This window comes from Streptomyces spinoverrucosus, from assembly GCF_015712165.1.
Lineage (GTDB): Bacteria > Actinomycetota > Actinomycetes > Streptomycetales > Streptomycetaceae > Streptomyces > Streptomyces spinoverrucosus_A.
In genome coordinates this window covers 5,504,516-5,732,395 of record NZ_JADPZX010000001.1, presented here as the reverse complement: position 1 = coordinate 5,732,395, position 227,880 = coordinate 5,504,516, and the positions used below count along the sequence as shown (strand labels likewise).

Sequence of the window (227,880 nt, the reverse complement as noted above, 5' to 3'; positions counted from 1 at the left end):
GCCGTCGCGATCGCGTCGGTGGAGGGGCAGTACGCCATCGGCTTCGGCAACGGCCTGCTGAACCAGCCCGGGGAACGGGCCGGGGTCGTCGTCGCGCTGGCGATGCTGCTGGTCCCCGTGCTCGGGTTCCTCGGGCAGTGCTCCCGGATCGGCGCCGTGCACCGGGACCGGAGGCTGGCCGGGCTGCGGCTCGCCGGTGCCGCACCGGCGCAGGTACGGCGGATCGCGGCGCTGGAGGCGGGGCTCGCCTGCCTGGCCGGGTCGGTGGCGGCGACGGTGGCCTCCGTCGTGGTCGTGCTGGGGGCGTGGCAGCGGCCGCCGGCCGTCGTCTGGGCGGGGTTCGCCGTGGCCGCGGTGGCCGTGCCGGCGCTGGGCGCGCTGGTGAGCGCGCTGGCGTTGCGCCGGGTGATCGCCTCGCCGCTGGGCTGGGTGCGCCGGGTGCGGACCGCGCGGCGGCCGGGGCGGGCCCTTCTGGTGGCGGCCGCTGCGCTGGCCGTGCTGCTGCTCACCGCCGTGACCTCGGACGAGGGCGGTCTTCTCGGGCTGGCGCACGGGCCGCTGACGGTGTTCTTCGCGGTGCTGCTCGTCGGCGCGGGCGCGATCTGGCTGTCCGGTGCCTCGGCCCGGCTGACCGGCGCCTTCCTGGCCGCCCGGACCGGCCGGCCGGCGGTGCTGATCGCTGCGGAGCGGCTGCGCGACGACCCCTGGGCGGCGGCCCGTACGCATGCCGCCGTGCTGCTGGTGACGATCGTCGGCACGGGATTCATGGGCGTCCGGCACGCCATGCTGGCGGCGCTCGGCCCCGAGCACCAGCTGGCCGCGAGCCGCTCGTTCTACACCACCGGCCTCGACCTGACCGCCGCCGCGATCGCCGTCGCCCTGCTGATCACGCTGTCGGCGCTCGCCGTCGGCACCGCCGAGTCCCTCGCCACCCGGCGCCGCGGCCTGGCCGCGCAGGCCGCCGCCGGGGTGCCGCAGGCGGTGCTGGGCCGGGCACTGCTGCTGGAGACCGCCCTGCCGCTGGCGCCGGCGATGCTGCTGGCGGGCGTCGGCGGCATGGTCATCGGCACCGGGTACGCCGGGCTCGCCGGCAGCGGCTCCCTGCCGTGGGCGGCGCTGCTGGTACCGGCCGGGGTGTACGGCGCGTGCCTGCTGGCGGCGGCCACCTCACTGCCGCTGCTGCGCCGGTCGGTGCGGCCGGGGGAGCTGAGGTACGCGTAACGGCACGCGTGCTGACGGGACCGGGGTGGACGGGGGTCTTCCCGGTCCCGCGGCAGCACCCTGAGCGGGACATGCAAAAGCCCGGATCGTCAGGCGGAAATGCCGTCGATCCGGGCCAAGGCGTCGTCCGCGCCGTACGGCTGCAAGTACGGCAGCCAGCGCGGGTCCCTATGGCCGGTCCCGATGATGCGCCAGGCCAGGCCGGTGGGTGGGGCGGGTTTGTGTCGCAGCCGCCAGCCGATCTCGGTGAGGTGGCGGTCGGCCTTGACGTGGTTGCAGCGGCGGCACGAGGCCACCACGTTGTCCCAGACGTGCTTGCCCCCGCGCGAGCGCGGGATGACGTGGTCGACGCTGGTTGCGACGCCACCGCAGTACATGCACCGGCCCCCGTCGCGGGCGAAGAGCGCGCGGCGGGTCAGTGGAACGGGTCCCCGATAGGGAACCCGGACGAATCGCTTGAGCCGGACCACGCTGGGTGCGGGGACTGTGACGGTCGCGCTGTGCAGATAGGCGCCGGACTCCTCGAGGCATACGGCCTTGTTCTCGAGGACGAGGACGAGCGCGCGGCGGAGCGGTACGACGCCGAGCGGCTCGTACGACGCGTTGAGGACCAGGACATGCGGCACGGATGCCTCCTTGTACGCCGGCGGCGCGTGGCTCGCGCCGGGACGATCTGCAGTCAGTCTCCCCTCATGCCTGGTGAAAGCGCCACCATGTCCCGGTAACGGGCTGGGAGTGTTTTCGACCACATCGGCTTCCTCCCCAGGCTCACGACCAATTCATCCCCCCTTCACGCCGGACTGTTCGCCTCACCTGCTGTTCGTCTGATCTGTTCATCCCCCGATCAACACCGTCTCTCCCTCGAACATCGCGGCGATCCCCACACGGTGCCCCGTTAGTGTGGTTGCTCCGCCCGTCCGGTGACCTGTTCGTGACCTTGGACCTGACCGCCGTACCCGGGGCGGGCCGTTGCACCTGGAGGTACCCGCCGTGTCGTCCTTGCCCGTCCTACTGGCCGCCGGACCGTCGCCGTCCCCGTCCCCGTCGGAGACGGCACCCTCCGTGCCCTCGCTGCAGGACGCCCAGCAGAGCGCGACGAACGCCGCGGGCTGGGTGGAGGAGAACTGGTCGACGTGGCTCGCGATCGGGCTGCGGGTGCTGCTGATCGTGGTGATCGCGGCGGTGCTGCGGGTGGCGGTGCGGCGGGCGATCACCAAGCTGATAGAGCGCATGAACCGCACCGCGCAGGCGGTGGACGGCACGGCGATCGGCGGCCTGCTGGTGAACGTGGAGCGCCGCCGTCAGCGCTCCCAGGCGATCGGGTCGGTGCTGCGCTCGGTGGCGAGCTTCGTCATCCTCGGCACGGCCGCCCTGATGATCCTGTCCACCTTCCAGATCAACCTCGCCCCGCTCCTCGCCTCCGCGGGTGTGGCGGGCGTGGCGATCGGTTTCGGCGCCCGCAACCTCGTCACGGACTTCCTGTCCGGCGTCTTCATGATCCTCGAGGACCAGTACGGCGTCGGCGACTCGATCGACGTCGGCGTCGCGTCCGGCGAGGTCATCGAGGTGGGCCTGCGCGTGACGAAGCTGCGCGGCGACAACGGCGAGATCTGGTACGTCCGCAACGGCGAGGTCAAGCGCGTCGGCAACCTCTCCCAGGGCTGGGCCACGGCCGGCGTCGACGTCACCGTGCGCCCCTCCGAGGACCTCGACCGCGTCAAGGCCGTGCTCACCGAGGTCGGCGAGGCGATGAGCAAGGAGGAGCCCTGGAACGAGATGCTCTGGGGCCCGATCGAGATCCTCGGCCTGGACAGCGTCCTGCTCGACTCGATGGTGGTCCGCGTCTCCGCCAAGACGATGCCGGGCAAGTCCCTCACGATCGAACGCGAACTGCGCTGGCGCATCAAGCGCCGCTTCGACCAGGAGGGCATCCGCATCGTCGGCGGCCTGCCCCTGCAGCAGGACGGTGAGCCGACGACCGACCCGACGGCGGGGATGTCGGCCCCGTCGGCGTTCGCGAGCACCACCTCTCCGCAGGCGGTCGCGGCGTCGCCGATCGCACCGCCGACGAGCACGACGAAGTAGGAGCGCCTGCCTGCGCGCATGACCGGCCGGGCCGCCGCGTACACCGAGGTGCCGACGCGGACGAAGGACCTAGGGTGGGCCTCGTGGAGCTTCTACACCTGCGCTATTTCGTCGCCGTCGCCCAGGAACTGAACTTCTCCACCGCGGCCCGCAAGCTGCACATGGCGGCGTCGCCGCTGAGCCGGCGCATCAAGGATCTCGAGAGCGAACTCGGACACCGGCTCTTCGACCGCGACACCCACCATGTGACGCTCACGGCGGCCGGCAGCGCGCTGCTGCCGATCGCGCGCGGTGTCCTGGAGCAGTGCGACTCCATCCAGTGGAGGCTGGACGAGGCGATCCGGCCGCAGCGGACCACGCTCCTGCTCGGCGTTCCCAGTGGCATCCATCCGGACCTGCGGGAACGTATCGATGCCTTCGCCGAGCGGGTCGGCGACCGGATCGAGATCAAACGCTGGCCGGGCGCCACCGAGCGTCTGATCGACGCGGTGTGCGACGGCAGACTGGCGATGACGCTGGCCCGGCTCCCGGTCGGCGGCGACCCGGCGCTGGAACATGTGCCGGTGATGTCGGAGCGGCTCGGTGCGGTCGTGCCCCTGGACCGGTTTTCGGGGCGGGAATCGGTCGCTTTGGCGGAACTGGCCGAGCTCTCGTACGTGGGTCCCCCACCGACGATGACCAACGCGTACTTCCGCGGTCTCGACCAGCAGCTGTCCGATCTGGGCATCAAGAAGCGCATCAAACTGAACAGCGCCGCCTTCGACGGAGTTTCCGAAATAGTGTCAAGCGGCCTGGCATTCTCCATCTCCATGCTGGATCCGAGAAGCCCTCTGCAGAATTACCAAATGAGCAACGTGACCATCCTCCCCTTCTCTGATTTCCACCCCAAAATGGAGACCGGGCTGTTCTGGCGCCAGGACCGCGCCCACGGCGGTGACCTGGAGGAAGTCGCTGCCACGGCTCGGGAGATATTTGCCGAACCACTTCATTTCTAACAACCATAAAACGCCCAGAAAGGCGGTATGACCATTGCGGTCATACCGCCTTTCGCAATATGGTCATTCCGTTCCACTCCCCCTCTTGCTAACTTAATTTCCAGATACACACATCTGAGTGAGGAGCGAAGGGGATACTGATGACGGACATGGCGGACACCAGCGCCGGCCCTCTGGAAGGCGTGCGCGTGATCGACCTCTCGACCGTGGTGATGGGTCCCTACGCGGCACAGATCCTCGGAGACCTGGGCGCCGATGTGATCAAGATCGAGTCGCCCGCCGACACCGTACGCGTCGGCCAGTACCGCACCACGCCGGGCATGACCCCGCTGAACCTCAACGTCAACCGCAACAAGCGCAGCGTGTCCCTGAACCTCAAGGAGGAGACGGACCGGGAGCGGGCCCTGAAGCTGATCGACACCGCGGACGTACTGATCACCAACATGCGCCCCGGCGCACTGCACCGCCTGGGCCTGTCCTACGAGGACGTCGCCGACCGCAACCCCGGGCTCGTCTACGCGCACGCACAAGGCTTCCGCAGCGACTCCGACCGGGCCGGCAACGCCGCCTACGACGAGACCGTGCAGGCCGCGTCCGGCCTGGTCGACATCGCCGACCGCGCACTGGGCGAGCCCGTCTACCTGCCCACCATCATCGGCGACAAGGTCTCCGCCCTGACCATCGCCTACAGCGTGCTCGCCGCACTGCTGCACCGGGACCGGACCGGCCGGGGCCAGCTCGTCGAGATTCCGATGACGGACACGCTGATCGCGTTCAACCTCGTCGAGCACCTGGCGGGCCACACCCACGAACCCGAGCTGGGCCCCACCGGCTTCCTGCTGTCGATGACGAAGGGGCACAAGGCGGTCCGCACCAAGGACGGCCTGGCCTGCGTCATGCCGTACAACCCGCAGAACTTCCGCGACTTCTTCACGGCCGCCGGACGCCCCGACCTCGCCGAGGACCCGCGCGTCAACGGGGACGCCATCGACGGCGCCGACCTGGAGTCCCTGAACGCGCTGACCGACGCCTGCGCTCCGGCGCTGACCACCGCCGAGTGGACCGAGGTGTGCGCCAAGCACAGCATCCCGATGGCCCCGGTGCTGGAACTGGACCGCGCGCACGAGGACGCGTACGTCCAGGGCGGCCACCTGCTCGACACCGTCGAGCACCCGACCGAGGGCACCGTCCGCACCATCGGCATCCCGGTGCGGTTCTCCGCGACGCCCGGCTCGATCCGCCGTCTGGCGCCGGTCGCGGGCCAGCACACCGAGGAAGTCCTCACCGAACTCGACGCCGCCCGCTGAGCGCCGCCACACATACCCAGGAAGACAGCCATGAGCACACCCGTAGTACGCACCGAACGGGTCGGCACCACCCTGCTGATCACCCTCGACCGCCCGCAGGCCCGCAACGCGGTCGACGCGGAGGTCGCCATCGGTCTGACCGGCGCACTGGACGAACTGGAGGCCGCTCCCGCGCTCCGGGCCGGTGTCCTGACCGGCGCGGGAGGCACGTTCAGCGCCGGCATGGACCTCAAGGCCGCGCTGCGCGGCGTGTCGCCCGAGATCGCGGGCCGTGGCTTCGGCGGCCTCACCGAGGCCGAGCCGGCCAAACCCCTGATCGCCGCCGTGGAGGGCTTCGCCATGGGCGGCGGCTTCGAACTGGCCCTGGCGTGCGACCTGATCGTGGCGGCCGAGGACGCCCGGTTCGGCCTGCCCGAGGTCAAGCGCGGGCTGATCGCCGCGGGCGGCGGCGTGATCCGGCTGCCCAAGCGCATCCCGTACCACCTGGCCATGGAGCTCCTGCTGACCGGCGAGCCCGTCGACGGCCGCCGCGCGGGCGAGTTGGGCCTGGCCAACCGGGTCACCGCGGGCGGCCAGGCCGTCGCCGAGGCGCTGCTGCTGGCCGAACGGCTCGCGGAGAACGCCCCGCTCGCGCTCGCGGCCGTCAAGCGCGTCGTCCGCGCCGCCGACGGGGCGCCCGACTCCGAAGCCTTCGCCTTCCAGCGCGGCGAGATGAAGACGCTGATGGCCTCCGCCGACGTCACCGAGGGCATGACCGCCTTCGCCGAGCGCCGCCCCGCGCGGTGGACGGGGCGGTGAGGCGCCATGCGGACCGAGGACGTACGACAGCACCACACCACCCCGCTCACCAGCCCGGCGTTCGCGCCGACGATCCCGCGGTTCACCGACCGTGAGTACCTGAACGTCGTCTACCGCACCGACCCCGACGCCCTGCGGGCCGTCGTACCCGAACCGTTGCGGGTCGACGAGCCGCTGGTCCGGTTCGAGGTCATGAAGATGGGCGACGTCACCGGATACGGCCCCTACACGGAGGCAGGCCAGGCGATCCCCGTCAGCTTCGAGGGCGAGCGGGGCGAGTACCTGCACGCGATGTACCTCGACAACTTCCCGGCGACCGCCGCCGGCCGCGAGGTCGCCGCCTATCCGAAGGTCATCGGCTCCCCCGCGCTCCACGTCGACTCCGGCACGCTGGTCGGCACCCTCGACTACGGCATGCTGCGGGTCGCCGTCGCGACCATGGGCTACAAGCACCACGAACTGGACCGGGACGAGGCCGAGGCACAGCTCACCGTGCCGACGTTCATGCTCAAGACCATCCCCGGCTACGACGGTTCGCCGCGCGTGCAGGAACTCGTCCGCACCCGCATCACCGACGTCACCGTCAAGGGCGCGTGGACCGGGCCCGCCCGGCTGCAGCTGTTCCAGCACGCGCTGGCCCCGCTGGCCGACCTGCCGGTGCTGGAGGTCGTCTCCGCCAGCCACATCCTCACCGACCTGACGCTGTCCGGCGTCGAGCCGGTCCACGACTACCTCCAGGGGGCCACCTCATGACCAGCGCATTCCGTACGGCCGCGGTGATCGGCGCCGGGACCATCGGACTGTCCTGGGCGGCACTGTTCGCCGCGCACGGCCTGACCGTCCGGGTGAGCGACCCGCGCGAGGACCTCGCCGAGGCCGTCGAGGAGGCCCTGGCCCGGTACGCCCCGCACCTGGCCGCCCGCGGCCTGGACGTGACCGGCCTCGCCGACCGGGTGCGCATCGCGGCCGACGTCACCGAGGCGGTCCGGGACGCGGACGTCGTCCAGGAGAACGGCCCCGAGCGCGTCGAGTTCAAGAAGGAGCTGTTCGCCACGCTCGCCCGCGAGGCACCCGGACACGCGCTGCTGCTCAGCTCCTCCTCGGCGATCCCGTCGACCGCGTTCACCGGGGAGCTGCCGGACGCCACGGCCGCCCGCGTCCTGATCGGCCACCCCTTCAACCCGCCGCACCTGCTCCCGCTCGTCGAGGTCGTCCCCGGCGGACGCACCGGCGAGGACGCCGTGCGGGCCGCGACGGACTTCTACACGTCGGTGGGCCGCACTCCCGTCGTTCTGCGCAAGGAGATCCCCGGCTTCGTCGGCAACCGCCTGCAGAACGCGCTCAGCCGCGAGGCGGTGCACCTCGTCGAGCAGGGCGTCGTCACCCCCGAGGACCTCGACAAGGTCGTGACCAACTCACTCGGCCTGCGCTGGGCCACGGTCGGCCCGTTCCTCGGCGCGCACCTGGGCGGCGGACCCGGCGGATACCGGCACCTGGTCCGGCACATAGGCGCCTCGATGCAGCGCCTGGGGGACGACCCCGGCCGCCCCGCGCGGAGCGCCGAGGAGCAGGAACGGCTCATCCAAGCCGTGGAAAAGGCCTACGGCTCCGCCACATACGCGGAACTCGCCGAGACGCGCGACCGCAGGCAACTGGCGGTCCTGGATGCCCTGGACGGCGCCACCCCGAAGCAGGAGAACTGAGATGACCACCCTTACCGCCGGCACCGCCGGCCCGGTTGCCGACGAACTGACCGCCGACTTCTACCACTACGAGTCGCTGCTGCCGGACGAGGAGCGCAAGATCCTCCTCAAGGCCCGCGCCCTCATGCGCGACCAGGTCAAGCCACTGGTGAACGACCACTGGGCCAAGGGCGAGTTCCCCAAGGAGCTCATCACCCTGTTCCGCGACAGCGGCCTCGCCGGTCTGCCCTACGAGGGCTACGGCGAGCACCGCCCCGCCGCGAGCAACCTCCTGACCGGCATGCTCGCCATGGAGATGACCCGTACCGACGCCTCGGTGGCCACCTTCTTCGGCGTCCACAACGGCCTGGCGATGTACTCCATCCACTCCGGCGGCGACCAGGAGCAGCGCGACCGCTGGCTGCCGGCCATGGCCGCGATGGACAGGATCGGCGCGTTCGCGATGACCGAGCCGCTCGGCGGCTCCGACGTAGCGGGCGGTATGCGCACCACCGCCCGGCGCGAGGGCGACACGTGGGTCCTGAACGGGGCCAAGAAGTGGATCGGCAACGCGACCTTCGCCGACTACGTCGTCGTATGGGCCCGGGACGTCGACGACAACCACGTCAAGGGCTTCGTCGTCGAGAAGGGCACGCCCGGGTTCAGCCCGGTGAAGATCGAGAACAAGCTGGCCTTCCGGATCGTGGAGAACGCCGAGATCACCCTGACCGACGTCCGGGTCCCGGAGGCCGACCGGCTGCAGAACATCAACTCCTTCCGGGACGTGGCGGAGATCCTGCGCGCCACCCGCGGCGGGGTGGCCTGGCAGGCGCTCGGAGTCATGACCGGCGCCTACGAACTGGCCCTCGACTACGCCCGGGAGCGCCGCCAGTTCGGCCGCCCCATCGGCGGCTTCCAGCTCGTGCAGGACCTGCTGGTCAAGAGCCTGGGCAACATCACCGCGTCCTGGGGCATGCTGGCGCAGCTCGCCCGGCTGCAGGACGCCGGCATCTTCCGCGACGAACACTCCGCCCTTGCCAAGGCGTTCGTCACCTCCCGGATGCGGGAGGTCGTGGCCTGGAGCCGGGAGATCTTCGGCGGCAACGGCATCCTGCTGGACCACGACATCGCCCGGTTCTTCGCCGACGCCGAGGCGATCTACTCCTTCGAGGGCACCCGCGAGATGAACACGCTGATCGTCGGCAAGTCGATCACCGGGCAGAGCGCCTTCGTGTGATCCGCCGGCTCGGAGGGCATCCTTCCTGCTCGAAAGGCACCCTTCCCGGACGCCTGACATCCCCTCGCAGCCGCCCCCGCAGGTAACGACTCCGTTGCCGCGGGGGCGTCCGCTCTTGACGCCCCCTCCCCGCCGGGCCTACGTTCCTGCCACCCGATAGGAAACCTTCCTAACAGTGGCCGGGATGGACGTCACCGCCCGCCCGCTGCCAAGCTGAGCGGCCGAGAGGCAGGTGCGAGCCATGGCAGGAACCGGCGGTACCCCGGGCACCCCCCGCGTCCTGCGCGCCATGAACGACCGCGCCGCCCTGGACCTGCTCCTGGCACACGGCCCCCTCTCCCGCACCCGCATCGGCAAGCTCACCGGCCTCTCCAAGCCGACCGCCTCACAGCTCCTGGCCCGACTGGAGGCCGCCGGTCTTGTGGTGGTGACCGGGACCAGCGAGGGCCGCCCCGGGCCGAACGCCCAGCTCTACGCCCTCAACCCGGCCGCCGCCCACGCCGCGGGCCTCGACGTCACCCCCGAGCGCATCCTCGCCGCCGTCGCCGACATCACCGGCCGCACGGTCGGCACGTACGAGATCCCCAACCCCGGCAGACGCCCCGCCCGGCCCGTCGTACGCCAGGTCACCGACGCCCTCGACGGCGCCGTGAAGGCGGCCGGGCTGACCAGGGACGACATCCGGCGGCTCGTCATCGGCACCCCCGGCGCCTTCGACCCCAACACCGGCCGGCTGCGCTACGCCTCGCACCTGCCGGGCTGGCACTCCCCCACCCTCCTCGACGAACTCGCCGCCGCCCTGCCGATGCCGGTGGAGTACGAGAACGACGTCAACCTCGTCGCCGTCGCCGAGCAGCGGCTGGGCGCCGCCCGCGGGCACGGCGACTTCGTACTGCTGTGGAACGAGGGCGGCCTCGGCGCCGCCCTCGTCCTCGGCGGCCGACTGCACCGCGGCTGGACCGGCGGCGCCGGCGAGGTCGGCTTCCTGCCCGTCCCCGGCGCGCCCCTGGTCCGCCAGGTCACCAAGGCCAACAGCGGCGGCTACCAGGAGCTGGCCGGCTCCCAGGCCATCCCCGCCCTGGCCCGCGAACTCGGCGTCCAGGGCATCCCCACGGGCCCGTACACCGAGGTCGCCGCCACCCTGCTGGCCCGCGCGGCGGAGGCGTACGACTCCACCGCCCGCAACGGCGACGACCCCCACCGCCACCTCCTCCACACCTACGCCACGCGCCTCGCCACCGGCCTCGCCTCCCTCGTCTCCGTCCTCGACCCCGAACTCGTCGTCCTCAGCGGCACCTCCCTCACCTCCGGCGGCGAGACGCTGCGCGCCCTGGTGCAGGCCGAGTTGGCGGAGCTGGCGGCGGCCCGGCCCCGGCTCGTCATCGGTGACGTACGCGAACACCCCGTTCTGCGCGGCGCGTTGGAGAGCGCCCTCGCCACCACCCGCGACGAGGTCTTCGACACCTCGCGCTGAGCAACCCCGTTCCTGCTCCTTCCCCTACTTTGGGAGGCCTCGCCATGCCCGGAACATCCCGAAAAGCGACTACTCACCTCGCCGCCTCCATAGCCCTCACCGCCACCGCCCTCCTCGCCACCGCCTGCACCGGCCAGTCCGCCTCCGGCGCGAACGACGACCCCGCCCAGGCGACGACCCTCACCTTCTGGCACGCCTGGAGCGCACCCTCCGAGGTCGAGGCCGTGAAGTCGCTGATCGCCGGTTTCGAGAAGGCGCATCCCACCATCGACGTGAAGGTCGTCGGCAACATGACCGACGACAAGATCAACCAGGCGCTGCGGGCGGGCGGCGACAACGCCCCCGACGTGATCTCGTCCTTCACCACCAACAACGTCGGAAAGTTCTGTTCGTCGGGCGCGCTGGTCGATCTCAACCCCTTCTTCGAGAAGTCCGGCATCGACCCGGAGAAGACCTTCCCGAAGGCCATGAACGAGTACACCCAGTTCGAGGGCAACCGCTGTGCGGTCCCGCTGCTGGGTGACGCGTACGGGCTCTACTACAACAAGACCGCCTTCGAGAAGGCGGGCGTCAAGGCCCCACCGAAGACCTGGTCCGAATTCGAGTCGGTGGCGAAGAAACTGACCATCTCTCAAGGGGACTCGTACAAGCAGCTCGGCTTCATGCCGAACTACCACGGCTGGGAGACCACCACCGAGCACTATCTCGGCCAGTTCTCCCCGACCTATTTCGACGACAACGGCAAGTCCAATCTCGCCAAGGACCCCGCTTTCGAAGCCGGTTTCAAGCTTCAGAAACGGCTCGTCGACGCCCTCGGCGGTTACCGGAGACTGGAGACCTACCGCGCCACCCTCGGCGACGAATGGGGCCCCAAGCACCCCTTCCACACCGGCCAGGTCGCCATGCAGCTCGACGGCGAATGGCGCCTGGGCATGGCCCTGGACGCGGGGCCCGACTTCGAGATCGGCGTCGCCCCGCTGCCCGTCCCCGACGACCAGGCCGAGCAGTACGGCAAGGGCTACATCACCGGCACCATCGCCGGAATCGCCGCCACCAGCGAGAAGCAGAACGCGGCCTGGGAGCTGGTGAAATACATGACCACCGACACGGACGCGGTCGTGAACTTCTCCAACGCCATCCACAACGTCCCCTCCACGCTCGCCGCCCTGAAGTCGCCCGAGCTGAAGTACGACCCGCGCTTCAAGACGTTCCTGGAGATCGCCGCGAATCCGAACTCCACGACCACCCCGGCTTCCGTCAACGGCGGTGTGTATCTGACGACGATCCAGCAGTTCGGCTACGACTACGAAAGCGGCAAGGTGACCGATCTGAAGGCGGGCCTGGAGAAGACCGCCCGGCAGATCGACACGGACATCGCCCAGGCGAAGTAGCGGCACCACCATGACCACCCTGGCAGCCAAGCACCGTAGATCCGCACTGCGCACCGCGGCCTTTCTGTCCCCCTGGCTGATCGGCTTCTCGGTCTTCTTCGCCTATCCGCTGCTCTCGACTGTCTATTTCTCGTTCATGCACTACGACGGCTTCCGGCCGCCGACCTGGAGCGGAACGAAGAACTGGACCTATGTCTTCGAGCACTACCCGCTCTTCTGGCCGGCCCTGCGCAACACCCTGTGGCTGGTGCTGGTCATGGTCACCCTCCGGGTCGTCTTCGGACTCGGCGTCGGCCTGCTCATCACGAAGATCAGGACCGGCACGGGCGTCTTCCGCACCCTGTTCTACCTGCCCTACCTCGCCCCACCCGTCGCCGCCACCATGGCCTTCGCCTTCCTCCTCAACCCCGGCACCGGCCCGGTCAACTCGATCCTGGAAGGGGCCGGCATCCCGGCCCCCGCCTGGTTCGCCGACCCCGCCTGGTCCAAACCGGCGCTCACTTTGCTGGCCCTGTGGGGCATCGGCGACCTGATGGTCATCTTCATGGCCGCCCTGCTCGACGTACCGAAGGAGCAGTACGAGGCGGCGGAGCTGGACGGGGCGTCGGCGTGGCAGCGGTTCCGGTACGTGACGCTGCCGAACATCTCGCCGATCGTGATGTTCGCCGTGGTCACGGGCGTGATCCAGACCATGCAGTACTACACGCAGCCGCTGGTCGCCGGGAAGGTCGCCTCGGGCGTGATCCAGGGCGCGGGCACCCTGTTCGAGCCCGGCTACCCGGAGAAGTCGACGCTCACCCTCCCCCAGCTCGTCTACAACCTCGGCTTCCAGCGCTTCGACTACGGGGCGGCGTGCGTGGTGGCACTGGTCCTGTTCGCCCTGTCGATGGCGTTCACCGCACTGCTGATGCGGCGCCGGGGCGGTCTCATCCAGGCAGGTGACTGATGGCGCAAGTACTCGACAAGCCTGTGGTGCTGACCACGCCCGCGGCACGGCGGCGGGCCGTCCTCGAATGGATCGCCGTGCACGCCCTCGGCGTCGCCGCCGCCCTCTTCTTCACGCTCCCCTTCGTTTTCGTCCTGCTGACCTCGCTGATGAGCGACAGCCAGGCACTCAGCCGGAATCTGATCCCGGACACCTGGGAATGGGGCAACTACCAGCGGGTCTTCGACACACCGGGCTTCCTGACCTGGTGGCGCAACACCCTCCTCTACGCCGGTCTGGGCACCGTCCTGACCGTGGTGTCGTCGATCCCGGTGGCGTACGCCCTGGCCAAGTTCCGCTTCCGGGGCCGCAACCTGTCGCTGATGCTGGTGATCTCGATGATGATGCTGCCGCCCCAGGTCGTCGTCATCCCGATGTACCTGTTCTGGGCGAAGCAACTGGATCTGTCCGGCAGCCTGTGGCCGTTGCTCATCCCGATGGCGTTCGGGGACGCGTTCTCCATCTTCCTGCTGCGCCAGTTCCTGACGACGATCCCGAACGAGTACCTGGACGCGGCCCGGGTCGACGGCTGCGGGGAACTGCGGACGCTGCTGAGGGTCGTACTCCCGATGGCGAAGCCGGGCGTTGCCGCCGTGGCCCTCTTCCAGTTCTTCTACGCGTGGAACGACTACTTCGGCCCGCAGATCTACGCCTCCGAGAACCCCGGCGCCTGGACCCTGTCCTACGGCCTGGAGTCGTTCAAGGGCGCGCACCACACCGACTGGAACCTCACCATGGCGGCGACCGTGCTGGTCATGGCCCCCGTGATCCTCGTGTTCTTCTTCGCCCAGAAGGCGTTCGTCGAGGGCGTCACACTCACCGGAGTAAAGGGTTGACTGGACGTATGAAACTCACCGTGGTCGGCGGCGGTTCGACCTACACGCCCGAACTCGTGGACGGCTTCGCCCGCCTGAGGGACACCCTGCCCGTCGAGGAACTGGTGCTCGTCGACCCGGCGACCGACCGCCTGGAGCTGGTGGGCGGCCTGGCCCGGCGTATCCTCGCCCGGCAGGGGCACGGCGGCCGGGTGGTGACGACGGCCGACCTGGACGCCGGTGTCGAGGGCGCCGACGCGGTGCTGCTCCAGCTGCGCGTCGGCGGGCAGGCGGCCCGTCAGCAGGACGAGACCTGGCCCCTGGAGTGCGGCTGCGTGGGCCAGGAGACCACCGGCGCGGGAGGTCTGGCGAAGGCCCTGCGCACGGTGCCGGTGGTGCTCGACATCGCCGAGCGGGTACGGCGGACCAACCCGGACGCCTGGATCATCGACTTCACCAACCCGGTCGGCATCGTGACCCGCGCCCTGCTGAAGGCCGGGCACAAGGCGGTCGGGCTGTGCAACGTGGCGATCGGCCTGCAACGGAAGTTCGCCGCGCTGCTCGGGGTCGCCCCCGCCGACGTCCACCTCGACCACGTGGGCCTCAACCACCTCACCTGGGAGACCGGCGTCCGGGTGGCGGGGGAGGACGTCCTGCCCAAGCTGCTCGGGGAGCACGGCGACACCATCGCCGCCGCCCTGCGTCTGCCGCGCGAGCTGCTGGACCGCCTGGGCGTGATCCCGTCGTACTACCTGCGCTACTACTACGCCCACGACGAGGTCGTCGGGGAGCAGCGCACCAAGCCCTCGCGGGCGGAGGAAGTCGCCGCCATGGAGCGGGAGTTGCTGCGGATGTACGGCGATCCGGCGCTCGACGAGAAGCCGGAGCTGCTGGCCAAGCGGGGCGGGGCCTTCTACTCGGAGGCGGCCGTGGATCTGGCGGCGGCACTGCTGAGCGGTGCGGGAAGCCCGTACCAGGTGGTGAACACGTACAACCGGGGCACGCTGCCCTTCCTGCCGGACGACGCGGTGATCGAGGTTCCGGCGGCCGTGGGCTCGCAGGGCAACCCGGTGCCGCTGCCGGTCGCCACGGTGGACCCGCTGTACGCGGGCCTGATGGCGAGCGTGACGGCGTACGAGGACCTGGCCCTGGACGCGGCCCTGCGCGGCGGGCGGGAGCGCGTCTTCAGGGCGCTGCTCGCCCACCCCCTCATCGGGCAGTACGCGTACGCCGACACCCTCACCGACCAGCTGATCGCACACAACCGGGAGCATCTCGCGTGGGCCTGACCGCAGATGTCCTCGCCGTCGACGCGGGCAACAGCAAGACGGACGTCGCGGTGGTCGCGGCCGACGGGCGCGTCCTCGGCACCGCGCGGGGCGGCGGATTCCGGCCCCCGGCCGTGGGGGTCGAGGCGGCGACGGACGTGCTCGCCGAGGCGGTGCGGCGGGCCTTCGCCGAGGCCGGAGTCACCTCCGTCACCCACGTCTCGGCCTGCCTCGCCAACGCCGACTTCCCCGTTGAGGAGGAGCGGTTGACCGAAGCGCTGCACGCGCGCGCGTGGGGGGCCACCGTTGACGTCCGCAACGACACCTTCGCGATCCTGCGAGCCGGGGTGACCGAGCCGCGCGGGGTCGCGGTGGTGTGCGGGGCGGGCATCAACTGCGTCGGCATGCGGCCCGACGGGCGCACCGCGCGGTTCCCGGCGATCGGGCGTATGTCCGGGGACTGGGGCGGCGGCTGGGGCCTGGCCGTGGAGGCGCTGTTCCACGCGGCGCGCGCCGAGGACGGACGGGGCGGGCCGACCGAGCTGGCGCGGACCCTGCCCGCGCACTTCGGGTACGACTCCATGCACGCGCTGATCGAGGCGCTGCACCTGGAGCAGGTGTCGGCGCGCCGGCGGCACGAACTGACGCCGGTGCTCTTCGCCACCGCCGCCGACGGCGACCCGGTGGCCCGCGCGCTCGTCGACCGGCAGGCCGAGGAGGTCGTGAGCATGGCGACGGTCGCCCTGACCCGGCTGGACCTGCTGGAGGAGGAGACGCCGGTGCTGCTGGGAGGCAGCGTGCTGGCGGCGCGGCATCCGCAACTCGACGACGGTGTACGCGAGCTGCTGGCGGCGCGGGCCCCGAAGGCGGTACCCCGGGTGGTGACGGCGCCTCCGGTGCTGGGAGCGGCGTTGCTGGGACTGGACCGGCTGGGGGTGGTGGAGGCGCGGGTGCGGGAGCGGGTGCGGGCGTTCTTCGAGGGCTGAGCTTTCCCGGTTGACGGAACCGAACCGATTCCCAGGGCGTATTCATGGGCAGGGGGTGCTGCGAGGATCGCGCACAGTCAAGATCCAGCAAGGCCGGTGCGGATGTCAGTCCGGGCAGCGATACTTGCGGCGACGGATGACCATGGGGGAGGTCAGGAGTGACACAACCGCCGAAGGGCAGCGCGGCACCACCGGCACCGCGCGTGCCCACCCTGCCCACCGTGCCGCCCCAGCAGGGCCCTCTCCCGCCCGGACCCGCGCCGGCCGCCGGCACTCCGCCCCGCCGTACGGCGTTCGCCGAAAACGTCGACCAGCTGCGCGCCGCCGCGACCACCGAGCCGGGCCGGCTGCGCATCATCGGCGCGTTCCTCGCCCTGCTGGTCGTGGCCTTCGGCGCAGTGACCGCCTGGCAGGCCACCGACCGGGCGGCCGCCGCCGACGACGTGCTGAACAACAGCCAGCCCCTCAGCTCCGCCGCCGCCGACATCTACCGCTCCCTCGCCGACGCCAACACCGCGGCCTCCAGCGGCTTCCTGGCCGGCGGCCAGGAGACGAAGGCCTCCCGGGAGCGGTACGAGAAGGACATCCGCACGGCGGCCGAGAAGCTCGTCCTGGCCGCCAACAACTCCGACCCGAACTCCCGTTCCGCCGAGACCATCACCAAGCTCAACCGGCTCCTGCCGGAGTACAAGGGCCTCATCGAGCGCGCCCGCGCCAACAACCGCCAGGGCTACCCGCTCGGCGGCGCCTACCTGCGGTACGCCAACGACACGATGCAGACCGAGATGCTCCCCGCGGCGGAGGACCTCTACAAGACGGAGAACGAGCGGCTGCGCGGCGACTACGCGGACGCGACGCCGTACCCCTGGGTGGCGATCGCCCTCGGCGTCCTCGCCCTGGCCGGCCTCGCCTGGGCCCAGCACCGCACGTACCAGCGGACGAACCGGGTCCTGAACCACGGCCTGGTCGCCGCCACGGCCACCACGACGGTGGTCCTGCTCTGGCTGGTCGTCGGCCACAGCGTGGCCCGCGCCGGTCTGAACGACTCCTACGACCACGGCGTCCGCTCCCTGAACGTCCTGCACGACGCCCGGATCGCCTCGCTGAAGGCGCGCGGCAACGAGAACCTCACGCTGGTCAGCCGGGGCGCGGAGACGGTCGAGGTGGGCGGCGAGTTCAAGGACAAGTTCGACGTGGCCTACCAGGCGTCGATGAAGGACCTCGCCGACGGTCTCGCCGCCGCGAAGGACCTCGCCGACGACCAGGCGGGCGGGCAGCCCGTGCAGGCCGCGGTGGGCAGCATGGACGTGTGGAAGGAGCGGCACCAGCAGGCCCGCGACGCCGACGACGCGGGTGACTACCAGGCGGCGCTCAGCAAGATCATCGGCTCGAAGAGCGACGAACCGACCGGCGAGTGCTTCGACAACGTCGACCGCAGCCTGGAGACCGCGCTGGCGCACGAGAAGCTGGAGTTCGAGCAGGCCGCGGGCGACGGCCGGGACGCGATGACCGGTCTGCCGGCCGGCGCGGCCCTGCTCGCGGTGCTGGGCGCGACGGGCGCGGTGCTGGGTATCGGCCGCAGGCTTTCGGAGTACCGGTGAAAGGGGGCGTGACGATGCATGCACGACGCTTGCGGGCCAGCCTGAAAGGCTGGGGCGGCGTGGGCGCCATGGCGGTCGTCTGCGCCCTCGCCGTGGCCTTCGTGCTGCTGCTGCCGCACACCCAGCCGCGCGGCGACGACAGCACCGGCCTCGGCGGCCGGGGCGTCGCGGACGGCCGGCAGGCGAAGGCGGAGGCCTGCGAGAACCCCCAGGACCAGAGCCTGCCCCCGTCGAACGCCGAGGGCGACACGATCGCCGCCATCAAGGAGCGCGGCTACGTCTCGGTCGGCGTCGACCAGAACAGCTACCGCTGGGGCTACCGCAACCCCAACGCCACCGAGAAGAACGTCGAGTTGGAGGGCTTCGACATCGACCTGGCCCGCCGCATCGCCCAGGAGCTGCTCGGCGACCCGGACCGGATCCGGTTCAAGGCCATCCCCACCAACCAGCGCGTCCCCGCGATCCAGAGCGGCCAGGTCGACATGGTGGTGCGCACGATGACCATCACCTGCACCCGGCTGGAGGACGTCGCGTTCTCCGCGCCGTACTTCCTGACCGGCCAGCAGGTCCTCGCGCCCAACTCCTCGACGATCAAGGGCTACGACGACACCCTCGCGGACAAGCGGATCTGCTCGGCGGCGGGTTCGACGGCGTACGACAACCTCGCGGCGGACCAGAAGTCCGGCAAGCTGCCCGCCTCCGCCGACATATCCACCACCGTCCCCAACCAGCTCGACTGCCTGGTCAGGCTCCAACTCGGCGAGGTGGACGCGGTGGTGACGGACGGCGCGCTCGCGGCGAGCCAGGCCGCGCAGGACCCGACGGTGGAACTGAAGGGCGACCGGTTCACCACGGAGTACTACGGCGTGGCGATGAAGAAGGACGCCGACGATCTGGTACGCCGGGTCAACCGCATACTGGCGGACTACCGCGCGGACGGCGGCTGGAAGGCCTCGTACGACAGGTGGCTGTCACCGACGCTGGGTAGGGACTCGGAGTCGGCGACCCCGCCGACCCCGCGCTACAGGTGACCGGCCGGCAGCGAACCGACAGCAGGACCAGCAGACGAGAGGTGATCGATGGGCGTCACGGGAGCCTCCGGTCCGGTAATGGACCGGGACGAGGTGGACCGTGCGCTGGCGCGGCTCGGCGCGGAGCACGAGGCGATCGAGACCTCGCTGTTCGCCCTCCAGGACCACGCGGGCCGCCGGCTCCTCGAAGGCGCCGAGCTCACCGGCACGACCAGGGAGCGCTGGGCGGCCACGGAGGCGTCGGTCTCCCTGCTGTGGTCGTACTTCGACGCGTACACCGACGCGCTGCGCACCGCCCGCGACATCCGCGCCCGGCGCCGCTGGTCCAGCCGCGAGGACCTGGTGGAGCTGACCGAGCTGCTGCGCGGCGAGTGCGTCACGGTCGCCGGCAGCGCCACCGCCACGGCGAACGCGCCGACGCTGCACGGCACGGGCAAGCTCAGCGAAAGGTTCACCCTGGTCACGCTCGTGGACCGGATGAACGAGCTGTACGCCAGGTCGCTGGACATGGTCGTCGCCGCCGACGCGGTGTGGTCGGCACTGCCCGCCCGGATCGATCTCCTCGCCGCCGAACTGCAGCGCACCCGCAGGCTCGCGCACTCCGTCGGCGTACGCCCCGGCGAGCACCCGGCCGGTGACGACCTGGAGCGCATCACGCGCACCCTGACCCGGCTGCGCGAGCAGGTGGTGTCCGACCCGCTGGCGTTCTGGCTGCCCGCCGAGGGCAGTTCGGCGCCGGGCGGCGGCAAGCCGGACACCACGGTCTACGACCGGGAGGCGCGCGCCCTGGAGGAGGTGCGCCGGGAGATCGACGCCGTCCTCGCCGTCCGCAAGGACGCCGAGCAGCGCCTGGTCAAGCTGCGGGACGTGCTCTCGCGCGCGGACCGCACGCTCGCCGAGGCGCGCACCGCGCGCGGGGAGGTGCTCGCGAAGATCGCCGCCACGGAGGTGCCGGTGGTCAGCGGCCCGCCGACCGCGCTGCAGGAGCAGCTGGCGACGGCCGCCGAGTACCGCAGACAGGCCCAGTGGCACCGCCTGTCCCCGCTCCTGGAGTCCCTGGAGCAGAAGGCGGAGGACGAACTGCTGCGCGCCCGCGAGTCGTTGACCGCCGTCACGGCCCCGCTCGCGGTCCGCGCCGAGCTGCGCGGCCGCCTCGACGCGTACAAGGCGAAGATCGCCCGGCACGGCCTCGCGGAGGACCCGTTCCTGATCGAGCGGTACGACGCGGCCCGGCGGATGCTGTGGAGCGCGCCCTGCGACCTGCGGGTCGCCGAGCAGGCCGTGCTGCGCTACCAGCACGCGGCGGCGGAACTGCTCGGCACCGCCCCACGGGTGCCGCAGCAGAGCGGTCCGCCGGAGTTTCAGGATCGTAGGGGGGAGTCGTCGTCATGAGTCAGGCACAGCGGACCTGTCAACGGCCCGGCTGCGAGGGCCGTTACGAGGACGTCGGCGGCGGCGAGCTCTACTGCGACACCTGCGGCCTGGCGCCGGTGGTGTCCCCGGACGGCATGGTCGGCTCGCCGCCCACCGGCGTCACCGGCGGCGGCAAGGGCTCGGCGGGCAGCGGCAGTTCCCGCTCCGGCTCCCGCGGCAGTTCCCGTACGTCGTCGCAGTCGTCGAAGTCGCGGCGCTCGGTGTCGGGACGGCTCTCCCGCTCGCTGTCGGGTCGTACCTCGAACCGCTCGGTGTCGGTACGCAGCTCCGGCTCCACCGCCGGCTCCTCGACCCGGGGGCGGCTGGGCGCGGGCCTGGTGCAGGTGCCGCAGGTGCCGCGGCCCGACCCGCGCGCGATGGTGCTGGAAAACCCGGAGGTGCCGGAGCGGAAGCGGTTCTGCTCACGCTCGGACTGCGGGGCGCCGGTAGGCCGCGCCCGCGGCGACCGTCCGGGGCGCACGGAGGGCTTCTGCACCAAGTGCGGGCACCCCTACTCGTTCGTGCCGAAGTTGAAGACCGGCGACGTCGTGCACGGCCAGTACGAGGTGGCGGGCTGCCTCGCGCACGGCGGGCTGGGCTGGATCTACCTCGCCGTCGACCGCGCGGTCTCCGACCGGTGGGTGGTGCTCAAGGGCCTGCTGGACACCGGCGACCAGGACGCGTTCGCCGCCGCGATCTCCGAGCGGCGCTTCCTCGCCGAGATCGAGCACGCCAACATCGTGCGGATCTACAACTTCGTCGAACACCTCGACCAGCGCACGGGCTCCCTCGACGGGTACATCGTCATGGAGTACGTCGGCGGCAAGTCCCTCAAGGAGATCGCCAACGCCCGCCGCACCCCCGAGGGGCGGCGCGACCCGCTGCCGGTGGAGCAGGCCTGCGCGTACGGCATCGAAGCCCTGGAGGCCCTCGACCACCTGCACAGCCGCAACCTGCTCTACTGCGACTTCAAGGTCGACAACGCCATCCAGACCGAGGACCAGCTCAAGCTGATCGACATGGGCGCGGTGCGCCGCATGGACGACGACGAGTCCGCGATCTACGGCACGGTGGGCTACCAGGCGCCGGAGGTCGCGGAGGTCGGCCCGTCGGTGGCGTCGGACCTGTACACGGTGGGCCGCACGCTCGCCGTCCTGACCTTCGACTTCCAGGGCTACACGAACGTCTACGCCGACTCCCTGCCCGACCCCGACAACATCGAGGTCTTCCGGCAGTACGAGTCGTTCTACCGCCTCCTGGTCCGCGCCACCGACCCCGACCCGGCCCGGCGGTTCGCCTCCGCGCAGGAGATGTCGGAGCAGCTGACGGGCGTGCTGCGGGAGGTCGTGTCGCTGCAGACGGGCCGGGCGCGGCCCGCGCTGTCGACGCTGTTCGGGCCGGAACTGCGGGTGACGGACACGGAGTTGTTCCCTCGGCTGGAGGGTGACGTCTCACGGCTGGGGGCACGCGTGGCGGCCCCGCGCCGGGCCGCTCCCGCTGCCGGGGCTCCTGCCGGAGCCGCCTTGGGGACCGCGCCGCTCCCGGCCGGTGGCGCCCTGCACGCCCTCACCGGCGGGACGGACCTCGTCAAGCCGGTCGGCACCGGTGCCGCCGCCCTCGCCCTGCCCGTTCCGCGCGTCGACCCGACCGATCCCAACGCCGGATTCCTGGCCGGCCTCATGGCCACCGCCCCGGCCGAGTTGCTCAGTGCGCTCGCCGCCGCGCCCGCGCCGTCCGTCGAGACGCGGCTGAGGCAGATCCGGGCGTGGCTGGAGAACGGCGACTCCGCGGCCGCGCTGGACGCCCTGGGCGCGCTGGAGGACGAGCGGCCCGACGACTGGCGGGTCGTGTGGTACCGGGGGCTGGCCGCGCTGGTCACCGGTGACCACGAGGGCGCCGCCCTCGCCTTCGACGCGATCTACGACGCCTTCCCCGGCGAAACCGCGCCCAAGCTGGCCCTGGGCCTGTGCGCGGAGGTGCTCGGCCAGCTCGACAACGCCGCCGAGTACTACCGCCTGGTGTGGGCGACCGACCCCAGCTATGTGAGCGCCGCCTTCGGCCTGGCCCGCGTCCAGCTCGCCACCGGCGACCGGCGCGGCGCTGTGGGCGCCCTGGAGTCGGTACCGGAGTCGTCCATCCACTACACCGCTGCCCGCGTCGCCGCCGTGCGGGCCCGGCTGAGGCAACGCACGGCCGCCGCCGGCGACGTACCCTTCCTGGAGGATCTGACCGCCGCCGCCGGGCAGGTCGAGGCGCTGGACGCGTACGGTCTGGACCCGACCCGGCGGGAGCAGTTGGCCACGGAAGTGCTCGGCAGCGCCCTGGACTGGATACTCTCCGGTGGCCAGGGTTCCGCTCCTCCCGCCGCCGGGGGACGGACGCTGCTCGGCAGCGGCCTGGACGAACGGGGCCTGCGCTTCGGCCTGGAGCGTTCGTACCGCACGCTGGCCCGCCTGGCGCGGGGCGGCGAGGAGAGGATCGACCTGGTGGAACGTGCCAATCGTTACCGCCCCCGGACATGGGTGTAGTTGATGTCGCAGATGCCCCAGCTGTCCGCCTGCCCGAGCTGCGAGGAACCCCTCGAGTCGGGTGACCGTTTCTGCGGTGCGTGCGGATACGACCTGTCCGCCGTGCCGCCACGGCCGGACGACAGCCCGACCCTCACCATGAACGGCGCGGGGGTGGGGGTCCCACAGCCCGCCCCGGCCGCCGGCCGGCCCGGCGTGGCCGACCCGAGTGGCCCGCCCCCCGCCGCCCAGCCACCGGCGGACCCGCCGGGCACGGACCCGGGCGGCTCCCCCCTGCCCCCGGCCCACCAGGGCGGCGGGGTCCGCTTCGACCGGCCCCGGGAGCCCGAGGAGTACCCCCTCCAGGCCCCGGACCCGCGCGTCGCCGCCGACCTCGCCGCGCAGGCGGACCCCGCCACGGTGTGCGTGGCCTGCCGCGCGGGCCGTGTCGATCATGACGGCTACTGCGAGAACTGCGGGCACGCCCAGCCGCGCGAACGCGATCACATGGAGCAGGAGTCCGGCCCCGTGGCCGCCGTCAGCGACCGGGGCCTGCGCCACCACCGCAACGAGGACGCGTTCGGCATCGGCCGCACCGCCCTGCCCGACGGCTCGGACGCGCTGGTCGCGATCGTCTGCGACGGCGTCTCTTCGGCGACCCGCCCGGACGACGCCTCCCTCGCCGCCTCCCGCGCGGCCAGCGAGTCGCTGTTGGCGGCCCTGCCGCTCGGCACGCATCCGCAGCAGGCGATGCACGACGCGATCGTCGCCGCCTCGAACGCGGTCAACGCCCTCGCCGAGGAACCCGCCACGGCCCGCGAGCACCAGCCGCACCAGAACGCCCCCGCCTGCACCCTGGTCGGAGCCGTGGTCACCGCCGGTCTGCTGGTGGTCGGCTGGGTCGGCGACAGCCGCGCCTACTGGGTCCCGGTGGACCGCGGCGCCCCGCCGGCCCGCCTCACCGAGGACGACTCCTGGGCCGCCCAGATGGTCGCCGCGGGCCTGATGAACGAGGCCGAGGCCTACGCCGACGAACGCGCCCACGCGATCACCGGCTGGCTCGGCGCCGACGCCTACGAACTGGAGCCGCACACGGCTGCTTTCAAGCCGGACCGGCCGGGTGTGGTGGTGGTGTGCACCGACGGCCTGTGGAACTACGCGGAGGCGGCCGAGGAGATGGCCGGCGTCCTCCCGCCGGACGCCGCCGTACGTCCGCTGCACGGGGCGCGCGTCCTGGTCGGTCACGCCCTGGACGGCGGCGGCCACGACAACGTAACAGTGGCCGTCGTGCCGTTCCCGGCCCCGCCGCAGGGGGCAGGATCGGCCTGAGGCCGCGCACGGGGAGGCCTGGGAAGGCTGGGCGGACCGGAGGGGACCGGTCCGCATTTCCGTCATCTCCCCACCTTTCGTGGGGGCGTTCAAGGGGGATTTGAGAACGTATGGCCATTTTCTCGAAGTCGAACGTGCCGCAGTTCTCGGTGGACGTGTACCAGAACGAGTACCTCCCGGAGGGCGGCCGGGAGGTCAACGCGATCGTCACGGTGACCGCCACCGGCGGGGGCACGATCGGCAGCGCGGTCACGGCCCCTCACCTCTACTCGCCGGGGCAGGGCCCCTCCGCGGCCGTGGCGATCATGGTCGACTGCTCGGGGTCGATGGACTACCCGCCGACCAAGATGCGCAACGCCCGCGACGCCACGGCCGCCGCGATCGACACCCTGCGCGACGGCGTGCACTTCGCGGTGATCGGCGGCACTCATGTCGCCAAGGAGGTCTACCCGGGCGGCGGCCGCCTCGCCGTCGCCGACGCCACCACCCGCGACCAGGCCAAGCAGGCCCTGCGCAAGCTCGGCGCGGGCGGCGGTACGGCGATCGGGGAATGGCTGCGGCTCGCCGACCGCCTGCTGTCCTCGGCGGACGTCGCGATCCGGCACGGCATCCTGCTCACCGACGGCCGCAACGAGCACGAGTCGCCCGAGGCCCTCAAGGCCTCACTGGACGCCTGCGCCGGACGTTTCACCTGTGACGCCCGTGGCGTGGGCACCGACTGGGAAGTGAAAGAAGTCACAGGCATCGCGTCCGCCCTGCTCGGCACCGCCGACATCGTCGCCGACCCGGCCGGCCTCGCCGCCGACTTCACGCAGATGATGGAGACGGCGATGGGCAAGGAGGTCGCGGACGTCGCCCTGCGACTGTGGACGCCCGTCGACACGGCGATCAAGTTCGTCAAGCAAGTGGCGCCCACCGTCGAGGACTTGACCCGCCGCCGCACCGAGGCGGGCCCGCGCGCCGGGGACTACCCCACCGGTTCCTGGGGAGACGAGTCCCGTGACTACCACATCTGCGTCGAGGTCCCGGCCGCGAACATCGGCCAGGAGATGCTCGCCGCCCGCGTCCTGCTGGTGATCCCGCAACCCGACGGCACGGCCCAGAACCTCGGCGCCCAGGGCCTGGTACGAGCCGTATGGACCGACGACATGGCCGCCTCGACGTCGATCAACCCCCAGGTCGCCCACTACACCGGCCAGGCCGAACTGGCCCAAGTCATCCAACAGGGGCTGGACCTGCGCAAATCGGGAGATATCGATGGAGCAACGGCCAAACTGGGCCGCGCCGTTCAGCTCGCCGGCGCCTCCGGAAACGCGGACACTGCGAAACTCCTTGCGAAGGTGGTGGACGTGGTCGATGCCGCGACAGGTACTGTGCGACTGAAGGCGAAGGTCGCGGAGGCCGACGAGATGACTCTCGAAACCCGGTCGACAAAGACCGTTCGTGTAAAGAAGTGACCTGAAACAAAGCGAGCCCGACCCCCCGGGGTTGGAGAAATCCGGTCGAAACGGCCGGAAAAGGAGAGGGGGAAGCGCCGACATGCCGACCTGCCCGAACGGACACCAGTCGGGTTCCGACGACTGGTGCGAGGTCTGCGGTCACCGCATGGCGGGTGCCGTACCTCCACCCCCTCCGCCTCCGCCCGCGGCGGGCGGCGGCTACGGCTTCCCACCGCCGCCCGGCGGCCCCGGTCCGTCCGGGGGTCCTGGCCCGTCCGGTGGGCCGAACACCGGTCAGCCCGGCGGACGTCCGCACCCGTCGGCCGGACCGGACGCGGCGCCCGAGCTGTGCCCGCAGTGCCGCACGCCCCGTGAGGGCGCCGCGCCGTTCTGCGAGGAGTGCCGGTGGAACTTCCTGACCAACACCGCGACTTCGTACACCCCGGCGGCACCGCGCCCGCCGGCCCCGCAGTTCCAGCGGCCGTCCGGGCCACCGCCGTCGTTCGGGGGCGGTGACTCGTACGAGTACCAGAGCTCGCGTCCGTCACAGATGAACCGGCCGGCCGAACCGATCCCGCCCGGGCCGCCGTTCGGGGGCGACCCCGGGGGTCCCTCAGGGGCGTCCGGGCCTGGGAGTGGCTTCGGCGGGGAGCGGCCGGGGGCCGGTGGGCCTCCTGGGGCTCACGGGGCTTCCGGGCCTTCTGCGCCTCCTGGGTTCGGCGGTGAGCGACCGGGTCCTCCTGTTCCCCCTGGTCCTCCGGCGTTCGGTGAGCGGCCCGGCGCTCCCGGTCCCTCCGGTCCGTCGGCCTTCGGCGAACGACCCGGCTCGCCCGGGTTCGGTGGTGAGCGGCCCGGCCCATCCGGCCCTCCCGGCTTCGGCGAACAGCCCGGAACCCCCGGCTCCCCCGGCCCCTCAGCCTTCGGCGAACGGCCCGGCCCGTCCGGCTTCGGCGGTGAGCGGCCCGGCCCGTCCGGCCCTCCCGGCTTCGGTGCCGACCCGTCGCGGCCGGTTCCACCGCCGCCCGGGCCGACGCCCAACACCGGTCCGGGTGGGCCCGGTGGTCCGGGTGGCCCCGGTACGCACCCGGGCGCGCCGCAGGCCTTCCAGGCGTCCGGTCCGGCCGCACCGCCCGCGTTCCCCCAGGAGACGGGTCGGCCTCAGCCGGGTGGCCCGTCCTTCGGTGGCGGTGACGACGACTGGGTGCTCTCCCCGCCGTCGTCCACCGGCCCCGGCGGCCCGGGAGGCCCCGGTCAGCCCGGCGGTCCCGGTCAGCCCGGTGGCTACGGCTATCCGCACCCCGGTGCCCAGTCCGCGCCGCCGCCCGGTCCCGCGGCCCCACAGCGGCCTGCGACCTGGACGGCGACCATCGGTCCGGACCGCGAGTACTTCATGGCGATGATGCAGCGCTCCGGCCCCGAGGCGGCGGGCCTCAACCTGCCCGCGTACTCCCCGGAGCAGCAGCGCACCCTCGCCGGCAACCAGGTCACGATCGGCCGCCGCCGGCACTCCACCGGCGACACCCCCGACATCGACCTGTCGGTGCCGCCGGAGGACCCGGGCGTCTCCCACCAGCACGCGGTGCTGGTTCAGCAGCCGGACGGCAGCTGGGCGATCGTCGACCAGAACTCGACGAACGGCACCACGGTGAACGGCTCGGAGGACCCGATCCAGCCCTTCGTGCCGGTGCAGCTGCAGGACGGCGACCGGGTGCACGTGGGCGCCTGGACGACGATCACGATCCGGCGCGGCTGAGCGGCGGGTCGGCGGGTCGGCGGGTCGGCGGGTCGGCGGGTCAGACTGTCCGGCGGCTCATTCGGCCCGGCGGATCAGTCAGGGAGGGGCCAGGCATACGGCCCCTCCGGTTCGTCCAGCCACGCCCACTCGCGTCCGCCGCCGACAGTGATGCCGTACCGCTCCCGTCCGGGCCGCCCCTCGCGCTCCCACAGCGCGTACGCCTCCTGCGGATCGAGGCTGCCGCGGGTCAGGGCGAGCAGGAACCGGAACAGCTCGTGCTCCCGCCCCCGGCGCGGCACCGCCCCCAGCGCCACCGGCTCCGACTGGGGCCGCCCGGCGCCACGCAGCGGGACGAAGTACGCGGGCGTGTGCAGGAAGTGCCCCTCGGCGTATTCGGCGTCCCGCACGGTCAGCGCGACCAGCCCGGTGGCGAGCGGCGTCAGGATCCGCCCGCCGGGACGGCACTGGGCGAGCCAGGCGGGCGGGATCGAGGCCAGCGTGCAGGTCGCGATGATGCGGTCGAAGGGAGCGCGCTCGGGCACCCCGCGCGCCCCGTCGGAGGTGACGACGACCGGGTGGTACCCGGCGGCGTTCAAATGCCGACGTGCCGACTCGGTGATCTCCGGGTCCAGGTCGACGGTGGTGACGAGGTCGTCGTCGCCGAGCCGGTGCGCGAGCAGGGCCGCGTTGTAACCGGTGCCCGCGCCGATCTCCAGCACCCGGTTGCCGTCCCGCACCCGCAGCTCGGTCAGCATCATCGCCATCAGCGACGGCTGGCTGCTGGACGAGAGCAGCTCGCCGTCCCGCAGCCGCGTCGCCAGTGGGGTGTCGGCGTAGGCGCCGCGCACCCAGCGCTCGCGCGCCTCCGGGTCTGGGCTCTCGCCCCAGCGCCGCTCGTAGCCACCCAGGACGCCCACGTAGTAATACGGCACGAAGAGGTGCCGGGGGACCGCCGCGAACGCCTCCCGCCACACCGGGTCCGCGGCCCACGCCCCGCTCGCGTCGATCTCCCGCACCAGCGCGGCCCGCGCCGAGGCGGCGACGGCCTCCAGGTCCTTGTCGAGTGCATGCGCGCCCATATGTCCACTGTGCTGCGCTTCACAGTGCGAGGCGAGTACCCGGGCCCGCCGACTGCGCGGGTCCTAGGACTTGAGTCCTGGTCCGCCGCGTCTGAGACCATGGATGCGTGAATGAGATTCGGCGCGGCACGCTTCAGGAGCAGACCTTCTACGAGCAGGTCGGCGGGGAGGAGACCTTCCGCCGCCTGGTCAGGCGTTTCTACGAGGGAGTCGCCCAGGACCCGGTCCTGCGGTCGATGTACCCCGAGGAGGACCTGGGCCCCGCCGAGGAGCGCCTCACGCTGTTCCTGATCCAGTACTGGGGCGGCCCGACGACGTACAGCGAGAATCGCGGCCACCCCCGCCTGCGCATGCGCCACGCCCCCTTCACCGTCGACCGGGCGGCACACGACGCCTGGCTGAAGCACATGCGGGACGCCGTCGACGAGCTGGGTCTGTCCGAGGAACACGAGCGCACGCTGTGGAACTACCTCACGTACGCGGCGGCCTCGATGGTGAACACAGCGGGCTGAGCCCCGGCCCGCCGGTGACGGGCGTCAGCGCACGCTGACGCCCAGCGTCCCAAGTCCCGCCCGCCGCACGGCGATCGACCCGTACGGTGTGCGCAGCCGTAGCCAGGCGCCCGACGAGAACAGCCCGAGCTCCTCCGTCCCGGCGGCCGACCGCAGGAATCCCAGGGACTGCGCCGCGTGCACGGCCCGCACCGGAAGGTCGGTGTCCCCGACCGTCCGGGACCAGATCTCGCGCCCGATCCGGTCGAGTTCGGCGCGTGTACGGCCCTCCGGCGGCAGTTCCTCCGTACGGGACCGGAACTCCGCCACCGCCGCGGCGACCATCGCCCGCAGGACATCCGTCGCCGGCATTCCCCTCTCCGGCCGCCAGCCGCCACGCGGCGGCAGCACCCCTGCCCAGGGTGGTCCGGTCACCGCTCCGGGAACGGCCGCCGTGGCCGCGTTCTCGTCCACGGACTCCAGGAGCTCACCGGCTGACACGGTCACGTCGAGGGTGACGTCGAGCCCGTTCTCGAACGGCTTGGCCAGTCGTACCGCCCGGATCGCCAGCACCTCGAAGGACGGCGGCCGGCCGAAGACGGCGAGCGCGGTGCCCGCCGCCTGCAGGCGCACGGCGGCTGAACGGTCGTAGTGCAGCAGCCGGGAGAGGAAGGCCGCGAGGTCCGCCGCCTCCCCCTCGTCGGCGAGGTGGAGCACCGTCATGCGGCGACGGCCTCCTCCTTGTCGTCGTCCAGATACTCCTGGAGGAACTCCCGTTCCTCTTCGGTGATCCGGCGTGGCCGCTCGGCCTCGAAGTCGAACGGCACTATCACCGTCGAGGCCCGGACGTAGATCTGGTCGCCGTCCTTCACCTCGTAGGCGAGGGTGAAGGAGGCGGCCCTGATCTCCGTGACCCACAGCTCGATGTCCACGGGCGTGTGCCGATGGACGAGCTGCCGCTTGTAGTCGATCTCATGGCGTGCCACCACGGACCCCTGCTTGAAGTTCTTGTCCGGGCGGAACAGGAAGTTGACACGGGCTTCCTCCAGGTACCGGAGGAACACCACGTTGTTGACGTGGCCGTACGCGTCCATGTCCGCCCAGCGCAGTGGGCAGCGGTAGATGTGCCGCAAGAGATCAGCCCCGGGTCAGCTTCTTGTAGGTGGCGCGGTGCGGACGGGCGGCGTCCGGCCCCAGTCGCTCGATCTTGTTCTTCTCGTACGACTCGAAGTTGCCCTCGAACCAGAACCACTTGGAGTCACCCTCGTAGGCGAGGATGTGCGTGGCGACGCGGTCGAGGAACCAGCGGTCGTGGGAGACGACCACGGCGCAGCCGGGGAACTCCAGCAGCGCGTTCTCCAGGCTGGAGAGGGTCTCGACGTCGAGGTCGTTGGTCGGCTCGTCGAGGAGCAGCAGGTTGCCGCCCTGCTTGAGGGTGAGCGCCAGGTTGAGGCGGTTGCGCTCACCGCCGGAGAGCACACCGGCCGGCTTCTGCTGGTCCGGCCCCTTGAACCCGAAGGCGGACACGTAGGCGCGGGACGGCATCTCGACCTGGCCGACGTTGATGTAGTCCAGCTCGTCGGAGACGACGGCCCACAGCGTCTTCTTCGGGTCGATGTTCTCGCGGCTCTGGTCGACGTACGAGATCTTGACGGTCTCGCCGACCTTGATCGAGCCGGAGTCGGGCTGCTCCAGGCCCTGGATCATCTTGAACAGGGTCGTCTTACCGGCACCGTTCGGGCCGATCACGCCGACGATGCCGTTGCGCGGCAGGGTGAAGCTGAGGTCGTCGATGAGGAGCTTGTCGCCGAAGCCCTTGCTGAGGTTGTTGATCTCGACGACGACATTGCCCAGACGCGGGCCCGGCGGGATCTGGATCTCCTCGAAGTCCAGCTTCCGCATCTTGTCGGCCTCGGCCGCCATCTCCTCGTAGCGGGCCAGACGCGCCTTGGACTTGGCCTGCCGTCCCTTGGCGTTGGAGCGGACCCACTCGAGCTCTTCCTTGAGCCGCTTCTGCCGCTTGGCGTCCTTCTGGCCCTCGACCTTGAGACGGGAGGCCTTGGTCTCCAGGTACTTGGAGTAGTTGCCCTCGTAGCCGTGCAGCCGGCCGCGGTCGACCTCGCAGATCCACCCGGCGACGTTGTCGAGGAAGTACCGGTCGTGGGTGACGGCGACGATGGTGCCCGGGTACTTGGCCAGGTGCTGCTCCAGCCAGTTCACGGACTCGGCGTCGAGGTGGTTGGTGGGCTCGTCGAGCAGCAGCAGATCGGGCGCCTCGAGCAGCAGCTTGCACAGCGCGACGCGGCGGCGCTCACCACCGGAGAGGGTGGTGACGGGCCAGTCGCCGGGCGGGCAGCCGAGGGCGTCCATGGCCTGCTCCAGCTGGGCGTCGAGGTCCCAGGCGTTGGCGTGGTCCAGCTCCTCCTGGAGCTTGCCCATCTCCTCCAGCAGCGCGTCCGAGTAGTCGGTCGCCATCTGCTCGGCGATCTCGTTGAAGCGGTCGAGCTTGCCCTTGATCTCGGCGACGCCCTCCTGGACGTTCTCCAGGACCGTCTTCTCATCGTTCAGCGGCGGCTCCTGCAGCAGGATGCCGACGCTGTACCCGGGCGACAGGAACGCGTCACCGTTCGACGGCTGCTCAAGACCGGCCATGATCTTGAGGACGGTGGACTTACCGGCGCCGTTCGGACCGACGACGCCGATCTTGGCACCCGGAAGGAAGTTCAGGGTGACGTCGTCGAGAATCACCTTGTCGCCGTGCGCCTTGCGCGCCTTGCGCATGGTGTAAATGAACTCAGCCAAGAGAAACCGTCCGGCAGCTTGAATCTGGCAGTGGGCAGATACACCCCATCTTGCCGTACGGCCACCCCTGTGCGGAAACGCGTATGGTCCGGTGCCCCTGACCTGCGGTTTCGCTGCTGGCTACTCTGGCTCGCCTGTCACTGTCGGTCGCCGTTGGTCGGCCTCGGGGGGCCTCGGACGGCCCAGAGACGGCCCGGCGACGATCATGTCACGACTCAGCCTTGACGGGTCATGTGCTCCGGTAGTGCGCCCCTTCGTGACTCACGCCCCCCTTGCGCATCACGATCACCGCGTGGACGCTTGCTCTTCCATCTAGTCAGCACACACGGGCGTGGGGGGACCATGGCTACCCGTCTGGGGACTGTCGCTTTCTTCGAAATAGTGCGCGCTAAAGATTCACTGAATGCGCGAATGCAAGAAACGGACTGGCAAGTATTCCTTGAAAACTTAGAGAGGACACCTGCCGCCGATCGCATTTCGACACATCGGAGTGACAGCTTTATCGGGCAGGCAGTAAGAGCAGACGGACGCCTTCATCTCTTGGTGGGCAGGATTGGCGCCAGCGAACTTCAAACGGTCGACCTTGATCACGGACACATCGAGGACATTCGCCTCGAAGGAAACAAGGGGACGATTGACACTACGACCGTGTCATTCTTGGAGTACGGAAACATCATTGGGGTCCTTCAAGGGAAGCCGGGATCCCCAAGAGCAGCCGCCATTCAGCGTTGGCTGAATTCCTGCCAGATCACGAACGACGAGATCGCACTTTGGCCGGTCATAGCGAACAACGTATGGGAAAAGCTAGAAAAGGCAGAAGCTGTACATAGCTTCGAGTTCAGCTACAGGCCGAGCCCGGCAATCGCCCCACCAGACGGCGAAGGGCTAGCCAGCTTCGTGCGGCTAGGTGACTCTAGGTACCCCGACCACCGGATCACTCTCAAACTCGAAATTCCCAAAAGGGGAGGGCCTGGTCCGGTAGCCAGACTGCGCGGCCAACGAAGACTGCAAAGCGACATCCAATCTCTGATGTCAGAGCTGGGATATCTAGAGGGCCCGACCGGCGTGGACAGGGCTCAGGCGTTGGTGACCCTTCCCGGAGACGAAGGCGAGGCGAGCGACGAGCCTCTGGACTTCATCAAGCATCACATCACGGCCAAGTGCCGCGTTGAGGTCAGTCATGCTGATGGGCGCCCCCGCTACGAGGCGAGCGTGGCCGCAATCATGGAGGTAGCTCAGGAGAAGCGGCGCGACCTCAAGGCCGCTGTCGGTGCCGGCCAGTAGAGTCGGTCACCTCCACGTTGGGGGGGTGATGCCGTGTCGCACTTTAGTTCTGCGTTGCGTCGACTTAAGGACGCATGGAGCGAAGTACCTGGCCTTGATTGGGTCCTAGCTGTGATGGTCGTGGGTGGCCACTTTGGTATCACCCACTGGGCTTCATGGCCAGGCGCCATAGATGGATTGACAGCCGATCGACGGAAGGATTTATACACCACGGCCGCCTCAGTGTCTGCACTCGTGGGCGGATTTGGGACAGCCGCAATAGCGCAATATGCAAGTTCGCACGGCCGAGATATGCGTGAATTGCGTAGGCGCTTCGGCAGCAGTCTGAGAAGGAACTGGTCAAGCATCCTCACCGGCATGCTGCTCATTTCGGCGGGATGCCTGCTGCTCTTAGTGCTCGACCGGGCAAAAGCAGCGGGATACACCGGGTGGCTCACAGAATTCCTATTGACCCTAGGCGCGGCAAGGTCTATCAGACTGGTGTGGCTTTTCAATATGCTGATTGGCGTCTCAGATCGGGATTCCCTCCAGCCGGAGAGGTCACCTGCCTTACAGTTTCGGAACAGGGAGCCCTAAGGCCTGCCACAAAGCCCAGAGGTCGGCGGAACGGCTTTGGGCTGGAGCTGATTTGGCGCGAGTGATCATGGCCCATTACGCTAGCCAGCGGATCGGGCAGGTTTGTGAGCCTGCCCGTTAGTGCCCGATTTTGGGCCATGATCTTCGAGGCTCGCGCCAAATTGGCTGCCTAAAGCCGTGGAGCCGACCGGCCCCAGCCACAGAGGGGGTTTTCCTACCTCCGCCCGCATGCACGCAGCGCGCCGCCGGGCGCGGCCAGCCGGGACGAAGGCAGGAGGCAGGCCGCGCCGCAGAGGCGGCGCGCGCCCGCGCCGTGCGCGGGCCTTGATCAATGTAGGGAAAGTTGTACCGCGCTCTGCTGGCTGCTGGCCGTCCCTTCCGTGTCTACTCACGTGAGTAGGTTGTAGCTACGCTTGTGCCGACCAGTGCAAGAGGCGGCGAGGAGCGTGCTCAGGGGATGGGACCCAAGTCGGAGCGGGTCTACCGCACGATTCGTGAGTGGATCGCGGGGGGCAAGTACTCGCCAGGTTCCAAGCTCCCGTCCGAGCGGACCTTGTCGGAAGACCTGGGCATCGGCCGTACCGCTCTGCGCCAGGTGCTGGCCAGGCTCGTAGCCGAGGGCGTCGTCGAGGTCCACAACCGCAGCTCCTATCGCGTGCCCGATCGGTCCGTGACTACGGAAGCGCCGGCGGATGTCGAGGCCTGGCAGATCCACGGTGAGCGCACCCTGTATGACAACCGGTGGGTGACGCTGAGTCTCGTCGACCTCGAACCGCCTGGGGTCGACCGCTTCGAGCATCACGTCGTACGACTGCACCACGTGGCCGTCGCTGCCGTCATCGACGACCAGGACCGCGTGCTCATGATGTGGCGGTACCGCTTCGTCCCCGACTCCTTCGGCTGGGAGCTGCCTGGCGGCATCGTCGACGAGGGTGAAGATCCCTTGCAGACGGCCATGCGTGAGGTCGAGGAAGAGACCGGCTGGCGGCCGAACTCCCTGCAACACGTGGTCACCTATCAGCCGATGGTCGGCATGGTCGATTCACCGCACGAGATCTTCGTGGGCCAGGGTGCCAAGCTCGTCGGCGAGCCGACGGACTTGGAAGAGGCCGGGCACATCGCCTGGGTGCCCCTCTCCGACATCCCCGGCCTGATGGCTCGTGGCGAACTCATGGGTTCGGGCACCCTCGTTGCCCTCCTGCACGTGCTTGCGTCGCGCGGCGCCGGGGCTTCGCCTACAACCGCTGGGTGAGCTGCTCGATGCGGCGCCGGTGACGTACTGAGCCGGTTCGGCTGGCCACCAACCGGGCCTGTCGCAGGTGCTCGTGCGCCTGGTCGTACTCACCGCGTGCCAGGTGTGCCTCCGCGAGATCGCAGCGCAGTCCTGCCGATGCCCTGATGAACGTGGGATCGGCGGTTTCGAGGGCCGTGTACAGGCTGCCCACCGCGTCGTCGTCGCCTATCAGCGCGAGTGCGTTGCCGCGCCACCTCGCCAGGTGCCCTTCGTTGAGGAAGATGCTCAGCATGTCGGGGTCGCGGGCCTCCTCCCCGGTCGGCAGGTGCCGCACCGCATGTTCCAGTGCTCGCCGGCACTCGTCGTGAAGACCGGCTCGGGCACAGATCTCGGCCTCAGCTGCGTACAGCCACGCTGTCAGCCGCGGGGACATGGCTTTGCCACCGAGCCTCTGTGCGTCTCGCACCAGTTGCACGGCCATGTCAGCGCGTCCGGCATCACAGAGGACGTACGCCTGTTCTGCCGTGGCGTGTGCGAGGTACATCGGTTCTTCGGCCTCTTGGGCTGCCCGCTTGCCCAGCTCGTAGTGACGCCAGGCTCGTTCCACTGCCCCCACGTCGAGGGCTTGCCAGGCGGCCAGCGTCGCCGCTCCGGCCAGTGCCCGTGCGACGGGACGGCGCGTGTCCGGAAGCACCGCGAAGGTGAGCGCGTCTTCCAGGGTCCCGAGGTGGGCGGTCATCTGGTCGACCAGACTGGCGGCGCCCATCTGCCGGTCCATGGTCCGGAGCAGCTCCGTTTGATCCATGAACGTCTTGACCATGGTCATGCTGACGTTGCGAGCTGCGTCGATCCGGCTCATGAGTTCGTCGTACCCGTCGGCCGCAACGAGTGCCGGCACTGACTGGGGTTGGCCGCTCAGTTCGTCGTCCGTAATCCCTAGGAGCGCGCGAAGGATCTTCGCGTAGTGGCTGGAGATCGTCCGTCTGCCGTTCTCCCACTCCGAGACGTAGACTCGCAGGCTCGCCGTTGACGCGACGGTGACCATGTGCTGGCGCGCGTAACGTTCGATCTCCCGGACCAAACGCTCCTGGGACCATTCCCGCGCCGTCCTTGCTGCTTTGAGTCCACTCATCTCGTAGTGCCGCCCTGCGTAGGGGTGTTGAGCCGTAACAGCAGCATGCCTCACATCACCGCAGGTCGGCAGGGGTTAACCGGTCGGCTGTTAACCCCTGTTGGCTACCGGTGAGTTGGCCTGCCCGCTTCTCTAGACGTGTCGATGTCAGGCGAGTTGAGACGCCGAACAGATGGCACCGCTTGACAACTGGTGCGCACCAGATGCAACCTTCTGGTGCGCACCAGTTGGAAGCGCCGAACGTCCGCAGCTTTGCTGCGACCTCCGTCAACGCACAGGAGCGGCGACCCACCGCCAAGCAAGTACGCCGCTCCCGCCCCTGAAAGGGAGTTCCATCATGCGTCAGATTCCCGTCGACACGTCCGCCGCGACCGTGATGGTCGCCAAGCCCCCACAGCCCAAGGTCAAGGACCGCCGTACCGGCGAGATCGCCACGGACGCCGAGACCGGCGCGAAGCTGATGACCGTGGACGTGATGTTCGCGGCCAACGACGAAGTCGAGATCCTGTCCGTCACCGTTCCCGAGACCGGCATCTCCGGTGACCTGGTCATGGGTACCTCGGTGGCGCTGACCGGGCTGATCGCCCGGCCGTGGGAGAACGAGTTCAACGGCCAGAAGCGGCACGGCATCGCCTTCCGCGCGGTCGCCGTCACCTCGCTGGCAGCCACGGGCTCGGCGTCGAAGGCGGCCTGATCATGACGTGGTTCATGGTCGCCGTGGTTGTGGTCGTCGCCGCTGCGGGTCTCCTGCGGTGGCGGCGCCCCGCCTGGTACTGGCTGACCTTCGGGGTCACCGTCGCCGCGGTGCGGGTCCTGGTCCGGTACGCCTCGGTCATGGACGCATGCGGCCTGACCGTGCCGCCCCCGCGCTGGCGCCTGGCGCTGGCCCGGATGACGAACCGGCCGGTGCCGGAGTCCCGTGCGCCGCGCATCCTGCGGCTGCGGCCGACCCGGACCGGGCTTGTCCTGCGGCTGAAGCTGCAGCCGGGGCAGGATGCCTTCGACGTGGCGGCCGCCACGGACCGGCTGCGGCACTCCTTCTCGATGTACGGCGTGACCTCCCGTGAGGTCCGCTCCGGCGTCGTTGAGCTGCGGATGACCGGCTACGACGTGCTCGCGCGGGTACAGATGCCCGCCAACGTGGACCGTGCGCCGATGCGGGTTCCCGTCGCGCTGCGGGAGGACGGCTCGGTGCACTACCGCGACTACCGCGCCGTCCCGCACGGCCTGACCCTCGGCGCCACGGAGTCCGGCAAGTCCGTCTACCAGCGCAACCTGGTCGCCGGGCTCGCCTCGCACCATGTCGCCCTGGTCGGCATCGACTGCAAGCAGGGCGTCGAACTCTTCCCCCTGGCCCGCCGGTTCTCCGCCCTGGCCGACACCCCCGACACGGCACTCGACCTACTCGAAGCACTCGTGACGTACATGCAGGAGGTGTACCAACTCATCCGCGCCGAGCAGCGCATCAGCGTCGCCGTCCCGGACGCGGAGATCGCGGCCGATATCTGGGACCTGCCAGAGGAGCTGCGGCCCGTCCCCGTGGTGGTCCTGGTCGACGAGGTCGCCGAACTGGCCCTGTTCGCCACGAAGGAGGAGGAGAAGCGCCGGGACCGCATCATCACGGCCCTGGTGCGGCTCGCTCAGCTCGGCCGCGCGGCCGGCATCTACCTGGAGATCTGCGGGCAGCGCTTCGGCTCCGAACTCGGCAAGGGCATCACCATGCTCCGTGCCCAGCTCACCGGCCGCACCGCGCACCGCGTCAACGACGAAACCTCGGCGAACATGGCCTTCGGTGACATCTCGCCGGATGCCGTCCTGGCCGCGATCCAGATCCCGGCCGAGACACGCGGGGTGGCCATCGCAGGCGACTCCACCGGTGGCTGGCACCGCATCCGCGCCCCGCACACCTCGCTGCGCCAGGCCGTGAACATCTGCAACAAGCACGCCGACCGCACCCCGGACCTGCCCGCCCTGGCCCCCTTCCGGCCCGCGGCTGCCTCGTTGCCCTCGGCCCGGGTGTCGCTGTCCAAGACAGCAACCGCCACCGCCTGACCCTCCCCCGCTTCCTCGGTCGGCGCGACCGCCTTCGCGCCAGGTCCCTACCCCCTCCATGCCTCGAACAGGAAGGAGTCCCCTCGTGTTCTGCGAATACTGCGGCGACATCGACGGCGACGAAACGGGTGTTGACCACGACGAACGAGACTGCCCCTGGTACGACGCCGACAACGGCACCGTGACCGTGACGATCGACCCGGCCGAGCTGGCCGACGCCCTGCAGACCATGGCGGACGGCTCCCCGAACCTGCGGGCCGCGATCGGCCTCCTGGCCGACCACGGACTGTGGATCAAGCGTCTCGCCGAGCGGCCCGGCCTGCTGCTGATCGACTACTCCGGACCCGCTCCCAAGCCCTACGGCATCAACTGGCTCAAGGTCGTCGAGGCGCTGACCGCGAAGGAACTGCCCGCCTCCGGCGGGGAACTGCGCATCCTCTCCATCGCCGCGTCCCTCGCCGACACCGTCGCCCGCATCCCGCTCGGTGACGCTGTCAGCGGTCTGGACGCGACCAACCTCGACCGGGTCCTGAAGGCCATCACCGTGGCCAACGGCCGACTCGTTGCGCGGTGACAGTGATGGCCTCTCGACTGCGCATCGACGCCGTCCTGGTCCAGGCCGTCATCGCCGGGGCGCTGTCCTTCGCCCACCTGCACGACCTGGCCGCCGCTGCCGGACAGGACGGCTGGAAGGCCTGGGCCTACCCGGTCTCGGTCGACCTGCTCCTGGTCGCCGCCTGGCGCCGACTCCGTACCGACGGGCCGTCTCGGCTGGCTTGGTGCTGGTTCGTGATCGCCCTGGTCGCCTCGCTCGGCGCCAACGTCGCAACCGCTGGACTCCTCGACCTGGGCGACGTCCCGGACTGGCTGCGCATCCTCGTCGCCGCCTGGCCCGCACTCGCCTTCATGGGCGGCACCCTCCTCGCCCACTCGCCCGGAGACCGGGCGCCGGATCCGCCGGCACCCGCAGCCCCAACCACCGAGCCGGATCACGAGCTGGTCCCCGCATCAGAGGCGGAGCCTGAACCGGTCCCGGCCATCGACGCCACCCCGTCCCTTCCGGCCGCCGATCCCGCACCGGTTCCCACCGCTCCTGCGGTCCCCGTCCCGGCCGCGCTGGTCGACCACGCCCGCAAGGTCGCCGCCGACCACCACGCCCGCACCGGCAACCGGATCGACACCGACACCCTGCGCGCCCGCCTTGGCGTCCCGCCCCACCTCGCCGACGCCATCGCCGCCCAACTCACCTGAGCAGAAAGGAGAACCACCGTCATGACCGCCCGCGACCACTTCCACTCCGTGATGCGGATCGGCCCCGTGCAGATCGGCACCCACCGCGACCGCAACGGCCGAACCAAGCACGCGGCCGTGTGCAGCGCCGACCGCTGCGGCTGGTCCGCCGACTACTCCAGCCAGTCCGCCGCCCAGCTCGCCGCCCGCACCCACCGCTGCAAGGTCCGCTGAGGAGGCCACCGCCCGTGGAAGTTCCGCTCTGGCTCGCCCTGCTCGTCGTCGGCTGGCTCGGGGTCAAGCTCATCCGCCCGCCCGCCTGGTTCATCGTCGTCCTCCTCCTCGGCGGCTTCCTCCTCGCCGACAGCGTCCTCGCCCCCGCCATCAACACCTTCATCAAGTAGCCCGGGAAGGGAGATCAGCCATGCTCCGCCCCAAGATCCCGACCAACCCCACACCCACAGGCCGCGTCACGCCGCCCGTTGTCGTCGAGCCGACCGCGATCGTCCCGGCCGCCCACACCCCGCCCACCGTCCCGGTGGCTCCGGTGCCGTCCCGGCCCGTCGTCCAGCTCACCCCCGGCACCGCTCTCGCCCTCGTCGGCGGCGGAACCGCCGTGGTCCTGGTCGTCGGCGCCGTCCTGGTCTCGATGCTCCTGGCGGTCGCCGTCACGGCCGTCTCGGTCGCCGTCTGCGCCGTCGTCCTGCGCTCGCTCCTCGCCTCCGAGGCCAAGCGCCGCTGAACGGTCCTGGGGCGTCGCACAAGCCGCCAAGCACGCCGCCGCCACCGGGACACGCGCTCCGCCAGCCAACCGCCACCGCGAAAGGGAGAACACCGTGGATCTGCACATAGCCGCCAGCATCGTGCCGTTACTCGGCTGGGCCGTGCACGGAGGCATCCTCACCCACCGCCTCGCCTCCGCCCGCCGCGACCCGCTCACCGGACTGCACACCCGCGCCGGATGGACCGCCCGCGCCGAACACTGCATCCGCCGGCACCCGCACGCCGCCGTGCTCCTGGTCGACCTCGACCACTTCAAGACACTCAACGACACCCACGGCCACGCCGCCGGGGACGCAGCCCTCACCGCCACCGCCGACCGGCTCCGGGCCTGGTGCGGCCGCCACGGCACCGCCGGACGCCTGGGCGGAGACGAATTCGTCGCCGTCCTCCAGGACCTGGCCGCCGCGGACCTCGACGCCCTCACCACCGCACTGCACCAGCCCCTGCACTTCGACGGGAAGTCGCTGCCGCTGGCCGCCTCGGTCGGCGTCTGTGCCGTCTCCGAACTCCCGGTGCGGGCCCTTACTGAGGCGCTCGCCGCCGCTGACGCGGCCATGTACGCCGCCAAGGGCCGCAGCCGCCGGGGCTCGCGCACCTCTCGCTGACCGGCCGCCGGGTGGCGCACAAGCCGCCAAGCACGCCGCCACCCGGGGCCGTTCCTTCCAACCGCAATCGAAAGGAACCACCAGCATGACCCAGCACACCACGCCCCCGCCGAGGATCTGCCCGAACTGCGACGGCTTCGCCTCCGCCGCCATCACCCTCGGCAGCCGCGACACCTGCGGCCACCTGCGCACCATCACCGCGCACTGCCCGACCTGCCACGGCCTGGGAACCGTCCCCGCCCGCCACAGCCGGGAGGGCGCCCGTGCCTGACCTGCTCCTCGACCCGGCCACCCTCGGCGACCTGCTGAGGGTGGCCTCGGCCCCCGACTACACCCGCTGGGAAGACCAGATCCGCCGCACCGGCGGCTGCGCCGACCCCATCCACCTGACCGGCTGGGTCCTCCACAAGGACAAGACGACCGGCGAGACCCTGCACCACTACTCCACCGAGAACGAGCCGGGCGGCCGTCTCCGCGTCGCCTGCGGCAACCGCCGGGCCTCGCGCTGCCCGGCCTGCGCCTGGACCTACGCGGGCGACACCTACCACCTCATCCGCGCCGGGCTCGCCGGGGACGACCGACGCGACATCCCCGCCACTGTCCGCGACCACCCACGCGTCTTCGCCACCCTCACCGCCCCCTCGTTCGGCCCGGTCCACAACCGGCCCGACCGGGGCGTCTGCCGCTGCGGCACCCGCCACGCAGCCGATGACCCCGTCCTGGGCACCGCCTTGGACCCTGTCACCTACGACTACGCGGGCGCCGTCCTGTTCAACAACCACGCCGGACAGCTCTGGCAGCGCTTCGCCAACCGGCTCCGCCGCGAGATCGCCGCCCGCGCCGGCATCACCCAACGAGAGCTGAAGGAGTGCGCCCGGCTGTCGTACGGCAAGGTCGCCGAGTTCCAGAAGCGCGGTGCCGTGCACTTCCATGCCGTGATCCGCATCGACGGACCCGAGGGACCGGACACCGCCCCGCCGTCCTGGGCGACGGTCGACCTCCTCGCCGACGCGACCCGTGCAGCTGCAGCGCACTCCTACACGTCGGTCTCCGTCCCGGCCGCCGACGACCAACCGGCCCGCACCTTCCGCTGGGGCACCCAACTCGACATCCGCCCCGTCAAGGCTTTCGGTGACGGCTCCGACATCACCGAACAGGCCGTCGCCTCCTACGTCGCCAAGTACGCCACCAAGGCCGCCGAGAACACCGGCACCCTGGACCGCCGGATCGGCGAACTCGCCGAACTCGACCGCCACCAGGTCCCCGACCACACCCGCCGCCTCATCGAGGCCTGCAAGCAGCTCGACCCCCTCTACCCAGACCGCCGCCTATGGGCCTGGGCACACATGCTCGGTTTCCGCGGCCACTTCTCCTCCAAGTCCCGCCGCTACTCCACCACCCTCGGCGCCCTCCGCCAGGAACGCGCCGACTACCGCGCCGCCCAAGAGGCCGCCGCCCTCGGCCTGGAGGACATCGAGCCAGACACCGTCCTGATCCTCGCCGACTGGCAGTACGCCGGACACGGCCACACCCCCGGCGAATCGGCCCTCGCCGCCACCATCGCCCGCGACCTCCAGCTCAACCGCGAAACCGCCCGCGAAGCCCTACGCGACCAACTCACGGACGAAGGGAAGTGCTGACCATGGCCTCAGAGCTGCCCCACCGGTTCCTGACCCCTGAGGACCTGGTCGCGATGTTCGAGCTGCCCAGCGTCGAGACGGTCTACCAATGGCGCCGTAAGCGCACAGGTCCCCGCGGCTTCCGCGTCGGCCGGCATCTCCGCTTCGACCCGAACGACGTGCGGGCCTGGGTGGATTCTCAGATCGGGGAGGCTGCCTGATGGCTGGCCACATCCAGGACCGTTGGTATCGGACCGAGGTCGGCCCGGAAGGTAAAACCCGCAAGGTCAAGACCGACCGCCACGGCATGGGAATGCGCTATCGGGCCCGCTACATCGGCCCGGACGGCACAGAGAAGTCGAAGAGCTTCCCCGACAAGCAGAAGCGCTTGGCCGACGCCTGGCTGACCAACATAGAAGCCGACATGGCGCGCGGGCAGTACATCGACCCGAAAGCAGCGCGGGTCACCTTCCGCGAGTACACCGATCGCTGGCTGGCCGCCCTCACGACCGACCTCACCAGCCGTGCAGCAGTGGAAGGCCGGTTGCGCCTCCACGCCCTGCCGTACCTCGGCACACGGCCGATCGGCTCGTTCCAACCCGAGCACATCCGCGACTGGAGCCGTCAGCTCGAGGACGTGGTGTCGTCGGCTCAGTACCGGCGCCTTATCTTCGACGCCGTCTCCTCCGTGTTGAACGCGGCTGTAGATGACCGTCTCTTGGCCTCGAACCCGTGCCGGGCCCGATCGGTCAAGGCACCTCGCCCCGCGCCGTCGCGTGTCCATCCGTGGTCAGCAGAGCAGGTCTTCGCCGTACGCACTGGCCTCCCCGAGCGCTACCGGGCCATGGTTGACCTGGGCGCCGGTTGCGGGCTGCGACAGGGTGAGATCTTCGGCCTGGCCGTCGACAACATCGGCGATCTAGGCTGGCTCTACGTCCGCCAGCAGGTCAAGAAGGTTCGCGGCACGCTCGTCTTCGCCCCGCCCAAGCGCGGCAAGTTCCGTGACGTTCCCCTCGACCCAGAGGTGTCGGCGGCGCTCCGTGAGCACATGGAGCGTTTCCCGCCCGTCGAGGTGACCTTGCCCTGGCTGACTCCGACCGGCCCCAAGGTCACGCATCGTCTGCTGTTCACGAGCGACATCGGCGCAGCCATCTGGAGCCAGGCCTTCAACGACCGGGCGTGGAAGCCTGCGCTCGCATCCGCCGGCATCATCCCGACCCCGGAGAAGGGCGAGCGTTATGCCGCCGCCCGTCAGCACGGCATGCACGCCCTACGCCACTTCTACGCCTCGGTCCTCCTGGACGCCGGGGAAAGCATCAAGGCTCTGAGCCTCTACCTCGGCCACAGCGACCCGGGGTTCACGCTCCGCGTCTACACGCACCTCATGCCGTCCAGCGAGACCCGGACCCGGAAAGCAATCTCCGCGATGTACCGGGCCGCCGGTCACGCCCACGACGGCCCAGGGACGGCCCAAGCCGCCTGACACGGCCCCTCATCGGCGAGAAAACCGCTGGTGAGGGGCCTTTTTCATACCCTCTCGCGGCAAGTAACACCCCATCTTGCCGCATGGCCGGCCACCGGAGGAAACCGCCTGGTGGCCGCCCCGGTGGGGGCGGGGGCGACCCGGGGCGGTGGGGGTGGGCGCGAGGGGTCGTCGGGGGCGGGGAGTGACCGGACGGGCACTCACTGTTGAGATGTCAAGGCTCGGGGACTCCCCGGTCCTGCGCCGACGGTCGCGGATGGCGGCTTCCGTGGCGCTACGACTTCTTCTTGCGGACCACGATCAGTGCCGCGCCACCGATCACCACCAGGCCGATGGCAACGCCCGCGATCAACGGGGTCGCGTCGGAGCTGCCGGTGGCGGCCAGGTTGACGTCGGCGGAGGTGCTGCCGATCGTGGCCGGGCTCGGCTGGGTGAGGATCTGGGTGGACTCGCCGGCCTCGGAGGCCGCGTCGGCCTGGGTACGGCAGTCGAGGACGCCGGTGAAGCGCTTCTCGTAGCCGCCGGGGCCGGTGATCGTGAAGTCGTAGGCCTGGTCCTCCTGGAGCGGGATGGGCACCGTGCGGGTGTCACCGGCCGCGATGGTGTGCTCGGTGCCCATCAGCTCGAAGGTGAACACCTCGTCGCCCTCGTTGACCGCGGTGATGTCCACGCCGCCCTCGGCGCAGTTCTCCGCCGCGGACAGGGCGGGTATCGCGCCCGTCTCCGCCCAGGTCGCGCTCGCCGTCGCCGTGACCGTGGACTCGCTGGAGCCGGCCAGGATCTGCGTCTGGCTTCTGGTCTCGGAGGCGAAAGCGCGGCCGACCGGCACGGTGGTCGACGCCTGCACCGTCAGCTCGGCGGAGCCGTCCGCGGTGTCCGCCGGCACCTCGAAGAACAGCTCGCTGCCGTTCCGCGCGGTGGTGATGCTCCTGCCGTCCTTGCCGACGATCCGCACCCCGCTCGTCGCGGCGTCGGCCGGCGGGGTCACCGTGACGCTCTCCGCGTTGGTGTGCACGGTCACCGGACCGAGCAGCCCACCGGGGTGGCCGGAGAGCGCGGGCGGGTCGAGGGTCAGCGACGCCTCGGGCTCCGCCACCTCACGGGCGCTCTTCTCCAGATAGTCCGCGAGCTTCTCGGCCTCCGGGTCGACGGCGTCGACGTCCACCCCGTCCGAGTAGCGCCAGATGGCCACCTGCGTACCGGCCGCCGCGTCCTGCTCGCTGAGCCCGCCCCGTACGCCCGCCTTCTTCGCCAGCGAGGCCAGGTCGTTCACCTGCGGGTAGGAGTTCTGCAGGATCCAGCGGATGCGGCCGGCGTCCTTGTTGGCGCCCAGGGAGGTGCCGCTCCAGGGCGTCTCGTGGTACTTGGCGTCCTTCTGCGTGGGGTTGTGGATGTCCACACAGTAGGTCTGCAGCATGCCGCCGCCCTCGACGGACATCTCGAACAGGCCCGCCGAGATCTCCAGGTCGCCCTCGGCGGAGTGCACCACCGCCGTGCCGTACGTCTTCAGGCCGCCTATGGTGGCGGTCGCTCCGCCCTGGGTGTGCGCAGGGGCGGTGTCGGCGACGGCAGGGCCGCCCGTCGCGAGCACACCGCCGACGGCGAGCCCGGACGCCAGCGTGACAGCGGCGAGGCGGGCAGCCCCTCGCCCGCACACGGACAGTGCGGAGAACGAAGAAAACACAGAATTCCCCTTCGAGCAGGACCCGTTGACATGGGGGGACGGTCCCACCAGCAGAATCTCAAGCCACGAGGGCCACGCTCGGCATCCTAGGGATGCGGGCGCACCAGGCTTCCCAGTGATCCCGTCGGACCGGGGATCCGACTCGGAATCGTTATCGCCGAGACCCCCTGCGAACAGGGCTTATCGACAAATCCACCAGGGTCGTCCGGGAACGCATTCATCGATAAGCCGCAGTTCGGGCAGCCTTGTCCTCCGACGTCACGTCACCGCCGCAACCACTGACCCCCGTTGGGACTCGGTGTCGGCCGTGCTCTCCTCCGACTCACCGGCGGGCGTCTCCCACACCGGCTCGGGCTGCTGAGGTGAACCTGCCGCCACCGTCTCGCCCTTGGCGTTCGCGCGCCGGAACGCCGAGGTGCCTCGCGCCAGATCGTGACCGATCGCCACGGCATCGATGTCGGCCGACGTCCAGCTCTGCCCCTCGCGCACGTCCGTCCGCACCTTCAACCGGCCCTGCACGATGACGGGATCGCCCACTCCCAGGGAGGCGGCCGCGTTGGTGGCGAGCTGCCGATTGGCCCACACCGTGAAGAAGTTGGTGTGCCCGTCCGTCCAGGTGTTCTTCTCCCGGTCCCAGTACCGAGAGGTCACCGCCAGCCGGAACCGTGCCGACGGCCCGGCCGCCAACTCCCGGTAGACCGGCTGCGTCGCCACGTTGCCCACCGCGCACACCATCGTCTCGTTCATCTCGTCGTATCCCTCCCCCGCCCGGCCGCTCGCACCGGGCGGACACGCGTACGGGCCCGTCCCGTACGGCTGCGTCTGCCGGCGGCGGCCGCGATCGTTCGCGTACCGCCACCGCCGTGACGACCGCGTCCGTCGCGATCGCCGCAAAGCCAGACTGCCTCCGCCGAGCCGAGCCCGCTGAGCGCTGTGGACGACCCCTGGGCCTGTGGAAAACTCCGCCACCCGTTCGGGGGAGGAAGGGAGAACACGACCGGACAGCGCACCGAGATGCCCGGGGACAAGGCGAGATGACCCGAGGTAAGCGGAGATGCTCGGGGACACGCCGAGACACCTGCGGACGGGCCGAGGTACCCGCGGACACACTGCGACACCCGCGGACAAGCCGAGGTACCCGCGGACAGGCCGAGACGCCCGGGGCAAGTCAAGTTGACCAGAGACAAGCCAAGATGCCAGTGGGCCAAAGGCCCGGCGCCCTACCTCACCCCTGCCCCCGTCCGCAGAACCCGCCCGTACTGCTCCCGAACCTCCCGGTACCGCAGCAGCTCAGCCGCCACCGGATCGAGCACCCGTGCCCGCCCGCACCCGGCCGCCGCCTCCCGCAATCGCCGCTCCGCCTCCAGCCCGTACCGCCGGGCCGGCCCCCGCGCCGCCAGTTTGCAGCTCCACTCCACGAGCGGGCCGCCGACGATCCCGGACACCATCAGCAGTACCGGCACCCCGAGATTCGGTGACATCACCCCGACGATCTGTCCCACCAGCCACAGCCCGCCGACGACCTGGAGCATCGTCATGGACACCTGCACGAGCACGGCCGCGGGCCACCAGCCCGGCCGCGGCGGGCGTCCTGGCGGCAACCCGGCCCGCGCCGTCAGCTCGTCGAGCGCCTCGGGCAACCCATGGGACCCGCGCGCGGCCGCCTCCCGCACGGCCTGCGCCCACGGCGCGGGCAGCCCGGCCGACGCCCGGTCGGCCACCGTACGCACCGCCTGTTCGACCTTCTGCCGCGCGGTGGCCTGCTCGTCGGCATGCGCACGCAACTGCAGTCGTCCCGTGGGAGGTTCGCGCCGGTCCAGGTACCACCGCCACAATCGCAACCAGGGCGTCCCGCACGCCCGGTTGGCGTTGCGCAGCCAGGCCCGTTCGGCGGCCTCACCGGCGGCGGTGGCGCCCACGGCGTCCGCCAGCCGCGCGGAGAACTCGTCGCGCGCCTGCTCACTGAGTCCCGTGCGCCTCCGGGTTGCGTAGACGGGCCACAGCCGCGCCGCGGCGGCATCGAGATCGGCGGAGATACGACGGGCAGCGGCGCCCCGCTCCGCCACGAACTGGCCAAGCACCTCGCGCAGATCCCCGATGCCCTCCCCGGTGAGCGCGGACAGCGCGAGCACGGCCGCGCCCGGTTCGCCGTGCTCCCCCAGGGCGATCCCGTCCTCGTCGAGCAGCCGCCGCAGATCGTCGAGCACCTGGTCGGCCGCCTCCCCGGGGAGCCGGTCGACCTGATTCAGGACGACGATCATGATCTCCGCGTGCCCGGCCATGGGCCGCAGATAACGCTCGTGGAGGACGGCGTCGGCGTACTTCTCCGGATCCACCACCCAGATGATCGCGTCCACGAGATCCAGCAGCCGCTCGGCCTGCTCGCGATGCTGTACGGCGGCGGAGTCGAGGTCGGGCAGGTCCACCAGGACCAGTCCTTGCAGCTGAGCCTCCGCCTCCGGGCTCTGCAACGGGCGCCGGCGCAACCGCCCCGGGATGCCGAGCCGGTCGATGAGGCTCGCCGCACCGTCGCTCCAACTGCACGCGATGGGCGCGGCCGTGGTGGGCCGACGTACGCCCGTCTCCGAGATGGCCACCCCGGCCAGCGCGTTGAACAGCTGCGACTTGCCGCTGCCGGTCGCGCCCGCGATGGCGACGACGGTGTGCAGCCCGGAGAGCTTGCGCCGCGCCGCCGCCTCGTCGAGCACCCGGCCCGCCTCGGCGAGAGTCACGCTGTCGAGCCGGGTGCGCGACAGCCCCACGAGTTCGCGCAGGGCGTCCAGGCGCGACCGCAACGGGCCGTCGTACGACAGCGGCATCACGGTCTGCGGCCCAGTCGGCCTGGTCTCCATTACGGCGGCCTGCTCACCGCCGGTCGTCTCGGTCACCCGACGCGCGATCAGCCCGTCGTCCCAGGCCTCTTCGGACTCCTTGCGGCGGGAGGGGACGTCGCGGCGGGAGGCGCCGGTGCGACCCAAGGGGCCGTCGCGTCGCGGGCCGTCCTGGCGGCGAGGGTCTTCCTCGCGGCGAGGAGCGTCTTGGCGGCGAGGAGCGTCTTGGCGGCGAAGGTCCTCTTCGCGGCGGGGGGTGTCCTGGCGGCGAAGGTCCTCTTCGCGGCGGGGCCCGTTCTCTCGGCGGGGGACGCCATTCAGGCGTGAGCCGTCTCTCACGCGCGCGTGCCCCTGGTTCTCCCCCGATGCGGCGCCCCGTTGCTCCCCCGCCCTGAATGCCCCGGCCCCGGACTCCTCCGTCCCCGGCTCTGCAGCCTTACGCAACGCCTTCCAGGGACGCCTGAAGGCGCCACTCGCCCAATCCGCCCTCCAGGGGGAGTCCTTTCTGGCGGCAGAAGCGCTTTCCCCCGAGTCGCAGTCCTCCCCGGTGGAACCCTTTGACCAGTTTCCGGAATCGACACACACCTCAGAGGGACCGCTTTCGGAATCGCCTCCCTTGGGAGACTCCTTTCCAGAATCATCCCCATGGGCACCGTTTCCGGAATCGCTCTCCACAGGATCACAATCCGCAGCGTCAGGCTCCTCAGGAGTACGCCCCTCGAAGTCACTGTCCTCGGAGTCACCGTCCTCTGGAGTAGGTCCCTCGGAGTCAACGCCCTCAGGGCCAAGCCGCTCGGAGTCACTGTCCTCAGGGCCAGGCCGCTCAAAATCGCCGCCCTCAGGAGTACGCGTCTCAGGGGCACTGCCCTCGGGAGTACGCCCCCAAGGGGCATTGCCCTCAGGAGTCCGCCTCTCGGGGGCACTGTCCCCAGGAGTACGCCCCCAAGGGTCACTGCCCCCAGGAGTACGCCCCTCAGATTCACCGCCCCCACGAGTACGCCCTTCAGGGTCAGGACAATGCCCCTCGGAGTCACCGCCCTCGGTGTCAGGCCCCTCCTCGCGCCCCTCCCCGCACCCCTCGGCGCGCTCGTCCTCCGCGGCCGCCCCCTCCGACCCTTCTACCTCTTCCTTTTCCCCCTCTTGCGCCTCCTCTGCCACCTCTGCCTCTTCAGAACCTTGGACCCCGTATGACTGTTCAGCCCCTCTGATCCCCCCAACCCCCTCGACCCCTTCTGACGCTTTCAACCTTTCAGGCCCCTCCAGCTTCTCCGGTTGCTCGGGATCGGCGTGTTCCGTGCGGTCCTGGTCAGTGACGGCAGTCACCGGTCACCTCTCCTTCTGCAGTACGGACAACGCGGCGATGAGTTCGGCCTGCGGTTCGGGATGGACGTCGAGGGCGTCGAGGGGCGCGAGGCGGCGCTCGCGTTCGTTGTGCATGACCCGGTTCACGTACTCGGTGAGCAGCCGCCCGCCGCGGTCGCGCAGCCGCAGCGCCCCGTGCGCGCCGATCCGCTCGGCGAGCCCCTCACCCGCGGAGCGGGCTCGACGGCCGCCCAGCAGCGCGGTGGCGACCAGGGCGGCGATCACCTCGGGGTCCTGCGCGGCGCCCCGGTCGAGGCCGCGTACCTCGTCCTCGGCGTACTCCTCGACCTCGCGCCGCCACCGCCGTACCGCCATCCCGATGCGGTGCTCGGCGTTCTCCAGGGACGCGTCGCGGTCCACGAGCTCCGGGGCACGCGCCGCCGGTTCGCGGCGCCAGGAATCGTCGACGCGCTCGTCGGCGGCGGTGACGGCACACAGCAGGAGCGCGCTGAGGCTCTCCACGAGGGCGTCGAGGAGTTCCCCGGCAGTGCAGTCGAGCGGAAAGGCCCGCCAGCGTTTCAGGGCGTCCCCGGCGAGCACGGCACCGGACTGCAGGCGCCCCTTTACGCGCGCGTGCTCGTTGTCGTAGGCGAGGTCGACGGCGGAGGTGAGCCGGAGGGCGGCGGCGTACTGGGCTGCGGCGGCGCTGGCCAGTTCGGGCATCCGGGACTTGAGCGAGTTGAGGACGCCGTGCGCCGTACGGGCCATGGCGTGCTGGCGGGCGCCGCGGTCCTGGGTCTGCTGGGCGAGCCAGGTGCGCAGCGGCGCGACGGCGGTGGCCGGCAGCAGCCCGCCGCCCCAGGCGGACTCGGGCAGTTCGGGCACGGTGAAGCGGGGCACGTCGCCGAGGCCGGCCTTGGTGAGCAGGGCGCCGTACTGCCGGGAGACCTCGGAGACGACCTGGTGGGGGACCCGGTCGAGGACCGTGATCAGCGTGGCGTCGTACTCCTTGGCGGCGCGCAGCAGGTGCCAGGGGACGGCGTCGGCGTACCGAGCGGCCGTGGTGACCATGATCCAGATGTCGGCGGCACAGATCAGCTCGGCGGCGAGGGTGCGGTTGTCGGCGACCAAGGAGTCGATGTCGGGCGCGTCGAGGAGGGCGAGGCCCGGCGGCAGGGTCTCGGCGGCCTCGATCCGCAGCACGCGCGCGGGGTTCTCGCCGGGGCCCAGCAGATCGTCGTCGGGCTCGCGGTGGGGCATCCACACGCGCGTGAGGTCGGGCAGGACGCGCATGCCGCTGAACCAGTGATGATCCTCCGGGTGGCAGACCAGGACAGGCGTCCGGGTCGTGGGCCGCAGGACGCCGGCCTCGCTCACTCGGCGGCCGACGAGGGAGTTGACGAGGGTCGACTTGCCGGCGCCCGTGGAGCCGCCCACGACCGCCAGCAAGGGCGCTTCAGGCTCTCTCAGGCGGGGCACCAAGTAGTCGTCGAGCTGGGCGAGTAGTTCGTCGCGGTTGGCACGCGCGCGTGGGGCCCCCGCCAGGGGCAGCGGGAAGCGTGCGGCGGCGACGCGGTCGCGCAGGGCGGAAAGTGCGTCGAGCAGCTGAGGCCGTACGTCCAAGGTCACCACATGCGAAGAATGCCCAATTTTATGGGATATCTGAAGCATATGAGCATGTCTGCGCGCCGATAGAACACAAGGGACGGAAGGGGCGACTGGGACACGGACACAGTCCAGGCATAACGAGTGCACAACACCCGGCGCGTGAGGCGTCAAAAGCGATGCACGATTCGTACCTGCCTGCGATTATCAGGACCGCTTCACCGAACCTCCACATCGAGCCACGGAGGCGAAGCAGCAGGGTCAAGGATCCGGGAGCTCTATCCTTGTCCCCGGCAACGTCACGGATCAGCCCACACCCGGGGCACCCACGACAGAGGCCACACACCCGGCCCCCGTAGCTCAGTGGATAGAGCAGGCGCCTTCTAAGCGCTTGGCCGCAGGTTCGAGTCCTGCCGGGGGCGCAAGTCTCCGCCCTCCCCGCCGGGAGGGCTTTTTTGCTGGCCCGAGCGCGGAGCATCGAGGTCCGCGCGCAGGGAGTGCCGTGATCCCAAGCAGCCCTGGGACGGCACACGCAAATCCTCGCACCCCTGAACGTTCCTGCTCGTCAGCCGCCAGACTTCTTGATCGCTCACGGCAGTGAACCGACCGAGATCCTGCAACCTGCGTCCGCTGGACGCGTTACTCCGGGTACTCATCAGGAGATCATCAGAAGGGGCCACCCGGGTCATGCGCAACGTCAGGCGTCTCGTCACAGCATTGGCCGCCGCAGGAGCCGTCATCCTCGGCACACCAGCGAGTGCGCACGCCGGGGCGATCGGCTCAACTCCTGTGCGCACCTTCGAGTACAGCGTGGGCGGCATGACCGTGAAGGTCCCGACCGGTTGCATGCTCACGCACATCATCCGAGGAAACGGCAGGAAGATCACCTACCAGAATGCTGGTGTCGGCTGCGCCTTCGTCGCCGCACTCGGCACCGGCTTCTGCAACTGGCGCATCGACTTCACATACGCCGACACCAACAACCGCACGTATCGCACCTCACGTGGCAGGACGCACGCCGAGTGCAAGATCGACCCCATGCGGACCAACCCTCCGCAGACCTTGCCTCGTTATGGAAAGGCATGCGCCCGCCTCTATGTCAACGGCGTGCGCCGCGTGAGTCAGTGCCACCACATCACGAAGTGAGCCGTTCATGATCGAACAGGGACAGCGGCAGGGGCGGAGCCCCGACAGGGCGTGGGAGACGCGGCGGCGGGCCGTCGGGGGTGCCGCCTTCTTCGTGGGTCTGGTCGGCACCCTTGCTGTCTTCGCCTTCTTCCCAGGTCTGCCGCACATCATCGACTGGGGAGCCATCCTCGTTTCCCTCGCCGTGGGCGCGGTTGCCCGGTGGGGGTGTCTGGCATGGGGGACGAGGAGAGCGGCGAAGAAGTCCGAAGGGATGTAGGGATTGTGAGGTGAGGCGGGCGATGCGCGGGCAGCCGTCAGTCGAAGATCTTGACGTTGCGTGCCGCCCAGTCGTCGAAGGTGGTCGCCGGGCGGCCCAGGAGAGACCGCACGTCGGGGCTCACCCGGCGCTCCGCCGGTAGCGGCTCGCCCAGCACGTCGAGCGTGCCCTCCACCACCGCCTCCGGCATGAACTGCGCCATCCTTACCCGGGCTTGTTCGCGTGTCAGTTCTATGAAGCGGAGCGGCGCCCCCAACGCCTCCCCCAGCACCTCGGCCTGCCGGCAAGGCGAGATCGCGGTCGGGCCGGTCAGTTCGTACGTCCGGCCCCCGTGGCCGTCCTCCCGCAGCACCACCGACGCCACCTCCGCGATGTCCACCGGATCCACCACCGGCAGCGCCACGTCGCCGAACGGGGCGATCACCGTGCGGTCGGCGCGGACGGTCTCGGCCCAGGCGTAGGCGTTCGAGGCGAAGCCCGCCGGGCGGAGGATCGTCCACTCCCCGCCCCAGGCCCGTACCGCCGCCTCGAACTCCCGCAGCCGCGCGTGCGAGGCGACCTCCGGGCGAGTGCCGGTCACCTGGGAGGAGAGGAGGACCACTCGCCGAACGCCGGCGGCCTCCGCCATGCCCAACAGGTCCTCCGCCGGTGTGCCGCCGGTCAGCAGCGCGCCGGCGACGAGGACGAACAGGGCCTCCGCTCCCTCCAGCGCCGGCCGCAGGCTCTCGGGCGCCGCCAGGTCCGCTCGTATGTGACGGGCGCCCTCAGGAAGGGCGTAGGGCAGTCGGCCCCGTGTGACGGCCGTCGTTTTCCGGCCCTGCGCCGCGAGCCCGGCCACCAGCGGGCGGCCGACGTTTCCCGAGGCTCCGATGACAACGATCATGACTGACTCCCCACGTCCGAAACGGTTCTGCCAGGACGTCGGGGACGCTAGCATCGCACGTATAGTAGGTACCTAGAAGAAAGTGACTACCCAGGAGGGCGCCGTGAGCGACACCACCGGCAAGCGCGGCCGAAGCGTCGAGCCCGAGCTCGCCTGTCCTGTGTCGCCCGTGCTCGACATCGTGTTCAGCCGGTGGACCACGCCGATCCTGTGGACGCTCAACGAGTACGGCCGGCAGCGCTTCGTCGAGCTTCAGCGCACCGTCGGCACCATCACGCCGAAGGTCCTCACCCAGCGGCTGCGCCAGATGGAGCGCGACGGCCTGGTGATCCGCACGTACCACCCGGAGGTGCCGCCCCGGGTGGAGTACGAGATCAGCGAGCTCGGCCGCAGCCTCGCGCCGATCTTCGCCGCGCTCGCCCACTGGTCCGCCGAGAACCTGCCCAAGGTCGATCGGGCCCGCCGCGAGTTCGACGCCGAAGCGCCTGTTCAAAAAGGGTGATCCCCAGATGATCACCGTTACCCCGCCAGGACACCCGCGTTGAACGGAAAGTCGGCGGCACCTCCTGCTGCCGCGCTTTCCGAGTCACTAAGGAGAACGTGATGTCACGCATCGCGAAGGCAGCCGGTGTCGCCCTCGGCACGGGCGCCATGGTCCTCAGCGGGGCCGGCCTGGCCATGGCGGACACGGGTGCCGAGGCGGCGGCCGTCGGCTCGCCCGGCGTGCTGTCCGGCAACGTCGTCCAGATTCCGATCCACGTGCCGATCAACGTGTGCGGGAACACCGTCAACATCGTCGGCCTGCTGAACCCGGCCTTCGGCAACAGCTGCGAGAACAACGGCGGTAAGGACAAGGACGACAAGAACAAGGCCGCCGAGGACAAGGTCGTCAACGCCTACGGCAACTGAGACGCCGTACGCCACGGGGTACTGACCGCCGTACACCACGGGGTACTGACCAGTGCCTCGCGAGGCACCCACCAGTACCCCGAGGTACCTGCCCGTACCTCGACGAGCCCCGGCACCCCCGAGCGCCGGGGCTCTTCCATGTCCGCGCGACTCACCCACTCACCCGTACCGGTAGAACCTCCCGTGATCCTCCAGCTGATCCGGCGTCACATTCCATGGCGGCAGCGGTTCGTGACGGGCCAGCACCCGCCCGCGCTGCGGGTCGTTCCGCCCCGGTGGCCTGGCCGGCAGGTACCGGTGTTCACGGTGCCGTCGCTGCCACTGTGACCACAGCAGATCGACGAAGGCGTGGTGCAGCCAGAAGACCGGGTCGTTGACGGAGGCACCACCGACCATGGCGCCGCCAACCCACCGGTGCACCCGGTTGTGGTTCCGCCACGAGACGCTGCCCCGGCCAGCACCCCACCCCTCCAGCTTGTTGCGGAACCCCTTGCCGACCGTCGAGTCCCAGGGCGGAACGTCGTACGCCGGATCCTTCAGCGCCCACTCCACGTCGCTCTTCGTCGGCAGTTCGATCGGATCCCGGGCCCGGCCGAGGTCCCGGGTCAGGAACCTCACGTCCGTGACGTTCTCCCTGATCGTCCAGTTGCCCTCCGCGTACGCGAACGGCCCGGTCATCACCTGCCGGTCCGACCGCCGCCCGTTGCCGCCCAGCAGGTCACGCGTCCACGGCACCGACGTCGGCCCGCGGTCGCGCGTCCAGTCCCAGTACGGCACCGTCACCGCCGGATCCACCCGCTGCAACGCCCGCTCCAGCTCCAGCAGGAACTGGCGGTGCCAGGGCAGGAACGACGGCGCCATGTGGGCCGCACGCAGACCCCTCTCGCCGTCGGCGACGTAGTACTCGATGTGCAGCCGCACGAACTCGTCGTACTCGCCCCGCCGTTTCAGCGTCAGCAGCGCATTGACGAACCGGCGCCTCTCACTGCTGGTCAGCGTGGTGACGTCCTTACGCGTGTACGCCATGAAGGCCCCCCTCCGTCAGCGGCAACCGCCCCGCCGGGCCCAGCTCGTCGACGGCCGCGCGCGCCGCCTCCAGGGGGGTGGGGTACGAGCAGTAGTGGTCGACCATGCTCAGCCAGGTGCCGTCGGCACGGCGCATCAGATGCAGCGGGCGGCCGTCCACGGTGACCCGGCTTCCGGTGCCCCGGATCCGGCGGCCACGGTACGTCTCGTCGAACGCCGCGCCGGTGCCGGTGAGGCCCGTCGGGAGACAGCCCGGGACCGCCAGGACGGCGGCGGCCGACGCGAGCAGACCTCGCACGACCTCCCGCCGCGTACCCCACCCGAGGCCCCGCCTCGCACGGCCCACGACCTCCCGCCGCGTACCCCACCCGAGGCCCCGCCTCGCGCGGCCCACGACGCCCCGCCGCGTACCCCACCCGAGATCCCGCCTCGCGCGGCCCACGACGCCCCGCCGCGTGTCCCGCACGCCCCCCGCCGCCCCCGCTCTCTCGGCACCGCCGCCGTCTTCCGCACCCACCGCCGCTCCGCCGCTGACGACCATCGTGTGCTCCTCCTCCGGTTCGGTTGTCGTACCGGAGTAACCGCGCGGCGTCCCACCCGGTCACCGTCATGGTCCGGACAGCCCAAGGGCCCGGACGCCGCCGCCCGGGCCCGGTACGCCCCTACAGACCGGGCCCCATCACCAGGTTCGCGCCCGGCGCCGTCTGCAACGTCGGTGCGAGCACGCCCAGCTGAGGCTGCTTCAGGTGGGGCAGGCCGTACCGTTCGCGGGTCGGGCCGGTGAGCGGAGCGTCCACGTTCACGCCGGGGGCCAGTGCGCGCAGGTCGGAGGCGGGCACGGAGACGCCCGCGTGGTCGAAGTCGTCGCCGAGGATGTGGGGCACCGGCGCGCGCACGCCCGCGCCGGGCACCCCACCGTTGACCGGCAGTTGCGGCAGCGCCCGCTCCGGGAGGAGGCGGCCCTCGACGTACCGCGGCCCCTCGGGCGCCCCCGGCTTCGGCGTCGGGATCTCGGCCCCGATCTGCGGCAGCTCCACACCGAGGGCGGTTTCGGCGCCCTCCAAGGGCACGGGGACGGGGAACGCGGCGGCGGGGGACGCGGTGGCGGCACCGGTCGCGGCGGCCGCCACGCACGTGAGCACTGCGGCGAGGGTTCCTCGGGTGGTCGACTTCATCTCGGATGCGGTCCCTTTCGGAATTCGGCGAGCTATGCGTGCGTACCGAGTAACGAGCCGGGAAACACCACCAGCGCACAATTCGCCCGACTGCCGGAGTAATACGAGGGTCAGCTCGTCCAGAAGTCCCACCAGCGCGTCAGAATCAGCATCCCGACGAATCCGAGATGCAGCACCGTCAGCAACCACGTGAACTCGTCGAAGACCGTACGCAACCAGCGCGGAGCGGGCAGGAATTCCTGCCGTACGTTGTACGCCGTCACGTACCAGAACATCGGAATGGTCGCCAGCCAGGCCAGCGCGCACCACAGGCACAGCGCGTTGATCCGGTACAGCGACTCGAACTGGAGCCAGGAGACGAATCCCACGCCGAACAGGCAGCCAGCGTCGAAGGTCAGCCAGTACCAGCGGGGGAAGGCCGCGCCGGTGAGCAGGCTCACGCCGACGCAGATCACGACGGCGTAGGCGACCAGGCCGAGCATCGGGTTGGGGAAGCCGAGGGCCGCGGCCTGGTCGCTCTCCATGACGTTGCCGCAGGAGAGCACCGGATTCAGGCTGCATCCCGGCGTGAAGTCGGGGTCCTCCAGGAGTTTGAACTTGTCCAGGGTGATGATCCACGAGGCCAGCAGTCCCGCCGCTCCCGTGAGGACCAGGAGGAGGGCGAACGCCCGGCCGGCTCCGGCTGTCCCGGCCGGGCGGGCGTGCTGCCCGACGGTGCGCGCCATCACTGTCGCAGGCTGCGCGCCGGCAGAAGCAGATGCGCGGAGGCCTTCACGGTCTCCTCGGCGGTGACGAACTCACGCAGCGCATCGGCGGTGACGACCTTGCCGACCTGGGGCTCGGGCCAGGGGCGGGCGGTGAACAGGAAGTAGGCGCAACCGCGTTTGGCCACGGCCGTGAGCCAGGCCGGCGGGACCGGGCACTGGGTGGTGAGGCGCGGCATGGTGACGACGGCCTGGCCTGCCACGACGAGCAGGCTGACCGGGAGGCTCGGCCGGGCGCGGCCGTCGATCACATCGTCGCCGAGGGACAGGCCGATGTCGTTCAGCAGTCTCTCGACGGCGGCGCTCGCGGCCTCGGGACCGCCGGGGGCGTCTCCGCGGGAGCAGGCGAGGAGGTAGGGCATGTCGTTGCCGTCCTGGATCGTTCCGGTCCAGTGCATGATGGCGAGCGTGCCCAGGTCGGCGGGGTGGAACGGGCGGGCTTCACTGGGGGTTGTGGTCACCGCGCGACCCTATCCACGCGCCGCAGCCGGCCCGGCGGTGTTCTCACCCGTGCGGACCAGAGCCCCCGTGGGGGTCCATCCGAACGAGGGATGCGCCCCCGAAAGCGTGCGAAGGGCCGATTCCGGCGGGGAACGGAATCGGCCCTTGTGACGCACGGCACCCGGGGAACGTTCTCAGCTCTTCCGCGGCTTTCCACTCAGCAGCCCGTTCTTGTTGAGCGTGGTGGTCGTTTCCTTGACGGTGCTGAGGACCGAGTCCTTGTTCTCGGTGTTGAGCGCGTCCGACTGGTGCTTCAGCGGCATGACGTCGATGGGGCCCTTGGTGATCGTGTTCACGGCGCCGTTGAGGCTGGTGGGCGTGACTGTGGCGGGGTCGTAGGTGGCGAACGCGGGCGTGGCGACACTCGCGGCGACGAGGGACCCGGCAAGGACAGCGGCGGCCTTCAGCGACTTCATCGTGGTCCTTTCTTCGGCAACTCGCGTCGCCGGAGGGAATTCTGACGCCGTGCCCAACGAGTTCCGCAAGGACCGGAAACGGCGTTCCGTTTCCTCATATAACAGCCGGATATCACCGCCGTTTCCGGCCCTCGTGGCGGGTTTCCGCGTGCCGGGTTTCCGCAGGATCAGGAAGCGGGCGTCCGCTCCGGCAGGCTCCGCTCGGGCAGTTCGCCGCCCAGTGCGACGGTGAGGACGTCGACCAGTCCGGTCAGCACGTCCGTGGCCGCCGGGACCACCTGGGTCACCACACCGGATGTGGCCGCGTCGATCAGCTCGGCGATCACCTCCTGGAGATCGGCGATCACGTCCTCCGGGATGTCGACGGACGCCGCCTCGGAGTCGTCCTCGGCGGGAGCCGGCAGGGTCGTCGCGGGCACGCTGGTGGCCGGCAGGGTCGTCGCCGGATCGGCGGAAGCCGTGGGAGCGGCAGGAGTGGACGGAGCGGCGGGAGTCGACGGGGCGGCCGGAGTCGAGGGAGCCGCGGGCGTCGACGAAGCGGCGGGCGTCTCGGGAGCGGCCGGAGCCGAGGGAAGCACGGCGGACGGCGACGGCGTGGTCGTCGCCGGCGCCATCACCGGGATCCCCGCCAGGATCTTCGCGATCGCCTCCCGCACCGAGTCCTCCAGCTCGGTCGCCTCCTCCTCCGTCAGCTGACTCTCCTCGGCCGTGAGGACGGTGTCGAGCAGGTCGGTCACCGGGGTGAGCACGGTGTCGAGGTCGGCCAGGTACTCGATCTCGGCGAGCAGTTCGTCCGCGTCGGGGACGGGGGTGGCGGTACGCGGCTGGGCCGAGGCGTGGTCGGCCGCCACGGCAGCGGGGGCTGCGATGCCGAGGAGGAAGGTGGCGCAGAGTGCGGAGGACGCGATACGCCGTACGGGCAGACCACGCATGGGCGTTCCTTTCGATGGTGCTTCGGGTCTCGTGGCCACCGTGCGGGTGACCCTCGCACACCGCAACCGCTCGAACACCCTGAGCAACCATCGAGCCGACCGCATCATCGCTGGTGGGACGCCCTGTCAGGCGCCGCGCACCGGCCCGCCGCACCCCTGCCCCATTCGAGGCACGGCAGGTGATCCGGCCGTCCTCCCGCCCGGGAGAACGGCCGGCCGAGGAGGTGCGTCGGCGTCAGTCGTTCTCGCACTGGTTGCCGAACGCCGGGTTCAGCAGGGCGATGAAGTCGACCGTGTTGCCGCAGACGTTGATCGGGACGTGGAGGGGAACCTGAACGACGTTGCCCGACAGCACACCCGGGGAGTGGGCGGCGGCGGCCTGGGCGCCACTGTCGGCGGCGGCCACGCCGACGGTACCCGCCACCGTGGCGGCGGCTACGGAGGTCAGGACCAGGCCCTTCGCGATACGCGACATGGAGAGGTGCTCCTTGGGGTTGACGCAAACATCCGGGCGGATGCCCGGCGTTGTGACAACGCGTGGCGCGCGCGGGAGTTGTGCCGCCAATGGGGTGATCCGAGCCCGGAGCTGCATTCACCATTCCGACACACTTGTCCGGTTTCGAATACTTCATACCGATATCGACTAGTGTTTCCGACCGTCCGACACACCCTGTAGCACGCCTTTCGAAAGGCACCGCCGGCCATGCGCAATTCCCTGGGTTCGCTGCTGCGCCGCGCGACGGTGGGCGTACTCGCCCCCGCCACGATCTGGACACCGGGCGGCGCCCGGGCGGGCGCACGGGTTCCGTCGCATGCGAGCACGCTCGGCCATGAATCGGACGTGTTCGATCTTTCTACGGGTTTCCGATCAAACGATAACCAGTCGGCCTTCCGGCTCGTTTCCCACCGGGACGCGGCCTGGGCCGGTGTGCTGTTCGTCGCCGCCGACATCCGGCCGTGAGGCGCGTGCCCGCCCGTCCAGCGACACCCGTGAGCGAGGAAACCGCGCAATGCACCAGCCAGCCACCGACCCTCGGCCACGGGTCCTCCACCTGACGCAGCCCGTCGAGGGCGGGGTCGCCCGGGTCGTCGCGGACCTGACGCGGGCTCAGCTCGCGGCCGGCCTGCGGGTCACGGTCGCCTGCCCGGACAGCGGGCTGAGCGAGATACTCCGGCGGCTGGGGGCCGACGTACGGCACTGGCACGCGACGCGTGCGCCGGGGCCGTCGCTCGCCGGTGAGGTACGGCGGCTGGTGCGGCTGGTCGACGACGTGCGGCCCGCTCTGGTGCACGCCCACAGCGCGAAGGCCGGGCTGGCCGGGCGGCTCGCCGTGCGGGGACGGATCCCCACGGTGTTCCAGCCGCACGCCTGGTCGTTCGAGGCGGTCGGTGGGCCGACCGCCGCGCTGGCGGTGCGGTGGGAGCGGTTCGGGGCGCGCTGGGCGCACCGGACGGTGTGCGTGAGCGAGGCGGAACGCCGGACCGGGCTGCGGGCCGGTGTCCACGCCCGGTGGGCGGTCGTACCGAACGGGATCGACGCCGAGCGTTTCCGTCCTGCCGCCGCCGGCCCCGTACGGGCCTCTCTCGGGACGGACGGCGATCCGGGGGCACCGCTGGTGGTCTGTGTGGGGCGGCTGTGCCGGCAGAAGGGGCAGGACGTGCTGCTGGCCGCGTGGCCCTCGGTGGCCCGGCGGGTGCCGGGGGCGCGGCTGGTGCTGGTCGGCGACGGGCCCGACCGGGAGCGGCTGCGCGGCCCGGAGCCGGTGCTGTTCGCGGGGGCGGTCGCCGATCCCGTGCCCTGGTACCAGGCGGCCGACCTGGTCGTGCTGCCGTCGCGCTGGGAGGGCATGGCGCTGGCCCCGCTGGAGGCGATGGCCTGCGGGCGGCCCGTGGTGACGACGGACGTGGACGGCGCCCGGGAGAGTCTGCCGCCGGCCCTCGTACCGCACTGCCTGGTGCCGCCGGAGGATCCGCCCGCGCTGGCCGACGCGGTCACCGCGCTGCTGCTCGACCCGCTGCTGCGCGAGTCGCTCGGCCACCAGGGCCGTCGGCACGTGCTGGCCACACACGACGTACGGCACGCCGCCGAGGCGACGGCGGACGTGTACCGCGCGCTTCTCGGCACCGGGATCGCGGCGCCTGCCGCGCCCACCGAGTACAGGGAGTCCATCCACTCGTGACTGCGGAACGCACTGCGGAAAGTACGGTCCCCTCCCCCGGCACCCAGCCACGGGACCACGGATTCCCGACCGTCCCGGTCGTGCACGCCACCGGGAGGGGCGGCGCCGGGTTCCGTTCCCCGGCCCGGCGTCCCGCGGCCCGGCCCGCCTCGCCGGTGTCGTTGCTCGGCGCCGATCTCGGCGCGGCCCTGCTGGGGGCGCTGACGCTGAGCCGGCCGGTCCTGATGGCCCTGCTGGTCGCCGGGGCGATGCTGCTGCGTCCGCACCGGCCGCCCCGGCGCGGGCAGGGCGTGCTGGACGAACTGCCCACCGTCTGCGGCCGGATCGCGGTGGCCTGGCTGGCGCTCGCCGCGCTGGTCGCCGCGCACGACCCGAGGGACGCGCTGCCGGCCGGCACGCTGGCCCTCGGCTTCACCGTGCACGCCACGGCGGGCTGTGCGGGACGTGGGCTGGTGCACTGGCGGCGGCGTGTGGCGCTGCTGCGGCAGCCGCGGGCCGCGCTGGTCGTCGGTCCCGTCGACACCGCGCAGCGGGTGGCCGCCGCCGTACTGCGGCACCCGCGGTGCGGGGTGCGGCCGGTGGGGATCGTCGCCGACCACCCGGACGGCACCGAGGGGCTGCCGGTGCTGACGACCGGTGAGGAGGTCCACCGGGCGCTCATCCAGAACGGCGTCCGGGACGTGCTGGTCGTCCACCCCTCCGTACGGACCGAGCACGGCCCGCTGCTGCGGGCGCTCGCCGAGTCCGGGTGCGCGGTGTGGGAGCTCGACGCGGACTCCCCCTCGTGCGAGGCCCGCGAACAGCTCGCCGGGTACGCGTGCCGGCAGCTGGAGCTCGGCTCCGGGCGGCGCGTCGACGTCGGCAAGCGGGTGCTGGACGCGGTCGTGTCCGGGGCGCTGCTGCTGGCGGTCAGCCCGCTGCTGCTGGCTTGCGCGCTGGCGCTGCGGATCAGCGAGGGGCCGGGCGTGGTGTTCCGGCAGGAGCGCATCGGCCAGGACGGCCGGCCCTTCACCCTGCTGAAGCTGCGCACCCACCGCCCGGCCGACGAGCACGAGTCGGCGACCCGGTGGAGCGTGGAGAACGAGCACGACATGCCGTGGTTCTGCCGCTTCCTGCGCCGCACCTCGCTGGACGAGCTGCTCCAGCTGTGGAACGTCTTCCGCGGCGACATGAGCCTGGTCGGACCGCGCCCCGAACGCCCCTACTTCGTCGACCGGTTCAGCCAGACCCACCCCGGCTACGCGGCCCGCCACCGCATGCCGACCGGCATCACCGGGCTCGCCCAGATCAACGGGCTGCGCGGCGACACCTCGATCGAGGACCGGGCCCGCTTCGACAACGCGTACATCGACAACTGGTCGCTGTGGCAGGACGTCTGCATCCTGCTGCGCACGGCGGTCGCGCTCGTCCGCCCGACGGGGAGCTGAGCACCGATGAGCTTCGCTCTGCCCGCCGTGCGGACCCGGACGCTCTCCCCCGTCCTGCCCGTGGTGGCCGTGGTCGCCCTGCTCGGGCTGCCGGTCGCGCCGGACGGCGACGGGGGTGCGACCGCGGCCGACGCGGCCTCGGCGCTGCTGGTCGGCTTCTGCGCCGTGCGGCTGCTGCGGCAGCGGCGGCGCCCCCTGTCCCGTACCGCCGCCGTGATCCTCGGACTGCCCGTCGCCGGGCTCGCCGTGGCCGCGATGGGGGCGGCCTCCGCGGAGACCGGGTTCAGCGGGATGGGCCGCTATCTCCAGGTGTTCGTGCTGGTGCCGGCCGCCGTGCTGCTGCTGATCCGCGACCGGGGGGACTTCCGGCTGCTCGCCTGGTCGCTGGTGGCGCTCGCCGGGTGGCAGGGGGCGGTCGGCGTGCACCAGTACGTGACCGGCACCGGCGCCTCGTACCAGGGACAGCCGATCCGGGCGGTGGGCACCTTCGGGCCGCAGGACGTCATGGGAATGGCGAGCGTGGTGTCGTTCGGGGTGGTGTGCGCGGTCGGGCTGGCGCTCGGTCGGACGTCCGTACGACAGCGGGTGATCGCCGTCGCCTGCGCGCTGGCGCTGCTGGTGCCGCTCGCGCTGTCCTTCAGCCGGGGCGCCTGGATCGCGACCGCCGTGACCTGCGCGGCGCAGCTGTTGCTGGCCGGGATGCGGCGCGCGGTGCGGGTGGGCGCGGCGGTGGTCGCGGCCGGGGTGGTCCTGGTCGGCGGCTTCGGGGTCGGTACGGCGCTGCTGCAGGAGCGGATCACGAGCATCACGCAGGTCACCGACGCGCCCGACCAGTCGGTCACCGACCGCTACACCATGTGGGCGGCGGCGACCGGCATGTGGCGCGAACAGCCGCTGACCGGCGTGGGCTTGAAGGGCTTTCCCGAGTACCGCGACGCGCACGCCTCGCTGGCGCTGTCCGCGGCCGGCGACACGGAGGGCGCGGGCGCGGCCTTCCGCAGGCAGCCGCTGCTGTCCCCGCACAACATGTACCTGCTGGTGCTCAGCGAGCAGGGGCTCATCGGGCTGCTGGCACTCGCCGGGAGCTGGCTGGCGCTGCTGGTGTGCGCGGTGCTGGGACTGGTGCGGACGCGGAGGAAGGGTGCCGGGCGGGGGCTCGACTGTGCGCTGGTGGCCTGCGGGCTGCTGGTCTGGCAGTTGACCGACTTCGTGTACGCCGACATCGGCGGGCCCTCGACCGTGCTGACCGCCCTGTGTCTCGGCCTCGCGGCCTGGTGGGCGCTGGTCGGCGGGCGCGCCCAGGAGCGGTCGGTGGAGGAGGCACCGGCGCGATGAACGTGACGCCGCCGCGGTCGGCCCAGCCCCCCGTACCCCCCGCACGCACCGCGCCGCCCACGGAGGACGGCACCGAGCCACCCCCGGAATCCCGCGGCTTCCTCGCCAAGGCCGCCCTGGTCACCGCCGCGCTCTCGGTCGCCGGGGCGCTGCTCGGGCTCGGGCGGGACCAGGCGCTGGCCCGGCTGTTCGGGGCGGGCAGTGAGACGGACGCGTTCCTGGTCGCCTGGACGGTGCCGGAGTTCGCGGCCACCCTGCTCATCGAGGACGGGCTGGCCCTCGTCCTGATCCCGGCGTTCAGCCTCGCGCTGTCCCGGCGGGCGCAGGGCGTGCCCGGCGACCCGGTCCGCTCCCTGGTCGCCACGACGCTGCCCCGGCTGTCGCTCGCCCTGGTCACCGCCGGCGGGCTGGTCGCCGTCGGCGCCCCTTTCCTGGTCGGCGCCCTCGCCCCAGGCCTGCCCGACCCCTCCCTCGCCGTCGACTGCACCCGGCTCACCGCAACCTGCGTGCTGAGCTTCGGGCTCGCCGGGTACTGCAGCGCGGCCCTGCGGGCGCACCGCCGCTTCCTGGCGCCGGCGGCGATCTACGTGGCCTACAACAGCGGCATCATCGCCGCGATGCTCGTGCTCGGCGGGCACTGGGGGGTGCGCTCGGCGGCGATGGGGGTCGCGGTGGGCGGCTGTTTGATGGTGGTGATTCAACTACCCGCGCTGGTGCGGCAGTTGCGGAAGAAGAGCGTCGGCGGGCCGGCGGAGGCCGGGGAGCCGCAGCGCCCGGTGGGGCTCGCGCTGGTCTGTGCGGTGCTGTTGTTCGCGCTGTGCCGTCAGTCCCAGGTCCTCATCGAACGGTTCATCGCCTCGCACCTGGACCCCGGGGCGATCTCGCATCTGAACTACGCCCAGAAGGTGGCGCAGATCCCGATGACGCTGTCGCTGATGCTCTGCACGGTCACCTTCCCGGTGGTCGCGCGGGCCCTGGCCGACGGCGACACCGAGCGGGCCCGCGACCGGGTCGAGCGGGATCTGGCGCTGGCGGCGTGCATCGTGCTGCTCGGCGCCGCCACGGTCATCGCGTGCGCCCCGCAGATCGTCGAACTCCTCTTCCAGCGGGGCGCGTTCACCGCACAGGACACGGCGGCGACGGCCGACGTGATGCGTGTGTACGCCCTCGGCCTGCTCGGCCAGACCCTGGTCGGCGGCCTGGTCCGCACGTACTTCTCGGACGGCCGCCCGAACTGGTACCCGCTGGCCGCGATGACGGCGGGCATCGCCGCGACGGCCGCTGTCGGGGCGTGCACGGTGGGGCTGTGGGGGGTGAGCGGCATCGCCGCCGCGAACGCGGCCGGCATCACCTTGACGGCGGGGCTGCTGCTCGGCGGGGCGCGGGCGGACAGCGGGCGTGGGAGCGGCGCAAACGGCACCGCCCGCAACGTCGTCCCCCTGCGCCTCCGCCGCGTCCTCACGGACCTCGGCCGGCCGCTCGGTGCCGCGCTGGGCGCGACCGCCGCCGGCTCCTTCGTCGCGAGCCGGTTCGACGCGCCCCTGTCCGGGCTGCTCCTCGGCTGTCCGACCGTGGCCGTCGTTTTCGTCCTGCTCGGCCGGGCGCTGGGCGAGCAGGGTGTCGCATCCGCACTCCGTTCCGTACGTTCCGCGACCCGAAGGCTTCCGTATGTCCGTTCCCGTTGACAGCGGCACGCGTGCCGTGCGCTCCCCGGCCCCGGTCCCCTGGGTGGCGATGTACCACTCCGTGGGTGACTGCTCGGACGACCCCTACCGCATCACCGTCACCCCGGACCGCCTGGACCGGCAGCTGGCCTGGCTGCGCCGGCGCGGGCTGCGGGGCGTGTCCGTGGCCGAGTTGCTCGCCGCCCGCGCGCGGGGCGAGGACCGGGGTCTCGTCGGGCTGACGTTCGACGACGGGTACGCCGACTTCGTCGACGCCGCCCTTCCGGTGCTGCGCCGCCACGGCTGCGGCGCCACCCTCTTCGTCCTGCCCGGCCGGCTCGGCGGGCACAACGCCTGGGACCCGCTGGGCCCGCGCAAGCCGCTGCTGACCGCCGACGGCATCCGGCACGCGGCCGAGCAGGGCATCGAGATCGGTTCGCACGGGCTGACGCACGTCGATCTGACCAAGGCCGACGACGTCACGCTCAAGGTGGAGACCGTCGAAAGCAGAGTGGCGCTCACCGAGTTGACCGGTGCTCCGGTCGCCGGTTTCTGCTACCCGTACGGCACGGTCGACCAGCGCGCCGTCGACGCGGTACGGGACGCCGGGTACGCGTACGCCTGCGCGATCGACCCCGGCCCGCTCACCGGCCCGCACGCCCTGCCCCGGCTGCACATCGGGCAGCACGACACCGCCGTACGCCTGCTGCTGAAGTACCGGCTGCACCGGCTGCGCCGCCGCCCGGTGGAGGGCGTGTGATGAAGGCCCTGCACATCATCACCGGCCTCGGCGTCGGCGGCGCAGAGCAGCAACTGCGGCTACTGCTGCGGCACCTGCCCGTCGACTGCGACGTCGTGACGCTCACCAACCCGGGCCCGGTGGCCGACGGCCTGATCGCCGACGGTGTCCGCGTCACCCACCTCGGCATGCGCGGCAACCGGGACATCGGCGCCCTGCCCCGCCTCACCCGCCTCGTGCGGGCCGGCGGCTACGACCTGGTGCACACCCACCTGTACCGCGCCTGCCTCTACGGCCGTCTCGCCGCCCGCCTCGCCGGAGTCAGGGCGATCGTCGCCACCGAGCACTCCCTGGGCGACTCCCAGATGGAGGGCCGCCCCCTGACCACCGGCGTCCGCGCGCTCTATCTCGCCAGTGAGCGCCTCGGCCGCAGCACGGTCGCCGTCTCCCCGACGGTCGCCGACCGGCTGGAGCGTTGGGGTGTCCCGGCCGCCCGGATCGAGGTCGTCCCCAACGGCATCGACCTGGCCCGGTTCCGCTTCGACCCGGTCCAGCGGCTGCGCGTCCGCCAGCGGTTCGGCCTGCCGGAGACCGCGTTCGTCGTCGGGGCCGTCGGACGCCTCGCCGCCGGCAAGCGTTTCGACGTCGCCGTCCGCGCCCTGGCCCGGCTTCCCTCGGACTACTGGCTGTTGCTGGTCGGCGGCGGCCCCGAGGACAACGTGCTGCGCCGCACGGCGTACGAGGCCGGTGTCGCCGACCGCGTCCTGTTCACCGGCGAACGCCCCTACGTCCCGGACGGTTCCCCCGGCCCCGACCTGCCGTCCCTCACCGCCGCGATGGACCTGCTGGTCTCCCCGTCCCCCGAGGAGGCGTTCGGGCTCGCGGTGGTGGAGGCCCTCGCGGCGGGGCTGCCCGTGGTGCACGCCTCGTGCCCGGCGATCGAGGACCTGCCCCCGGACACCGCGCCCACCGCCCGCCGGGTGACCGGTGGCGCCGAGGCGTTCGCCCGCGCCGTCGCCGAGGTCCGGGCGGCCGGTCCCCGGCCCCGCACGGCCGCCGAAGCCGCCCGGCACTACTGCGTCACCCGCAGCGCCGCCCAGCTCATGGATGTCTACGCGACCGCACTCGCCGCCCCGCGTGAGGCGGCGCCCTCGTCACCGTCACCCCAGGGAGTCAGTTCGTGATGACCGAGAACCCCACCGGACAGCGCCGCCCGGCCGGACTGTCGGCCCGCGCCAGGACACTCCCGCCCTGGACCCTGCTCGCGGCCGGCGTGGTCGCCGGCGGCCTGCTCGGCGGCGCGTACGGCGGACTGAAGACACCGACGTACACGGCCACCAGTTACGTCGTCGTCGTACCGACCGAGAAGTCCGACCCGGCCGCCGCGCTGGGCTTCGCACAGGCCTACGGACGGGTCGCCTCGCAGGTCGCGGTGCTCGGGGACGCGCAGGTGTGGGCGGGCGTACCGGTGCGGACGCTGCGGGACAGCGTGCGGACGGCGACCTCGCCGGACGCGCCGATGGTCGCGGTCACCGCCACCTCCTCCCGGCCCGGCCTCGCCGCCGACATGGCCAACGCCGTGGCCCGCGCGCTGACCCTGCACGCGGGCGACAACGCGGGCGCCACCAACGTCGAGCTCCAGCAGTTCGCCCGCGCCACCGAGCCGTCCGAGCCGTCCTCCGCCTCGGCCCCGGTGACCGGCCTGGTCGGCGCGAGCGCGGGCGGGCTGCTCGGCGGGCTCGCCCTGCTCGTGCGGCCCCGGCGCGGCACCGACGACTCCGGGCGAGCCGCCGCCGTGCCGGGACCGGCCGTCGCCGTCGACGCGCACGGAACGCTGTGAAGCCGTCGTACCGCACGGAGGTCGTCACCGACGAGCCCGCCTTCGCCGAACTCGCCCCCGTCTGGGGCCGGCTGTACGGGCGGTCGCCGACCGCGACACCGTTCCAGAGCCACGCCTGGCTGCACTCGTGGTGGCTGTCGTACGGCAGGCCGGGGCGGCTGCGGCTGGTGCTGGTGCGCGCGGGCGGCGAACTCGTCGCGGCGGCCCCGCTGATGCGGGTGACGCGGCCACTGCCGTCACTGGTGCCGCTGGGCGGGGCGATCTCCGACTACGGGGACGTCCTGCTGGACGACGAGCACGGGGAGGCGGCGCTGGCCGCGCTCACCGAGGGGCTCGCGGCGGCCGCGCGCACCGCTCTGATCGACCTGCGGGAGGTCCGGCCGGGCGGAGCCGCCGAGCGGGTGTACGAGCGCTGGCGCGGGCCGCGGCGCCGGGTGAGCGACTCGCTGTGCCTGGAGCTGCCCGCCGTACCGATGGCGGAGCTGATCTCCCGGCTGCCGTCCAAGTCCCAGCAGCGGGCGCGCGCCAAGCTGCGCAGGCTGCGCGCGCTGGGCGCGGAGCGGAGTGTCGTCAAGCCCGACGAGGTTCAGCGGGCGCTGCGGCGGCTGCTGGAACTGCACCGGTTGCAGTGGCAGGGGCGCAAGGTGACGTCGGAGCATCTGCTGCCGAGGTTCCGGGACCATCTGGAGCGGGCGGTGGCGGAGATGGTGCGCACCGGGGACGCGGTGGTCACCGAGTTCCGGCTGGGCGACGCCGTGGTGGCCGTCGATCTGACGCTGAGGTCGCGGTGGCTGAGCGGCGGCTATCTGTACGGCGCCCACCCGCGGCTGCGGGAACACAAGGTGGACGTGGCGGCGATGCTGCTTCAGGCCTGCACCGAGCAGGTCGGCGCCGAAGAGCTCAGCACGCTGAGCCTGCTGCGCGGCAACGAGCCGTACAAGCACCACTGGCGTCCCGAGACCGTCGTCAACCAACGGCTGCTGCTGGCCCGCCGGCGCACCGCCCCGTTGCTGGCGGCCGCGGTGTGCGGTGATGGAGTGCGCCGCCGGGGCAAGGAGCTGGCGCGCCGGCGGAAGGAGCGTGACGGTGGCGGCAGGTCCTGAGAGGGCCTGCCGCCACCTGCGGCGCGCCGGGTCACCGGGCGCGCGACCACCAGTCGACCCGCATGCACAGCTTCCCGCCGAGCCAGTACTCCACCCAGTCGCCCAGGTCCAGCGGCGAGCAGTTGGCCGAAGGTGTGGCGGGCGGCGTCGTCGGAGCGGGCTGCGTCGGCTGGGAGGGCTGCGTCGGCTGGGAGGGCTGCGGGGTCGGGACGTCGGTGCGGCCGGAGAGGAGCGCCCGGTACACCGCGGCGGACCGCGGATTGTCGTCGCACTGCCAGACGCCGTGCGGGCAGTAGTCGGTCAGTGTGTTGTAGAGCGGTTTGTGCTCGTCCATCCAGGCGAGCATCCGGCGCATGTATTCCGCGTTGTCACCGTTGCGGAACAGCCCCCATTCGGGATAGGAAATCTGTTTGCCGTGGGCCTTGGCGAAATCCGCGTGGTCCTGGAGTCCGTAGGGCTCTTTCACCTGTTCGTCGAAGGACAGTCCGGCCGGCTGGTCGTACGCGTCCATTCCGATGATGTCGACCGTGGCGTCCCCCGGATAGCACTTCGTCCAGGGAATGGCGTCGCGGCCGCGCGTCGGGGTGAAGTCGAAACGGAATTTCTGGCCGGGCACCGAACGCATGGTGGTGACGATCCTGTTCCAGTACCGCTTCCACGCCCGCGGGTCGGGCCCGCACCGATGGGTGTACGTGATGCCGTTCATCTCCCAGCCGAGCACGATCACCGTGTCCGGCACCTTCAGCTCGACCAGCCGCTCGGCGAGCGCCCGGAAGTGGTGATCGAACTGCCCGGCCGCACCCCGCCGCAGCAGCGCCCGGACCTCGGCGTCGGAAAGACCCTCCTCGTTGCGCTCCAGCATGGGCACGTTGAGGACGAACAGCCGGTCGTCCTCGGCGTTGCGCCAGTCGGCCCACGCCTGAAGGAAATTGGGCGCGCCCTCGATGTTGCTCCACCGGTCGCCCGGCAGATAGGTGTGACCGACGCGCAGTTCGGCATTTCCCAGCCAGCGGCTGAGCTCGGCGATCCGCCGCACGCCGCGCTCCCCGTAGTGGAGGTAGGCGCCGAAGGCGGGGAACTGCTGCGCGGGCGGCTTGGCCGGGGTGCTCGGCACGGCCGCCGTGGGCGTCGCGGGTGTCGTGGGCGTGGGAGCCGGCGGCTCGGCGACCGCCGTCACCCCCAGGCCCAGGGCGAATCCGGGACCGGTGGCCAGGGCGGCCGACGCGACGACCGTCGCCGCGAGGCACGCCAGTCGGCGAGGCCTGGCCCGGCGGTGCTGTGCGGCCATTCCTGCTCCTTTCCGCACTGCGTGCGCGTTGGATTTCCCAGTCCGGCAACTGACAGACCGGCAACTGACAGACCGGCAACTGACGGTCCGGCTAATGACAGTCCAGCTACTGACACCCAGTCATAACAGTATGAATTCCGCCAGTGCGCGTGTGGCGTACGAGTGCCCCGCTCGCCCGCACGGGTGAAACGACCGAAGGAATAACCACCGTGTCGCTGTTCGACACCCGCGTCCCCGCGGTTCTGCTGCGGATCGACCGGAATCCCTTTCACCACGGAACCCTGGGCGCCGTGCGCTCGCTCGGCCGGGCGGGGGTGGACGTGCACGTGGTCGCCGACTGCGCCGAAAGCCCGGTCCGTACGTCCCGTTTCGTACGGCAACTGCATCCGCCGCCCGGGCCGGACGCGTCCCCCGACGACATCGCCGTGGTGCTGCGCCGGGTGGCCGCCGGGATCGCGCGGCCCGCCGTGCTGATCCCGATGGACGACGCGAGCGCCGTCGCGGTGGGACGCCTGCGTCACGCCCTCGCGCCCGCGTACCTGCTCCCCGCGATCCCCCCCGAGCTGCCCGGACGCGTCGCCGACAAGGCCGAACTGGCCGCCGTCTGCGCGGCCCTGGGCCTGCCGCACCCACGCACACTGGTCCCCGACAGCACCGACGAGGCCGCCGGGGCCGCCTGGCGTCTCGGGCTGCCGGTGGTGGCGAAGTGGAGCCGCCCCTGGCTGCTGCCCACCGGAACCGGCCTGCGCAGCACGGTGCTGGTGCGCTCCACGCGGCAGGCGCGGGACCTGTACGCGCGTTCCGCCGAGGCGGGCAGCCGCCTGCTCCTACAGGAGTTCCTGCCGCCGGGCCCGGGCCGCGACTGGTTCTTCCACGGGTACGCCGATCGCGCCGGCGCCGTCCGCGCGGGCGGCCCCGGCCGCAAACTGCACGCCTGGCCGCGCGCCGCGGGCCTGACGGCGGTCGGCGAGTGGGCGCCCAACCCCGAGGTGCGGGCCCTCGCCGAACGACTCGTCGGCGAGCTCGGCTACCACGGCATCCTGGACCTCGACTTCCGCCGCTGCGGTGCGACGGGGCGCTACCACCTGCTCGACTTCAACCCGCGGCCGGGAGCGCAGTTCCGGCTCTTCACCGACAGCGCCGGGCTGGACGTCGTACGGGCTCTGCACCTGGACCTGACTCACCGTCCGCTGCCGGACGGGGCGCCACGGCCCGGGCGGGCGTTCGTGGTGGAGAACTACGCTCCGCTGACCACGCTCCGCCCGGCCCCCGGCGGCCGCGAACTGGCCTGGCACGCCCGCGACGACCTCGCCCCCGGCCTCGCGATGAGCGCCCTGTGGACCCGGCACGTGCTGCGCCGGCTACGGGGGCGGCTGCGACGGAAGGCGACGGTGGAGGTCCGGCCGCGGGTGTCGCTGGTCCGGCAGGCGACGGCCCCTGCCGAGGCCGAACTCTCCGGTACGTGCGGCCTCTCCAACCCCTCGGGATCCTCCGGCTCTTCCGGCACCTCCGGCACCTCCGGCTCGTCCGGCTCTTCCGGCGCGGAGAAGGCGGGCAGCCGCTGACGTGCGCCGGTGCAGGGGGCGGGCGCGGTCGTGCGGGCGCCCCGGGTGACGGTGGTTCGTCGCCCGGGGCGCGGCGCTTTTCGTGGACCTGGTGCGCGGGGTCGCCGGCACCGGGTGCGTTATCTGCGGGACGCGGCCCGGCCCCGCCAGTAGAGCAGGGCACCGCCCAGGATCATGGCGGCGCCGGCGCCCGAGGCCGCGAGTACGGCCTCGGGGCCGGTGGCGGGCAGAGAGGGCGGGTTCTCGTTGTTGCCGCCGGTGGGGGGTGTGTCGTTGTCGGCGGGGGGCTGCTCGACCGGCGGCGGCGGATTGTCGTCGGCCGGGGGTGTCGGGGGCTGCTGCGTGCTGGGGGGCGGCGTAGTCGCCGGCGGGGTCGGCGTGGGGGTGGCGCCGTAGCCGCTGTCGTCGCCGTAGCCGCCGGCGGAGTCGTCCCCGTAGCCGTAACTGCCCAGGAGGCCGTCGCCGTCGGCGGTGTTCCCGTAGCCGTCGGACGTGTCGTCGCTGTCGCGCGTCGTCGACGCGCCCGCGTCGCTGTCCGAGGTGGTCTCGCTACCGCCGCCTACCACGGTCTCGGCACGGTCCTCGACTACGGCGCCGTCCGCGGAGACATCGTCATGGACGTCGTCGAGGCCCGCGGACGGGTCCGCCCCCTCCTCGCAGGAGTCGCTGAAGGCCGGGTTCAGGCCGGCGACCCCGTCGGCGGTGTTGCCGCAGGCGTTGACCGGTACGTCGACCGGGATCTCGACGGTGCTGCCCGACGCCGCGCCGGGCGATCCCTTGGCCGCCCCGCCCGCCGTCGAGTCGGCGAGGGCGGCGCCGCCGCACAGGGACAGCATGCTCGTCGCGGCGGCCGCCGCGACGATTCCCTTGCTCAGGGTCTGTCGCAATCTCGTTGTCTTCCTGCTCAAAGAGGTCGGAAAGGCCGGCCTTGGAGAAGAGCGGAGTCGTCCAAGGCCGGCCGTGGCGCAGCCGAGCGGCTGGTGCGTTACGCCGTCAGTCGTTGATGCACACGTTGCCGAACGTCGGGTTCAGCGCCGCGATGAAGTTGACGGTGTTGCCGCACACGTTGACCGGAATGTGCAGGGCACCCTGAAGCACGTTGCCGGACAGGACACCCGGGGAGCCGATGGCGACACCCTCGGCTTCGGCGTCGGCCAGGGCCGGTGTGGCCATCCCGAGAGCCATGATCGCGCCCGCGACAACAGCAGCGCTCTTCTTCATGAACTTTCCCTTCTCTGCGGTCATGCCTTTTGGACGGCCGAAACCGAGCGAGCACAGCCTGGACGGCTCGCACCATGACCTGCAGCCTGTAAACGAGAAATTGACAGCCGAAGAAACCACGGAACGTGTCACACCGGTGAATTCACTCGATTGCTCGGTAAATAACTTCTTTCCGATGCGCCGCCGGGCGGCCCGCAAGGGAATCAGCGGACCGCCCGGGCTGCGTGATGGAAAACTCAGTCGCTGTTGGCCGACAGGACCGACAGGTCCTCCAGGATGTGGGTGAGCGCACCGTCCCGCTTGGTGTTCGTGGAGTTGTCCGCGCACTGCTGCTGCGTGTGGTCGGACAGGATCGGGACGTCCTGGAGCGTGCCGGCGATGGCCGCGTCGACGGCGATCGGGATGTCCTGCGCCGCGAGGCACGGCTTGTTGAGCGACCCGTCGACCAGCGAGAGCTGAGGGCTCATGTCGCCCTTGGTCGCCGAGTTGCCGAACGACGACGACGCACCGTTGCCGTTGGCCACGGACGGCCCTGAGTCGTCCCCGACGGCAAACGCCGGAGCGGCCGCCACCGACATACCGATGACGGAAGCGGCGGCCGCCGCGGCGACCATTGCCTTCTTGAGCACTTCGCGTTCCTTTCCTCGTAGCGACGCATGTCCTACGGCCTCATTCAACCCGGTCCGGGATGATTGGTTGCGGATGTTCACCCGGTTGGCTCGGCACCCCATCCAAACGCCCGATAATCACCGGGAACGACGAACACACAAAGCGTCGGAACATCGGCCGACAGGGTGATCGGGAGAAACTGTGCTGTGCCTGTGGAGTTGACCAGAACGCTCCGGTGGACGGGGTTTCCTCAGAAAGGACTGGCCAGTGATCAAGAAGGTTATTGCCACCGCTGCGATCGCCGCTTCCGTCATGGGTGCCTCCGCTGCCGCGGCGCCGCAGGCCCTGGCAGTCGGTGACGACAGCGGCCCGAGCTCCGCGAACGGCAATGGCGCGCTGCAGAGCTTCGGCAACTCGTCCACGTACGGGCACATGAGCCCGCAGATGGCGCTGATCCAGGGCTCATTCAACAAGCCGTGCATCGCCGTGAACGACCTGCCCGTCGGTGTCGGCGCCCTGGGCGGCCTCCCGATCCAGGAAATCCCGATCCTGTCGGACCACACGCAGCAGCAGTGCACGGAGAACTCCACCAACGCCAAGCGCGACGGTGCGCTGGCGCACCTGCTGGAGGACGTGTCGGTCCTGTCGGCCAACGGCGACTGACACCCGTCGCGAGGGCGGGCCGCCGAGCACCTCGGCGGCCCGCCCCTTTTTCGTGTGACGTCACCGAACGGACGCGTACAGCGCCTCGATCTCCTTCGCGTACGCCGTCGTCACCGCGTGCCGTTTGACCTTCAGGGACGGGGTCAGCAGGCCGTTCTCCTCGGTGAACTCGCCCTCGACGAGGGTGAAGGCGCGGATCGACTCGGCGCGGGAGACGGCCTCGTTGGCGTAGTCGACGGCCTTCTGGACGGCGGCGCGAACGCGCGGGTCCCGGCTGACGGCGGACAGGGGCGTGTCCGGGGGCATCTTGTGGACCGCCAGCCAGTGGGCGACCGCCTCCGGGTCGAGGGTGATCAGGGCGCCGACGAAGGGACGGTTGTCCCCGACGACCAGGCACTGGCCGATCGGTGAGCGGCTGCGCAGGCGGTCCTCCAGGATCGCCGGGGAGACGTTCTTGCCGCCGGAGGTGACGAGGATGTCCTTCTTGCGGCCGGTGATGGTGAGGTAGCCGTCCTGGTCGAGGGCGCCGAGGTCGCCGGTGGCGAACCAGCCGTCGGTGCGGACCGCTTCGGTGGCTTCCGGGTTGTTCCAGTACGTGTCGAAGACGATGCCGCCCCTGATCAGCACCTCGCCGTCGTCGGCGATCCGGACGCCGGTGCCGGGGACGGGCAGGCCGACCGTGCCGGGGCGGGGTTTCAGGGGCGGGACGATGGTGGCCGCGGCGGTGGTCTCGGTCAGGCCGTAGCCTTCGTAGACCACGATTCCGGCGGCGTAGAAGAAGAGATTGAGGTTGCGGTCCAGCGGGGAGCCGCCGCTGATGGCGTAGCGCAGCCGGCCGCCCAGTTCCTTGCGGATCCGGCGGTAGACCAGCAGGTCGTACAGCGCCCAGGCGGCGTACAGGCCCGGGCCGGGGCCCTTGCCGGTGCCGAGGAAACGGTTCAGGTGCGCCGCGCCGAAGCGGACGGCGATACGGTCCGCGCGTTCGAAGGACGCACCGCGGCCGATCTTCTCGGCGGTGGCGCGGCCGGTGTCGTGGATCTTCTCGAACAGGTACGGGACGCCGACCAGGAAGGTGGGCCGGAACTCCTTGAGCATCGGGCGGAGTTCGTCGGGTTTGACGCTCGGGCAGTGGCCGATCTCTATCCGGGCCATCAGGCACGCGATCTGGAGGGTGCGGCCGAGGATGTGGGCGAGCGGCAGGAACAGGAGGGTGGAGGCGGTCTGGCGGGTGACCGCCTTGAAGACGGGGTGGAGCAGCTCGACGGTGTTCGCGGCCTCCGCGTGCAGGTTGGCGTGGGTGAGGACGCAGCCCTTGGGCCGGCCGGTGGTGCCGGAGGTGTAGCAGATCGTCGCGACCGTGTCGGGGGTGAGGGCCGTACGGCGCTTGGTGACCTCCTCGTCGGGGAGGCTCTCACCGAGGGCGACGAGGTCGGCGAGGGCGTGGGCGTCGAGTTGCCAGATGCGGGGCGGGTGGGGGTGTTCGGCCGTACCGGTGGTGGCGGTGGCGGCGTTCTCGGCGGTCTCGGCGATGACGTGACGGGCGCCCGAGTCGCGGACGATCCACTCCACCTGGGCGGCGGAGGAGGTGGGGTAGATCGGGACGGTCCGGCCGCCGGCGGCCCAGACGGCGAAGTCCAGGACCGTCCACTCGTAGCGGGTGCGGGACATGACGGCGACCCGGCCGCCGGGTTCCAGACCGGCGGCGATCAGGCCCTTGGCGACGGCGGTGACCTCCTGGGCGAAGGCGGCGGCGGTGACCGGTTCCCAGGTGCCGTCCGCCGTTCTGCGGCGCAGTACGGCGGCGTCGGGGGCCTCGGCCGCGTTGGTGTACGGGATGTCGGCGATGCTGCCGCCGGTGGGGCGTTCGGCCAGCGGCAGGGCGTGCGCCTCGCGCACGGTGCCGGTCTCGTCCCTGATCAGCTCGATCCTGCCGCGGGCCGACAGGTCGGTGCGCTGCCTGGCCCGCTTCAGATCCCCGCGTACGCCCATGACGGCTCCCGTGTGCCGGTTCACTCATTGTTGACGCAAGGTCAACTTACTCGGAAGTAAGGAAAGGTCAATGGGTCGTGCGCGGACACTTGGCTGTGGGGCTTTCGTCAGTACGCGATGCCCTGAGCCTGATCGATGGCGGACGCCAGCTCCCGCACCGCCTCGTCCTCCGTCCGCCGCGCGAGATCGTCCGCGTGCTCGGCGAGTGCGTGGATGCCAGGGGCGCCCGGCAGTGGGGTGAAGCGGCTGTCCTCGCGGCGGAGGGCGTCGGCGAAGTAGGCGGCCACCGCCGTGACCTGGAAGCGGGGGGACGCGCCGCGGACGGAGTCGTCGAGGGCCGCCGTCTCCACCTGGCCGGACTCCTCGTGCGGGGCGCGGGTGTCGGGGTCGAGCCAGCGGACGGTGGCCGTGGCGAGGTGGCCGTCGGCGCCGGGCTTGGTGCGGACGGCGTACAGGGCGGTGACCGTGTGGCCGGGGCCGACCTCGCCGCCGTCGACGCGGTCGTCGCGGAAGTCCTCGTCGGCGACCTCGCGGTTCTCGTAGCCGATCAGGCGGAACCGGTCGACGGTCTCCGGGTCGAAGGCGACCTGCGCCTTGGCGTCGCGGGCGGTGAGGTCGATGTGCCGCGGGAGTTCCTCGCAGAAGACCTCGCGGGCCTCCTCGGCGGTGGAGACGTACGTCGTGTGGCCGTCGCCCCGGTCGGCGAGGCGTTCCATGAGATCGTCGCCGTAGTCGCTGCCGACGCCCACGCCGAAGAGGGTGATGCCGTGCTCGCGGCGGGCACCGGCGATGTTCTCCAGGATCGTGTCGGCGTCGGTGTCGCCGGTGTTGGCGAGGGCGTCGGAGACGAGGACGACCCGGTTCGTCGCGCCCTCGCGCAGGCCCTCGACGGCTGTCGCGTAACCGGTCTCCACGCCCGCGCCGAGGTTGGTGGACTGCTGCACCTCCAGAGCGGAGATGGCGTCGTGGATCCGGCCGCGGTTGCCGCCGAGCGCGGTCATCGGCAGGACCGTCTCGGCCTCGTCGCTGAAGGTGACGAGCGCGACCGAGTCGTCGTCGTGCAGCCGGTCGGTCATCACGCCGAGGGACTCCTTGGCGAGGTCGAGTCGGCCGGGTTCGGACATCGAGCCCGAGACGTCGAGGACGAAGGTGAGGGCGGCGGGCGGGCGCTCACCTTCGTTCTCGGCCGGGCGGGTGGCGAGGCCGACGCGGACCAGGGACCAGTCCTCGGCGCTGGTACGGGCGCCGTCGACGGTCACCGAGAAACCGTTTCCGCCGGGGCGTTCGTAGTCCTGGCGGAAGCTGTTGACGAACTCCTCCGGGCGGATCGTCGACGGGTGCGGGCGGCGGCCCTCGGCGAGGGTGCGGCGGGCGTAGCCGTACGAGGCCGTGTCGACGTCGAGCGCGAAGGTGGAGAGATAGTCGGGCGCGGGCGCGAACTCGCCCGACGTGCCGTCCTGCCGTTGCTCGCCGCTCACCTCCCCGGAGTCGGGGGCGGGCGGGGCCGGGGCCGGGAAGCCGTCGGCCCGTTCCGCGCTGTCCGCTCCGCTCCCGTCGCCGGTGCCGCCCGCGCCGCAGCCGGTGAGGAGCAGGCCGCCCGCCGTGGTGAGGGCGAGCAGCGCCCCGCTGAGCCGCCGTATCCGGTGTCGCTTCATCTCGCGTGCCCCCTGTGTCCGTTGACCGTCCGTCGAACGTCGACGTCTGTGACTGTGACGGCACAGGGGGCCGGAATGTGCGTGACGAAGCGTTGCGCTTGCGTCTCGAAGGGGCTACGGCGGGGGCCCGCCGAGACCGGTAGGTGATCTTCCGGAGACCTAGGAGACCACGTCCTTGCGGGCGAAACCCCGGAAGGCCAGGGCGAACAGCACCAGTGCGTACGTTATGGATATCGCGGTGCCCTGGATCATGCCGGACCACTGCGGTTCGGGCTGTACGGCGTCCGCCCAGGCGAACTGCCAGTGCGCGGGCAGGAAGTGCCGCCAGTCGCCGAGGGCGGTGACCGCGTCGAGGACGTTGCCGACGATGGTCAGGCCGACCGCGCCGCCCACCGCGCCGAGCGGCGCGTCCGTCCTGGTGGACAGCCAGAACGCCAGCCCGGCGGTGACCAGTTGGGACACGAAGATGTACGCCACGACCACCACCAGCCGCTGCGCCGCCGTGCCCGCGTCGAGCGCCCCGCCCGTGGGGATCTGCAGCGGGCCCCAGCCGTAGGCGGCGGTGCCGACGGCCAGCGCGACGAGGGGCAGCAGCACCATGGCGGCCAGGCTGAGGCCGAGCCCGACGACGAGCTTGGACCACAGCAGCCTCGCCCGGGGCACGGGAGCGGCGAGCAGATAGCGCAGGGAGGACCAGCCGGCCTCGGAGGCGACGGTGTCCCCGCAGAACAGGGCGACGGGGATCACCAGCAGGAAGCCCGCCGACACGAACAGGTTCACCGCGGCGAAGTTGCCCGCCGACGCGGTGGCCGTGTCCATCAGCGTGATCCGGTCGCCGCCGCCGTCCGGCTCGCCACCGATCGCGAAGGCGACGACCAGCACGAACGGCAGGAGGGCGAGGATGGAGAACATGACCAGCGTGCGGCGCCGCTTGAGCTGGCGGACCAGTTCCACCCGCAGGGGCAGGGTGCGGCCCGCCCGGTAGCCGGAGGCGACGTCGGTGAGAACGGGGGTGCTCATGCGGAACCTCCGATCAGGGTGAGGAAGGCGTCCTCCAGGCGGCGGTGCGGGCCGACCGACGCGACGGGCACTTCGAGTCGTACGAGTTCGGCGACCAGGCGGGACGGGCTGCCGTCGGCGTCGAGGCGGACGAGGAGTCCGTCGTCGGTGAGCACGGCCGAGGCGACGCCCGGCAGTGCGGCCACCTTCTCGGCCACCGGTTCCTCCACGGGCGCGACGGTGCCCACGAGCAGTGTGTCGCCGGAGCCGACGATCTCGCTCACCGGGCCCGCCTGCACGAGCCTGCCCCGGTCCATCACCACGAGATGCGTGCAGGACTGCTCGACCTCCGACAGGAGGTGGCTGGAGACGATGACCGTGCGGCCCGCGGCCGCGTACCGGATCATCACCTCGCGCATCTCGCGGATCTGGGGCGGGTCGAGGCCGTTGGTCGGTTCGTCGAGGATGAGCAGGTCCGGCAGGCCGAGCATGGCCTGCGCGATGGCGAGGCGCTGGCGCATGCCCTGCGAGTAGGTGCGCACCGCGCGGGCGAGCGCGTCGCCGAGTCCGGCGATCTCCAGGGCCTCGTCGAGGTGGGCGTCCTCGGCCGGGCGGCCGGTCGCCCGCCAGTACAGCTCCAGGTTCTCCCGGCCGGACAGATGCGGCAGGAAGCCGGCGCCCTCCACGAAGGCGCCGACCCGCGACAGCACGGGCGCGCCGGGGCGGATGGCGTGGCCGAAGACATGGATCTCGCCGCCGTCGGGCCTGATCAGGCCCATCAGCATGCGCAGGGTCGTGGTCTTGCCGGCGCCGTTGGGGCCGAGCAGGCCCAGGACCTGGCCCTTCTCCACTCGGAAGGAGAGGTCCTGGACGGCGTACCGGTCCGCCGACTTCGCGTACCGCTTGCTCAGGCCGGTGATCTGGAGCGGGACCTCGGACAACGAAGGGTCGGGTGCGGGGGTGGCGGTCCGGCGACGGGCGGAGAGCAGCAGCGCCAGCGCGATCACGGCACCGGTCAGCGGCAGCCACCACACCCAGGCGGGCAGCGGCGCGGCCGCCGCCGTCACAGCGGGGGCCGTCGGCACCTTCAGGTCGCCCTTGAGGGAGACGGTGTACGTCGCGGGCGCCGCCGGGGAGGCGTACGCCAGGTCGGTGGAGGCCAGGACCAGGCGCAGCCGGTGGCCCTTGCCGACCTCGTAGTCGATGGCGGGGAGGGTGAGCGTCACGTCCTTGCCGGCCTTGGCGTCCTCGACCCGGACGGGCGTCACCAGCTGGGAGGGCAGCACCTGCTGACGGCCGTCGGGGCCGACGTCGTACACCTTGGCGAACAGGACGGCGTCCTCGCTGCCGGCCCGCACATGGACGGTGGCCGTCGGGGAACCGGTGATGCGCAGGTCCTGGCCGAGCGGCGCCGACTCGAACCGCGCGAACTGCCCGGGGAAGTCGAGCGAGATGCCGACGCCGAGTGCGGAGAGCTGGGCGAGGCCGCCGCCGGCGCCGAGGCCGGGCAGCGCGGAGACGGCGGGCGGGCCGGCGCCGGGCGGGTTGTCGAAGCTCTGCTCGCGCCCGCCCATGTCGATGGAGCGGACTCCGCTCTCCAGTCCGGGGTACGCGTCCGCGCTCGCGCCCCGCAGCAGGGCCTCGCCGTCGGTGGAGTCGATGCCTCCGGTGCGGGTGACGCGGAAGGCGGGGCCGGTGTCGGCGCCCTTGTCGCCCTTGAGGTACCGGTCGAACCACGCCGTCACGCGCTGCTGGATCCGGCTGGTCTCCATGTCGCCGCCGTCATGGCCGCCGGCGATCCAGTCGACGTCCACGGGGGCGCCGTTGGCGCGGATGGCCTGCGCGGCCGCGTCGGCCTGGCCCAGCGGGAACAGGGAGTCCGACTGGCCCTGCACCAGCAGCGTCGGTACGTCGATGCGGTCGCCGACAGCCGACGGCGAGCGCTCTTCGAGCAGTTGGCGTGCCTCGGTGTCGGGGATGCCGGACTCGGCGACCCGCTCGTACATCCGGCACAGCCGCGGCTCGAAGTTGGCGCAGCCGCCGCCGGAGTTGACGAATATGCCGGCCCACAGCTTCTTGAAGACGCCGTTCGGGAACAGGGCGTCCGCGAGGTTCCAGTAGGTGATCGCCGGGGCGATGGCGTCCACGCGGTCGTCGTACCCGGCGGTCAGCAGCGAGATCGCGCCGCCGTACGAACCGCCGGCCATGCCCACGCGCGGGTCGCCGGACTTGTCCAGCTGAACTTGCGGCTGCCCGGCGAGCCAGTCGATCAGCTTCGAGACGTCGGCGACCTCACCCTTCGGGTCGTTCAGCCCGATCCTGCCGGTGGAGCTGCCGAAGCCGCGCGCCGACCAGGTCAGTACCGCGTACCCGTCGCGGGCCAGGTCCTCCGCCTGCTGCCGTACGTCGTCCTTGCTGCCGCCGAAGCCGTGCGCCAGCAGCACGGCGGGGCGGCGGCCGGTGTCCGCGGAGGTGAAGTACGAGGTGTCGAGGCGCACCCCGTCGCCCACGGCCAGCACCCGGTCGGCGCGGCGCACCGCGGGCGCGTCGTCGTCGGCGACGGCCGTCCACGTACCGGCACCGGCGAGCACGACGACGGCGGCCGCGGCGGCGCCCAGCCGTCGCGGCCGCCGTAGCAGCCCCCGCAGTCCGGGCAGTCGAAGATCCATGCGTCAACGGTACGCGGCGAACCTGTCGGCCTATGACAGCTACGGTCTGAACCCCGGGCCATCCCACGGGAGTACGACGCCCGCCCCGCATACCGCGCTCGCGGTACGCGGGGCGGGTGGGGTGCCCGTCAGTGGTTGCGCGGGAAGCCCAGGTCCACGCCCGCCGGGGCGTCGGCCGGGTCGGGCCAGCGGGTGGTGACGACCTTGCCGCGGGTGTAGAAGTGCGTGCCGTCGTTGCCGTAGATGTGGTGGTCGCCGAAGAGGGAGTCCTTCCAGCCGCCGAAGGAGTGGTAGCCGACGGGGACCGGGATCGGGACGTTCACGCCGACCATGCCGGCCTCGACCTCCAGCTGGAAGCGACGGGCGGCGCCGCCGTCCCGGGTGAAGATCGCGGTGCCGTTGCCGAACGGGGAGGCGTTGATCAGCGCCAGGCCGTCCTCGTAGGTCTCCGCGCGCAGCACGCACAGGACGGGGCCGAAGATCTCGTCCTGGTAGGCCTTCGCGCTGGTCGGCACCTTGTCCAGCAGGGAGATGCCGATCCAGTGGCCGTCCTCGAAGCCGTCGACGGTGTAGCCGGTGCCGTCGAGGACGACCTCGCAGCCCTCGGCCGCCGCGCCCTCGACGTAGGACGCCACCTTGTCGCGGTGGACCTTGGTGATCAGCGGGCCCATCTCGGAGGTCGGGTCGTTGCCGGGGCCGATCTTGATCTTCTCGGCGCGCTCGCGGATCTTCTCCACCAGCTCGTCGCCGATCGCACCGACCGCGACGACGGCCGAGATGGCCATGCAGCGCTCGCCCGCCGAGCCGTACGCGGCGGATACGGCGGCGTCGGCGGCCGCGTCCAGGTCGGCGTCCGGCAGGACCAGCATGTGGTTCTTGGCGCCGCCGAGAGCCTGGACGCGCTTGCCGTTCGCGGAGGCGGTGGTGTGGATGTAGCGGGCGATCGGGGTGGAGCCGACGAAGGACACCGCCTTGACGTCCGGGTGCTCCAGGAGGCGGTCGACGGCCACCTTGTCGCCGTGCACGACGTTGAAGACACCGTCCGGCAGGCCCGCCTCGGCGAGCAGCTCCGCGATCTTGACGGAGGCCGACGGGTCCTTCTCCGAGGGCTTCAGCACGAAGGTGTTGCCGGTCGCGATGGCGATGGGGAACATCCACATCGGCACCATCGCGGGGAAGTTGAACGGCGTGATGCCGGCGACCACGCCGAGCGGCTGGCGGATCGCGGCCACGTCGACCCGGTTCGCCACCTGCGTCGACAGCTCGCCCTTCAGCTGGACGTTGATGCCGCAGGCCAGGTCGACGATCTCCAGGCCGCGCGCCACCTCGCCGAGGGCGTCGGAGTGCACCTTGCCGTGCTCGGCGGTGATCAGCTCGGCGATCTCGTCGCGGTGCGCGTCCAGCAGGGCGCGGAACTTGAACAGGATCGACGTGCGCTGGGCCAGGGACGACTGTCCCCAGGTCGCGAACGCCTCCTTCGCGGCCGCGACCGCCGCGTCCACCTCGTCGACCGAGGCGAACGCGACCTTCGTGGTGACCGCGCCGGTCGCCGGGTCCGTGACCGGACCGAACGTGCCCGACGCGCCTTCGACGGTCTTGCCGCCGATCCAGTGGTTGACGATCTTCGTCATGACCAGTTACTCCTTCACAGATGGCGGCGTCGGGTCGAGACGTGCCGTTCGTACAGCTCACGGGCCTTCACCGCCGACGGTCGGGTCGCGGTCTCGGCCACAGGTACATCCCACCAGGCCTGCGCCTCGGGCGCGCCCGACACTGTGTCTGCCGTTTCGGTCTCGACGTAGACACATGTGGGTGTGTCGGAGGCCCGCGCCTCGGCGAGCGCCGAGCGCAGGTCGGCCACGGTGCGGGCGCGCAGCACCCGCATGCCGAGGCTCTCGGCGTTGGCGGCCAGGTCCACGGGGAGCGGGGCGCCGGAGAACGTGCCGTCGCCCGCGCGGTAGCGGTAGGCGGTGCCGAAACGCTCTGCGCCGGTTTCCTCGGAGAGCCCGCCGATGGACGCGTAGCCGTGGTTCTGCACCAGCAGCACCTTGATCGCGATGCCCTCCTGCACGGCGGTCACGATCTCGGTCGGCATCATCAGATAGGTGCCGTCGCCGACCAGCGCCCACACCGGCCGGTCCGGCGCGGCCAGCTTCACGCCGATCGCGGCCGGGATCTCGTAGCCCATGCAGGAGTAGCCGTACTCCAGGTGGTACTGGTCGAACGACCGGGCCCGCCACAGTTTGTGCAGGTCGCCCGGCATCGAGCCGGCCGCGTTGATGATCACGTCCGTCTCGTCCACCAGGGCGTCCAGCGCGCCCAGCACCTGCGGCTGCGTCGGCCGTACGTCCGGCTCGGCGGCCTCGTAGGCGGCCTCGACGCGCTGCTCCCAGCGCTCCTTGCCCTCGGTGTACTCGGTGACGTACGCCTCCGGGACCCGGTGGTCGTGCAGCTGAAGCGCCTCGGTCAGCTCCTCCAGGCCGCTGCGCGCGTCCGCGATCAGGGGCGATCCGGCGAGCTTGTGGCCGTCGTAGGCGGCGATGTTGAGGTTGAGGAAACGGACGTCCGGGCCTGCGAAGAGCGTTCCGGAAGCGGTGGTGAAGTCGGTGTAGCGGGTGCCCACGCCGATCACCAGGTCGGCCGTGCGAGCCAGTTCGTCGGCGGTCGCGGTGCCGGTGTGGCCGATGCCGCCGACGTCCTGCGGATGGTCGTACGGCAGCGAGCCCTTGCCGGCCTGGGTGGAGGCGACCGGGATGCCGGTGGCCTCGGCGAACTCGGCGAGGGCGCCCTCGGCACGGCTGTGGTGGACGCCGCCGCCGGCGATCAGCAGCGGACGCCGGGCGGCCCTGATCGTGGTCACGGCCTCGGCGAGTTCGGTCGGATCGGCGCCCGGCCGGCGTACCACCCAGGTGCGCTCGGCGAAGAAGTCCTCCGGCCAGTCGTACGCCTCGGCCTGCACGTCCTGCGGGAGCGCGAGGGTGACCGCGCCCGTCTCCACCGGGTCGGTGAGCACACGCATGGCCTGCAAGGCCGCCGGCATCAGGGCTTCCGGGCGGGTGACGCGGTCGAAGTACCTGGACACCGGGCGCAGGCTGTCGTTGACCGACACATCACCCGCGTACGGCACTTCGAGCTGCTGCAGGACCGGGTCGGCGGGGCGGGTGGCGAAGATGTCGCCGGGCAGCAGCAGCACCGGGAGGTGGTTGATGGTCGCGAGGGCGGCGCCGGTGACCAGGTTCGTCGCGCCGGGGCCGATGGAGGTGGTCACGGCGTGCGTGGACAGGCGGTTGGACTGGCGGGCGTAGCCGACCGCCGCGTGCACCATGGCCTGCTCGTTACGGCCCTGGAGGTAGGGCATGTCGTCGGCGTACTCGACCAGCGCCTGGCCGAGTCCGGCGACGTTGCCGTGGCCGAAGATGCCCCAAGTGGCGCCGATGAGCCGCTGCCGTACGCCGTCCCGCTCGGTGTACTGGGCGGTCAGGAAGCGTACGAGCGCCTGTGCGACCGTGAGCCTGGTGGTCATCGGTACCCCCCTGTGCTTTCTACGTGGGCCGGGTGGAAGCAGATCCGCCACTCCCGGGTCTGCCCCGGTCCCGCCATGACGTTCAGGTAGTACATGTCGTGGCCGGGCTGGGCGATGGACGGCCCGTGCCAGCCGTCGGGGACGAGGACGGCGTCGCCGGTGCGGACCTCGGCGAGCACGTCGGCGCCGCCCTCGCGCGAGGGGAACACGCGCTGGTAGCCGAAGCCGTTGGGGCCGTCGATCTCGAAGTAGTAGATCTCCTCCAGCTCCGACTCCTCGCCCGGCCGGTGCTCGTCGTGCTTGTGCGGTGGGTACGAGGACCAGTTGCCGCCGGGGGTGATCACCTCGACGGCGATGAGCTTGTCGCACTCGAAGGCGTCGGCGGAGGCGAAGTTGCGCACGTGGCGGGTGCAGGTGCCGCTGCCGCGCTGTTCGACGGGTACCTCCGGCGCGGGGCCGTGGCGGGCGGGGAGTCGTCGCTCGCACTTCGCTCCTGCCAGGGCGAAGCGGCCTCCCGCGCCGGAGGTGATCTGTGCCTGGGCGTCACGGGGCACGTACGCGAAGTCGGTCACTCCGGCGAAGACGCTTTCCCGGCCCAGCAGTTCGAACACCGCGTCAGCAACTTGCACGGTACAACCACCTTGCAGGGGCAGCACGATCCACTCGCTGTCCCCGGTGGTGAAGGTGTGCGTACCGCCCGCCTCCAACTCGACGATCCGCAGGCTGCTGTGGGTCCAGCCGGCCAGCTTGGGGTCGATGTCGAGCGCGTAGTACGGGTCGGCGGTGGTGCCTTTCGGGACGTACAACTCGTTGCTCATGCGGCCCTCACAGCAGTCCTACGGCGATGTCCACGGCGGCGGCCACATCGCCGTCCGCCGGGTACAGCAGCGACCGGCCGACCACCAGCCCCCGCACGGTGGGGAGTTGGAGGGCGCCGCGCCACTTCTCGTACGCACTGTCCTGGTCGTCGCTGACGTCGCCGCCCAGCAGCACGGCGGGCAGGGTCGTGGTCTCCATGACCTGGGCCATGTCGTCGGGGTTCGCGGTGACGGGCACCTTCAGCCAGGTGTACGCCGAGCTGCCGCCCAGGCCCGAGGCGATGGCGATGGACCGGGTGACGGCATCGGCGGACAGGTCGTTGCGCAGCCGCCCGTCGGCGTCCCGGCGGCTGATGAACGGCTCGACGAAGACGGGCAGCCGGTGCGCCGCCATGGCGTCGATGGCCCGGGCCGTGGACTCCAGGGTGGTCAGGGAGCCCGGGTCGTCGTAGTCGATGCGCAGCAGCAGCTTGCCGGCGTCGAACCCGAGGCGCGCTATGTCCTCGGGGCGATGGCCGGTGAACCGGTCGTCGAGCTCGAAGCGGGCGCCCTGGAGGCCGCCGCGGTTCATCGAGCCCATGACGACCTTGTCGTCGAGGGCGCCGAGCAGCAGCAGGTCGTCGAGGATGTCGGCGGTGGCGAGGACGCCGTCGACGCCGGGGCGGCTGAGCGCGAGGCAGAGGCGTTCGAGCAGGTCGGCGCGGTTGGCCATGGCCAGCTTGCGGTCACCGACACCGAGCGCGCCACGGGCCGGGTGGTCGGCGGCGACGATCATGAGGCGGCCGTTCGCGTTGAGCAGCGGGCGGCGGACGCGGCGGGCGGCGGCTTCGCCGATGGCCTCGGGGCGGTGGGTGCGGGTGCGGACGAGGTCCGCGATGTCGACGGTCACTGGGTGGCTCCCGTGGAGTGGGCGGGGGCCGAAGTGTCGGGTTGTGTCGTGCGTACGGCGCCTGCGGTGAGCGCCGCGTCCACCTCGGCCTGGGTGGGCATCGCGGAGGAGCACTCCAGGCGGGAGGCGACGATGGCGCCGGCGGCGTTGGCGTGCCGCATGGTCTTCTCCAGGTCCCAGCCCGCCAGCAGGCCGTGGCAGAGCGAGCCGCCGAAGGCGTCACCGGCGCCGAGGCCGTTGAGGACGTCGACCGGCAGCGGGGGGACCTCGACGGACTCGCCCGCGCCGCTGACGGCGAGGACACCCTTGGGGCCCTGCTTGACCACGGCGACGGACACACCGGCGTCGAGGAGTGCCGCGGCTGCCGCGTGCGGTTCGCGGACGCCGGTGGCGATCTCCACCTCGTCGAGGTTGCCGACGGCGACGGTGGTGTGCTTCAGGGCCTCGGCGTAGAAGGGGCGGGCCGCGTCCGGGTCCCGCCAGAACATGGGGCGCCAGTCGAGGTCGAAGACCGTGGTGTCGGACTTGCCGCGGTGGGCGAGGGCCGCGAGGGTCGCCGTACGGCTGGGCTCCTCACTCAGGCCGGTGCCGGTGACCCAGAAGATGCTCGCCGCGCGGATGGCGTCGAGGTCCAGCTCGTGGGCGTCGATCTCCAGGTCGGGGGCCTTGGGCTGCCGGTAGAAGTACAGCGGGAAGTCGTCCGGCGGGAAGACCTCGCAGAAGGTGACCGGGGTCGGCAGTCCGGGCACCGGCGTGACCCAGCGGTCGTCGACACCGAAGTCCCGCAGCGCCTCGTGCAGATAGGTGCCGAACGGGTCGTCGCCGGTGCGGGTGATCACCGCGGTACGGCGGCCCAGGCGGGCGGCGGCCACGGCGACGTTGGTCGCGGATCCGCCGAGGAACTTGCCGAAGGACGTCACCTGTGGGAGCGGAACGCCGGTCTGCAGCGGGTAGAGGTCCACGCCGATCCGCCCCATGGTGATCAGGTCGTACGCCATCGAGATCCCTTCGCGTTCCCGTCGCGCCTTCGTCGGCGGCTCTCTGACGGTTTCTAGTCTCCGGGCGTGCGGCCTGTCAATAGTTTGTCCAGACATTCGGACCAGTGCAGGTGAGTTGCGGTGGCGGCGCCTTGATGTCAACGCGCCCCGCCCGAGGGGCCGGCGTGCGCGTTTGCTTCACCTCTGTCACAAACGCCACTCCCTTGTCACGCATGTCCGGTGTACGCGGGCCGCGCGTCACACCCCGTCCACAGCCGCTCCCCTGCCGTCACTCTCCGTCGTTGACGGGGCACAGGCGTGGTGAATGATCGCCAGCGCAGCGCCCGGCTCCCCCTGACGGCCGCCCCCGGCCGCCGCCGCGGCACGCGCAGGGAGGTGCACTCATGACCGACCAAATGCTCTGGTCGTACAAGGAGATCGCGGCGCACATCAAGGTGCAGCCGGACACCGTGCGGTCGTACCGCAAGCACGGGCTGCTGCCCCCGCCCGACCATGTGGAGGGCGGCAAGCCGTACTGGTACGCGGACACCGTCCGCGCCTGGGTCGCCTCCCGGCCGCGCAACCGCGGGAGGCATGCGGACTGAGCGGCTGCCGGTGAGGGGCCGTTCGGTGAGGTGTCCGTGGTGCCCCACGTTCGCGTGGGGCACGGTCGTGCGCGGGCTGGGGTGCCGCCGGCTCGCTGAAGGTGGCTCAGGTAGCGCTGTCCGAGGAGCCTTCGGGTTTCGTGTGGAGGATCTCGCGGGCCTGGTCCGCGGCGCGGGCGATGCTCTCGGAGATGAAGTCGACGAAGCGGGCGATGTTCTCCAGGCGGGCGGCGGCCGGGGTGCCGGGGCCGAGGATGCCCACACCCTGCCGGGCGACCTCGCCGAGGTGGGCGGTGGATCGGGCGCCGGCCATCGTGGACTGATACATGACGTCGTCGTCGACGACGTAGCGTTCGCGGCGCCGTTCGTCGCGTTCCCGGCGGATGAGGCCCTGGCTTTCGAGGAACGTGACGGCTTTGGAGACGGATGCCGGGCTGACCTGGAGGCGTCCGGCGAGTTCGGAGGCGGTGAGGCTGCCGGCGTCGGTGGTGTAGAGGCCGGCCAGCACCCGGGCCGTCATCTTCGGCAGGCCCGATTGCATGAAGACGGTGGTGAACGTCTCCTCGTACTCGCGCACCGCTTCGGCGTCGCGTCCGTACGCCTGCGGGGGTGTGTGGGGGTCCCGGGCCGCGGCCTTCCTGCGGCGGTGGGCGCGGCGTTCGGTGGCGCGGTGGGCGAGGTCGGCGCGGTAGGCCGTGGGGCCGCCGTTGCGCAAGACCTCGCGTGTGATGGTCGAGGTCGGGCGGTCGAGGCGTCTGGCGATCTCCGCGTAGGCGAGGCTGTCAGCCAGTCCCAGCGCGATCTGCTGGCGTTCCTGCTGGGTGAGTCTGCCTCCCGGCATCGCGGGTCTCCTTCGCGGTCTGCGGCGTCCCCACCATAACGCCCGCTTTCCATCAGTTGCAATGAACAGGCTTGAGGTTGTTGCATTGAATTCAAGACCATTGCAATGATCTCTGGCTGCGAAGTGGGTTGATGACGGCGATGCGCAACGAGTAAATTGCCTGCTTCATGAATGCAACGTAGCGTTTCCATTGTCAGAAACTGGCACGATGAGGGAGACCTGTCTCCGGTGAAAGGCCCCGGCGTCAACTCCACGGCTCGATGACCGTCACGCCCGCCCCCGGTGCGCTGCCCAGTGCGGCGAGTGCGGTCGGGGCCGCGTCCAGGGGGATGGTCGCGGTCACCAGCAGGTCGGGGCGCAGGGTGCCCGCCCGGACGGACTCCAGCATCGGCGGGTAGGTATGGGCAGCCATGCCATGGCTGCCCAGCAGTTCCAGCTCCAGGGCGACCGCGCGGGCCATGGGGACGGGAGTCGTGCCCGTGGCTGAGGGGAGCAGGCCGACCTGGACGTGCCGGCCGCGCCGGCGCAGGCCGTTGACGGAGGCGGCGCACGTGGCGGGGGACCCGAGGGCGTCGAGGGAGAGGTGGGCGCCGCCACCGGTGAGGTCCCGGATCGCGGTCGCCGTGTCCTCGGTGCGGGCCGCGTCCACGCACTCCGCCGCCCCGAACTTCCGTGCCAGGTCGAGGGCCTGGGGCGATATGTCGACGGCGACGACCCTCGCCCCGGACGCCGCCGCGATCATCACGGCCGACAGGCCCACTCCCCCGCACCCGTGCACCGCGACCCACTCCCCCGACGCCACCCGGCCCTGCTGCACGACCGCCCGGAACGCCGTCGCGAACCGGCACCCCAGCGAGGCCGCCGTCGCGAAGGTCATGCCGTCCGGGACGGCGACGAGGTTCACGTCGGCGTGGTCCAGCGCCACGTACTGGGCGAAGGAGCCCCAGTGCGTGAAGCCGGGCTGCGTCTGCCGCTCGCACACCTGCTGGTCGCCGGCGGCGCAGGAGGGGCAGGTGCCGCAGGCGCACACGAACGGCACGGTGATCCGGTCGCCGGGCCGCCAGCCGGTCACCCGGGCGCCCACCGCCTCGACGACACCGGCGAGTTCATGCCCGGGCACGTGGGGCAGCGTGATGTCCGGGTCGTGGCCCTGCCAGCCGTGCCAGTCGCTGCGGCACAGCCCGGTGGCCTCGACCCGCACCACGACCCCGTGCTCCGCGGGCCGAGGGTCGGCCACCTCCCGCACCTCGGCGGCTTCCCCGAACCGCTCGAACACCACAGCCCGCATCCGTCACCCCTCGCCTTCGCCTTGTCCAGGACCTGGGTTCTTCATGCTCTCCGGGTCCTGAGCCCTTCGCCTCGCTCAAGACGTCGGCGCACACGGCCCGGGTCCTGACGGAACGCTAGCCTCCGCCCACAACGACTGTCGCGCACCCACCGCCCGTCCCCGCCCTCCTCCGACCGCGACCTCGCCGCGCGGCCACCGCCCTGCCCCTCATCCCCCAGCCCCACCTCACCGCGCACCCACCACAGTCCCCGTCACCCCCCAGCCCCCACCTTGTCCCGCACCCGCTGCTCCTCCTCGTCCCGTCCGGTCTCCGCCACCGGCGCCGCCGACTCCCCCTCGCTGAGCCCGAACCGGGCGTGGAACCGGCGTAGCGGGGCCGGGGCCCACCAGGTGGTGCGGCCGGTCAGGCGCATCACCGCCGGGACCAGCAGGCTGCGGACCACCATCGCGTCCATCAGGACCGCCAGGGCTATCCCCAGGCCGAGCATCTTGGTGTTGGTGACGCGGGAGGTGCCGATGGCGACCATCACGACCGCCAGGATGACCGCCGCCGCCGTGATCAGCCCGCCGGTGCGCTGCAGGCCGTGCCGGACGGCCCGGTCGTGGTCGCCCGTGTGGTCGTACTCCTCCTTGATGCGGGACAGCAGGAACACGCCGTAGTCCATGGAGAGGCCGAACGCCACGCAGAACATCAGCACGGGCAGGGTCGTCTCTATGGAGCCGGGGCTGGTGAAGCCGAGCAGGCCGGAGAGGTGGCCGTCCTGGAAGACCCAGACGACCGCGCCGAACATCGCCGTGAGGCTGAGGGCGTTGAGGACCACCGCCTGGACCGGTATCAGCACGCTGCCGGTGAGGAGGAAGACAAGGAACAGGGTGACGGCCGCTATGAAGGCCAGGGCCCAGGGCAGGCGTTCGCCTATCGCGTCCTTGGAGTCGACCAGGACCGCCGCCGTGCCGGTCACGCTGGTGTCGAACGGGGCCCGCGTCGCGCGCAGTTCGTCCACCAGACGCTGGGCCGGCTCGTCGACCGCCTCGCCCTTCGGCAGCACCGTGAAGTACGCCGAGTCGCCCTGCACCAGGGGGCCGTCCACCCGGAGCACGTCCGGCAGCGCGGCGATCCGCTCCTTGTAGTCGGCGTACTGTGCCTCGGTCGCCGCGCCCTCGGCCAGCACCTCCAGGCCGCCGCCGGGGCTGCCCGGGAAGCCGTCCCTGATGTGTTCCTGCACCACATGGGACTCGGCGCCGGCCGGCAGCTGGCGGTCGTCGGCCGTGCCGAACTTCACGCCCAGGAAGGGCAGTCCGAGCAGGAGCAGCACCGCAGTGGTGCCGATCGCGAAGAAGGGGGCCCGGCGCATCACCAGCGACGCCGTGCGGCCCCAGGCGCCACCTGCCTCGCCCGTCGGCGTGGGCTGCCTGCCGCGCCGGAAGAGGCGGCGCAGGTCCAGTGCGTTCACCCGGTGGCCGAGCAGCACCAGGGCCGCCGGCAGCAGGATCAGTGCGGCCGCCGCTGCGAGCAGGACCACAGCGATCCCGGCGTAGGCGAAGGACCGCAGGAAGTACTGCGGGAACAGCAGCATCGCCGCCAGCGAGACCGCGACCGTGAGCGCGGAGAACAGGACCGTGCGGCCCGCGGTGCGCAGGGTCGTGCCCACAGCCGTCAACGGGTCGGCGCCCGTGGACAGTTCCTCGCGGAAGCGGCGGACGATGAACAACGCGTAGTCGATGGCCAGGCCCAGGCCCAGTGCCGTCGTGAGGTTCAGTGCGAAGACCGAGACGTCGGTGAACTCGGTCAGGCCGCGCAGTACGGCGTTCGTGCCCAGGATCGCCGCTATGCCGATGCCCAGCGGGAGCAGGGCCGCGACCGCGCTGCCGAAGACCATCACCAGCAGCACCAGTGTGACCGGCAGGGCGATCAGTTCGGCCCGGGTCAGGTCCTCCTGGATGATCGTCTGCATCTCGTGCCGTACCGTCACCAGGCCGCCGATCTTGACCTCCACCGGGCCGTGTGTCCCGCGCAGGGAGCGTGCGATGCGCTCCAGGGTCTCTCCGGCGGTCTTGTCGTCGCCGGTGATCCGGGCGGCGATCAGCGCCTCGTGCCCGTCCTCCGCACGCAGGGCCGGCGACCTGGACTGCCAGTAGGAGCCGACGCCCACCACGCCCTTCTCTGCGGCCAGTTGCTCGGCGAGGCGCCCGGCCGCCGCGGTGACGGCCGGATCGTCCACCGAGGCCCGGCCGGCGTCCACGAGCAGCAGCAGGTTCGGCTGGGAGTCGGGGAACTCGCGCTCCAGTGCCTTGGTCGCGTACGTCGACTGGGCGTCCGGGTCCTCCCAGCCGCCGCTGCCCAGCCGCTCGGCGACGCCGCTGCCGGCCAGCACCGCGAGCACGGTCAGCACCAGGGCCGCGAACAGCGACAGGCGGGGCCGGGCGGTCACCAGGCGCGTCCAGCCCCCCGGGCGCGGTGCTCGCGGTGGTGTGTTGACTTCGGTCATCGTGCGGTGTCCCCTTCACCATGACCCGTACCGCCCGCCCGGGCTCGCTCGGGCAGGGGGCATGGGTCGGCCATGGCCATACACTGGAAAACACGAGAGATCGCTCGCGTTCCAACAGAATGCGAGCGACCACTCGCGTTTGTCAATCGCCTTCGGAGAGCTGGGGATAACGCGTGCCCGAGAAGACCGAGAAGCCGACGCAGGAGTCGACGGCGGAGCCCCGCCCGCGCCGTCGTCAGGCGCGCGGCGAGCGCCGTATCGCCCAGTTGCTGGAGGCCGCGGCCTCCGTCTTCTGCACCACCGGCTACACGGCTGCCAGCACCAACGCCATCGCCCGCGAGGCAGGTGTCTCACCGGGCACGCTCTACCAGTTCTTCCCGAACAAGGAAGCGATCGCGATCGAGCTGGGCGACCGGCTGATGCACGAGATGCGGGAGATGTACGGCGAGGCGCTCGCGCCCGTCGACCCCGCTACCCCGGTGGCGGAGGCCATCGACTCCGCCGTCGACCGGTTCATCGCCTTCAACTGCCGGCACCCGGTGTTCTTCGCGCTGATGCACGGCCCCGACATCCCCGGCCGGATCGCCGAGGAGCACGACGCGCTGCACGCGACCCTGCTGCTGCGCGTCGAGACGCTCCTCACCTCACTCCTGCCCGGCACGCCCCCGGCCGACGTCACCCGCACCGCGCACATGTGCCTCGGCATCTACAAGGCGGGCCTGGAACTGATCCTCGCCCACGGGGGCGCCGAGCGTGAGGCGTACGTCCAGGAGCTGAAGAACACCCTGATCCGCTACCTCGAACCGCTGGCCGCCGCTCGCCGCTCCTGAGGTCCCACACCGCCCGAGGCCCGCCCGCGATGCCCGGCGGGCGCAGGACGAAAGCGCCCGCACCCCAGAGGGACTTCCACCCCGGCCCGGACGCTGAGCACCCCTCACTCCCCTTTGCCGGACTGCGACATACGCCGCACCCACATATGGTTCGGACAAATCACTCCCGCAGGAGCACCACAGGAGTACGAGGGACCCGCCGTGACCCACTCCCCGCCGCCCGGCGCGCCCCGGGCCCGCATCCCCGGCCCGCAGCAACCACCACCGTCGTACCCCCGGATCCGTGCGGGCCTGTGGCGGCGCTGCCTCTGGGGCGGGCTGGCACTTTGGGCGCTGACCGCGCTCGCCACCTACGGGACCGGCAACACCACCCTCCTGCCCACCCTCATCCTGCTCGGCAGCTTCCTGGCCCCCGTGACCTTCGTACTGTGGGCGTACGAACGACACGGCCGTGACCTGGGCGTCAGCGTGATCCTCGGCTGTTTCCTGACCGGCGGGACGCTCGGGGTGCTGGGCGCCTCGCTGATGGAGTACTACCTGCTGCACCCGTCCCTGTCGATGTTCGCGGGCGTCGGTCTCATCGAGGAGGCGATGAAGCTGGGCGCGCTGATGTTCGTACTGCGCCGGCAGACCCGGATCCGGGGGATGCGGGCCGGGCTCGTGCTGGGCGCGACCGTCGGCTTCGGCTTCGCGGCCCTGGAGAGCGCCGGGTACGCGTTCAACGCGGCCGTCTCCGCCGGGGGCATCGATCTCAGGGCGCTGCTGGAGACCGAGATCCTGCGCGGGGTGCTCGCGCCCTTCGGCCACGGCCTGTGGACGGCGATCGCCGGCGGTGTGCTGCTCGCCTGCCGCTCCCCCTACGGACGCTTCCGCCTCACCGGCGCGGCCGCCGCGACGTATCTCGGCGTGGCCCTGCTGCACACCCTGTGGGACTCCACCCACGGCATCGCCGTCTGGCTGGTGGTCCGGCTGACCGGGACCGGGCTCGCCGGGCAGCTGTTCGCCGAGGGCTACATCCCGCACCCCACCGAGGCGCAGCGGCACCTGTTCACGCTGCTCTCGGTCGGCGGACTGGTCGCCGTGGCGCTGCTCGGCCTCGCCTGGGCGCGGTCGCTGGCGCGCCGCGCCCCCTCCTGGAGAAGTACCCCCTAGGGGTATAGTGTGGAGTGTACGGAGGCCCTCCTGGGTCCCGTCAGTCCCACCTGCCTCGACGAGGAGAACCACATGACCGCGCAGACCGACACCACAGGTTCCGTCACCGCCGTCTACAAGGTGAGCGGGATGAGCTGCGGACACTGTGAGGGCGCCGTCTCCGGCGAGATCTCGCAGCTGCCCGGTGTCAGTTCGGTGAAGGCCGTCGCGGCCGGCGGCGAGGTAACGGTCGTCTCCGCGACCGCCCTGGACGAGGAGGCCGTGCGCGCGGCCGTCGACGAGGCCGGCTTCGAGCTGGTCGGCCGCGCCTGAAGCACGCTTCCCCTTCCCGGGCCGTACCGGAGGACCGACCACAGATCGGCCCCGTACGGCCCGGTCCGTCGTTTGGAGTCGGAGTCGGACATGACGAGCACCACCACGGCCAGCGCCACCACGACCAGCATCACCACACAGACCTCCATAGACCCGCCGGTTTCCGAGGTCGAACTGCTGATCGGCGGGATGACCTGCGCCGCCTGCGCGGCCCGCGTCGAGAAGAAGCTCAACCGGATGGACGGCGTCAGCGCCACGGTGAACTACGCGACGGAGAAGGCGCGGGTCACCTACCCGGCGGGGATCGAGGTCGCCGACCTGATCGACACGGTCGTGAAGACGGGATACACGGCCGAGGAGCCCGTGCCGCCGCGGCCGGAGCCGGAACAGACGCCGGCCCGGGATCCCGAGCTGGCTGCCCTGCGGCAGCGCCTGATCGTTTCCGCGCTCCTCGCCGCCCCCGTCGTCCTGCTCGCGATGGTCCCCGCCCTCCAGTTCGACAACTGGCAGTGGCTGTCCCTCACCCTCGCCGCGCCCGTCGTCGTCTGGGGCGGCCTGCCCTTCCACAAGGCCGCCTGGACCAACGCCCGGCACGCCGCGGCCACCATGGACACCCTCGTCTCGGTGGGCACGCTGGCCGCGTTCGGCTGGTCGCTGTGGGCGCTGTTCTTCGGGCACGCGGGCATGCCGGGCATGCGGCATCCCTTCGAACTCACCGTCTCCCGCACGGACGGCGCCTCGACGATCTACCTCGAAGTGGCCGCCGGAGTCATCGCCTTCCTCCTCCTCGGCCGCTATCTGGAAGCCCGCTCCAAGCGCCGCGCGGGTGCCGCGCTACGGGCCCTGATGGAACTCGGTGCGAAGGACGTGGCGGTACTGCGCGACGGGCGCGAGGTCCGCGTGCCGGTCACCGAACTGGCCGTCGGCGACCGGTTCGTCGTACGCCCCGGCGAGAAGATCGCCACCGACGGCACGGTCGTGGAGGGCGCCTCCGCGGTCGACTTGTCGATGCTGACCGGCGAGTCCGTGCCGGTCGATGTGACGGCCGGGGAGGCGGTGGCCGGGGCGACCGTGAACGTCGGTGGCCGGCTGGTCGTCGAGGCCACCCGGGTCGGCGCCGACACCCAGCTCGCGCGGATGGCGCGGCTGGTCGAGGAGGCCCAGAACGGCAAGGCGGAGGTGCAGCGGCTCGCGGACCGGATCGCCGGGATCTTCGTACCCGCCGTCCTGGTGCTCGCGACCGCCACCTTCGGCGTGTGGCTCGGCGCGACCGGCGACACCGTCGCCGCCTTCACCGCGGCCGTCGCCGTGCTGATCATCGCCTGCCCGTGCGCCCTGGGCCTGGCCACGCCGACCGCCCTGATGGTCGGCACGGGCCGCGGCGCCCAGCTCGGCATCCTGATCAAGGGCCCCGAGGTACTGGAGTCCACGCGCCGCGTCGACACCGTCGTCCTGGACAAGACCGGAACGGTGACCACCGGCCGGATGACCCTCCAGGAGGTGTACGTCGCCGAAGGCACCGACGAGCGGGAGCTGCTGCGACTCGCGGGCGCCCTCGAACACGCCTCCGAACACCCGGTCGCCCGGGCCGTGGCCGCCGGTGCGGAGGGGCGGGTCGGGGAGCTGCCGGCGGTCGAGCGGTTCGAGAACGTGCCCGGGCGGGGCGTGCGCGGGCACGTGGCGGGCCGTGAGGTGGCCGTGGGGCGCCTCTTCGAGGAGCTGCCGGAGGAGTTGGCCCGCGCCCGTGACAAGGCCGAGAGCAGCGGTCGTACGGCCGTCGTGGTCGGCTGGGACGGGGTCGCGCGCGGGGTGCTCGCGGTCGCGGACGCCGTGAAGGAGACCAGCGCGCAGGCCGTGCGCGAGTTGCGCGCGCTGGGGCTCACGCCGGTGCTGCTGACCGGGGACAACCGGCGGGTGGCCGAGGCGGTGGCGGAGACCGTCGGGATCGATCAGGTGATCGCCGAGGTGCTGCCCGAGGACAAGGTCGGGGTGGTACGACGGCTGCAGGCCGAGGGGCGGACGGTCGCCATGGTCGGGGACGGCGTCAACGACGCGGCCGCGCTCGCCACCGCCGATCTGGGCCTCGCGATGGGTACGGGCACCGACGCGGCGATCGAGGCGGGCGACCTGACCCTCGTCCGCGGGGATCTCCGGGTGGCGGCGGACGCGATCCGGCTGTCCCGCCGGACGCTCACCACGATCAAGGGCAACCTCGTGTGGGCCTTCGGCTACAACGTGGCCGCGCTGCCGCTGGCCGCCGCGGGCCTGCTGAACCCGATGATCGCGGGAGCGGCGATGGCCCTGTCGTCCGTGTTCGTCGTGACGAACAGTTTGCGACTGCGGGCGTTTCGCTGAGCCCGGACGTTCGAGCCCGGACGTTCCACTGAAAAGGCTGGATCCCCTTCAGTCCGACGCGAGCCTCACATAAGCTCTTCACAAGGCTCGCGCATCATCCTTACGCTTGAGCCCCGTTCTTCGTATCGGGCCTCTTGCGTATCTAACGGGACATATGCAAGAGACGCAGATCACAGTGATGTGAACGTAACCATCGAAGGGGTTCGAAGGTCTAAGTTGGCGATGTCAGAGGGCGTCTTGGGGGGCGCCGCCTGGCATCTGGGGATGTCTTGGGGGACTTCCTCAGAGATGCGTTGCCGGGACACGTACACCGGGAAGCTTTGAGCGGCCCTCCCAGCGTGCGCTGTCCCGGCAGACCGCAGCGGCAGCACCGCAGTACCGCGATATGCAGTAACAGCGATTCAGGCGCTGGTCCTCACAGACGCCCGGCCGGATCCCGTGGGGGGAATCCGCACCGGGACATGGGAAGGCGCCCTGGTCGTCGGCCCGTGGGGGGACCGGCGTACCGGGGCGCCTTCTGCATATCAGTACGGAGTGCGGGTGCCGTGCTCCGCTGGATGCGGCCGCCTGCTGTGCGTCAGGCGGCCGCGGGGGATCAGCGCTCCTCGACCGGGACGAAGTCGCGCTCGACGACGCCCGTGTAGATCTGCCGCGGGCGGCCGATACGGGAGCCCGGCTCCTTGATCATCTCGTGCCACTGGGCGATCCAGCCCGGCAGCCGGCCGAGGGCGAACAGGACCGTGAACATCTCGGTCGGGAAGCCCATCGCCCGGTAGATCAGACCGGTGTAGAAGTCGACGTTCGGGTAGAGGCTGCGCGAGACGAAGTAGTCGTCGGAGAGCGCGTGCTCCTCCAGCTTCAGCGCGATGTCCAGCAGTTCGTCGGACTTGCCGAGGGCGGACAGGACGTCGTGCGCGGCAGCCTTGATGATCTTGGCGCGCGGGTCGAAGTTCTTGTAGACCCGGTGGCCGAAGCCCATCAGACGGACGCCGTCCTCCTTGTTCTTCACCTTGCGGATGAAGGAGTCGACGTCACCGCCGGAGTCGCGGATGCCCTCCAGCATCTCCAGCACGGACTGGTTGGCGCCGCCGTGCAGCGGGCCCCACAGGGCGTTGATGCCGGCGGAGATCGAGGCGAACATGTTCGCCTGCGAGGAGCCGACCAGGCGGACCGTGGAGGTCGAGCAGTTCTGCTCGTGGTCCGCATGCAGGATCAGCAGCTTGTCCAGCGCGGCGACCACGATCGGGTCGAGCTCGTACTCCTGGGCGGGGACCGAGAAGGTCATGCGCAGGAAGTTCTCGACGTAACCGAGGTCGTTGCGCGGGTAGACGAACGGGTGACCGATCGACTTCTTGTACGCGTACGCCGCGATCGTCGGGAGCTTGGCGAGCAGGCGGATGGTGGAGAGGTTGCGCTGCCGCTCGTCGAACGGGTTGTGGCTGTCCTGGTAGAAGGTGGACAGCGCCGAGACGACCGACGACAGCATGGCCATCGGGTGGGCGTCGCGGGGGAAGCCCTTGTAGAAGTTCTTGACGTCCTCGTGCAGCAGGGTGTGCTGCGTGATGTCGTTCCTGAAGCCGGTGAGCTGGTCGACGGTCGGCAGCTCACCGTTGATCAGCAGGTAGGCCACCTCCAGGAAGGTGGAGCGCTCGGCCAGCTGCTCGATCGGGTAACCGCGGTAGCGGAGGATGCCGGCCTCGCCATCCAGATAGGTGATGGCGGATTTATAGGCGGCGGTGTTGCCGTAACCGCTGTCCAGGGTCACGAGACCGGTCTGGGTCCGGAGCTTTCCGATGTCGAAGCCCTTGTCCCCGACGGTGCTGTCGATCACCGGGTAGGTGTACTCGCTGCCGTCGTACCGCAGTACTACAGAGTTGTCGCTCACGTCTTCCCTCACCGACGTAGTGCCTCATCTTCGAGGTGCCCTGACTGTCTCTACCATCCCCCATTTGGCTCAGGAGAGTGCACTCGGGGTCGACCATTGGGCTTATAGGCGGCACTCAGTGCCGCCAACCTGCCATCCTGCCCGGTTGATTCCCCATCCGGAAGTGCTCTGTGACCTTTACGACTCGTTTGATCGATCATTTTTCCGCGAGCCTGAAGTCCAGGGCCGTGCAGCGGCGTCCCGCCGACACCGTGCGCACCGCCTGGCCGATCGCCTTGCGGGAACCGACGAGGACGACCAGCCGCTTGGCGCGGGTGACCGCCGTGTAGAGCAGGTTGCGTTGGAGCATCATCCAGGCGCCCGTGGTCACCGGGATGACCACCGCCGGGTATTCACTCCCCTGCGAACGATGGATGGTCACCGCGTAGGCGTGTGCCAGTTCGTCCAGTTCGTCGAATTCGTACGGAACCTCCTCGTCCTCGTCCGTCAGTACCGTGAGGCGCTGGTCGACCGGGTCGAGCGAGGTGACCACGCCCACGGTGCCGTTGAAGACACCGTTCTTGCCCTTCTCGTAATTGTTGCGAATCTGGGTGACCTTGTCGCCGACGCGGAAAACCCGACCGCCGAACCGCTTCTCCGGCACCTCGGGGCGGCCCGGGGTGATGGCCTGCTGGAGGAGTCCGTTGAGCGTGCCGGCGCCGGCGGGCCCCCGGTGCATGGGCGCGAGCACCTGGACGTCCCGGCGCGGGTCGAGCCCGAACCGGGCCGGAATACGACGAGCCGCCACATCCACGGTGAGCCGCCCGGCGGCCTCCGTGTCGTCCTCGACGAACAGGAAGAAGTCCTTCATGCCGTCCGTGACGGGGTGCTGTCCGGCGTTGATCCGGTGGGCGTTGGTGACCACGCCGGACTGCTGGGCCTGCCGGAAGACGCGGGTGAGGCGGACGGCGGGGACGGGGCTGCCGTCGGCGAGGAGGTCCCGCAGCACCTCGCCCGCGCCGACGCTGGGGAGCTGGTCGACGTCGCCGACGAAGAGGAGGTGGGCGCCGGGCGGGACGGCCTTGACGAGCTTGTTGGCGAGGAGGAGGTCCAGCATGGAGGCCTCGTCGACGACCACGAGGTCGGCGTCGAGGGGGCGGTCCTTGTCGTAGGCGGCGTCTCCGCCGGGCTTGAGTTCGAGGAGCCGGTGGACGGTGGAGGCCTCGGCGCCGGTGAGCTCGGCGAGGCGCTTGGCGGCACGGCCGGTCGGGGCGGCGAGGACGACCTTGGCCTTCTTGGCGCGGGCCAGCTCCACGATCGACCGCACCGTGAAGGACTTGCCGCAACCGGGACCGCCGGTGAGGACCGCGACCTTCTTCGTCAGCGCCAGCTTGACGGCGGCCTCCTGCTCGGGGGCGAGGTCGGCGCCGGTACGGCCTTTCAGCCACGCCAGTGCCCTGTCCCAGGCGACGTCGTGGAAGCCGGGCATGCGGTCCTCGCCGGTACGCAGCAGACGCAGGAGCTGGGCGGAGAGGGAGAGTTCGGCGCGGTGGAAGGGGACGAGGTAGACGGCGGTGACGGGCTCGCCGTCCTCGGGGCCGGGGACCTTTTCCCGTACGACACCGGGGTCCTCGCCGTCCTCGGCGGGCGCGGCCAGCTCGGCGAGGCACTCGATGACGAGGCCCGTGTCGACCTGGAGCAGTTTGACGGCGTCGGCGATGAGCCGCTCCTCGGGCAGGAAGCAGTGCCCCTGGTCCGTCGACTGTGAAAGGGCGTACTGCAGGCCCGCCTTGACGCGCTCCGGGCTGTCGTGCGGGATGCCGACGGACTGGGCGATCTTGTCGGCGGTGAGGAAGCCGATGCCCCAGACGTCGGCGGCGAGGCGGTACGGCTGGTTCTTCACGACGGAGATGGAGGCGTCGCCGTACTTCTTGTAGATGCGCACGGCGACGGAGGTGGACACCTCGACGGTCTGGAGGAAGAGCATGACCTCCTTGATGGCCTTCTGCTCCTCCCAGGCGTCGGCGATCTTCTTGGTCCGCTTGGGGCCGAGGCCGGGGACCTCGATGAGGCGCTTGGGCTCCTCCTCGATGATCGTGAGGGTGTCGAGCCCGAAGTGCTGTGTGATCCGGTCGGCGAAGACCGGTCCGATGCCCTTGACCAGCCCGGAGCCGAGGTAGCGGCGGATGCCCTGGACGGTGGCCGGGAGGACGGTCGTGTAGTTCTCGACGGTGAACTGCTTGCCGTACTGCGGGTGGGAGCCCCACCTTCCCTCCATCCGCAGCGACTCCCCCACCTGCGCGCCGAGCAGCGCGCCGACGACCGTGAGGAGGTCGCCGCCGCCTCGGCCGGTGTCGACGCGGGCGACCGTGTAGCCGTTCTCCTCGTTGGCGTAGGTGATCCGTTCGAGGACGCCTTCGAGGACGGCGAGTCGTCGTTCGTCGGGGGCGGGTGCGGACTGGGTGGACATGATCCGACGGTACCGGTGGGGGGTGACAGTGGGGGGAGGCTCTGTTTTTCGCGGACCTGGACTTCCGTCATGGCTGACATGTTCGCTGTTGAGCTGGCGCTCGATCTCTCGCCGACGGTTCCGGGCGATGTGCTCGACGTGCTGCGATGACACCTCGGCCTCGGCGGGACGGAACCGGTCGACGCCTCGCCGGAGCTGTTCCCTCTCCTCGCGGAGCGCGGGCCCGCCGCGAAGATCGGCGGCGTCCTGAGCGGCGAGCTGCTCCAGGCTCCCGACGGCCACTGGGCGCTGACCGCACGCAGGAGATCCACGCGGAGCTCCTGCCGGAGCTCGATGCGCTGCTGGGGGTCCTGGCCGCTCATGTGCGGTGGCCGGGGGGCTTCGGGCAGGTGAGGTTCTACGAGGAGGACGTGCCGGAGCTGTTGGTCAGTCGGGAGGGGCTGTTGGTGAAGGTGGGGTTGCGGGTGACGTGAGGGCACGTCGCCGTGATTCCGGGTGATCCCGTGTGGTCCCGTGTGACCCCGATAGCTTCGGGCATTCCGGGTGATTTCTGGCTTATTCGCTGAGCCCCACAACGCACCAGCCTCGCCGGGCGGCTTCGGTCAGGACGTAGCCCCACTCCTCCAGCAGGGCTTTGAACGCGCGGAAGTCGTGCACCCAGCCATGGGAAAGCGCGGCGTGTTCGGTGAAGGCCTGCTCCACGCCGTCCAGGCGGGGCCGTACTCGCTCCCAAGTACCCGCCAGTTTCCGTACGTTGTCCGGTGCTCGTGCTAGCAGTACGCCGTAGAAACCGGGGCCGTCGTCGCTGAAGAAGCCGAAGTCGACGTGCTCCGCCTCTCCGTCCAGCCCGTTCCAGATCAGTCCGAGAAGCAAGGTGTCCAACTCGGCGCGCAGTTGGGAATCAACGTGGTCGCGAGCGGACTCCCAGCGTTCCCCAGCCCAGAAGTGGGCTTTGAACGAGCCGCAGGTGTTCCGGAACTCATACACGCCGAAGCAGACGCCGTTGGGCCCCTGCGGCCACAGCCAGTCTCCCTCTGCCGCCGGCGTGGCGTCCCAGCCCCAGAAACCCGTCTCGTCGTCGTACCAGGCGCCTCTCAACAGCGGCAGCCGTTCGCTGGGCGGGACACCCTCCAGCCACGCCGCGTCGGCGATCATCACGGTGATGTCCAGACCCATGGGGGTGAGCGTAGCGATCGAGATGAGCCTGGGTGGATCGGCTGCAGAGCTCACTTCGAGGGCACCGATGCCGATGCGGCGCATGTGAATCACCAAGGAATGCAACAGGCGGGAATAGCTGACGCAGAAGGGGCCCTCTTCGGAACGACCTCGACACCCAAGGCGTCGGGTTTCTCTCCGATTTCACCGTCCTCTTTGCGCCATACCCGAGAGCATGATCGTACCGTCGTCGGCGAACACTCTCTCGGAAGCGAGCGTGCCGTTCGGATGCCACTCCCGCGAGACGCCGACAGGGCGCCCCCGCGCGTCATCCCCTGCGACCGGAGTGTGCCGTCCTTGTACCACTCCCAGCTTGGGCCGTCCGACAGACCATCGACGTAGTTTTCCAGGCTGACGCGAGCACCACCCAGATATTCTTCTACTTCGCCTGTGAAAGGCTCCACGCAGTACAGCAACCGCTGTCCCATGTGAACCTGCCGTGCAGGCTGTCCACGTCGTTCCGCATATGGTGGCAGTTCACGCAGAACGGAGCTGGGCGTCCCCGTACTTCTCGAAGTCCGACGCGGTCTCACCCGTCGTCTTCAGCACACCCGAAATACCCTGCGGCTTCAGATCCCACCCGGACACCACAAACCCCCGTAAACCAAACCCAGCGACCAGCCACCAGTCACCAGTCACCAGTCACCAGTCACCAGCCTCAGCCGATGTTGTCCACCGCCGCCTTCGCCCGCGACAACGTCGACTGCGCCGTACCGTCGTTCTTCTCCAACGTCGTCTTCAACAACTGGATGATGTTCCGCACCTCCTGCGAAGCACGGTTCCACCGCTGCTCCTTGCCGTGATACTCATCCGCCACACCATCCGCCGTGAAGTCCGCCATCGCTGCCTTCACCTGACGATCGCGCTGACCGATGACCTCCTCCAGCCGGCCGATCACCGTCTGAATGTTCGCCTGAGCATCCGTCGACGCACCCGTGTCATACGACCGACGATCCGCACCAGCACCCGCCATCACACACCACTCCCCGTCAAGAAAACCGAACCAACCAACCCGACGACCTAACGGAACCGCGCCGCATCAAAGTTCGCGGCCGCCATCTGCTGCCGCGCATTGTCACCCTGCTCCTGATCGCCGGAGCTGAACGCCGACTCCATACCCGACTGACCACCCAGGATCGCCGACAACGACCCATTCAGCTCACTCGTGATCTCATCCGCCCGCGCCTTGAACTGGTCGAACATCGCCCGACCGGTGCCGTTGAACTTCCCCTCCAACGGCTGCGCCGCCTGCACCAACTGACGGATCAACGTGCCGAGATCATCACTCGAACCACGCGACTCACGCATCAGCGACGACAACGTCTGCGTACCCATGTCGAACTTCATACCGAACCCGCCTCCCCCAGACGCGAATTGACTCCACCAGACGTTTCTGCGCTCACCATGTTCATGCAGCGCCGATCGCACCTGCAACCGCCTTCCGTCACAACCCAGCTACAGGGCCGACCGCCGGTCACCCTGGAACAGGACACTCACCGGAAGGTCACGATCCGGTCTCGCTCTTCGCCCCACCCCTTGCCAGCCCCCCGTGTAATCGATTCCAATCCTCCCTACGCGCATCTGTGTAATCGATTCCACGAGGAGGTGGACCGGCGATGGCGAGCATCAAGGACGTCGCCGCCGAGGCCGGCGTCTCCGTTGCCACGGTCTCGCGGGTCCTGAACGAGCACCCGTCGGTCAGCGCGGTCGCACGCACGCGCGTGCTGGCCGCCGTCGAGACGCTGGGCTACCGCCCGAACGCCGTCGCCCGTTCCCTGCGCACCGACCAAACCCACACGCTCGGCCTGGTCATCAGCGACGTGCTGAACCCGTACTTCACCGAGCTGGCCCGCTCCGTCGAGGAGGAGGCCCGTGCGCTCGGCTACAGCGTCATCATCGGGAACGCCGACGAGCGGCCCGACCTCCAGGACCACCACGTACGGAACCTGCTGGACCGCCGTATCGACGGCCTCCTCGTCTCCCCCACCGACGGCGGCTCGCCGCTGATGCTGGACGCCGTGCGCGCGGGGACGCCGATGGTGTTCGTGGACCGGTGGATTCCGGGTGTGGACGTGCCGGTGGTGCGTGCCGACGGAGAGACCGCTGTGCGCGACCTCGTCGCCCATCTGTACGGCCTCGGGCACCGGCGGCTCGCGATCATCGCGGGCCCGGCGGCCACCACGACCGGACGGGAGCGTGTGGAGGCCTTCAGGGAGGCGCTCGGCGCGTACGGCCTCGACCTTCCCGACGCCTACATCGGCCAGGGCGACTTCCAGGCCGACAGCGGGCGGCGGGTCACCGAGGGGTTCCTGGATCTGCCCGAGCCTCCCGAGGTCGTCTTCGCCGCCGACAACCTGATGGCGCTGGGCGCGCTGGACGCCGTACGCGCGCGTGGGCTGCGTGTGCCCGACGACGTCGCGCTCGCCGCCTTCGACGACATCCGGTGGTTCGTGCACACCGATCCGCCGGTCACCGCCATCGCCCAGCCCACCGGCGAGCTGGGGCGTGCCGCCGTGCGCGCGCTGGTCGCCCGGATCGAGGGGCGGCCGGGTGAGTCCGTAACCCTGCCCGCCCGTCTCGTCGTACGCCGCTCGTGCGGCGAGCCCCCCTCAGTCGTACCGCCCCTGTCCCCCGTACGAAGGAGTACGTCGTGAGCGACCCGGACGAGTTGCTGCGTATCGAGGGCATCCGCAAAACCTTCCCCGGCGTGGTCGCGCTGGACGGCGTCGACTTCGATCTGCGCCGGGGTGAGGTGCATGTGCTGCTCGGTGAGAACGGGGCCGGCAAGAGCACGCTCATCAAGATGCTCTCCGGTGCCTACACGCCCGATGCCGGGCGGATCCTGGTGGGTGGTGAGGAGGTGCGCGTCAACGGTGCGCAGGACTCCGAGCGGCTCGGGATCGCCACCATCTACCAGGAGTTCAATCTCGTTCCCGATCTGTCCGTCGCGGAGAACATCTTTCTGGGGCGGCAGCCCCGGCGGTTCGGGATGATCGACCGGAAGCGGATGGAGGCCGACGCCGAGGAGCTGCTCGCGCGCGTGGGCGTGAACGTGTCCCCACGCGCGCGGGTGCGTGAACTCGGTATCGCCCGGCTGCAGATGGTCGAGATCGCCAAGGCGCTCAGTCTCGACGCGCGCGTGCTCATCATGGACGAGCCGACCGCCGTGCTCACCACCGAGGAGGTCGAGAAGCTGTTCGCCATCGTGCGGCAGCTGCGTGCGGACGGTGTCGGGGTCGTGTTCATCACCCACCACCTGGAGGAGATCGCCGCTCTCGGGGATCGCGTGACGGTCATCCGCGACGGGAGGAGCGTCGGGCAGGTGCCCGCCTCCACCGATGAGGACGAGCTCGTACGGCTCATGGTGGGGCGGTCGATCGAGCAGCAGTATCCGCGGGAGCGGGCCGATGCGGGGGCGGCGCTGCTGACCGTCGAGGGGCTCACGCGGGACGGGGTCTTCCATGACGTGAGTTTCGAGGTGCGGGCCGGTGAGGTCGTCGGGATCGCGGGGCTCGTCGGGGCGGGTCGTACGGAGGTCGTGCGGGCCGTGTTCGGGGCCGATCCGTACGACAAGGGGGCCGTGAAGGTCGCGGGTACGGACGTCAAGCGCCATGACGTCAACGCCGCCATGGCCGCCGGGATCGGGCTGGTGCCCGAGGACCGCAAGGGGCAGGGGCTCGTGCTCGACGCTTCCGTCGAGGAGAACCTGGGGCTGGTCACCTTGCGCAAGGCCACCCGCGCGGGGCTCGTCGACCTCAAGGGGCAGCGCGAGGCCGCCGCGCGGATCGCGGGGCAGCTCGGGGTGCGGATGGCCGGGCTCGGGCAGCATGTGCGGACCCTGTCCGGCGGCAACCAGCAGAAGGTCGTCATCGGCAAGTGGCTGCTGGCCGACACCAAGGTGCTGATCCTCGACGAGCCGACGCGCGGGATCGACGTCGGCGCCAAGGTCGAGATCTACCAGCTCGTCAACGAACTGACGGCCGCCGGCGCCGCCGTCCTGATGATCTCCAGCGATCTGCCCGAGGTGCTCGGTATGAGCGACCGGGTGCTGGTGATGGCGCAGGGGCGGATCGCGGGCGAACTCACCGCCGACGAGGCGACCCAGGACGCCGTGATGGCGCTCGCCGTAAGTACACCCAAGAACGGAACGGAGGCCTCCCGTGGCCACTGACACGCTCAAGAGCTCCGCGGGCGCGGGTGGCGCCTCCGGCCCCGGCGGGCTGCGCCGGCTGCTGCTCGACAACGGGGCGCTCACCGCGCTCATCGTCCTCGTGGTCGCGCTGTCGGCGCTGTCGGGGGACTTCCTGACCGCCGACAACCTGCTGAACATCGGCGTCCAGGCCGCCGTCACCGCCATCCTCGCCTTCGGTGTCACGTTCGTGATCGTGTCGGCGGGCATCGATCTGTCGGTGGGTTCGGTGGCGGCGCTGTCCGCGACCGTGCTGGCGTGGAGCGCCACCAGTGAGGGCGTGCCGGTGGTGCTGGCGGTGGTCCTCGCCGTCGCCACGGGTGTCGTGTGCGGGCTGGTGAACGGTTTCCTGATTTCGTACGGCAAACTGCCCCCGTTCATCGCGACGCTCGCCATGCTGTCCGTGGCGCGCGGGCTGTCGCTGGTGATCTCGCAGGGCTCGCCGATCGCTTTTCCGGAGTCGGTCTCGCACCTCGGTGACACGCTCGGCGGGTGGCTGCCGGTGCCCGTGCTGGTGATGGTCGTGATGGGGCTGATCACGGCGTTCGTGCTGGGGCGGACGTACCTCGGACGGTCCATGTACGCGATCGGCGGCAACGAGGAGGCGGCGCGGCTGTCGGGGCTGCGGGTGAAGAAGCAGAAGCTCGCCATCTACGCGCTGTCCGGGCTGTTCGCCGCCGCCGCGGGCATCGTGCTCGCCTCCCGGCTGTCCTCCGCGCAGCCGCAGGCCGCGCAGGGGTACGAGCTGGACGCCATCGCGGCCGTCGTCATCGGCGGTGCCTCACTCGCGGGCGGTACCGGCAAGGCGTCCGGGACGCTGATCGGTGCGCTGATCCTGGCGGTGCTGCGCAACGGCCTCAACCTCCTTTCGGTGTCCGCCTTCTGGCAGCAGGTGGTCATCGGTGTGGTGATCGCGCTGGCCGTGCTGCTCGACACCGTGCGGCGCAAGGCGGGGGCGACTCCGGTGGGTGCCGGTGGGGGTGGCAGCAAGGGCAAGCAGACGGTGACGTATCTCCTTGCCGCCGTGGTCGCGGCGGCGGTCGTGGGGGCGACCTCGCTGCTGCACAGCGGTTCGTCGACGGCCGCGCAGCAGAAGGTCGGGCTGTCGCTGTCGACGCTCAACAACCCCTTCTTCGTGCAGATCCGGGCGGGCGCGGAGGCCGAGGCGAAGAAGCTCGGCGTCGACCTGACCGTGACGGACGCGCAGAACGACGCGTCGCAGCAGGCGAACCAGTTGCAGAACTTCACCAGTGAGGGCCTGTCGTCGATCATCGTCAACCCGGTGGACTCGGACGCGGCGGGTCCCTCCGTACGGGCCGCCAACCAGGCCGGCATTCCCGTCGTCGGCGTCGACCGGGGCGTCAACAAGGCGGAGACGGCCGCGCTCGTCGCGTCCGACAACGTCGAGGGCGGCAAGCTGGGGGCCGAGGCGCTCGCCGAGAAGCTGGGCGGTCGGGGCACGATCGTGATCCTGCAGGGTCAGGCCGGTACCTCCGCCAGCCGGGAGCGCGGCGCGGGCTTCGCCGAGGGGCTGAAGGCCTACCCGGGCATCAAGGTGGTCGCCAAGCAGCCGGCCGACTTCGACCGCACCAAGGGCCTCGACGTGATGACGAACCTCCTCCAGGCGCACCCCGACATCGACGGTGTCTTCGCGGAGAACGACGAGATGGCACTCGGCGCGATCAAGGCGCTGGGGTCGAAGGCCGGTACGTCGGTGCAGGTGGTCGGTTTCGACGGCACGCCGGACGGGCTGAAGGCGGTCGAGGCCGGGACGCTGTACGCGTCGGTGGCCCAGCAGCCGACGGAACTCGGCCGGATCGCGGTGGACAACGCCCTGCGGGCCGCGGAGGGCGAGAAGGTGAGTGCGACGGTGAAGGTGCCGGTGAAGGTGGTCACGAAGCAGAACGTGACCGACTTCAAGGGCTGACGGCTGGCGGCTGCGACTCACGTTACCTATTGCGTACGGCTATTGGGGGAGACCTTCCATGTACGACTACGACCTCCTCGTCATCGGGTCGGCCAACGCCGATCTCGTGATCGGGGTGGAGCGGCGGCCGGGGGCCGGGGAGACGGTGCTCGGGTCCGATCTGGTCGTCCATCCGGGCGGCAAGGGCGCCAACCAGGCGGTCGCGGCCGCCCGGCTGGGGGCCCGTACGGCGCTGCTGGCCCGGGTCGGTGACGACGCGTACGGCCGGCTGCTGCTCGACTCGCAGCGGGCGGCCGGGGTGGACACGGTGGGCGTGCTGGTCGGGGGTGCGCCGACCGGCGTCGCGCTGATCACCGTGGACCCGTCCGGCGACAACAGCATCGTGGTGTCGCCGGGGGCGAACGGGAGGCTCACGCCGGCGGACGTGCGGGCGGCGGGAAGTCTGTTCCACGCCTCCCGGGTCGTCTCGACGCAGCTGGAGATTCCGCTGGAGACGGTGCTGGAAGCGGTACGGAATCTCGCGCCCGGCAGCCGGTTCGTGCTGAACCCGTCGCCGCCGCGGCCGTTGCCGCCGGAGGTGCTGGCGGCGTGCGATCCGCTGATCGTGAACGAGCACGAGGCGAGGGTGATCCTCGGTGACGCGCTGGTCGGCGACGACCCCGCCGACTGGGCGCGGATCCTGCTGGCGCGCGGGCCGCGTTCGGTGGTCGTGACGCTGGGTGCGCAGGGTGCGCTGGTGGCGTCCGCGCAGGGCGTGGCCCAGGTGCCCTCGGTGACGGTGGACGCGGTCGACACCACCGGCGCGGGCGACGCCTTCACGGCGGCGCTGGCCTGGCGGCTGGGGCAGGGTGACGCGCTGCCGGAGGCGGCGGCGTACGCGGCGCGGGTCGGGGCTGCGGCGGTGACGAAGGCGGGGGCGCAGGAGTCGTACCCGACGCCGGAAGAGGTCGACGCGCTGTGCGCTGCTGATCCGGGGGACAACCCCCGGACCCACGGCCAGGGGCCGGGCAGCTCACCCGGCGCGTCTTCGGGAGGCGGTTCCCTGTGAAGAAGGCCGGGATCCTCAACCGTCATCTCGCCGGGGCGCTCGCCGAGTTGGGGCACGGGGACGGGGTGCTGGTGTGTGACGCCGGGATGCCGATCCCGGGCGGGCCACGCGTCGTCGACCTGGCCTTCCGGGCCGGGGTGCCGTCCTTCGCCGAGGTGCTGGACGGGCTGCTGGCCGAGCTGGTCGTGGAGGGCGCGACCGCGGCGACGGAGGTACGGCGGGCCAATCCGGCGGCGGCGACACTGCTGGACGGGCGCTTCCCCGAGCTCGACCTCGTACCGCACGCCCGTCTCAAGGAGTTGTCGGGAGACGCGCGGTTGGTCGTCCGCACGGGGGAGGCGTCGCCGTACGCGAATGTGCTGCTGCGCTGCGGGGTTTTCTTCTAGGGCCTGTTGCGAAAGTGGCCTCGTCGCCCGGAGGGCGGCCGCTTTCGCAACAGGCCCTAGGCCTGGTCGGCACGCATGGAGGGGGCCGGTCGACGGACCGGCCCCCTCGGCTCTCCCCTCCCGTCAGAACCCCCCGCGATCCCCCCGGATCCCCCCTACAGAAGCCCTGACTCCAAGTACGACCCACGACGGCCGGGAACGGTTGCGGCCTTCGGTAAGAAATTCTTGCCGGGCGACCGAGGTCGTCGTCCGAGCGGTCCCCGGTGGCGGGAGTTCGGGGATTGCTGCTGTCTGTACGGGAGAGGTACGGACAGAAAGCGAGGGACCATGGGGCACAAGCACCAGCGCCTCGGGACGCCCCGGGCCGCCGGGATCGCCGGGGTCGTGTTCGCGCTCCTGATGGCCGCGGCGATCGTGCTGGTGCGCCTCGCCCTGCCCGGCGGCGCCGGTGGGCCCGAGGTCGCCGTCGATGCCGGGCAGCGGAGCGCCGTGCAGACGGCGCTGGCGCTGCTGCCGTTCGCCGGGATCGCCTTCCTGTGGTTCATGGGTGCCCTGCGCGAGCAGGCCGGTGCGGGTGAGGACCGGTTCGTGTCCACCGTGTTCATGGGGAGCGGGCTGGTCTTCGTCGCCATGCTGTTCGGCAGTGCCGCCGCGGCGGCTACCGTGCTCGACGAGACGCAGCAGCAGTCGCCGTTCGGCCGCCACTTCGCCTACACCCTGCTGACCACGTACGGGCTGCGCATGGCCGCGGTGTTCATCTTCACCACCTCGACCATCGGCCGCCGCCTCGGCGCCCTGCCGCGCCCGCTCGTCGTCCTCGGCTACCTCGCGGGTCTGACGCTGCTCGTGGTGGGGGCGAGCCTGCCGTGGTCGGAGCTGGTCTTCCCGGCCTGGGCGCTGATCGTCAGCCTCAACATGCTGTGGGGCCGCCGGCCCGCCGACGCACGGCCCGCCGCCGCGACCTGAGCCGGACCGGCGTTCACCTCAGACGTTCCTTCCAGGCGTTCACTCCAACGGTCTCCTCCTCGTCGCCGCGGCCGACCCGGACGCCGAGGATGGTCGTGCGGGGGCCGGGACCATGGAGAGGACGGATCCCTTGGTGAGGCTTGTCGTCGACCTGAACCGTTGTCAGGGCTACGCGCAGTGCGCGTTCCTCGCACCCGAGGTCTTCGCCATGCACGGCGAGGAAGCGCTGTTGTACCACCCGGAGGCCGACGCGGCACAGCGCGAGAAGCTGGCCCAGGCCGCCGCCGCCTGCCCTGTCCAGGCCATCCTCGTCGACGCCGTGGACGCACCGCCCGAGGCGGTGTCCGATGAACGGTGACGGCTCCCTGGAAAGACTCAGGCGCGAGGGCCGTATCGTCGTCGTCGGCGCCTCGCTGGCGGGCCTGCGCGCTGCGGAGACCCTGCGCGAGAAGGGCTTCGCCGGTTCCCTGACGATGGTCGGCGACGAGCCCCACGAGCCGTACGACCGGCCCCCGCTGTCCAAGCAGGTGCTGCTGGGCGTGACCACCGCCGACCGCACCGCACTGCCCAGACGCCGAGACCTCGACGCGACGTGGCGGCTCGGCGTGGCGGCCACCGGTCTGGACATGGCCGCCCGACGGGTGCGGCTGGCCGACGGTGACGAGGTGCCGTACGACCGGCTGCTGATCGCCACCGGTGTGCGGGCGCGACCGTGGCCGCGCCCGGACGAGGCGGAACTCGACGGTGTCTTCGTGCTGCGCACCCGCGACGACAGCGCGGCGCTCACGCGGCGGCTCGCCGACGGCCCCCGGCGGGTCTTCGTCATCGGTGCCGGGTTCACCGGCTCGGAGATCGCCTCCGCCTGCCGTGAACGCGGCATCGCCGTCACCGTCGCCGAACGCGCGGCGGCGCCCCTGGTCGGTGCACTCGGCGGAGTGGTCGGCGCGGTCGCCGCCGAACTCCAGCGCGAGCACGGCGTGGACCTGCGGTGCGCAGTGATGGTGACCGCCCTGGAGGGCGACGCCGCAGGGCGGGTGCGGGCGGCGCATCTGTCCGACGGCTCCACCGTCGAGACCGACGTGGTGGTCGTCTCGCTCGGCGCCACCCGCAACACCGAGTGGCTCGCCGGGTCCGGACTGGGGGCCGGCCCGCGCGGCATCGCCTGCGACGCCGGCTGCCGCGCCTTCGACATCCGCGGCATCGTGACCGACGACATCTACGTCGCGGGCGACGTCGCCCGGTCCCCGCACCCCTTGTTCGGCTACCAGTTCCTGTCCCTGGAGCACTGGGGCAACGCCGTCTGCCAGGCCGAGATCGCGGCGCACAACATGCTCAGCGAGAGCGCCGACCGCCTCCCCCACATGTGGGTGCCGGCGTTCTGGTCCTCGCAGTTCGGCGTGAACATCAAGTCGGTCGGGGTGCCGTCGATGGGAACGGAGATCCTCGTCGCGCAGGGCTCGCTCACGGACCGCCGGTTCGTCGGCGTCTACGGGTACCAGGGGCGCGTCATCGGCGCGGTCGCCTTCGACCATGCCCGGTGGCTGCCGTTCTACCAGCATCTGATCGAGACCACCGCGCCGTTCCCGCCGCCGTTCCCCCTGGTCGACCGGCGCCCGGACGGGCAGCGGCCGATCGACGCGGACTTCCCCGACCCGTCGCTGCCCACCCACGGTCCCACGGTGACCCTCAGCGGATACTCGCCGGCCGACCGCCGCATGACGTTCACCCCCGCGCACTGACCCGCACGGCCACGAGGACACACGATGACGCAATCGCCGCTGCATCAGATCCTGGACTACGCCAACCGCGCCAACCCGTACCCGATCTACGAGGAGCTGCGCAGGACGCCGGTCCACCACGACGCCGACGGGCCGTACGTCGTCAGCACCTACTACGAGATCCGCAGCCTTCTGCACGACCCCCGCATCAGCTCCGATGCCCGCAATCTGGCCTCGACCGCCTCTGACCCGCTGGCCGAGTCGGCCGAGGAGGGGAACACCCTGCCGCCGAGCTTCCTACGGCTCGACCCGCCCGAACACGACCGGCTGCGCCGCATGACGAACCGGCCCTTCGGCCCGCCGCACTCCCCCCACCGGATCGACGGGATGCGCGGCGAACTCGGCGACATCGTCTCCGGCCTCATCGACGGCATCGGCGACCCGGGCCGCATCGACCTGGTGGAGCAGTTCTCGTACCCCTTCCCGGTGACGGTGATCTGCCGGCTGCTCGGGGTGCCGCGCGAGGACGAGGCGCGCTTCCACACCTGGGCCGACACCATCGCCGCGAGCCTGGATCCCGATCCGGACGCCGATCCCGGCGAGCGGGGCAAGGAGGCGAACGACGCCCGGATGCAGCTGGGCATGTACCTGGCCGGGCTGATCGAGGAGCGCCGCAAGCACCCCAGGGACGACATGCTCTCCCATCTGGCGACGGCCGAGGGCCCGGACGGCGCCATGGCCACGATGGAACTGCTCAGCACGGCGGCGTTGCTGCTGATCGCGGGGCACGAGACCACCGTCAACCTCGTCACCAACGGCATGCTCACCCTGCTGCGCAACCCGGACGTCCTGCGGCGGCTGCGTGCGCAACCGGGGCTCGCGGTGCCCATCGTCGAGGAGCTGCTGCGCTTCGAGCCGCCCGTGCAACTGCTGCCGCAGCGCACCCCCCTCACCGACATCGAGGTCCAAGGCGTCACCATCCCCAAGGGCGCCTCCCTCTGGCTGGTGATCGCGTCCGGCAACCGCGACCCGAAGCGGTTCGAGAATCCGGACCGCTTCGACCCGGACCGCCGGGACATCGAGCACCTCGGATTCGGCAGCGGCATCCACAGCTGCTTCGGCGCACCGCTCGCCCGGCTGGAGGCCCAGCTCGCCCTGTCGGAACTGGCCCGCAGACTGGAGAACCCACGCCTGCTGGAGGACCCGCCCCCGTACCGGCAGAACGCCGTGCTGCGCGGGCCCCGCCATCTGCCCATCGCCTGTGACGGGATCCGTCCCTAGGGCCTGTCCCAGTGTCGGAGGGTGCCGGCTCAGCGGCGAAGGGCCGTCGCCCGGTGCATGTGTGACAGCTTCTCGGGGTTGCGGACGGCGTACAGGCCGGTGATGAGGCCGTCGTCGACGCGGACCGCCATGACGGTGTCGAGCTCGCCGTCGAGCCGGAGCACCAGCGCCGGGTGGCCGTTGACCTGCGCCGGCCGCAGCGCCGCCCCGGCCGCGAGCCTGCCCAGCCCGGCGGCCAGCAGGCGGGCCACCTTGTCCGCCCCCACGACCGGCCGCAGGACGGCCTGCCTGACTCCGCCGCCGTCGCCCACGAGGACGACGTCCGGCGCGAGGATGTCGAGCAGGCCCTGCAGATCGCCCGTTTCGACGGCCCGTTGGAAGGCGTGGAGCGCGTCGCGGGTTTCGGCGGGGGTAACGACCCCGCGCGGCCGGCGGGCCGCCACATGCGCCCGTGCCCGGTGCGCGATCTGGCGGACGGCGGCCGGGCTCTTCTCGACGGCTTCGGCGATCTCGTCGTACCCGAGGTCGAACACCTCGCGCAGCACGAACACCGCCCGCTCGGTGGGCGTGAGCGTCTCCAGCACCAGCAGCATCGCCATCGAGACGCTGTCGGCCAGCTCGACGTCCTCGGCCACGTCCGGCGCGGTCAGCAACGGCTCGGGCAGCCAGGAGCCGACGTAGGACTCCTTGCGGCGGCCGAGCGTGCGGAGCCGGGTCAGCGCCTGGCGCGTGGTGATCCGGACCAGGTACGCGCGCTGGTCCCGTACCGTGCCGAGGTCGACGCCCGCCCACCGCAGCCACGTCTCCTGCAGGACGTCCTCCGCGTCGGCGGCCGAGCCGAGCATCTCGTAGGCGACGGTGAACAGCAGATTGCGGTGGGTGACGAACGCCTCGGTGGCGGGGTCCGTGCGTCCGCCGCCCGCCGAGCGCCCCGCCGTGTCCTGTGCGCGTCCGCTGTTCACCGGCTGCTCCTGTCTGCTCGCTCTCGACAGTCCACGCGCACCAGACGCCCATCGCCGCGGCTTTGTGACATCCAGGAGCGGTGGCGCACGTCACACCGTCGCCCGTCGCGAGAACTGTCACGGGGACCGGGTTACCGGCATCTCGTGTTCGTCCGATGCGACACCACGAGTGAGGACGAAGTCATGGACGCCCGATTCAACTTGTTCGAGAACGAGCTCGCCGCCAGGTTCGCCAAGCGGTTCGCAGGCGCCGGCCTGCTGATCCACCAGTCGACGCTGCCGAGGTCCACGCAGGAACTGGTGTCCCTGCGGGCCAGCCAGATCAACGGCTGCGGCCACTGCGTCGACATGCACACCAAGGAGGCCGCGGCCGCCGGTGAGACCGCCGTCCGGCTCAACCTGGTCGCCGCCTGGCGCGAGTCCACCGTGTTCACCGAGGCCGAGCAGGCCGCGCTGGCGCTCGCCGAGGAGGGCACCCGGCTCGCCGACGCCCACCAGGGCGTGTCCGACGAGACCTGGGACCAGGTGCGCAAGCACTACGACGACGACCAGGTCGCCGCGCTGGTCGCCCTGGTCGCCCTGATCAACGCGGCCAACCGGCTCGCCGTGATCGTGCACCAGAAGGGCGGCTCCTACGAGCCCGGCATGTTCGCCGCCATGACGAGCTGAGCCGCCGCGCTCGGCCGACCGGCCGAATCGGCTGACCGGCTGACCGGCTGACCGGCTGACGGATCCGGCCCGGCCCGGGACCACTCGATCCCGGGCCGGGCCGGTCTCCGACTCACGACATCACGTTCCGTACGAACCTCTGCGCGGTCTCCGTCAGCACCTCCCGCCCGTCCCGCGCCCACAGCCCCTCGTTGAAGAGCTCCACCTCGATCGGCCCGGAGTACCCGGCCGCATCCACGTATCCCTTCCACTCCCGCATGTCGATCGAGCCGTCGCCGATCTGACCGCGGCCGTTCAGGACACCCTCCGGCAACGGGGTGGTCCAGTCGGCGAGTTGGAAGGTGTGGATACGGCCGCCGGCGCCGGCCCGGGCGATCTGCTCCGGGGCCGTGTCGTCCCACCAGATGTGGTACGTGTCCACGGTGACGCCGACCTGCTGCGCGGGGAAGCGTTCCGCGAGGTCGAGGGCCTGCGTGAGGGTGGAGACCACGCAGCGGTCGGAGGCGTACATCGGGTGCAGCGGCTCGATCGCGAGGCGTACGCCGTGCCGCTGCGCGTACGGGCCCAGTTCCGCGAGCGCGTCCGCGATGCGTTCCCGCGCGCCGTGCAGGTCCTTGAAGCCCGGCGGCAGGCCGCCGGAGACCAGGACCAGGGTGTCCGTGCCCAGCGTCGCCGCCTCGTCGATCGCGCGCCGGTTGTCGGCCAGGGCGCCGGCCCGCTCCTGCGGGTCGATCGCGGTGAAGAAGCCGCCGCGGCACAACGTCGTCACCGTCAGTCCCGCGTCCCGGACCAGCTTGGCGGTCGCCTCCAGACCGTACGACTGGACCGGCTCGCGCCACAGGCCCACGTTGCCGATCTCCAACTGGACGCACGCCTCGACCAGTTCGGGCAGGCTCAGCTGCTTCACGGTCATCTGGTTGATGCTGAAACGCTCGAGTGCGGCGCTCACTGCGTCACCCCGTACAGCGCGAGCAGGGTCTTCATCCGCTCCTCCGCCAGCTTCGGGTCGGGGAACAGGCCCAGACCGTCGGCGAGTTCGTAGGCGCGGGCGAAGTGCGGCAGGGAGCGGGCCGACTGGAGGCCGCCGACCATGGTGAAGTGTGTCTGGTGGCCGGCCAGCCAGGCCAGGAAGACCACGCCGGTCTTGTAGAAACGGGTCGGGGGCCGGAAGAGGTGCCGGGACAGTTCGACGGTAGGGTCGAGCAGCGCGCGGAAACCGTTCACGTCGCCGGTGTCCAGGACCCGTACCGCCTGGGCCGCCAGCGGGCCCAGCGGGTCGAAGATGCCGAGCAGGGCGTGGCTGAAGCCCTGCTCGTCGCCCGCGATCAGCTCGGGGTAGTTGAAGTCGTCGCCGGTGTAGCAGCGGACGCCGTTCGGCAGCCGTCGGCGCAGGTCGATCTCGCGCTGGGCGTCCAGCAGGGAGATCTTGACGCCGTCGACCTTGTCCGGGTGGGCCGCGATGACGTCGAGGAAGACGTCCGTGGCCGCGTCGAGGTCCGGTGAGCCCCAGTAGCCCTCCAGCGCCGGGTCGAACATCGGGCCGAGCCAGTGCAGGATCACCGGCTCGGAGGTCTGGCGCAGCAGGTGGCCGTACACCTCCAGGTAGTCCTCGGGGCCGGTCGCGGCGGAGCACAGGGCCCGCGAGGCCATCAGGATCGCCTGGGCGCCGGACTCCTCCACGACCGCGAGCTGCTCCTCGTACGCCGCGCGGACCTGCCCCAGCGACCCGGCGGCGATCTGGTCGGTGCCCACACCGCAGGCGATCCGGCCGCCGACCGCCTTGGCCTCCGCAGCGGACCGGCGGATGAGTTCGGCCGCTCCGGCCCAGTCCAGGCCCATCCCCCGCTGGGCGGTGTCCATCGCCTCGGCGACGCCGAGCCCGTGGGACCACAGATGGCGGCGGAAGGCGAGCGTGGCGTCCCAGTCGATCGCGGCGGGCGAGTCCGGGGTGACGTCGGCGAACGGGTCGGCGACGACATGGGCGGCGGAGAAGACCGTACGGCTGGAGAAGGCCGCGCCGGGGGCGACGGCGAGGGGCTCGGAACGGGGTTCGTAGGTGCGCAGGCCCCCGTGTGCGTCAGGGAGTCGGATGGTCACGGCGCGATCTCCGGTACGTCGAGACGGCGGCCCTCGGTCGAGGACCTCAGGCCCAGTTCGGCGAGCTGGACGCCGCGGGCGCCGGCGAGCAGGTCCCAGTGGTAGGGGGCGTCGGCGTAGACGTGCCGCAGGAACAGTTCCCACTGGGCCTTGAAACCGTTGTCGAACTCGGTGTTGTCCGGCACCTCCTGCCACTGGTCGCGGAAGGCGTAGGTGGCCGGGATGTCCGGGTTCCACACCGGCTTGGGGGTGGCGCTGCGGTGCTGGACGCGGCAGTTGCGCAGGCCCGCGACCGCCGAGCCCTCGGTGCCGTCCACCTGGAACTCGACCAGCTCGTCCCGGTTGACGCGCACGGCCCAGGACGAGTTGATCTGGGCGATGATCCCGCCGTCGAGTTCGAAGATGCCGTACGCGGCGTCGTCGGCGGTGGCGTCGTAGGGCTTGCCGCTCTCGTCCCAGCGCTGCGGGATGTGGGTGGTGGCGACGGCCTGGACGGACCTCACCCGCCCGAACAGCTCGTGCAGGACGTACTCCCAGTGCGGGAACATGTCCACGACGATGCCGCCGCCGTCCTCGGCGCGGTAGTTCCACGACGGGCGCTGGGCGGGCTGCCAGTCGCCCTCGAAGACCCAGTAGCCGAACTCGCCGCGCACGGACAGGATGCGGCCGAAGAAGCCGCCGTCGATGAGCCGCTTCAGCTTCAGCAGGCCGGGCAGGAACAGCTTGTCCTGGACGACGCCGTGCTTGATGCCCGCGTTCTGCGCGAGGCGGGCCAGCTCCAGCGCGCCCTCCAGTCCGGTGGCCGTCGGCTTCTCGGTGTAGACGTGCTTGCCGGCCGCTATCGCCTTCTTGATGGCCTCCTCGCGGGCGGAGGTGACCTGGGCGTCGAAGTAGATGTCCACGGTCGGGTCGGCGAGGACCGTGTCGACGTCCGTGGAGATGTGCTCCAGGTCGTGCCGGTCGGCGAGCGCCCGCAGGGCGTGCTCGCGGCGGCCGACGAGGATGGGCTCGGGCCACAGCACGGTGCCGTCGCCGAGGTCGAGGCCGCCCTGTTCACGGAGGGCCAGGATGGAGCGGACGAGGTGCTGGCGATAGCCCATGCGCCCGGTCACGCCGTTCATGGCGATACGCACCGTCTTGCGGTTCACGTGGGTCCCTCTCGCTGCGACTAGTAGGCAGTAAGCCATTCAGTAAGCGCTTTCTACGGAGAAGCTAGCCTCTGAGCAAGGGTCCGGACAAGGGTGTGACCTTCTTGAGTTGTTCGAGGGGGCGAACAACGAGGTTCGGTGGCCTTATGGTCAACGCGGAAAGACACAGGACGCGCTACCGGAGGACGACGAGATGACGGTGACCCTGGCGGACGTGGCGGCCCGCGCCCAGGTCTCGCCCGCGACGGTGTCGCGCGTGCTGAACGGGAACTACCCGGTGGCCGCATCCACCCGCGAGCGGGTGCTCAAGGCGGTCGACGAGCTGGACTACGTCCTCAACGGCCCCGCCAGCGCGCTCGCCGCGGCCACCTCCGACCTGGTCGGCATCCTGGTGAACGACATCGCCGACCCCTTCTTCGGGATCATGGCGAGCGCGATCCAGTCGGAGATCGGCGGTCCGGGCGGCAGAGCGGGCGGCGAACGGCTGGCGGTCGTGTGCAACACGGGCGGCTCCCCCGAGCGCGAACTGACGTACCTGACCCTGTTGCAGCGGCAGCGCGCCGCGGCCGTCGTCCTCACCGGTGGTGCCGTCGAGAACGCCGCGCATGTGGCGGCGGTGTCGGCGAAGCTGCGCAAGCTGACCGAGGCCGGGACGCGGGTCGTGCTGTGCGGGCGGCCGCCGGCGCCGGAGACCCGGGCGGTGGCGCTGACCTTCGACAACCGGGGCGGCGGACGGCAGTTGACGGAGCATCTGATCGGTCTCGGCCACCGACGGCTCGGCTACATCGCGGGACCGGAGGAACGGACCACGACCCGGCACCGGCTGGAGGGGCACCGGGCCGCGCTGGAGGCGGCGGGGATCCCGGAGGACCCGCGCTGGACGGTCCACGGCCGCTACGACCGCCGGTCCGGCTACGAGGCCACGCTGGAGCTGCTGCGCCGCGACCCGTCCCTCACGGCCGTGGTCGCCGCCAACGACTCCGTGGCGCTGGGGGCGTGCGCCGCGCTGCGGGAGTCGGGGCGGCGGATCCCGGAGGACGTCTCGGTCGCCGGGTTCGACGACCTGCCGTTCAGCATCGACGCGGTGCCCGCGCTGACAACGGTGCGGCTGCCGTTGGCGGAGGCGGGGGCACGGGCGGGACGGATCGCCATGGGCCGCGAGGAGCCGCCGCCGGGTGGGATCGCCACGGTGCGGGGGGAGTTGATGGTGCGGGGGTCCACGGGGGCGCCGCGGAGCTGAGGGCAACCCCCCGCTTCACCGCGGCGCGTACTGCGCCTCCCCGTACCCCAGAGACCAGTCGGCGTCCCCGTTCTCGGTGAGGGTGACGAAGACGTTGCGGGGTTCGACTCCCGCATGTGTCTCGGCGAGTTCGGCGATACGGCGGTACAACGCCCGTTTCCTGTCCGGTTCGCGGCCCGCGCGGAGCGTTATGGCGATGTAGACGATTCCGGCGTCGCGGCGCACTCCGAGGTAGTCGCCGTAGCGGAGGGTGCCGTGCGTGCCGTCGTGGGCCGTCAGGATCTGGAAGTAGTCGTCGGGCGGGATGCCAAGGGTCTCCATCAGGGCCTCGTGCACGGCGTCGCCGATCGCCTGAAGGTGCGTCACATCTGTTCCGAGTGCGTCTATGCGGACCAGCGGCATGGCAGTCCTCTCTGTGCGCCACAGGGGCCCTGCACGAGCCCCCGACTGTACATACTAGTAGTTACAGAATGACCTCGACGGGATCGGCCTCATCGAGGCCGGTTCCCCGCGCCCGGGCAACCCACAGAACCTCCACAGCCTCCTCCTGCACGAGAGGCGACCGCGACAACGGCGTCTCCGGTTCGAGGAGTTGAGGAGAGGGTTCTTGATACGTGCCCGGAGAATATGGGCCGCCGCTGTCGCGGCGGTGACACTGGCGGGAGTGACGCCCGCCCTGGCCCAGGCCGCGCCCCGGCCGCCCGGTGCCGTCACGGCGTCGGACAACGACGGCGGTGAACTGCCGCCCGGCTGGCGGATCACCACCACGGACGAGGGCAACACCCTGGAGTGGCGCTCACCGAGGCGGGTGCCGCCGGGTGACGCGCGGGTCGAGTTCCACACGGACGACGGGCTGGTCGGCGTACCGGAACAGGACGAGGACGGCCGTACCTTCCGGCTGCCGCTGGAGAACGCCGGGCCCGCCGACCTGATGGGCCTTCAGGTCCTTGCGGGTGGGCGTCGGCTGGACCGGGAGGACGTCGCGGGCGGCGGCGCCCGGTCCCGTGCCGTGCAGCCGCCGCCCCAGCTGCCCGCGGGAGCTGTCGACCCGGGCAGGCCGGGCGGCTTCGCCACCACCACCGGCGAGTACACGCTCGACCCGATCCGGCTGCCCGGCTACCGCGAGCCGATCGAGATGCGCGGTGTCGTCGTCGCCCCCAGGGGCGCCACCGGCAAGCGCCCCGTGGCCCTGTTCCTGCACGGCCGGCACGCCACCTGCTACGTCCCCGGCCAGGGCGAGGAGGCCGTCACCATCGACTGGCCCTGCGCCGCCGGTGCCAAGCCGATCCCCAGCCACCGCGGCTACCTGAGGGACCAGAAGCTGCTGGCCTCCCAGGGCTATGTCACGGTCTCCATCTCCGCCAACGGCATCAACGGCCAGGACGGCGGCATCGAGGACGCGGGCGCGCAGGGCCGTTCCTCGCTGGTGCGCGCCCACCTGGCGCGCTGGGCGGACTGGGCGACCAGGCCGGCCGGCGCCCCCGCGGCCGTACGCAAAGCGCCCAAGGCCGACCTGTCCCGCGTCCTGCTGGTGGGTCACTCCCGCGGCGGTGAGGGCGTCTCCCGCGCCGCCATGGACAGCCTCTACCCGCCGCCGGCCGGGCAGGACGGGCAGCCGGGGCGGGCCCGCTGGACGATCCGCGGCACCGTCCTCATCGGCCCGACCATCTTCGGCCAGAACCCGGTGCCGGACGTGCCGTCGCTGACGATCCTGCCGGGCTGCGACGGCGACGTCTCCGACCTCCAGGGTCAGGTGTACGCCGACGGCACCCGAGGCGTGAGCCGGGGCAAGGCCCTGCACAGCTCGGTCTACATGATCGGCGCCAACCACAACTTCTTCAACAGCGAGTGGACGCCGGGCGAGGCCAAGGCGCCCGCGAGCGACGACTTCTGGGAGGACCCCGAGAGCCGCGACCCGGTCTGCTCCACGGGCACCGCCACCCGCCTCACCGCCCGGCAGCAGCACCGCGCCGGCGCCACCTACATCGCCGCCGCCGCACGGCTGTTCGTCGCCGGTGACGACCGGGTGCGTCAGCTGATCGACGGCACCGGCCGCCGCGCCCCCTCCGCCGATCCCGCCCGCGTCCTCACGCACGCGGTGGGCGCGGGGCGGGGCGCCGGGTTCCTGCCCGACGGCCAGGTGAAGGTGACCGGCGGGCGGCTGTGCAACGCGGTCGACTCGGACCCGCGTACCGTCTGCCTGGACCCGGACACGAACGGTGCGTCACCGCACTTCGCGCGCTGGTGGCCGGAGCGCGAGCAGGGTCGCCGCGCGGTCGCGCTCAAGTGGTCCGCGCCGGGTGCCGTGACCCGCGTGCGGACCGAGAAGCCCGTCTCCCTCAAGGGCGCCCAGAGCCTGGCGCTGCGTGTGTTCGTGCCGCCGAACAGCAAGGGCACCCGCCTCGACGTCACCGTCACCGACGCGGCCGGCAAGCGCGCCAAGCTCGGTCAGGTGCGCGTGGACGGCGTGCCGGGCAGCGAGCGCACCGCCTCCTACTGGGCGCAGGAGCGCCGCGTGTCACTCACCGCGGCACGCAACGCCGGTCTCGACCTGTCCCGCGTCAACTCCCTCGAACTGACGCCGCGTTCCCGCTCGGGCCAGGCCTGGCTCATGGACGCCCACGCCTGGCGCCCCGGCACCCCCGAGGTACGGCCGACCGCCCTGACGCGGGTCGACATCGGCCGTACGACGGTCGACGAGGGCGACTCCGGTGAGCGCACCTACCAGGTGCCCGTCCGTGTCACCGGCCCGGGCACCGGCACGATCCGTATGTACGTCGCCGACCCCGCCACCCAGGCGCTGCGGCACCGCCTCGTGACCCTGCGCCCCGGGCAGCAGAGCGCCAAGGTGACGGTGACGGTGAAGGGCAACAAGCGCTTCTCCTGGGGCGTCTCGCACGACGTGGCGGTGAAGGCGGTGCGCGGCACGGTCATCGGTTCGTACGGCGGTGGCGTCACCGTCCTCGACGACGACCCGATGCCGAAGGTCGACGTGACGCCGGTCGCCGACGACGTCACCGAGGGACAGCCGCTGCGCTGGAAGGTGTCGCTGTCCGAGCCCGCGGACGTGGAGTTGGGCACGACGCTGCTGGCGCGGCCGACCGACGGGCGTCCGGAGCTGTCCACCAAGGACGTCGACCCCGAGTGGCTGCGCGACTGGGTCGGTGAGGTGCCCGACGGGGAGGTCCCGCTGTCGAAGCTGGACTTCTTCGGCTACTACGCACAGGTCCCGTCCGGTGAGCTGAGCACGGAGGCCACCGTGCCGACGATCCGCGACCAGGTCGCCGAGCCCGCCGAGCACGTCGTCCTGCAGCAGGCCGACGACGAGGGCCTGCCGCAGGGTCCGGCACTGACCGGAACGGTGCGCGACGCCTCGTAACGGCATCCGACGCCCGGGAATCCGGCCGGGACGGCTCCCGGCCGGATTCCCGCCGCGAACGGATCCGCCGCCGGCGATGAGTTTTCGCTCGCTCCCCGGTCCTACCGCCGTAAGAATCGCAGCGAACGTCACCGCCGAGAGCCGGTGATCATCGAACGAAGGAAGAGACTCCCATGCGCATCGTGGCCACCGCATTCATCAGCATCGACGGTGTCGTGCAGGCGCCCGGCGGTCCGGAGGAGGACACCGACGGCGGGTTCGCGCACGGCGGCTGGACACACCCGTTCTTCGACCCCGAGGTCGTGGGCGGCGCCTTCGACGCGGCGCTGACGGACGCGGACGCGGTGCTGTACGGGCGGCGTACGTGGTCGGTGATGGCGCAGGCGTGGCCCGAGCGGGCCGGGGACCCCTTCGCGGACCGGCTGAACGCCCTGCCCAAGTACGTCGTCTCCAGCACCCTCACCGACGCCGACCTCACCTGGAACAACACCACGCGCCTGACCGGCGTGGAGGCCGTGGCCAAGCTGCGCGCGTCCGAGGACGGCACCCTGCTGATCATGGGCAGCCCGACGCTGGTCCGCGCGCTGCTGAGCGAGGAGCTGGTGGACGAGCTGCGGCTGATCGTGATGCCGGTGATGCTCGGCGGCGGCAAGTCGATCTTCCCGGAGGACGGTACGAAGACCGCGTTCGAGCTGGTCTCGACGACCGCCTCGACCACGGGCACGCAGGTGTGCGTCTACCGGCGGGCCGCCGCGGAGTAGGCGGGGGCATGGACGAGGGAGCGGCATCGGCCTAGGCTCGACCCAGGGAAACCTCTGACTGAGTCAACCATCCCAGAGCTTTCGGGGCCGATCATGACCGTCCAGGACATCCGCTCCTTCAACCGCTTCTACACCAACCTCATCGGCGCCCTCGACTACGGCCGCCACCTGTACGCCCCGTACACCCTCACCGAGTCCCGCGTCCTGTACGAGCTCGCGCACTCCCCGCGCACGGACGCCGCCGACCTGCGCACAGAACTGCATCTGGACGCCGGGTATCTGAGCCGGATCCTGAACAAGTTCGAGCAGGACGGGCTGATCGAGCGGGCGCCCTCGGAGCGGGATCCGCGCCGCCGCCGGATCACCCTCACGGCGCGCGGCCGCGAAGCCGCAGACCTGCTGGACGAGCGGGCCCGGGAGACGGTCGGGGCGCTGGTGGCCCACGTGCCGCCCGAGGAGCGGGGGCGGCTCGCCGAGGCGCTGCGGACGGTACGGGCGATCCTGGGCGCCGAGCGGGCACCGCGCCCCGAGGACGTGGTGCTGCGCGAGCCCGGCCCCGGCGACCTGGGCTGGATCGTGCAGCGCAACGCCGCGCTGTACGCCGCCGAGTACGGCTGGAACACCGACTACGAGGGGCTGGTCGCCCGGATCGTCGCGGATTTCGCCGAGGACCACGACCCGCACCTGGAGCGGGTGTGGATCGCCGAGCTGGACGGACGGCCGGTCGGGTGTGTGATGTGCGTACGGGACGAGGCGCCCGCCACCGCTCGGCTGCGTCTGCTGCTGGTCGAACCGGACGCGCGGGGTCTCGGCATCGGCGACCGGCTGGTGCGGTCGGTCATCGACTTCGCGCGCGGGGTCGGCTACCGCGACCTGGTGCTCTGGACGAACGACGTCCTGACCGCCGCCCGCCGCGTCTACCAGCGGCACGGTTTCGTCCTCGTCGCCGAGAAGCCGCACCGCTCGTTCGGCAAGGACCTGGTGGGCCAGGACTGGCGCGTGAACCTGCGAGGGACACCGGAGTGACGGGAAGGGGCCGTGTGTATGAAGCTGGATACATGAAGCTGGCGTTCTCCACCCTCGGTGTCCCCGGCCTCCCCCTGCCGGACGTCCTCCGACTCGCGACCGAGCACGGCTACCACGGTGTGGAGCTGCGTGCGCACCCCGAGGAGCCGGTGCACCCCGGCATCGGGGCCGCCGAACGGGCGGACACCGCCGCCGAGTTCAAGGCGTCCGGCGTCGAGCTGCTCGGCATCGCGGGGTACGCGCGCGTGGCCGCGCCGGGCGACGACGAGCCCGTGCTGGGCGAGCTGCGCGCCCTGCTCGACCTGGCCCGCGACCTGGGCGCCCCGTACGTGAGGGTCTTCCCCGGCGGTACGGCGGAGCAGACTCCGCAGGAGGCCGACGCGACCGCCGCCCGCCGCCTGGGCACGGCCGCCGAGTACGCCACCGAGGCGGGTGTACGCATCCTGCTCGAAACCCACGACTCGCACCGCACCGGCGCCGACGCGATCCGGATCCTGGGCCTGGTCGGCCACCGCCAGGTCGGGGCGCTGTGGGACGTGATGCACACCTGGCTGGGCGGCGAACAGCCCTCGGAGACCTACGCGGCCCTCTCCCCGTACCTCGGCTATGTCCAGGTCAAGGACATCGCCTCCGCCGACGACACCACCCCGCTGCCGCTGGGCGCCGGAGTCCTCCCGCTGGCCGAGACCGTGGAGCTCCTCTCCCGGCACCACTGGGACGGCTGGCTGTGCTGGGAGTACGAGAAGCGCTGGTACGAGGCGGCGGCCCCGCTGCCCGAGCTGCTGGGCGCGGGCCACGAGCACCTGGCCCGTCTGCTCAACGACTCGGCCTGATCTCGCCCCCGCCTCGGGGGTCGGCCGCGGACCCGGTCAGCCGAGCAGGCGGCCGCGCAGCTCCGCGAACGCCTCGTGGAAGCCGGGAACGCCGACGAAGGCCAGGGCGCCCAGGAGCGCGCCCTTCCCGAGGCCGGGGACCGTCACCTCGCCGCGCTGGACGCCCGCCGCCCGGACGGTGAGCGGGCGTCGAACCGGTAGGTGGTGCCGTCATGACCGGCTCGCGTCCACCGGGCGTGCCGGGCGGTCCACGGCATGGACCGCCAGAGATCGCCGGGGCGCAACCGAGGTCAGAGCCACGCCGCCCACCAGCAGCACGGCCGCGCACCAGCGCAGCGGCGTCATCGACTCGCCGAGAAACACCGCCGCCGACGTCATGCCGAAGGCCGGGACCAGCAGCGAGAAGGGCGCGACGGTGGAGGCCGGGTGGCGGCGCAGCAGCCAGCCCCAGGCGCCGAAGCCGAACACCGTGGTGACCCAGGCGACGTAGACGACGGTGCCTGCGCCCTGCCAGTCGAGGGCACGCAGGGCGTCGTAGTCCCTGGTGGGGCCCTCCAGGAGGAGGGACAGGGCGAGGAGGGGCAGGACGGGGACCGTGCTGACCCACACCATGAAGTTGAGCGCGTCCGGGGGTGCGGCTTTGCGGGTGAGGACGTTGGAGGCGCCCCAGCAGGCCGCCGCGGCGATCACCAGGGCGAAGGCGGTGAGGGGGCCGGAGGTGCCTTCGTCGACGGCGGCGACTGCGATGCCGCCGAGGGCCACCAGCATCCCCAGCGCCCGGATGCCGGTGGGCCGTTCGCCCAGCGCGAGGAAGGCGATCAACGCTGTGAACACGGCCTGGATCTGCAGCACCAGCGACGACAGCCCGGCCGGCATCCCCGCGTCCATCCCCACGAACAGCAGCCCGAACTTCGCCACGCCGAGGGCGAGTCCCACTGCCACGATCCACTTCCACGCCACCTTCGGCCGCCCCACGAGGAACACGGCGGGGACTGCGGCCACCAGGAAACGCAGGGCGGAGAAGAGGAGGGGCGGAAAGTGATCGAGGCCGATCTCGATGACGGTGAAGTTGACGCCCCAGACGGCGGCGACGAGGGCGGCGAGGAGGAGATGGGCAGGGCGCATACCGACGAGGATCGCCCGCCCGATCATGAAGCACCAGCGATGTTTGCTGCATGGTTGGATGAAGCAACGCTAAGCACTGGGGATGACCGGAGGGACCATGCTCGACCTGCAACGCCTGCGCGCCCTGCACGCCGTGTCCGTCCACGGCACGGTCGGCGCCGCGGCCGCCGCGCTCGGCTACACGCCGTCCGCCGTCTCCCAGCAGATCGCCAAGCTGGAACGGGAGACGCGGACGGTCCTGCTGGAGCGGGAGGGTCGGGGTGTACGGCTGACCGCCGAGGCGCATCAACTCGTCGCCGTCGCGGGTGAGTTGCTGGCGATCGTGGAGCGGGCGGAGACCGAGCTGGAGGAGCGGCGGGGGCTGCCCGCCGGGCGGCTGAGCGTGGCGGCGTTCCCGTCGGCGGCGCGCGGGCTGCTGCCGCCCGTCCTCGCCGACCTGGCGAAGCGGCACCCGGCCCTGGACGCCCGGCTCACCGAGGTCGACCCGCACCTGTCGGTCGACCTCGTGGCCAAGGGCGCCGTCGACGTCGCCGTCGCCCACGACTGGGACATCGCGCCGCTGCCCGCCCCGGCGGGTGTGGAGCAGGCGGTCATCGGGGACGACCTGTGCGACCTGCTCGTGCCCTCGGGTCACCCCTTCGCGGGGCGTACGGCCGTACGGCGGGAGGAACTGGGCGGTGAGCGGTGGGTGTGCCAACCGCCGGGCCGGGTCTGCCACGACTGGCTGGTCCGCACCCTGCGCACGGCCGGCCACGAGCCGGACCTCGTCCACACGGCGGAGGAGAACCCGACGCTGGTCGCCCTGGTCGCGGCGGGCCTGGGCGTCGCCCTGATCCCCCGACTGGGGCGGGGTCCGCTGCCGGAGGGGGTGGTGGAGGTGGCGCTGGACCCGCTGCCCGTACGCCGCCTGTACGCGCTGTGGCGCGAGGGCGCGGCCCGCCGTCCGGCGATCGCGGAGACGGTACGCACCCTGCGGGCCCACTGGGCGGGGGTGTCGGGGCGGCGGGGTGCTCAGGGGGCCTGACGTTCGCGCGGCTGCTGCTCGGGGGAACCCCTCGGGCCACGAGGACGTTCCGGACTTCGGCGAACTGGTGCTGGGCGATCTGGTGGTGGCCCGCAGCCGACAGGGCGCTGGGATCCGCCGCCTTGGCCTGCAGGCCCTCCAACCACGTGGCTGCGGACTGTCCTCCATCTCCACCACGGCCGGTGGGCGTCCCTTGTCGTGGCGCGGAAACGGCCGAGGGTAGGCCCTGACGACCTGTTCCAGCGATAGAGACCCTCCCGCTGGTGTCCGCCACTGACGGGTCCGGTTGCCCGTCAGCGCTGCCGTCAGACGGCATCTACTGCCGGGTGAGTCCAGCCGGGTCGATCGCAACGGGGAACGGGGCGTCCAGGTTGGTGGTCGCGCCCGCGAGTGCGGTCGCCCGCTCCACGTACCGGCCGCCTTCCAGTTCGTAGACGGCGAGCATCGGGGCCGGGTCGAACTCCACGCGCCAGAAGCGCGGGACGGCGGCCTCCGCGTACAGCATGGGCTTGACCTTGCGGTCCATGGTGCGGTTGCCGGGGGAGACGAGTTCGACGACAAGCTGGACCGCGTCGATGTCGACGGTGGCGGGGTCCTCGGCAGTCGCGCCGGCGTCGGCCACGACCAGGTCGGGCACGACCAGTCCGGACGGCAGGACGACGTTGACGCCCTCCAGGATCTCCACCGGCGCGCCGACGGCCCGAGCGGCCGCGTCCAGGGCGACGTGGAGGCGGAAAGAGGCCCGCTGGTGACGGACGCCAGGTGCGGGGGACATCACGAGCGACTCCCCCAGCAGCTCGTAGCGGATCGTGCGGTCTTCGGGCAGGGCCAGGACATCGGCTACGGTCCAGGGCCCGGTGTGGTCAATGGCAACGCTCATGCCCTTTCACCTCCTCGTCCGACCGGCAAGTCTCGGTGTGACCTCAGCAGGCGGTACGTGGCCAGCATACGGGCGCTCCCACCTGCTGACACGAGGATTCGCCGCCGCGAGCGTGATCAAGGAACTCCTCGGCCACGCCCCCACCGGCGTCACAGCCACCGTCTACGCCCATGTCCGACTCCGCCTCCAGCGCGACGCCATCGACACCCGCAGCACCGGGCTCGACGGTCCTGCCGGCCAGGAGCCGACCAGCGACGACGGCAACGACCCGACGAGGATGTAGCACCGCCAACGCCCGCCGTCACCCTGCCCTTTCAACCTCAGCGTCAGCTCACGGCATCTGAGCAAGGCCAGGACTGCGCCAAGCTCGCAGCCGCACCACCGGGCACGGTGGGACGCAGCTATCGGAGGCTGTCCCAGTCGATTTCTGGATCCTCGACGACCTCGACCACGGACGGCCGGTCGAGGCGCTGCCCGTTCATGTGACCGGCAACCCAGTTGATGCACTCAGGTCGATTCCCCGAACGCAGTCGACAGAATTCCTCCACCGCAGCCTGAATTCGGGAGACCGGCAGAGTGCTGGTCGGGTCATGGAAGAGCGGATACCCAGGATCCGACACAACGCGTGGATCGAAATCAAGAGGTTCGGGATTATCGGAAATCCAAACAGAATCATAAACCCCTCCCCCTTTAGGGAATTTCTCATCAACGAACCAGACCAGAGCCCCATACCCATGGCGTCGATTGATGGCCACGCGCAGATTGCTCGCCGCCACCGGGTCGGTTTCGCTATGCCGTCGATCAGCAATGCAGAACCAGGCATCTTCGCCGGGATAGTAGGAGCCTTCAGCCTCCTCTTCCCCCTGCAAGCCCTCCATGACTTCGACGACAAGCCGTGACGTCTCGACCGGACTCTCGGCGTAGCGCCACTCGCCCTTGAAAAATACGCTCAGAAACACGGCCCCTCACTTTCCTGATCATCCCCGCGCCCGGCCATGGAGCGTGACGCTCTGCACGCTACCCGCTGCGCCTCTGAACCAGACCGTCATGCTCGAACCTTGGGGAAGGATCGCCGGGACCGCTGACGAGCACGAGAACCTTCCCGTGCAAGGTCCGCCAGAATGGTTGATCACGACATCTAGTGACGTTACGCCAGCTTGTCGCATACGCCAAGCAAGCTTGGTCTCCACGTGAGTGATTGACGCATGGGGCCCACTCGCCGGATTCGCTATGTCCGGTGAATCCATCAGGAACTGGTTGATGTCATCCGAAGAGGAAGAGTGCCCGCTCTTGAACGGAGCCCCCACCCTGGACGCGCCCGAGTCGCCGATATTCACGACCTGCCCGACCGCGGGGTCACCACTCGCGCGCGCCGGAAGCCCGTCAGCGATATCACCAACATTGCAGTTGTGAACGAGTACCGGTGTGGTGGCGCCTGCCAGCACATAGTACGTGTGCTGCGCGGACCCGCTCTACCTGCTTCTTTGCAGGTCAGCACGTGATTTGCGTTCCGCTGGTGTCCGTCGTTGTGCGGGGAAATCCGTGGTTGTTGCCGTCGCTACTGCCGTCAGGGGCCGGGCGGCTGGTGCTGGTGCCGTTGCTCGTCTCCCGCTGGTCACCGCGGAGTTTGTCGGGCCACCGTGTATGCGGTGGGGCCGGTAAGCCCTGTCCCTGTGCCGTCGAGCATGTCCAGGACCTCGAAGCCGGCGCCCTCCGCATAGCGTTCCAGTTCGCGGGGGTACAGGACGCGTCTGCGGATCTCGTCTCGGGCCTCGTCGCCCGAGGGGAGACTCCAGTGCCGGTGCATGGTGTTGATCTGGGTCCGCAGGTCCCACGTGTGGCGGATGGTGACGGTCGCGGGGCCCGTCGGGGTGTCGACCGTGGCGGTGGTCGGCTCGGTCCGGGTGATCGGGGCGACGGGGGAACACAGCACGAGGAGCGCTCCTGGCCGGGCGTGGGCGGCGAAGGTGGCGAAGACCTGGCTGATCGCCTCGTTGTCGTGCACGTAGGCGAGGCTGTTGCCCATACAGGTCACCACGTCCATGCGGCTGCCGAGTCGCACGGTGCGCATGTCGCCGGTGCGGATGTCCAGCCCCGGCCGGGCCTGGTGGGCGTAGTCGACCATGCCGGGCTGGAGGTCCACGCCGATGCACTCGAAGCGCTTGGCCAAGATCTCCAGGTCTCGCCCGGTACCGCATCCGAAGTCGACCAGGGTCCGGGCATCCGGCCTGTGCCGCTCGATCAGGGTTTGGCACATTCCGGCGCTCGTGCTGTCGGACTGGACCACGTCGTAGAGTGCCGGATCGCGGTACAGGAGGTTGGTGGCTTCCACGTGCTCGGCTTCCGTGTCGGGGCTGGTCACATGAGGCTTCGCAGTCCGACCTCCAGGGCGAGCACATCGCACAGCAGGTCGGGGACGACCGGCGCAGCGTCGGCGTCCCTCCGCGCCTTGGCGAGAGCCTTCCCATCAACGTAGCCGAGGTCCACCAGGATGGACTCTTTCAGCATGTCATCCAGTACGGGCAAACCGTAGGAACGCAGGCCCTTTTCCAGAACGGCCAGGAAGTTCTCCGGTTCGGCCGGCGCGGCCACCCACTCGGGTACCCCGGCCCGTCTGATCCGGTCGCGGAACAGCGCCTTGCCGCGCTTGTGCTCGCGCGGCAGTTGCTCCATGAACCGCACAATCCGCGGGTGCACCAGCGGGCTCACTGGCCAGATTCCGGCCCGGAGGAATCCGGGGTTGTGCATCCCGAACGCCATCAGGGTCGGTACGGGCAGTACCGGGATGGGTGCCAGATGCTCGTTCACCTCGGCGAGTGCTCGGGCTGCCTTGACTCCGAGCCATGGTACGGGTTCGGGTGTCGGCAGTTCTGCCTGTGTCCTGGAGTGGTGGGCGTTGATCTCGTCGCCGCCGCTGCCGGTGAACATGACCTCGCACCGCTGGGCGGCTGCCTGCTCGCGCACGACATCGAACGCCTCCTGATAGAACGCTCCCGCCGGGTCATGCGGCTTGCACAGATCGCGCACGCCTCCAGCGCAGAAGGGTGGATGCTGCATGGCGGAGATGGCCGTGTCCCGGAAGCCACAGTGCTCCACAAGGATCCGACGCCGCTCGCACTGCTGCCTGCCGGTGCTTCCTCCCACCAGCAGGCCGAAGCTGTACACCTCGGGAAAACGGGCCGCCTTCACGGCCAGGGCGACGTTCCCGGAGTCCGCGCCGCCGGACAGTTCGACGCCCACGCATCCGGATGCCGTCGGCGCCTGGTGAATCACCTCGGCCAACAACTCGTCGAGAGCCATGAGTGGATCAACGCCGGGCCGCAGGGTACGTGGCTCAAGTACGTGTTCGGCGGGGTCGGGGTAGTGGATGCTGAGTCCCGAAGGAGTAAACGTGGCCGCTGCCCGTTCGGTGAGGCGGTAGACGCCTTCGAAAAGCGTCTCGGACGTGTAGCGGTGCTGCCTCGTCAGCGTTCGGGCGACAACGCGCGGCACCAGACGGTCGGCCCGCAGATGCGGCCGCAGCAGTGTCAGGTCCCACGAGGCGTGCAGCTCGCCGGCCTTTTCTGTCAGATAGAGCGGGGCTGTGCCGAAGGCGCCCGCCGCCAGGCGGGCTTGTCCGGGCTCCATGGTGAGTTCGACGTAGTCGGCCTCGTCCCGCTTGCACTCCTTCACGCGGACCCGTACGCGTGGTGCCTGGCCGTCGCTGACCTCCGTGACCAACGTGGACACGTTTACGGGCTCGATCCAGCTCTCGCCGTTGGTCCAACGGCCGCCCTGCGATCTCCACTTGGGCTCCTGGAGATCGGCCAGGCGCAGACGCATCGACAGCATGTCGTCCCTTTCCGGTGTCGTGCGGCGGGGCGGGGCCGCGTACGGCCCCGCCCCGCCTGGCGTCAGCCCTGGATCACTTGCTGCAGTGGTCGCCGTTGTTGTCGCCACCGCCCGGCATCTTGTCGAGCAGCGTGGCCTCGACGGCCGGGACGCCAGTGGTCAGGTCGCCGGTGAACAGCTCGTCCACATTCATCGTTTTCTCCCTTACGGTTTTCAGTGGACTTCGCAGCGGATGCTGCGGAGTTGGACCCGTCCGGCTGCCGGACCCTTGCGAAGAAGGCAGCCGGGCGGGGTGCCCACCGCATCCGGCGGCGGGCCCTCCCTCGTCACAGGTGGGGAGCCTGGATGCGTGACGGGGAGGAGTCAGGTGGGTGGGGATGCGGCGGCCACGCCCAGGACGAAGCCGACCGATACCGAGATGGTGATGATCAGGAGCGGTCCGGCGTAACGGCCGACGGCTGCGGCTAACCGGTTCACAGCCGCTCTCCGCGGCTGCGCTGGTTGGCCTCGCGTACTGCGACGCTCAGCTTCTCCGCGCCGTACTCGGGCGTGGCACTGCCGTGCTGCGGGCAGAGACACGGCGAGAACCGGTTCGAACCCGGCGGCAGGTCCGCGCCCTCGTAGGTGTCGATCCTCAACACCCCGTCCATGCCCCGCTCCTCGGTCATCCGGGCCAGACGGGCCCGTGCTTCGCTTCTCATCCCTCAGCCCTTCAGACGACGGCTGCGGCGAGGACTCGCCGTTGCCTGCTGCCTCTACGCAACCGCACGACCACGCTCAGCGGTACCGTTGCCGCAGCGCCAGGACTTGAAAGCCTTGAAAGTTCGCAAGGTCACGGGGAGTTGATGGCATGGCCAAGCGTGAACCGAACGTGGCGCTCGGGCGCCTGCTCACCGAGAGCCGCTGGACTCACCACCAGTTCGCGCGGGCGGTGAACCGCGTCGGCACCGAGACCGGAATCCCCCTGCGCTACGACGAGTCGGCAGTGAGCCACTGGCTCGGAGGCACCGTCCCTCGCGGCGCGGTGCGCGGATGCATCCTCGAAGCTCTCTCCCGCCGCCTCGGCCGCCCCGTCACCCATGCCGAGGCCGGGCTGCCGGTTCCACGCGATCGCTCCTCCGCGGCTGCGGATACCGTGGAAGGGGTGATCGACCTGGGGAGGCTGGATATGGACCCGTCCCGCCGCAGTGTCCTGGGTGCCGGCCTGTTCTCCGTGGCCGTCACCATTCCCGGCTGGCCTGATGTGGTCGGGCGTGCCGACGCCGTCCAGTCTGGCCGCACGACCCGCATCGGCATGAACGAAGTGGACATGGTCGTCGCCATGACCGAGCGTCTCTCGGAGCTGGACGACGAGTTCGGCGGCCGCCACGCCCGCCCCATGGCGGCCTCGTTCATGGTCAACACCGTGGCCTCCTACCTGCGTGCCGACGCACCCGAGGACGTACGCAAGGCGATGCTGTCCGCCGCCTCGGACCTGCTCTACTTGACCGGCTACATGGCCGTGGACGAAGGGCTGCACGGTCTCGCGCAGCGCTACTACGTCAAGGCTCTGGAGCTGGCTGGCGCTGCCGAGGACCACCTGACGTACTGCACCACCCTGCGGGGCATGAGCGTCCAGGCGGTCGACCTCCGTCACGGGGCGAAGGCTATGGAGTTGGCCGATGCCGCTGCCGCGGCTTCCCCGAAAGCCGGGCCCCGGATGCGGGCCTTCCTCGTCGGCCAGCAGGCGCACGCCGCCGCGCAGACCGGCGACCGTACGGGAGCGCTGCGCTGCATCCGGGAGGCCGAGGCGGCCATGGACCGTGCCGAGTCACGCGGAAAGGCATTCGGCTCGTATGACCCCTCTTCGCTCAACTACCACGTCAGCCAGGTGCGTTACGAACTCGGTGACAAGGCCGGAGCCGTCGAAGCCATGCAACAAGCCGACCGGCTCCGCCCCAGCGCGTACCAGCGCACACGCGTACACCGGCGCGGGCTGCTGGCCGAGCGGCAGTTGCAACTCGGCCACCTGGAAGCGGCGTGTGCCACCTGGCACCAGGCCCTCGACGACTACCCCAAGGTGCAGTCCGGCCGCGCCGACGACCGCGTGAAGGCTATGTTCGGCCTCCTGCGCCCCCATCTGAAGAACGCGACGGCCAGCGACCTGTACGACCGAGCACGGACGATCGCACCACCGTCGCTGGTCACCTGATCCCGTCACGCCTTCAAGCTCAGCCACAGAAGGTCAGCCACGACGGCGGGTGCGTCGACAGATCACCCGCCCCGTGCGCTTCGGGCAACCCGGGGCGGCCTCAGCCACTCCACTTCGTTCCGTCACACCATCTACCCTGCTCCGCCTGGCCGTTAGCAGCAGACTGGGCTCTCGGTCGGTGCCCTCGCGTGCGCAGCCACACCAGGGGCGATCGCGGCATCCGCCTGCGGCTTGGAGGCCAACACCGGCCCCGACGACCAGCGGGGCTACCGCAGTCGTCGTCTGCCGTCACCGTTGCCGTTGCCGCTGAGGTTGAAAGGGCAGGGTGACGGCGGGCGTTGGCGGTGCTACATCCTCGTCATGAGGTATGCGGATGGCGGCGACCGCTGCGGGGCGGGCGAAGCGCGAGGCGGTGCGCTTGCAGGCCGCGGACATGTTCGAGCAGGGGGTGCGGCCGCCGGAGGTGGCCCGCAGGTTACGGGTGTCGCGGAAGTCGGCGTACGCCTGGCACGCCGCCTGGTGTCGGGGCGGTGGATCGGCTCTGGTGTCCAGGGGAGCCGGCGGCTTTCCGTGTCAGATCAGTGATGACCAGGCGGAGCGGCTGCAGGTCGAGCTGGAGGCCGGCCCGGCCGCGCACGGCTGGAGCGAGGACCAGCGGTGGACCCTTGCGAGGGTGGCGGAGCTGATCCACCGCCTTTTCGGCTACCCGTACACCCCGCGTGGAGTGTCGTATCTGCTGCACCGGCTGGGCTGGTCGCCGCAGGTGCCCGTGCACCGGGCGGCCGAGCGGGACGAACAGGCCGTCGCCGCGTGGCGGACGGAGCAGTGGTCACGGGTAAGAGGACGGCCCAGCTCCTGGGCGCGTGGATAGTCTTCGAGGACGAGGCAGGGCAGGACCTGAAGCCCGGGAAGGGCCGGACCTGGTCACGGCGCGGGCGGACTCCGGTGATCAAGGTGACCGGGAAGGGCTCGGGCCGGGTCCTGATGGCCGGGATGGTCTGCGTCAGGCCGCGCCGCGAGACCCGTCTGATCTACCGGACGCAAACGTACCGAGGCCGCACGGGCGAGAAGAAGGGCTTCCGTGCTCGCGAGTTCGCCGAACTGATCACCACCACACGTCGCCAGCTCGGCGGTGCCCCACTGATCCTAATCTGGGACAACGCCAGCACCCGCCACGCCAAAGTCCTGCGGGAGTTCTGTGACCGAAACAGCGACTGGCTCACCGTCGTCAAGCTGCCGCCCTACGCGCCCGATCTCAACCCCGTCGAAGGGGTCTGGGCGCATCTGAAGAAGTCCCTGGCCAACCTCGCACCCCACGCGGTCGAAGACCTCACCCCGCTCGTGAAGAACCGCTTACGCAGCATCCAACGCCGACCCGAAGTACTCGACGGATTTATCGCCGAGACCGGACTGGCGCTGGAGCCCCCGTAGCCACGTCACCTCAGCCTTTCAACCTCAGCGTCAACTACTGCCGTCACCCACCGCAGAAGCCCCGCCAGGGCGTGCCTGACGGGGCTTCAACTTTGCTAATGCTATCCAGCGCGAGAGTTGCAGAATCGAGGTGTGAGGCTACACCTCACCCGCCAGCACAACCTCCGCGCCCTCACCCGCAACAGCCGACGCCGACGCGGAGGCCTCCATCCCCGCATCCTCACCACCCGTCCCGCCCTCAGCCCCCGAGCACCCCGCCAGCAACACCGCCGACAGCACCCCAGCCGCCGTAACCCCACACCGCCGCACGGCGCTTCTCCCCATACACTCCCTCTCGCCCTGCTTTTCCGTGCCAGTCAACATCGCGTGCCCATGGAGGACGCCGACCACAGCCGCACCGTGGCAGGTCAGGCGAGCTTGTAATCCATTTCAGTTCCTGCGCATTCGCCAGTCAACGCCGTTCAAACGCCTCAAGTATTCAAGCGATTCACCTGACTTGGCACCGAGAGTAACCGCAAAGCTTCCGGAATCACCTGCCTTTGGACCCGCATCAGCAATCATTCCGTCGGCAATGTACGAACGCCATCCCTCACCAGGCCATTTGGACTGACTGAAGGAAATCTCCTGGAACGACGCAAGCACGCGCTCCACATCACTCATAGAGACATCCGAGGACCACTGCACAAATGGCGCATTTTCAATTGTCTCAGTGAAGACGTGATAGCGAAAGAAATCCTCCCACCCTCCGGAAAGTTGTCGCCATGGCTCATCATCCTTCACTTCAAAAATGACCAGCGGCGCCATCCCGTCAAAAGCCCAGGCCCACCCCCCTTGGTCCGCCATGAAGATGAATTTCCCTTCCTCTTCCGACAATTCCGAAAGCGGCAGGAGACGCTTCACGCCATCGAGAGGGACGCCCCATCGCATACTCATCTCATGGCACCACTTGAGACCATCAGGAATCCAGTCAAACGCAGGATCACTCTTCCCTGACACGGGCTGCGGTAGCCCATACCATGAGGTCAAGAACGCTGCGATATCGACACTTCCCGGGTCGACCACATCTTTTTCCATGAAATGTCAGTCCCACCAATCTCGACTCAAATAAGTCTCGCCGAAAATCTCACCGTTCTTCCTGTAGAAGACAGTAAGGGAAGACTTGGACGGAAGCATATCCTGAAGCGTGGACGCACACATGGGGCAAGTCCAGTCCCCAGTGTGGTACAGGGTTCCTTCCTTCAGGCCTCGCTCTCTCATGAGCGTCGCGACTTGGGCCTCCAGGTGGTCGCCGTTCTTGGTTGCACCTGGCGGGTCCACGTAGTCGTCCGGAAGATTCCGGCGCCCGGAAACCATCTGGACTGGCGAAGTGTCATCCCACGATTCGGAATGTGCGTAGAAGGCACCGCCGATCGAATTTCGCTTGTGCGTCAGTCCACCAAGTGCTTCCTCAGCGGCGCTGAACCCCTCCGCGTGGTTGCAGTTGTGTACGAGGACTGGCGTGGCGCCCGCCAGCACATAGTACGTGTGCTACGCGGCACCATCGACCTGCTTTTTCGCAGGTCAAGCGTGGTTTGCTGGTCCGGTGAAGTGCGTGGGTGTCCGTGGTTGTGCGGGGTTGTTGCCGTCAGCTACTGCCGTCAGCCGGTTCAGCCCAGGTACGGCTTCTCACGGTGTTCCAGGAAGTGCTGGAGCCTGAGCCGTTGGGTGTGGTGCATCGGCAACGGCTCGATCTCTTCGGGCGGCACGAACCGGAGTTCGGTGGACTCGTCGGAGATCTCCAGTCGGCCGCCGGTGATGCGGGCGGTGAAGCAGACGTTGAACTGGCGGCGGACCTCGCCGTCGGTGTAGGCGATGATGTGTTTCGGGTCGGTGTAGGTGCCGACCAGGCCGGTGATCTCGACGTCGAGGCCGGTCTCTTCCTTGACTTCGCGGACGGCCGTGCCGGGCAGGGAGTCGGTCAGCTCCATGCCGCCGCCGGGCAGCGCCCATAGGTCGTTGTCGCGGCGGCGCTGGAGGAGGATGTGCCCGTGGTCGTCGGTGACGACGGCGGATGCGGCGACGACCATGCTGTTCGGCTGGGGTGCGCTGGGGTCGTCGTAGTACTCGGTGCGGGCCACGGTCAGCGTTCCTCTCGTACTGGCGTCGCCGTCGCCCACACCGCGTCGAAGCTCTCGGCGTAGGTGTCGAACATGCCGCCTGTCTCGTGTCGACGAAGATGCCATACCGGGGCGGCGTAGGCGTTGACGCCCCAGACATGGGCGTTGACGAGTTGCTGGTCGTCGGCGCGGTAGAGGGAGTTGTAGAGCGTGGTGCCGTGGGTGCGGACGTCGATGCCGGGGGTGCCGACGAGCGGTCTGTAGTGCATGAGTGCGAGGCGGCAGCGGGATTCGATGCCGTGGCCGAACCGCTCCTCCTGGCCGCGGGCTTGGACGTTGTCGCTGTCGGCGTCCCCGACTGCGATGCGGACGGTGCAGCCTTCGGCGGCGCGTTCGGTGAGGAGTTCGTTCAGCCGCGGGTACGCCTCGTGGAGGAATACGGCTGCGTAGACGAGGATGTCGATCCGTTCCCGGGCCTGGGCCATCAGGTCGGTGAACGCCGAAACGGGGATGTCGGCGCGCTGTTCGTAAAGCGCCACCAGCTCAGGGCTGATGGCGCGGGCGGGGCGGGCTTGGCGGAGTGCCGGCCAGAGTGCGTGCACGTCTTCTCCCAGGGCTTTGGCCGCCTGTAGGGCTGTGGCACGGCGTGGGGTGCGCCCGAGGTTCACCCAGCGCTCGACCGACTTGGGGTCGATCTCGACTTCCTGGGCGAGGGTGGCGTATGTCCAGCCTCCGGCTGCCATGACGGCTCGTAGTCTCTCGTTCGGCACGAGTCTCCCCCTTCGTCTCAGGACGGCACCAGGGACGTTCTACATGGTGCGGGACGTCCCGGAGTGGGGTTTGGTGGAGGTTCCTTCGTCCCGGTGACCGGCGTGAGGATCGATGCCGACCCTGCGGCACCGACGGGCCCAGGGGCACGCATCCACGCCGCCGAGGAGCATCACCGTGCGAAAGAGCACCACCCCATGTGTTCCCGCCCTGCGACTGGACGCCCGGTCGCGCACCGCCTCACCGGGGTGGTCACGATGACGGCCCCCATCCCTGATACCGACGGGCACACCGTCTCGCCCGATGTCGGCGCCCTGGTGGTCGACCGACGGAACGGCAAGGTGGGCGTGGTGATGGGGCATGTGGGTCCGTACGTGCAGCTTCGGCCGCCGCGCGGTGGCCGGGAGTGGGACGTGCCGCCCGAGGACGTACGTCCGCCGACTACGGCCGAGGAGTTGAGTGCCAAGGTGGCCGTGGCCAACCGGAGGTGGGGACGGTGACCCCTCGCTCGGTCCTCCGCTACGAGACCTGGACTCTCCAGCCTGACCGCGAGCCGGACGCGGAGCCGGTCCTGTACGCGATGCAGTGCGCCGTAGACGGAGAGACGTCCCCGACAAGCGAGGACTTCGCCGAACCGCAGGACTGGGTGCTGCGGCACTGCGGCCAGAACCCGTCCCACCACACCTACCGGGAGATCATCACCCGGCCCTGGCGGGCCTGGCGGCAGACCTGACCCGCCCCGCTCGCCCGAGCACCGCACCGCGCTGACCCACCCGACTCCCGTCCCTGCCGGCGCGACCGATCCAGGCTCCCCCGTCCTCGTCAGCCTCGGCAGGGGCGGGCCCTCACGTGCGTGCCGTGCCCATGGCGGTGAGGCTTTGGCCTCAGCCACAGAAAGTCAGCCACGACGGCGGGCGCGCCGACTGATCACCCGCCATGTGTGCCTCGCTCAACCCCGCACCGGTATCAGCCCAGTTATCTCCATCGTCACGGCCCCAGCCAGGCACCACGGCCGGCGTTCCAGACGACAGCACCGCCGGGATACCGACGCCGCACGGTACGAGCTTGCCGGACGGCCTCTCGGGTGCCCGGTCGGTCTGCTGCTGAGCGGTCGGACAGCGGGGCTCTCGGTTGGCAGTCCGGCCTATGCTCCCGGCTCTGCGCGCCGAGTGGTCGGCGGCCGTCGCCAGCGGGGCGGTAGACAGGAGCGGGCGGCGGTCACCGGCCGCCGGCGCGCGGCGGCCCGCGTCACGGCGCCACCCTCCTGCTCCACGGCACCCCACTCCCCTGCACCGCATGCGACGGAACCGGACAGGCCCGCCCCCTGCCCCGACTCGCCGTCGCCCTGCACGTGCGGCAGATGATCCGCACCTGCTGGGAGCTCGGCAGGCTGCCCGAGTTCGCCCACCTCAAGCTCTGGAAGTGGGCACACATGCTCGGCTTCCGGGGCCACTTCTCCACCAAGTCCCGCCGCTACTCCACCACCCTCGGCGCGCTGCGCGACGCCCGCCGCGCCTGGCGCACCGAACAAGCCCGCGCCCACACCGGCCTGCCCGAGCCCGACCCGGACACCACCCTCGTCATCGGCCACTGGGCCTACCTCGGCAGCGGCTACAGCCCCGGCGCCGCATTCCTTGCCGCCGCTGTCTGGCACCGCAGAGAACTGGAACGGCAGTTCATCGCGGAAGGGGGCTGCTGATGACTATGCAGGCACCCGCCGCGCCCGACGAGGGACCGAGCACGTCCGAGGAGCTGCTGACGGTTCCCCAGGTAATGGCCCGCCTCCAGCTCGGCCGCTCCACGGTCTACGACCTCCTCCGCACCCGCCAGCTCGCCTCGATCACCCTCGGCCGCGCCCGCCGCATCCCCGCCCACGCCCTCACCGACTTCATTCGCACCCGCCTCGACCAGGAAGCCGCCGCCTGATGACCAGGCCCCGAGACAACCCCGCCTCCCGCCGCACCCGCGCCAACGGCGACGGCACCGTCTACCAGCGCAAGGACGGCCGCTGGGAAGCCGCCGGATACGTCCTCGCCCCCAGCAACACCCGCAAGCGCATCCGCGTCTACGGCACCACCCGCAAAGAAGCCCTGGCCAAACTCACCGAGAAGATCGCCGCCAGCAACCGCGGCCTCCCCGTCCCCTCCGCGCAAGGCAGCGTGGCCGCCTACCTGACGTACTGGCTGGAGAACGTCGCCGTCCACCACCTCCGCGAAAACACCCACACCCGCTACACCACCTGCGTCAACCGCTACCTCATCCCCGGCCTCGGCAAGAAGAAGCTCAGCAAGCTCACCGCCAAAGACGTCCGCACCTGGCTCAACCAGCTCCGCACCACCTGCCAGTGCTGCACCCGTCGCCTCGACGCCCGGCGCGACCAGCCCCGCTGCTGCGCCGTCGGCCAGTGCTGCCACAAGCTGCTCTCCCCGCTGACGCTCACCTACATACACTCCGTGCTCAAGTCCGCCCTGGAGCACGCCGTCCGCGAGGAGGAGATCCCGCGCAACGTCGCCCGCAACGTCCGCACCGGCACCCCACGGCCCCGACGCTTCGAACCACTCACCGCCGACGAAGCCCGCCAGCTCCTCACCGCCGCGCAAGGTCACCGTTTGCACGCACTGTTCGAACTCGCCCTTCACACCGGACTCCGCAAGGGCGAACTACTCGGCCTCCACTGGGAAGACCTCGACCTCGACGCCGGTACCGCCGCAATCCGCCGAACCCTCCAGCGCACCAGCACAGGCACACTCACCACGCTGCCCACCAAAACGCGCGCCTCCGAGCGCCGCGTCGCCCTCCCCACCCGCTGCCTCCACTCGCTGAAACTCCACCAAGAACAGCAGCAGCGCGAACGTGAGGCCGCAGGAACCACGTGGCAGCACAACGGACATGTGTTCGCCACTGCCCAGGGCAGAGCGATCGACCCGACCAACCTCACCCGCACCTTCACCACGCTCCTTCGCAAGGCTGGCTGCCGCCGCATCCGCTTCCACGATCTCAGGCATTCCACCGCGACCTTGCTCCTGGAGCAGGGCGTCGAACTCGTCGTGATCAAGGAACTCCTCGGCCATGCCCACATCGGCGTCACCGCCACCGTCTACGCCCACGTAAGGCTCCGCATCCAGCGAGACGCCATCGACACCCTCAGCACCGCACTCAACACCCCGGCGATCATCGAGGCAGTCGAGAGTAAGGGCGACGAACCGCCACCCTGCGCCGCCCTCGTCCGCTGACGTTGCCGTCATCTACTGCCGTCAAACGCCAGGGAGGCCCTGCCGGAAACTCCGGCAGGGCCTCCCCTCCTTTGCAGTGCAATTCTCGAACGGGGTCACTCACTCGGTGATGGCGATGATGTCTTCTCTTACCGCGTTCGTCGAGACTACGCCATCGAAGCTGTAGGAGTCATCACAGAAGATGACTTGCTCCTCGGGCGGCACCAGCCCCCGATACCAGACGACAAAGTCAGCCACGAGTTCGATGGGCCCTTCCAGGTAGATCCCCTGCCCGTCCGAGTGCGCGTATCCCTCAAGCTCACCCAATTCCGCTTGGTAGCTCCATTCCACATCGCGAACCTCGGAACCTGGGGATCCAGGGGAAGCCAGTTTCAGCTGGACTTGCGGCCAGTCGCTAGCAAGCGCCCGCGCCAGAACCTCTCGCTCCAGACGCCATGTGTCGCTCTCAAAGACGGCGAGGTACGTCACTGACCTGCTCCTATCTCACAACCACTGAGCCTGGGATGCCATGCTGCTGCATCAACCCTTGGAAGTATGGCACCGCACCGGGATGGTTGGTGATCACGCGTAGCCCCGTCAGAGGATTGGAAGGATCATTGATCACGGCAGAATATCTTCTGAACTCGTCATCGGTCTTAGCCGCAATCTTGTTCCGAATGAAGTCGGGAATGCCTGATCCTGGAATGAACGGACTACGTCCAGGCTTCTCAATGAACTTGGCATCGAGAAGTTCTCCAGTGTTTCTGTCGAAACCGTCAGCCCAGACTCTCTCTCCGCCACCGACGGCACGGTATTCGGTCGCTCCGGTGTGTGCAATCTGGTATGCCTGCGCATTTCCACTACCGACTGCGGCTCGCGTATCGAGCGACAGCTGATAAGACGTATTGCAGTTGTGAACCAGGACCGGAGTGGCCCCCGCCAGCACATAGTACGTGTGCTACACGGCCCCTCTCTATCTGCGTATTCGCAGATCAGCGGCGGTTTTGGGTTCCGCTGGTGTCCGTGGTTGTGCGGGGGAATCTGTGGGTGTTGCCGTCGCTACTGCCGTCAGGAGCGCGGGGCGCAGGGTGGCGCTGCCGCTGGCGCGGTGTTGGCGCAGGGGGACTTTACTGCCACGCTCCGGGCTCGGCACGGAGTATGGCTCGGACGGTCTGCTCGTAGTGCTGGTGGCCGGTCTGGGCGCAGTGTCGGGCGATCCAGCACGTCAGCTCGTCCGGGGTGTCCAGGGTGCCGGATGTGGCACCGCAGTTGCTTTCCTCGCCGGCGGTGACGCAGACCGCCGTGAAGGCCGGCAGAGCCAGGGGGTCGGGGACGGTGGTCACGTGGTACTCGCGGAATCGGTAGCGCCCCCGTGCGGAGTCGCGGACCGGTGCGTCGGTGTCCGCAGAGTCAGGCACCCTCGTCCACCTCTTCCTCTTCCGAGTCCGGGAGGCGCTGCCCGCGCGAGTCGGCTACTCGGAGCACGTCCGCCAGGGCCTCGGTCAACCGGCAGGCCAGCCAACGGTATTCCGTGGCCGACGAAGTTGGCGCTCCGGGAGCCGTGGCTTCTCGGGCGTACTCCAGCAGCTCCTGGCCCATGCCAAGCTGCACCGTCTCGATGCTGTCGGCGAGGGTGGAGAGGTAGCCCCGGCCATCGGTGCTCAGGTAGCAGGGCTTGCCCTCCGGGCTGGTCCACGGCAGTAAGCGGGGACCTCCCCCACCCGACGCGGCGTCGTACAACGCTCTGCGACGCATGCGTTCGGCATCGCTCCTGGGCTGGCTCACTGGGCACCCCCGGCCTGGGTCACGGATCGTGGACACACTGACCGTAGGCACTGACTGACTGTCACCCCAGTTGAGAGCCATGGCAGTTCACGACTCTTGGTTCACGAACTGCCACGCTGCGTGGCAGCTACCCGATAACGCCCAGGTAGTCGGCCATTTCGCGCATCTCCGTCGTTAGGGTGCGCTTCCGCTTGCCCAGGATCTCCTGCATGGTCTCGGCGGCCCCGTTCTGGTGCCGCAGCCATTGCGGGGCGGCTTCCCTGGCACGGGTCAGCTCGTCCATGGCGGCGGACAGGTCGCCGGTCCGGGTGTGGGCGCGCGCCACATCGAGGGTGAAGCGGTTCCCGTCGTTGGTGCTGGGCCTGCCCAGGCGCTTCCACGCCTTGGGTGACAACTCCTCCTGCTCGCCTGCCTTGCGCACCACCGCGCGGGCGTCGCCAATGACCATGGAGTCTTCGAGTGCCTTGACCGCGGCGGTGACCGGCCCGAAGACGGACCAGTGCCGGGAGACGTTGCGATGTGCCGTCCCGATGGCGGTTGCCGCGACCCGGGCGGCTTGACGGTACGCCTTCGCCTCGTCGGGACGGTTGTTCCTCGCGGCTGCGGCGGCGGCCTCCATCGCCAGGCCGCCCCACACCGCGTAGTGGTCCGGCTCGGCCCCGGTGATCTTCGGCTCTACCGCGTCCATGCTCTGGGCGGCGACCTGTTCCGCCTCGTCCAGCCTTCCCTGGCGCACCAGCAGCCAGCACATGCAGCCGACACCTGAGCCCGCCGCGAGCATGTCTCCGGCCTGACGGGCGTCCTTGATGGCGCCACGTACAGCGGCGTACGCGATGTCGTACTGCCGGACCTGGGTGAGGTAGGTGCCGGCCAGACGCAGCGCTTCGGCGCGGGCCAGCAGGGCCTGCCGGTGCTCGTCCCCGCTGTCGTAGTAGGCGACGGCTTGTGCGGCATCACGCAGCAGGACTGGCAGTTGGGCCGCGACGCTCTTGTAGCTGTCGGAGAAGTACAGCACCCGTGCGTCTTGCAGCGTCCGTCGGAAGGTGCGCAGGTTCGGTTCCTCGGCCACGGCTTCGGCGTCCTGGTCCACGAGCCCGACGGCTGGGGTGAGGGCGGCGCGGAGCTGGATCAGGTTGACGCGGTTCGGCTCCTCGGTCCGCCCGACAGGCTCCGGGGCATCGGACGCCATCAAGGCGGCGGTGGTCACCCCCAGCGCTCGGGCGAGCGTGTGCAGGGTCTCCATGCGGAGAGTGCCGCCCTGCTCGGCCTTGCGTACCGTGCCCGGTGATACGCCTGCGGCGTGGGCCAGTTCCTCCTGGCTCATCCCCGCGCGACGCCGGTACTTGCGGACGTTGTCGGCCAGCTCCGTAGTCATCAACTCACCACCTCCCACTCCACGGTACGCCCGGCCGGCACATCACCTGGGGGCGATCCGGCAGACACCCGCCCGCAGGGGTGCCTCACCACGTGGCGGGCCGGGCTCCGGCAGGATCGGGCCTGAGCGGGAGGGGGTCCCTCGTCGGTCGGGCAGCTTCGCCGGACCAGGGTTCCCCGGGGGCCGCCAAGGCTCACTTCGTGACGCGTGCGCTCGGCCTTGGCGGCACCCGGGGGTTCCTGGTACGCCTCCGGTAACCGGGCGGCGAGGGGCCCCCTTCCGCGACCGCAACCCCACACCACGACGAAGCCGCACCCGTCCACTCGCCTTCTACCCCCTCAGAGAGAGGGCCGGGGTCTGGGGCAGAGCCCCGGAAGTGGTTCGCTGTGCTGGCTGTTGCGCGCCCGGACCGGCGGGGTCGTCGGCGAGCGGGGCGGAGACAGGAGCGGGCGGCGGCCCCGAGGGGCCGGGCGCGCGCGGGCCGCGCCAGCGGACCGCCTTGATCAAGTAAAGAAACTCTGAACAGCTCCCCCGAGCTGCGCCCTGTCCTGTCTCGGTTGATGGTTGACACTGCGGCTTCACCTGATGCTTGACACCGCTTGCCTCGGCTTGGCTGTGCGCGTCTGATCGGCGCATCCAGATCGGTCGGGCCTATGCCCACCAGGTCGTCACCGCCCACCTGGACGACAGCGTCATCCGCGTCTTCCACGGGGACGACCTGATCACCACCGTTCCCCGCACCACCGCCAAGGGGGTGGTCGTCCGCAAGTCCGGGGAGTACAACAGACGAAAGATCGTCTAGGACAGACGTCAAGCATCACCCGACGCCAACCTGTCAAGCGTCACCTGAGACCCGACACCCGAGCTGCGCCCCGAGCTGCGCGCCCCGCTGTTCCGCCGGGTGCGGGTGGTTCAGCGTCGGCGTCTGCCTTCGTCCAGTCGGTCGCGCAGGCGCTGAGCGCTGGCTGCGGTCTCCTCGGGCGTGTAGTTGCCGCTGAGGCGCTTGCGTTGCTCCATGACGGCGCGCATGGCGTCACGGTGGGCGGTAGCGGCTTCGAACTCGGTGCTGGCCTTGGTGAACCGTTCCTCGGCGGCGGCGAGTTCGGCGGCTACCTCGTCATCGGTCTTGCCGCTGAGTCGTACCGCTTCCTCGTCCGCCCGGCGCTGGGCCACCATCTCCTCCAGTCCCTCGTTGTAGCGCTTGAGGAACTGATCGCGCGGGCTGAGCTGGCGGACGAATACGCCTCGGCCCTGCACGGAGTAGACCAGCCCTTCCTCCTTGAGGACGCGCAGGGCGTTCTGCGCCGTGGAGTTGGCGATGCCGTACTGGGCTTGCAGATCCCGGGCGGACGGGAGCTTGGCACCCGGTGCGAGCCGGCCGTCCTTGATCTGCTTGCGGAGTTCGTCCGCGGTCCGCACGTACGGGGGGCGGGGATCGTCAGGGGGGCTGTCGGCGGTCTGCCAACCACGTCGGAGCGTAGCGAGACCGGTGTACTCGGGATCGGACTCGCCGGGATCAACCTCGTCTTCCTCTGCCGTGACGACCTCCGTTTCGGTGGTCACGATCGGCTTCGGCGCGCGGACGTAGCTACCCCGCCCCAGGACGGAGTAGATCAGCCCCTCCTCCTTGAGGAGCCGCAGGGCGTTTTGGACGGTGGAGCTGGCGATGCCGAAGCGTCGTTGCAGCTCGCGCGCGGCGGGGAGCCGTTCGCCTGGGCGCAGCTCGCCGTCGTGGATGGCGGTGCGCAGGACGTCGGCGGCCTGGACGTACGGCGGCCGGGGGTCCTCTCCCAGGGGCAGCTTCATGGCACGAGGGTAGCGGCGTCGGCACTCGCGGCACACCCGGGCGTCCTCGGCGTTTCAGCCGTATCGGTGTATCGATACGAATCGAGTGTTGCGGGCGTAGCGAGTGTGCCGCTATGGTCATGGCGAGTCGATCAAGCGACTCCACCGAACAAGGGGCGTGATGGCATGGCCATGACTCGAATCCGTGTTGCTCTGCTGCCGTCGGCGGTGTGCATCGCGGGCACCGAGCCGGTGCTGAAGATCAAGGACCAGCAGACCGGGGAAGTCGCCAGCGACCGGGAGACCGGGGCATCGCTGTACACGGTGACCGTGATGCTGATGGAGGACGGCCGGGCCGAAGTCCTGAAGATCACGGTCCCGGAGACCGGCCTCGCAGCCGGGCTCAAGCCGGGGGCGATGGTGCGGCCGGTCGAGTTGTTCGCGACCCCGTGGGCGCGGATCTTCAACGGTCAGCTCTCCGACGGCGTCGCCTACCGGGCCGCCCGCCTGGACCTGGTGACGGTGGAGGCTGCCCAGTGATCCGCTTCGAAAACCCCACACCGGAGCGGGAGTTGTACCCCCTCCGGCCCCTGCCGGGAACCGAGGACAAGGGCACGTTCGCCGTCTCGACGGCGGTACTTGCTCTGCTCGGCCTGAGCCCGGAGCGCGCGGCCCGCCTCGACCTGGGCGACATGCTGCACCTGATACGCGAAGAGGGGGCCTGACATGGAAGCCGTCACGGAATACGCGTCGTACGCGCTGCCGATCGCTACGGCGCTGGTCGGTGTGTGGCTGCTGGTGACGGTGGTGCGCTACGTCCGGGCCGACAAGGGCATGCGGGCCAGCATGCGGCAGGCCGTCCGGGTGCGCTGGGGCTGGGTACGCCTCGCGCGGATGGCCGGTCTGACGGTCATCGACAAGACCCCGGGCCTGCTCGCACAGATCACCGCCCAGAAGGACGGAGCCACCCCCGCTCCCCGGGTGTTGACTCCGAAGATCAAGGTCAAGCCCGACCAGTTCGGGGTGATCGTCCGGGCGCGCACGCTGCCGCAGGTCGGGCTGGAGGAGTACCAGAAGTCGGCCCGGTTCCTGGCGGACGCCTGGCGGTGCACGCGAGTGTCCGTGCTGCCGGACGGCCCCGGCAAGGTGGTGATTCGGGGCGTGCGCTCCGACCCGCTGACTACGCCCACCCGCCACCGGCCCACCGGTCGCCCACCCGCGGACCTGACGCGCTGGGAGCTGGGCATGGACGAGTACGCCGCGAAGGTGTGCGTGTCCCTGGCCAACGTGCCCGGGGTGACCATGGCCGGCGTCCCTGGTGCGGGCAAGACCTCGGGGGTCAACAAGTTTGTCTGCGACTTCGCGCCGTCGGCCGCCGTGCAGATCGCGGCTGCGGACGGGAAGGTGTCGCGGGCCTTGGAAGGTGATTACGCCGACCTGGTCAAGCGGATGTTCGCGTTCTGCGGGGACGACCTCGATGAGGCGAACGCGCTGTTCAAACGGCTGGTGGAGCTGCGCAAGCGACGCTCGGCGACGATCCGGGACGTGCTGGGCGTGAAGAACATGTGGCACGTCGGCCCCTCTCCGAAATGGCCGCTCACGGTCCTGATCATCGATGAGGCGCACACGTACTTCCGCGATTACAAGGGCAGCGACCCGGCCACGAAACGGCTGGCCGCGTTGACGGCGGAGAACGCCCGGCTGGTGGAGGACCTGGTCAAGAAGGGCCGCAGTGTCGGCATCCTTGTGATCCTGATCAGCCAGAAGACCACCGGCGATGCCATCCCCACCTTCATCCGCGACGTGTGCCCCATCGGGCTGTCCTTCGCGCAGAAGACGGTGGAGGCAGCAGTGGCCGCGCTGGGCGAGGACATCCGCAACTGGCCCGACGCCAGCCCGGTCACCTTGCAAGACCCCGCCTACGTCGGCGTCGCGGTGATGGCGATGCAGGGCCGCCCCGGCTACACCCGCATCCGCACCCCGTACGTCTCCGACGGCGACGCCGCCCGCGTCGCCGAGGAAACCTCGCACCTGACCGTCGACCCGGAATTGTGCCTGGACGCGCTTCTCCGCTCGACCGGCCGGACGGCAATGCCCGCACCCCGGCTCACCAAGCAGTCCTGAACGACCCTTCCCAGAACGGAGGTTGAGATCATGAGGGAGGAACGGTTCACCCGGCGCACCGTGACCGTGGTCATGGCGGTCATCGCGGCCCTGGCCTTCGTCTTCTCCTTCGGTAACGTCTGGGCGCTCGCGCTGCGACTCGGTGTTCCGCACCCGATCGCGCCGCTGATCGCCCCCATGGTGGACCTGTCCGTCGTCGGACTCCTGGTCGCCCTGCGGTTCCTGGCCCTGCGCGACGTACCCAAAGCGGAGCTGCGGGCCGGTACCCGGCTGCTGCACCTGTGTGGGCTGCTCACCCTCGCCCTGAACACCGCCGAACCACTGCTGACCGGACGCTACGGCCGGGCCTGCCTGGACACCGTCGCCCCGCTCCTGCTCCTTGGCTGGGGCCACGTCGGCCCCACCCTCCTCACCCAGTTCCACACCCCCATCCCGCACCTGGAGGACGCCACCGCTCCCGTCTCCGAGCCGGTGCCCGCCGAAGCACCCGCACCTGAATCAGCACTCCCGGCCCCTGGTCCAGTCGCCGTCGCCTCGCCGACCGAGGAACCGCCGACCGTCGCGGCTCCCGCCGCCGTCGCCCAGACAACCCGGCCCGCCTCCGGCCCGGCCCTGCCTGCCGCCCTGCTGGACGCGGCCCGGCGCATCGCGGACACCCACCGCGCCGAGCACGGGACCCCGATCACCGCCGCCCACCTGGGCGCGCGCATGGGCATCGCCCTCCCGGTGGCCACCGCCGCCCTCGCTCAGCTCTGAGCCCCGGCCCTCACCGGCCGCATCCCCCTCGCGTAACTCCACGCCCACCTGATGGGCCCGGTCCGCCATGCCCCGAGCAGCACCAACACGCCTTCCTGACTGGTTGCTGCTCGGGGTCGCCCACCCGAACTGAAGGGACACGCCCCGAATGGTCACCCTGGACCTGCGCCACGTGGCAAGCCCCGCCGTGCGGGACCTGCTCCACCTGGTCAACCATCCCGACTTCGACCGCGCACAGCAGCAGATCGAACACCTCGGCGGCTGCACCGAACCCGTCCGCCTCACCGGCCACACCGCTACCGTCGACACCACAACCGGCGAGGTGCTGCGCTCCTACAACTCCTCCGACGAGCCCACCGGCAGCCTGCTGACCACGTGCGGTAACCGCCGTGCCTCACGCTGCCCGGCCTGTTCCCGCCTTTACGCCGCCGACACCTACCACCTCATCCGCGCTGGCCTCTCCGGCGGCAAGACCGTCCCCGACGCGGTCCGCACCCACCCCCGCGTCTTCGCCACCCTCACCGCCCCCTCCTTCGGCCCCGTCCATAACCGCCCCGACGCCCGGCCCTGCCGCTGCGGAATCCGCCACGAGCCCACGGACCCACTGCTCGGCACACCGCTCAATCCCGCGACGTACGACTACGCGGGCGCGGTCCTCTTCAACGCCCACGCCGGAGCCTTGTGGGCCCGCTTCACCACCTACCTGCGCCGCGAGCTCGCCCTCCGGCTCGGCCTCCCTCAGAAGGCCGCCCGCACGGTTCTGCGGGTGTCCTTCGCCAAGGTCGCCGAGTACCAGAAGCGCGGCCTGGTCCACTTCCACGCCGTCATCCGCCTCGACGGCCCCGACGGCAACACCCAGCCCCCGCCCCCGAACGCCACCGCCGCCGTGCTCACCGACGCCATCCGCGCCGCCGCACCGCGCGCCCGCATCACCGTCGGCTCCGATGCGGTCGGGGAACGTGAACTCGGCTGGGGCCAGCAGCTCGACGTGCGCGAGATCGCCGCCTTCGGCACCAACGCCGAATTCAGCGACCAGGCCGTAGCCGCCTATGTGGCGAAGTACGCCACCAAGTCCGCCGACGCCTCCGGCACCCTCGACCGCGCCCTGTACTGCCGCCCCTGCCAGGGACGCGGCGCCACCCTCCTGTCCCACGGCACCCCCATCCCGTGCACCGCCTGCGACGGCACCGGCCAGGCCCGGCCGCTGCCCCGGCTCGCCGTCGCCCGGCACGTGCGGCAGATGATCCGCACCTGCTGGGAACTGGGCCGCCTGCCGGAATTCTCCGAACTCAAGCTCTGGAAGTGGGCGCACATGCTCGGCTTCCGCGGCCACTTCTCCACCAAGTCCCGCAGCTACTCCACCACCCTGGGCGCGCTGCGCGACGCCCGCCGCACCTGGCGCACCGAACAGGCCCGCGCCGGCCTGCCCGACCTCGACCCGGCCACCACGCTCGTCGTCGGCCAGTGGGACTACCTCGGCTCGGGCTACAGCCCCGGCGCCGCGCTCCTCGCCGCCCACGTCTGGCACCGCAGGGAACTGGAACGACGGTTCGCGGCCGAAGGGGGCTGCTGATGACCTCGCCCCCGCTCACCGCTCACCGCACGGAGGCGGCACCGGCGCTGGATCTGCTCACGGTGCCCCAGGTGATGGTCCGCCTCCAGCTCGGCCGCTCCGCCGTCTACGACCTGCTCCGCTCCGGCCAACTCGCCTCGATCACCCTCGGCCGCGCCCGCCGCATCCCCACCCACGCTCTGACCGACTTCATCCGTGCCCGCCTCGAACAGGAAGCCGCCGCCTGATGACCACGCCGCGCCCCGCCTCATCCCGCCGCACCCGCTCCCGCGCCAACGGCGACGGGACCGTCTATCAGCGCAAGGACGGCCGTTGGGAAGCCGCCGGGTACGTCCTCGCTCCCGGCAATACCCGCAAGCGCGTCCGCGTCTACGGCACCAGCCGTAAGGAGGCCCTGGCCAAGCTCACCGAGAAGATCGCCGCCAGCAACCTTGGCCTGCCCGTCGCGGCGGCCGACAGCACCGTCAGTACGTACCTGACGTACTGGCTGAACGGCGTTGCCGTGCACCAGGTGCGGGAGAACACTCACACCCGCTACGCCGCCTGCGTCCGCCTCCATCTCGACCCCGAGCTCGGGGTCGAGAAGCTCGCCCGACTCACCGCCCGCGACGTCCGCACCTTCCTCGACCACCTCCGCGTCGCCTGCCAGTGCTGCACCCAGGGGCGGGACACCGACCGGCGCTCCTGCTGCGCCATCGGCCAGTGCTGCAATAAGCGGCTCTCCCCGCTGACCGTGACCTACGTCCACTCGGTCCTCAAGTCCGCCCTGGAGCACGCCGTCCGCGAAGACGACCTGCCACGCAACGTCGCCCGCAACGTAAAAACCCCCGCACCCCGCACCCGGCGCTTCAAGCCCTTCACCGCAAGCGAGGCCCGGCAGTTCCTCCACGCAGCCAGCAGCGACCGACACCACGCGCTGTACGAACTCGCCCTACGCACCGGACTCCGCAAGGGCGAACTCCTCGGGCTGCACTGGGACGACCTCGACCTCAACACGGGAACCGCCGCCATCCACCGTTCCCTCCAGCGCACCCGCACCGGCGGCCTGACCGTCCTGCACACCAAGACCCGCGCTTCCGAGCGTCGCATCGCCCTCCCCACCGAATGCGTCAACTCCCTGAAGACCCACCGGGAACAGCAGGAGGAAGCACGCCGGGCCGCGGGGACGGGCTGGTCGGACAACGGCCTCGTGTTCACCACCCCCACCGGCGGTCCTCTCGAACCCGCCAACCTCACCCGCAGGTTCAGCCGACTCCTCAACCGCGCAGGACTGCGTCGCATCCGGTTTCACGACCTCCGCCACTCGACCGCCACCCTGCTTCTGGAACAGGGAGTCGACCTCGTGGTGATCAAGGAACTCCTCGGCCACTCCCACATCGGCGTCACCGCCGACGTCTACGCCCACGTCCGACTCCGCCTCCAGCGCCAAGCCATCGAAACCCTCGGCAACGCCCTCGGCGCCCAGGACGACGACCCTGACGAACCATCCGCCGCAGGCGTCGTCCGCTGACGTTGCCGTCAGCGTTGCCGTCAAACACCTCGGGGCCCTGCCGAAAACTGGCAGGGCCCCGAGCCGTCTCAACAATCCAGGGGAAATCCATCGTGGGACCTGAAATCCCATTCAGAACAGTCGGCACTTCCTGAACCCGCGAAACCGGACTACCGACTTCTCGGGCCCGACCCCACAGGGTCCCATTGGCTGGAAATCACGTCAGGTAACTTACCCGAAGGCGACCATCTTAAGAATCCTGAAGATCCCGAGTTGATTTCACTCCGAAACAGGCAACGACCGAACTAAGTTCCAGGTTCAGGAAGAGCTGGAAGTAGTACCCGCCCCGACGTCGATCATCGATGAATCCGATTGCAAGCTCGGTGCCCTCATACGCGCGAAGGGAATCGAGTGCTTCAGCGAATCCAAGCGAAGGTTGGCCAGAGCGGCGGGTTCCACGCTCTCGCCTCTCATAGATGGAGACGAGACGTTGAGTTGCGACGCCTTCAGGCCAGACCTTGTAATCGACACCTCCACCGAGGGCGGCTCGGGAAAGAAGCCGCACTTCACTAGCCCCGGCGAGGAGTTGCGCAAGGCGGCTTCTTTCCACGGAACTCTCCCACGAATCTGTGAACTCGCTTGGTCTCAGACGGCACCCAGCAGCGGTCTATCCGCCACCGCCCGGCCTGCGCCAGGGCCCTCTGTCGATACTGATCTCTGCGCCATCGATCACGCCACGCAGCGCATGCTCCGACTCCTCATACACTTCATGTTCGGTCCCATGGATTCGAACATCTCTGCCGGCCGGGACGCTGGCGTGCGGGATTCGCATTACGATCCCTCCCGGACCAAGCTCCTCGGCCGCGTCAAGAGCGACGTCCTCGTAGTCATGAGTCCACGAAGTGAACTCACTATTAGTATTACCGCCCGCGTGACGTCCCGGGTCAGAGTGCCCGCCAAGCGGGACAGCACGCCCCTCCAAAGCATCATCATACTTGTAATGCTCATTCGGGACTCCGCGGTAAAGGTAGCCATCACCCTCGCCGCAATTGTGAACCAGGACCGGCGTAGCCCCCGCCAGCACATAGTACGTGTGCAGGTTGCTGACGGTGAGGTTGTGGACCGTGGCCCACAGAGTCGTCCAGCGTTCGATCGCCGCAATCTGGACCAGCGTGCCGGCGCCGGTGCGCAGCCACTGTCCCGCGCGCAGGTCGGTCGCGTCGATCCACTCGCCCAGTTCCGGCACCCAGAAGGGGTGGCCGTCGGTCGCCGTGACCGACGCGGTCTGCGTGCCCTTCTTGCCGTCGGTGTCGATGGTGACCTTGACCAGGTGCTTGACGCCCTTGCCCAGGATCTCGGCGGTGACCGTCTCCACCCGGGTCTCGCCCGTCTCCGGGTCCGTCGCCAGGACCTTGTCACCGACCTTGACGTCCTTGATCGCCTTGGTGGAGCCGTCGGCCATCAGGACCTTGGTGTCCGGCGTGAAGCTGTTGTCGACCGTCGGGCAGCTTCCGCCCTCGCCGCCCCCCGAGTCCGAGCCGCCGCCCCCGGAGTCCGAGTCCTCCCGCCCCGAACCACCCCGCGAACCACCCGACTTCGACTCCGCCCGACCCCCGCCCGAAGACCCCTTCGACTGGGACGTCGTACGCGCCTTGACCTGGACCGGATTACCGCGGGCACCCTTCGACCCGGTGTGCGACTTCTTCTTCGCCGCCTCCGCCGCCGCCTTCGCCGCCGCGCGGGCCTTGCGTTTGGCCTCCGCCGCGGCCGCCTCCGCCGCCTTCTTCGCCCGGATCAAAGACGCCTTCGCCGCACGGGCCGCCTTGATGCCGATCTCGGCCGCACGCTTCGCCGACTGCCACGCCCGCACCGCGCCCAGCGTCGACTCGAACGCCCGCCACATCCTCTTGCCCTTGGAGAAGACGCTGGTCCACGGAATGGCATCCATCAGCAGGCTGCCGCACGCCCACAAGTCGCCCTGCGAGAAGCAGCCGACCACATCGCCCCAGCCGACGAACTCCTTGAACACCGCCCAGCCGGTCGCCAGGATCACATCGCCGATCGAACGGTTCAGCGTCCGCTGATACTCGGCGATCTTCGCCTCCAGCGCCGCGATCGACGCATCGAAGCTCGACGCCGACGACGTCAGACCACTCGGGTCGGCGTGCGTCACCGGGTTGTTGTTGGCGTAGGAGTAGCCGTTCGCCTGGAGCGGGTCGCTCTGGTCCAGGACCGGGTCGGCGGAGATGAAGCGGCCCGTCTGCGGGTCGTACTCCCGCGCCCCCAGGTGGATCAGGCCCGTCGCGGCGTCGTCGTCACCGGTGTGGAACGTGGTGTGCGAGCGCATCTGGGGGTTGATGGCGCGATCCGCACCCCACGGGTCCTTCTTCGTCAGCCGGACGCTCATCCCGCCGTCGAGCCGGACCTCCGCGAGCGGGGTGCCGTTGATGTCGGTGGCCTGCGCGAACAGTTGCTCGGTGGTGCCGCCGGTGGAGGACACCTCCCGGTAGCGCGTCACCGACGGGGCACCGGCGTGCCCGTAGGTGCGCTCCGCGTAGCGGACGCCTCCGGCGGTGTTCAGGGACACCTTCGTGTCCGGCAGGTGCAGCACCGCGCCCGCACTGCTGCGCTCCAGCAGGCGGTTGCCCAGGCCGTCGTAGACGTACGCCGTCTTCGAGGCGGGCTTCCACAGCTGGGTGGCCAGCGTCTGGTTGCAGGCCGCCAGGGTGAGGTCCGTGCCGGACGTCGTCGAGGGGGTGGACAGGCACAGTTCCGTGCCGACCAGCTTGATCTGGCCCGTGTCCAGCGTCTGCCAGCGCTGGGTCGCCACCTTCTTGTCGCAGGCCTGGATCCGGACGGCCGACCCGGCCGTCGTGCCGGTCGGCTGCGCGCAGCGTCCCGCGACCACGAGCTGGCCGAGGGTGGGGTTCTCCACCGTGCCGTTGTCGTCGGAGTCCAGCGCCCGGATACGGAAGTCCTGCGCCTTGTTGCCGTTGCACGGCCAGAGCTGCAGGGCCGTACCGGCATCCGTGATGGCTCCGGCCAGGTCCAGGCACTTGCTGTCGGCGCCCACCCAGGCCCCGGAACCGTCGGCGCCGAAACCGGTGACGGTCTCGACCTTGTTGTCCCAGGTCCAGGTCAGCCCCTGCGCGGTGTCGCCGCCGGTGCCCCGCGACTCCAGGTTGCCCGCCAGGTCGTAGCTCTGTGTCGAGCGGGTGGTGACCGTCGCGCCGGCCGCCGTCTTCGACGTGGTGGTGTACGACGTCAGCGTGTGCGGCTGGTCGTTCCTGCCGGTGTCGCTGGTGCCGTACGCGTAGTCGGTGACGACGTCGCCGTCGGTGACGACCTTGCCGGCGTCGAAGGTCGGGTCGGCCTTGTGGACGGTCTTCTTGGTGCGGTTGCCGAGGACGTCGTACGCGTAGGACTGCCAGTAACCGGCGTTGTTCGAGGAGACGTTGACCGTGCCGTCGGAGTACACCGGCTCGGCGGTGGACTTGCCGGACGCGGTGCAGGAGCCACCGCTCGGCGTCGTCCAGGCCTGCCTCAGCTGGCCGAGCGTGTCGTACGTGAAGCACTGCCGGTCAGTGATACCGCCGCCGTCGGTGTCGGCGACGGTGAGGACGTTGCCGGAGGCGTCGTAGGCGTAGGAGCGCCTGTTGACGGTGCTCTCCGTCGCGGTCTCCCGCTTCACCTTGCTGGTCAGCAGCTCACCGGTGGACTCGTCGAAGGTGCTCTCCTGCCACACCCGGTGGCCCTGCTCGCCGACGGTGGAGCGCAGCACCTGCCCGTACGGCGAGTAGGCGGTCTCGGCGACGTACCAGTCCCGGCCGGACACCGTGACCGGCAGCCCGGCCTCGTTGTACCGGGTGACGACGGCCTCGGAGGTCAGACCGCCCGCGGCCGGGGCGGTGTACGACTCCATCTGGCCGTCGGAGTTGTACTTGTAGGTGTAGGGGTACTGGGTGGCGAAGCCCTCTGCGGTCAGGCCGGGGGTCGAGCCCGGCGGCAGCGCCACCGTCATCGACGTGGGCTGGTAGTCGGCCGTGTAGCCGGCCATGGACGTGGTGTACGGCTTGCCGTCGGTGTAGCGGGTGGCCGAGGCGAGCCGGCCCTTGCCACCGGTGGCGGCGTCGTAGGCGTACGACTGGACGACAGTGGCGGTGGTGGAGTTCGGCGGGGTGGCCTTGATCTGCTCCACCCGGTTGTAGCGCTCGTAGGTATAGGAGAGCGTGGTGCCGCGGCCGTCGCGCGCCGACAGGACCCGGCCGTAGTCGTCGTACTCGGTGTGCGTGGCGCCGGTGTCCGGGTCGGTGGCATCGGTGACCCGGCCCAGCGCGTCGTACGTCCAGGTGCGGGTGTGACCGGCGTCGTCGGTGCTGGTCACCATGTCGCCGCGCAGGTCGTACTCGTACGTCGTGGTGATCGCGCCGGACTCGCTGAGCTGCGTGTCGCTGAAGGTGTCCTGGCGGACGGTGCGGCCCAGCGCGTCCGTCCACACCCGGGAGCCGGGGGTGCCCTGGGGCTGGCGGACGATCGTGTAGTCGAGGCCGTACTCGTAGCGGGTGCGGCGGTCCGTGCTGCGGTGCGCCACCGTCCCGTCGCCGTTCGTGTACGTCGCTCCCGTCTGCGCGAAGGAGGAGTGGACGGGGGTGACGGTCAGGACGCGGCCCAGGCCGTCGTAGGTGTAGGTGGTGGCGTTCGGGACGAGGGAGTCCGACTTGGGAGCGGCGATCTCGGTGTCCGGCGCGCCCTCCATGTAGTAGGCGTTGCGGGTGAGACGCACCTGCCCGGACTTGTTGTGGAAGGTGTCCGTGACCAGGCGGCCGCCGCCGACGGCCGGCGTCTGGGCCTGCCGCTCGCGGCCCAGGCCGTCGTAGATGGTGGTGGACCTCTCGTACACCGCGTTGTCGCCGTCGACCGCCGAGGTCGGGTTGTCCTCCAGCGACTCCATGACCACCGACACCGGCTTCCGCAGGTCGGTGTTGTAGGTGTACCGGGCCGTCGGGTCGTCGGTGGCGGACTGGGTGGCGTCCCAGGTGGCGGCCGTGCGTCCGAGCGGATCGTAGGTGTACCGGGTGACGCGGTCGTTGGCGTCCTTCGCGGTCAGGGTGGCGCCGCGGCCGGGCTCCACCGTGACGGTGCTGGTGAAACCGGTCTCGTTGCCGTCGACGACCTTGCTGCCCTCGACGGTCGTGATCCCGTAGACCTGGCCCTCGGACGGCGAGTACGCGGTGCGGTTGACCAGCCCGGTGGGGTCGGTGACCGCCGTGATGCGGCCGAACTCGTCGTAAGTGGTCCGCGACTCGGGATGGTCGCTCTGCCAGGCGGTGCCGGTGCCGGTCGGCGTCAGAGTCTTCGTCACCAGGCCCTTGGTGGGCGTGGCGGTGTGGTCGCCGGCATCGTCGTAGAACACCCGGGAGGCGGCGACCAGCGTCGACCGGGTCCCCGCCGACAGCTCGGTGGAGCAGGTGGTCGTGCCGGTGGTGGTGACGGTCTGGGAGACCAGGCCGACGAGGTAGTTGTCGTCCGCCGTGTTGTGCACGTAGGAGGTGGTGGTGCACGCGTCGTCGCGGTTGTCGTTGATGTCGCCGTACTCGCGGACCTCGGTCGGCAGACCGTCGGCGTCGTAGTCGGTCTCCGTACGGACCGTTCGCAGGGTCGACTTGTCCGCGCCCTGGCCCGACGCCTTGGTGATGGTCTCCGTCTTGCCGAGCGTGACGCGCTCGGCGATCACGTCCGGGCCGTCCTTGGCGGGGCGGTTGCGAGTGGCCAGGCGCACCGGGTCGTCGGGGTAGTTGACGGTGCGGGATATCCAGTCGGTGGTGGTCGCGGCGGCCTCGTCCGGGTACGTCAGCGACTCGGCGACCATGCCCGCGTAGGCCTGCCGGTCCGCCTTGATGCCCGCGCCGGTGATGTCCGGCATCGTGTACGAGCGCTTGGGGTTGTCGGACTCGTCGGTCGGCGTGCTGTCGTCGAGGACGTCGTCGCTCATGCCGCGGAAGTAGCGGGTGACCGACTTGGACGCGACGCTGCCCTCGGCGCCGTCCGTGATGCCGGTCTCCGTGATGACCGTGGGGTAGCCGCGCCACTGGTCCCAGGTGCGGGTCTTCGGGCGGGAGAACTCGGCGGTGTTCTTCGCCCACAGCGCGCCGTTGACGGGGTCGTCGAAGGTCTCGTACTTGTACGTCGTCGTGACGTTCTTGGCGTCGAACAGCTGCGGGTACTCGGTGATCTGCTCGACGAGGTACTTGTTGAACCAGGAGATGCGCTTGTCGGCCAGCTCGTCGTCGGCGTGCCAGTAAGCCGGATAGCAGAGCCCGTGGTTCTTGTCCTTCGGCGGGAAGTCGCTGCCGGTGAGGCAGGCGCCGTCGGGCTTCTTGTAGATGACCTCCGTGCGGCCGCCGTACTCGGAGATCACGTTCTGGATGCGCAGCCGGGCGAAAACCGGCGACCTGTCCTCCGCGCCCTCGCGGACCCGGTTGGGCAGCGGGCTGTCGTTGTGGCCGAAGGAGACGGGGTTGAGGACCTCGGTGGTGCCGTCCACCGCGTACCCGGTGCGGGTGATGGACTCCAGCCACAGCGCGGTGTACTCACCCGTCAGGTTCCAGGGGAAGGACTGCTCCAGGGCCCAGGAGTCCACCTTGGACAGCAGAGTCGTGGTGTCGCCGTCGTCCTTGATCCCGCAGGCGTGGCGAGAGCCGGAGTCGTCCAAATCGTTGTACTCGGTCAGCCGCACGCCCTGCTGGCGCTGGGCGCACGCCGTGACCGTGGCCAGGCGCTTGCGGGACCAGAAGGTCGGGGCGTACGTCGAGCACTTGCCGCCGGTGGCGCAGGCGAGGTCGGCGGGGGTGTCGAACCAGGGCCGGGTGAGATGGGACTGCTTGGAGTTGAAGTTGGTATCGGTGCAGGGCACCTTGAGGACGTTGTCCCAGAGGCAGCGCTCCTGCGCGGTGAACGCCATGCGGCCGAGGGGCTCGTCGGAGAACAGCGTCCCGGTGCGCTGGCCGTAGTCGATGCGCTTGAGGTAGCCGGCCCGGTCGTAGCGGACGGCCGGCTTCTCCTTCATGTTGCGCGCGTAGGCGTTCTTCTCCTTCTCCCACCACAGCGTCATCGCGTTGCCGCTGGTGTCGACGACGTAGTCGAGCTGGAAGCGCCAGCCCTGGTCGCAGAAGGAGTCCTGGAACTTGGTGGCGTGGCAGGGGTCGGTGCTGTGGTTGCCGGCGACCGGCACGTTGAGCACGGAGTTGGTCTCCGGCTTGCCCGACGTCCAGCCCGGCAGGCGGTTGAGGCCGAAGTAGTACTGGGTGCCGTCGCTGGTGGTGACGCGCCAGAACTCGCCGTTGTTGTCGCCGTTGTTGGAGGTGTGGGTGACGTCCTTGCCGACGACGTCCTTGTACTTCGTCTCGTCGAGCAGCTCGACGCGCATGTTGTCGCCGCGGGCGCTCTTCCACTGCCCGTCCTCGTCGCCGCGCACCAGCTCGGTGGTGGTGCCGTTCAGCGACAGCACGGCGTTGTTCGTGCCCCAGCACTGGTCGCCGGTGAAGTGCTTGTCGTTGTTGGCGTTGGCGGTGTCGGCGGCACAGCCGACGAAGGTGCGGGTGATGGCGCCGGGGAGGTAGTCCCAGCCCTCACCGACCCAGGAGACCTGGTTGTTGGTGGCGGACGTACGGCCGTCCGACGTCTGCGAGTTGTAGCTGAGGGTGACGTTCGGGGACGGGCCGGCGGGGACCTGCGGGGCGGCCATCGTGTACGCGTAGGTGAAGGCGCCCGTGGAGCCGCCCTGGGACCAGGAGCCCGCGGAGACCAGCGGGGCCGCCGCGAAGTCGCCGCCGGCGCCGCCGCCGTGGGAAGTGCCGACGAAGAGACCACCGCCGGAGGAGCCGGCGACCTGCCGGACGGCGGTCCTGGTGGAGCCCCGCCAGACCGCCGGGCTCACGCCGCCGGTGCCGGTGCCGACGGCGGGATTGGTGGCGGAACCGGTGGAGACGGCCTGGAGGTCGGCGGTGTCCACGGTCAGGTTGAGGAGGGTCTCCGGGACCTCGGCGGTGGTCTCGGTGCTGCCGTCGGGCTCGTCGGGGGCGGGGTCCTCGCCGGGGTCCGGCTCGGACCCGGAGGAGTCGCCCGCGTCGAGGGGCACGGTCACCGTGTCGCCGGTGCGTTCGATTTCGGTGGTGACCGGACGGCCGGTCGAGCACTCCTCCAACTCGGGTGTGTCCGCGTAGCAGGCGGGCATCAGCGTGAAGGAGAGCCGGTCCAGCCACTGGGCGCTGTAGGCCTCGGCAAAGCGGGTCGCGTCGATGGAGACGACAGCCTTGCCGGTGGCGGTGTCGGGGGCGTCGACGGCGAGCATGAAGCCCTGGGCACCGCTTGACACCGCCTCAGCCTCTGGCGCGACGGCAACACTCCACTCGCCCTCCAGGGCGTCGGCCGCCTCGGGCGACGCCCCCTCGGGTGCGCCGACGGCGACACTGACCGTGCCGTCGGCGGAGGCGGCGACCTCGGTCGTGGTGCCCGGGGCGAGGTTGTCGACGGGTTTGGTGCCGGAGGCCGCGGGGACCTCGGCGACGGCCGCCGGGGCGTACTCCTTCTCCGGCTCGGTGTCGATCTGGCCGGTGAGCTCGTCAAGGCGGTCGGTCGTCGCCTCGTCCAGCGCGACGGCGTCGGTCTGCTGCAGCTCGTCCAGCTCGACGGTGGTACGCGGGTCGTCGTCGGGGCCGAACGCCACTGCGCTGGGCAGCAGCGTGACGTTGAGGGCGAGGACCAGACCGGCGACGACGCCGGTCCGCGTTCGGCGACGTATCAGGCGCTCACGCGGAGATCTCCCGGACAGTGAACCTCTGCCGCACCACGACAGCACCCCACCCACGGCCACTCGACCCTTCCCGAGCCACAGACCATCAGAAACGCTCAGAGCGATGGCACATGTGTGATCAACGACTGCGCTGAAGGTGCGGCTTTGTGAAAGGTTCCGTCAAGCAATGAAGATTCTGTGTTAACTATGTCACTTTCCAAAAGGCCGCAAAGAGCTGCAAAAAAGTACGCCGCGGCCAAGGGACTGAGCCTTCCTCAATCCCTACGGAATTTCCGGGTGTTGATCTCACCGGTCGGCCCTGCTCATACTCCATCCGCCCGAATCCGGCGCGCGTCACGCGCTCGCACGGCCTGCCATCAGGCCCGAGGGCATCCCCGTAGAGAGAAGGGCCGGCCCGCGTGAGCGAGATCGACAGCGAAGCAACTCCGCCTGCCAGAAAGCGAGTCGGGCGAGCGATCGCGGCCGCCGTCGCGCTGGCAGTGCTGGCCGGCGGGGGCGCGGTGCTGACACTGCGGGACGACTCTCCGAGCGCCGCCGACACCCGCGGGCAGCGCATCGCCAAGCCGGTCGACGAGGACGAGGCGCAGCGCCGGGCACGCAAGTCCGGGAAGAGAGTCGAAGTCACCGCACTAACCGATGAATTCTCCACGACGTTCGCCAACCCTAATGGTTCGTTTACCTATAATTCATCTGTAGATCCCGTGCGGGCCCGTAATGAGAAGGGCGAATGGGCAGCGATCGACACGTCTCTGATCAAGTCGAAGGAAGGTTGGCGGACTGTCAACAGTCCTCATCCCGTGACCTTTTCGGCAGGGGACGCCAATTCCTCGGCCAACGGGGTGGACCGGGCCGTGTACCGAAGCAGCCGCAGTGGCGTCCGGCCGGTGGCCGACACGGAGGACTGGTCCCCGCTGCTGACGATGACCGTCGAGCAGCACGAGATCGAGGTCGAGTGGCCGGGACCGCTGCCCCAGCCGCTGGTGCAGGACAACAAGGCCCTGTACGAAGGCGTACTGCCCGGTGTCGACCTGCTGCTCACGGCGCGGAACACCGGCTACACCCACGTCCTGGTGGCCCATACGCCCGAGGCCGCCGAGCGGCTGGCCGACGAGCCGCCGCGCTACCGCTTCACCTCGCCCACGCTCTCCTTCGTCCTCGACCCCGTCACCAAGGTACTCATGGGCGAGGACAACGCGGGCAACGAGGTCACCGTCTCTCCGACGCCGTTCCTGTGGGACTCGGGCGGCACGCACGACACGGACGCGCCTGCCACGGACCCTGAGGCCCCGACAGGCACGAACGAGGACCCGGAGAAGGTCGAACCGGGACCGGAGCGATCGCCCGAGCCGACGGACGAGCCGACCGGTGACGAGGACCCGTGGGCCGTCAACCCCGCCGCCCTCCAAGCCGAGTCCGGCGCCCACGACACCCTCGCCCTCCCCGCCCTGCACGGCCCCGGCGAAGGCGCCCACGCCACCACCGCCGGCGCCTCCTTCGGCGGCGACGTCCTGACGATCAGCCCGCCGCGCGGCTACCTCCGAACCACCGAGGACCTGACGTACCCCCTGTTCCTCGACCCCTCCACCACAGGCATCCGCGCCAACTGGACGTCGGTCTACAAGAAGTACCCGAACTCGAACTTCTACGACGGCGCCAACTACAACGAGGACACCAAGGAGGCCCGCGTCGGCTTCGAGCGGGACACCTGGGGCACGTCGCGCTCCTTCTTCAAGATGCAGCTGCGCTCCTCCATCAAGGACGCGGACGTCTCCGGCGCCACCCTGAAGGTCCTGGAGACGCACTCGTGGTCGTGCAGCAAGCGCACGATGCAGGTCTGGCGCACCGACCCCTTCGGTTCCGGCACCACCTGGAACCGTCAGCCCGCCTGGAAGCGGAAGATCACCTCGAAGTCGTTCGCGTACGGCTGGAAGTCCAACAGTTCCTGCCCGGACGCCTACGTCAACTTCACGGTGACCTCGCTGGCCCAGGAGGCCGCCGACAACGGCTGGACCACCTTCAACATCGGCCTGGTCGCCTCGACGTCCGGCTCCGCTCCGACCACGGCCGCGACCGCGTCGGAGACGGACACGTACTCCTGGAAGAAGTTCCGGGCGGAGGGGGCCGGGTCGCCGGAGCTCTCCATCACCTACAACCGCAGGCCCAACACCCCGACCTCGGTCACGCTGTCACCGGGCTCCTGCGACACCAGCGCCTCCCCGTACATCAAGGTCGGCAAGAGCTCCGAGCTGTACATGCACGCCAAGGCGACGGATCCGGACGACGACCTTGCCAAGCTGGAGTTCGAGATCGGCAAGGCCGGCGCCGACTACTCGAGCACGAAGAAGACCTACTACGACTCCGTCAGGAACGGCGAGACGGCTTCGGCCCGGCCGACCGGCCTGTCCGACGGTGTCACCTACCAGTGGCGGGTGCGTGCCTGGGACGCGAAGGTGAGCAGCGGGTGGGCGCCGACCGGCGGCACGGCCTGGTGCCGCTTCACCTACGACACGAACCTGCCCGACTCGCCGGGCCCCGTGGCCTCCCCGGAGTTCCCCGCCGACACCGAGAACAACAGCACTGGTGACGTCTGGTCGACGGTCCCCTTCGGCACGCCTGGGACCTTCACCTTCAAGGTGGCCTCCAACGAGACCGACATCGTGAAGTTCGTCTACTCCATCAACTCCACGACCTACGACGGCTATGTCTGCGCGAACGGCAAACAGGGCACGTCCGGCGGCCTGACCGCCTCGTGCACGACGCCCGTCAAGTCGGTCACGGGCACCGGTATCAAGCCTCCCGCCGCGGGCCCGAACACGCTCTACGTCAAGGCGGTGGACCAGGCGGGCAACATCTCCCCCAGCCCCACCAAGCACTTCTTCTACGTCAAGCCGCGTCCCACCCCGGACGGCCCCGGCGACCTGACGGGCGACGGCAGCCCTGACTTCGGCCATGTCACCGCCATGGGCAACTTCTGGATCAACTCCGTCTCACAGGACGGCACGTGGCTCACCAGCAACTGGGGCATCCACGGCAAGGGCACCCTGCTCAAGGAGTCCGGCACAGCTCCGCACATCTGGAACGGCACCGACACCTACGCCCTGGTCACCCACAACGGCGACTTCGCGCCCGCCGACGGCATCACGGACTGGGTGGTCCGCACCCCCGACGGCCGCCTGTTCATCTACCCGGGCGACGGCTACGGAGCGGTCGACGTCACACGCAGGGTGGAGGTCCGCCTCCCGGCGAACGCGCCGTCGCCGTCGACCTTCTCGGAGATCAAGTCGGCCGGTGACATCACGGGCGACGGCCAGCCGGAGCTCTTCGTCGCAGGCGGCGCCGCGGGCGCGGAGCTGTGGTTCTTCAGCGGCTACAGCGGAGGCACCTTCGAGACCGCGACCCAGATGACGACGTCGGCCTGGGCGGACCGGGACTTCGTGGCCGTCGCGGACTACAACAAGGACGGCGAGGCCGACATGACGTACCGCACGGCCGAAGGCAACATCTTTCTCCGCAAGGGCAAGCCCGACCCGTCCGGCGCGGGCACCGAGCTGAAGAGCCTCGGTCAGTCCGGCTGGAGCCTGGACGGTGACGACCCGTACGTTTCCGGCACCATGACCACGACCGCCTACCCGCTGCTCTACGGCACCCCGGACATCACCGGCGACGGCATCCCCGACGTCTGGGCGACCAACAGCGCCGGAGATCTCCTGCTGTTCAAGGGCGGCGCCACCTCCCTCGGCACGTCGACCAGACTCCGCTCGGGCGACGCCGCCACGATGAGGCAAATGGGCTGATCCGGCTCGTCCCGCCGGTACCGCTGATTCGGCCGGCACGAGGAATCCGGCCTCCGGGGGAAGCCCCGGAGGCCCTTCCTTTCCCCTCCACACCCGCCCACGGCCGTCCTTCTCGTCCCTCTCGCACCGAGTTCCCAACCACGGGAACCCGCCCCCCGCCACCCCCGTCCAACCGCCGGGTTGCCGGACGAGTCACCGTGGTGCGGTGTCGGCCTCGCCGCTGGCTGCGATCGCTGACCACCCTCTCCGCCGCAGCACGGCCGGCAGCTCGCCGCCATCGGTGCGCCCCCCTCCCTGCGCCGATGGCGGCCCCTCTCCCGCCCGCGTTGTGCGTCCCCTTGACCGGCAGAAACTTCCCGGATATTGGTGACTCTTTGGAAGTTTCCTTCAGCGATTCCTCAGCGATCTCCTCAGCGATCTCCTCAGCGATCTCCTCCGGAAGGAGCGCACGTGCACCACGCCAGCACGACAAGCGCAGGAAACACCGCTGCCGCCCCCTCCAGACGTACGGTCCTCGCCGCCACCGCCGGCGTGACCGCGGCCCTGACGGTCGGGCAGACCAGCGCCCACGCCGACGACGACAAACGCCTTCGCAAGCTCATCTCCCGGATGACCCTGGAGGAGAAGGTCGGCCAGCTGTTCGTCTCCCGGGTCTACGGCCACTCCGCCACCGCCCCCGACCAGGCCGACATCGACGCCAACCTCAAGGAACTCGGCGTGCGCACGGCCGCCGAGCTGCTCGCCAAGTACCGCCTCGGCGGGATCATTTACTTCACCTGGGCGCACAACACCCGTACCCCGCACCAGATCGCGGACCTGTCGAACGGCATCCAGAAGGCCTCCCTCGGCCTCCCCCGCGGCCTGCCCGTGCTGATCTCCACGGACCAGGAGCACGGGATAGTCGCCCGAGTGGGCAGGCCCGCGACGCTGTTCCCCGGCGCGATGGCCGTCGGCGCCGGCGGCTCGCACGCCGACGCCCGCACCCTCGGCCGGATCGCGGGCGAGGAGCTGCGCGCGATGGGCATCCGGCAGGACTACTCCCCCGTCGCCGACGTCAACGTCAACCCGGCCAACCCCGTCATCGGCGTACGCTCCTTCGGCGCGGACCCGGACGCGGCGGCCGGGCTGGTCGCGGCGGAGGTCGACGGGTACCAGCGCTCGAAGGTCGCCGCGACCGCCAAGCACTTCCCGGGCCACGGCGACACCGAGGTCGACAGCCACTACGGCTTCCCGGTCATCGAGCACACCCGGGAGCAGTGGGGCACGCTCGACGCTCCCCCGTTCCGGGCGGCGATCAGGGCCGGCATCGACTCGATCATGACCGCGCACATCATGGTCCCGGCGCTGGACCCCTCGGGCGACCCGGCCACCCTGTCCCGCCCGATCCTCACCGGCATCCTGCGCGAGGAGCTGGGCTACGACGGGGTCGTGGTGACGGACTCCCTCGGCATGGAGGGCGTGCGCACCAAGTACGGCGACGACCGGGTGCCGGTGCTGGCGCTGAAGGCGGGCGTGGACCAGCTCCTGAACCCGCCCAAGCTGGACGTCGCCTGGAACGCGGTCCTGAAGGCCGTACAGGACGGCGAGCTCACCGAGGAACGGCTCGACGAGTCCATCCTGCGGGTGCTGCGGCTCAAGGCGAAGCTGGGGCTGTTCGACGAGCCGTACGTCAGCGCGCGGGGCGTCGACCGCGCGGTCGGCACCAAGGCGCACCTCGCGGCGGCCGACCGGATCGCCGAGCGGACGACGACCCTCCTGGTCAACGAGGGCGGACTGCTGCCGCTGTCCCGGCGCGAGCACCCCAAGCTGCTGGTCGTGGGCGCCGACCCGGCCTCGCCGTCCGGCACGACGGGGCCGCCCACCGGCGTCCTCGCGACCGCGCTGAGCGAACTCGGATTCACGGCGACCGCGTTGTCCACCGGTACGGCACCCTCCGCGGCGACCATCGAGCGGGCCGTCGCGGCGGCCCAGGACGCGGACGCGGTGGTCGTGGGGACGTACAACGTCACGGCTGCCGGCTCGCAGAAGACGCTGGTCGAACGGTTGCTGGCGACCGGGAAGCCGGTGGTCGCGGTGGCCGTCCGCAATCCGTACGACGTCGCTCATCTGCCGGGCGTACGCGGCTACCTGGCGTCCTACTCCTGGACGGACGTGGAGCTGCGGGCGGCGGCCCGGGTCATCGCCGGGAAGGTACGGCCGCGCGGCAAGCTGCCGGTGCCGGTGCAGCGGGCGGACGATCCGGCGCGGGTGCTGTATCCGGTCGGGCACGGGTTGTCGTACTAGCCAACGATCGGACGTAGGGTGCGGTACGCCACGCTCCCGGCGTACCACCCCCAAACAGGCGCAAAGCGCGCTGCGTGTCTGGCGTGTGCCCGCTGTGGCGGGTCACGCTGGACGCGGGTTGGGGGGAATGACCATGCGTGGGAGAAGGTGTGCGGGGGCGCTGCTGGCGGCACTGTGGCTGGTGGGCTGTCAGCAACATGTGATGCAGGACGGCCCGTCACCGGTGCCGACCAGGGCCTCGGGGTTCGGGGCGGTGTTCCTGGCGGTCGACGAGTGCAGTTCGTTCGGTACGACCAGCTTCACCGAGGTGCCCTGCTCCGGCGAGCGCGCTGCCGCGCGGGTCGTGGCGCGCCACGACGGCCGGGTGGGCGACGGTCCGCCGTGCCCGGCGACCACCGACTTCGTGCTGCACATCAGCGAACAGCGCCCCTCCCACGACGAGGACGGCGACGGGGCCGTCCCCCAGGGCTACGCCTGCATGCGCGCACTCCAGCCGCCGCACCCCGGCGACCCGGGCGGTGGCGGCGGTCCACGCACGATCGTCGGGGACTGTGTGTACGACGCCGGGGGCGGAAAGGTGCGGGAAACGGCGTGCGACGGCGGGGGCCGGGAGCGGCCGCAGTACCAGGTGACGGACGCGGTCACCGCGCGCACCGACTGCCCGGCGGCCACCGCCCTGTACGTCCAGCTGGGCGGCGCCCGTCCGGTGGGCTGCGCCCGCCCGGTGTGACCGACGGACGGGCGCAGCGGCGGCGTTACGGGCGCAGGGTGCGCTCCGTGCCCCGCTTGTCGAGCCGGAAGTCGTACTTGGCCAGCGGCTTGGCCGCGGCCGGGTCGGCCTCGACGGTGGCGGACGCGACGCCCGCCCACTTCAGGATCTTGGCCGTGGCCAACGCCTTCTGCTTCTCCTGGAGCCCTGCCACGTTGGCGCCGTGGTTGGCGCCGGGGGCGGTGAAGACGTACGAGTCGCGCGCGCCCTTGCCGAGGCGGAACGGCTCGGCGCCCCAGGGGTCGTTCTCGCCGTAGACGAACAGCATCTGCCGCGCGTTGTGGCGCACCCAGCTGTCGACGTCCTTCATCGCGCCCTGCTCGAACTTCATCGGGATCGACCGCGGCACGAAGTTGCGCGGCGGCAGATAGCCGTACCGGATGTACTTCTTCTCGATGTGCGGGAAGACGATCGTCGGCGCGCCCAGCTGTGTACCGGCCTGGTAGTAGTACGGCGTGTACGGCGCCAGGCCCTGGTCGGTGTAGAAGGAGAACCCGGCGACCGTGTCGATGGAGTTCCAGATCTCCTCGTCGGTCGCGTTCTTCGCGTCCGCCGGGATGGTGTCGCAGTCGGACAGCAGGCTGTACTGCCAGAAGCCCCACACGTAGTCGAGGACGGTCGCCTCGTACGCCTTGTCGAGGCTGCCGACGGTGTCGAAGGTGTAGCCGTTCTCGGCCGCGTACGCCTCGTACCGCTGCTCCAGCGGCTCCCGGCGCACCAGCGCCTCGCGCTGCACGCCGTTCAGCCGGTCCCGGCACTCCTTGGTGCCGACGCCGGCGAAGAAGCGGTCGTACGCCGCGTCCTTGTCGTTCACGACGTCGTTGGGGGCGACGTACGCGACGACGCCGTCCATGTCACGGGGGTGGAAACGCTCGTAGTACGTGGCGGTCATGCCGCCCTTCGAACCGCCGGTGGAAAGCCACTTCTTGGAGTAGACCGGCTTCAGCGCCTCGAAGATGCGGTGCTGGTCGTCGGCGGCCTGGCGGATGTCCAGCTTGGTCCAGTCGGCCGGGCTGGGCCGGGACGGCGTGAAGAAGCGGTACTCCATGGAGACCTGGTTGCCGTCCACGATCTGGGTCGGCTCGCTGCGGCGGGGTGTCGTGGAGAGGCCGTAGCCGCTCGTGAAGAAGACCGTCGGCCGCGAGACGTCCTTGTGCAGCACCGTGATCCGCTGCTGGAACGTGCCCTTGGCGGGCCTGCGGTGGTCGACCGGCTGTGTGTAGTTGAGGACGAAGAAGCGGTACCCGGGGTACGGCTTCTCCTCGATCAGGCTCATGCCCGGTATGGAAAGCAGCCGATCCTTGATGTCGGTGGCCTCCGGCTGGGCGGCGGTGGCCGCCCCCGCCGTGCTCAGCGTGCCTATGAACACGGTGAGCGCGAGCAGCCATCTGAGCGCCTTGCGCATGCACCCTCCCTGTGAGAACAGATGTGCGCCGGAAGCTATCGGAGCAACACACCTGTCCACCAGGGTGCTTGACGAATCAGCAGGTCGGCTCGGCTGTCAGCACAGGATCCAGCCCGAGCTCACCGACCCCCGCCCCACCGAGCCCTTCACCCACACGCACCGCTGCCCGGCGTGCACGGTCACCGGGCCCGCCCGGTGCGCGTACCTGCCCTTGTCGACGACCGGACGGTTGCCGCGCGCCTGCACGCTGACCGACATCGACCGCTTGGTGCCGGGGTTCTTCGCGAAGGTGACGGCGCAGACGTAACCGCCGCGCTTGTAGACCTTCACGACGCCGGTGGAGAACGGCAGCGTCCTGACCTTGCGTCCGGCGCAGTTGGAGGCCGCCGCGTGCGCGTCCGCCGGCGCGGCGAGCGCCAGCAACCCGGACGCGGTCAGCACGGCCACGCCGAGCGCCATCCGACGTCGTATCGCACCGGTGTCCACAGTCGTCCCCCTCCGCACCCCTCGGATCGACGTACGGATGTACGGACGCAGGGCGTACGCCCGATGGTTGCACGGGCTCGGCCACCTACGGTCGGGGGGGCTCAGACGCCTACGGTCTTCTCCGGCTCCGGCGCGCCGATGAACGTCCGCCACAGCCGCGCGTACCGCCCGCCCCGCGCCAGCAGCTCCTCGTGCGTGCCGTCCTCGGCGACCCGGCCCTGATCCATGACGATCACCCGGTCCGCGCGGGCGGCCGTGGTCAGCCGGTGGGCCACCACGAGGGTGGTACGGCGGCCGGTCAGGCGGTCCGTGGCCTGGTTGACCTGTGCCTCGGTGGCCAGGTCCAGGGCCGCCGTCGCCTCGTCGAGGAGCAGGACGTCCGGGTCGACGAGTTCGGCGCGGGCCAGCGCGATCAGCTGCCGTTGCCCGGCGGAGAGGTTGCGGCCGCGTTCGGCGACCTCGTGGAGGTAGCCGCCGTCCAGCGTCGCGATCATCTCGTGCGCGCCAACCGCGCGGGCCGCCGCCTCCACCTCGGCGTCGGTGGCGTCCGGCCGGCCGTAGGCGATGGCGTCGCGGACGGTGCCCGGGAAGAGATACGCCTCCTGCGGTACCACGCCCAGGCGGTGCCGGTACGAGGTGATGTCGAGGTCGCGCAGATCGGCGCCGTCGACGGTGACCCGGCCGCCGGTCGGGTCGTAGAACCGCGCCACCAGCTTCACCAGCGTCGACTTGCCCGCGCCGGTCTCGCCGACGAAGGCGACGGTCTGCCCGGCGGGGACGGTGAGGTCGATGCCGCTGAGGGCCTCCTCGTCGTCGCCGTAGGAGAAGTGCACGTCCTCGAAGGCGATCTCGCCGCGCAGGGAGAGGACTTCGCGGGGTTCGTCGGCGGACTTCGTCGACGTCGGTTCCTGGAGCAGTTCCTGGATCCGGCCGAGCGAGACGGACGCCTGCTGGTAGCCGTCGAAGACCTGGGAGAGCTGCTGGACGGGGGCGAAGAAGAGGTCGATGTAGAGGAGGTACGCGACCAGCGCGCCGGCGGTGAGCGTGGCCGCCTCCACCCGCCCGGCGCCCGCGACGAGCACGGCCGCGGCGGCGGCGGACGACAGGAACTGCACGAAGGGGAAGTAGACGGAGATCAGCCACTGGCCGTGGACACGGGCCTGCCGGTAGCTGTCGCTGCGCTCCGCGAACCGCCGCCCGCCGTCCCGCTCGCGCCGGAACGCCTGCACGATCCGCAGCCCGGACACCGTCTCCTGAAGGTCGGCGTTGACCGTGGAGACCCGCTCACGGGCGAGTTCGTACGCCTTCACGCTGGCCTTGCGGAAGAAGTACGTGGCGATGATCAGCGGTGGCAGCGTGGCGAACACGACGAGGGCGAGCTGGACGTCGATCACCAGCAGGGCGACCATGATGCCGAAGAAGGTGACGACGGAGACGAAGGCGGTGACCAGGCCCGTCTGAAGGAACGTCGACAGCGCGTCCACGTCGGTCGTCATCCGGGTCATGATCCGGCCCGTCAACTCCCGCTCGTAGTAGTCGAGTCCGAGCCGCTGGAGCTGGGCGAAGATCTTCAACCGCAGGGCGTACAGCACACGTTCACCGGTACGGCCGGTCATCCGGGTCTCGCCGATCTGCGCCACCCACTGGGCGAGGACGGCGAGCAGGGCGAGCAGCGAGGCGGCCCAGACGGCGCCGATGGCCATCTGGGTGACACCGCTGTCGATGCCGTGCCGGATCAGCACGGGCAGCAGCAGTCCCATGCCGGCGTCGACGGCGACGAGGCCGAGGCTGATCAGCAGGGGCAGGCCGAAGCCTCGCAGCAGCCGCTTCAGCCCGTACGACTCCTCCGCCTGGACGGCACGGGCCTCGTCGACGCCGGGGGTGCCGGTGGCCGGGGGCAGGGCGTCGACCTGGGCGAGCAGTTCCGGGGTGGCCGGGGTGCCGGCGAGGGCGGTGTCCTTGGGCTCGCGGTCACCGGTCCACAGGCGGGGCGTGACCCCGCGTTCGGCGTCGAACTCGGCGTCCAGTTCGTCGCGGACGGAGGTGTCCTCCTGGGGCGCGGCCGGCGGGGCGTGGCCCGGGGAGACGGCACCGAGCTCGTCGGGGTCGGTGAGCAGGCGGCGGTAGAGGGCGGAGCGTTTCTGGAGCTCCTCGTGGGTGCCGATGTCGGCGAGCCGGCCGGCGTCCAGGACGGCGATGCGGTCGGCGAGGTTGAGGGTGGAGCGCCGGTGGGCGATGAGCAGCGTGGTGCGGCCCAGCATGACCTGCTTGAGCGCCTCGTGGATCTCGTGCTCGACGCGGGCGTCCACGGCGGAGGTGGCGTCGTCGAGGACGAGCAGGCGCGGGTCGGTGAGCAGGGCGCGGGCGAGGGCGATGCGCTGGCGCTGGCCGCCGGAGAGGGTGAGGCCGTGCTCGCCGACGGTGGTGTCGTAGCCGTCGGGGAGTTCCCGGATGAAGCGGTCGGCCTGCGAGGCCCGGGCGGCGGCCTCGATCTGTTCGTCGGTGGCGTCCGGGCGGCCGTAGGCGATGTTGTTGCGGACCGTGTCCGAGAAGAGGAACGAGTCCTCGGGGACCAGGCCGATCGCGGCTCTCAGCGAGTCGAGGGTGAGTTCGCGGACGTCGTGGCCGCCGACGAGGACGGCGCCGTGCGTGACGTCGTAGAAACGCGGCAGGAGCAGGGAGACCGTCGACTTTCCGGAGCCGGAGGAGCCGACGACGGCGAGGGTCTCGCCGGGGCGGATCTCGAAGGTGAGGCCCTTCAGAACGGGCTTGCTGTCGTCGTATCCGAAGGAGACGTCGTCGAACTCGACGGTGGCCGGCGCGTCGGCCGGGAGGTCCTTGCGCCCGTCCCGCATCGAGGGCTCGGTGTCGATCAGCTCCAGGACGCGCTCGGTGCCGGCGCGGGCCTGCTGGCCGACGGTGAGGACCATGGCGAGCATGCGGACCGGGCCGACGAGCTGGGCCAGGTAGGTGGAGAAGGCGACGAACGTGCCGAGCGTGATGTGGCCGCGGACGGCCAGCCAGCCGCCGAGCGCGAGCATCGCGACCTGGCCGAGGGCGGGGACGGCCTGAAGGGCCGGGGTGTACTTCGAGTTCAGCCGGATGGTGCGCAGGCGGCCCGCGAAGAGCTTTCTGCCGACCTCCCGGAGCTTGCCGGTCTCCTGCTCCTCCTGCCCGAAGCCCTTCACCACGCGTACGCCGCTGACGGCGCCGTCGACGACGCCCGCGACGGCGGCGGCCTGGGCCTGGGCGTACCAGGTGGCGGGGTGGAGCTTGGCGCGGCTGCGCTTGGCGATGAACCACAGGGCGGGGGCGACGGCCAGGGCGACCAGGGTGAGCGGCAGCGACAGCCACGCCATGATCACCAGGGAGATCAGGAAGAGGAGGAAGTTCCCGATGGTCATCGGGAGCATGAAGAGCAGGCCCTGGATCAGCTGGAGGTCGCTGGTGGCGCGGCCGATGACCTGGCCGGTGGACAGCTCGTCCTGCCGCCGCCCGTCGAGTCGGGTGATCGTCCCGTACATCTCCGTCCGCAGGTCGTGCTGGACGTCGAGGGCGAGGCGGCCGCCGTAGAAGCGGCGGATGTAGGTGAGGGCGTAGACGAGGAGGGCGGCGGCGATGAGGAGGGTGGCCCAGGGGGCCATGGCGCGGGTCTTGTCGCCGATGACGTCGTCGATGATCACCTTGGTGATCAGGGGGACGAGGGCCATGACGGCCATGCCGGCGAGGGAGGAGCCGAGGGCGAGTACGACGTCCGTCGGATGCCGCCAGGCGTATCCGGCCAGTCGTCGTGCCCATCCCCGTTGCGGTTCCACGCCGGTGCCTTCCGTTTGGCCTGATCTTCCGGAAGGCACCAACGCGGAACGGAGCGGATTTCATCCCGCCGTGGGGGGTGCGTTGTTGTTCGAGTGCGGCGCCGTGGGGGCTGGTCGCGCAGTTCCCCGCGCCCCTTAGGGGGTTGTCCTGACCTGCATCGAGTAAAAGCGGGTCGTCTGTGCTGGGTTCTGGTTGTCGTCGCTGGCCAGGAGGACCCTGAAGCGGCCCTTGGTCCAGCCGGTGATCGTCATCGCCTCGATGTTGTCGAGGAGCGGGTTCGGCTGGGGCTGCTTGGCCGTCGCTCCCAGTGACGGGCAGTTCACCAGGTCCGCGAGCAGGGTCTTCTTGATCAGGCGTACGTCGTCCTGGCCGGTCAGCGCCTCGATGTCGGCCGTGTTGGTGGCGCGGCGCGGGTCGGCCAGGTAGAGGCGGACCGTGTTGCCGACGCCGGCGGTGAAGCCGCGCTCCAGGACGAGGAGGCGGCCGTCGGGGAGCGCGGTGACCTCGGGGACGCCGAGGCCGGTGTCGGCGCGGTAGGCGTACTGGGCGCCGAGGCGGAAGCCGCCCTTGCCGTGTCGCTGCCAGGTCTGGAAGCGGACGATGCCCGCGCTGTCGCCGGAGAGGGCGTACTCCATGGAGGCGAGCAGGGTGCGGCCGCCGGGGAGGAGGGTGAGGCCCTCGAAGGTGCCGTTGCCGACCGCGCGGCCGGCCGGGGCTACGCGCAGGGCGTCCGGGACGGGGAGCCGGTCGAGGATCTTGCCGTCGCGGCCGTAGCGGCGTATGGAGGGCTCGGTCTCGGAGGAGACGAGGTAGGTGCCGTCCCGGTCCACGACCAGGCCCTCGGAGTCGAGGGCGGTGCCGTTCTCGTCGGCGAGCTGGACGACGTGCTCGGGCTGGAGCGTCCAGGGGTTCAGCGTGAGCAGCGAGGAGCGGTCGGACAGCGCGGCGAGCGTGCCCTTCCGGTCGACGGCGAGCGCGGAGAAGTTGCCGACGTAGGTGCCCTCGTACGTCGTCTTGTCGAGCGCGTCGGAGAAGCGGTCGATGGACACGGAGGGCGAGCAGGCGTGGCTCGGGGCGTTGGTCCCGGCCTGGGCGGGCCCGGCGGCGGTCAGACAGGTGGCCGCCGCCAGGCCGGCGGTGACAGTGGCGAGTGCGGTGCGTACGGTGCGTACGGATCTCAGGCGCATGGGCGTCACCGTAGGGCGGGCCGGTGACGGGCGGGGGACCGCCGCGTGAAGCGTCGTCAGGACGCGGCGAGGTCCTTGTGGACCACCTTGGCCACGCCCTGGATGGTCGCGATGCCGTAGTTCATGGTGCTGTTGCCGTGGGTGAGCACGGTGATCACGTAGTCGTGGCCACGGCCCTTGAAGGCGCCGACGCTGTGCACCCGCCAGCCGTTGGTGGCCCGCTGCAGCCAGCCGTTCTTGACGGCGACGGAGACCCCGGACGGCACCCCGTACGGCGTGCCCCAGCGCTGCGAGGAGACCACCTGGCCCATCAGCTTCAGGATGTAGGCGCGCGAGTTGTCGCTGAGCACCGCGTTCTTGGCGGTGATGAGCTTGAGCAGCTTCTGCTCGTCGGTGACGGTGATCTGGGTCAGGCCCCAGTAGCCGTTCGCGCCGGGCTTGGTCTGCGTCATGCCGGCGGCGGACAGGAAGCCCTTGATCTTCGTCAGGCCCAGCTGCTTCCACAGGGTGGAGGTCGACGCGTTGTCCGACTTGGTGATCATGGCCTTGGCGAGGGTGGCCTCGCGGCTTGTGAGGTATCGATTCTGCTTCTTCGCGTCCCACAGCAGCGCGGCGAGGACGGTGACCTTGACGACGCTGGCCGAGTCGTAGGCGGTGGAGGCGCGCAAGGTGCAGGTGGTGTTGGTCGAGCGGTCGTAGAGGCCGACGGCGACGGTGCCCTTGCGGTTGGCGAGGGCGGCGGTGATGTCCGTCTTCAGCTTGGCGGCGAGGCCCGCCTTCGCGGACGTGCAGCTGACGGCGGGCGCGGGCGCGGCGGCGGCGGGCGAGGCGGCGGCGACGCCGGATATGAGCACGCCGGCGCCCACTCCTGCCGCGACGAGCGCTCTGGCGCGTCCGGAAGTGGCTCTTGACTTGTCGCGTGATATCCCGTGAGTCATGCCCTCTTGACTCACGAGTTCGAGGGAAAGGTTGTACTGGTACCGCATCAAGCAACGTTGCTTGATCTGTCAGGGTCGGAGTTCTGCTCGTCGGCGTGGGGACGAAACCGAAGCGCGGGACGGGGTGTTGCGCGACGGTCTTTCCGACCGCCCGGCGGCCCCGGTCCAAGGCCCGCGCAGGACGAGGATCGCCGACGACCGCTCCGTTGCAGTACTAGCCGCTGAAGCCGCTGCACTGGGTCAGTTCGCCGCCCTGCCGGACGGTGTACTGAGCGGGCGGCACGTTCATGATCTGGAAGCCTCCGTTCTGGGCGATCTCGACCGTCCCGCCGAAGCCGGCCGACCCGAACACATAGGCCGGGCCCGGGGTGAAGCCGCCGCCGGACAGGTGCACCTTCCCGTTCTCGAGGACGCCCGAGACTGAACAGGTCGCGGCCGGGACGGCGGCCGGCGGGGACTGGGGGACCGCCGCGAGGGCGGTCGGGGCAGATACGAGCGGGGCGGCCACGAGGGCGCCGAGGGTGAGGAGGCGTGTGGGCCGGTTCATGAGTCTTCCTAACCGGGAGGAGTCGTGAAGTGGCGGGCTGCACGCCCGCAGCCCCGGACAGACCTCAGCCGCCGACACCGTCCGACACTGACGTCCCTGGCCGCGCCACGAGCGCGATCTCCCCGCCGGGGACCGGGGCCGAATCGAGGGAGGCCCGCCTCCCCATTGTCACCCCGCCCCCTTTTCACTGCGACTGGGGACCGGAGCGCCCGCTCCGCGGCTCAGGCCCGCCGGGACCCGCTCGATCGCCACTCGTACTCCGGGTCTGCGGGGTGGCGGCTGTCTTGGCCCCGTACTCGTCGTGGCGGCGCAGCCAGAACATCTGCTCACCCTCCTCGTGGCGGCCCATCGGCGCCCGGTCCAGGAGGCCGTAGTAGGCCATGACCGGTTCGAGGCCACGCGCGGTGGTGAGGTACGTCCGATAGACCGTGCCGTGCGAGAGCAGGTAGGCGCTCAGCCCGGGACCCTCGGTGACGTATCCGCGTACGTCCGTGCCGGACAGCTCGGCCATCTGGCGCACCGTCGGTGGGATGTTGCCTTCCAGGAACGGCCTCAGGTCCTCCTCGGCGTACTGGAAGCCGAGGTCGCGGTGGAAGTCGCTGCCGCCCGCGGAGACCCAGTCGAAGCTCCAGCCCATGCGCGCCCGGTATGCCAGGAGCTTGTCGAGTGGCGCCCGTGAGGAGCAGATCAGCGTCACGTCGCGGGCCTTGAGGTGGACGACGTTGGGGTCGAGGGTGTCCGCGATCGAGGAGCAGACCGTGCATCCGGCGTCGTAGGGCGGGCCGAACATGAAGTGGTAGACGAGCAGCTGCGAGCGCCCGTCGAAGAGGTCCGCGAGTGACTTCGCCCCGTCCTCGGTCTCGAAGCGGTAGTCCTTCTCGACGGGCACCCAGGGAAGCTCCCGCCGCTTCCGTGCGAGCTCGTCGTTCCGACGGGTGAGCTCCTTCTCCTCCACGAGCAGCTCGGCTCGGGCCGCGTCGAACTCTTCCTGTGTGCCGACCTTGTGCTCGGGCATCGCGCCTTTCCCTCCTGTAAGGGAGGCCATACGTCCACCGTACGCGTGCGGCGGTGGGCCTTCGCACCGGGCGGGCGACGCCGCGACGGGCCCTGCACGGCCCCGGCTTTCGGGTCGGAGACGCCTCGGCACCTCAACTCGCGTAACCAAAATCCGATTTGCCGTTTCCCGACACCCAATGGACACGTACAAGCCCTCGACACCACTACATGTCCATGCCACTCTCCCATTTGCCGCCTCCATTCAACCCGCGTAGATGGGACACCCCACATGCTGGCGAGACGCATACGCCGCCGCTGGAAGTCAGTGGCGCTGACGACGGCCGCCGTCCTGGTCGGCCTCATCACACCGACGCTGACCGCGACCCCGGCGGCGGCCACGACGACCGCGTACGACTCGACGTACTACAAGAACGCGATCGGCAAGACGGGTACCAGCCTCAAGTCCTCGCTGCACACGATCATCGGCAACCAGACGAAGCTCTCCTACTCCGCCGTCTGGAACGCGCTGAAGGTCACCGACCAGGACCCCAACAACAGCAACAACGTGATCCTGCTGTACTCGGGCATCTCCCGCAGCAAGTCCCTCAACGGCGGCAACACCGGCAACTGGAACCGCGAGCACGTCTGGGCCCAGTCGCACGGCGACTTCGGCACGTCCGCCGGCCCCGGCACCGACCTGCACCACCTGCGCCCCGAGGACGTCCAGGTCAACTCCGTCCGCGGCAACAAGGACTTCGACAACGGCGGCAGCGGCTTCACCAACAGCGGCGGCAGCCTCACCGACTCCAACTCCTTCGAGCCGCGTGACGCCGTCAAGGGCGACGTGGCCCGCATGATCCTCTACATGGCCGTCCGCTACGAGGGCGACGACAGCTGGCCCGACCTGGAGCCCAACGACTCGGTCTCCAACGGCAGCGTCCCTTACCACGGCCGCCTCTCCGTCCTGAAGCAGTGGCACGAACAGGACCCCCCGAGCACCTTCGAGGAACGCCGCAACGACGTCATCTACAACTCGTACCAGGGCAACCGCAACCCGTTCATCGACCACCCGGAGTGGGTGGAGGCGATCTGGTAGCCATCGACGGACACCGCACACGGGGCCGAGTTCCTCAGTACGCACGATCATGGGGAACTCAGCCTCGGTAACGCCGCGCAGTGGGGGCGAGTCGTCGGTGTTTCCACGGCCGTCGATGAACTGGTTCACGCCACTTCGCCCCCCTTCCGCGTTGCGCCTGCAACTCGTGATGCGAGAGGATGTTCGACGAACTGCACGTCACATTCGACGCATACGGGGATGGGTTGATGAAGTACGCGGCGTAGCGGACGGCAGCGGAATCGCAGTTACGGGGAGAGAAACGGGGCCAGACGCATGCCGGGGTGGGACATATCTCCGTCCGGGGTCGGAGGTGTGCTCTCGACTGTCGGAGACGTCATGAAGGTCCTGGATGACATCGTCCAGGCGTACTCGGGTGATCTGGAAGGCGCGGCCACCTCTGCAGGGACGCTTGCCCCGGGTGGGGCGAGCGGGGAGCACAAGGGGCAGGCCGGGCTGGTGGCCGCCGCGCTCGCGGAGTTCATCGAGGGCACGACCGATGAACTGCAGTTCATCGGTACACGTATCGGCAAGTCCGTCACTGCCGCGGTGCAGGCCACCGTCGCGTACCAGCAAGGCGACCTGGAGATGGCGGCCGAGGCGCAGCAGCGGGCGGCCGGACTGGTCCGGCCCGATATGCCGGACGGCTGGAAGGCGGGCCGCCTGTGATCAAGCCGGACTCGATCCCGCTGTTCACCGGCGATCTCGGCCAGTTGGAGCAGCACACCGATGCCCTGCGGGTCCAGGCGGACGGCATCCGCCAGGCCGGCGGGGAAGCCCACCGGCAGTTCCAGGGGCTGTCGGCCTTCTACCAGGCCCCGGAGGCGGAGGACCTCTTCGCGTCCACCGCACCGGCACGCGAGGCGGCCGACAGATTCGCGGACAAGGTCGCCGCGGTGGCCAACGCCCTGCGCACCTACGCGGCCGAAGTCGCGCCGATCGCCAAGCGGTTGGAGCACCTGCAGAACCAGGCGACCGCGTTCGTGGCGGGGCTCAGGACGGCCGGCGGGGAGTTCGACGAGTCCTGGACCGATGCCGCGGACAAGGTCCAAGAGCACCAAACCCTGATGCATGAAGTGGCGGCCGCCCAGGCTGCGTTCACGGCCGCTGAGATCGCATGCAACAACAAGATCACGGCCCTGGTCGGCGGCACCCAGTACGTCATGAACACCGGCGCCAAGCAGTTCAAGCCGCTCGACGCGGAACTCTATGGGCACAGTGCCGAGGTGCTGGACCAGGCCAAGGAACTCCCCTGGGGGACACCGGTCGCCCAGTCCCACGACTGGTGGGACCCGGACGACCTCGGCTACTACGCCAAGAGTTTCTTCTGGGACGGGCTGATCGTCGACAACGTCTGGGGCACCATCGACGGTCTCGCGACGCTGTTCGGCGCCCACGGCTCGGACAAGGCCAAGCAGTCCTGGGAAGGCCTGGTCCGGGTGGTGGTCGGGGCCGAGACCTATCTCATGGAGTCCGGCGGCCAGAAGCCCACCGGGGTCTTCGCGTCCGACTTCGCCCAGGACAGCAAGGGGAACGCCAAGGAGTTTGCCAAGTCCCTCGTCGCCTGGGACATGTGGAAGGAAAATCCGGCCCGCGCCGCCGCCACCGTCGTCTTCAACGGCCTCACCCTGGGCGCCGGCCCACTCAAGGTCGCCTCCGCGGGCAAGGCGGGTGCCGCTGCGAAGGTCGCCACCACGGTCGCGAAGGTCGGCGACGCCATCGACCCGATTGGTGCTGCGGCCAAGGTGACGGGGCATGCGCTACCAAGGATCGCCCAGGTAGCGGAGAACCTGCGCGGCGTGAACGGCATCCCGGACCTGCGTGCCCCGCACAGCGTGCTGGAACTCTCCGATGGCTCCAAGGTCCGCATCGAGGACGGCGAATTCATCCCCCTCGACCGCGACGGCAACGCCATCAGCGACACTCCGCGCCAGGAGTCGCCCGCCGACGTACGCGCCGCTCAGCACGGGACACCCTCGCAGAGGGAACTCGCAGGTGTTAGTGCAGGGTCCCGTACTCCTGAGGCCACGGCTCACATCGGCGACAGCGCGTCGCCACAGTCAAGCCACGGGGCCGCAGTCGCTAGTGAGACCTCTCTGGGGCACAGCCGCGATATCCCTGACGGGACAGGCACCGCGCACTCGGACTCTTCCGTGCCGGGCGGTGGTGGCAGTGACTCTGGAGGCCCGCCGGTCGGCGGAGGTTCGCATCTGCCCGACGGCCCCATGGAGCCTGGAGGCAACCTCCCGGACGGTTCATGGGAAGGGCCCAAGGGACTGAGACTCAGTCCGGAGGAGAATGCCGCCACCGACCAGTTCATGGACCGGGCCTTGGCGACCGAGCCACACATCACGGAGGCTGTTCAAGCGGCTGCCGGTCATGTCGAGCACGGGAAGCTCAACGGTCTCGAATACCGCCTGAAGGGCGAGGATTCTCTCAAGCGCAAGGTCGCCACAGCCTTGCTCGAAGACGCCCGACTGACGCCGGAGCGGGCTCTGGCCAACATCAGAGATTCCCTTCGATACACAGTTGAGATTCCCCCCAGGGACTACTCACACGGCGTGCAGCAGGCGGTCGACGATCTACGTGCCCGCGGGTTCGAGAATGTCACGTTCAAGAACACCTGGGAGTCTTCGGGATACAAGGGCATCAATTCAACGTGGCGGGACCCTTCGACTGGTCAGATCTTCGAGGTGCAGTTCCACACCCCTGAGAGCTTCGTCGCCAAGATGGACACCCACGCCCTCTACGAGAAGGGGCGGCTCCCTGGCCTCTCCAGCGATGAACTCGCCGCTGTTCAGGCCGCGCAGAACGATCTGTTCGACAGGGTTCCGGTCCCCCACGGAGCGGACTCGATTCGGCTTGACCATGATCTGCGCGGCACGGGATCCACCGACGCGCCCGACGTCGGCCTAGGGCGGCACAGCGATGAGTCTGTGCACGGGAACGGGCCGCCTCCGGAACTCACCCCGGAGCAGCGCACAGCTCACGATGCGCACCTGAATGATCTCGCGCAGCGGTACAGCGATGACTTCGACCAGCTGAAGCAGGACCCTGATCACAAGGGTAAAGTGAAGCCGTCGGAAATGGACGAAGCCCGCGTCGCGCTCGACCTACGCGAAAACGGAAAAGTCCCCACCGACATTCAGCGACCCCCTGGCGCCAATCAGGGAGATCTCTATTCGCCGAGCACCGGAGAGTTCTACGACATCAAGGGAGTGCACTCGGACTGGCCCCCACTCAACAATGTCCGCGACAAGACACTGCCGTTCAAGGGAGCCTACAACCCGTCGAACAACCAGGGGTGGGTGCGCAAGCTGGAGGACCAGATTGCCACCAAGCGGCGCATAGTTATCCTCGACATGCGCAATGCCAACCAAGCGGCGATCGACGACGTCAAGTCGATCGTCGAGCAGCACGGGTGGAGTGATCGAGTTGTCTGGTATCCGTGACGTGAACCGAGTCGTCCGGATGATGCCGCCTGACGAGGAAGCTGCTGCCGCTCTCCGGGAGTGGGCGGAGCAGGCTGACTCGCTTCTGGACGCTTCGTCACTCGACCTGTCCCAGGCCGACCTGTCAGGTGCGGACCTGGCCATGGCGCTCCTGACACAGACCGTCCTCCGAAGCGCCAAACTCGTTGGCACCGACCTCTATCGGGCACATCTGGAAGGCGCGGTGCTCGATGAGGCCGACCTCTCCAGCGCGTCGCTGGTCAAGGCTGAGCTCGATGAGGCTTCCCTGCGCGGTGCCACTTTGGACGATGCAGACCTGGGAAGTACCAGCCTCTGGGCAGTCGACGCCCGATCAGCTCGCTTTCGACGAGCCAAGCTCGATGGCGCATCCTTGATCGACGTCAAGCTGGCGAGCGCCGATCTCACCAACGCGTCAGTGCGTGAGACGTCCTTGAAGGCGGTACTCGACGAGCACACAGTCGTGCGCGGGCTCTCTGGCACGCTCTTCGGCCCTGCGGCCATCGACCAGGCAGGCGTACGGCGTGAGATCGACGGACTGGAACTCGAGCGGTGGCTGAACAGCCGTGGAGCGAACGTACGTGTTCTCGGCCCGCGCTGCGGTGGCATTACTTACTACGCCAAGTTCAGCGAGGGCTACTCGCGCAGCAATCCTCAGGGCATCGTCAGACGCCGCATCGTGAACGGCGTAGCGCATGACGAGGCATTCACCAGGAACCTGCGCTGGGAACCAACCGAGTACCTGCGGCTCTACGAGCTGGGGCACAACGAGGTCGACCACGTGGAGATCAGTGAAGCGGAAGCGATCGCATTCATTGAAAAGGTCACGGAAGAGAACACATAGCCGGCCCAACAGGCGAAAAGTCATGACAGCAGGAAGGCGAAGGGCGGTGGCACAGGCCACCGTGGCAGTGCAGGGAGGGTGTCCGGCAGAGTGACCAACAGCCGTACGGTGCTCAACCGGGTCACCCTGGTCGACACAATCATCAGCCGCGCCCGCTCGTACCAGCTGATCCAGACCGCCCTCGCAGGTGAAGCAGGTGAAGCAAGCCCGTGACCAAGGACGTCATCGCTCTCACCGCCACCGTGCCGGACCTCCCCGCCCTCCTGGCGGGCCTGTACGCCGGCGGCCCCGACCTCGGTGTGAACACCCTGGCGGACGGCGCCGTCGTCCAGCTGTGCGCCCCCGACGGCCGACCTCTGGTCTCCGTCGAGTCGCCCATCCTCATCCAGGTGCCCGGCGAAGCAGCCCGTCTGCTGCAGCACCCGGTCGGGGACCAGCCGATGTGGTGGACCGAGGCCCGCGCCTCCACCGCCGTCGCCGATGCCGGACGCCTCGCCGGCTCCTTCGCCGGACGGCTGGCCACCGTGCTGGGTGGCACGGTCTGGCCACCGGAGGCCGCCACCACCGACGTCGTCCCCCTCACCACCGACATCTCCGCGATCCCGGCTCCTGCCACCGGCGCCCCCGCCGTGGACCTCCTCACCGACTCGACGGCCGTGGTCATCCAGGACCGCCCTCTGGTCGCCATGACCAGCTGGCTCTCCGACACCCTGCGCACCACCACCGCCACCGACCGCGCCCTGCAGATCGTCACCCCGCCCACGGCACGCCTCACCCTGCCCACCCGCAGCGCACTGCGCGGCCTGCCCAACCGCTGGGTTGTCCAAGACCCCGAGCACGGCTACTACGACGGCCTGTCCGGCGCGGTACTCCACTGGAAGGCTGGCACCTTCACCCCCGTACGCGACGACAGGGGCAACACCCGGAACGCCGAGGCCTTCACGGCCAGGGCCGACAACGGCGACCGTCAGCTGATCCTCACCCTGAGAACCCGGCACGCCGCCGACGAGGTTCTCATCCTCGGCCACGCGCTGGAGACCGCCTTCCGACACCTGACCGGTACCCCGCCCGCAGGATGGAGCACCGCGGAGCCGGTCAACCTCCCTTGGTCTACCCGCCAGTTGACCGAGCTCGCCCGCGCACGCGCCCCCCACCCCACGTGGCTGATCGCCGTCGGACACCCCGACCGCCCGGCCCTCGCCACCGAGCGCGTGCTGCGCACACCATCGGGCGTCGAGGAGGACATCACCCTCGCCCTCGGTTACAGCGGCGACGAGACCCCGCCTCTGGACGCCATCGAGGACCTCGCAGCCGAACTCGACGCCCAGCACGGCCTCGTCACCCTGCTCACCGCGCTCCGCATCGCCCGCCGCGACCTGACCGTCCCCGCGCGCCTCGAACACCCCCCGATTCCAGTCGCATTCACCCTTGGACACGACGAGGCTGAGCACATCGGCCCGGCCCGCGCCGAACACCCGCAGCAGGGCACGCCCGTGCGGCTCGGCCGCGCGGCACCAACCGCCCTCCACTACCCCCTGGGCGACGGCACCGACCCCCAGGCCTGGACCACGTTCCAGCACCTCACCCGCCACCTGAAGCGGAAGTGACCACCCAGCCGGGCCCTGCGCGGCGGCAGTCTGGTCCGACGTCTGTGGGCCTTTCTCGCTCGGTGCTGCATCCCGCCATACACCGACGCGGGCAGCACCTGCGCTCACCCTCCTGGCTGGGTTCGCGGGGCGACAGGGCAACCCGCTGCACCGGACGGGCGGTTGAGGCGTCGGCCTGGTGCCGCGGGGCCGCCGAGGCAGGCACCGGATTCGCCCCGCACAGCCCAGTCGGCCCGCTGCACAGGGCGGGCCGCACCGACGCCGTGGACCACCTTGCCTGCTGCGGCAGGAAATCGTGCCGTTTCGATCCGCCCGGAGAAGCGGCGTACGGCCACCGCGAGGGTCACCGCGCAGAACACCGCCACCACGGCGACCGACAGCGCGGCGGGCACCTGCCCACCGGCCCAGCTCACGGGGCCGAAAGGGCACGTCCGCCGGCCTCGGGCACCGGCCTGCACCACCGGGAACGCCCTCCCTACGACGTGCTTCCGGTTCCCTCCAAGAGGTGGTGTGCGGCCCCGGCAGCCGGGCATGCCGCCGCATCCCCTCGGGACCATGGCAGGGCGCCCCGGGCAAACCCGCCGGGGGCGTACCGCAGTTACCGGAGGAGCCACATGAAGCTTCGTTCCTGGTCGGTCGTCGCCGCCCTCGCCCTGACCGCCCTCGTCCTGCCGTCGCACGGCGCGGTCGCCGCCGAGGCGGCCGCGCCGCCCGCCTGTCCGGACGGGTCGGTGTGCTTCTGGAGCGGTGAGGGCTTCGGCGGTGACTCCTGGGAGTGGACGGCCCGCAGCGGCTACCGCGACATGCCGCCCAACCTGCACGATCACGTCGGCTCGTTCGTCGCGAGCACCCGCGCCTGCTTCATCAACTGGGATCCGGTCGAGAAGCGCGACGTCTTCAACGGCGACTGGCGCTCCCGCTACCGCGGCGACTTCGGCGGCCGCATCGACGGCGTCGGCCCGGGCGCCTGTTGATCGGAGCTATCCCAGATGCGTAGCCGCGAACATCCGCAGCACCGCCGGAAGCACCACCACCGACGGCCCCGGTGACGCCAGTGCCTTCGCCAGGTCCTGTTCCAGGGTCCCGGGGGTCGTCCGGACGCCCGGGACGCCGAAGGACTGGGCCAGCGCCACATAGTCGGGGCGGGTCAGTTCCGTCGCCGTGGCCTGGCCGAAGGTGTCGGTCATGTACTCGCGCAGGATGCCGTAACCGCCGTCGTCGACGATCAGCCAGGTGACGTTCAGGTCGTACTGCCGGGCCGTCGCCAGCTCGGCGATCGAGTACAGGGCGCCGCCGTCGCCCGACACCGCCAGCACCGGGCGGGTCGGGTCGGCGGCCGCCGCGCCCAGTGCCGCCGGGAAGCCGTAGCCGAGGCCTCCGGCGCCCTGGGCGGAGTGCATGGTGTTGGGGGCCTTCGGGTCGAAGGCCGACCAGGCCCAGTACGCCAGGATCGTCATGTCCCAGAAGGACGGGGAGTCGGACGGCAACGCGCGGCGGACCGACGTCAGCAGCTGCTGCTCCAGGGTGAGTTCCTGGGCGGCGATCCGGTCGGCGATCCGCGCCAGCAGGTCACGGACGCGCTCCGGCGCGCCCGTGTCGTCCCGCTCCTCCACCGTCTCCAGCAGCGCCTGCAACGCCAGGCGCGCGTCCGCGTGGATACCCAGCGCCGGGTGGTTGGACTCCAGCTTGCCGAGGTCCGCCTCGATCTGGACGACCCGGCCGCGCGGCTTGAACGTGTGGTAGTTCGAGGAGAGTTCGCCGAGGCCCGAGCCGACGACGAGCAGGACGTCCGCGTCCTCCAGGAAGTCCGTCATATGACGGTCCTCCAGCCAGGACTGCAGCGACAGCGGGTGCTCCCACGGGAACGCCCCCTTGCCGCCGAAGGTCGTCACGACGGGCGCCTGGAGCCGCTCCGCCAGCTGCCGCAGCTTGCCCGACGCGTCCGCCCGTACGACGCCCCCACCCGCGATGATCGCCGGGCGTTCGGCCCGGAAGAGCAGGTCGGCCGCCACCGCCGTGAGTTCGGGGCGCGGCACGACCTCCTCCGGCGTCGCGTCCACCCCCGTCACCACGGGCAGCGACGTCTCGGCCAGCAGCACGTCCTGCGGGATCTCCACCCACACCGGCCCGTGCGGAGCCGTCAGCGCCGACCGCCACGCCTCCGCGATCGCCGACGGGATCTGGGACTGCGTACGGACGGTGTGGACGGACTTGACCACGCCCCTGAACGAGGCGGCCTGGTCGGGGAGTTCGTGCAGATAGCCGTGGCGGCCGCCGCCGAGACCGGCGGAAGGGATCTGGCTGCTGATCGCCAGTACGGGGGCGGAGGCCGCGCGCGCCTCCTGGAGCGCGGCCAGCGAGGTCAGCGCGCCCGGCCCCGTCGACAGCAGCAGCGGCGCCGCCTCACCGGTGATCCGGCCGTACGCGTCCGCCGCGAAACCGGCGTTGTTCTCCACCCGCAGGCCCACGTACCGCAGGTCCGAGCGGCGCAGCGCGTCGAACATGCCGAGCGCGTGCTGGCCGGGCAGGCCGAAGACCGTCGTCGCGCCGAGCCCGGCCAGTGTCTCCACGACCAGGTCTCCGCCGTTGCGGCCGGGGGGAGGGTTGAGGGCGGCCTCCGTCTGGGCGGGCGTCGGGCGGAGTACCAGGTCGTGGTCGTGCGTCACTTCGCGCGTGCCTCGGCAATCTGTCGGGACATGATCGTGGTCAGTTCGTACGCCGTGTGGGAGGCCGCCACCGACGTGATCTCCGCGTGGTCGTACGCGGGGGCCACCTCGACGACGTCGGCGGACACCAGGTTGCAGGATGCCAGGCCGCGCAGGATCTCCAGCAGCTCGCGGGAGGTCATGCCGCCGGCCTCGGGCGTGCCCGTGCCGGGCGCGTGCGCCGGGTCGAGGCAGTCGATGTCGATGGAGATGTAGAGGGGCCTGTCGCCGATGCGCTGGCGCAGCTGGTCGGCCACCTCGTCGGCGCCCCGGCGGTAGACGTCCGCGGAGGTGACGATGCCGAAGCCCATCTTCTCGTCGTCGGTGAGGTCCTGCTTGCCGTACAGCGGGCCGCGGGTGCCGACGTGGGAGAGCGCGGAGGTGTCGAGGATGCCTTCCTCCACCGCGCGGCGGAACGGGGTGCCGTGCGTGTACTCGGCGCCGAAGTACGTGTCCCAGGTGTCGAGGTGGGCGTCGAAGTGCAGCAGCGCGACCGGACCGTGCTTCTTCGCCACCGACCGGAGCAGCGGCAGCGCGATGGTGTGGTCGCCGCCCAGCGTCATCAGGCGGGCGCCGGTGCCGAGCAGGTCGTCGGCGGCCGCCTCGACGGTCTCCACGGCCTCGTTGATGTTGAAGGGGTTCACGGCGATGTCGCCGCCGTCCGCGACCTGGGCGAGGGCGAAGGGGGACGCGTCCTGCGCCGGGTTGTAGGGGCGCAGCAGCCGGGACGCCTCGCGGATCGCGTTGCCGCCGAAGCGGGCGCCCGGCCGGTACGAGACGCCCGAGTCGAACGGCACGCCCACGACGGCGACGTCGGCGGTGCCGACCTCGTCGAGGCGGGGCAGCCGGGCGAAGGTCGCGGGACCGGCGTACCGCGGGACGCGGGACGAGTCGACGGGGCCGCGGGGGGTCGGCGTCTCGTTGCTGCTCATGGTGAAATGCCTTCTTTCTTACGCTTCATCGCGTATGCACTGCTTGTGCTACGACTCTACTGGTGAGCCGGGACCTGCTCGGACACGGGTTCGGGTGCCCGCCCGGCCAGTCGCTCCCGCCAGGCGGCCAGCACCGCCTCGTCGGTGGCGGGCGTGGCCAGCGAGACGATCAGGTAGGCGGCCAGCGAGGACAGCAGGCCGTAGTAGACGGGCTCGTTGGCGAGGATCCCGTACGTCGCCATCAGCGCGATCACCGCGACGCCACCGACGGCCACGGCGGCCAGCGCGCCCTGCGCGGTGCCGCGCTTCCACAGCAGCCCGCCGAGGATCGGCACGAGCAGCCCGCCGACCAGCAGGTTGTACGCCACCGTCAGCGCCTCGACGACGTCGTTGAGCGCGATCGCCGTACCGATCACGGCGAGGCCCATGATCAGGATGAAGGTCCGGTTGCCCTTGACCTCGTCGTGCTCACCGCCACCGCCGGGCCGTACGACACCGCGCAGCCGCGCCCAGATGTCGTTGTTGGCGACGGTCGCGCAGGCGATCAGCGCGCCGGACGAGGTCGACATCACCGCGGCGAGCGCGGCGGCCAGCACCAGGCCCCGCACGCCGACGGGCAGTTCGTCCTTGACGATGGTCGCGAAGGCGTCGTCCGCGCTGGCCAGGTTGGGGTAGAGCACCTTGGCCGCGGTACCGATGACGGCGCCGGCGAGGGCGTAGGCCAGGCAGTAGGTGCCGGCGACCGTGCCGCCCCACTTCGCGGTCTTGTCGCTGCGGGCGGTGAAGACGCGCTGCCAGATGTCCTGGCCGATGAGCATGCCGAACGTGTAGATGAGCACGTAGGTGAAGATCGTCTCGCCGCCGATGCCCAGCGGGTCGAAGTACTCCGTCGGCAGCTGGGCCTTCATCTCGCTGAAGCCGCCCGCCTTGACGACCGCGATGGGCAGGAGCAGGAGCAGCACGCCGATCGTCTTCACCACGAACTGCACCATGTCGGTCAGCGTGATCGACCACATGCCGCCCAGCGTCGAGTAGGCGACGACGATCGAGCCGCCGAGGATGATCGCGAGGGTGCGGTTCATGTCGAACAGGACGTCGAAGATCGTGGCGTACGCGATGGTCGACGTCACCGCGAGCATGAGGGTGTACGCCCACATGACCACGCCCGAGATCACGCCCGCCCGGCCGCCGTACCGGAGGTCCAGCATCTCGGAGACGGTGTAGACCTTCAGGCGGGCGATGCGGGCGGAGAAGAAGATCGACAGGGCGAGCAGGCCGAGGCCGATGGTGAAGACCATCCAGGCGCCGGACAGGCCGTACTGGTAGCCGAGGCCCACGCCGCCGATGGTGGACGCGCCGCCGAGGACGATCGCCGCCATGGTGCCGGAGTACATGGACGGGCCGAGGCGGCGGCCGGCGACCAGGAACTCGCTCTTCGACCTGGCGCGGCGCATGCCCCACCAGCCCATGGCCAGCATGCCGGCCAGATAGACGACGATCACGATGTAGTCGACGGCCATGGGGGCCTCCTTCACGCGCTCTCGGTGGCGTGTCGTGCAGATGGGGTGTGCGGTGGCTCCTCGCGGGGACATCCGCCCGTACCCGCGGCCACTGGTCTGGACTGACACTAGGTGGCTGGAAAGCGACTGCGAAGTGTACGTTTCATCCAATCGGACCGGACGGGATGGAGGGAACGCACACCATGCCGGACCCAGCGGTTCCCCCCACGCCACCCGTGCCCCTCGCGTCCCTCCTGGCCCGCGAGGACCTGGCCCTGCGCCAGATCGCCGGGCCGTCCGGCCCCGGCATCGTGATCCACGGGGCGCACACCTCGGAGATGTCCGACCCGTACCCGTACCTGCTGGGCGGCGAGCTGCTGCTCACGGCCGGCGTGCACATCCCGGAGGCGGCGGGCTCGGGCACGTATTTCGACGACTACGTCTCGCGGATCGTCGCGGCGGGCGGCGCGGCCCTCGGCTTCGGACTGGCGCCGGTGCACGACACGGTGCCGCGCGCGCTGGTCGCGGCCTGCGAGGCGTACGGCCTGCCGTTGCTGGAGGTCCCGCCCCAGACCACGTTCTCCGGCGTCGCCCGCGCCGTCTGGCAGCTCATGGCCCAGGCCCGGCACGCCGAACTGCGCCGGGTGACGGAGGCCCAGCAGAGCCTGGCCTCGGCCGCCGCCCGCCCCGACCCGGTGCCGTCCGTGCTGCGACAGCTGGCCCAACGGGTGGGCGGATGGGCGGTGCTGTACGGCACCGACGGCACCGAGATCGCCACGGCGGGCCGAGCGCCGGCGGAGGAGGTACGGGGGGCGCTGGGGGAGCTGGCGGGGGTGGTACGGCCGGGAGACGCACGCCCCTCCCCCACCTCCGCCACCGACACCGTCACCGGCACCCACCTCTCCGCATACGCCCTCGGCGCCGGTCAGGGTTTTGTGCTCGGGGTCGCCGCGCCGCAGCGCGACCCCGCCGACCACGCCATCGCCTCCGTCGCCGCCGTGCTGCTCTCCCTCCTCACCGGCGAGCACCAGAGCGGCACCGGCGCGGCCCGCTCCTCAGCGCTGGTCCGGCTGCTGCTGGGCGCCGAGCCGGAGGCCGTGGCCCCGCTGCTCGGCGCCGGGCGGTGGCTGGTCGTGCACGCGCGGCCCGAGGCGCACGCCCCGGACCCGGTCGCCGCCTCGGCGCTCGGCGCGGCGCTGGGTTCGCCGCTGGTGGACCTCGCCAAGGACGTCGTACGCGTCCTGCTGCCCGCCGATCGTGAACCGGCCGCGCACCCCGGCTGGGCCCTGGGCGTCAGCGGTCCCGTCGACCCCCGGGAGTGGCCGGCCGCGGACACCCAGGCGGCCCGCGCGCTGGCCCGGGCCCGCGCCACCCGCGCCCCGCTGGTGCGGCACGGCGGCCGTCCCGCCCTCGCCGACCTGGTGCCGGGCGGTGAGGCCGAGGCGTACGCCCGCGCCCTGCTGGCCCCGGTCGCGGGGACTCCCGCCCTCACCGACACCCTGCGCACCTGGCTGTCCCTGCACGGCAGTTGGGACCGCACCGCCGTCGCCCTGTCGGTGCACCGCAACACCGTCCGGCAGCGGATCGCCCGGTGCGGGGCCCTGTTGGAGGCGGACCTGGACGATCCGGACGTACGGATGGAGCTGTGGTTCGCGCTGCGGCAGTTGTGACGCCCTGTGACCTCGTGTGAGTGACCCACGTCCCAGCGTGCGGGACGTCGGGGACGGGTCCGGGCGCGTGCCGCACAATAAGAGCCATGCCGATATCCGGGACACCCAGCCGCGCCGAGCTCGTCGAGCACCTTGTGAAGACCCGTATCGCGGGCGACGTCGCCACCCCGCGTGAGAACAACCTCTCCCACTACCGCCAACTGTCGAACGGCGTCCGCAACTTCTGGCTCGGTCTGGAGCTCGGCGACCGCTGGACCGACGAGCAGGACGTGCTCGCGGTGATGGCGGAGCGGGTCGGCGTGAACGACGACCCCGAGTACCGGCACGGCCAGGACACCATCGACCCCGAGCTGACGGTCGCCGCCCTGGAGCGTCTCGCCGCCCGGCTGCGCAAGGCGGCCGACGGCAAGCAGCGGGTGCTGTTCGCGACCGGCCACCCGGGCGGTCTGCTCGACGTGCACCGGGCGACGGCGGCGGCACTGCGCACCGCCGGCTGCGAGATCGTGGTGATCCCGGACGGACTGCAGACGGACGAGGGGTACGTCATGCAGTTCGCGGACGTGGCGATGCTGGAGCACGGCGCCACCCTGTGGCACACCCACTCGGGTGAACCGATGAAGGCCATCCTCACCGCCCTGGAGCGCGGCGGCCGCCCGCTGCCCGACCTGGTCGTCGCCGACCACGGCTGGGCGGGCTACGCGGGCCAACACGGCGTCGACGCCGTGGGCTACGCGGACTGCAACGACCCGGCCCTGTTCATCGCGGAGGCCGAGGGGACCGTCCAGGTGACGGTCCCGCTCGACGACCACGTGGTCAGCCCCCGCTACTACGACCCGATGACGGCCTACCTGCTGTCGGAGGCGGGGCTCACCTAGGGCCTGTCGCCCTGGCCCGCGGTACCCGTACGACGCCCTCCTGGATCACCGTGATGGCGAGGCGGCCGTCCTGCGTGTAGATGCGGGCCTGGCCGAGGCCGCGGCCGCCGTACGCCGACGGGGACTCCTGGTCGTACAGGAGCCACTCGTCGGCGCGGAACGGGCGGTGGAACCACATCGCGTGGTCCAGTGAGGCCCCGACGACGTCACCGACGGCCCAGCCGCCCCGGCCGTGCGCGAGCAGGACCGAGTCGAGCAGGGTCATGTCGGAGACGTACGTCGCGAGGGCGATGTGCTGCAGGGGGTCGTCGGCGAGCTTGCCGTTGGCGCGGAACCACACCTGCGAGTGCGGTTCGCGGGGCTCGCCGAACCTGCCGTACGGCGGCTCGTCCACGTACCGCAGGTCGACGGCGGCCCGCGCCTCCAGGAACTTCTCGACGACCTGCGGGTCGAGGTGGCCGTAGCCGCTCAGCCGTTCCTCGGAGGTCGGCAGCGTGACCGGGTCGGGCGCGGGCGGCATCGGCGTCTGGTGGTCCATCCCTTCCTCGTACGTCTGGAAGGAGACGGACATGCCGAAGATCGGCTGGCCGTGCTGGACCGCGACGACGCGGCGGGTGGTGAAGGAGCGGCCGTCGCGGAGGCGGTCGACCGTGTAGACGATGGGCGCGCCGGGGTCGCCGGTGCGCAGGAAGTACGCGTGCAGGGAGTGCGGGGGCCGGTCCTCGGGGACCGTGCGCCCGGCGGCGACGAGCGCCTGGGCCGCGACCTGTCCGCCGAAGACGCGTGGGATGACGGCGGACCGGGACTGGCCGCGGAAGATGTTCTCCTCGATCTGCTCCAGGTCGAGCAGATCGAGGAGATCCTGTAGTGCCTGGCTCATGGCCACTTTTCTACTGGCCAGTAATTTCCGGAACCTTACAGGCCCATGTCCTTCGCGATGATCGACTTCATGATTTCGCTGGTTCCGCCGTAGATCCTGTTCACACGGTTGTCCGCGTACAGGCGGGCGATCGGGTACTCGTTCATGTAGCCGTAGCCGCCGTGCAGCTGCAGGCAGCGGTCGATGACGCGGTGCGCGACCTCGGTGCAGAACAGCTTCGCGGACGCGGCCTCGGCGGGCGTCAGCTCACCGGCGTCCAGCGCCTCGGTCGCCCGGTCGGCCACGGCCTCGGCGGCGTCCACCTCGGCCTGGCAGGCGGCCAGCTCGAACTTGGTGTTCTGGAAGTGGGCGACCGGCTTGCCGAAGACGGTGCGCTCCTGCACGTACTGCTTGGCGAACCGGACGGCGGCCTTGGCCTGCGCGTAGGCGCCGAAGGCGATGCCCCAGCGCTCGGAGGCCAGGTTGTGGCCGAGGTAGTAGAAGCCCTTGTTCTCCTCGCCGAGGAGGTCCTCGACGGGCACCTTGACGTCGACGAACGCGAGCTCGGCGGTGTCGGAGGTCTTCAGGCCGAGCTTGTCGAGCTTGCGGCCGACGGAGTAGCCCTCGGACTTGGTGTCCACGGCGAAGAGGGAGATGCCGTGGCGGCGGTCCTCGGCGGTCGGCGCGGAGGTACGGGCGCACACGATCACACGGTCGGCGTGGACACCGCCGGTGATGAAGGTCTTGGCGCCGTTGAGGACGTAGTGCGTGCCGTCCTCGGAGAGCTTGGCGGTGGACTTCATGCCCGCGAGGTCGGAGCCCGTGCCCGGCTCCGTCATCGCGATGGCCCACATCTCCTCGCCGGTGACGAACTTCGGCAGGTACCGCTTCTTCTGCTCGTCGGTGGCCAGCATCTTGATGTACGGCAGGGCGAGCAGCACGTGCACGCCGGAGCCGCCGAACTGGACACCCGCGCGGGCGGTCTCCTCGTAGAGGACGGCCTCGAACTTGTGGCTGTCCAGGCCCGCGCCGCCGAACTCCTCGGGCACGTTGATGCCGAAGATGCCCAGCTCACCGAGCTTGTAGTAGAACTCGCGCGGCGCCTGGCCGGCGGCGAACCACTCGTCGTAGACGGGCACGACCTCGGCCTCGATGAAGGCGCGCAGGGTCTCCCGGAACGCCTCGTGATCCTCGTTGAACACCGTACGGCGCACGCCGCCACCTCCACGGGTACATGTCTAAGCGCTTGCTCACCTACCGTACCGGTGAGTACGAAGCCGAGTCCAGACCGGTCGGCGGGTAACGCTCGTCACGCGGCGGGCCACCAGCGAGGTACCGCCCAGGAAAGGGCGTAGCCGAAGCCGTTGATCGCCCAGTGCAGCGCGGCGGGCGCCAGCAGGCTGCCGGAGCGGCGGCGCAGTTCGCACAGGACCGCCCCGGCGGCGACCATGGCGACGACGGCCACCGCGACGGTCACCGCCGCGTCCGCAGGACCGCTTCCGAACGCCGTCCCCACGGCGGCGTTGGAGCGGTTGAGGCCACGGGAGGGCAGCACGTGCCACAGGCCGAAGAGCACCGAGGAGCCGGCGGTCGCCCACGCCGTGCCGTGCCGACGCCGGATCATGGCCCACAGCACACCCCGGAAGGCGGTCTCCTCCAGCAGCACGGTGCCGAGAGGTACGCGCACGAGAACGTTCCAGAGCAACTCCCCGCTGGTCAGACCGGCGGCCCTGGCGTCCTGGAACACGGCCCGTCCGGCCGGTACGGCGAGAAGCAGCAGACAGACGACGAGAACGCCACCGACGAGAACGGGCGCCCACCGCAGCCCTCGCCGCACCCCCGCCGCGTCGACTCCCAGCTCGGCCCGGGTGAGCCCGTCCCAGCGGGCGATCAGCAGCAGGACGACCGTCGCGACGACACAGGTCAGGACGTACGCAACGGGACCGCGCAGGAGCCAGTTGTTGACGAGATTCGCGACGACGAGGACGGCAACGACACAGACGACCGGCATCCTGCCTCCACGGGTTGCGGCGACGCCCCTGAAGGGGCGCGAGGCTGTATCTATTTCCCGGCTCCGCCGGGTGGGCGCGACCAGCCACGACGGCGCCGCAGACGAACGAAGGCCCACCGCGCCTACGAACCCACCGCCCCGAACGCCCCCCGCGCCATCCGATGCAACAACTCCGCCGTAGCCCCCCGCCCCGGCAAGGACCCCGGACGCCCCAGATGCGGCGTCGAGTTCAGCAGACCGAAGACCGAGTGGACCGCCGAACGAGCCGTCGGCTCGGACAGGGCCGGGTACACCTGACGCACCACCTCCACCCACAGCTCGACGTACTGCCGCTGCAGCTGCCGCACCAGCTTGCGGTCGCTGTCCCGGAGGCGGTCCAGCTCCCGGTCGTGCAGGGTGATGAGCGGGCGGTCGTCGAGCGCGAAGTCGATATGGCCCTCGATGAGCGAGTCGAGGACCGCCTCGGGATCCCCGTCCGCCTCCGCGACCCGGCGCTTCCCACCGGTCAGGAGCTGGCCGCTGATGCCCACCAGCAGCTCGGCGAGCATCGCGTCCTTGCCCGGGAAGTGCCGGTAGAGGCCGGGGCCGCTGATGCCGACCGCGGCACCTATCTCGTCCACGCCGACGCCATGGAAGCCGCGCTCGGCGAAGAGTCGGGCGGCTTCCTTGAGGATCTGCTCGCGGCGGGTGGGGGCGTCGGTTCGCATGGCCATGGAAGCAATTCTAGACAGCGAGGTTAGCGGTCGTTAACCTGGAGGAAATGCGTTAACGCTCATTAACAAAGTGAGGGGACCGCAGGATGGACCAGGCACCGGAGCTGCACAGCGCGGCAGACCCCGCGTCGGAGGCTTGGCGGGCCAACGAGGCAGCGCACCTCGCGCTCGTCGAGGAGCTGCGCGCCAAGCTCGCCGCCGCCCGGCTCGGCGGGGGTGAGAAGGCCCGCGCCCGGCACACCGCGCGCGGGAAGCTGTTGCCGCGCGACCGCGTCGACACCCTTCTCGACCCCGGCTCGCCCTTCCTGGAGCTGGCCCCGCTCGCCGCCGACGGGATGTACGACGGCCAGGCCCCCGCCGCCGGTGTCATCGCCGGCATCGGGCGGGTGAGCGGGCGGGAGTGCGTCGTCGTCGCCAACGACGCGACCGTCAAGGGCGGGACGTACTACCCGATGACGGTGAAGAAGCATCTGCGCGCCCAGGAAGTCGCCCTGGAGAACCGGCTGCCCTGTCTCTACCTCGTCGACTCGGGCGGCGCCTTCCTGCCCATGCAGGACGAGGTCTTCCCGGACCGGGAGCACTTCGGGCGGATCTTCTACAACCAGGCCCGGATGTCCGCCGCCCGCATCCCCCAGATCGCCGCCGTCCTCGGCTCCTGCACGGCCGGCGGGGCGTACGTCCCGGCGATGAGCGACGAGGCCGTGATCGTGCGGAACCAGGGGACGATCTTCCTCGGCGGCCCCCCACTGGTGAAGGCCGCCACCGGCGAGGTCGTCACCGCCGAGGAGCTCGGCGGCGGCGAGGTGCACGCGCGCGTGTCCGGTGTCACCGACCACCTCGCGGAGGACGACGCCCACGCCCTGCGGATCGTGCGGAACATCGCCGCGACGCTCCCCGCGCGCGGGGCGCTGCCCTGGGAGGTGCGGCCCGCGACGGAGCCCAAGGTCGACCCGTACGGGTTGTACGGGGCGGTGCCCGCGGACCCCCGCACCCCCTACGACGTCCGCGAGATCATCGCCCGCGTGGTCGACGGCTCCCGGTTCGCCGAGTTCAAGGCCGAGTTCGGGCAGACCCTGGTCACCGGCTTCGCCCGGATCCACGGCCACCCGGTCGGCATCATCGCCAACAACGGCATCCTCTTCTCCGAGTCCGCCCAGAAGGGCGCCCACTTCATCGAGCTGTGCGACCAGCGCGGCATCCCGCTGCTGTTCCTGCAGAACATCTCCGGGTTCATGGTCGGCCGGGACTACGAGGCCGGTGGCATCGCCAAGCACGGGGCGAAGATGGTCACCGCCGTCGCCACCACCCGCGTACCGAAGCTGACGGTCGTGGTCGGCGGTTCGTACGGCGCGGGGAACTACTCGATGTGCGGCCGCGCGTATTCGCCACGCTTCCTGTGGATGTGGCCCAACGCGAAGATCTCCGTCATGGGCGGTGAACAGGCCGCCTCCGTCCTCGCCACCGTCAAGCGGGACCAGATGGAGGGGCGCGGCGAGGACTGGCCCCTGGACGAGGAAGAGGCGTTCAAGGCGCCGGTCCGTGCGCAGTACGAGCGTCAGGGGAATGCCTACTACGCGACCGCCCGCCTCTGGGACGACGGGGTGATCGACCCCCTTCAGACCCGTCAGGTGGTCGGCCTGGCCCTGACCGCGTGCGCCAACGCGCCCCTGGGTGACCCCCAGTTCGGCGTCTTCCGGATGTGAGGGGACCGATGTTCGACACCGTTCTTGTGGCCAACCGCGGCGAGATCGCCGTCCGCGTCATCCGTACGCTCCGCTCGCTGGGCGTCCGCTCGGTCGCCGTCTTCTCCGACGCCGACGCCGACGCCCGGCACGTCCGCGAGGCCGACACCGCGGTACGGATCGGACCCGCGCCGGCCGTCGAGAGCTATCTGTCCGTGGAGCGGATCCTTGAGGCGGCGGCCGCGACGAACGCCCAGGCCGTCCACCCCGGCTACGGCTTCCTCGCGGAGAACGCCGCGTTCGCGCGCGCGTGCGCCGACGCCGGACTCGTCTTCGTCGGACCGCCCGCCGACGCCATCGCCCTCATGGGCGACAAGATCCGCGCCAAGGAGACCGTGGCGGCGGCCGGAGTGCCCGTCGTCCCCGGTGGCCGCGACCCCGAACTCGCCAAGGCCGCCCGCGAACTGGGCGCCCCCGTGCTGCTGAAGCCCTCCGCGGGCGGCGGCGGCAAGGGCATGCGCCTGGTGCGGGACCTGACCCACCTCGACGACGAGATCGCCGCCGCCCGACGCGAGGCCACCGCCTCCTTCGGCGACGGCACCCTCCTCGTGGAGCGGTGGATCGACCGGCCCCGCCACATCGAGATCCAGGTCCTGGCCGACGGCCACGGAGGCGTCGTCCACCTGGGCGAGCGCGAGTGCTCCCTCCAGCGCCGCCACCAGAAGATCATCGAGGAGGCGCCCAGCGTCCTCCTGGACGACGCCACCCGCGCGGCCATGGGCGAGGCGGCCGTGCAGGCGGCACGCTCGTGCGGGTACGTCGGGGCGGGCACGGTCGAGTTCATCGTCCCCGGCGGGGATCCGAACGCGTACTACTTCATGGAGATGAACACCCGTCTCCAGGTGGAGCACCCCGTCACCGAGCTCATCACCGGCCTCGACCTGGTCGAGTGGCAGCTGCGGGTCGCGGCGGGCGAGCGCCTCGGCTTCGCGCAGGACGACATCGCCCTCGCCGGGCACGCGATAGAGGCCCGCATCTGCGCCGAGGACCCCACCCGCGGCTTCCTGCCCTCCGGCGGCACGGTGCTCAGGCTGCGCGAGCCGCAGGGCGACGGCGTCCGCACCGACTCCGGGCTCAGCGAGGGGACCGAGGTCGGCAGCCTCTACGACCCGATGCTGTCGAAGGTCATCGCCTACGGCCCCGACCGCGCCACCGCCCTGCGCAAGCTGCGCGCCGCCCTCGCCGAGACGGTGACCCTGGGCGTGCCGACGAACGCCGGGTTCCTGCGCCGGCTGCTGGCCCATCCGGCGGTCGTCGCGGGCGACCTGGACACCGGGCTGGTCGAGCGGGAGGTGGCGACGCTCGTCTCCACGGACGTACCGGAGGAGGTGTACGAGGCGGCAGCGGCCGTACGCCTGGAAGCGCTCCGGCCGCCGCGGACCGAGGGCTGGATCGACCCGTTCTCCGTGCCGAACGGCTGGCGGCTCGGCGGCGAGTCGGCTCCCGTGGCCTTCGACGTCCGCGTGCCGGGACTCGAACCCGTCACGCACCGCCCGCGCGGCACCCACACCGTCACCGACACCCACGTCAGCGTCACCCTCGACGGCGTCCGCCACACCTTCCACCGCGCCGCCGACTGGATCGGCCGCGACGGCGACGCCTGGCACGTGCGCGACCACGACCCGGTCGAGGCGTCCCTCTCCCGCGCCGCCCACTCCGGCGCCGACTCGCTCACCGCGCCGATGCCGGGGACGGTCACGGTCGTGAAGGTGGCGGTGGGTGACGAGGTGAGCGCCGGTCAGAGTCTGCTGGTGGTGGAGGCGATGAAGATGGAGCACGTCATCTCCGCCCCGCACGCCGGCACGGTCGCCGAGCTGGACGTCGGCCCCGGCACCACGGTTGCCATGGACCAGGTCCTCGCCGTCATCACGCCGACCGAGGAGGTGGCCTCGTGAGCACGCAGGGACTCCCCATGGTCGTACCGTCGCCGGGGCTGCCCGCGCGCGTGCGGATCCACGAGGTCGGCGCGCGCGACGGCCTGCAGAACGAGAAGGCGCGGGTGCCGACCGAGGTCAAGGCGGAGTTCGTCCGCCGGCTGGCCGACGCGGGCCTGACGACGATCGAGGCCACCAGCTTCGTCCACCCCAAGTGGGTGCCCCAACTGGCGGACGCCGAGGAGCTGTTCCCGCGCGTCAGCGATCTCCCGGTCGCCCTCCCGGTCCTCGTCCCCAACACGCGCGGACTGGACCGGGCCCTGGCGCTGGGCGCCACCCGCGTCGCCGTCTTCGCCAGCGCCACCGAGTCCTTCGCGAAGGCCAACCTCAACCGCACGGTCGACGAGGCCCTGGCCATGTTCGACCCGGTGGTGACCCGGGCGAAGGCCGAACAGGTCCACGTCCGCGGCTATCTGTCCATGTGCTTCGGCGACCCCTGGGAAGGCCCCGTCCCGGTCCACCAGGTCGTCAGGGTCTGCAAGGCCCTGCTGGACATGGGCTGCGACGAGCTGAGCCTCGGCGACACCATCGGCGTGGCGACCCCCGGACACGTCACCGAACTGCTCACCGCCCTCAACGCCGACCACATCCCCACCACCGCCCTCGGCGTGCACTTCCACGACACCTACGGCCAGGCCCTGGCCAACACCCTGGCCGCGCTCCAGCACGGCGTCACGACGGTCGACGCCTCGGCGGGCGGCCTCGGCGGCTGCCCGTACGCCAGGAGCGCCACCGGCAACCTCGCCACCGAGGACCTCGTGTGGATGCTGCACGGCCTCGGCATCGACACCGGCGTCGATCTCGGCCGTCTCACCGCGACCAGCGTGTGGATGGCCGGACATTTGGGCCGACCCAGCCCGTCCCGCACCGTAAGAGCCCTGTCCCACGAGGACCCGCAGGACCACCCCAGAGAGGAGCAGTGACGCATCGTGACTCCACCCACGCGTAAACGCGCGGGCTTCCTGCGTCGGTGGCTAAGCCGCCGCGCAGAGGGCCGGCCCGGCCCTGTTGAGGACGTTCGTCGCGCCGACGTGGTCCGCGTTCGCCGCGAACCCGCACGCCGTGCATTCGAACCTCGCTTGGGTGGCGCGGTTCTCCTTCGCGAGGTGCCCGCACTCGGGGCACGTGCGGGAGGTGTTGCGCGCGTCCACCGCAACCACCAGGCGACCGGCACTCTCAGCCTTGTTCGCCAGGATTGCGAGGAACTGCGCCCAACCCGCGTCGAGGATGCTGCGGTTGAGTCCGGCCTTCGCGGCAGCACCGTTGGGCAGGAAGCCGCCGGGCGCGTCTGGGTCGGCCTTGGGTGCGGGGCTCTTGGTCATGCCCGCCGTACTCAGCCGCTCGTGCGCGATCACGTCGTGGCCGGCGACGAGCGCGCGGGCGGTCTTGTGGTGGAAGTCGGCGCGCTGCCGCCGGATCCTGGCGTGCAGCTTGGCGACCTTCCGGGCGGCGGCGCGGTGGTGCTTGGTGCGCTGCCGGGTCCGCTTCGGGAACGTCGCGAGGTGCCGCTGCGCTTCGGCCAGCTCGTCGGCCATCGCCTTCAGGAAGCGCGGGTTGGCGACGTGTTCGCCGTCCGAGGTGGTCAGGAAGTGAGCGACGCCCATGTCGATACCGACGTTTCCCCCGGTGGGCGGCAGTTCCTCAGCGGGCACGTTGTCGCAGGAGAGGACGACGTACCAGCGGTTCCCCTCGCGCTTCACGCTGATCGTCTTGACGCGGCCCCGCACGGGCCGGTGCTGGTGCACGCGGACGTGTCCGACGCCCTGGAGGCGGACGCGGGTGGTCGCGTCGTGGGCAGTGGAGTCCCAGCGGCAGCCGTCACCGTCCTTGGGGAAGGTGACAGTGTCGAAGTGGCCGGCGCCCTTGAACCGGGGGTAGCCGGGAGTCTGCCCGGCCTTGACCCGGCGGAAGAACGCGGCGAACGCCTTGTCCAGACGGCGCAGGGTGGCCTGCTGGGAGGAGAACGACCAGCGGCCCTGCCGCTCGGGATCGAACGCGCGGATCTCCTTGAGCTGCGCGGACTGGTCGCCGTAGCGGACGCTGGTTTTCGAGGTGTGCCGGTAGGCGTCCCGGCGTTCCTGCAACGCGCCGTTGTAGAGGGAGCAGTGATCCCGCAGCATCTCGCCGAGCGCGGCCGTCTGACGGGCCGTGGGGCGCAGGAGGAACTTGTACGCGCGGATCACGAGCCGTCCCCCTTCTTCCCGGGGCGTTCCCACTGGGTGTCGATGTACTTCTCGACCGTGGCCGCCGACACGGCGCCGACCGAGGCCGCGAAGTACGACGACGACCACAGCGTGGGCATCCGCGACTTCAGGTGCCCGAACTCCTCGCGCAGCACGCGGGACGTGAAGCCCTTGAACTGGTTCGCCACGTACGAGGCCGACGACTTCGCATCGTGCTTCACGAACAGGTGCACGTGGTCGGGCATCACTTCAAGGGCGATGATCTCCCACCCGCGTTCGTCTGCCTTCTGCCGGATCAGTTCGTCCAGTCGTTCCGCGACCCGGCCGCCGAGGACCGGACGGCGGTACTTCGGGCACCACACGACGTGGAGCCCGAGGTCGTACACGCCGCCGGAGAGTTGGCGAACTTTCCTGGTCACGGCCACGCGATCACTATACACGCGCCGCAGGTCTAGTGCGGCAGAGAGGTGGGCACAGGTGAACAGTGCGGATCCATGCACCCAGTTGAGGTCAGAGCAGGGCTCAGAAGCCATTCCCCACCCCGCTAAAGCGGGGCGTCCCCTGGCTAGGTCCTGATGGACCACCGCCTCAGCCCCGAGCTGGAAGAACTCCGCCGCACGGTCGAGGAGTTCGCACACGAGGTCGTCGCGCCCAAGATCGGCGACTACTACGAGCGGCACGAGTTCCCGTACGAGATCGTCCGCGAGATGGGCAGGATGGGCCTGTTCGGGCTGCCGTTCCCCGAGGAGTACGGCGGTATGGGCGGCGACTATCTCGCCCTGGGCGTCGCCCTGGAGGAACTGGCCCGCGTCGACTCCTCGGTGGCCATCACCCTGGAGGCGGGCGTCTCGCTGGGCGCCATGCCGATCCACCTGTTCGGCACCGAGGAGCAGAAGCGGACGTGGCTGCCCCGCCTGTGCTCCGGTGAGATCCTCGGCGCCTTCGGTCTGACCGAGCCCGACGGCGGCTCGGACGCGGGCGCGACCCGCACCACGGCCCGGCTCGACCCGGAGACCGACGAGTGGGTGATCAACGGCACGAAGTGCTTCATCACCAACTCCGGCACGGACATCACCGGCCTGGTCACGGTCACCGCGGTGACGGGCCGCAAACCGGACGGCAGGCCGGAGATCTCCGCGATCATCGTCCCGTCCGGCACTCCGGGCTTCACGGTCGCGCCCCCGTACTCCAAGGTCGGCTGGAACGCCTCCGACACCCGGGAGCTGTCCTTCGACGACGTCCGGGTACCGGCGGCGAACCTGCTGGGCGAGGAGGGCCGGGGGTACGCCCAGTTCCTGCGCATCCTCGACGAGGGCCGCATCGCCATCGCGGCGCTCGCCACAGGCCTGGCGCAGGGCTGTGTCGACGAGTCGGTGAAGTACGCGAAGGAGCGTCACGCCTTCGGCCGGCCGATCGGCGCCAACCAGGCCATCCAGTTCAAGATCGCCGACATGGAGATGAAGGCCCACACGGCCCGCCTGGCATGGCGGGACGCGGCCTCACGGCTGCTGGCGGGCGAACCCTTCAAGAAGGAGGCGGCGCTGGCGAAGCTGTACTCGTCGACGATCGCCGTGGACAACGCCCGCGACGCCACTCAGATCCACGGCGGTTACGGCTTCATGAACGAGTATCCGGTGGCCCGGATGTGGCGGGACTCGAAGATCCTGGAGATCGGGGAGGGCACGAGTGAGGTGCAACGGATGCTGATCGCACGGGAGTTGGGCCTCGCGGGCTGAGCGACCCGCTCAGCGGGGCGGGGTTGCCCGCATACCGGGTGCGGCACCGGGAAGATCACGGGTTGGGGTCGGAGCGGATCCCGCCCCTGGACAAGATCTGAGGTTAGGCTAACCTACCTTCGAATTGTCCGGCGGGCCCTCCGCCCTGTTCGAAAGCAGCCACACTCATGTCCAACGCCCGTGCCACCCACCTCACCCGCCGCGGCATCCTCGCCGCCGGCGGTGCCCTCGGCCTCGGTGCCGTGCTCGCAGCCTGCGGCGACGAAGACACGAACAACGGCGGCTCGGACGCGAAGGCATCCGCCAAGGCATCCGGCCCCTGGTCGTTCAAGGACGACCGCGGCGAGACGGTGAAGCTGGACCAGGCCCCGGCGAACATCGTCGCCTTCGTCGGTGTCGCCGCCGCCCTCTACGACTACGGCATCGACGTCAAGGGCGTCTTCGGCCCGACCACCGTGCAGGGCGGCAAGGCCGACGTCCAGGCCGGCGACATGGACGTCAGCAAGCTGACCGTCTTCGGCAACGTCTGGGACCAGTTCAACGTCGAGAAGTACGCCGCGTTCCAGCCGGACGTCCTGATCTCCACCACCTTCGACAGCGCGGGCACCCTCTGGTACGTCCCCGAGGCGTCCAAGGACAAGATCGCCAAGCTCGCCCCGAGCGTCGCCATCTCCGTCTACGACCGCCAGATGACCGAGCCGCTGCAGCGCATGTGGGCGCTGGCCGAGTCGCTCGGCGCGGACATGAAGGCCGACAAGGTCGTCAAGGCCAAGCAGGAGTTCGAGGCCGCCGCCGAGCGGCTGCGCAAGGCCGCGAAGTCCCGTCCCGAGATCAAGGTGATGGCCGGTTCCGCGAGCCAGGAGCTGTTCTACGTCTCCGGCACCAACCTCTCCATCGACCTGGAGTACTTCAAGGCCCTCGGCGTGAACTTCGTCGAGCCGTCGGAGAAGGCCAAGGAGCCGACCGGTGGCTGGTTCGAGTCGCTGAGCTGGGAGAACGTCGACAAGTACCCGGCCGACATCATCATGATGGACGACCGGTCGTCGACGATTCAGCCTGCCGACATCACCGAGGGCACGTGGAAGAAGCTGCCCGCGGTCAAGGCTGGGCAGATCATCGCGCGGTCGCCGGAGCCGATTCTGTCGTACGACAAGTGCACGCCGTTGCTGACGAATCTTGCCGAGGCGATTGAGAAGGCGAAGAAGGTCAGCTGACAGCAGTTCAGCGCCTTAGGGGTGTCGCTCGTGGGGTAACTGCTGGCCGGTTGTGGCTGGTCGCGCCCACGCGGCGGAGCCGCATATCAATACAGCCCCGCGCCCCTGAGGGCGCTCCCCTGACGCCAACTCGGGAGTTACCCCATGACTACGGCCGTAGCCGCCCCGTTCCGTTTCTTTTCTCTCCAGGTCGTGCGGACGAGGCGGCTCGGGCCGTCCATGGTCCGGGTCACCTTTGGCGGAGAGGACCTTGCGTACTTCTTCTCCGACGGGCGTGACCAGTCCCTGTCGTTGTTCCTGCCGCACCCCGGTCAGAGGGAGCCGCGGGTTCCCGTCGAGCTCGGTGACGGGTGGTGGCAGGGCTGGCGGGAACTGCCCGACGACGTGCGGGCCGTGATGCGGTCGTACACGCTGCGGGCGCTGCGGCGCGAGCCCGACGAGATCGACATCGACTTCGTGCTGCACACCCCGGCGGGGCCCGCCTCCCAGTGGGCCGCGCGGGCGGTGGCCGGGGACCGGGTGCTGCTGCTCGGACCGGCGGTCGCGGACAACCGGGCGATCCGGTTCCGGCCGCCTCAGGACACCGACCTGGTGGTCGTCTGGGGCGACGAGACCGCGCTGCCGGCCGTCTCGGCCATCCTGGAGTCGCTGCCGGCCGGCCAACGCGCCCGCGTCTGGCTGGAGGTGCACGACGCCGGGAACATCCAGGACCTGGTGACCGAGGCCGACGCCGAGGTCACCTGGCTGGTGCACGACGCAAGCCGCGCCGAGATCCCCCACAGCCCGAAAGGCGTGGGAGGTGCCCCCATCCCCATGGCTCTCGGCGCCCTGCGTGACACCCAACTGCCGCCCGCCGAGCACCCGTACGTCTGGATCGCGGGCGAGTCGTCCTGCGTGAAGGAGCTGCGCCGGCACTTCGTCGGCGAGCGCGGCATCGACCGCCGCCGGGTCACCTTCGTCGGCTACTGGCGACAGGGGCTCACCGAAGAGCAGTTGCGCGAGCGGGGCGAATAACTCCCGTCCGATAAGCAGCCGTTCACAGTGACGGCTGTCACGGCTGGGGCAGCGTTTCGCCAGAGTTAATTAGGTTAGGCTAACCTAAGTTAAACGCGGCCTTCACCCGTCCCGCAACGGACCGTCCCCACCGGAGGACCCCCACATGCGCTCGCACCTGCTCAATGACACGACCGCGGAGCAGTACCGCCGCTCCGTGACCGATGGAGTCGAGCGGGTGGCGGCGAAACTCGCCACCACCGACCGTCCGTTCACGGGCGTCACCGTCGATGCCCTGGCCCCCCGCATCGAGCAGATCGACCTCGACCAGCCGCTGCACGACACCACCGCCGTGCTGGACGAACTGGAGGACGTCTACCTCCGGGACGCGATCTACTTCCATCACCCCCGCTACCTCGCCCACCTCAACTGCCCGGTCGTCATACCGGCCGTGCTCGGTGAGGCCATCCTCTCCGCCGTCAACTCCTCCCTCGACACCTGGGACCAGTCGGCCGGCGGCACCCTGATCGAGCGCAAGCTCATCGACTGGACCGCGGCCCGTATCGGCCTCGGTGAGAACGCCGACGGCGTGTTCACCTCGGGCGGCACCCAGTCCAACCTCCAGGCGCTGCTGCTGGCCCGCGAGGAGGCGAAGAGCGACTCGCTCGCGAAACTGCGTATCTTCGCGTCCGAGGTCAGCCACTTCAGCGTGAAGAAGTCCGCCAAACTCCTCGGCCTCGGCGCGGACTCCGTGGTCTCCATCCCCGTCGACCACGACAAGCGCATGCAGACGGTCGCGCTCGCCCGTGAGCTGGAGCGCTGCACGAAGGACGGCCTGATCCCCATGGCCGTGGTCGCCACCGCCGGCACCACCGACTTCGGCTCCATCGACCCGCTGCCCGAGATCGCCGAGCTGTGCGGCCAGTACGACACCTGGATGCACGTCGACGCCGCCTACGGCTGCGGACTGCTCACCTCGCCGAAGCGCCGCGCCCTGCTGACCGGCATCGAGCGCGCCGACTCGGTCACCGTCGACTATCACAAGTCCTTCTTCCAGCCGGTGAGTTCCTCCGCCGTGCTGGTCCGGGACGCCTCGACCCTGCGCCACGCCACCTACCACGCGGAGTACCTCAACCCCCGCCGGATGGTGCAGGAACGCATCCCCAATCAGGTGGACAAGTCCCTCCAGACCACCCGCCGCTTCGACGCCCTCAAGCTCTGGATGACCCTGCGCGTGATGGGCGCCGACGGCATCGGACAGCTCTTCGACGAGGTGTGCGACCTGGCTCAGGAGGGCTGGGAACTGCTCGCCGCCGACCCGCGCTACGACGTCGTGGTCGAGCCCTCCCTGTCCACCCTGGTCTTCCGCTACATCCCGGCGGCCGTCACCGACCCGGCCGAGATCGACCGGGCCAACCTCTACGCCCGCAAGGCCCTGTTCGCCTCCGGCGAGGCCATCGTCGCGGGCACCAAGGTGGGCGGCCGCCACTACCTGAAGTTCACGTTGCTCAACCCCGAGACCAAGGCGTCCGACATCGCCGCCGTCCTCGACCTGATCGCCGGCCACGCCGAGCAGTACCTGGGAGAATCCCTTGACCGCGCGTCCTGAAAACCCGACCAAAACCCATGACTTCGTGGGGATCGGGCTCGGCCCCTTCAACCTCGGCCTGGCCTGCCTGACCGAGCCCGTCGCCGAACTCGACGGCGTCTTCCTGGAGTCCAAGCCGGACTTCGAGTGGCACGCGGGCATGTTCCTGGACGGCGCCCACCTGCAGACCCCGTTCATGTCGGACCTGGTCACGCTGGCCGACCCGACCTCCCCGTACTCCTTCCTGAACTACCTGAAGGAGAAGGGGCGGCTGTACTCGTTCTACATCCGCGAGAACTTCTACCCGCTGCGGGTCGAGTACGACGACTACTGCCGCTGGGCCGCGAACAAGCTGAGCAGCGTCCGCTTCAGCACGACGGTCACCGAGGTGACGTACGAGGACGAGCTGTACGTCGTGCGCACCGAGGCCGGAGACGTCTTCCGCGCCCGTCACCTGGTCCTCGGCACCGGCACCCCGCCCCACATCCCGGACGCCTGCCGGGACCTCGGCGGTGACTTCCTGCACAACTCCCGCTACCTCCACCACAAGGCGGAGCTCCAGCGCAAGGAGTCGATCACGCTGGTCGGCAGCGGGCAGTCCGCCGCCGAGATCTACTACGACCTGCTCAGCGAGATCGACGTGCACGGCTACCAGCTGAACTGGGTGACGCGCTCCCCGAGGTTCTTCCCGCTGGAGTACACCAAGCTCACGCTGGAGATGACCTCGCCGGAGTACGTCGACTACTACCGCGAGCTGCCCGAGGCCACCCGCTACCGGCTCACGCAGGAGCAGAAGGGCCTGTTCAAGGGCATCGACGGCGATCTGATCAACGAGATCTTCGACCTGCTCTACCAGAAGAACCTCGGCGGCTCCGTCCCCACCCGGCTGCTCACCAACTCCGCCCTCACCAGCGCACGGTACGACAACGGCACGTACACGCTGGGCTTCCGCCAGGAGGAGCAGGAAAAGGACTTCGAGCTCAACACCCAGGGGCTGGTGCTCGCCACCGGTTACAAGTACGTCGAGCCCGAGTTCCTGGCACCGATCCGCGACCGGCTGGTCTACGACTCCCAGGGCAACTTCGACGTCGCCCGCAACTACGCCGTCGACGTCACCGGCAGAGGTGTCTTCCTGCAGAACGCCGGTGTCCACACCCACAGCATCACGTCCCCCGACCTGGGCATGGGCGCGTACCGGAACGCGTACATCATCCGTGAGCTGCTCGGCAGCGAGTACTACCCGGTCGAGAAGACCATCGCGTTCCAGGAGTTCGCCGTATGAGCATCGGAAGCATCGGTACGTTCACCGTCCGCCCGCTCGACCCCCTCAAGGACGCCGAGCTGCTGCACGGCTGGGTCACCCATCCCAAGGCGGCCTTCTGGATGATGCAGGACGCCAAACTCCAGGACGTCGAGCGCGAGTACATGCGGATCGCCGCCCATGAGCACCATCACGCCTACCTCGGCCTGCACGACGGCGAGCCGGCGTTCCTGATGGAGAAGTACGACCCCCGCCACGTCGAGCTGGTCGGTCTGTACGACCCCGAGCCGGGCGATGTCGGCATGCACTTCCTGGTCGCCCCCACCGACCGGCCGATCCACGGTTTCACCAGGGCCGTCATCACCGCCGTGATGGACGAGCTGTTCGCCGACCCGGACACCCGGCGGGTCGTGGTCGAGCCCGACGTCAGCAACAAGGCCGTGCACGCGCTCAACGAGGCCGTCGGCTTCGTGCCCGTCCGTGAGATCGACAAGCCGGAGAAGCGCGCGCTGCTGAGCTTCTGCACGCGCGAGCAGTTCGTGGCCGCCCGAGGAGTAGCCGTATGACCCTGTCCGACGCCGTAGCGCATCTGTCCCCCCACCGCTGGGCGCGGGCCAACCGCCTCCTGATCCGCAAGGCTCTCGCCGAGTTCGCGCACGAGCGGCTGATCACGCCCGAGAAGAACGGCGATCAGTACGTCGTCCGCAGCGACGACGGCCTGACGCGGTACACCTTCACGGCCGTGGTCCGTGCCCTGGACCACTGGCAGATCGACGCCGACTCCATCACCCGGCACCGCGACTCCGCCGAACTCCCGCTCGCCGCCCTGGACTTCTTCATCGAGCTGAAGCAGACCCTGGGCCTGAGCGACGAGATCCTCCCGGTCTACCTGGAGGAGATCTCCTCCACCCTCTCCGGCACCTGCTACAAGCTGACCAAGCCGCAGGTCCCGGTCGCCGAGCTGGTGAAAAGCGGCTTCCAGGCCATCGAGACGGGCATGACCGAGGGCCACCCCTGCTTCGTCGCCAACAACGGCCGGCTCGGCTTCGGGATCCACGAGTACCTCTCGTACGCCCCCGAGACCGCGAGCCCGGTCCGGCTGGTGTGGCTGGCCGCGCATCGCTCGCGCGCCGCCTTCACGGCCGGCGTCGGCATCGAGTACGAGTCCTTCCTCCGCGACGAGCTGGGCGCCGAGACGGTCGAGCGCTTCCACCAGCGGCTCACGGACCAGGGCCTCGACCCCGCGGACTACCTGCTCATCCCGGTCCACCCCTGGCAGTGGTGGAACAAGCTCACCGTCACCTTCGCCGCCGAGATCGCCCGGCACCACCTCGTGTGCCTCGGCGAGGGCGACGACGAGTACCTGGCCCAGCAGTCGATCCGTACCTTCTTCAACACCAGCCACCCCGAGAAGCACTACGTGAAGACGGCCCTGTCCGTCCTCAACATGGGCTTCATGCGCGGGCTGTCGGCCGCCTACATGGAGGCCACCCCGGCGATCAACGACTGGCTCGCCCAGCTGATCGAGGGCGACCCGGTGCTGAAGGCGACGGGCCTGTCGATCATCCGGGAGCGGGCGGCGGTCGGCTACCGGCACCTGGAGTACGAGAAGGCCACTGACCGCTACTCGCCGTACCGCAAGATGCTGGCCGCGCTGTGGCGGGAGAGCCCGGTGGCGTCCCTGCGGGACGGCGAGTCGCTCGCCACCATGGCGTCACTGCTGCACGTCGACCACGAGGGCCGGGGTTTCGCGGCCGCGCTGATCGACCGGTCGGGCCTGGCGCCGAAGGAGTGGCTGCGCCGCTACCTGCGGGCCTACTACACCCCGCTGCTGCACAGCTTCTACGCCTACGACCTGGTCTACATGCCGCACGGCGAGAACGTGATCCTGGTCCTGAAGGACGGCACGGTCGAACGCGCGATCTACAAGGACATCGCCGAGGAGATCGCCGTGATGGACCCGGAGGCGGTGCTGCCGCCGACGGTGGAGCGGCTGCGCGTCGAGGTCCCCGAGGACAAGAAACTCCTCTCCATCTTCACGGACGTCTTCGACTGCTTCTTCCGCTTCCTCGCCGCGAACCTCGCCACCGAGGGGATCCTCGACGAGGACGACTTCTGGCGCACGGTCGCGGACGTCACGCGTGAGTACCAGGAGTCGATGCCCGAACTCGCCGACAAGTTCCGGCAGTACGACATGTTCGCCCCCGAGTTCGCGCTGTCGTGCCTCAACCGCCTCCAACTGCGCAACAACAAGCAGATGGTCGACCTCGCGGACCCGTCCGGCGCACTCCAGCTGATCGGCACCCTGAAGAACCCGATCGCCGGGTTCTGACACAGACAGGCGGGCACCCCGGAGTACGGTCCTCCGGGGTGCCCGCCGTAGCTTCTGAACGGGGCTGGCGGCAACTGACCTAGGGGCGCGGGGAACTGCGCGACCAGCCCCCACCCGCCCGCACCCGAATCACAACCAAGGCACCTGCGGCGATCGATAGTAGTTGATCCCCAACGCCTCCCACCGCGCCCCCTGCGCAGCAAGCCGCACCTTGTAACCGTCCCAGTCGTGCGTGGCCGCCGACGACCACCCCAACTCCGCCACCCCCGGCAACCTCGGGAACGCCATGTACTCGACGTGCCCGGAGTTCTCGATCGTCTCGCTCCACAGCGGCGCCTCGACCCCCCGTATCGCCGACGCCGGCGCCCCCGGCAGATAGGCGCCCGGATCCCAGTCGTAGGACCGCCGCACCTCGACGTATCCGGCCCACGACAGCCCCAGCGGCGTACTGGCGTTGTACTTCATGTCGAGGTAGATCCGGTCGGCCGGAGACAGGATCAGCCCGGTCCCGTTCCGCGCGGCCGCCGCCACCTGCTCCTTCTCCGCCGCGCTGGTGCCGTCCAGCCCCCAGTACTGCGCGAGCGAGCCCTTGGCCGGGCTCGCCCCGGTGAGCTGGTGCCAGCCGACGACCGTCTTGCCGTACCGGGCGACGACGGGCTGCACCCGCTCCATGAACGTCACGTAGTCCTCGTGGCTCGTGGAGTGCGCCTCGTCCCCGCCGATGTGCAGGTACCGCCCCGGCGTGAGGGCGGCGATCTCCCTGACCACGTCGTCCACGAAGTCGTACGTGATGTCCTTGCGCACGCACAGCGAACTGAAGCCGACCTCGGTGCCGGTGTAGAGCGGGGGCGCGACGCCGTCGCAGTTCAGTTCGGCGTACGAGGCGAGGGCCGCGTTGGTGTGGCCGGGCATGTCGATCTCGGGGACGACCTCCAGGTGCCGGGAGGCCGCGTAGCGGACGATCTCCTTGTAGTCGGCCTTGGTGTAGTAGCCCCCGGGGCCGCCGCCGACCTCGGTCGAACCGCCGTACGTCGCCAGGCGCGGCCAGGAGTCGATGGCGATGCGCCAGCCCTGGTCGTCGCTGAGGTGCAGGTGCAGCTTGTTGAACTTGTAGAGCGCCAACTGGTCGACGTAGCGCTTGACTTCGTCGACGGTGAAGAAGTGCCGGGAGACGTCGAGCATGGCGCCGCGCCAGCCGTAGCGCGGGGTGTCCTTGATGGTGCCGCCCTCGACCAGCCAGGGACCGGGCTGTACGGAGTCCCGCTCGACCGAGGCCGGGAGGAGCTGGCGCAGGGTCTGGACGCCGTGGAAGAGGCCGGCGGGGCGGGCGGCGGTGATGGTGACGCCGCCGCGCCCGCTGTCCAGGCGATAACCCTCCTCGCCGTACGGGCCCTTGGCGAGCCGCAGCCTGATGCCGCCGTCGCCGTGCGTGGTGACGGGGAGGCGGTAGCCGGTCGAGGGGCGCAGGACGTCCGCGAGATAGCCGCCGATGCGGCGGGCCTCACGGGAGTCGTCGACGCGTATGCGGGTGCGCTCGGTGATCCGGTACGGCGATCCGCCCGGGTCGACGGAGGCGGGGGCGGGGATCACGCGGTCGAGCGGGACCGCGGTCCTGGTGGGTGCGGGCGCCGCGCCGGTGACGGAGGCACCGACGGCCGCGACGAGCAGCAGGGAACCGAGAAGGCGCAGTGTTCTGTGGTGTCGTCTCACAAAACCATCCCTTCCGTGAGCCATTGAGCTCCAAGAGGTCTGGACCACTCTCTCGTGAGACTGATGGAACAATCCACCCCATGGCGGAAATCATCCAGAAGGACGGCACCTGGGTCTTCGACGGCGACGCGCTGCGCCTGACCCCCGGACGGGACAAGAACGTCGGTCTGCTGCGCAAGACGCTGGGTGAACTGGTCGTGCCGCTGGGCGCGTTGGCGGGCATATCGTTCGAGCAGGGCCGCAAGTCCGGGCGGCTGAGGCTCAGGCTGCGGGACGGCGCCGACCCGCTGCTGCACGCGACCGGCGGCCGGCTCGGCGAACCCCACGACCCCTATCAGCTGGTCGTCGAGTCCGACCGTTACGGCGTCGCCGAGTACTTCGTGGACGAGGTGCGCCACGCCCTGATGCTGGACCAGGTGCCCTCCGACCCGGTCTCCGAGTACCTGCTGCCCGGCCCCGCCGTCCCGCTGTCGGCGGCCGCCGGGGACGGCACCGCGAGCTTCGACGGCGAGCAGGTCCGCCTGGAGTGGAACTGGAAGACGGAGGACGCCAAGGCCGCCGCCGGCACCCGCACGCTGGCCGTCACCGACATCGCGGCCGTGGAGTGGCATCCGGCGGCGGGCCTGGAGAACGGCTATCTGCGTTTCACCGTGAAGAACGCTCCGACCAAGGCCCCGCCCAAGTACGACCCCAACTCCGTCGAGCTGTGGGGCTTCAAGAAGGACCCGCTGATGGCTCTGGTCGCCGCCGCCGTCCAGGCCCGCCTCCCGCACCCGGCGGCCCCGCCCCCGGCCGCCGCCGCGTCGGAGGCACCGGCGCAGGAGCCGGAGCCCGCCGCGTCCGCCCGCGAGGACGACCACGACGCGCTGCTCCGGCGCCTGCGCGAACTCGGCGAGCTGCACCACAGCGGCGTACTGACCGACGAGGAGTTCGCGCTCGCCAAGCAGGCGATCCTGAAACGGATGTAGCCGGGGGCCTACTTGGCCCTGCGGGACACCGTGAAGTGGTCGACCTCCTCGCCCGTCTCGGCGATCCCCCGCACCTTCAGCGTGGTCGGCCGCCCCTTGGGCGCGGGGGTCACGTCGACGCGCAGGAAGGAGTAGTCGAGGTAGCGCACCCGCGACCACTCCACCGTCTCGTCCCGCTTGCCGCCGTCGACGCAGACGAAGGAGGACACCGACTCGATGTCCTTCTCGTGGCCCTGGTACGACTGGTCGGCGCTGAAGGCGTACAGACTGCGCCCCGCCGCGCCCGCCGTCACGTACACCACACCATCGGTCTCGGGGTACGCCGTCCCGCCGATCGGCAGCTTCTTGGTGACCCGGCCCGTCTTGATGACGTCGGTGCGCTCGTAGACGTGGTTGTGCCCGTTGATCACCAGGTCGACGGTGTACTTCTCGAACAGCGGCACCCACTCCTCGCGCACCCCGCCCTCGGAGGCGTGCGCGGTGGAGGTGCAGTAGGCGCAGTGGTGGAAGAAGACGACGACGAAGTCGATGTCCCGCGCCGCTCGGTACTTCTTGAGCTGCGCCTCCAGCCACTTGGTCTGGGTTCCGCCGGAAAGGCGCAGGTTCGCGGGGATCTCGTGTGAGATGTCGTTGGCGTCCAGCGAGATGATCGCCGTGTTGCCGTGCACGAAGGAGTAGACGCCGGGCAGGTTCTTGCGGTCCGGCCCGTTGTCGGGCAGCTGCCAGCGGGCCTCCTCACCGCCGTAGCCGTTGGGCGAGTACCAGGCCTCCATGTCGTGGTTGCCGTACGCGACCATCCACGGCACCTGCTTGGCGACCGACTCGGTCTGGTACAGGAACTGGTCCCAGACGCGGGAGTCGAATCCGGTGTCCGTCTTCAGCCCCTGCCCGGCCGGGTCGCCGTAGGCGATGTCACCGGCGTGCAGATGGAAGGCCGGGTTCTGGCCGAGGATCAGGCTGTCGTTGGCGAGGCCGTGGTAGCTGACGCCCTGGTCGCCGAAGGCGGTGAAGGTGAAGGGGGTGCGGCTGTCGGCGGGGGCGGTGGTGAAGGTGCCCAGCGTGCCGAGGAGATGCGGCTCGGCGGGGTCGAAGCCGGAGTGGCCGACGCCGTAGTAGTAGGTGCGGCCGGGGCGGAGGTGGGTGAGGCGGGCGTGGACGTAGTACTGCGTGTGGTCGGCGCTCGCACCGACACCGGCCGGGGTGTGGAGGGTGCGCACCTCGGCGTCGATCTTCCGGGAGAGGTCCCAGGGGTGGGCGCCGATCCGGACGAACGGCTCGCGGACCGCGACCGGGACCTGCCAGGAGATCGTCATCTCGGTGCGCGGGTCGTTGCCGTAGGCGAGGTGCCGGCCGAAGGGGGCGACGAGGGAGCCGTCGACGTGCTCGGTGCTCGTGCGCTGGGTGGGCACCGCGGCCCGCGCCGTGGCGCCGGACACGAACGCGCCGCCCGTCACGGCACCCAGGGTGACGGCGCCGCCTCTGATCATCGTGCGCCGGGAGAACCGGGCGCGCAGGTATTCGTGCTGCTCAGCCATGCTCATACGGTCGGCGAGCCCCTCGGGTACGCCCATGCGAGGAATGTCCATGGCGTCACAAACTGCTCGCTACACACATCCGCCCGAGGAACAACCGCCCAACAGACCCCCATGGGCGTCCCATAACTCTTCCAAAGCACTCCCTCATACTCCTGCCCGAAATCGGGCAGCGATGTTGCGAATCTGCCGCCGGTACCCCAGGATCTACCGGGTGCACGACGAACTCGTTGATCATCTGACGCGCTCCACGCCCCTCAACCGGGGCGAGGCGCTGCGTGTGATCCAGGACGTGCTCGCCTACTTCGACGAGACGACCGAGGAGTTCGTCCGTCGCCGCCACCGCGAGCTGCAGGCCCAGGGCCTGGTCAACGCGACGATCTTCGAACAGATCGCGGCGGACCTGAAATACCGGGCGGTGGCACCGCCGGAGCTCACGCTCCGGCAGCTGCGCCGCATCGTCTACGGCTGAGGAATACGTATATATGTGCGGAATCGTCGGATACATCGGGAAGCGCGACGTCGCCCCCCTGCTCCTGGAAGGCCTGCAGCGCCTGGAGTACCGCGGCTACGACTCGGCCGGCATCGTCGTCACCTCCCCCAAGGCCGCCGGCCTGAAGATGGTCAAGGCCAAGGGCCGGGTGCGTGACCTGGAGGCCAAGGTCCCGGCGCGCTTCAAGGGCACCACCGGCATCGCCCACACCCGCTGGGCCACCCACGGCGCCCCCTCCGACGTCAACGCCCACCCGCACCTCGACGCCGAGGGCAAGGTCGCCGTCGTCCACAACGGCATCATCGACAACGCCTCCGACCTGCGCCGCAAACTGGAGGCGGACGGCGTCGAGTTCCTCTCCGAGACCGACACCGAGGTCCTCGTCCACCTGATCGCCCGCTCGCAGGCCGAGAAGCTGGAGGACAAGGTCCGCGAGACGGTGCGCCTGATCGAGGGCACGTACGGCATCGCGGTGCTGCACGCCGACTTCCCGGACCGGATCGTCGTCGCCCGCAACGGGTCCCCGGTCGTCCTCGGCATCGGCGAGAAGGAGATGTTCGTCGCCTCGGACATCGCCGCGCTGGTCACCCACACCCGGCAGATAGTGACCCTCGACGACGGCGAGATGGCCACCCTCAAGGCCGACGACTTCCGCACCTACACCACCGAGGGCACCCGGACGACGGCCGAGCCGACCACCGTGGAGTGGGAGGCGGCGTCGTACGACATGGGCGGCCACGACACCTACATGCACAAGGAGATCCACGAGCAGGCCGAGGCCGTGGACCGCGTCCTGCGCGGCCGGATCGACGACCGCTTCTCCACCGTGCACCTCGGCGGCCTGAACCTCGACGCGCGCGAGGCACGCCGGATCCGCCGCGTGAAGATCCTCGGCTGCGGCACCTCGTACCACGCGGGCATGATCGGCGCCCAGATGATCGAGGAGCTGGCCCGCATCCCTGCCGACGCCGAGCCGGCCTCCGAGTTCCGCTACCGCAACGCGGTCGTCGACCCCGACACGCTCTACATCGCGGTCTCGCAGTCCGGTGAGACCTACGACGTCCTCGCCGCCGTCCAGGAGCTGAAGCGCAAGGGCGCCCGGGTCCTGGGCGTCGTGAACGTCGTCGGCTCGGCGATCGCCCGCGAGGCCGACGGCGGCATCTACGTGCACGCCGGCCCGGAGGTCTGCGTGGTCTCCACGAAGTGCTTCACCAACACCTGCGTCGCCTTCGCCCTGCTCGCCCTGCACCTCGGCCGCACCCGCGACCTCTCCGTCCGCGACGGCAAGCGGATCATCGAGGGCCTGCGCAAGCTGCCCACGCAGATCGCCGAGATCATGAAGCAGGAGGAGGAGATCGAGAAGCTGGCCAAGGGTTACGCCGACGCCCGCTCGATGCTCTTCATCGGCCGCGTCCGCGGCTACCCGGTCGCCCGCGAGGCCTCCCTCAAGCTCAAGGAGGTCTCGTACATCCACGCCGAGGCCTACCCCGCCTCCGAGCTCAAGCACGGCCCGCTCGCCCTGATCGAGCCCGCCCTCCCGACGGTCGCCATCGTCCCCGACGACGACCTGCTGGAGAAGAACCGCGCCGCGATGGAGGAGATCAAGGCCCGCAGCGGCAAGATCCTGGCGGTGGCGCACCAGGAACAGGAGAAGGCCGACCAGACGATCGTGGTCCCGAAGAACGAGGACGAACTGGACCCGATCCTCATGGGCATCCCCCTCCAACTCCTCGCCTACCACACGGCATTGGCCCTGGGCAGGGACATCGACAAGCCGAGGAACCTCGCCAAGTCGGTAACTGTCGAGTAGTTGGCCTGAAGGGGCGCGGGGCTGTATCGATTTGCGGCTCCGCCGCGTGGGCGCGATCAACCCCCACGCACCCGCAGAGGCCAAACAAGAGAACGGACCCCCACGTGTCGCCACCAGACACGCGGGGGTCCGTCTCATTCGCCGGGGAGCCGCCCAAACTCCCCAGCCGGCGCAGCTAACCCGCGGCCGTCACACCGCGACCCGCGGCGCCGCGTCGCGGAAGCGCCGTCGGCCAGTGCGCGAGCGCCGCCGTGGCCACGTACCACGCCACCGCCCCCGAGGCGACGGCGAACCAGCCCCCCGCCTTGTCCAGCGCCCCACTGTCCGCGAACCGCCCGATGGCGAGCAGCAGCAGCGCGACGAAGAACAGCCCGTACATGGCCTGCCCGAGCGTGTCGCCCCCGGCGAGCGTGAGGGAGAGGACGACGAGGGCGAACAGCAGCAGGAACAGCCCCGCCGCGTTGTCGGAGACCTTGGGCGAGACCGCCCACGTGAACCAGAGCGCGCCGAGCGCGGCGAACGCGGTCCCCGTCCCGCCGTCACCCTCCCGGAACGCGAACAGTCCGGCGACGAACAGCGCGACGCCGCCTACGTAGTGAGCCAGTGTCACGGCGTCCGCCGCCGTCACTCCGTCGATCAGCCCGGTGTACCCGAGGCCGACGGCCAACAGGGTGATACCGAGCGCGAGTCGGCCGACGATCGTGGTGGTGCTTCCCGCAGAGACGACGTTGTCCACGGCGGGCTCCCTTCATGCATTGTGCAGTTGTGCGGTGACCGATATATGCCCTTCACAAGGGCACAAACACATCTACGCGCAAGTAGATTCGGGTTGCGCACAAAGGGAGTCGGCCATGCCCACGCGGCATCTCACCTGGGCCAACGGCGAGTTACGGAATGACAACGACGGGGCGCTTGGCGCGCTTGGCGAGCCGCCCGGCGACCGAGCCGAAAATACGCCCCACGATGCCGTGCGTGGAGCCGACGACGATGGCGTCCGCCTCGTACTCCCGCCCGACCTCCTCGAGTTCGTGGCAGATGTCACCGCCGCGCTCGACCAGGATCCAGGGCACCTCGGCGAGGTAGTCCGCACAGGCGAGCTCCAGACCGAGCACCTCGGTGCGGTGGTCCGGCACGTCGACGAAGACGGGTGGCTCGCAGCCGGCCCACACCGTGGTGGGCAGCCGGTTGGCCACATGGACGATGATCAGGCCCGAGCCGGAGCGCCGGGCCATGCCGATCGCGTACGCGAGGGCACGCTCGGAGGAGGTCGAGCCGTCGAAGCCGACGACGACGCCGTGCTTGAAAGCGGGATCGCACGAATGGCGTGGCTCTTCCGCCGCCAGGGGATCGGCCGCCGTCGGGTCGGCGACGGGCCGCTTGCGGTCCGCGGGTTCAAAGAATTCGTGACCGGCCATGGCTGTCTCGGCGTTGTGATCCTTTATGGGTGGGACGACAGTGTGCGGCGGAGCTGTGTCCGGGAATCATCTTCCCAACCCCATACCCCCAAGGGTACGGCGGCACGCCTCCTTCGCCCAGATCCCGCTCACGTCCGCGGCGGGTTCCAGGGAGCATGCACGAGGGGGCGCCCGTAACGCAATGGTTGCTGCCCCGTACAGGCGGTTCGCACAGGATTCACTTACGCCGCCGGTACACCCCGGTCCAGCAGTGACCGACTGGTCGAACAGGCGTTGAACCCCGTGACCACCGTCACAGGGAGTTAGCGATGTCCGCACCCCGCCCGACCGCAGAGGCGCGCTCCGGGACCGCGTCCGGCCCGGACGCGGTGACCGACGTGATCCGGTGGGCCGCCTTCAGCTGTGTCCTCGTCCCGGTGATCCTCGTCTGGTGCGGCAGCTCCCTCGCGGGCGCCCTGGGCTCCGCCCTCGGCCTCGCCGTCGTCACGGTGGCCTGCCGGGCACTCCTGCGCGGGTCCGAGCGCGGTGCGGCCCGGCTGCGGGCCACGGAGGGCGCGCCGCACCGGGGCCGGCATCAGCGCAGCGGCACGGGGGCGCACAGGGGCGGGCGACGCCCGGGCGGACATACACCGGTCGGCTGACCGGTTTCCGCGCACGCGCCCGTATGTTTTCAGCCAACTTCTCAAGTGTGTGCATCAACGCCCCTGAGCACCCCCCAACCCCCGTTCGACCTGCACGGAAAGGGCCTCAGGGGGCTCGCGCACCCTACGTGGATTGGCCACTGCGACAAGGCGCACTTCCCTGCGCGGCCCGCTAGTGCAACGCTTCGTGATCGAATGCTTCACGCCAAGTTGCCAAGTCGACAATGTGCCGGGTGGTGAACTGGCCACGCCGGCACGGCGGGACACAGTAGATTCGATCTTGACTGTCTACGGCGGGGGACTCGTGCAGGACCGAGGGGAAACGTGCAGGAGCGACACAACCGAGGAGCCGCGACCACCGAGGGGGGCTTAGCAGTATGAGCCACGACTCCACTGCCGCGCCGGATGCCGCGGCCCGGAAACTGTCCGGGCGCCGCCGTAAGGAGATCGTCGCGGTGCTGCTGTTCAGCGGCGGCCCCATCTTCGAGAGTTCCATACCGCTGTCGGTGTTCGGGATCGACCGCCAGGACGCCGGCGTACCGCGCTACCGACTACTGGTGTGCGGGGGTGAGGACGGCCCACTGCGGACCACAGGGGGCCTGGAACTGACCGCACCGCATGGCCTGGAAGCGATCTCCCGCGCGGGCACGGTCGTCGTGCCCGCCTGGCGATCGATCACCTCGCCACCGCCGGAGGACGCGCTCGAAGCGCTGCGCCGGGCGCACGAGGAGGGCGCCCGGATCGTGGGCCTGTGCACGGGGGCGTTCGTCCTCGCGGCGGCGGGCCTGCTGGACGGCCGCCCGGCGACCACGCACTGGATGTACGCGCCCACGCTGGCGAAGCGCTACCCGTCGGTCCATGTGGACCCGCGGGAGCTGTTCGTCGACGACGGGGACGTGCTGACGTCCGCGGGCACCGCGGCCGGAATCGATCTCTGTCTGCACATCGTGCGGACCGACCACGGCAACGAGGCGGCCGGCGCGCTGGCCCGCCGCCTGGTGGTGCCCCCACGCCGGAGCGGAGGCCAGGAACGCTACCTGGACCGATCTTTACCGGAGGAGATCGGCGCCGACCCGCTGGCGGAGGTCGTCGCCTGGGCGCTGGAGCATCTGCACGAACAGTTCGACGTCGAGACGCTGGCGGCGAGGGCGTACATGTCGCGCCGCACGTTCGACCGCCGCTTCCGCTCGCTGACGGGCAGCGCGCCCCTGCAGTGGCTGATCACCCAGCGGGTGCTGCAGGCCCAGCGTCTGCTGGAGACGTCGGACTACTCGGTGGACGAGGTGGCGGGACGCTGCGGCTTCCGCTCGCCGGTCGCCCTGCGCGGCCACTTCCGCCGCCAGCTGGGCTCGTCCCCGGCCGCGTACCGGGCGGCGTACCGTGCGCGCCGCCCGCAGTCCGAACGCCCCTCGGACGGCGACGGCCCGACGAGCACGCCCGCGCCGATGACCGGCCCGCCGCTACAGGCCGGCCCGCCGTCCGGGCCGCTGCACCCGGAGAGCCCGGTGCCGATGCAGGCCCGCCGTACGGCGGCGGTCGGCTCCTCGGCGATGCCGGGGGACCACCACCGGGAGGCGTACGCCCGCGCGAGCCTGCCGGGGCAGCGCAGCGGGTCGTAAGGGCCGTAACGGTGTGACGGGGTCCACAGGGAGCGGCAGCCCCCTGTGGACCCCGCACCGTCTCCGCACGTACGCGGCACACCTCACATGCGTATGTCGGCCGTAGGGTGGACGCATGAACGATCGCATGGTGTGGATCGACTGCGAGATGACCGGCCTCTCGCTGTCCGACGACGCTCTCATCGAGGTGGCCGCCCTCGTCACCGACTCCGAGCTGAACGTACTCGGCGAGGGGGTGGACATCGTCATCCGCCCGCCGGACCGGGCGCTGGAGACGATGCCGGAGGTGGTCCGTCAGATGCACACCGCGTCCGGCCTGCTCGCCGAGCTCCCGAACGGCACGACCCTCGCGGACGCCGAGGACCAGGTCCTCACCTACGTACGTGAACACATCAAGGAGCCGGGCAAGGCCCCGCTGTGCGGCAACTCGGTCGGCACCGACCGCGGCTTCCTGCTGCGCGACATGCCCACGCTGGAGGACTACCTCCACTACCGCATCGTCGACGTGTCGTCGATCAAGGAACTGGCCCGCCGCTGGTACCCGCGCGCGTACTTCAACAGCCCCGAGAAGAACGGCAACCACCGCGCCCTGGCCGACATCCGCGAGTCCATCGCGGAACTGCGCTACTACCGCGAGGCCATCTTCGTACCGCAGCCCGGGCCGGACTCGGACACCGCCAGAACGATCGCCGCGAAGCACGTCCTGCCCGCGCAGTGACCGCCACCGGGGCCCGCTGCGGGGCCCCGGCGAAAGCCGGGCGCGAGCACCCCTTCGGACCCTGTACACTTTTTCTCGGCCGGTCGGGGAAACGACAGTAGAACCGCCGGTCATGGTGGGTGTAGCTCAGCTGGTAGAGCACCTGGTTGTGGTCCAGGATGCCGCGGGTTCGAGTCCCGTCACTCACCCTGTGTCGAGAGGCCGATGACCCGAAGTGATGGGGTCATCGGCCTCTCTTTCATGCCCACGCAGTGCTCTGACCGGACAGGTTCGCCGGTAGCCCGCGGTGTTCGGCATGGACGGGCCTCGCCAACCATACGTAGGCTGTTGATCGCCTACGAAGGGGGCGGGGTGAACGGCAATCCGCTGTACCACTGGATAGCGCTGGCAGTGTCCACGGCGCTCATGCTGCCGGTGCCGGTGGCGATACTGGCGGGGTGGACACCGCCGTGGATGCGCAGGCGACAGGCCGGGATGCGTCTTCGCGCCTACGGCATTCTGTGCATCTACGCCCTCATGCTCGTCAACGGCATCCCCCGGATCGCCGACGCGTCATTCGAGACGGTCGTGGTCTGCATGAACATCGGCTTCGGCTTCACCGCCGCCGCTGCGGTCCTGTTCCTGCTCTCGGCACGCAAGGATTCAGGCGCCCGGACAGCCGGCCCAGTCGAACCTCGGGAAGGCTGAGAGAAGCCGCGCCTGCCGCGTCACGGGTCGGTCGGACTGCTGTTGCGAGGGGGCGTCCGCCCCAACGGATGCCATTCTCGCTGCGGATGCGGGCGCGTTCCTTGCGCTGGGCGGTGCAGGGCCTGGGTCTGCACTGTGTGGTTGGGGTGGTTGGAGTTGGCCGGAGTGAAGTGTCGCAGCGGGCCGAAGTGGGCCTCGATCGGGTTGGCCCATGAGGCGTAGGTCGGGGTGAAGCACAGCTCGACCTTGTGCGCGCTGTGGGGTCGCCGGAGCCCCGTAGGCGAAGGCCACCGGCTTCTCGCCGTCGAAGGCAATCACACAGGTGAAGTCAGGGTTGCCGCCCCAGTGATCCACGAACCAGGAGAGGGGCTGGTTGAAGCGGTCTCGGATCCCTGCGCCGGCCGGGGCGTCGGCGTCGCGTAGACCGTCCGAACGGAGGCCTCCAGCAAGCAGTCACCGCGCCGCTCGTCTCCGGCCCCGCCCCTCGGGCGGAGCTGCCCCTGGGACGGGACTTACGCGATCAAGTCGATCACGGCAGTGACGAGGTTCGCGATCGGGGCGCCGACGTCGCCGACGAAGTCAGCCGCCTTCTGCAGCGAATCGCCGAAGACCTGAAGCACGTTCCTGCGCGGTGTGCCGGACAGCGCCTCGTCCTGGAAGGCGGTGAGGTCCCTGCTCACCTGCTCGGCCTCTTCGGCGGGCAGCTTGCTCGCCGTCAGTGCGACGGCTTCCGCGAGCTGCTTCAGCAAGGCCTTGGCTTCGTCGGGCAGGGTCGAGCCGTCTATGCGGTTGAAACTGCTCGTCACGATGTTTCCGCTGCCGATGACGCCGTGGATGTCCCCGCCCGCGCGTGTGTGGAACTCGTTCACGGTCCCGCCTCTCCCTGCCACCACGATCCGGTCCGCGATGTACAGCGGCTGCGAACCGCTTGCGACGGTGTCGCTGTCCAAGCGAGCCCATCCGCAGGTGGCGTTGTCGATCTGGGCCAGCTCAAGCGCCAGCTTCTCGCTCAGCATGTGCACTATGGTCCGCCATTCGTCCGCGGTCACGAGCTGCTCTGCCTCGTAAGCGGCAGCCAGGATCGGATCCTGGTCGAACCCGTACTTCCTCGGGCTGGACAGCAGGTCGAGTCCTCGATTCAGGAAACGCGCCACGGCCTCGGTGTTCCTGCCGTCCTGCGCCTGTCTTGTGAGGAAGCGGAGCACGAGTCGCACGCACTCGTACTCCGTGTGGAGACGGAGCAGATGGATCCGGAGTCGACGCAGGGCGTCCTTGTCCGGACTCGGGCCCGTCCGTTCGAGCAGCCAGACGCCGACCAGAGTTCCGCGGAAGCTCACCCGGCAGTGCGCCAGGCACACCCCGATGTCCTGCTGCAGGGCAACGACCCTGGCGTCCGGCGGGCGCTCGGCCTCCTTGGACGTATAGTCGGCCAGCAGCAGCGGTCGGCCTGGCTGGAGCCAGGAACGGTCGACTGCGGGGGTGGCGGTGGGGAATCTGGTGGTCGCCCGGAGCATGTGCGCCGTGAGAGGCGTTCCGGCCTGGCCGAGATGACAACTTCTCCGGCGGTCGCCATCACCGCGGGACGTGATGGCGACGGGAAGGCCCAGCCAGTTGATCAGGAGTGCGACGAAGTCCTGGCTGGGCAGTCTCGCCCGCCCCCGTCTTCCTGACCTTCCGCCCGTGACGGCCAGCTCGAACCGGGTGCTGACGAACCCGTCTGCGACCAGCCGTCGGTAAGCGCACGCGAAACCGGATGTACGTTCGTCCCCGGGCAGGAGGGGGAATTCCGAGAAACTCGGTGGGAAGCGGAACACGCTCGCGGCGTCGCAGAAGACACCCTCACCGAACCAGGGAACCACCCCACCCCTTTTCCGGGGGCGCACCGGCCCGGTCGATCTGACGAACTCGCCCGACTGCGCCAGCGGCCAGCACGGAACGTCGAGTCGGCGGGTCTCCTGGGCCAGAAGAGGGCGCAGGTCGGCGATCGGGAATTGTGTTGCCAGGAACACCCGCGATCACCTCGTGTGAAGGTCGCTGGGCTTCCCTCGTTGCCGAACGCGGAAGGAAGCCCGCCTGCGGCGTCCTATCGGACTTGAACCGATGACACCCGCGTCCTCGCACGGTGCTCTGCCACTGAGCTAAGAACGCTTTCGGCCGGAGAGCGTAACCGTCCCCGGTTCAGGGGGAGGATTCCGAATTCTCCTATGAATCAACCGTAGCCCCTGCGCGGTGCTCCGGGCGACCTCGCGGCCTGCTCAGCGGCGCCTTCCGCGTCGGCAGGTGGCGGAACCCCGACCAACCCAGCCGCTGCACCTCCGCCGTACTGAGGGCGTTCAGTTCGAACTTCACCCGGCGCCGCTCGGTCAAGGTCGTGATCGCCGGATCGTAGGCTGTGCGCGGCTCGCCCGGCCTCGCCCCAGTACGCGCTGCCGCTGCGGAAGCCGGACTCCGCCTCCAACATGTGCTCCAGCCGCAGCCGGAGCCGCTGAACGCTCGCCCTCGGGCACGTCCTCCAGCCCGAAACGCTGCCCGATGTATTGCTCTTTCGGCCACGGTGGCGCATTGTGGTCGCCCCACCGTCTCACCGGCGCCCCCTTCCGGGTACCGGCGCCTCCCGGAGACGGTGGGCGCCTCTTGCTGGCAGGCGGGGCGCGCCATCGGCGCCCCGGCCTCGTACCCCCGTCGTCAGCCGGGGCACTGTAGGCCGCAGGCGGGCGGCTGGCCGGTCGATAGGCTCCGGCCCATGACTGACTTCGTGCAGGTATCCACAGCGACGGAAACCCGTGAACAGGCGGTCGGGCTGGCCCGGTCTGTCGTCCAGGGCAGGCTGGCTGCGGGCGCGCAGATCATCGGCCCCGTGATCTCCGCCTTCTGGCACGACGGCGAGTTCGGAACCGGCGAGGAATGGCAGCTGCTGCTGAAAACCCAGCGGGCCCGGTACGCCGAGCTTGAGGCGCACCTTCTGAAGCACCACCCGTGGCAGAACCCGGAGATCACAGCGGTGCCGATCGTGGCCGGATCAGAGGCCTGCCTGCGGTGGCTGGCCGCGAACACGAAGCCCACCGAGTAGGGATCAAGCGCCGGTCTTCTCCAGCAGCTCAGCGATGGCGGGCAGCGTCCGGTGCCGGCCGAGTCGCCGCAGGACCGGGGCAAGGCGTTCGCGTGGCCTTACCGAGGCGACTCCAGATGCGAGGTCGAGCGCGCGCCCGGTTACCGAGGCT

General features: G+C 70.4%; 202 protein-coding genes, 3 tRNA genes and 3 pseudogenes (2 of these 208 only partly in view). 120 read left to right on the top strand and 88 right to left on the bottom strand.

Going from position 1 to position 227,880, the window contains the following annotated elements; translation table 11 throughout:
• Window positions 1-1,221: the 3' portion of an ABC transporter permease gene (locus tag I2W78_RS26080; protein ID WP_196464718.1), read on the top strand. It extends 117 nt beyond the left edge of the window; 1,221 of the gene's 1,338 nt are visible here — the last part of the coding sequence; its start codon lies beyond the left edge, outside the window; it ends in the stop codon at window positions 1,219-1,221.
• An 89-nt stretch (window positions 1,222-1,310) separates the two neighbouring features.
• On the opposite strand, the gene I2W78_RS26075 is transcribed toward I2W78_RS26080, so the two are convergent.
• Window positions 1,311-1,847 carry an HNH endonuclease gene (locus I2W78_RS26075; RefSeq protein WP_141311855.1) on the bottom strand — a complete coding sequence of 179 codons (537 nt, stop codon included), beginning with the start codon at window positions 1,845-1,847 and terminating at the stop codon, window positions 1,311-1,313.
• 364 nt (window positions 1,848-2,211) lie between these two features.
• Between I2W78_RS26075 and I2W78_RS26070 the strand changes: the two genes are divergently transcribed.
• The 20 genes from I2W78_RS26070 (at window position 2,212) to I2W78_RS25975 (ending at window position 27,317) form a co-directional block, all read left to right on the top strand.
• Window positions 2,212-3,306 (top strand): mechanosensitive ion channel family protein, encoded by a 1,095-nt coding sequence (locus I2W78_RS26070; RefSeq protein ID WP_307783783.1) that lies wholly within the window; start codon window positions 2,212-2,214, stop codon window positions 3,304-3,306.
• An 83-nt stretch (window positions 3,307-3,389) separates the two neighbouring features.
• Window positions 3,390-4,301, top strand: a complete 912-nt coding sequence (locus tag I2W78_RS26065) for a LysR family transcriptional regulator (RefSeq protein WP_196464717.1) — start codon at window positions 3,390-3,392, stop codon at window positions 4,299-4,301.
• Window positions 4,302-4,441: 140 nt separating this feature from the next.
• Window positions 4,442-5,608 (top strand): CaiB/BaiF CoA transferase family protein, encoded by a 1,167-nt coding sequence (locus I2W78_RS26060; protein WP_196462700.1) that lies wholly within the window; start codon window positions 4,442-4,444, stop codon window positions 5,606-5,608.
• A gap of 30 nt (window positions 5,609-5,638) precedes the next feature.
• A complete protein-coding gene (locus I2W78_RS26055; RefSeq protein ID WP_196462699.1) occupies window positions 5,639-6,406 on the top strand; it encodes a crotonase/enoyl-CoA hydratase family protein in 768 nt (255 codons plus the stop codon).
• Between the two features lie 6 nt (window positions 6,407-6,412).
• Window positions 6,413-7,159, top strand: coding sequence for an acetoacetate decarboxylase (locus tag I2W78_RS26050; RefSeq protein ID WP_196462698.1), 747 nt, complete (start codon window positions 6,413-6,415; stop codon window positions 7,157-7,159).
• Window positions 7,156-8,109, top strand: coding sequence for a 3-hydroxyacyl-CoA dehydrogenase NAD-binding domain-containing protein (locus I2W78_RS26045; protein ID WP_196462697.1), 954 nt, complete (start codon window positions 7,156-7,158; stop codon window positions 8,107-8,109). Before I2W78_RS26050 ends, I2W78_RS26045 begins: the two co-directional genes overlap by 4 nt.
• A 1-nt stretch (window position 8,110) precedes the next feature.
• Window positions 8,111-9,325, top strand: coding sequence for an acyl-CoA dehydrogenase family protein (locus tag I2W78_RS26040; RefSeq protein ID WP_196462696.1), 1,215 nt, complete (start codon window positions 8,111-8,113; stop codon window positions 9,323-9,325).
• A gap of 241 nt (window positions 9,326-9,566) precedes the next feature.
• Window positions 9,567-10,799, top strand: coding sequence for an ROK family transcriptional regulator (locus tag I2W78_RS26035; RefSeq protein WP_196462695.1), 1,233 nt, complete (start codon window positions 9,567-9,569; stop codon window positions 10,797-10,799).
• Between the two features lie 44 nt (window positions 10,800-10,843).
• A complete protein-coding gene (locus tag I2W78_RS26030) occupies window positions 10,844-12,190 on the top strand; it encodes an ABC transporter substrate-binding protein (RefSeq protein ID WP_196462694.1) in 1,347 nt (448 codons plus the stop codon).
• 10 nt (window positions 12,191-12,200) lie between these two features.
• On the top strand, window positions 12,201-13,136 hold the full coding sequence (locus I2W78_RS26025; protein ID WP_196462693.1) for a carbohydrate ABC transporter permease: 936 nt from the start codon (window positions 12,201-12,203) through the stop codon (window positions 13,134-13,136).
• Window positions 13,136-14,011 (top strand): carbohydrate ABC transporter permease, encoded by an 876-nt coding sequence (locus I2W78_RS26020; protein ID WP_196462692.1) that lies wholly within the window; start codon window positions 13,136-13,138, stop codon window positions 14,009-14,011. Before I2W78_RS26025 ends, I2W78_RS26020 begins: the two co-directional genes overlap by 1 nt.
• An 8-nt stretch (window positions 14,012-14,019) precedes the next feature.
• Window positions 14,020-15,279 carry a 6-phospho-beta-glucosidase gene (locus I2W78_RS26015; protein ID WP_196462691.1) on the top strand — a complete coding sequence of 420 codons (1,260 nt, stop codon included), beginning with the start codon at window positions 14,020-14,022 and terminating at the stop codon, window positions 15,277-15,279.
• A complete protein-coding gene (locus I2W78_RS26010) occupies window positions 15,270-16,244 on the top strand; it encodes an N-acetylglucosamine kinase (RefSeq protein ID WP_196462690.1) in 975 nt (324 codons plus the stop codon). The genes I2W78_RS26015 and I2W78_RS26010 overlap by 10 nt, the downstream gene beginning before the upstream one ends.
• 158 nt (window positions 16,245-16,402) lie before the next feature.
• On the top strand, window positions 16,403-17,845 hold the full coding sequence (locus I2W78_RS26005) for a hypothetical protein (protein ID WP_196462689.1): 1,443 nt from the start codon (window positions 16,403-16,405) through the stop codon (window positions 17,843-17,845).
• A gap of 14 nt (window positions 17,846-17,859) precedes the next feature.
• Window positions 17,860-18,876: a glutamate ABC transporter substrate-binding protein gene (locus I2W78_RS26000; protein ID WP_196462688.1), complete on the top strand. Its 1,017-nt coding sequence runs from the start codon at window positions 17,860-17,862 to the stop codon at window positions 18,874-18,876.
• Window positions 18,877-18,924: 48 nt separating this feature from the next.
• Complete coding sequence (locus I2W78_RS25995) at window positions 18,925-20,268, top strand: hypothetical protein (protein WP_196462687.1); 1,344 nt, start codon at window positions 18,925-18,927, stop codon at window positions 20,266-20,268.
• Complete coding sequence (locus I2W78_RS25990) at window positions 20,265-22,817, top strand: serine/threonine-protein kinase (protein WP_196462686.1); 2,553 nt, start codon at window positions 20,265-20,267, stop codon at window positions 22,815-22,817. Before I2W78_RS25995 ends, I2W78_RS25990 begins: the two co-directional genes overlap by 4 nt.
• A 3-nt stretch (window positions 22,818-22,820) precedes the next feature.
• On the top strand, window positions 22,821-24,125 hold the full coding sequence (locus I2W78_RS25985; protein ID WP_196462685.1) for a PP2C family serine/threonine-protein phosphatase: 1,305 nt from the start codon (window positions 22,821-22,823) through the stop codon (window positions 24,123-24,125).
• A 110-nt stretch (window positions 24,126-24,235) separates the two neighbouring features.
• On the top strand, window positions 24,236-25,582 hold the full coding sequence (locus I2W78_RS25980) for a vWA domain-containing protein (protein WP_196462684.1): 1,347 nt from the start codon (window positions 24,236-24,238) through the stop codon (window positions 25,580-25,582).
• Between the two features lie 82 nt (window positions 25,583-25,664).
• Window positions 25,665-27,317, top strand: coding sequence for an FHA domain-containing protein (locus tag I2W78_RS25975; RefSeq protein WP_196462683.1), 1,653 nt, complete (start codon window positions 25,665-25,667; stop codon window positions 27,315-27,317).
• 74 nt (window positions 27,318-27,391) lie between these two features.
• Here the strand turns inward: I2W78_RS25975 and I2W78_RS25970 are convergent, their stop codons facing one another.
• Complete coding sequence (locus I2W78_RS25970; protein ID WP_196462682.1) at window positions 27,392-28,378, bottom strand: methyltransferase domain-containing protein; 987 nt, start codon at window positions 28,376-28,378, stop codon at window positions 27,392-27,394.
• A 107-nt stretch (window positions 28,379-28,485) separates the two neighbouring features.
• On the opposite strand from I2W78_RS25970, the gene I2W78_RS25965 reads away from it, so the two are divergent.
• A complete protein-coding gene (locus tag I2W78_RS25965) occupies window positions 28,486-28,890 on the top strand; it encodes a globin (RefSeq protein WP_196462681.1) in 405 nt (134 codons plus the stop codon).
• 24 nt (window positions 28,891-28,914) lie between these two features.
• Here the strand turns inward: I2W78_RS25965 and I2W78_RS25960 are convergent, their stop codons facing one another.
• The 3 genes from I2W78_RS25960 to ettA are packed head-to-tail and all read right to left on the bottom strand — an operon-like array spanning window position 28,915 to window position 31,671.
• Complete coding sequence (locus I2W78_RS25960) at window positions 28,915-29,592, bottom strand: hypothetical protein (RefSeq protein ID WP_196462680.1); 678 nt, start codon at window positions 29,590-29,592, stop codon at window positions 28,915-28,917.
• Window positions 29,589-30,002, bottom strand: a complete 414-nt coding sequence (locus I2W78_RS25955) for an acyl-CoA thioesterase (RefSeq protein ID WP_196462679.1) — start codon at window positions 30,000-30,002, stop codon at window positions 29,589-29,591. The genes I2W78_RS25960 and I2W78_RS25955 overlap by 4 nt, the downstream gene beginning before the upstream one ends.
• Before the next feature lie 4 nt (window positions 30,003-30,006).
• Complete coding sequence (ettA, locus tag I2W78_RS25950) at window positions 30,007-31,671, bottom strand: energy-dependent translational throttle protein EttA (RefSeq protein ID WP_196462678.1); 1,665 nt, start codon at window positions 31,669-31,671, stop codon at window positions 30,007-30,009.
• Window positions 31,672-32,013: 342 nt separating this feature from the next.
• On the opposite strand from ettA, the gene I2W78_RS25945 reads away from it, so the two are divergent.
• Window positions 32,014-32,955, top strand: a complete 942-nt coding sequence (locus I2W78_RS25945) for a hypothetical protein (protein WP_196462677.1) — start codon at window positions 32,014-32,016, stop codon at window positions 32,953-32,955.
• Window positions 32,956-33,988: 1,033 nt separating this feature from the next.
• Window positions 33,989-34,783, top strand: coding sequence for an NUDIX domain-containing protein (locus I2W78_RS25940; protein WP_196462676.1), 795 nt, complete (start codon window positions 33,989-33,991; stop codon window positions 34,781-34,783).
• On the opposite strand, the gene I2W78_RS25935 is transcribed toward I2W78_RS25940, so the two are convergent.
• Window positions 34,767-35,810 carry an XRE family transcriptional regulator gene (locus tag I2W78_RS25935; RefSeq protein ID WP_196464716.1) on the bottom strand — a complete coding sequence of 348 codons (1,044 nt, stop codon included), beginning with the start codon at window positions 35,808-35,810 and terminating at the stop codon, window positions 34,767-34,769. The genes I2W78_RS25940 and I2W78_RS25935 overlap by 17 nt on opposite strands.
• Window positions 35,811-36,234: 424 nt before the next feature.
• On the opposite strand from I2W78_RS25935, the gene I2W78_RS25930 reads away from it, so the two are divergent.
• The 12 genes from I2W78_RS25930 to I2W78_RS25875 all read left to right on the top strand — a co-directional run bounded on the left by I2W78_RS25930 (window position 36,235) and on the right by I2W78_RS25875 (window position 43,669).
• Window positions 36,235-36,591: an SCO3933 family regulatory protein gene (locus I2W78_RS25930; protein WP_196462675.1), complete on the top strand. Its 357-nt coding sequence runs from the start codon at window positions 36,235-36,237 to the stop codon at window positions 36,589-36,591.
• A 2-nt stretch (window positions 36,592-36,593) separates the two neighbouring features.
• Complete coding sequence (locus tag I2W78_RS25925) at window positions 36,594-37,949, top strand: FtsK/SpoIIIE domain-containing protein (RefSeq protein ID WP_196462674.1); 1,356 nt, start codon at window positions 36,594-36,596, stop codon at window positions 37,947-37,949.
• 85 nt (window positions 37,950-38,034) lie between these two features.
• The gene (locus I2W78_RS25920) at window positions 38,035-38,523 is read left to right on the top strand and encodes a hypothetical protein (protein WP_196462673.1); all 489 of its coding nucleotides are present in this window, start codon (window positions 38,035-38,037) and stop codon (window positions 38,521-38,523) included.
• A gap of 5 nt (window positions 38,524-38,528) precedes the next feature.
• On the top strand, window positions 38,529-39,200 hold the full coding sequence (locus I2W78_RS25915; RefSeq protein ID WP_196462672.1) for a DUF2637 domain-containing protein: 672 nt from the start codon (window positions 38,529-38,531) through the stop codon (window positions 39,198-39,200).
• A 21-nt stretch (window positions 39,201-39,221) separates the two neighbouring features.
• Entirely contained in the window at window positions 39,222-39,413 is a 192-nt protein-coding gene (locus I2W78_RS25910; RefSeq protein WP_196462671.1) for a mobile element transfer protein, read from the top strand.
• Between the two features lie 14 nt (window positions 39,414-39,427).
• Window positions 39,428-39,583 (top strand): hypothetical protein, encoded by a 156-nt coding sequence (locus I2W78_RS25905; RefSeq protein WP_196462670.1) that lies wholly within the window; start codon window positions 39,428-39,430, stop codon window positions 39,581-39,583.
• 20 nt (window positions 39,584-39,603) lie between these two features.
• The gene (locus tag I2W78_RS25900; protein ID WP_196462669.1) at window positions 39,604-39,921 is read left to right on the top strand and encodes a SpdD-like protein; all 318 of its coding nucleotides are present in this window, start codon (window positions 39,604-39,606) and stop codon (window positions 39,919-39,921) included.
• Window positions 39,922-40,015: 94 nt separating this feature from the next.
• Window positions 40,016-40,567 (top strand): GGDEF domain-containing protein, encoded by a 552-nt coding sequence (locus I2W78_RS25895; RefSeq protein WP_196462668.1) that lies wholly within the window; start codon window positions 40,016-40,018, stop codon window positions 40,565-40,567.
• An 85-nt stretch (window positions 40,568-40,652) separates the two neighbouring features.
• A complete protein-coding gene (locus tag I2W78_RS25890; RefSeq protein WP_196462667.1) occupies window positions 40,653-40,838 on the top strand; it encodes a hypothetical protein in 186 nt (61 codons plus the stop codon).
• The gene (repSA, locus tag I2W78_RS25885) at window positions 40,831-42,207 is read left to right on the top strand and encodes a replication initiator protein RepSA (RefSeq protein ID WP_196462666.1); all 1,377 of its coding nucleotides are present in this window, start codon (window positions 40,831-40,833) and stop codon (window positions 42,205-42,207) included. The genes I2W78_RS25890 and repSA overlap by 8 nt, the downstream gene beginning before the upstream one ends.
• A 2-nt stretch (window positions 42,208-42,209) precedes the next feature.
• Window positions 42,210-42,407 carry a helix-turn-helix transcriptional regulator gene (locus I2W78_RS25880; protein WP_196462665.1) on the top strand — a complete coding sequence of 66 codons (198 nt, stop codon included), beginning with the start codon at window positions 42,210-42,212 and terminating at the stop codon, window positions 42,405-42,407.
• Entirely contained in the window at window positions 42,407-43,669 is a 1,263-nt protein-coding gene (locus tag I2W78_RS25875) for a tyrosine-type recombinase/integrase (protein WP_196462664.1), read from the top strand. The genes I2W78_RS25880 and I2W78_RS25875 overlap by 1 nt, the downstream gene beginning before the upstream one ends.
• 274 nt (window positions 43,670-43,943) lie before the next feature.
• On the opposite strand, the gene I2W78_RS25870 is transcribed toward I2W78_RS25875, so the two are convergent.
• The 4 genes from I2W78_RS25870 to I2W78_RS25855 form a co-directional block, all read right to left on the bottom strand.
• Complete coding sequence (locus I2W78_RS25870; protein ID WP_196462663.1) at window positions 43,944-45,353, bottom strand: Cys-Gln thioester bond-forming surface protein; 1,410 nt, start codon at window positions 45,351-45,353, stop codon at window positions 43,944-43,946.
• A 258-nt stretch (window positions 45,354-45,611) separates the two neighbouring features.
• Window positions 45,612-46,100 (bottom strand): single-stranded DNA-binding protein, encoded by a 489-nt coding sequence (locus tag I2W78_RS25865; RefSeq protein ID WP_196462662.1) that lies wholly within the window; start codon window positions 46,098-46,100, stop codon window positions 45,612-45,614.
• A gap of 473 nt (window positions 46,101-46,573) precedes the next feature.
• Window positions 46,574-48,331, bottom strand: coding sequence for a YfjP family GTPase (locus I2W78_RS25860; protein ID WP_307783781.1), 1,758 nt, complete (start codon window positions 48,329-48,331; stop codon window positions 46,574-46,576).
• Window positions 48,332-49,510: 1,179 nt separating this feature from the next.
• Window positions 49,511-51,118, bottom strand: coding sequence for a dynamin family protein (locus I2W78_RS25855; RefSeq protein ID WP_196462660.1), 1,608 nt, complete (start codon window positions 51,116-51,118; stop codon window positions 49,511-49,513).
• A 322-nt stretch (window positions 51,119-51,440) separates the two neighbouring features.
• Here I2W78_RS25855 and I2W78_RS25850 point away from each other — a divergent pair.
• The 3 genes from I2W78_RS25850 to I2W78_RS25840 all read left to right on the top strand — a co-directional run bounded on the left by I2W78_RS25850 (window position 51,441) and on the right by I2W78_RS25840 (window position 52,496).
• A tRNA-Arg gene (locus I2W78_RS25850) sits at window positions 51,441-51,513 on the top strand.
• 265 nt (window positions 51,514-51,778) lie between these two features.
• Window positions 51,779-52,237 (top strand): hypothetical protein, encoded by a 459-nt coding sequence (locus I2W78_RS25845; protein ID WP_196462659.1) that lies wholly within the window; start codon window positions 51,779-51,781, stop codon window positions 52,235-52,237.
• Window positions 52,238-52,244: 7 nt separating this feature from the next.
• Window positions 52,245-52,496 (top strand): hypothetical protein, encoded by a 252-nt coding sequence (locus I2W78_RS25840; protein WP_196462658.1) that lies wholly within the window; start codon window positions 52,245-52,247, stop codon window positions 52,494-52,496.
• Window positions 52,497-52,533: 37 nt separating this feature from the next.
• On the opposite strand, the gene I2W78_RS25835 is transcribed toward I2W78_RS25840, so the two are convergent.
• Window positions 52,534-53,379, bottom strand: a complete 846-nt coding sequence (locus I2W78_RS25835) for an NAD(P)H-binding protein (RefSeq protein WP_196462657.1) — start codon at window positions 53,377-53,379, stop codon at window positions 52,534-52,536.
• 103 nt (window positions 53,380-53,482) lie between these two features.
• Here I2W78_RS25835 and I2W78_RS25830 point away from each other — a divergent pair, with 103 nt between their 5' ends.
• Both I2W78_RS25830 and I2W78_RS25825 read left to right on the top strand, forming a co-directional pair.
• Window positions 53,483-53,881 (top strand): winged helix-turn-helix transcriptional regulator, encoded by a 399-nt coding sequence (locus I2W78_RS25830; protein WP_196462656.1) that lies wholly within the window; start codon window positions 53,483-53,485, stop codon window positions 53,879-53,881.
• A 101-nt stretch (window positions 53,882-53,982) separates the two neighbouring features.
• Window positions 53,983-54,288, top strand: a complete 306-nt coding sequence (locus tag I2W78_RS25825) for a chaplin (RefSeq protein WP_196462655.1) — start codon at window positions 53,983-53,985, stop codon at window positions 54,286-54,288.
• Window positions 54,289-54,447: 159 nt separating this feature from the next.
• Here the strand turns inward: I2W78_RS25825 and I2W78_RS25820 are convergent, their stop codons facing one another.
• From I2W78_RS25820 to chpG, 8 genes are all read right to left on the bottom strand, one after another.
• Window positions 54,448-55,314: a tyrosinase family protein gene (locus I2W78_RS25820; protein WP_196462654.1), complete on the bottom strand. Its 867-nt coding sequence runs from the start codon at window positions 55,312-55,314 to the stop codon at window positions 54,448-54,450.
• Window positions 55,298-55,660, bottom strand: a complete 363-nt coding sequence (locus I2W78_RS25815; RefSeq protein WP_307783780.1) for a tyrosinase family oxidase copper chaperone — start codon at window positions 55,658-55,660, stop codon at window positions 55,298-55,300. Before I2W78_RS25815 ends, I2W78_RS25820 begins: the two co-directional genes overlap by 17 nt.
• Before the next feature lie 316 nt (window positions 55,661-55,976).
• Entirely contained in the window at window positions 55,977-56,489 is a 513-nt protein-coding gene (locus I2W78_RS25810) for a hypothetical protein (protein WP_196462653.1), read from the bottom strand.
• Window positions 56,490-56,599: 110 nt separating this feature from the next.
• On the bottom strand, window positions 56,600-57,214 hold the full coding sequence (locus tag I2W78_RS25805) for a vitamin K epoxide reductase family protein (RefSeq protein ID WP_196462652.1): 615 nt from the start codon (window positions 57,212-57,214) through the stop codon (window positions 56,600-56,602).
• A complete protein-coding gene (locus tag I2W78_RS25800) occupies window positions 57,214-57,714 on the bottom strand; it encodes a DUF5949 family protein (RefSeq protein WP_196462651.1) in 501 nt (166 codons plus the stop codon). The genes I2W78_RS25805 and I2W78_RS25800 overlap by 1 nt, the downstream gene beginning before the upstream one ends.
• A gap of 174 nt (window positions 57,715-57,888) precedes the next feature.
• Window positions 57,889-58,170: a hypothetical protein gene (locus I2W78_RS25795; RefSeq protein ID WP_196462650.1), complete on the bottom strand. Its 282-nt coding sequence runs from the start codon at window positions 58,168-58,170 to the stop codon at window positions 57,889-57,891.
• Window positions 58,171-58,337: 167 nt separating this feature from the next.
• Window positions 58,338-59,102 carry a hypothetical protein gene (locus tag I2W78_RS25790; RefSeq protein ID WP_196462649.1) on the bottom strand — a complete coding sequence of 255 codons (765 nt, stop codon included), beginning with the start codon at window positions 59,100-59,102 and terminating at the stop codon, window positions 58,338-58,340.
• 235 nt (window positions 59,103-59,337) lie between these two features.
• The gene (gene chpG / locus I2W78_RS25785; RefSeq protein WP_196462648.1) at window positions 59,338-59,577 is read right to left on the bottom strand and encodes a chaplin ChpG; all 240 of its coding nucleotides are present in this window, start codon (window positions 59,575-59,577) and stop codon (window positions 59,338-59,340) included.
• 228 nt (window positions 59,578-59,805) lie between these two features.
• Here chpG and I2W78_RS25780 point away from each other — a divergent pair, with 228 nt between their 5' ends.
• Genes I2W78_RS25780 through I2W78_RS40725 form a run of 9 tightly spaced genes read left to right on the top strand, consistent with a single transcriptional unit; the run spans window position 59,806 to window position 69,390 of the window.
• Window positions 59,806-60,063 carry a hypothetical protein gene (locus tag I2W78_RS25780; protein ID WP_196462647.1) on the top strand — a complete coding sequence of 86 codons (258 nt, stop codon included), beginning with the start codon at window positions 59,806-59,808 and terminating at the stop codon, window positions 60,061-60,063.
• Between the two features lie 49 nt (window positions 60,064-60,112).
• Entirely contained in the window at window positions 60,113-61,282 is a 1,170-nt protein-coding gene (locus I2W78_RS25775; protein WP_196462646.1) for a glycosyltransferase, read from the top strand.
• Complete coding sequence (locus I2W78_RS25770; RefSeq protein ID WP_196462645.1) at window positions 61,279-62,709, top strand: exopolysaccharide biosynthesis polyprenyl glycosylphosphotransferase; 1,431 nt, start codon at window positions 61,279-61,281, stop codon at window positions 62,707-62,709. The genes I2W78_RS25775 and I2W78_RS25770 overlap by 4 nt, the downstream gene beginning before the upstream one ends.
• Window positions 62,710-62,715: 6 nt before the next feature.
• A complete protein-coding gene (locus I2W78_RS25765) occupies window positions 62,716-64,044 on the top strand; it encodes an O-antigen ligase family protein (RefSeq protein ID WP_196462644.1) in 1,329 nt (442 codons plus the stop codon).
• Window positions 64,041-65,729 carry a murein biosynthesis integral membrane protein MurJ gene (gene murJ / locus I2W78_RS25760; protein WP_196462643.1) on the top strand — a complete coding sequence of 563 codons (1,689 nt, stop codon included), beginning with the start codon at window positions 64,041-64,043 and terminating at the stop codon, window positions 65,727-65,729. The genes I2W78_RS25765 and murJ overlap by 4 nt, the downstream gene beginning before the upstream one ends.
• Window positions 65,713-66,468 carry a polysaccharide deacetylase family protein gene (locus tag I2W78_RS25755; RefSeq protein WP_196462642.1) on the top strand — a complete coding sequence of 252 codons (756 nt, stop codon included), beginning with the start codon at window positions 65,713-65,715 and terminating at the stop codon, window positions 66,466-66,468. Before murJ ends, I2W78_RS25755 begins: the two co-directional genes overlap by 17 nt.
• Window positions 66,468-67,631: a glycosyltransferase gene (locus I2W78_RS25750; RefSeq protein ID WP_196462641.1), complete on the top strand. Its 1,164-nt coding sequence runs from the start codon at window positions 66,468-66,470 to the stop codon at window positions 67,629-67,631. The genes I2W78_RS25755 and I2W78_RS25750 overlap by 1 nt, the downstream gene beginning before the upstream one ends.
• Window positions 67,631-68,287 (top strand): lipopolysaccharide biosynthesis protein, encoded by a 657-nt coding sequence (locus I2W78_RS40730; RefSeq protein ID WP_230885590.1) that lies wholly within the window; start codon window positions 67,631-67,633, stop codon window positions 68,285-68,287. Before I2W78_RS25750 ends, I2W78_RS40730 begins: the two co-directional genes overlap by 1 nt.
• On the top strand, window positions 68,284-69,390 hold the full coding sequence (locus tag I2W78_RS40725; RefSeq protein ID WP_307783778.1) for a GNAT family N-acetyltransferase: 1,107 nt from the start codon (window positions 68,284-68,286) through the stop codon (window positions 69,388-69,390). The genes I2W78_RS40730 and I2W78_RS40725 overlap by 4 nt, the downstream gene beginning before the upstream one ends.
• A gap of 31 nt (window positions 69,391-69,421) precedes the next feature.
• On the opposite strand, the gene I2W78_RS25740 is transcribed toward I2W78_RS40725, so the two are convergent.
• Window positions 69,422-70,678 carry a glycoside hydrolase family 26 protein gene (locus tag I2W78_RS25740; protein ID WP_196462639.1) on the bottom strand — a complete coding sequence of 419 codons (1,257 nt, stop codon included), beginning with the start codon at window positions 70,676-70,678 and terminating at the stop codon, window positions 69,422-69,424.
• Window positions 70,679-70,887: 209 nt separating this feature from the next.
• Between I2W78_RS25740 and I2W78_RS25735 the strand changes: the two genes are divergently transcribed.
• Window positions 70,888-72,243: a carboxylate--amine ligase gene (locus tag I2W78_RS25735; protein ID WP_196462638.1), complete on the top strand. Its 1,356-nt coding sequence runs from the start codon at window positions 70,888-70,890 to the stop codon at window positions 72,241-72,243.
• Between the two features lie 119 nt (window positions 72,244-72,362).
• Here the strand turns inward: I2W78_RS25735 and I2W78_RS41480 are convergent, their stop codons facing one another.
• From I2W78_RS41480 to I2W78_RS25720, 3 genes are all read right to left on the bottom strand, one after another.
• Window positions 72,363-73,130, bottom strand: coding sequence for a chaplin (locus I2W78_RS41480; RefSeq protein ID WP_230885589.1), 768 nt, complete (start codon window positions 73,128-73,130; stop codon window positions 72,363-72,365).
• Between the two features lie 106 nt (window positions 73,131-73,236).
• Complete coding sequence (locus tag I2W78_RS25725; RefSeq protein WP_230885588.1) at window positions 73,237-73,488, bottom strand: chaplin; 252 nt, start codon at window positions 73,486-73,488, stop codon at window positions 73,237-73,239.
• Window positions 73,489-73,700: 212 nt separating this feature from the next.
• Window positions 73,701-74,093, bottom strand: coding sequence for a rodlin (locus I2W78_RS25720; protein WP_196462637.1), 393 nt, complete (start codon window positions 74,091-74,093; stop codon window positions 73,701-73,703).
• 247 nt (window positions 74,094-74,340) lie between these two features.
• On the opposite strand from I2W78_RS25720, the gene I2W78_RS25715 reads away from it, so the two are divergent.
• On the top strand, window positions 74,341-74,736 hold the full coding sequence (locus I2W78_RS25715) for a rodlin (RefSeq protein ID WP_196462636.1): 396 nt from the start codon (window positions 74,341-74,343) through the stop codon (window positions 74,734-74,736).
• A 60-nt stretch (window positions 74,737-74,796) separates the two neighbouring features.
• Here I2W78_RS25715 and I2W78_RS25710 read toward each other — a convergent pair whose 3' ends face one another.
• The 9 genes from I2W78_RS25710 to iolC form a co-directional block, all read right to left on the bottom strand.
• Window positions 74,797-76,725 carry an AMP-dependent synthetase/ligase gene (locus I2W78_RS25710; protein ID WP_196462635.1) on the bottom strand — a complete coding sequence of 643 codons (1,929 nt, stop codon included), beginning with the start codon at window positions 76,723-76,725 and terminating at the stop codon, window positions 74,797-74,799.
• A gap of 107 nt (window positions 76,726-76,832) precedes the next feature.
• Window positions 76,833-78,380 (bottom strand): vWA domain-containing protein, encoded by a 1,548-nt coding sequence (locus tag I2W78_RS25705; RefSeq protein WP_196462634.1) that lies wholly within the window; start codon window positions 78,378-78,380, stop codon window positions 76,833-76,835.
• A 159-nt stretch (window positions 78,381-78,539) separates the two neighbouring features.
• A complete protein-coding gene (locus I2W78_RS25700) occupies window positions 78,540-79,400 on the bottom strand; it encodes an ABC transporter permease (protein ID WP_196462633.1) in 861 nt (286 codons plus the stop codon).
• Entirely contained in the window at window positions 79,397-82,048 is a 2,652-nt protein-coding gene (locus tag I2W78_RS25695; RefSeq protein WP_196462632.1) for a CocE/NonD family hydrolase, read from the bottom strand. Before I2W78_RS25695 ends, I2W78_RS25700 begins: the two co-directional genes overlap by 4 nt.
• A 128-nt stretch (window positions 82,049-82,176) precedes the next feature.
• A complete protein-coding gene (mmsA, locus tag I2W78_RS25690) occupies window positions 82,177-83,679 on the bottom strand; it encodes a CoA-acylating methylmalonate-semialdehyde dehydrogenase (RefSeq protein ID WP_196462631.1) in 1,503 nt (500 codons plus the stop codon).
• 14 nt (window positions 83,680-83,693) lie between these two features.
• Window positions 83,694-85,571 carry a 3D-(3,5/4)-trihydroxycyclohexane-1,2-dione acylhydrolase (decyclizing) gene (gene iolD, locus I2W78_RS25685; RefSeq protein WP_196462630.1) on the bottom strand — a complete coding sequence of 626 codons (1,878 nt, stop codon included), beginning with the start codon at window positions 85,569-85,571 and terminating at the stop codon, window positions 83,694-83,696.
• Window positions 85,568-86,389 (bottom strand): 5-deoxy-glucuronate isomerase, encoded by an 822-nt coding sequence (gene iolB / locus I2W78_RS25680; protein WP_196462629.1) that lies wholly within the window; start codon window positions 86,387-86,389, stop codon window positions 85,568-85,570. Before iolB ends, iolD begins: the two co-directional genes overlap by 4 nt.
• Window positions 86,390-86,396: 7 nt before the next feature.
• Window positions 86,397-87,278 carry a Cgl0159 family (beta/alpha)8-fold protein gene (locus tag I2W78_RS25675; protein WP_196462628.1) on the bottom strand — a complete coding sequence of 294 codons (882 nt, stop codon included), beginning with the start codon at window positions 87,276-87,278 and terminating at the stop codon, window positions 86,397-86,399.
• Window positions 87,275-88,276, bottom strand: a complete 1,002-nt coding sequence (gene iolC / locus I2W78_RS25670) for a 5-dehydro-2-deoxygluconokinase (protein WP_196462627.1) — start codon at window positions 88,274-88,276, stop codon at window positions 87,275-87,277. The genes I2W78_RS25675 and iolC overlap by 4 nt, the downstream gene beginning before the upstream one ends.
• A gap of 383 nt (window positions 88,277-88,659) precedes the next feature.
• Here iolC and I2W78_RS25665 point away from each other — a divergent pair, with 383 nt between their 5' ends.
• Window positions 88,660-88,860 carry a helix-turn-helix transcriptional regulator gene (locus I2W78_RS25665; protein ID WP_196462626.1) on the top strand — a complete coding sequence of 67 codons (201 nt, stop codon included), beginning with the start codon at window positions 88,660-88,662 and terminating at the stop codon, window positions 88,858-88,860.
• A 106-nt stretch (window positions 88,861-88,966) separates the two neighbouring features.
• On the opposite strand, the gene I2W78_RS25660 is transcribed toward I2W78_RS25665, so the two are convergent.
• From I2W78_RS25660 to I2W78_RS25650, 3 genes are all read right to left on the bottom strand, one after another.
• A complete protein-coding gene (locus I2W78_RS25660) occupies window positions 88,967-89,701 on the bottom strand; it encodes a GbsR/MarR family transcriptional regulator (RefSeq protein WP_196462625.1) in 735 nt (244 codons plus the stop codon).
• A gap of 244 nt (window positions 89,702-89,945) precedes the next feature.
• Window positions 89,946-90,989 (bottom strand): zinc-dependent alcohol dehydrogenase family protein, encoded by a 1,044-nt coding sequence (locus I2W78_RS25655; protein WP_196462624.1) that lies wholly within the window; start codon window positions 90,987-90,989, stop codon window positions 89,946-89,948.
• Window positions 90,990-91,240: 251 nt separating this feature from the next.
• Window positions 91,241-93,478: an MMPL family transporter gene (locus I2W78_RS25650; RefSeq protein ID WP_196462623.1), complete on the bottom strand. Its 2,238-nt coding sequence runs from the start codon at window positions 93,476-93,478 to the stop codon at window positions 91,241-91,243.
• Between the two features lie 173 nt (window positions 93,479-93,651).
• Between I2W78_RS25650 and I2W78_RS25645 the strand changes: the two genes are divergently transcribed.
• The 4 genes from I2W78_RS25645 to I2W78_RS25630 all read left to right on the top strand — a co-directional run bounded on the left by I2W78_RS25645 (window position 93,652) and on the right by I2W78_RS25630 (window position 98,127).
• On the top strand, window positions 93,652-94,308 hold the full coding sequence (locus I2W78_RS25645) for a TetR/AcrR family transcriptional regulator (RefSeq protein WP_196462622.1): 657 nt from the start codon (window positions 93,652-93,654) through the stop codon (window positions 94,306-94,308).
• 201 nt (window positions 94,309-94,509) lie between these two features.
• The gene (locus I2W78_RS25640) at window positions 94,510-95,460 is read left to right on the top strand and encodes a PrsW family intramembrane metalloprotease (RefSeq protein ID WP_196462621.1); all 951 of its coding nucleotides are present in this window, start codon (window positions 94,510-94,512) and stop codon (window positions 95,458-95,460) included.
• Between the two features lie 72 nt (window positions 95,461-95,532).
• Window positions 95,533-95,772 carry a heavy-metal-associated domain-containing protein gene (locus tag I2W78_RS25635; RefSeq protein WP_196462620.1) on the top strand — a complete coding sequence of 80 codons (240 nt, stop codon included), beginning with the start codon at window positions 95,533-95,535 and terminating at the stop codon, window positions 95,770-95,772.
• Between the two features lie 90 nt (window positions 95,773-95,862).
• Window positions 95,863-98,127, top strand: a complete 2,265-nt coding sequence (locus I2W78_RS25630; RefSeq protein WP_196462619.1) for a heavy metal translocating P-type ATPase — start codon at window positions 95,863-95,865, stop codon at window positions 98,125-98,127.
• A gap of 595 nt (window positions 98,128-98,722) precedes the next feature.
• Here the strand turns inward: I2W78_RS25630 and I2W78_RS25625 are convergent.
• The 6 genes from I2W78_RS25625 to I2W78_RS25605 all read right to left on the bottom strand — a co-directional run bounded on the left by I2W78_RS25625 (window position 98,723) and on the right by I2W78_RS25605 (window position 105,023).
• Entirely contained in the window at window positions 98,723-100,012 is a 1,290-nt protein-coding gene (locus tag I2W78_RS25625) for a citrate synthase (RefSeq protein WP_196462618.1), read from the bottom strand.
• 196 nt (window positions 100,013-100,208) lie between these two features.
• Entirely contained in the window at window positions 100,209-102,461 is a 2,253-nt protein-coding gene (recD2, locus tag I2W78_RS25620) for an SF1B family DNA helicase RecD2 (RefSeq protein WP_196462617.1), read from the bottom strand.
• 555 nt (window positions 102,462-103,016) lie between these two features.
• Entirely contained in the window at window positions 103,017-103,637 is a 621-nt protein-coding gene (locus tag I2W78_RS25615; protein WP_196462616.1) for a hypothetical protein, read from the bottom strand.
• A 516-nt stretch (window positions 103,638-104,153) separates the two neighbouring features.
• The gene (locus I2W78_RS40720; protein ID WP_307783775.1) at window positions 104,154-104,264 is read right to left on the bottom strand and encodes a DUF6507 family protein; all 111 of its coding nucleotides are present in this window, start codon (window positions 104,262-104,264) and stop codon (window positions 104,154-104,156) included.
• 70 nt (window positions 104,265-104,334) lie between these two features.
• Window positions 104,335-104,649: a pore-forming ESAT-6 family protein gene (locus tag I2W78_RS25610; protein ID WP_196462615.1), complete on the bottom strand. Its 315-nt coding sequence runs from the start codon at window positions 104,647-104,649 to the stop codon at window positions 104,335-104,337.
• 47 nt (window positions 104,650-104,696) lie between these two features.
• Window positions 104,697-105,023, bottom strand: coding sequence for a hypothetical protein (locus I2W78_RS25605; protein WP_196462614.1), 327 nt, complete (start codon window positions 105,021-105,023; stop codon window positions 104,697-104,699).
• Window positions 105,024-105,292: 269 nt separating this feature from the next.
• On the opposite strand from I2W78_RS25605, the gene I2W78_RS25600 reads away from it, so the two are divergent.
• From I2W78_RS25600 to I2W78_RS25560, 9 genes are all read left to right on the top strand, one after another.
• The gene (locus tag I2W78_RS25600; protein ID WP_196462613.1) at window positions 105,293-106,330 is read left to right on the top strand and encodes a LacI family DNA-binding transcriptional regulator; all 1,038 of its coding nucleotides are present in this window, start codon (window positions 105,293-105,295) and stop codon (window positions 106,328-106,330) included.
• Window positions 106,327-107,847 carry a sugar ABC transporter ATP-binding protein gene (locus I2W78_RS25595; protein WP_196462612.1) on the top strand — a complete coding sequence of 507 codons (1,521 nt, stop codon included), beginning with the start codon at window positions 106,327-106,329 and terminating at the stop codon, window positions 107,845-107,847. The genes I2W78_RS25600 and I2W78_RS25595 overlap by 4 nt, the downstream gene beginning before the upstream one ends.
• Window positions 107,837-109,792 (top strand): ABC transporter permease/substrate-binding protein, encoded by a 1,956-nt coding sequence (locus I2W78_RS25590; protein ID WP_196462611.1) that lies wholly within the window; start codon window positions 107,837-107,839, stop codon window positions 109,790-109,792. The genes I2W78_RS25595 and I2W78_RS25590 overlap by 11 nt, the downstream gene beginning before the upstream one ends.
• A 58-nt stretch (window positions 109,793-109,850) precedes the next feature.
• A complete protein-coding gene (locus tag I2W78_RS25585) occupies window positions 109,851-110,840 on the top strand; it encodes a ribokinase (protein WP_196462610.1) in 990 nt (329 codons plus the stop codon).
• Window positions 110,837-111,226 carry a D-ribose pyranase gene (gene rbsD, locus I2W78_RS25580; protein ID WP_196462609.1) on the top strand — a complete coding sequence of 130 codons (390 nt, stop codon included), beginning with the start codon at window positions 110,837-110,839 and terminating at the stop codon, window positions 111,224-111,226. The genes I2W78_RS25585 and rbsD overlap by 4 nt, the downstream gene beginning before the upstream one ends.
• Before the next feature lie 327 nt (window positions 111,227-111,553).
• Window positions 111,554-112,192: a hypothetical protein gene (locus tag I2W78_RS25575; RefSeq protein WP_196462608.1), complete on the top strand. Its 639-nt coding sequence runs from the start codon at window positions 111,554-111,556 to the stop codon at window positions 112,190-112,192.
• 133 nt (window positions 112,193-112,325) lie between these two features.
• A complete protein-coding gene (locus I2W78_RS25570) occupies window positions 112,326-112,550 on the top strand; it encodes a ferredoxin (protein ID WP_196462607.1) in 225 nt (74 codons plus the stop codon).
• Complete coding sequence (locus I2W78_RS25565) at window positions 112,540-113,931, top strand: NAD(P)/FAD-dependent oxidoreductase (RefSeq protein WP_196462606.1); 1,392 nt, start codon at window positions 112,540-112,542, stop codon at window positions 113,929-113,931. The genes I2W78_RS25570 and I2W78_RS25565 overlap by 11 nt, the downstream gene beginning before the upstream one ends.
• Before the next feature lie 24 nt (window positions 113,932-113,955).
• Window positions 113,956-115,191, top strand: a complete 1,236-nt coding sequence (locus I2W78_RS25560; protein ID WP_196462605.1) for a cytochrome P450 — start codon at window positions 113,956-113,958, stop codon at window positions 115,189-115,191.
• A gap of 29 nt (window positions 115,192-115,220) precedes the next feature.
• Here the strand turns inward: I2W78_RS25560 and I2W78_RS25555 are convergent, their stop codons facing one another.
• Window positions 115,221-116,153, bottom strand: coding sequence for an RNA polymerase sigma-70 factor (locus tag I2W78_RS25555; protein ID WP_196462604.1), 933 nt, complete (start codon window positions 116,151-116,153; stop codon window positions 115,221-115,223).
• 183 nt (window positions 116,154-116,336) lie between these two features.
• Here I2W78_RS25555 and I2W78_RS25550 point away from each other — a divergent pair, with 183 nt between their 5' ends.
• A complete protein-coding gene (locus I2W78_RS25550) occupies window positions 116,337-116,822 on the top strand; it encodes a carboxymuconolactone decarboxylase family protein (protein ID WP_196462603.1) in 486 nt (161 codons plus the stop codon).
• A 112-nt stretch (window positions 116,823-116,934) separates the two neighbouring features.
• Here the strand turns inward: I2W78_RS25550 and I2W78_RS25545 are convergent, their stop codons facing one another.
• From I2W78_RS25545 to I2W78_RS25535, 3 genes are read right to left on the bottom strand one after another with little or no spacing between them, the layout of a single operon-like run.
• Window positions 116,935-117,735: a sugar phosphate isomerase/epimerase family protein gene (locus tag I2W78_RS25545; protein ID WP_196464712.1), complete on the bottom strand. Its 801-nt coding sequence runs from the start codon at window positions 117,733-117,735 to the stop codon at window positions 116,935-116,937.
• Between the two features lie 32 nt (window positions 117,736-117,767).
• Window positions 117,768-118,919, bottom strand: coding sequence for a dihydrodipicolinate synthase family protein (locus I2W78_RS25540; RefSeq protein WP_196462602.1), 1,152 nt, complete (start codon window positions 118,917-118,919; stop codon window positions 117,768-117,770).
• Window positions 118,916-120,067, bottom strand: coding sequence for a Gfo/Idh/MocA family protein (locus I2W78_RS25535; protein ID WP_196462601.1), 1,152 nt, complete (start codon window positions 120,065-120,067; stop codon window positions 118,916-118,918). Before I2W78_RS25535 ends, I2W78_RS25540 begins: the two co-directional genes overlap by 4 nt.
• A 193-nt stretch (window positions 120,068-120,260) precedes the next feature.
• Between I2W78_RS25535 and I2W78_RS25530 the strand changes: the two genes are divergently transcribed.
• A complete protein-coding gene (locus tag I2W78_RS25530) occupies window positions 120,261-121,307 on the top strand; it encodes a LacI family DNA-binding transcriptional regulator (protein WP_196462600.1) in 1,047 nt (348 codons plus the stop codon).
• 15 nt (window positions 121,308-121,322) lie between these two features.
• Here I2W78_RS25530 and I2W78_RS25525 read toward each other — a convergent pair whose 3' ends face one another.
• Window positions 121,323-121,709 carry a tautomerase family protein gene (locus I2W78_RS25525; RefSeq protein ID WP_196462599.1) on the bottom strand — a complete coding sequence of 129 codons (387 nt, stop codon included), beginning with the start codon at window positions 121,707-121,709 and terminating at the stop codon, window positions 121,323-121,325.
• A 205-nt stretch (window positions 121,710-121,914) separates the two neighbouring features.
• Here I2W78_RS25525 and I2W78_RS25520 point away from each other — a divergent pair, with 205 nt between their 5' ends.
• From I2W78_RS25520 to I2W78_RS25505, 4 genes are all read left to right on the top strand, one after another.
• Entirely contained in the window at window positions 121,915-124,686 is a 2,772-nt protein-coding gene (locus tag I2W78_RS25520) for a hypothetical protein (RefSeq protein ID WP_196462598.1), read from the top strand.
• A 173-nt stretch (window positions 124,687-124,859) separates the two neighbouring features.
• Window positions 124,860-125,447 carry a dihydrofolate reductase family protein gene (locus tag I2W78_RS25515; RefSeq protein WP_196462597.1) on the top strand — a complete coding sequence of 196 codons (588 nt, stop codon included), beginning with the start codon at window positions 124,860-124,862 and terminating at the stop codon, window positions 125,445-125,447.
• A 93-nt stretch (window positions 125,448-125,540) separates the two neighbouring features.
• Window positions 125,541-126,473, top strand: coding sequence for a bifunctional helix-turn-helix transcriptional regulator/GNAT family N-acetyltransferase (locus tag I2W78_RS25510; protein ID WP_196462596.1), 933 nt, complete (start codon window positions 125,541-125,543; stop codon window positions 126,471-126,473).
• Between the two features lie 32 nt (window positions 126,474-126,505).
• The gene (locus I2W78_RS25505) at window positions 126,506-127,306 is read left to right on the top strand and encodes a sugar phosphate isomerase/epimerase family protein (protein WP_196462595.1); all 801 of its coding nucleotides are present in this window, start codon (window positions 126,506-126,508) and stop codon (window positions 127,304-127,306) included.
• Between the two features lie 210 nt (window positions 127,307-127,516).
• Here I2W78_RS25505 and I2W78_RS25500 read toward each other — a convergent pair whose 3' ends face one another.
• A complete protein-coding gene (locus I2W78_RS25500; protein WP_196462594.1) occupies window positions 127,517-128,431 on the bottom strand; it encodes an EamA family transporter in 915 nt (304 codons plus the stop codon).
• Between the two features lie 97 nt (window positions 128,432-128,528).
• On the opposite strand from I2W78_RS25500, the gene I2W78_RS25495 reads away from it, so the two are divergent.
• Window positions 128,529-129,455, top strand: a complete 927-nt coding sequence (locus I2W78_RS25495; protein ID WP_196464711.1) for a LysR family transcriptional regulator — start codon at window positions 128,529-128,531, stop codon at window positions 129,453-129,455.
• Between the two features lie 316 nt (window positions 129,456-129,771).
• Here the strand turns inward: I2W78_RS25495 and I2W78_RS25490 are convergent, their stop codons facing one another.
• The gene (locus I2W78_RS25490; RefSeq protein ID WP_196462593.1) at window positions 129,772-130,335 is read right to left on the bottom strand and encodes a Uma2 family endonuclease; all 564 of its coding nucleotides are present in this window, start codon (window positions 130,333-130,335) and stop codon (window positions 129,772-129,774) included.
• A 112-nt stretch (window positions 130,336-130,447) separates the two neighbouring features.
• On the opposite strand from I2W78_RS25490, the gene I2W78_RS25485 reads away from it, so the two are divergent.
• Window positions 130,448-130,618 carry a hypothetical protein gene (locus I2W78_RS25485; protein ID WP_196462592.1) on the top strand — a complete coding sequence of 57 codons (171 nt, stop codon included), beginning with the start codon at window positions 130,448-130,450 and terminating at the stop codon, window positions 130,616-130,618.
• Between the two features lie 118 nt (window positions 130,619-130,736).
• Here I2W78_RS25485 and I2W78_RS25480 read toward each other — a convergent pair whose 3' ends face one another.
• The 5 genes from I2W78_RS25480 to I2W78_RS25460 form a co-directional block, all read right to left on the bottom strand.
• Window positions 130,737-131,294: an Imm1 family immunity protein gene (locus I2W78_RS25480; protein WP_196462591.1), complete on the bottom strand. Its 558-nt coding sequence runs from the start codon at window positions 131,292-131,294 to the stop codon at window positions 130,737-130,739.
• An 18-nt stretch (window positions 131,295-131,312) separates the two neighbouring features.
• The gene (locus I2W78_RS41750) at window positions 131,313-131,780 is read right to left on the bottom strand and encodes a DddA-like double-stranded DNA deaminase toxin (RefSeq protein ID WP_196462590.1); all 468 of its coding nucleotides are present in this window, start codon (window positions 131,778-131,780) and stop codon (window positions 131,313-131,315) included.
• A gap of 170 nt (window positions 131,781-131,950) precedes the next feature.
• Window positions 131,951-132,697: a class I SAM-dependent methyltransferase gene (locus I2W78_RS25470; protein ID WP_196462589.1), complete on the bottom strand. Its 747-nt coding sequence runs from the start codon at window positions 132,695-132,697 to the stop codon at window positions 131,951-131,953.
• Entirely contained in the window at window positions 132,694-133,962 is a 1,269-nt protein-coding gene (locus I2W78_RS25465) for an asparagine synthase-related protein (RefSeq protein ID WP_230885585.1), read from the bottom strand. Before I2W78_RS25465 ends, I2W78_RS25470 begins: the two co-directional genes overlap by 4 nt.
• 677 nt (window positions 133,963-134,639) lie before the next feature.
• Complete coding sequence (locus I2W78_RS25460) at window positions 134,640-134,867, bottom strand: hypothetical protein (RefSeq protein ID WP_230885584.1); 228 nt, start codon at window positions 134,865-134,867, stop codon at window positions 134,640-134,642.
• A 149-nt stretch (window positions 134,868-135,016) separates the two neighbouring features.
• On the opposite strand from I2W78_RS25460, the gene I2W78_RS25455 reads away from it, so the two are divergent.
• Window positions 135,017-136,357 (top strand): tetratricopeptide repeat protein, encoded by a 1,341-nt coding sequence (locus I2W78_RS25455; RefSeq protein WP_230885583.1) that lies wholly within the window; start codon window positions 135,017-135,019, stop codon window positions 136,355-136,357.
• A 360-nt stretch (window positions 136,358-136,717) separates the two neighbouring features.
• Window positions 136,718-137,788 (top strand): annotated as a pseudogene (locus tag I2W78_RS41865) (IS630 family transposase).
• Between the two features lie 429 nt (window positions 137,789-138,217).
• Here I2W78_RS41865 and I2W78_RS25440 read toward each other — a convergent pair.
• From I2W78_RS25440 to I2W78_RS25425, 4 genes are all read right to left on the bottom strand, one after another.
• Window positions 138,218-138,862 (bottom strand): hypothetical protein, encoded by a 645-nt coding sequence (locus I2W78_RS25440; RefSeq protein WP_196462587.1) that lies wholly within the window; start codon window positions 138,860-138,862, stop codon window positions 138,218-138,220.
• Between the two features lie 6 nt (window positions 138,863-138,868).
• Window positions 138,869-139,141 (bottom strand): DddA-like double-stranded DNA deaminase toxin, encoded by a 273-nt coding sequence (locus I2W78_RS41745; RefSeq protein WP_374222731.1) that lies wholly within the window; start codon window positions 139,139-139,141, stop codon window positions 138,869-138,871.
• Between the two features lie 293 nt (window positions 139,142-139,434).
• A complete protein-coding gene (locus tag I2W78_RS25430; protein ID WP_196462585.1) occupies window positions 139,435-139,905 on the bottom strand; it encodes an NUDIX domain-containing protein in 471 nt (156 codons plus the stop codon).
• A gap of 2 nt (window positions 139,906-139,907) precedes the next feature.
• On the bottom strand, window positions 139,908-140,627 hold the full coding sequence (locus I2W78_RS25425) for a helix-turn-helix domain-containing protein (RefSeq protein ID WP_196464707.1): 720 nt from the start codon (window positions 140,625-140,627) through the stop codon (window positions 139,908-139,910).
• Between the two features lie 282 nt (window positions 140,628-140,909).
• On the opposite strand from I2W78_RS25425, the gene I2W78_RS25420 reads away from it, so the two are divergent.
• From I2W78_RS25420 to I2W78_RS25400, 5 genes and pseudogenes are all read left to right on the top strand, one after another.
• Window positions 140,910-141,152, top strand: a complete 243-nt coding sequence (locus I2W78_RS25420; RefSeq protein ID WP_230885581.1) for a hypothetical protein — start codon at window positions 140,910-140,912, stop codon at window positions 141,150-141,152.
• The gene (locus I2W78_RS25415) at window positions 141,140-141,385 is read left to right on the top strand and encodes a DUF7848 domain-containing protein (protein WP_196462584.1); all 246 of its coding nucleotides are present in this window, start codon (window positions 141,140-141,142) and stop codon (window positions 141,383-141,385) included. Before I2W78_RS25420 ends, I2W78_RS25415 begins: the two co-directional genes overlap by 13 nt.
• A gap of 519 nt (window positions 141,386-141,904) precedes the next feature.
• Window positions 141,905-142,351: pseudogene (locus I2W78_RS40715) on the top strand (replication initiator); the annotation flags it as partial.
• Window positions 142,351-142,578 carry a helix-turn-helix domain-containing protein gene (locus I2W78_RS25405; protein ID WP_196462582.1) on the top strand — a complete coding sequence of 76 codons (228 nt, stop codon included), beginning with the start codon at window positions 142,351-142,353 and terminating at the stop codon, window positions 142,576-142,578. The pseudogene I2W78_RS40715 and the gene I2W78_RS25405, both read left to right, overlap by 1 nt.
• Window positions 142,578-143,885, top strand: a complete 1,308-nt coding sequence (locus tag I2W78_RS25400) for a tyrosine-type recombinase/integrase (protein WP_196462581.1) — start codon at window positions 142,578-142,580, stop codon at window positions 143,883-143,885. The genes I2W78_RS25405 and I2W78_RS25400 overlap by 1 nt, the downstream gene beginning before the upstream one ends.
• 99 nt (window positions 143,886-143,984) lie before the next feature.
• Here the strand turns inward: I2W78_RS25400 and I2W78_RS25395 are convergent, their stop codons facing one another.
• From I2W78_RS25395 to I2W78_RS25375, 5 genes are all read right to left on the bottom strand, one after another.
• A complete protein-coding gene (locus tag I2W78_RS25395) occupies window positions 143,985-144,353 on the bottom strand; it encodes a hypothetical protein (protein WP_196462580.1) in 369 nt (122 codons plus the stop codon).
• A 10-nt stretch (window positions 144,354-144,363) separates the two neighbouring features.
• Window positions 144,364-144,810 (bottom strand): restriction endonuclease fold toxin-2 domain-containing protein, encoded by a 447-nt coding sequence (locus I2W78_RS25390; RefSeq protein WP_196462579.1) that lies wholly within the window; start codon window positions 144,808-144,810, stop codon window positions 144,364-144,366.
• Window positions 144,811-144,991: 181 nt separating this feature from the next.
• Window positions 144,992-145,282, bottom strand: a complete 291-nt coding sequence (locus tag I2W78_RS25385) for a DUF7848 domain-containing protein (RefSeq protein ID WP_196462578.1) — start codon at window positions 145,280-145,282, stop codon at window positions 144,992-144,994.
• Window positions 145,275-145,619, bottom strand: coding sequence for a hypothetical protein (locus tag I2W78_RS25380; protein ID WP_196462577.1), 345 nt, complete (start codon window positions 145,617-145,619; stop codon window positions 145,275-145,277). Before I2W78_RS25380 ends, I2W78_RS25385 begins: the two co-directional genes overlap by 8 nt.
• Before the next feature lie 157 nt (window positions 145,620-145,776).
• Window positions 145,777-147,024: a helix-turn-helix domain-containing protein gene (locus tag I2W78_RS25375; protein WP_196462576.1), complete on the bottom strand. Its 1,248-nt coding sequence runs from the start codon at window positions 147,022-147,024 to the stop codon at window positions 145,777-145,779.
• A gap of 589 nt (window positions 147,025-147,613) precedes the next feature.
• On the opposite strand from I2W78_RS25375, the gene I2W78_RS25370 reads away from it, so the two are divergent.
• Window positions 147,614-147,826: a hypothetical protein gene (locus I2W78_RS25370; protein ID WP_374222739.1), complete on the top strand. Its 213-nt coding sequence runs from the start codon at window positions 147,614-147,616 to the stop codon at window positions 147,824-147,826.
• A 110-nt stretch (window positions 147,827-147,936) separates the two neighbouring features.
• Here I2W78_RS25370 and I2W78_RS25365 read toward each other — a convergent pair whose 3' ends face one another.
• Complete coding sequence (locus I2W78_RS25365; RefSeq protein ID WP_196462575.1) at window positions 147,937-148,830, bottom strand: GntR family transcriptional regulator; 894 nt, start codon at window positions 148,828-148,830, stop codon at window positions 147,937-147,939.
• Between the two features lie 165 nt (window positions 148,831-148,995).
• Here I2W78_RS25365 and I2W78_RS25360 point away from each other — a divergent pair, with 165 nt between their 5' ends.
• The 7 genes from I2W78_RS25360 (at window position 148,996) to I2W78_RS25330 (ending at window position 154,772) form a co-directional block, all read left to right on the top strand.
• Complete coding sequence (locus I2W78_RS25360; protein ID WP_196462574.1) at window positions 148,996-149,349, top strand: SCO3933 family regulatory protein; 354 nt, start codon at window positions 148,996-148,998, stop codon at window positions 149,347-149,349.
• Window positions 149,346-149,534, top strand: coding sequence for a hypothetical protein (locus I2W78_RS25355; RefSeq protein WP_196462573.1), 189 nt, complete (start codon window positions 149,346-149,348; stop codon window positions 149,532-149,534). Before I2W78_RS25360 ends, I2W78_RS25355 begins: the two co-directional genes overlap by 4 nt.
• Window position 149,535: 1 nt before the next feature.
• A complete protein-coding gene (locus tag I2W78_RS25350) occupies window positions 149,536-150,933 on the top strand; it encodes a cell division protein FtsK (protein WP_196462572.1) in 1,398 nt (465 codons plus the stop codon).
• Between the two features lie 30 nt (window positions 150,934-150,963).
• A complete protein-coding gene (locus tag I2W78_RS25345) occupies window positions 150,964-151,689 on the top strand; it encodes a DUF2637 domain-containing protein (protein ID WP_196462571.1) in 726 nt (241 codons plus the stop codon).
• Window positions 151,690-151,837: 148 nt separating this feature from the next.
• Window positions 151,838-153,262 carry a zinc finger-like domain-containing protein gene (locus I2W78_RS25340; protein ID WP_196462570.1) on the top strand — a complete coding sequence of 475 codons (1,425 nt, stop codon included), beginning with the start codon at window positions 151,838-151,840 and terminating at the stop codon, window positions 153,260-153,262.
• Complete coding sequence (locus tag I2W78_RS25335; protein WP_196462569.1) at window positions 153,262-153,489, top strand: helix-turn-helix domain-containing protein; 228 nt, start codon at window positions 153,262-153,264, stop codon at window positions 153,487-153,489. The genes I2W78_RS25340 and I2W78_RS25335 overlap by 1 nt, the downstream gene beginning before the upstream one ends.
• Window positions 153,489-154,772, top strand: coding sequence for a tyrosine-type recombinase/integrase (locus I2W78_RS25330; protein ID WP_196462568.1), 1,284 nt, complete (start codon window positions 153,489-153,491; stop codon window positions 154,770-154,772). Before I2W78_RS25335 ends, I2W78_RS25330 begins: the two co-directional genes overlap by 1 nt.
• A gap of 646 nt (window positions 154,773-155,418) precedes the next feature.
• Here I2W78_RS25330 and I2W78_RS25325 read toward each other — a convergent pair.
• Entirely contained in the window at window positions 155,419-163,623 is an 8,205-nt protein-coding gene (locus tag I2W78_RS25325) for a ricin-type beta-trefoil lectin domain protein (RefSeq protein WP_196462567.1), read from the bottom strand.
• 791 nt (window positions 163,624-164,414) lie between these two features.
• On the opposite strand from I2W78_RS25325, the gene I2W78_RS25320 reads away from it, so the two are divergent.
• The 3 genes from I2W78_RS25320 (at window position 164,415) to I2W78_RS25310 (ending at window position 170,370) form a co-directional block, all read left to right on the top strand.
• Window positions 164,415-167,357, top strand: a complete 2,943-nt coding sequence (locus tag I2W78_RS25320) for an FG-GAP-like repeat-containing protein (protein ID WP_196462566.1) — start codon at window positions 164,415-164,417, stop codon at window positions 167,355-167,357.
• Between the two features lie 450 nt (window positions 167,358-167,807).
• A complete protein-coding gene (locus I2W78_RS25315) occupies window positions 167,808-169,640 on the top strand; it encodes a glycoside hydrolase family 3 protein (RefSeq protein WP_196462565.1) in 1,833 nt (610 codons plus the stop codon).
• Window positions 169,641-169,773: 133 nt separating this feature from the next.
• Window positions 169,774-170,370 carry a hypothetical protein gene (locus tag I2W78_RS25310; protein WP_230885580.1) on the top strand — a complete coding sequence of 199 codons (597 nt, stop codon included), beginning with the start codon at window positions 169,774-169,776 and terminating at the stop codon, window positions 170,368-170,370.
• Window positions 170,371-170,395: 25 nt separating this feature from the next.
• On the opposite strand, the gene I2W78_RS25305 is transcribed toward I2W78_RS25310, so the two are convergent.
• The 7 genes from I2W78_RS25305 to I2W78_RS25275 form a co-directional block, all read right to left on the bottom strand.
• Window positions 170,396-171,814 carry a S28 family serine protease gene (locus I2W78_RS25305; RefSeq protein WP_196462563.1) on the bottom strand — a complete coding sequence of 473 codons (1,419 nt, stop codon included), beginning with the start codon at window positions 171,812-171,814 and terminating at the stop codon, window positions 170,396-170,398.
• Window positions 171,815-171,910: 96 nt separating this feature from the next.
• Window positions 171,911-172,300 carry a hypothetical protein gene (locus I2W78_RS25300; RefSeq protein WP_196462562.1) on the bottom strand — a complete coding sequence of 130 codons (390 nt, stop codon included), beginning with the start codon at window positions 172,298-172,300 and terminating at the stop codon, window positions 171,911-171,913.
• 101 nt (window positions 172,301-172,401) lie between these two features.
• On the bottom strand, window positions 172,402-176,115 hold the full coding sequence (locus I2W78_RS25295) for an ABC transporter ATP-binding protein (protein WP_196462561.1): 3,714 nt from the start codon (window positions 176,113-176,115) through the stop codon (window positions 172,402-172,404).
• Window positions 176,116-176,250: 135 nt separating this feature from the next.
• Window positions 176,251-177,303 carry an esterase-like activity of phytase family protein gene (locus tag I2W78_RS25290; RefSeq protein ID WP_196462560.1) on the bottom strand — a complete coding sequence of 351 codons (1,053 nt, stop codon included), beginning with the start codon at window positions 177,301-177,303 and terminating at the stop codon, window positions 176,251-176,253.
• 56 nt (window positions 177,304-177,359) lie between these two features.
• A complete protein-coding gene (locus I2W78_RS25285) occupies window positions 177,360-178,241 on the bottom strand; it encodes a serine hydrolase (protein ID WP_196462559.1) in 882 nt (293 codons plus the stop codon).
• A 214-nt stretch (window positions 178,242-178,455) separates the two neighbouring features.
• Complete coding sequence (locus tag I2W78_RS25280) at window positions 178,456-178,788, bottom strand: hypothetical protein (protein ID WP_196462558.1); 333 nt, start codon at window positions 178,786-178,788, stop codon at window positions 178,456-178,458.
• Between the two features lie 184 nt (window positions 178,789-178,972).
• Window positions 178,973-179,803: a DUF899 domain-containing protein gene (locus I2W78_RS25275; protein ID WP_230885579.1), complete on the bottom strand. Its 831-nt coding sequence runs from the start codon at window positions 179,801-179,803 to the stop codon at window positions 178,973-178,975.
• 270 nt (window positions 179,804-180,073) lie between these two features.
• Between I2W78_RS25275 and I2W78_RS25270 the strand changes: the two genes are divergently transcribed.
• From I2W78_RS25270 to I2W78_RS25245, 7 genes are all read left to right on the top strand, one after another.
• Window positions 180,074-180,880, top strand: a complete 807-nt coding sequence (locus I2W78_RS25270) for an endonuclease I family protein (protein ID WP_196462556.1) — start codon at window positions 180,074-180,076, stop codon at window positions 180,878-180,880.
• A 294-nt stretch (window positions 180,881-181,174) separates the two neighbouring features.
• Window positions 181,175-181,567: a DUF6507 family protein gene (locus I2W78_RS25265; RefSeq protein WP_230885578.1), complete on the top strand. Its 393-nt coding sequence runs from the start codon at window positions 181,175-181,177 to the stop codon at window positions 181,565-181,567.
• Entirely contained in the window at window positions 181,564-184,350 is a 2,787-nt protein-coding gene (locus I2W78_RS40710) for a hypothetical protein (protein ID WP_230886981.1), read from the top strand. The genes I2W78_RS25265 and I2W78_RS40710 overlap by 4 nt, the downstream gene beginning before the upstream one ends.
• A 1-nt stretch (window position 184,351) precedes the next feature.
• A complete protein-coding gene (locus tag I2W78_RS25255) occupies window positions 184,352-185,212 on the top strand; it encodes a pentapeptide repeat-containing protein (RefSeq protein WP_307783772.1) in 861 nt (286 codons plus the stop codon).
• A 90-nt stretch (window positions 185,213-185,302) separates the two neighbouring features.
• Window positions 185,303-185,425, top strand: coding sequence for a hypothetical protein (locus I2W78_RS41195; RefSeq protein WP_269066624.1), 123 nt, complete (start codon window positions 185,303-185,305; stop codon window positions 185,423-185,425).
• Window positions 185,422-186,819 (top strand): DUF6177 family protein, encoded by a 1,398-nt coding sequence (locus tag I2W78_RS25250; RefSeq protein WP_196462554.1) that lies wholly within the window; start codon window positions 185,422-185,424, stop codon window positions 186,817-186,819. Before I2W78_RS41195 ends, I2W78_RS25250 begins: the two co-directional genes overlap by 4 nt.
• A 614-nt stretch (window positions 186,820-187,433) precedes the next feature.
• Complete coding sequence (locus tag I2W78_RS25245) at window positions 187,434-187,793, top strand: peptidase inhibitor family I36 protein (protein WP_196462553.1); 360 nt, start codon at window positions 187,434-187,436, stop codon at window positions 187,791-187,793.
• A gap of 6 nt (window positions 187,794-187,799) precedes the next feature.
• Here the strand turns inward: I2W78_RS25245 and I2W78_RS25240 are convergent, their stop codons facing one another.
• Genes I2W78_RS25240 through I2W78_RS25230 form a run of 3 tightly spaced genes read right to left on the bottom strand, consistent with a single transcriptional unit; the run spans window position 187,800 to window position 191,976 of the window.
• Window positions 187,800-189,485, bottom strand: coding sequence for a thiamine pyrophosphate-binding protein (locus I2W78_RS25240; RefSeq protein ID WP_196462552.1), 1,686 nt, complete (start codon window positions 189,483-189,485; stop codon window positions 187,800-187,802).
• A complete protein-coding gene (speB, locus tag I2W78_RS25235; protein WP_196462551.1) occupies window positions 189,482-190,456 on the bottom strand; it encodes an agmatinase in 975 nt (324 codons plus the stop codon). Before speB ends, I2W78_RS25240 begins: the two co-directional genes overlap by 4 nt.
• 56 nt (window positions 190,457-190,512) lie before the next feature.
• Complete coding sequence (locus tag I2W78_RS25230) at window positions 190,513-191,976, bottom strand: sodium:solute symporter (RefSeq protein WP_196462550.1); 1,464 nt, start codon at window positions 191,974-191,976, stop codon at window positions 190,513-190,515.
• Window positions 191,977-192,158: 182 nt separating this feature from the next.
• Between I2W78_RS25230 and I2W78_RS25225 the strand changes: the two genes are divergently transcribed.
• A complete protein-coding gene (locus I2W78_RS25225) occupies window positions 192,159-193,625 on the top strand; it encodes a PucR family transcriptional regulator (protein WP_196462549.1) in 1,467 nt (488 codons plus the stop codon).
• An 86-nt stretch (window positions 193,626-193,711) separates the two neighbouring features.
• Window positions 193,712-194,500, top strand: a complete 789-nt coding sequence (locus tag I2W78_RS25220; RefSeq protein WP_196462548.1) for a phosphatase — start codon at window positions 193,712-193,714, stop codon at window positions 194,498-194,500.
• Here I2W78_RS25220 and I2W78_RS25215 read toward each other — a convergent pair.
• The 4 genes from I2W78_RS25215 to I2W78_RS25200 all read right to left on the bottom strand — a co-directional run bounded on the left by I2W78_RS25215 (window position 194,493) and on the right by I2W78_RS25200 (window position 198,083).
• Window positions 194,493-195,380: an acyl-CoA thioesterase gene (locus I2W78_RS25215; protein ID WP_196462547.1), complete on the bottom strand. Its 888-nt coding sequence runs from the start codon at window positions 195,378-195,380 to the stop codon at window positions 194,493-194,495. The genes I2W78_RS25220 and I2W78_RS25215 overlap by 8 nt on opposite strands.
• A 35-nt stretch (window positions 195,381-195,415) precedes the next feature.
• On the bottom strand, window positions 195,416-196,573 hold the full coding sequence (locus I2W78_RS25210) for an acyl-CoA dehydrogenase family protein (RefSeq protein ID WP_196462546.1): 1,158 nt from the start codon (window positions 196,571-196,573) through the stop codon (window positions 195,416-195,418).
• 95 nt (window positions 196,574-196,668) lie between these two features.
• Complete coding sequence (locus I2W78_RS25205; RefSeq protein ID WP_196462545.1) at window positions 196,669-197,370, bottom strand: CPBP family intramembrane glutamic endopeptidase; 702 nt, start codon at window positions 197,368-197,370, stop codon at window positions 196,669-196,671.
• Window positions 197,371-197,492: 122 nt separating this feature from the next.
• Window positions 197,493-198,083 carry an SACE_7040 family transcriptional regulator gene (locus tag I2W78_RS25200; protein WP_196462544.1) on the bottom strand — a complete coding sequence of 197 codons (591 nt, stop codon included), beginning with the start codon at window positions 198,081-198,083 and terminating at the stop codon, window positions 197,493-197,495.
• Window positions 198,084-198,169: 86 nt separating this feature from the next.
• Between I2W78_RS25200 and I2W78_RS25195 the strand changes: the two genes are divergently transcribed.
• From I2W78_RS25195 to I2W78_RS25185, 3 genes are read left to right on the top strand one after another with little or no spacing between them, the layout of a single operon-like run.
• The gene (locus I2W78_RS25195) at window positions 198,170-199,786 is read left to right on the top strand and encodes a carboxyl transferase domain-containing protein (protein WP_196462543.1); all 1,617 of its coding nucleotides are present in this window, start codon (window positions 198,170-198,172) and stop codon (window positions 199,784-199,786) included.
• 8 nt (window positions 199,787-199,794) lie between these two features.
• Window positions 199,795-201,720: an acetyl/propionyl/methylcrotonyl-CoA carboxylase subunit alpha gene (locus tag I2W78_RS25190; protein ID WP_196462542.1), complete on the top strand. Its 1,926-nt coding sequence runs from the start codon at window positions 199,795-199,797 to the stop codon at window positions 201,718-201,720.
• Window positions 201,721-201,737: 17 nt separating this feature from the next.
• Entirely contained in the window at window positions 201,738-202,682 is a 945-nt protein-coding gene (locus I2W78_RS25185) for a hydroxymethylglutaryl-CoA lyase (protein ID WP_196464705.1), read from the top strand.
• 51 nt (window positions 202,683-202,733) lie between these two features.
• On the opposite strand, the gene I2W78_RS25180 is transcribed toward I2W78_RS25185, so the two are convergent.
• Both I2W78_RS25180 and tnpA read right to left on the bottom strand, forming a co-directional pair.
• Window positions 202,734-203,942, bottom strand: coding sequence for an RNA-guided endonuclease InsQ/TnpB family protein (locus I2W78_RS25180; protein WP_196462541.1), 1,209 nt, complete (start codon window positions 203,940-203,942; stop codon window positions 202,734-202,736).
• Window positions 203,939-204,367, bottom strand: coding sequence for an IS200/IS605 family transposase (gene tnpA, locus I2W78_RS25175; protein WP_374222701.1), 429 nt, complete (start codon window positions 204,365-204,367; stop codon window positions 203,939-203,941). The genes I2W78_RS25180 and tnpA overlap by 4 nt, the downstream gene beginning before the upstream one ends.
• Before the next feature lie 150 nt (window positions 204,368-204,517).
• Here tnpA and I2W78_RS25170 point away from each other — a divergent pair, with 150 nt between their 5' ends.
• The 7 genes from I2W78_RS25170 (at window position 204,518) to I2W78_RS25140 (ending at window position 213,066) form a co-directional block, all read left to right on the top strand.
• Window positions 204,518-205,678 carry an acyl-CoA dehydrogenase family protein gene (locus tag I2W78_RS25170; RefSeq protein ID WP_196462540.1) on the top strand — a complete coding sequence of 387 codons (1,161 nt, stop codon included), beginning with the start codon at window positions 204,518-204,520 and terminating at the stop codon, window positions 205,676-205,678.
• A gap of 167 nt (window positions 205,679-205,845) precedes the next feature.
• Window positions 205,846-206,892: an ABC transporter substrate-binding protein gene (locus I2W78_RS25165; protein ID WP_196462539.1), complete on the top strand. Its 1,047-nt coding sequence runs from the start codon at window positions 205,846-205,848 to the stop codon at window positions 206,890-206,892.
• Window positions 206,893-207,036: 144 nt separating this feature from the next.
• Window positions 207,037-207,906 (top strand): siderophore-interacting protein, encoded by an 870-nt coding sequence (locus I2W78_RS25160; RefSeq protein WP_196462538.1) that lies wholly within the window; start codon window positions 207,037-207,039, stop codon window positions 207,904-207,906.
• Window positions 207,907-208,051: 145 nt separating this feature from the next.
• Window positions 208,052-209,494, top strand: a complete 1,443-nt coding sequence (gene desA / locus I2W78_RS25155; protein WP_196462537.1) for a lysine decarboxylase DesA — start codon at window positions 208,052-208,054, stop codon at window positions 209,492-209,494.
• Complete coding sequence (locus tag I2W78_RS25150; protein ID WP_196462536.1) at window positions 209,478-210,755, top strand: lysine N(6)-hydroxylase/L-ornithine N(5)-oxygenase family protein; 1,278 nt, start codon at window positions 209,478-209,480, stop codon at window positions 210,753-210,755. Before desA ends, I2W78_RS25150 begins: the two co-directional genes overlap by 17 nt.
• Entirely contained in the window at window positions 210,752-211,300 is a 549-nt protein-coding gene (locus I2W78_RS25145; protein ID WP_196462535.1) for a GNAT family N-acetyltransferase, read from the top strand. Before I2W78_RS25150 ends, I2W78_RS25145 begins: the two co-directional genes overlap by 4 nt.
• Window positions 211,297-213,066, top strand: coding sequence for an IucA/IucC family protein (locus tag I2W78_RS25140; RefSeq protein WP_196462534.1), 1,770 nt, complete (start codon window positions 211,297-211,299; stop codon window positions 213,064-213,066). Before I2W78_RS25145 ends, I2W78_RS25140 begins: the two co-directional genes overlap by 4 nt.
• Window positions 213,067-213,195: 129 nt before the next feature.
• On the opposite strand, the gene I2W78_RS25135 is transcribed toward I2W78_RS25140, so the two are convergent.
• Window positions 213,196-214,776: a beta-N-acetylhexosaminidase gene (locus I2W78_RS25135; protein WP_307783771.1), complete on the bottom strand. Its 1,581-nt coding sequence runs from the start codon at window positions 214,774-214,776 to the stop codon at window positions 213,196-213,198.
• A gap of 80 nt (window positions 214,777-214,856) precedes the next feature.
• Here I2W78_RS25135 and I2W78_RS25130 point away from each other — a divergent pair, with 80 nt between their 5' ends.
• On the top strand, window positions 214,857-215,744 hold the full coding sequence (locus I2W78_RS25130; RefSeq protein WP_196462532.1) for a DUF4429 domain-containing protein: 888 nt from the start codon (window positions 214,857-214,859) through the stop codon (window positions 215,742-215,744).
• A gap of 8 nt (window positions 215,745-215,752) precedes the next feature.
• Here I2W78_RS25130 and I2W78_RS25125 read toward each other — a convergent pair whose 3' ends face one another.
• Entirely contained in the window at window positions 215,753-217,315 is a 1,563-nt protein-coding gene (locus I2W78_RS25125) for a purple acid phosphatase family protein (RefSeq protein ID WP_196462531.1), read from the bottom strand.
• 175 nt (window positions 217,316-217,490) lie between these two features.
• Between I2W78_RS25125 and I2W78_RS25120 the strand changes: the two genes are divergently transcribed.
• Together I2W78_RS25120 and glmS are read left to right on the top strand one after the other, a co-directional pair.
• The gene (locus I2W78_RS25120; RefSeq protein ID WP_141313127.1) at window positions 217,491-217,748 is read left to right on the top strand and encodes a hypothetical protein; all 258 of its coding nucleotides are present in this window, start codon (window positions 217,491-217,493) and stop codon (window positions 217,746-217,748) included.
• Window positions 217,749-217,761: 13 nt separating this feature from the next.
• Window positions 217,762-219,579 (top strand): glutamine--fructose-6-phosphate transaminase (isomerizing), encoded by a 1,818-nt coding sequence (gene glmS / locus I2W78_RS25115; protein WP_196462530.1) that lies wholly within the window; start codon window positions 217,762-217,764, stop codon window positions 219,577-219,579.
• Between the two features lie 175 nt (window positions 219,580-219,754).
• On the opposite strand, the gene I2W78_RS25110 is transcribed toward glmS, so the two are convergent.
• Window positions 219,755-220,315, bottom strand: coding sequence for a GPR1/FUN34/YaaH family transporter (locus I2W78_RS25110; RefSeq protein WP_196462529.1), 561 nt, complete (start codon window positions 220,313-220,315; stop codon window positions 219,755-219,757).
• A 151-nt stretch (window positions 220,316-220,466) separates the two neighbouring features.
• Window positions 220,467-220,994 (bottom strand): universal stress protein, encoded by a 528-nt coding sequence (locus I2W78_RS25105; protein ID WP_196462528.1) that lies wholly within the window; start codon window positions 220,992-220,994, stop codon window positions 220,467-220,469.
• Between the two features lie 308 nt (window positions 220,995-221,302).
• On the opposite strand from I2W78_RS25105, the gene I2W78_RS25100 reads away from it, so the two are divergent.
• The 5 genes from I2W78_RS25100 (at window position 221,303) to I2W78_RS25080 (ending at window position 224,659) form a co-directional block, all read left to right on the top strand.
• Window positions 221,303-221,635 carry a hypothetical protein gene (locus I2W78_RS25100; RefSeq protein WP_196462527.1) on the top strand — a complete coding sequence of 111 codons (333 nt, stop codon included), beginning with the start codon at window positions 221,303-221,305 and terminating at the stop codon, window positions 221,633-221,635.
• Window positions 221,636-222,012: 377 nt separating this feature from the next.
• On the top strand, window positions 222,013-223,254 hold the full coding sequence (locus I2W78_RS25095; protein WP_196462526.1) for a helix-turn-helix domain-containing protein: 1,242 nt from the start codon (window positions 222,013-222,015) through the stop codon (window positions 223,252-223,254).
• A 115-nt stretch (window positions 223,255-223,369) separates the two neighbouring features.
• On the top strand, window positions 223,370-223,972 hold the full coding sequence (gene orn, locus I2W78_RS25090; protein WP_196462525.1) for an oligoribonuclease: 603 nt from the start codon (window positions 223,370-223,372) through the stop codon (window positions 223,970-223,972).
• 115 nt (window positions 223,973-224,087) lie between these two features.
• Window positions 224,088-224,160, top strand: a tRNA-His gene (locus I2W78_RS25085).
• 139 nt (window positions 224,161-224,299) lie between these two features.
• Window positions 224,300-224,659, top strand: coding sequence for a hypothetical protein (locus I2W78_RS25080; protein WP_196462524.1), 360 nt, complete (start codon window positions 224,300-224,302; stop codon window positions 224,657-224,659).
• Window positions 224,660-224,696: 37 nt separating this feature from the next.
• Here I2W78_RS25080 and I2W78_RS40705 read toward each other — a convergent pair.
• From I2W78_RS40705 to I2W78_RS25070, 3 genes and pseudogenes are all read right to left on the bottom strand, one after another.
• Window positions 224,697-224,931: pseudogene (locus tag I2W78_RS40705) on the bottom strand (IS630 family transposase); the annotation flags it as partial.
• 240 nt (window positions 224,932-225,171) lie between these two features.
• Complete coding sequence (locus tag I2W78_RS25075) at window positions 225,172-225,873, bottom strand: hypothetical protein (RefSeq protein WP_196462523.1); 702 nt, start codon at window positions 225,871-225,873, stop codon at window positions 225,172-225,174.
• Window positions 225,874-226,736: 863 nt separating this feature from the next.
• A tRNA-OTHER gene (locus I2W78_RS25070) sits at window positions 226,737-226,807 on the bottom strand.
• Window positions 226,808-227,402: 595 nt separating this feature from the next.
• On the opposite strand from I2W78_RS25070, the gene cutA reads away from it, so the two are divergent.
• Window positions 227,403-227,729: a divalent-cation tolerance protein CutA gene (gene cutA, locus I2W78_RS25065; RefSeq protein WP_196462522.1), complete on the top strand. Its 327-nt coding sequence runs from the start codon at window positions 227,403-227,405 to the stop codon at window positions 227,727-227,729.
• A gap of 3 nt (window positions 227,730-227,732) precedes the next feature.
• Here cutA and I2W78_RS25060 read toward each other — a convergent pair whose 3' ends face one another.
• Window positions 227,733-227,880, bottom strand: the end of a protein-coding gene (locus tag I2W78_RS25060; protein ID WP_196462521.1) for an XRE family transcriptional regulator. It continues 1,181 nt past the right edge of the window; the window shows 148 of its 1,329 coding nt (coding positions 1,182-1,329); the start codon falls outside the window, past its right edge; its stop codon occupies window positions 227,733-227,735.

What these genes read in the sequence shown, in the direction of transcription:
- I2W78_RS25660 (WP_196462625.1), bottom strand. Translation starts at nt 89,701, where the DNA reads ATGCCGGGAGGCAGACTCACCCAGCAGGAACGCCAGCAGATCGCGCTG.
- I2W78_RS25915 (WP_196462672.1), top strand. Translation starts at nt 38,529, where the DNA reads ATGGCCTCTCGACTGCGCATCGACGCCGTCCTGGTCCAGGCCGTCATC.
- I2W78_RS25275 (WP_230885579.1), bottom strand. Translation starts at nt 179,803, where the DNA reads ATGCCCGAGCACAAGGTCGGCACACAGGAAGAGTTCGACGCGGCCCGA.
- I2W78_RS25160 (WP_196462538.1), top strand. Translation starts at nt 207,037, where the DNA reads ATGACTACGGCCGTAGCCGCCCCGTTCCGTTTCTTTTCTCTCCAGGTC.
- I2W78_RS25515 (WP_196462597.1), top strand. Translation starts at nt 124,860, where the DNA reads ATGCGCATCGTGGCCACCGCATTCATCAGCATCGACGGTGTCGTGCAG.
- speB (WP_196462551.1), bottom strand. Translation starts at nt 190,456, where the DNA reads ATGAGCAGCAACGAGACGCCGACCCCCCGCGGCCCCGTCGACTCGTCC.
- I2W78_RS25495 (WP_196464711.1), top strand. Translation starts at nt 128,529, where the DNA reads ATGCTCGACCTGCAACGCCTGCGCGCCCTGCACGCCGTGTCCGTCCAC.
- I2W78_RS25835 (WP_196462657.1), bottom strand. Translation starts at nt 53,379, where the DNA reads ATGATCGTTGTCATCGGAGCCTCGGGAAACGTCGGCCGCCCGCTGGTG.
- I2W78_RS25490 (WP_196462593.1), bottom strand. Translation starts at nt 130,335, where the DNA reads ATGAGCGTTGCCATTGACCACACCGGGCCCTGGACCGTAGCCGATGTC.
- I2W78_RS25610 (WP_196462615.1), bottom strand. Translation starts at nt 104,649, where the DNA reads ATGGCGGGTGCTGGTGCGGATCGTCGGTCGTATGACACGGGTGCGTCG.
- I2W78_RS25875 (WP_196462664.1), top strand. Translation starts at nt 42,407, where the DNA reads ATGGCTGGCCACATCCAGGACCGTTGGTATCGGACCGAGGTCGGCCCG.
- I2W78_RS25805 (WP_196462652.1), bottom strand. Translation starts at nt 57,214, where the DNA reads ATGGCGCGCACCGTCGGGCAGCACGCCCGCCCGGCCGGGACAGCCGGA.
- I2W78_RS25695 (WP_196462632.1), bottom strand. Translation starts at nt 82,048, where the DNA reads ATGGATCTTCGACTGCCCGGACTGCGGGGGCTGCTACGGCGGCCGCGA.
- I2W78_RS25455 (WP_230885583.1), top strand. Translation starts at nt 135,017, where the DNA reads ATGGCCAAGCGTGAACCGAACGTGGCGCTCGGGCGCCTGCTCACCGAG.
- I2W78_RS25195 (WP_196462543.1), top strand. Translation starts at nt 198,170, where the DNA reads ATGGACCAGGCACCGGAGCTGCACAGCGCGGCAGACCCCGCGTCGGAG.
- I2W78_RS26055 (WP_196462699.1), top strand. Translation starts at nt 5,639, where the DNA reads ATGAGCACACCCGTAGTACGCACCGAACGGGTCGGCACCACCCTGCTG.
- I2W78_RS26050 (WP_196462698.1), top strand. Translation starts at nt 6,413, where the DNA reads ATGCGGACCGAGGACGTACGACAGCACCACACCACCCCGCTCACCAGC.
- I2W78_RS25710 (WP_196462635.1), bottom strand. Translation starts at nt 76,725, where the DNA reads ATGGGCGTACGCGGGGATCTGAAGCGGGCCAGGCAGCGCACCGACCTG.
- I2W78_RS25405 (WP_196462582.1), top strand. Translation starts at nt 142,351, where the DNA reads ATGACTATGCAGGCACCCGCCGCGCCCGACGAGGGACCGAGCACGTCC.
- I2W78_RS25925 (WP_196462674.1), top strand. Translation starts at nt 36,594, where the DNA reads ATGACGTGGTTCATGGTCGCCGTGGTTGTGGTCGTCGCCGCTGCGGGT.
- I2W78_RS25820 (WP_196462654.1), bottom strand. Translation starts at nt 55,314, where the DNA reads ATGGCGTACACGCGTAAGGACGTCACCACGCTGACCAGCAGTGAGAGG.
- murJ (WP_196462643.1), top strand. Translation starts at nt 64,041, where the DNA reads ATGAACGTGACGCCGCCGCGGTCGGCCCAGCCCCCCGTACCCCCCGCA.
- I2W78_RS26060 (WP_196462700.1), top strand. Translation starts at nt 4,442, where the DNA reads ATGACGGACATGGCGGACACCAGCGCCGGCCCTCTGGAAGGCGTGCGC.
- I2W78_RS25170 (WP_196462540.1), top strand. Translation starts at nt 204,518, where the DNA reads ATGGACCACCGCCTCAGCCCCGAGCTGGAAGAACTCCGCCGCACGGTC.
- I2W78_RS25280 (WP_196462558.1), bottom strand. Translation starts at nt 178,788, where the DNA reads ATGAACCGGCCCACACGCCTCCTCACCCTCGGCGCCCTCGTGGCCGCC.
- I2W78_RS25205 (WP_196462545.1), bottom strand. Translation starts at nt 197,370, where the DNA reads ATGCCGGTCGTCTGTGTCGTTGCCGTCCTCGTCGTCGCGAATCTCGTC.
- I2W78_RS25440 (WP_196462587.1), bottom strand. Translation starts at nt 138,862, where the DNA reads ATGGAAAAAGATGTGGTCGACCCGGGAAGTGTCGATATCGCAGCGTTC.
- I2W78_RS25425 (WP_196464707.1), bottom strand. Translation starts at nt 140,627, where the DNA reads ATGGCAGCCGGAGGCTGGACATACGCCACCCTCGCCCAGGAAGTCGAG.
- I2W78_RS25335 (WP_196462569.1), top strand. Translation starts at nt 153,262, where the DNA reads ATGACCTCGCCCCCGCTCACCGCTCACCGCACGGAGGCGGCACCGGCG.
- I2W78_RS25665 (WP_196462626.1), top strand. Translation starts at nt 88,660, where the DNA reads ATGACCGACCAAATGCTCTGGTCGTACAAGGAGATCGCGGCGCACATC.
- I2W78_RS25865 (WP_196462662.1), bottom strand. Translation starts at nt 46,100, where the DNA reads ATGAACGAGACGATGGTGTGCGCGGTGGGCAACGTGGCGACGCAGCCG.
- I2W78_RS25985 (WP_196462685.1), top strand. Translation starts at nt 22,821, where the DNA reads ATGTCGCAGATGCCCCAGCTGTCCGCCTGCCCGAGCTGCGAGGAACCC.
- I2W78_RS25215 (WP_196462547.1), bottom strand. Translation starts at nt 195,380, where the DNA reads ATGAGCCAGGCACTACAGGATCTCCTCGATCTGCTCGACCTGGAGCAG.
- I2W78_RS26045 (WP_196462697.1), top strand. Translation starts at nt 7,156, where the DNA reads ATGACCAGCGCATTCCGTACGGCCGCGGTGATCGGCGCCGGGACCATC.
- glmS (WP_196462530.1), top strand. Translation starts at nt 217,762, where the DNA reads ATGTGCGGAATCGTCGGATACATCGGGAAGCGCGACGTCGCCCCCCTG.
- I2W78_RS25545 (WP_196464712.1), bottom strand. Translation starts at nt 117,735, where the DNA reads ATGACCGTGAAGCAGCTGAGCCTGCCCGAACTGGTCGAGGCGTGCGTC.
- I2W78_RS25635 (WP_196462620.1), top strand. Translation starts at nt 95,533, where the DNA reads ATGACCGCGCAGACCGACACCACAGGTTCCGTCACCGCCGTCTACAAG.
- I2W78_RS25345 (WP_196462571.1), top strand. Translation starts at nt 150,964, where the DNA reads ATGAGGGAGGAACGGTTCACCCGGCGCACCGTGACCGTGGTCATGGCG.
- I2W78_RS25750 (WP_196462641.1), top strand. Translation starts at nt 66,468, where the DNA reads ATGAAGGCCCTGCACATCATCACCGGCCTCGGCGTCGGCGGCGCAGAG.
- I2W78_RS25795 (WP_196462650.1), bottom strand. Translation starts at nt 58,170, where the DNA reads ATGAAGTCGCTGAAGGCCGCCGCTGTCCTTGCCGGGTCCCTCGTCGCC.
- I2W78_RS25565 (WP_196462606.1), top strand. Translation starts at nt 112,540, where the DNA reads ATGAACGGTGACGGCTCCCTGGAAAGACTCAGGCGCGAGGGCCGTATC.
- I2W78_RS25500 (WP_196462594.1), bottom strand. Translation starts at nt 128,431, where the DNA reads ATGCGCCCTGCCCATCTCCTCCTCGCCGCCCTCGTCGCCGCCGTCTGG.
- I2W78_RS25265 (WP_230885578.1), top strand. Translation starts at nt 181,175, where the DNA reads ATGCCGGGGTGGGACATATCTCCGTCCGGGGTCGGAGGTGTGCTCTCG.
- I2W78_RS25530 (WP_196462600.1), top strand. Translation starts at nt 120,261, where the DNA reads ATGACGGTGACCCTGGCGGACGTGGCGGCCCGCGCCCAGGTCTCGCCC.
- I2W78_RS25230 (WP_196462550.1), bottom strand. Translation starts at nt 191,976, where the DNA reads ATGGCCGTCGACTACATCGTGATCGTCGTCTATCTGGCCGGCATGCTG.
- I2W78_RS25650 (WP_196462623.1), bottom strand. Translation starts at nt 93,478, where the DNA reads ATGACCGAAGTCAACACACCACCGCGAGCACCGCGCCCGGGGGGCTGG.
- I2W78_RS25185 (WP_196464705.1), top strand. Translation starts at nt 201,738, where the DNA reads ATGGTCGTACCGTCGCCGGGGCTGCCCGCGCGCGTGCGGATCCACGAG.
- I2W78_RS25100 (WP_196462527.1), top strand. Translation starts at nt 221,303, where the DNA reads ATGTCCGCACCCCGCCCGACCGCAGAGGCGCGCTCCGGGACCGCGTCC.
- I2W78_RS25525 (WP_196462599.1), bottom strand. Translation starts at nt 121,709, where the DNA reads ATGCCGCTGGTCCGCATAGACGCACTCGGAACAGATGTGACGCACCTT.
- I2W78_RS25245 (WP_196462553.1), top strand. Translation starts at nt 187,434, where the DNA reads ATGAAGCTTCGTTCCTGGTCGGTCGTCGCCGCCCTCGCCCTGACCGCC.
- I2W78_RS25975 (WP_196462683.1), top strand. Translation starts at nt 25,665, where the DNA reads ATGCCGACCTGCCCGAACGGACACCAGTCGGGTTCCGACGACTGGTGC.
- I2W78_RS26000 (WP_196462688.1), top strand. Translation starts at nt 17,860, where the DNA reads ATGCATGCACGACGCTTGCGGGCCAGCCTGAAAGGCTGGGGCGGCGTG.
- I2W78_RS26025 (WP_196462693.1), top strand. Translation starts at nt 12,201, where the DNA reads ATGACCACCCTGGCAGCCAAGCACCGTAGATCCGCACTGCGCACCGCG.
- I2W78_RS25290 (WP_196462560.1), bottom strand. Translation starts at nt 177,303, where the DNA reads ATGCGCCTGAGATCCGTACGCACCGTACGCACCGCACTCGCCACTGTC.
- iolD (WP_196462630.1), bottom strand. Translation starts at nt 85,571, where the DNA reads ATGACCACCAGGCTCACGGTCGCACAGGCGCTCGTACGCTTCCTGACC.
- I2W78_RS25970 (WP_196462682.1), bottom strand. Translation starts at nt 28,378, where the DNA reads ATGGGCGCGCATGCACTCGACAAGGACCTGGAGGCCGTCGCCGCCTCG.
- I2W78_RS25960 (WP_196462680.1), bottom strand. Translation starts at nt 29,592, where the DNA reads ATGACGGTGCTCCACCTCGCCGACGAGGGGGAGGCGGCGGACCTCGCG.
- I2W78_RS25550 (WP_196462603.1), top strand. Translation starts at nt 116,337, where the DNA reads ATGGACGCCCGATTCAACTTGTTCGAGAACGAGCTCGCCGCCAGGTTC.
- I2W78_RS25825 (WP_196462655.1), top strand. Translation starts at nt 53,983, where the DNA reads ATGTCACGCATCGCGAAGGCAGCCGGTGTCGCCCTCGGCACGGGCGCC.
- recD2 (WP_196462617.1), bottom strand. Translation starts at nt 102,461, where the DNA reads ATGTCCACCCAGTCCGCACCCGCCCCCGACGAACGACGACTCGCCGTC.
- I2W78_RS25740 (WP_196462639.1), bottom strand. Translation starts at nt 70,678, where the DNA reads ATGGCCGCACAGCACCGCCGGGCCAGGCCTCGCCGACTGGCGTGCCTC.
- I2W78_RS25845 (WP_196462659.1), top strand. Translation starts at nt 51,779, where the DNA reads ATGCGCAACGTCAGGCGTCTCGTCACAGCATTGGCCGCCGCAGGAGCC.
- I2W78_RS25420 (WP_230885581.1), top strand. Translation starts at nt 140,910, where the DNA reads ATGACGGCCCCCATCCCTGATACCGACGGGCACACCGTCTCGCCCGAT.
- I2W78_RS25945 (WP_196462677.1), top strand. Translation starts at nt 32,014, where the DNA reads ATGGCTACCCGTCTGGGGACTGTCGCTTTCTTCGAAATAGTGCGCGCT.
- I2W78_RS25225 (WP_196462549.1), top strand. Translation starts at nt 192,159, where the DNA reads ATGCCGGACCCAGCGGTTCCCCCCACGCCACCCGTGCCCCTCGCGTCC.
- I2W78_RS25630 (WP_196462619.1), top strand. Translation starts at nt 95,863, where the DNA reads ATGACGAGCACCACCACGGCCAGCGCCACCACGACCAGCATCACCACA.
- I2W78_RS25505 (WP_196462595.1), top strand. Translation starts at nt 126,506, where the DNA reads ATGAAGCTGGCGTTCTCCACCCTCGGTGTCCCCGGCCTCCCCCTGCCG.
- I2W78_RS25220 (WP_196462548.1), top strand. Translation starts at nt 193,712, where the DNA reads ATGCCGATATCCGGGACACCCAGCCGCGCCGAGCTCGTCGAGCACCTT.
- I2W78_RS25900 (WP_196462669.1), top strand. Translation starts at nt 39,604, where the DNA reads ATGCTCCGCCCCAAGATCCCGACCAACCCCACACCCACAGGCCGCGTC.
- I2W78_RS25705 (WP_196462634.1), bottom strand. Translation starts at nt 78,380, where the DNA reads ATGAAGCGACACCGGATACGGCGGCTCAGCGGGGCGCTGCTCGCCCTC.
- I2W78_RS25930 (WP_196462675.1), top strand. Translation starts at nt 36,235, where the DNA reads ATGCGTCAGATTCCCGTCGACACGTCCGCCGCGACCGTGATGGTCGCC.
- I2W78_RS25810 (WP_196462653.1), bottom strand. Translation starts at nt 56,489, where the DNA reads ATGAAGTCGACCACCCGAGGAACCCTCGCCGCAGTGCTCACGTGCGTG.
- iolB (WP_196462629.1), bottom strand. Translation starts at nt 86,389, where the DNA reads ATGAGCAACGAGTTGTACGTCCCGAAAGGCACCACCGCCGACCCGTAC.
- I2W78_RS25980 (WP_196462684.1), top strand. Translation starts at nt 24,236, where the DNA reads ATGGCCATTTTCTCGAAGTCGAACGTGCCGCAGTTCTCGGTGGACGTG.
- orn (WP_196462525.1), top strand. Translation starts at nt 223,370, where the DNA reads ATGAACGATCGCATGGTGTGGATCGACTGCGAGATGACCGGCCTCTCG.
- I2W78_RS25130 (WP_196462532.1), top strand. Translation starts at nt 214,857, where the DNA reads ATGGCGGAAATCATCCAGAAGGACGGCACCTGGGTCTTCGACGGCGAC.
- I2W78_RS25400 (WP_196462581.1), top strand. Translation starts at nt 142,578, where the DNA reads ATGACCAGGCCCCGAGACAACCCCGCCTCCCGCCGCACCCGCGCCAAC.
- I2W78_RS26015 (WP_196462691.1), top strand. Translation starts at nt 14,020, where the DNA reads ATGAAACTCACCGTGGTCGGCGGCGGTTCGACCTACACGCCCGAACTC.
- I2W78_RS25350 (WP_196462572.1), top strand. Translation starts at nt 149,536, where the DNA reads ATGGAAGCCGTCACGGAATACGCGTCGTACGCGCTGCCGATCGCTACG.
- I2W78_RS25615 (WP_196462616.1), bottom strand. Translation starts at nt 103,637, where the DNA reads ATGGGTCTGGACATCACCGTGATGATCGCCGACGCGGCGTGGCTGGAG.
- I2W78_RS25605 (WP_196462614.1), bottom strand. Translation starts at nt 105,023, where the DNA reads ATGAAGTTCGACATGGGTACGCAGACGTTGTCGTCGCTGATGCGTGAG.
- I2W78_RS25765 (WP_196462644.1), top strand. Translation starts at nt 62,716, where the DNA reads ATGAGCTTCGCTCTGCCCGCCGTGCGGACCCGGACGCTCTCCCCCGTC.
- I2W78_RS25780 (WP_196462647.1), top strand. Translation starts at nt 59,806, where the DNA reads ATGCGCAATTCCCTGGGTTCGCTGCTGCGCCGCGCGACGGTGGGCGTA.
- iolC (WP_196462627.1), bottom strand. Translation starts at nt 88,276, where the DNA reads ATGGCGTACGACCTGATCACCATGGGGCGGATCGGCGTGGACCTCTAC.
- I2W78_RS25305 (WP_196462563.1), bottom strand. Translation starts at nt 171,814, where the DNA reads ATGCGCAAGGCGCTCAGATGGCTGCTCGCGCTCACCGTGTTCATAGGC.
- I2W78_RS25200 (WP_196462544.1), bottom strand. Translation starts at nt 198,083, where the DNA reads ATGGCCATGCGAACCGACGCCCCCACCCGCCGCGAGCAGATCCTCAAG.
- I2W78_RS25190 (WP_196462542.1), top strand. Translation starts at nt 199,795, where the DNA reads ATGTTCGACACCGTTCTTGTGGCCAACCGCGGCGAGATCGCCGTCCGC.
- I2W78_RS25990 (WP_196462686.1), top strand. Translation starts at nt 20,265, where the DNA reads ATGAGTCAGGCACAGCGGACCTGTCAACGGCCCGGCTGCGAGGGCCGT.
- I2W78_RS25585 (WP_196462610.1), top strand. Translation starts at nt 109,851, where the DNA reads ATGTACGACTACGACCTCCTCGTCATCGGGTCGGCCAACGCCGATCTC.
- I2W78_RS25600 (WP_196462613.1), top strand. Translation starts at nt 105,293, where the DNA reads ATGGCGAGCATCAAGGACGTCGCCGCCGAGGCCGGCGTCTCCGTTGCC.
- I2W78_RS41745 (WP_374222731.1), bottom strand. Translation starts at nt 139,141, where the DNA reads ATGGTTTCCGGGCGCCGGAATCTTCCGGACGACTACGTGGACCCGCCA.
- I2W78_RS25125 (WP_196462531.1), bottom strand. Translation starts at nt 217,315, where the DNA reads ATGGGCGTACCCGAGGGGCTCGCCGACCGTATGAGCATGGCTGAGCAG.
- I2W78_RS25105 (WP_196462528.1), bottom strand. Translation starts at nt 220,994, where the DNA reads ATGGCCGGTCACGAATTCTTTGAACCCGCGGACCGCAAGCGGCCCGTC.
- I2W78_RS25365 (WP_196462575.1), bottom strand. Translation starts at nt 148,830, where the DNA reads ATGAAGCTGCCCCTGGGAGAGGACCCCCGGCCGCCGTACGTCCAGGCC.
- I2W78_RS25935 (WP_196464716.1), bottom strand. Translation starts at nt 35,810, where the DNA reads ATGGTCACCGTCGCGTCAACGGCGAGCCTGCGAGTCTACGTCTCGGAG.
- I2W78_RS25655 (WP_196462624.1), bottom strand. Translation starts at nt 90,989, where the DNA reads ATGCGGGCTGTGGTGTTCGAGCGGTTCGGGGAAGCCGCCGAGGTGCGG.
- I2W78_RS26040 (WP_196462696.1), top strand. Translation starts at nt 8,111, where the DNA reads ATGACCACCCTTACCGCCGGCACCGCCGGCCCGGTTGCCGACGAACTG.
- I2W78_RS25285 (WP_196462559.1), bottom strand. Translation starts at nt 178,241, where the DNA reads ATGACTCACGGGATATCACGCGACAAGTCAAGAGCCACTTCCGGACGC.
- I2W78_RS25270 (WP_196462556.1), top strand. Translation starts at nt 180,074, where the DNA reads ATGCTGGCGAGACGCATACGCCGCCGCTGGAAGTCAGTGGCGCTGACG.
- I2W78_RS25725 (WP_230885588.1), bottom strand. Translation starts at nt 73,488, where the DNA reads ATGACCGCAGAGAAGGGAAAGTTCATGAAGAAGAGCGCTGCTGTTGTC.
- I2W78_RS25940 (WP_196462676.1), top strand. Translation starts at nt 33,989, where the DNA reads ATGGGACCCAAGTCGGAGCGGGTCTACCGCACGATTCGTGAGTGGATC.
- I2W78_RS25890 (WP_196462667.1), top strand. Translation starts at nt 40,653, where the DNA reads ATGACCCAGCACACCACGCCCCCGCCGAGGATCTGCCCGAACTGCGAC.
- chpG (WP_196462648.1), bottom strand. Translation starts at nt 59,577, where the DNA reads ATGTCGCGTATCGCGAAGGGCCTGGTCCTGACCTCCGTAGCCGCCGCC.
- I2W78_RS25145 (WP_196462535.1), top strand. Translation starts at nt 210,752, where the DNA reads ATGAGCATCGGAAGCATCGGTACGTTCACCGTCCGCCCGCTCGACCCC.
- I2W78_RS25140 (WP_196462534.1), top strand. Translation starts at nt 211,297, where the DNA reads ATGACCCTGTCCGACGCCGTAGCGCATCTGTCCCCCCACCGCTGGGCG.
- mmsA (WP_196462631.1), bottom strand. Translation starts at nt 83,679, where the DNA reads ATGACGAAGATCGTCAACCACTGGATCGGCGGCAAGACCGTCGAAGGC.
- I2W78_RS25775 (WP_196462646.1), top strand. Translation starts at nt 60,113, where the DNA reads ATGCACCAGCCAGCCACCGACCCTCGGCCACGGGTCCTCCACCTGACG.
- I2W78_RS25700 (WP_196462633.1), bottom strand. Translation starts at nt 79,400, where the DNA reads ATGAGCACCCCCGTTCTCACCGACGTCGCCTCCGGCTACCGGGCGGGC.
- I2W78_RS25995 (WP_196462687.1), top strand. Translation starts at nt 18,925, where the DNA reads ATGGGCGTCACGGGAGCCTCCGGTCCGGTAATGGACCGGGACGAGGTG.
- I2W78_RS25460 (WP_230885584.1), bottom strand. Translation starts at nt 134,867, where the DNA reads ATGAGAAGCGAAGCACGGGCCCGTCTGGCCCGGATGACCGAGGAGCGG.
- I2W78_RS25375 (WP_196462576.1), bottom strand. Translation starts at nt 147,024, where the DNA reads ATGACTACGGAGCTGGCCGACAACGTCCGCAAGTACCGGCGTCGCGCG.
- cutA (WP_196462522.1), top strand. Translation starts at nt 227,403, where the DNA reads ATGACTGACTTCGTGCAGGTATCCACAGCGACGGAAACCCGTGAACAG.
- I2W78_RS26030 (WP_196462694.1), top strand. Translation starts at nt 10,844, where the DNA reads ATGCCCGGAACATCCCGAAAAGCGACTACTCACCTCGCCGCCTCCATA.
- I2W78_RS25360 (WP_196462574.1), top strand. Translation starts at nt 148,996, where the DNA reads ATGGCCATGACTCGAATCCGTGTTGCTCTGCTGCCGTCGGCGGTGTGC.
- I2W78_RS26020 (WP_196462692.1), top strand. Translation starts at nt 13,136, where the DNA reads ATGGCGCAAGTACTCGACAAGCCTGTGGTGCTGACCACGCCCGCGGCA.
- I2W78_RS25510 (WP_196462596.1), top strand. Translation starts at nt 125,541, where the DNA reads ATGACCGTCCAGGACATCCGCTCCTTCAACCGCTTCTACACCAACCTC.
- I2W78_RS25310 (WP_230885580.1), top strand. Translation starts at nt 169,774, where the DNA reads ATGCGTGGGAGAAGGTGTGCGGGGGCGCTGCTGGCGGCACTGTGGCTG.
- I2W78_RS40730 (WP_230885590.1), top strand. Translation starts at nt 67,631, where the DNA reads ATGACCGAGAACCCCACCGGACAGCGCCGCCCGGCCGGACTGTCGGCC.
- I2W78_RS26035 (WP_196462695.1), top strand. Translation starts at nt 9,567, where the DNA reads ATGGCAGGAACCGGCGGTACCCCGGGCACCCCCCGCGTCCTGCGCGCC.
- I2W78_RS25340 (WP_196462570.1), top strand. Translation starts at nt 151,838, where the DNA reads ATGGTCACCCTGGACCTGCGCCACGTGGCAAGCCCCGCCGTGCGGGAC.
- I2W78_RS25095 (WP_196462526.1), top strand. Translation starts at nt 222,013, where the DNA reads ATGAGCCACGACTCCACTGCCGCGCCGGATGCCGCGGCCCGGAAACTG.
- I2W78_RS25330 (WP_196462568.1), top strand. Translation starts at nt 153,489, where the DNA reads ATGACCACGCCGCGCCCCGCCTCATCCCGCCGCACCCGCTCCCGCGCC.
- desA (WP_196462537.1), top strand. Translation starts at nt 208,052, where the DNA reads ATGCGCTCGCACCTGCTCAATGACACGACCGCGGAGCAGTACCGCCGC.
- I2W78_RS25755 (WP_196462642.1), top strand. Translation starts at nt 65,713, where the DNA reads ATGTCCGTTCCCGTTGACAGCGGCACGCGTGCCGTGCGCTCCCCGGCC.
- I2W78_RS25465 (WP_230885585.1), bottom strand. Translation starts at nt 133,962, where the DNA reads ATGGAGCCCGGACAAGCCCGCCTGGCGGCGGGCGCCTTCGGCACAGCC.
- I2W78_RS25380 (WP_196462577.1), bottom strand. Translation starts at nt 145,619, where the DNA reads ATGCGTCGCAGAGCGTTGTACGACGCCGCGTCGGGTGGGGGAGGTCCC.
- I2W78_RS25575 (WP_196462608.1), top strand. Translation starts at nt 111,554, where the DNA reads ATGGGGCACAAGCACCAGCGCCTCGGGACGCCCCGGGCCGCCGGGATC.
- I2W78_RS25790 (WP_196462649.1), bottom strand. Translation starts at nt 59,102, where the DNA reads ATGCGTGGTCTGCCCGTACGGCGTATCGCGTCCTCCGCACTCTGCGCC.
- I2W78_RS25840 (WP_196462658.1), top strand. Translation starts at nt 52,245, where the DNA reads ATGATCGAACAGGGACAGCGGCAGGGGCGGAGCCCCGACAGGGCGTGG.
- I2W78_RS25560 (WP_196462605.1), top strand. Translation starts at nt 113,956, where the DNA reads ATGACGCAATCGCCGCTGCATCAGATCCTGGACTACGCCAACCGCGCC.
- I2W78_RS25910 (WP_196462671.1), top strand. Translation starts at nt 39,222, where the DNA reads ATGACCGCCCGCGACCACTTCCACTCCGTGATGCGGATCGGCCCCGTG.
- I2W78_RS25165 (WP_196462539.1), top strand. Translation starts at nt 205,846, where the DNA reads ATGTCCAACGCCCGTGCCACCCACCTCACCCGCCGCGGCATCCTCGCC.
- I2W78_RS25880 (WP_196462665.1), top strand. Translation starts at nt 42,210, where the DNA reads ATGGCCTCAGAGCTGCCCCACCGGTTCCTGACCCCTGAGGACCTGGTC.